Below are 180,445 nucleotides of genomic sequence, written 5' to 3'. Positions count from 1 at the left end.
CAGAACATGGTGTTCGGCCACGAAATCGTCGATACGGAAGTGATCCGTCAGCTGGTCTACGCACTCGCGATGGTGCTGATCATGCTGTACCGCTCTGAAGGCTTGTGGCCGTCGCCCAAGCATGAAGACAAGATCGCGAAACTGTCGAAGCGCAGCGGCAAGAAGCCGGTGCGCGCCTAAGCACCGCCGGAGAAAAAACATGAGCGATAACATTCGACTGTCGGTGAAAGGGGTCAACAAACGCTTCGGCGGTCTGCAGGCGCTGTCCGACGTCGGGCTTGAAATCAAGTCCGGCCAGATTTACGGTCTGATCGGCCCGAACGGCGCCGGCAAGACGACCTTCTTCAACGTGATCACGGGCCTGTACACGCCGGATTCGGGCGAGTTCAAGCTCGACGGCGAGAACTACACGCCGACCGCGGTGTATCAGGTGGCGAAAGCCGGCATCGCGCGCACGTTCCAGAACATCCGTCTGTTCGGCGGCATGACCGCGCTGGAAAACGTGATGGTCGGGCGCCACGTGCGCACCAAGCACGGCCTGCTGGGCGCGGTGTTCCAGACGCCGGCCGAGCGCAAGGAAGAGCGCGAGATCAAGGAACGCGCGATCGAACTGCTGGAATACGTGGGCATTGCGCCGTACGCGGACTACACGTCGCGCAACCTGTCGTACGGCCATCAACGTCGACTGGAAATCGCGCGCGCGCTCGCAACCGATCCTAAGCTGCTCGCGCTCGACGAACCCGCTGCCGGCATGAACGCAACGGAAAAAGTCGAACTCACGCGACTGCTCGACAAGATCCGCGCCGACGGCAAGACGATCCTGCTGATCGAGCACGACGTGAAGCTCGTGATGGGTCTGTGCAACCAGATGACGGTTCTCGACTACGGCAAGGTGATTGCGCAAGGGCTGCCGCAAGACGTGCAGAAGGATCCGAAGGTGATCGAAGCTTATCTGGGTGCAGGAGTCCACTGATGTCCACGACGCAAGCAATGTTGAAAATCAAGGGCCTGCAGGTCAATTACGGCGGCATCCAGGCAGTCAAGGGCATCGACCTCGAAGTCGGGCAGGGCGAGCTGGTCACGCTGATCGGCGCGAACGGCGCGGGCAAGACCACGACGATGAAGGCGATCACGGGGCTCAAGCCGTATGCCGCAGGCGACATCGAGTACATGGGTCAGTCGATCAAGGGCGTGCCTCCGCATGAGCTTCTGAAGCGCGGTCTCGCGATGGTGCCGGAAGGGCGCGGCATCTTCGCGCGCATGTCGATCGTCGAGAACATGCAGATGGGCGCTTATCTGCGTACGGATACGGACGGCATCAAGGCGGACGTGGATCGCATGTTCGGCTTCTTCCCGCGTCTGAAAGAACGTGCGGCGCAGTACGCCGGCACGCTGTCGGGCGGCGAACAGCAAATGCTGGCGATGGCGCGCGCGATCATCTCGCGTCCGAAGCTGTTGCTGCTGGACGAGCCGTCGATGGGTCTGTCGCCGATCATGGTCGAGAAGATTTTCGAAGTGGTGCGGGCGATCTCGGCTGAAGGCATGACCGTGCTGCTGGTCGAACAGAACGCGCGTCTTGCGCTGCAGGCGGCGAACCGCGGCTATGTGATGGACTCGGGTCTGGTCACGATGTCGGGTGACGCGAAGCAGATGCTGGATGATCCGAAGGTGCGGGCGGCTTATCTGGGTGAGTGAGTGGATGGTAAAGCTGGGCTGAGGGCTGTGGATGTAGCGAATCGGCAGGCGGGTTCCCGAATCTTTGCGTTTCGAACATTTTGACTTGTGGCTTATTCGAAGGCGGAGAGTTGACGTGTTGCTGCGGGCGCAAGGAAGCAGTATCCAAATTTCCAAAGTGACCAATCCATTAGGGGTGCAGGTGAAAGCTAACGATGGTAAGCAGGATGGGCTTCCAGGAGGAAGCCAAAGCAGACTTACGAAGGATGTCAAATACCCGAGTCTGGTAGCGAAATGAATGTTCCGGGTTGGTCAAATTCATCTACATCCATCCGGAACTTGGCTTGCGAAGTCCTCAAGAGCTCGAGGATTCCACGATCATCGCAAGTCCAGACGTTTCGTTGGCACTGAGCAAGTGTCAAAAAAAGAATGCGTCGAGAAGTAAAAGACGTAAAACGCCGAAAGGCAATTAAGTGGTACTACTAATAGTCCTGGGGAAGCAATGAAAAAGAGTTCAGCCACAATTCTCACAATAGGCGCCATGATGTCATCAGTGTCGTATGCTCAATCCACGGTTACGTTGTACGGGATTGTCGATACGAGCATCATGTATATCCATAACAGCGGCGGCCACTCGACGCAGATCGGAATGGCAAGCGGCGCTGAGTCGGGATCCCGCTTCGGACTGAAGGGCACGGAGGATCTGGGAGGCGGGCTCAAAGCTGTCTTCCAGCTGGAAAACGGTTTCAATTCCACGAACGGCAACCTCGGGCAAGGTGGCCGCATGTTTGGCCGCCAGGCATACGTCGGGTTGAGCGGAAACGGGTGGGGTACTGTGACGATGGGCCGGCAATATGATCCGCTCGTCGACCTTGTTCAGCCCGTTCAAGGCGACAACTACCTCGGCGGCTTCTTTACCAGTCCTGGCGATATCGATAATGCTGACAACAGCGGCCGAATCAACAATTCAGTTAAATGGGTAAGCCCTACTTGGTCCGGATTGAAGTTCGAGGCGATGTACGCGCTGGGCGGTGTGGCAGGCTCGACGGGATCAGGTCAGACGTACAGCGGTGCAGCGTCCTACAACATTGGTGCACTGTCGCTCGCTGCCGGCTACCTGCATATCGATAACGGTAACGTGACCCTGTCGTCGCGCGGCACGAGCACGTCGGATTCGCTGTTCAACAGTTCGGTCAACAGCGCCTATTCGTCGTCGCGTTCGATCAACATCGCGCGTGCAGGTGGCAACTATGTGCTAGGCAGCGTGACGCTGGGTGGTTACTACAGCTTCTCGCAATACAATTCTGACGGAAGCTCGACCTTCACGAACACCCAGAAGTATCACAACGGCGAAGTTTATGCTGTGTGGCAAGTCAGCCCGACCGTCCTGACCGAAGTCGGCTATGACTACATGAAGTCAAGCGGCGATTCGTCTGCTAAGCAGCATCAGTTTTCGATCGGCGCAGATTACTTTCTGAGCAAGAGAACGGACGTATATGCTGTGGCGGCGTACGCGCATGCCAGCGGCGAGAATGGTGCCGGTTCGGCTCAGGCGGTCATTGGTTCGAACGACGTAGACTCTGGTTCGAACAAGCAGGCGCTGGTAGTTGTCGGCCTGCGGCATAGGTTTTAAATATTGGTCATGAAGCGGGAGGCGCGCCAGCCAGTACCGCTTCGAGCAACAGCAGGCTCGTCCTGATGTCAGATGATAGTTGGGGCGAGCCCATGTTGCTTGGACGGATCGCTGCGTCTCGCGTGGAACCATTCGCGCTTCGGAGGCGGTTTCAAGTAGCAGGCGACGTGTGAGGCAGATGATTAAAGGGCGGCCGGTGTAACCGGTATCCGTGACACGCGCAGCGATCCAGATGCGCGTGCTTGCCGGCAGGGAAATCATGAGCGCAGACGACCCAGCACAATCAGCAACAGGTCGGCATCGACCAGACCGGCCACTTTAACCACCGCATGCCCGATCCGGATCTCGATTGTGCCGGCAGCTTATGCACGCCTTATGTCCTGCGCCTGTGGGCCAACCGAAGATGATGTTCCAACCTCCGCTCGCGTGTCGTCTACAAGTACAACCGGAATGAGCCCGGCAGACTGAGCTTGCTGCTCGGCCAGATAACGCCGCCGCCAGGTCAACAGCATGTTCGCATTGATGCCGTTCTCGCGGGCCAGTTTCGAGACCCAAACGCCGGGCTCGCAAGCCGCAGCCCCCAGCCGATCACGAAGCTCCCGGGCATAGTTCGGATACCGGGCTTCTTCTCTTCAGACTGTGACAAACTGGTGCCCATCAAATCGGAATGATGGACATTACTTTGGTGATCATCTCACCCACTGCGTACAACGGTCGGCGTGAGCCGCTTACTCTAAGAGCACTATCTGTCGGCTTGAGATTCTGAATGCCGGTCGCTCGCACGTCCTTGCTTGCGTTAGCCTCTTTCCCGGGCGATTTCGCTTGTGACTTGCAAAAAACGATCGATGTCGGCAGCTGAGTTGCAATGTAGCGGTGACACGCGAACTGCACCAGTAATTCCGAACGAATCTAACATGCGTTTCGAATACAGGCTGCTCGCTACGCGTTCGTACACGATGACCCCCCTTCGCTCGTATTCCCGGACGGCCTTCGATTCTTCTATATTGTCGAATGACATGGCGACGATCAAATCGCGTGTAGTCAGATCATCGTGATCAAGCAGGACGTTGACGCCTCTGATTGAGCGCAGTCCAGGGATACGGGGGGAACCATTTAACATGCGGTTCAGTAATGCCCGTTCGTGAAGCTCTATGCGACGCATTCCCTGCGCGAATAGCGATCGACGATCCGTCTCAGTGGGCTGTTGTTTTCCAAGCCAGCAGACATAGTCAACTATCTTGGTAATAACAGCGAATTGGGCAGGCGCGGACGTTCCGAGATCCCAAAAATCTGCTTTTTTTCCGGCTAGTTTGTGGTGCGGCAATAGCGAGGCCCGTGGCGAAAGCCAAGATATTCCCGATCCCCTGCAACCAAAAAACTTATAAGGAGCAAAATTTATGCAATCTACCGGTGCCGCCTGGACGTCGATTACGCCATGCGGTGCATGTTGTACCGCGTCAACCACTATATATACGTCTGGCTTTACACGCCGTATCTGCTTGACGAGCTCAGGGAGATCGATCTTAGCGCCTGTGATGTTTGACGCGTACATCACGCTAACCACACATGTATTCGCGTCGACCAATTCGACGATCGCCTCGACGTCGATGGCACCGGTCTTTCTGTTGCTTTTGGCCACTCGCAATTCTTTGCCGAGGCGTTGCGCATAGAGGGTGACAGCATCAAACGACGACGGATGCTCAAGGACCGTAGTCACCATGTTGCTACCGTCGACATTCTCCGCTATCGCGCGGACCATGTCGAACATTGCACCCGAAGCCGAGAGTGATGCGAAAATACTACCATCGCCGGCGTTGAAGATGGCACGTGCATCTTCCGTCCCCCTTCGCTGTACTTCTTGCAGTAGTACTGCTAATTCATGAATGCGCTCCGGGTTGTCAGGAATCGCATCGATCTGAGTGAACGCTTCGATTGCGGCTTTTAGCCGGAATGAACCTCCGGCGTTATCAAAATAGAGGCGAGATTTACCGTGGAGGTCTTCGTCGACATAGAGAAACTTGCTCTTCACCTCGGTCATCAGAGCTTCGTCGAAATGCTGCCCCGTTTCACTTTGCATGCGTAAAATTCCCGATAATCTTAAGCGGTAGAGACGGTGTTACTGCGAAGCCAGCTGGCAGCGCTAACGCCCAACAGTCCATGGATATCAAAAATGCATTGGATCACTACGAATCGAAAGTACTACGTACACGGGTTTTCAAAAAAGCGATTTTTTTCGATACGAAGATATTCATAAATCACATGGATCGAATGTTTTCGACATTGACTCGTATGATGACGAGCGCGATCGACACAGATTCTCAACCGTGACCCCAGCATCAGGATAGACATAATGGTCGCTGCTGATCGAACGCCGCAGGAGCCCGTCTCGAGTATCGTGGGTTGCCGCACCGAAGTGTGCCAATGACTGCTGCCAGAGCCGCATTGAGGGGGGCAGAGCCGCCACTCAACGGTCTGTTTCCGACGCGGAGGCCAGCGTGGAAAACGATAGCACGTTGTACGTGGGACTGGACGTTCACAAGGATTCGATCATGGTTGCCTATGCGATCGGTATGGGTGACGTAGAACTGCTGGGCAAGACTGGCACGACACACATCGAAGTGGATCGGCTATGCAAGCGGCTGCAATCAAAGGCCCGGCACATCGTTGTGGTCTATGAAGCTGGCCCCTGCGGATACGGTCTGTACCGACGGCTGACCGAAAAAGGGTTCGACTGCATGGTGTGCGCACCATCCTTGATTCCACGCAAGCCGGGAGAACGCGTCAAGACGGACCGGCGCGACGCAATCAAGCTAGTGCGTTCGCTGCGGGCCGGTGATCTGTCCGCCGTACATGTGCCGACCGTGGAAGATGAAGCGTTTCGTGATCTGGCCCGGGCATGGTCATCGGCTAGGGAAGACCTCAAGCAGGCACGGTGTCGACTGAAATCGTTTCTGCTCTCACACGGGGTGCGTTACGTCGGCCGCCCCGACTGGGGCCCGACACACCGACGCTGGTTGAGTACGTTCTCGTTCGACAGTGCATGGCAGCAACTGGCATTCAATGAACACCGCCGCACGATCGAGGATCGCCTGGCGCAATGCGAACGTCTTGAGGTGGCACTGCGTGAGGCCGTTCCCAACTGGCGCTTCTATCCCGCCGTACTGGCTCTGCAAGCAATGCGCGGCATCCAGTTCACGTCCGCGGTCGGACTGGCATCCGAACTGGGTGATCTGTCACGATTCGAGCACCCTCGGCAGTTAATGGCGTGGCTCGGTGTCACCCCCTCGGAACACTCATCAGGTGGCAAACGCCGGCAAGGCAGCATCACGAAGACAGGCAACAGTTATGCAAGGAAACTGCTTGTTGAATCAGCCTGGAGCTACCGACATCCGGCACGCGTGAGCATCGATATCCAGCGCCGTCACGAGGGCATACCCAAGCCGATAATCGATCGCGCGTGGGATGCACAGTTACGGCTTTGCCGGCGATACCGCAAGCTTGTGGCCCGAGGTAAGAGCGCGCACGTTGCGATCATCGCCGTCGCACGCGAGCTGACCGGCTTCATATGGGATATCGGACGGCTGGGGATGTCTCTCGCTTCGCCGCTAGGCCCACGCTCAGCGTAGCGTACATAAGGGAAGAGTTTCCTGAAGGCGGCGCAGCCCGGTATTCGAGCAACCCGCGTCCTCGTTTGGCAATGGCATCGTCAGTCGACTTGCGTAGCAAGAAAGCGGCAGGCTCTCGAGACGGACCTCTGTAATGCGGTACCAACCCGCGAATATCAGCGTGATCCACCGTCGAGTTTTACTGCTACGCCGCCCTCAGGAAATTCAGAAGCGAAAGTGAACACAAAGCTCAAAACCGATCCCGATTGACACCGGGAGTCATATCAACGAGGAGATATGTACCTACGTCAGCTACTGGTACATGGTGCTCGGGCCGTCCTTGGTCACACCCTTAGGAAACCGGAGCGGGCCGGGAGTTGGCTGTCCCGGCTAGCGGCTCGACGCAACACAAACATTGCTGCAATTGCCCAAGCCAATAAGATGGCACGAGTGGTTTGGGCGATGTTGACCCGCAAGGAAGGGTTCCGGTCCGATATTGCCACCGTCCTGGCCGGCAATATCGGACCGGCCTGAAAGCTGTTCACCAAGCGGATACGCCAACAGGTTGCGCAAGTAAGAGAACTACGATGGCAAACAGGTAAGACCGGGGTGGCAGAAACCCGACCAAATCAGTGAGCATCAAGCTCGTCGGATAAATGGGGCTGTCACCAGCGAAATCCATAGGGGTCAGAGGCAAGCATTGCGCCCGAAGGCCGGATGTAAGTTCGCAATCTTCTTCCCTGTCGAAATCACGGTTATCTTCCTTGGCAAATGGCGGCGTCCATGTAAGATTTGAGCAAGCCAACCTGTCCTCAAGCACATGGGGTTGCAAATCTGGGGCGGATCATAGACTTACTTCGTTTTCGTTGATGACTTTAACCAGATCCGCGATGGCGCCCACTGTGTCTTCGATCGGAACGTCGGGACCGGAACCGGGCCGGTCGACAAAATGTCGATGTGGTCGACGCCCAGCCTCTGTAAAGAATAGGCGACGAAGTTCCGCACGGCTTATGGGCGAGCGTCATATCCGACACCTTGGCGCAAAATCGCGCGAGTGGCCCTTGAACGCTTCCATTGATTAACTGCCCGGCAGAAAATGGCGCTCACTCGCGCGTCAGCCTCGGATATGCGTCCGCCAACTGTCACAGTCACTCGTCTTCTCACCGCGGAACGACGGGGTGACGGACGAAATCCTGCGGCGGGAAAGCCTAGCTAGCGCGTAATCACTCTGTGACGTCGAAAGGAGTGTGCCAGTCCATCCAGTCGAAGCTAGCATTCTTCCACGCCCACGGCGGGCTCGTACCGCGCCTTCCAGGTTCGTTGCATGTCGTTCGCCAATCACGACGGGAAACACCAAAGGGTTGCGATGTCTTCTCTCCATTCGAGTAATCATCCGTTGTTTTTTCGACTTCGTTCGCAAACGACATGGTTTGATTCCTATCAACGTGAGAGGTTTATCAGGGAAATTCATGTACAACTATACTGAGGCGATGCATCGGCTAGATACATCGAATACTTTTCGCCGATTAGTAGAAACAGGGCTTCGATAGCGCAAATGCAACTGTCCACCGGAGAAAGATAGGGGTACCGAAGTACATCATGCACGGTGCCAGACAGTTGAGCATGTATTAGCTGAGCGATTACATTGACGTCAAGAGCGGTGGATAACTCGCCCCGCTGGACGCCGTGTTGCAACGCCTGTCTTATATTCGAAATCGCAAGTTGGGCGTTGCTTCGTACGCAGTGAATCACTCGGGCGTTCTCGTCGATGAATTCGCTTTTATTCAGCAGAATGTCAGTCACCTGCCGGTTGCGCGAGTCTGATCGCAGCGTTCCAATCGCCGTTACGACTGCTTCGCGTAGCGCACACATCACCGATACGTCCTCATGTTTTGTACAGTTCGACAGCGATTCATGAACGGGCTGCCATGCCCTGTCGAGCATGGCAGCGAACAACTCATTCTTGTTTCGGAAATGGAAGTAGATCGCACCCCGTGTGACATTGGCGTGCTGAGCGATTTTCTCTAACGTGGTCTTCGAGACACCGTTCTTGGAGAAGAGATGTTCGGCGCTGTCTAATACTGCCTCGCGTGTGACGACGCTTTGTTCTTTACGACTAAGTGTCATCGGCATGGCTCTCCTCGCACACGGTGATCACCCTTTGATCCAATGTTCGCTTCCAAATCACGCTCGAATGCGGAAAACCCGAGCTCGTAGTTCTGCCCTGACTGAGTAACTGACCGATCTGCAATCCTCAGGCAGAGGGCGCTCTAATAACTGAGCGTCAAGCATGAGTGTCTCGTGGAATTCTCTCTCCATTTGACGCGGTCCTGTAAAGCCATTGTTGCGAGCGATAGTGTCCATAGAGTCGACAGTGGCGAGAAGAGACAAAAACGCATTCATGCAGCGTTGCTTCCGGATGATTTCGCTAAGAGCAGCTCCTTCGGCGAAAAGGCGTTGGCAAAGTTGCGCAGGTGGGAGTCCAAGTCGACGGGCCATCGAAGGTACATTCCAGCTAGTGCCCGGATTTGTGAAAACTTCTACGGCGCATTTGTTTCTCAGGGAGGCGTATTTACAATCTGCGCTTTCCGGCTCTGAGAGGCGAAAGGTCACGGCTGACGCGCAATCTAGATTTGACTTAAGCAGCAGAATGTCGAACGCCTCCCCGAGCGGGACCCAAAGCCGATCACCGCTTGTCTTCCGCCTCGACCGACTTTGCGAGCGCAAAGCGACCTCTCCATCCTCCACATTGATTCCGACTGCAAAGGGAAACTGCAGTCCCCGGACGAAAAGCCCCGGGGCGGAAGACACCTTGAGCGGAAAGCAACGGAGTTCTGCTCCCAATTCACTCGTGGAAAGGTCGTGTCCCAGCGGTAAGGTTGCGTCGGGCTTCATCGTTGTTTGCGCTGATCGGCAGTTCGCCTTGAGGAGTCGGGCGCTCAAACGTCGAGCGTTGCCGTCAGTTCCGGGACGATGGAAAATAGGTCACCGACAAGTCCATAGTCCGCCACGCTGAAAATCGGCGCTTCCTCATCCTTGTTGATGGCTACGATGGTTTTAGAGTCCTTCATCCCGGCAAGATGTTGGATCGCGCCTGAGATGCCCACCGCGATGTAAAGATCAGGCGCGACGACCTTGCCGGTTTGACCGACCTGGTAGTGGTTGGGCGCGAATCCCGAGTCGACGGCTGCGCGAGAGGCGCCGAGCCCGGCATTCAACTTCTCGGCGAGGGGTTCAAGTACGGCTCGATAGTTCTCGGCGCTATTCAACCCACGTCCGCCTGATACAACGATGGCCGCTGAGGTTAGCTCGGGCCGGGTGAACTCGGCCACGTCTCGACTCACGAAGCGTACTTTGGGGCACGCGGGCCCCGGCTCGATCTTTTCAATCGAGGCATTTCCGCCTTCATGCGGTACCGCATCGAAAGCGGTTGTTCGGATCGTCAAGACCTTGACTCCGTCTAAGGACCGGACCGTCGAAATAGCGTTGCCAGCGTAGATAGGACGCTCGTAGGTATTCTTATCCAATACAGCAGTGACGTCGCTTATCTGGACAACGTCGAGGCGCGCCGCGATCCGTGGCAGTAGATTTTTGCCTTGGGTGGTGGCCGCTGCGAGGATGTGCGAATACCGAGTGGCCACGATCAAGACCATGGTCTCGAGGTTCTCCGCAAGGCCGTCGGCGAGATGCGGCGCGTCGGCCGTTAAAACTTTGTCTACACCTGCGATTCGGCTGATCCTCTGCACTGCATCGTTGATCTCATGGCCCGCGACCAGGACATGAATCTCGCCACCGATCTTTTGGGCCGCATTGATGGCGTGCAGCGTTGCGTTCTTGACCGCGTGGCCATCGTGTTCTGCGATTACGAGCGTTGTCATGTGACGTTCCTCTAGAGCACCTTTGCTTCGGTCTTCAGTTTCTCGATGAGCGTCTTCGCGTCGGGAACTTTGATCCCTGCGCTACGCACGGGCGGTTCAGCTACTTTTAGCGTTTGGAGGCGTGGCTTGACGTCAACGCCCAAATCCGCCGGAGTAACCGTTTCCAGTGGCTTCTTCTTTGCCTTCATGATGTTCGGCAGCGTGACATAACGGGGTTCGTTCAATCGCAAATCCGTTGTCACCACGGCCGGAAGCTTGACCGCGATAGTCTCGGAGCCGCCGTCGACTTCCCGCGAGACGATGGCTTCGTCGGGTCCGAATTCGATCTTTGAAGCAAATGTGGCTTGCGGCAGGTCGGCCAGCGCGGCGAGCATCTGTCCTGTCTGATTCGAATCGTCGTCGATGGCCTGCTTACCGCAGATGACCAGTCCGGGCAGTTCCCGGTCGAAGATGACCTTAAGCAGCTTCGCTATAGCGAGGGGCTGCAACTCGTCGTCTGACTGTACAAGGATCGCACGGTCGGCTCCTAGAGCAAGAGCAGTCCGCAAAGTCTCTTGCGCTTGCGCAGGACCGCAAGAAACCGCAATCACCTCTCTCGCGGCGCCAGCCTCTCTGGCTCTCACAGCTGCTTCGACGGCAATTTCATCGAACGGATTTACCGCCATCTTTACGTTGGCAAGGTCCACGCCGGTGCCGTCTGGCTTAACGCGAGCTTTCACGTTGGGGTCAATCACCCGCTTGACGGGCACTAAGATTTTCATCCCGCTGCTCCTGAATCAAATGAACGGGCGAGTCTTGCCCGATGAGGCAACTGTACGAGGTCCGCTGCGGTGCGACATCGTCCTACTGGACTAAAAAAGCATCGCTGGTCCGCCGGCGCCCGGCGCGCCGGCTAACTAGTCCCAACGGACGATGACGTGAAAGGCGGGGAATTCCAATATTGATCCGAAATCCGCAATTTCCGACTCTGGACGCAAAGGACAATCATGAGGGAAGCTGTAGTCGTTTCCACAGCGAGAACCGCCATAGGCAAAGCCTTTCGAGGCGCATTTAACGATACGGAGGCACCTTGGCTGGGCGCGCAGGTAGCTCGCACGGTCGTCGAACGCGCTGGGGTTACCCCACCAGAAATTGACGACGTCGTGCTCGGTGTTGCGGCGCAGCAAGGCACCCAAGGCTACAATCTCGGCCGTCTCGTGGCTCGGGCGTCTGGCTTGCCAGAGTCAGTTCCTGGCGCGGCGGTCGATCGTATGTGTTCCTCTGGCTTGATGGCGATCTCAATGGTCGCGAAGAGCATCATGTGCGGCGAACTCGACATCGCTATCGCAGGCGGTGTCGAGTCGATTTCGCTGACCCAGAACAAGTACAAGAACAGCCATCGGGCTCGCTCATCAGCGGTGCTCGAGGCTGACCCGGCTGCTTATATTGCGATGATTGAGACTGCGGAAATCGTCTCTCGCCGGTATGACATTTCCCGGCAGGCGCAGGACGAGTACGCACTGCTCAGCCAGCACCGGGTTGCTGCTGCCCAGCGAGATGGCCTGTTCGACGACGAAATCATTCCGACGACAGTCCAAAAGGTTCAGTTCGACCGAGAAGGCAATCCGTCTGGCAAAGCCGAAGTCACGCTCGCTCGTGACGAAGGCAACCGACCCGAGACGTCGGCAGATTCACTAGCGCAGTTGAAGCCGGTATGGAAAGACGGCGAGTGGATCAAGGCAGGTGAATTCATCACCGCAGGAAATTCCAGTCAGCTCTCAGATGGTGCGTCGGCCTGCCTCTTGATGAGCCGGGAAGAGGCGAATCGCCGGGGGCTTCGGCCTCTCGGTGTGTATCGCGGATTCGCGGTCGCGGGTTGCCGGTCCGATGAGATGGGAATTGGGCCAGTATTTGCGATCCCCAAGTTACTGAAGCGCCACGGGCTCACTGTCAACGACATCGGTCTTTGGGAGCTCAATGAGGCTTTCGCGTGTCAGGTAATCTACTGCCGTGAACACCTCGGGATCCCGCTCGATAAGCTGAATGTCAACGGCGGCGCGATTGCGGTTGGTCATCCTTTCGGGATGACCGGAAGCCGGTTGACCGGACACGCGCTCCTCGAAGGTCGGCGCCGCGGCGCTCGATACGTCGTTGTCTCGATGTGCATCGGCGGCGGAATGGGGGCAGCCGCCCTTTTTGAGATCGATTGAGGCCTCCCCATGAACGACGCTGAAACCTGCGAGGCGAGGGTGCGCGAGCGAATGGCGAGGGAGTTCGGCCCAATCATCGCGTGGGATGTCATCAATGAGCCGATGATCCGGCAGTTTCTCGAAGCATTTGGTTATGGGGAGCGACCGGGACCCGAGGGGCTCATAACCGGACCGCGCGTTCCTGCAGCCATGCTCCAGGTGTGGACCATGGCGGGATATACCGGCCGGCACGCTCCAGGATCAGCCGACCGCGATGCGTGGGACGTGCTCGAGCTTCTTGGTGAGTACGGATTCACTAAGGCGATTGGCGTCAGTTCCTCCCAGCAATATGATCGTCAGCCTCTTGTCGGCGACCGGCTCATGTACACGTCACATTTGCATGCGATGAGCGGACTGAAGCGAACGGCAGTCGGTGACGGCTACTTCGTGACAGTACGGTGCAAATTTGCCAACCAGTTGGGACTGTCAATCGGCTCCATAGAATTCACAATGCTGGTGGTACGTCCGGCTGTACAGGATGTTACGAGCCCGTTGAAACAGCAGAGCGAAAACGGGGGCGTCGGGCTAACTAGGGAGATCAATGGTCAGCCGTTTCCCGAACTCCGCGTGCCGGTATCGGTTACCAGCATCATCGCGACAGCGATTGCGACGCGTGATTTTCATCCGGTGCACCACAGCCAGGATTTCGCACGGGCGTCTGGTTCTCCGGACATTTTTATGAACATCCTCTCGATTAACGGCTACGTTGAACGGTTCGTATGGGAGTCGTTCGGCCGCTCTGTCCACTCCATTGCCGTGAAGCTGGCGCTACCGATCTATCCTGGAGACGAACTCTCTTTCTCTGGAAAGCCTCGTCCGTCTGACGAGGCACGCGACGGCCCGTTCGACATTAATGTAGTAGCAGACAGCCGGCGGGGCAGGCACGTCGAGGCAACTTTACGGGTATGCGGCCAATGAGCCAGACACATAAAGCCGTCTCGCCCGACCTTGATGAAGCCAGTGTCATCTACGAACAAGCAGATGGCGTAGTCACACTCACTTTAAATCGACCCCGGCAGCTGAACGCGCTCAACAGTTCTCTCGCGAGGCAACTGGTCGAGTGCGTTCAACGCGCGGAAACCAAAGCCGAGACCAGGGTAATCGTCATTAAGGGCGCTGGCTTGCACTTTATGGCAGGCGGAGACTTGCACGAGTTCCGTCTCGCCTCTGCGCTTCCTTCGGCATTACGGGATGCCGCTTTTGAAGCGCTTATTGACGACGCGCATGCTGCGATTCGCGCGTTGCATGCTTGTGCGCCTTGTGTAGTTGGGTCCGTTCGCGGCGCGGTAGCAGGCTTCGGCATCGGTTTGCTTTCTGCTTGCGACCTCGCGCTTTGCGCAGACGACGCGTTCTTCAAGCTCGCTTACAGCCAGATCGGGGCGAGTCCTGACGGTGCAGCAACGTACGCACTGCCTCGATGGCTCGGTCACAAGCAGGCGATGGAGCTCACGCTACTTTCTGAACGCCTCGACGCATCCGCAGCGGAGCGTCTTGGACTGGTGAACAAGGTCGTTCCTGCTGGCGTGCTCGATGAAGAGCTCGGGAGACTCGTCAAACACCTCACGGGGCTTCCCGCTCTTGCTGTCGCCAAAAGTAAATTGCTGATTCGTCAAGGCGTTGTCGCCAGCCTCGACGAGCAGCTCGACGCCGAGCGAAACGCGTTCATACAGTGCGCTGGTACACCGGATTTCGCTGAAGGCGTCTCCGCGTTTCTCGAACGCCGCCCTGCACAGTTTGGCGGGTCTACCCTGCAGTGAGCCAAAGCTTGCGCACTTAGTCTCAACGGACGATGCTGCGCCCATCAAACGAGCCAAGAATCACATTGGGCTCATCGTTTCGACCATACCGACTCGAGCAATTCGGGGCTGACAATCGGATCGGGTCTGAACAAAGGAATCAGCGCACCGCATGTGCGCCTTGAGACACATTGGACGCCGATCAAAAAAGACCGGTGCAAAGGAGGTGCTGTGTACAAGCTTGCCGGTATTGCGATGTCAGCGATCGTCGCAATCTCATCAGTGTTTGCATTCTCCGCTCGACCGGAACCTATATTACCTCCGACGCAGATAAAGCCCAATAGGCTGCTAATTAACGGTGCAGCCGTTCAGGGGACGGAACTGACGGCCGTTGGCGGCCTTGGAGTGATTCTTCGCAGCGGCGACTCCGGACAGACGTGGCAGCATGCGTCCGTTAGTCCGCCAAATGACTCTACACTCACACGTCTACATTTCGCAGGCCGCTCGACCGGATACGCAGTCGGTCACGACGGCGTCATCCTGAAAACGACCAACGGTGGACAGAACTGGTCCCGCGTGCATAACAACGACCAACGCTCTGAACCGCTCTTCGATCTCTTAGCTGTAAGCGACCGAAAACTGTTTGCCGTTGGGAGCTTCGGATCCTTTCTGGAGTCCGACGATGCTGGAGCGACTTGGCGCGCCCGAGACATCGGTGTTCAGGACGCGCATCTCTACGCGATTGCTGGAGATGGACAGAACCTGCTGATCGCGGGCGAGCAGGGTTTAGTCGTCCGCTCCTCAGATGGCGGCGAAACCTGGGAGAAAATTACCAAGTTCTACAACGGGACGTTCTTTGGTGCGATGGCGCTCTCGGGCGGCCGTTGGCTGGTCTACGGAATGAGGGGGCACGTGTACCTCAACGGCGGAAGCTCCGCCGAATGGCGCGAGATTCCCACTAACATCAGCGCAGCACTGTTTGACGGGACCGTGCTACGCGATGGACGCGTCGTCTTGGTAGGTCAGGGCGGCGCCGTGACCGTATCGGACTTGAACCTTAAAAATTTCACGACGATCCACGGCGGTGGTCGTGAGAGCTATGCACAAGTTCGTGAGTTGACCAACGGCGACCTGCTACTTGCTGGCGAAGGCGGCCTTAGTATTGATAAGTCACTTCATGATGTGGCAAAGCCCTGAGAGATGAACCATGAAATCAATATCCCAGTCGTTTGTTGGTCGATGTGCAGACTCCCTCATCGCTCATCGCAGGTTGCTTCTGTCAGTCTTCGTGCTCATTACGCTGATGCTCGGCGCCAGCGCATCGCGCCTGAATTTGGATCCGGGTTTCTACAAGATGATTCCGCTGGACCATCCGTACATGAAGACTTTCATCAAGTATGCAAACGTCTTTCCGGGCGGGAATCGTATTCTTGTCAATCTCAGATGGAAGGGAAAAGGCGACATTTACAATCCCGAGTTCCTAACCGCTCTTCGGCATGCAACCGATGAAGTATTCTTTATTCCCGGAGTTGACCGAACGCGCGTCGCATCTCTTTTCACCCCGAATGTCCGCTTCGTCGAGGTGACCGAGCAAGGTTTTTACGGCGATGTGGTGGTTCCGTCAAAGTTCAGCGGACAGCCGGACGAGCTTGCAACCGTTCGGCGCAATGTCGCCAAGTCTGGGGAGATTGGCAGGCTTGTTCAAAGCGACCTGAGAGGCGCCATGATTAGATCCGATCTCCAGGAGAGCGATCCGCAAACAGGAAAGAAAGTCGACTACGTCGATGTGGCGCGTCGGTTGGAGAAAATCCGGGCTCAATTCAGTACGTCGAACGTCGACGTCGAAATCATCGGCTTTCCAACGCTAATCGGCGACATCGTCAACGGCCTCACCAGCGTAATTGTCTTCTTTGCGGCCGCTTTTGTCGTCACTGGCATCCTGTTGTTCATCTATTGTCGCTCGATAAAGATGACATTGCTTGCGCTTACTGTCGCGTTGCTTCCGGTTGTCTGGTTACTTGGCACTTTGCCTCTCATTGGCTACGGCATCGACCCTCTGTCGATCCTTGTTCCTTTCTTGATTTTTTCCATTGGTGTCTCCCACGCAGTTCAGATGACGAACGCATGGAAACAGGAGGTTCTTCACGGCCACAACTCGATTGATGCCGCGCATTCAGCATTCTCCAAACTGTTCGTTCCGGGAAGCGTCGCGCTTCTGACCAACGCGCTCGGTTTCCTTGTGATCATGCGGATCGGTATTCCTAGCGTTCGTGAACTTGGCGTCACTGCATGCCTCGGCGTGTTGCTGATGATTATCACAAACAAGATGATGCTTCCGATCCTTCTCTCGCACATGAGGCTCGAAGCATCTGCGAAGAGCCTCCATGCCTTCGACGAAGATGGGAAACATCCGCTGTGGTGGGCCATGTCGAACTCGGCTCGGCGACCGATCGCGCTTCTGATCTTCCTTGTCAGTCTGCTTCTGCTAGGGGGCGGAGTCTACGAGTCGCGGCATCTGACCGTGGGGGATGTGGGAAGCGGTGCGCCGGAGCTGCGGGACCAGTCGCGGTACAACCAGGACAACGCTGCGATTATCAAAAGTTATTACACGGGTATTGACGTCCTCAGTGTAATCGTCGAGACCAAGGGCATCCAGGATGACGCATGTTTGCACTATCCGGTCATGCACGCAGTCGACAGATTCGAAATGCAGATGCGCGGTGTGTACGGCGTACGCTCAGTTGTCAGTGTGCCGGATCTCGCCAAGGTCGCGATTGCAGCAAATAACGAGGGAAACCCGCGCTGGGAAGCGTTGCCTCGTTCGAGCCGCGGGCTGAGTCAAGGTGCAGATGGATGGAACCCAGACGGCGGCATGAACACTGATGGCTGTAAGGCAATTCAGGTCCTCGTCTACACGCAGGATCACCAAGGCGCGACGCTCAAACACATTGTGTCGGAGATCAAGCGCGTCGCTGCTGACACCTCGACTCCGCAAGTGTCCTTCAACCTTGCGGCCGGCAACGTTGGGGTGATTGCCGCTACGAATGAGGCGGTGACAGCGGCGGAGGTCACAATGCTGCTCTCAATTTTCGGCGCAATCAGCTTGCTGTGTTTTATTACATTCCGTTCGTGGAAAGCAGTCCTCTGCATCATCGTGCCGCTCGCCATCGTCTCAATCCTGTGTAATGCGCTCATGTCGATGTTAGGAATTGGTTTGAAAGTCGCCACCTTGCCGGTAATCGCACTTGGCGTTGGCGTGGGCGTGGACTACGGCATCTACCTGTACGAACGTGTTCAGCATGAGATGGCTCACTCAGCCAGCGATTTTCAGCACGCCTTCTACGAGGCGATGCGACAGCGAGGAACTGCTGCTGTATTCACCGCCATCACGATGGCATGCGGCGTGGGGACATGGGCATTCTCACCGCTCAAGTTTCAGGCTGACATGGGCGTGTTGCTTGCATTTATGTTCATTGTGAATCTGCTGGGCGCCGTCTTTCTGTTGCCAGCGCTGGGTGCCTGCTTCAACGGCCGTTCTCGGAAGAAGGTGTTGGGATCGCAGCCGGGATATGCGCCTAGGATTTAAGTGAGTTCCCAGAGGATTTGCCGCGACGAAAGACGTCGTCCAGAAGATCAGCGATCAAAAATCTTTGAGACGGGTTTGTTCTTAGTCAAATTGGACGATGTAGGAACGGGATACGCGGAGCAAAGTAATGGATAAGAGGGGTGGATTTACGGCCCCTCGGGATCGCAAAGCGCTAGAGACAATAGAAGAATTCGACGGAGGAGATGATGATCGGAAGATGCAGTACGCTGTTTGCCAGCAGTAGAAGAGTGTCACCGATCGCCTTTGCTGCAGTCCTGTGTATGAGCAGCGCGGCAGAGGCGGGGCAGTATTACTTCAACGACGATACATCTATCGATTACCATGCCACTGTCACGTACGGCGCAGGTATGCGTGTTACGGGACCTGCGAATGCATTGATTAACGGTCCTACCGTAAACGGGCTGCCGGCTCAAATCAATGCAGATGATGGAGACCGGAACTTCAGGAAGTGGGGGCTAGTAAACAATCGTCTGTCAGCGCTCTTCGAATCAACGCTCAAGCATAAAGACTTTGGTTTTGTATTCAGCGCAAATGCGTTTTATGACCAAGTCTATCGTACTCACAACGACAATGATTCACCTGCAACCGTTAACAAGACGGGGCAGTTCAATCAATTTACTGATGCGGCAAGTTATTTTGAGGGTCGTCGGGTAAGGCTTCTGAATGCTTACGCGTACGGGGGGTGGAGCCTCGGCGATAGTCGCCGACTGGACGTACGTCTCGGCAATCAGGTAGTTGCTTGGGGGGAGAGCCTGTTCTTCTCAGGTGTGGCGAGCGCGCAGGGGCCGGCCGATGCGACGATGGCCGTGGTTCCGGGAGCAGAAGTTAAGGATATTCTGCTGCCTGTACCGCAGATCTCTCTGCAGTTGCAACTTACGCAGCAACTGAGCCTGCAGGGATATTACCAATTGAAGTACAAGGAGAATGAACTGTTTCCGGTGGGCAGCTACTTCTCAACGTCCGATATCGTCGGTCCCGGCACGCAGTTTCTGTATGCAGCACCGGGGTTCAAAATCCCCTACGGCGGCGAGATCCGTCCTTCCTCTGGCGGACAGGGCGGTGTTGGCATGCATTATCTGGTTACGCCTAAGGTCGACCTCGGTCTCTACTATTTGAACTATCACGACAAGAATCCTAGCGTTGTGATTCAATCCGCACCGACCCCAACTTACAAGATTAAATATTTCGACAATATCAAGCTGGCAGGAGCGAGTATTTCGACCCGACTGGGAGATGCGCAGGTATCAGGAGAGTTGACCTATCGCCACGGCGTTCCCATCTTGGTCAATACGAGCGCTGGACCGACGGCAACTCGGGGCGACGCAACCCAGATGCTTGCTTCGGTCGTGCGGACGTTCGGTCATAGCTGGCTTGCCGACGAGGTCGATCTTGCCGCGGAAGTCGGATATCTGCACGTCAACAGCGTAGATGCTGTTCAACTGGGCGGTGCAAGCTTCTCGGACTTGTACAACAGTCGTAACTCCGCCGCATATGAGTTCCTTGTAAACCTCCACTATCCGAATGTGTTCAACCAGTGGGATCTCACTGTACCCATCTCGTGGGCACACGCGATTGCCGGGAACGCGTCTGTCGGTGGTGCATTTGGCAGTCTTTACGGCGTTGGTGACAAGGTCCTTAGCCTCGGGGCTAACTTCACGCGCCTGAACAATCTGGAGATTGGGATGGCCGTCAATCTTTACCTTTCATCGGCGAATGCTCATACGCATCCGTTGGCCGACCGCAGCTACGTCACGTTGCACGCAAAGTATACGTTTTAGGTGGACGCCAGTCGTCCGATCAGGAGGAGCGAATGAAAGTTGCTAGCTTTAAACCAGCCCTATTGGGCAGCGTGCTGGCGTTGTCGTATGCCTTGTATGCCCAACCGGCATCCGCGAAAGTTTCCGATGAAGAGGCAGCTAAGCTCGGCACGACGTTGACATGCCTTGGTGCCGAAAAGGCCGGTAGCAAGGATGGTCAGATTCCGCCTTTTGGTGGCCAGTGGAAGGGCGTGCCACCGGGTGTGGACTACAAGGGCCCGGGGTCACCGTTCCCGAATCCGTATGCGGACGAGAAGCCCACTATCGTAGTCACGGCCCAAAACATGGACCAGTATGCGGAACATCTTTCGGAAGGCCTGAAGGCCCTCTTGAAGAAGTATCCCGATTCGATGAAGGTACCGGTTTACAAGTCTCATCGGGATTTCGGTTATCCGGACTGGTTCTGCGAGAACGCGAAACAGAATGCATTGAATTCGGAACTCGCGAACAACGGTGAAGGGATCAATGCCACTACGGGTACGGTTCCGTTCCCTATTCCGAAGTCAGGACTAGAGCTTTATTGGAACATGAACAATCCATGGGGACCCTGGACGATGAATAAGACGGTGGACCAAGCCGTCGTTTATTCGAACGGTAACGTTGTGTGGGGCCGCAGCCAGATGTCGTGCCTGTCTCCGCGGACGGATCCGAAGAAGCGCGTCAGCACCGTTGGGGGTATCAACTCTCTATGCTACGTTGAGACTCAGTTGCCTGAGCGCGATCGCGGCACCGCGATCATTGCGACTGACTACTTCAACTACGAGACGCAACCGCGTGATGCATACCAGTACAGTCCAGGGACGCGTCGTGTTCGCCAGCTCCCTTCGTTCGGATTCGACATGCCGCAAGGCCCCGGCGGCTTCCGCACCGTGGACGACGATCAGCTTTTCAACGGATCGCCTGAACGCTATGACTGGAAGATCGTCGGGAAGCGCGAACTGTATGTCCCGTATAACAACTACATCATCAATGCGCCGACGTCGAAATACGATGATCTCCTGAAGACGAAGGGCGTGCCGAACCCAGATTACATGCGCTATGAGCTTCACCGCGTGTGGGTTCTCGAAGCGAAACTTAAGCAGGGCTATCGTCATCAGTATGCAAAGCGGATCATCTACATTGACGAAGATACGTGGGCTCCGTTGATGGCTGACGAGTACGACAATCACCAGCAGCTTTGGCGCGTCGCGATGGTCGATTGGATCAATACGTTCCACGACGGAAAGATCATGCCTGCTGCGCAGCTCTATCATGACCTCCAGTCGGGCGCGTACCTTGTCGACGCGGTGTTTGGACAGCAGCGCAAGGCGCCTGTTGTCGACCAAGGCGACATGACGGCGGCCGACTTTACACCTGACGCACTGCGACGCAAAGGACAGTAACCTTTCTCAACCGGCACCTGTTCACCCCCTTCGAGAGAAGGGGGTCTTTTTTTGTGTGTGCTCACCATGCGGGCGATCCTGTCTGCGCAAGCGCTTCCATCAGCTCGCTCCCTTGAAAAGCCAAAGCGGCGAGGAAGCGGCGCTCGTCAGCACCAAGCGGATCGCATCGCAGCTACTTCGTAAAGCGCCGCACGAAGCGCTCGGCGATGGCTGGTGGCTGCGACACGGAGTCGGGCGAAAGCGTTGTTCGATGAAGTAAACAAGGAACTGGAGCGACGCTGTCACTGCTTCTTGCGTCGGCGACGACGCGAACGCGTATGTGCGTTTCGGCTGGGCAGTTGGACGAGTGATTCCGACATTGCGGCGGTTGTACCGCCGGGCGCAACCGAAGGACTATTCGCAAAGGAGAAGACAGATGATCACCGATCTCGAAAAGAGGGTCGTTGCGTTGGAAGAGCGTGTTCAGATCCTAGACATTTTGCACCTCGAAGGTGAATACAGTCGTTCTTGGGATTTTGGTTCTGGCGAGGAGTGGGCTAGCTTGTTCACCGAGGATGGCGTCTTCGAAATGCGGTCGACGGTCAGTGTCGCCCCATTGCCTGCAGGGCAAGGTGCGAAGATCGAGGGGCGTAAGGCACTGGCGGAATTTCGCGCGGCCTTTGATTTGGGCTGGTTCTTCCTACATCAGATGCACTTGCCGTCTTGCCGTATCAATGGTGAAACGGCTGAGGCGGTAATGTTCTTCGAATGCCCGATTAAGGCCTCTGACACTGAAGGACGTGCCGCTATTTCGCGCGAGGTTGGCGTCTACAAGGTGCAATATCGCCGCACTGCGGAAGGCTGGAAGATCGCTCGCCGGGTCGAAGAGGCGGTACTTAGGGATTCAATGTTCTACTTCGGTCGACCTGAATCAAAGCTGAGCTTAGCCTGAAGAAGTCGTGTGGAGCGGTGTCGCCACTGCATTCTTCTATTGACTTCGTGCAGGCTGCAATGCCGTCACGGCCCTCCTGAACAGAGACTATGCCGCCGTATGCCGGGGTTGTCGCCAGTGGATGCCGTCCAGCGGCCGCGAGGCGGCAAACGCCGCGCGAAAGCCACTCGTCGATAACAGACGTCGTGCCGCGACGCCGACGCAAATTTTGCAGTACTCCACCGACCTGTCATAGACACGGAATGGATGCCTATTCAAAGGTCGCCGCCTCCACGGAAGGTGCGGTGGTGGCGATGCCGCAGCGTAGTCTGTCTGGACGATGAATCCAACCTTCGGGGTGAGTAAATTTTGACGTAGCGATTTGTATCTTCCGGCAGCAGCTCGCGGCGCCAAATTTTGCGCCTACATGAATCGACACGGAAATCAATAGGAGGTGAATGTGATCATCGGAGTGCCGAAAGAGACCGGCGCGCTCGAGTCGCGAGTGGCCGCGACACCGGAGACAGTAAAGAAGCTCGTGGCCAAAGGACACAGGGTCGTCGTAGGGGAGGGGGCAGGTACAGACGCCTTTTTTACAGACGATGCTTACGTCATTGCTGGTGCGGAAATAGTGGATGCGAAGAAAGCGCTGATTGCGGACGTCGTTTTGAAAGTTGGCTCGCCGACCGAAGCCGAGCTGCACAGTATGCGCCGCGGTACCGTTTTGGTCGGAATGCTGAATCCGTTCGACGAAAAAAACACCGCGAGACTCGCGGGTGCAGGTCTCACGGCCTTCGCCCTGGAATCGGCTCCCCGGACGACCCGTGCGCAGAGTCTTGATGTATTGAGTTCTCAGGCCAACGTGGCGGGATACAAAGCGGTGCTGGTCGCTTCGACTTTATACCAGCAGTTCATGCCAATGCTGATGACCGCGGCTGGAACGGTTAAGGCGGCGCGGGTGCTCATACTCGGTGCCGGTGTGGCAGGACTGCAAGCGATCGCTACCGCTAAGCGGTTGGGTGCCGTTGTTGAGGCGTCGGACGTGCGACCCGCTGTGAAGGAGCAGGTGGAGTCGCTCGGCGCAAAGTTTCTGGACGTTCCTTACGAAACATCGGAGGAACAGGAAGCGGCGCATGGGGTTGGAGGCTATGCCCGACCCATGCCGCAAACGTGGTTGGACCGTCAAGGTGCACTCGTCCATGAACGGGCAAAAGCGGCCGACATTGTCATCTCGACTGCCCTTATCCCTGGTAGACCTGCGCCGACGCTCATACCGGAGGTCACGCTTCAGGCTATGCGGCCTGGCTCTGTCATCGTTGATATGGCCGCGGGCCGCGGTGCGGTCACCAACAGCACTACCGGTCAACGCGGCGGGAATTGTCCCCTGACTCAGGCCGATAAGGTCGTAACTCGACACGGCGTGCAACTCGTCGGTTATACAAACCTTCCATCGATGGTTAGTCACGACTCTTCTGCGTTGTACGCGCGGAACATTCTGGATTTTCTAAAGTTGATTATCGACGAGGAGGGGAGGTTGGTCGTGGATACGGAAGATGAGATCGTCGCTGCGACTCTTTTGTGTTTGGAAGGGGCGTTAGCCCGGGCAGCGTGAAGACATAGGAGCGTACGCGATGGAGGTGCTTAACCATACGGTGATCGACGTGATCATCTTCGTATTGGCGATTTACGTTGGGTATCACGTTGTCTGGAATGTTACTCCAGCACTTCATACTCCGTTGATGGCGGTGACGAATGCAATCTCCGCAATCGTCATTGTTGGTGCGATGCTGGCGGCGGGTCTGACCGTGGGGACGTCAGGAAAAGTATTCGGCTCCGTGGCCGTCTTGTTGGCGGCCGTGAACGTGTTCGGAGGCTTTTTGGTAACGCGGCGGATGCTGGAGATGTTCAAGAAGAAGCAGCCGAGTAAACCGAGCCACAAGGAAGCAACTTAAATGGACCTGAGCACTGTCACTCTTCTCTACCTGGCGGCGTCTGTCTGCTTTATTCAGGCGCTCAAAGGCCTATCTAATCCGAAGACGGCGCGCATCGGTAATGCTTTTGGCATGACTGGGATGGCCGTCGCTATTGTCACGACGCTCGCGTTGATCGTAAGGCAGTCCAACGGCGTCGGCGTGGACATTCGAGCGGGCCTTGCTTTACTGTTCGCTGCTCTGATAACCGGGGGGGCTGTCGGCGCCTACGTTGCGGCGAAGGTCGAGATGACCAAGATGCCGGAACTGGTAGCGGCAATGCATTCGCTCATTGGGCTTGCTGCGGTTTGTATTGCCTATGGCGTTGTCTCCGAACCGTCGGCGTTTGGACTAGCCGCCGCGGGTCAGCCGATCCCGTATGGGAACCGCATTGAGCTCTTTGTCGGCACTTTGGTGGGCGCCATCACATTTTCCGGTTCCGTTATCGCGTTCGGGAAGCTGTCCGGAAAATACCGATTCCGGCTTTTTCAGGGAGCACCTGTTGTCTATGCCGGACAGCACCTGATCAATCTGGTTCTTGCGGCTGCGATGCTCGCCCTCGGTGTAATGTTCTTTCTGACGCAAGCCTGGCTACCGTTCGTGTTGATGACGGTCATTGCCTTCGTGCTCGGGGTTTTGATCATCATTCCCATCGGCGGTGCAGATATGCCGGTGGTCGTATCGATGCTGAACTCATACTCAGGTTGGGCTGCGGCGGGCATTGGCTTCTCGCTGAATAACCCGATGCTGATTATTGCGGGTTCGCTTGTTGGCTCCTCCGGCGCGATCCTGTCCTACATCATGTGTCGGGCGATGAATCGTTCTTTCTTTAACGTGATCTTGGGCGGCTTTGGCAATGAAGGGGGAGCGGCAGCAACCGGCGGCACCCAGGAGCAGAGGCCGGTCAGGTCAGGATCGGCAGACGACGCGGCCTTCGTGCTCGGAAATGCTGAAAGCGTGGTTATCGTGCCTGGCTACGGTCTAGCGGTCGCACGCGCACAACACGCCCTGAAAGAGCTTACCGACAAGCTGGTGGAGAGAGGCGTCGAAGTTAAGTACGCAATTCACCCCGTCGCTGGCCGGATGCCGGGACACATGAACGTGCTCCTCGCAGAGGCGGAGGTGCCGTACGAACTGGTCCGGGAAATGGAGGACATTAATGGGGAGTTTGGCCAGACTGACGTGGTGTTGGTATTGGGCGCGAACGATGTGGTCAATCCTGCGGCAAAGAATGATCCAAAGTCACCAATCGCGGGCATGCCGATTCTTGAGGCGTACAAGGCGCGTACGGTCATTGTGAACAAGCGGTCCATGGCGGCTGGCTATGCCGGGCTCGACAACGAGTTGTTCTACATGGACAAAACGATGATGGTGTTCGGTGACGCGAAAAAAGTTGTCGAGGATATGTTGAAGGCAGCATAGGCTTTTCACGAGATCTAGTCAGCAAGACTTTCCAGGATAGGTGACATGGTGCAGTCAAAGGAAAACAGCAAGCCAGTTGTTCTCGTGACGGGTGGCGGGAAGGGGGTAGGTCGGGGAATTACAGAGCAGTTCCTGGCCTCAGGAGCGAACGTAGTGATCTGCGGACGCTCGGCCCCTGAATCTATAACGGCAGGCCCGCACGGACCGGCGACTTTCGTTGCCGCCGATCTCCGCGATTCTGAGGCGCTGGAGAGGCTCTTTCAAGAAGTAATGGAGCGATTTGGCCGCCTGGACGTTCTGGTGAACAATGCAGGCGGGACGCCATTCGCGTTGGCGGCAGACGGGTCACCGCGTTTCCACGACGCGATCCTTCAACTGAATTTGCATGCTCCATTACAGGCGGCGTTGAAGGCCAACAAGATTATGCAGAAGCAGCAGGACGGCGGCGTAATCATCTTTATCGGCAGCGTTGGGGCTACGACGGCGAGGCCGGGGAGCGCAACGTATGCAGCGGCCAAGGCGGCCATCCTGAGTCTCACACGGTCCTTGGCTGTGGAGTGGGCGCCGAAGGTTCGCGTAGTCAGCGTCAGCCCCGGTCTCGTGCACACGGAGCAATCGCATCTGCACTATGGGGACGCTAACGGGATTGCGGCCGTCGCGGAGACGGTACCACTGAAGCGTATGGCACAACCTGAGGATATCGGGGATGCATGCGTTTTCATGGCGTCCAACGGCGCAGCATATATCAGTGGGGTCGATCTCCCTGTCCATGGAGGCGGCGAACGTCCAGCATTTCTCTCGGCGGCCAGCGTGAATCAATCGTAATCACGACAGTCGCCTCAAATTTTACTGACGAGCTTCCAGGTCAGGTAAGGGGAAGTCATGACTTCGGTAAATGCCAACACGCTGGGAAAGTCGATTGTCGTCGTCTCGGGGCCGTCTTTGGTCGCGCTGATTCCGATGGCTGTCGCACCGGCAATGCCGGCCATCGCATCTGCTTTTCCTGAATCAGGAGACGGGGCGTTTTTTGCGCAGATGGTGATGGCCGCGCCTGCCATCATGGTGATGCTAGGTGCCCCAATTGGGGGATGGGTTTCAGACCGGGTAGGTCGGCGTATCGTCCTTTTAACGGCGCTGGCGTTGTTCGTCGCAGCTGGCATCTTTCCGGTACTGGCACCGAGTGCCATCTCCCTGATTGTCTCGCGGCTCGTCTTGGGTGGGGCGGGAGGTGCGATTCTGACCTCTACTTTCGCGTTGGCAGGAGACTATGTTGGCCACGCTCGTGAGCGGATTCTCGGGTTTGCCGGCGCAGGCGCTGCTTCTTGTGCAATTATCGCGATGACCTTTGGAGGAAGACTGGTCGATGCATTTGGCTGGCGGGGACCGTTTATTCTTTACCTCATGGCAGTGCCAGTATTGCTTCTCAGCTTTTTTGTGGTTAGCGGCGGCCCGTCAGTTCGCGAAGCCAAGGTAGCAGGCAAGCATTCGGTACGAGGCTATATCCCGATCTATGCGCTAACCTGTGTGTTGTCCATAGGCCTGTTCATGCCAGGGATACAGGGCCCGTTTCTGTTGAATGCGAACGGGATCAATAGCGCAGCGACCATCGGCATGATCTTATCGTCCTACTCGCTTACTGCCGCGTTCGCTGCCGCATGCTACGGCCCGCTCAGACGTGTGTTGACAGCCAACAGCGTACTTGCGCTCGCCGCCTTCAGCCTAGGCGCCGGATCGCTCGCCCTGGCAGCTTCAGGCAGCGTTGCACAACTACTTGCGGGCTGTATCGTGACAGGCGTTGGGGCGGGGCTCGTTGAACCGGTGACGGTGTCGCTAATTCTGGGACGTGCGCACCCCGATATTCGTCAACGGGCTGTTGGTTTTTTGTTGAGCTCGGTTTTTCTTGGGCAATTCTTGAATCCCGTTGTGCTGAGCCCTTTGCGAGCGGCCTTTGATGTGCACGGCGCCTTCGTGGCAGTCGGGTTCGTCTTCGTCGTTTTTAGCGTCCTGATTCTCTCGATGGGAATAGGAAAATCGTCAGAAGCGGCTGGTGCTGCCGCGTCGGCGCAGAACTGATCGCGCAAAGAAGAGGTTCCATCAGGGATTCAACGCCCACAAAGTTTTCCTTGAACCGACTAAGCGCAAAGATGTGTTAAGACGTCTTAGGCGAAAAGAATGACTGACGGAGACACAGTATGAGCAACCACTTAAAGCCGGCAATGTTTCCCATTACCGAAGATGACGCTTTTATCGAAAGCATGCTTGACGACGCGAGCATCCCCACGTTGATGATGTCGTTGGTTCACATCACGGGAGACGTCAGCCTGCTGCGCGGAGCCATCCGTCTGCGCACGCCGCACATGGGTGAAACGCAAGGCGGGTTGTCCGAAGAAGAGAAGGACTCGGTGCGTAAGATGGCGCTGAGGGTGCTAGCAGACTTCAGGGACAAAGGATGTCGATTGCCGCCGCCTCCGGACGAGGAAACGGTGCGCGAAATGATGAATTTCCTTGTTGGAACGCAAGTTCCGGCCGACTACACACCATTTGTTCTCGAGGAGCTAGCGCTTGACGGGGAGGATGCGCGGATTCCTGCCTGGACTAAGGAAGTGCCCGAATCAGTCAAGCGCAAATTTCATGTGGTAGTGATTGGCGGCGGGATGTCTGGCCTGCTGTCGGCCATGCGGTTGAAGGAGGCTGGCATCCCCTTCACTGCCTTTGAAAAGAACGACAGTGTCGGCGGGACGTGGTACGAAAACCGTTACCCCGGTTGCCGCGTTGATATTCCGAACCACTTCTACTCCTATTCCTTCTATCCCAACCACGACTGGGAAGAATACTTCTCGCGCCAACCGGATCTGGCTGCATATTTTCGGCGTTTTGCGGACGAACACGGCCTCGGGGAGTACATCCGCTACAAAACGGAAGTCGTGTCAGCCCGCTTCGAGGAAAGCTCGGGCGCGTGGACTGTATCGGTCAAAGATGAGACGGGCAAGGAATATGATGTCTCGGCGAATGCCGTAATCAGTGCAGTCGGACAGCTGAATCGTCCGATGACGCCGAGCATCCCCGGCCAAGACCGATTTCAAGGTCCGCAGATTCATACGGGGGCTTGGCAATCGCAACACGACTTGCACGGTAAGCGGATCGCCGTAGTCGGCACGGGTGCGAGTGCATTTCAGGTGGTGCCGGAACTAGCAAAAATCGCCGGTGAACTTTTCGTCTTCCAACGCTCACCTGTGTGGATGTTCCCCAACCCTGACTATCATGCAACTGTCAGCGACAGCAAGAAGTGGATGCTGAAGCATGTGCCGTACTATGCTCGCTGGTACAGGTTCCTCATGTTCTGGCCTGGCAGCGGCGTGGCACTGAACAACTGGCGGTTTGATCCAACATGGCCTCATCCGGAGCGAGCGGTCTCGGCGGCGAATGACGACGAGCGAATCAAGCTGACCGAATGGATCAAAAATCAGATCGGTGATGACGAGGCGCTGCTGAAAAAAGTGATCCCGACGTATCCTGTGGGCGGTAAGCGGATGCTGCAGGACAACGGCAGTTGGTTGCGCGCTCTGAAACAGTCAAACGTTGAGCTGGTGACGGACTCTCCTCGCGAATTCGATGAAACGGGCATCTTCGGCCACAACGGGCATCATTATCCGGTAGACGCGATTGTCTACGCCACGGGATTTCATGCAAACAAATTCTTGTGGCCAATGGAGATCACTGGACGCGAAGGAGTCAAGCTGAGTGATTTCTGGGGGGATGAGCCCCGGGCCTACCTCGGTATTACAGTCCCCGGCTTTCCAAATCTGTTTTGTCTTTACGGCCCGGGTACAAATCTCGCACACGCGGGAAGCATCATCTTCCATTCTGAATGTCAGGTGCGTTACGCGCTCGCTGGCATCAAGGCAATGATCGAGAACGGTCATCGAGAGATGGACGTGAAGCCAGCGGTGTTCCAGGAATTCAATCAACGCCTGATTGCCGAACTCGATCAACTTGTCTGGTCCCATCCGTCCGTCAACAACTGGTACAAAAACAGTAAAGGCAGGGTCGTGAATACGTCGCCTTGGTCGCTGGCGGATTACTGGAAATGGACCCGCAAGCCCGATCCGGAAGACTACGAGTGGCGATGACGTAAAGGGAGCGTCCGCCGCGACCTCGGAATGCGACTAAGAGGTCTAGCGGCGTGAATCCCCGGCGCTTTCGGTCGCCTCATGCCTCTCCGCTGAAGGATAACTAACTTTGAATCGCCAAGCGAGCTATTCAACACCATCGACCGGCGTTGTCGTAACCAGCGGCGCGTCAGGGATCGGGTTGGCGACAGCTGAGGCACTTGCGGCCGTTGGCCGGCCGGTTGCGCTTTGGGATATCAATCGCGATGCGGTTGAGGACAACGTTAAGCGCTTGAAAGGGGATTTCGGAGCTGCCGCCGCAGGGATTGGGATCGACTTGCGGGACCCATCCATGATCGACGGGGCTCTTGCCATGACCCGTGATGCCATCGGAACTATCGGCGGACTCGTGCACGCGGCCGGAAGCGTGCAGGCTACCGGACTGCAGGGAGTAACGTCGCAGTCATGGGACGACGGGTTGAACGTGCATCTCCGGCCGCTCATTCTCATCGTCTAGGCGATGCTCCCCGATCTGCGCAAACACGCGGGTTCATCGGTGTTGCAATTGCGTCGATGAACGCGTCCCTTGGTAACGGGATGATTCCGATCTATACGGCCGCAAAGGGCGGAATCATCTCGCTTGTGCGTTCCATGGCCGACGCCCTTGCGGTGGACGGTATTCGCATGAATACCGTTTCGCCGGGCATGATCGATACTCCCATGCTTGCGGGTGGGGACGAACGCGGCGTCGATGAGGCGCTGGTCGCGAGGTGGAAACAGAGAATCCTGCTAGGTCGCATCGGACGTCCGGAGGAGGTCGCGCGAGTCGTCCGTTTCCTGTTGTCTGACGAAGCCAGCTACGTGACGGCGGCGGAAATGATCGTCGATGGTGGCAACGTGTCGTCGCAGCGATTTTGACGAGTTTGAGTCTCCGCTTCTGGCGGATGCGTCCGATGCATGTATGTAGTTCGATGACGTCGCCTGCGTCCGATTCTTGGCGATGCCTTTTTGACTTCGTCAAGGCGGCGACGGCCGCGTCGTCGATCATCGCAGTGTTCGAAGTCGTTCTTGAGCGCTTCTAGCGCCGCCGGCTCGCCCAACCTTTTCGCCCTTTTAAAGACGAACCCTGGTTTCAATCTTTGACCAAAGAACGCGGGTTGTCGTATCCGCTCTGACCGTCGATATTCGACGAGGGCAGTATGACCCCGGATGGCGAAACAAGCGCGCAAAATTCCTCCGGCGAAGCATGAATCGCCGGAGGCCTATGTAGCTTGTTCCTTACGGAGGAGTGGCTTGTTCTAGATCCCGAACTGTCGTCCGGCGACCCCGCCGCCGTCCACGACGGCCACGCGGCAATATGGCCGACTCGACGTCATGTTCAATAATGCGCCTCAACTAGCCGCATCACTTGCTGCCGGGTCGCCTACATCGGTTTGGACAAACAGCCCATTCACCTCTTCCGCGATCTCTGTGCCGTCGCTCGTATCGACGCCTCCGATTACCACGTGTGCGCCTTCTTGGGCAAATCGAACCGCTGAGGCTCTGCCAAGGCCTGAAGACCCTCCGGTGACGATCACTACCTTCTCAGAAAATCTCTGCATGGCTACTCCGCTCGTGATTGACAGGTGCTGTGTCCGGTTACCGGCGGGAGTCCCGTTCGGTGCGCAGGTATTTCTGCATGTCCACACTTCCGTCGTTCCAGTTCCGATTACCCCACCAATGATTTCGTCCAAGCAGGTCAGCCATAGCGGGACCGTAACGGGCAACCAGGTCATCGCTAAAGGGGCCATAATCCTCGAGTGGACGATATGCGAGCCGACAATACGTTGCATGGAGCATCACACGCTCGCCTTCACGAGTACGCGGGAAGTTCGCGTGCCAAAGTCTTCCGTCCCACATCCCGACCGATCCGCGGGGGCTTGCAAGGGGAACAGCGCCGACTGCAGCCTCGACTTCTTCCGGGGTAGGGTGACGACCCTTTCGGTGCGACCCAGGAATCACTTTCGTTGCGCCGGATGCTTCGTCGAGGGTGTCATCGCAATACCAGCATGCCGTCATGAGCGCGTTATGCTCTGGGAACGGAGCGGGGATCCAAGACTGGTCGCAATGCAATGTCATCGCATTAGCTCCCTGGAACCGTACGCTTCCGCTGATCTGACTGATTTGGGCACCGCGTCCACACATAAATTCGATCATTGTGAGGATCTTCGGATTCAGCGTAGCCTCTGCGATGGATGGATCCCTAGTCAACAAAAAGTCGCTCGATACGCCTTTTTTGGTAATACCGAAGTACTGACCCCTGTCTTCGTTGCAACATCGCATGATCGCGCTACGCAGACTCGCGAAGAACTCGTTTGAGGCGACGTCTTTGACAACCGTGTACCCGAGCGTCTCCATGTCCTCGACGTTTTGTTCAAGCCGATGTTTTCTGATTCGCTCGGTGAGATCAGGCGATACGGCGAACATTGGGAGGGACTCGTGATCTTGAAGATCAAGTATTTGCATTGCATTGTCTCCGGTCCAGTGTATCCACGAGGTGGCGCGACGGTAGAATCGTCGCGCCGCATAGGTTCGCGGTAGGCTAAACTTATCGTGAGTTCGTACCGGGCATCGTTACTCAAACGATCAAAGATGGATGCCTGTTCGATCAAACTGGAGACGACTCGATGGAAGCTTTGGATTCCACCCCTTTTGCTGAGCTTTTTCTCCAACTAGAGGCGCGCCTAGTCCACGAGCTTCGCCGAAGTGGGGCGTCGATAAGTGACACTCCGATTGTCCCGATGCACGCGCATTCAAGCCGATCGTCGGGCGCGGGCCTCGCCAACCTTTATCGCTTCGCCGCAGACGTCTTGAACGAAAAGGTCGCGCGCGAGAATGGGCATCCGCCGATGACTAAACATGAGGTAGATCTCATGTGCCGGTGCATGGCAACAAGGAAGACCCTCGGGGAGGCAATCACGATTGCGCGCGAGTTTTGTGCGATGTTGCACCCCCGCGCTGCTACCCTTGAGCTACGTCTGGAAAGCGGCGCCGCCACGTTCCTGATGCACCCCGTCCGGCGCAAGACATCCTCTGCCGCCTGCCTGCTGGATGTGACGGGCTTACTGTGCTTCATTCATTTCTTTGGTTGGCTGCTCGGACGCCCGGTGAGTCCAGTGGTCGTCTATCTTGCCCATCCGGAAAGAGAGGACGTCGCGGCTTTCTTGGGTGTATTGGGTGCACCTGTTGTCGTGGGTGCCGATTCCTCAGGTTTCAAATTCGATGCTGCGCTGTTGAAGAGCAAGATAATTCGCCAGCCTGTCGAACTTGACGACTGCCTGGAACGCTTACCCTTCGATTTCGTCGCTAGCCCGGCTTCAACCGTGTCCGCGGCGCAGCGCGTGCGCTCGCTTCTAGACGCGGCCATGGCGGTTGACCGTCCGCTTCTGCGTGTTGCCGAAATCGCTAATGCGCTGAACCTGACAAGCATTACGCTGCGCCGCCGGCTTGCGAGCGACGGAACGAGCTACAACGAGCTGCGAGAGCAATCTTTGAAGAACGCTGCCCAGCACTATCTTGCCAACACTACTTGGTCGATCGATAAAATAGCGTCGCGACTTGGATTCAGTAGTGCAGCGGCGTTTCGTAGAGCTTTCGTCAACTGGTGCGGACTGTCCCCGAGCCGATATAGGAGGGCGATGTGGCCGAATGTGCGTCCGGACGAGTCATAGGTCAGGTGCTTGGCGTCGCCAATCGAACTCCCGTCTTTATGCTGCCGCGCGGGGAATCATGAGTGACCTCCTATCCCGGAGCGCTTACATTGCTCTCCGCGGCGCGACAGCGTGACACGCAGGATCGTCAGGAGCGGATGTCAGCCGGCTCGAAGCTGCTATGCAACGACCCCGCAGCCCACGACAGAGCCTCGTCGGCTGCGTCCAGAACCCCTAGCATGCTGGCGAATCCGTGAATCTGCCCTGGCCATCGGCGCATATGGACTGGAACTCCCGCCTTCATCAACGTGAGGCCGTATGCTTCTCCTTCGTCACGGAGGGGATCGAACTCCGCAGTCAAGATAGTCGCGGGAGCGACACGCTCCAGCGCTTTCTGCTTATAGGGCGATGCCAACGGATGCTGTCTAGCGTTATTGTCTGGCAGATATTGATTCCAGAACCATTCCATCATTTCTCGCGTGAGGTAATAGTCGTTCCCCATTTCGGTGTAGGACGGGGTACCTAGGCTGCAGTCTGTGACAGGGTAGAGCAGGACTTGGTGCTTGAGCTCAACGCCGTGATCGCGAGCCTTTTGTGCGATGGCCGCTGCAATGTTGCCTCCCGCGCTATCGCCGGCGACCGCAACCCGGTTAGGGTCTCCGCGCAGACCAGTTCCATTACCACGCAGCCAGTTAAGTGTGGCCCACCCATCCTCGATAGGGGCAGGGAACTTGAATTCGGGCGCGAGCCGATAGTCAACGGATACGACTAAAGAAGTGGCTCGTTTTGCGAGGCAGCGGCAAACATTGTCATGCAATGCAGGGGAACCAAAGACGAAGCCTCCGCCGTGAAAATAGAGCGTCAGCGGTAATGAAGCGGCGTTGGGCAGCGGATAGTAAAGCCGCAACTTCAATGGGCCGCCAGGCCCTTCGATGGTTCGATCCTCAATAGCCGCAACCTGATCGCCCTCCGCGAATGGCGATGGGGCAGGCGGAAGCTCCGCCAGGACAGATCGGGCGCAGGTGCCGTCAGACGAGTAGTCAATGGGGGGCATCATTGCGAGAATCCGGAGTGCCCTTGCGGCTTGCGGATCGAGTGGCATGGTGCTCCTTTATCAGATACCGGATGCGATGGATGAGCGAAGTATTTGCTCTGCTCGGTGTTCCACTGCGGCGAGGACCTCTGCATGCGGGACGATCCAGAACTTCCCGGCGTCCACCTCGGACAGCAGATGTTTGGCAAGTGCTTCCGGTGCCATCCCCTCTCGAATCACATGCTGAAGGGTCGCCTTTATGGCAGCGTGGGTCGAACCGACGCTCTCACCTTGCTGCAAAGAGGAGGCGATTCCGGTTCGAACCGCGCGAGGGCACACGACGGAAACTTTGATGGGCGCTTTACGTAGCGCCAATTCAGCGGCGAGACACTCGCTGTGTGCGACGACACCATACTTTGACACAGTATAGGCAGCTACATCACATCCCGGTGTCAGGCCCGCCATCGATGCGATGTTGACGATGTGCCCACCACTGTCGAGCATGCGAAGTACGAAGCTTCGGGTCGCGTGGATGACGCTCCACAAGTTGATGTCGATCGTTCGCTTCCAACCTGGGAGGGAGGTCTGCCAGCAGTTTCCCGACAGCAACACGCCCGCGTTATTGACGAGCTGATGCACCCGTTCTGCAACATCGAAGGCGAGACTCGCAAGCCGTTCTATGTCGTCTTCTTTGGAGACGTCGGTCGTGACGGGGACCACAGTTGAACCGAGCACCCGCGCATATCCGACGGTTTCATGTAGCCCCCGTGCATCGATATCTGATGCTATGACCGCGTCGCCACGGCGAGCCAACGCGAGGACGAGGGCGCGTCCGATGCCAGATGCAGCGCCCGTTACCACGGCCACTTGGGGTATTTTCCGATCTCCCACTTGGTTTTCCTGTCCCGATTTAATACACCGTCCATGCTCTGGGGGCAGTATCCGCCTCCGCAACTGAATGGCATCGTCCGTGCGGACTACGAGCGATGCCATGAACGCTGCCGAGATTCGGTAGCGACGCGGTCGCCCGCGAATCAGGGGAAAATGTCTCGCAGCACAATGGCTCGCTGCTGCGCTAAGCCAGACATCGTTAGTCTTTTTGGACGATGCTGGGCACGTCGCTCGATGAAAAGATTCCGTAACGCTGCGGTGCCCTCGGCTCCGCAATTACCCTTATGCGATACGGAGACGAGCCATGACGATTCAGCCGGTGCCGAAGGTTACTGTGCCGAGCGAGGCGGAACTGTTGCAGAGTGCCCGCGAGATGGTGCCTCGATTACTGGAGCGGGCGGAGCAGGCTGAACGTGATGCTCGGGTCCCGGACGAGACCGTCCAGGAGATGCAAGACGCGGGCTTCTTCCGCGTCTTGCAACCCCGACACTTTGGCGGCTTCGAGCTTTCCCCACGCGTCTTTTATTCGATCCAGATGATTCTGGCGGAAGGGTGCATGTCGACCGCCTGGATCTATGGCGTTCTGGGTGTGCATCCCTGGCAATTGGCCCTGTTTGATCCGAAGGCGCAGGAGGAAGTCTGGGCGCGAGATCCGTCTACGTTGGTCGCGTCGACCTATATGCCGGTCGGTAAGGTCACGCCGACGGAAGGCGGCTTTCGCCTCTCTGGCCGTTGGAGCTTTTCGAGCGGATGCGAGCACGCGGAGTGGATCTTTCTGGGGGGAATGGTTCCCCCGTCGGAGGACGGCGGCGCGCCAGAGTACAGAACGTTCATGCTTCCAAAGTCTGACTACCAGATCGTGCACAACTGGAACACGTTTGGACTTAAGGGCACGGGCAGTCATGACATCGTCGTAGAGGACGTGTTCGTCTCGGAATACCGCACCCATCGGACGAGGGACGATTCGGCTGCCGCGCGTCCTGGCGCCCAGCTCAACAATGGCGCGCTCTATCGCTTGCCGTTCGCCCAGGTCTTCGTTCGCGCCGTGTCCTCGTCGTGTATCGGCGGTCTGCAAGGCGCACTGAACACTTTTCGACGCACCGCAGCGCAGCAGGTCAGTCGGAACTTTCTTGGTGCAACGGCGAACGACCCGAGTGCCCAGCTTGTGGCATCCGAGGCTGCGTCAGCGGTTGATCAACTGAAAACGACCTTATTCAGAAACTTCGACGCGATGATGGCTTGCGCCGACCGCGGTGAGGCTGCACCGATTGAGGACCGTCTGTTGTACCGTTTTCAATCGTCGCAGGCGCCGGACATCTGCGCTCACCACGTTAGTCGGCTGCTGAAGTCGTGTGGAGGATCGGGCATCTATATGTCGCACCCGATGGTTCGCTTCTTCTTGGACATACATGCCGGGCGGGCGCACGTGGCGAACTATGCGGATCCCGTAGGCCGCAACTTCGGTGGCTTCTTGTGCGGGCTGGAAAACAAAGACAACACTGTCTGAAGTTTGGGAATCGATATGTCAGCCTTCATGAGAACTCGCCTTGTCGACGGCGGGCCAGAACGTCAATCGTCTTCTTCGGTTGCGGATGCCACGGATCCTTCGTATGAGGTGGATGTGGTGATTGTCGGCTCAGGCGCAGGGGCCATGCTCGCAGCCTGTCGGGCTCACGACAATGGCCAGTCTGTTTTGATCGTTGAGAAGACGCATCTTTACGGCGGTACGTCCGCCGTTTCGGGCGGCGGACTTTGGATTCCCAATAACGATCATATTGAAGGCGATGGAGGAAGCGACAGCCCTGAAGACGCGCTTGCTTATCTGTGGGCCGCAACGAAGGGCGAAGTTGGCGAGGAAAAGTTGAAGGCGTTTGTCAGGTTCGGTCCTGAGATGCTTCGGTATGCAGAAGCTAGAACGCATGTTCGCTACCGTGCAAATCCTTACTACGCCGACTATTACCAACATCTTCCCGGGGCCAAGATGGGATACCGGGCCCTAGACGCTCAGCCGTTCGACGGCAAGCGCCTTGGTCGCGACATCCTGAAAATGCGCGAGACCTCACCGACTATGCTGATCTTTGGTCGTGTGACGATGAGCACGAGCGAAGCCGTGACCATGCTCTCTCGCGCACCAGGGTGGCGAAAGTGTGCGTGGCGGGTGATCCGCAATTACGCGCTCGATTTGCCCTGGCGATTCGTCAGTCGTCGGGATCGGCGCCTGAATATGGGGAGCGCGCTCGTTGGTGCGCTCCGGCTGTCCCTGATGGAGCGAAACGTTCCTCTCTGGCTGAATACGCCGATGAAGTCGTTGATTGTCGAAGATGATCAGGTCGTGGGTATCACAGTCGAGATGAAGGGACGCGACCTGCAGGTTCGTGCGAAGCGCGGCGTCATTCTCGCGTCCGGCGGATTCGAAAGCAATCAACAGATGCGCGAGCAGTACCTGCCGCAACCGACGAGTGCTGAATGGACTGGCGCTCCGCGATGCAACACCGGGGACGGCATCAATGCGGGAGTGAATGCAGGTGCGGCGCTCGGCAATATGCAGCATGCATGGTGGACGCCTACTGTGCACGTTCCCGGCGAAGAGAAGCCGCGAGGATTGTTCTCTGAACGCGCTTTGCCGGGTTGCATCGTTGTAAATCGCCTCGGAAAGCGATTCGCAAATGAAGCGCAGGATTACCTCGACTTCGTTCTTGCGATGTACGAGGACCATGCAAATTCCGGCGCGAATCTGCCGGCGTGGATGGTCTTCGACGCACGCTTCAGGAAAAAATACAACGCCGGTCCACTCGTAGCGGGTTCGATCCTGCCGGACAGGTTGCATCCCCGTCACTGGCTAGGAAAGGTCTACTTCCGCGGCGACACCCTCGAGGCACTCGCCTGGCAGATCGGTGTGAACCCCGAAGGCCTAAAGAAAAGCGTCGACCGCCTCAATGAGTTTGCAAGGACAGGTGTCGATCTTGAGTTCAACAAAGGGGGTAACGCATACGATACCTTCTACGGCGACCATTCAGTGAAACCCAATCCGTGTCTTGCGCCACTCGAGGAAGGTCCGTTCTATGCGATCCGTTTGGATGCGGGTGACATCGGAACCAAGGGAGGCTTGGTAACTGACGAGTTTTCCAGGGTGCTTCGCGCCGATGGCAGTCCGATTCCGGGCCTCTATGCAACGGGAAACACGTCCGCTTCGGTGATGGGCGGTTCGTATCCGGGAGCTGGCGCGACGCTTGGCCCCGCGATGACCTTTGGATATATCGCAGCAAACCATATTGCCGGAGTCTACGATGCTCAAAGAGACAGTGTGTGTAGTGACCGGCGCTAGCCGGGGAGTTGGGCGAGGGGTCGCGATCGGGTTAGGTGCGGCGGGAGCGACCGTCTACGTTACCGGTCGGACGGCAAACGCTAGCGGACAGAAGCTTCCCGGTACAGTCTATGAGACCGCTGACGCTGTCACCGCGGCTGGAGGACGGGGAATTCCGGTAATTTGCGACCACGGTTCTGACGCGCAAGTCCGCGAGTTGTTCGAGCGAGTAAATGCCGAAAGCGGTGCACTTGATATTCTGGTTAATTGCGCAATCGCGATTCCGGACGGGCTCACGGATGTAGCGCCGTTCTGGGAGAAACCCTTAGGCATGACCGACCTCTTCGGGGTGGGCATGCGTTCGACCTACGTGGCAAGCTATTACGCGGCACCCCTGCTATTGAAACGTGGCTCCGGGCTGATCGTTAATATCTCATCTGCAGGTGGGCGCTGTTACATGCATGGACCAGCCTATGGGGCAGCGAAGGCTGCTACCGATAAGATGTCGTTCGACATGGCCCATGATTTCGCCCCTTACGGGGTACATGTTGTGACGCTTTGGCCAGGGCTTGTCAAGACCGAGCGCACACTCGCTGTGTGCAACCTGGAGCCGGAAAAGTACGGAGGCTGGCTTGAGCTAGGGGAGTCTCCCGAATTTCAAGGGCGCCTCGTTGCGGCGATTTTCGAAGACCCTGCTCGAGCGTCTCGGTCAGGAAAGGTCTTCTACGGAGCTGAGCTTGCGCTCGAGTACGGCGTGAGAGACATTGACGGGAAGCAGCCGCCCTCCCACAGGCCGATGCTTGGAGATCCACCGGAATTTTCGGCAGCCGTGGTCGAATGAGTTTTGTGCTCCGGCCTAATCGAGGATGAACCGGTTGTCGGTGTGCTTCAAAATTATTAGTGTCCACCAGCCAGTAGAACCTTTTTGGAGGCAGCACGGAAATGGGCCGAGTCCAGGACAAGATTGTGTTGCTCAGTGGTGCTGCAAGCGGAGTCGCGAGGGAGACTGCGACTATGCTCGCGCGTGAGGGAGCTACTGTTGTGCTGGCCGATATTGACGAGCAAGCCGGACGATGCGCAGCACGTGATATTGGCCAGAACGCAAGCTTCGTTCGCCTAGACATAACGAACGAGGCTGATTGGCACGACGCTCTGTTGAATGTTCGTGCCAGATTTGGACGGATTGATGCGCTTGTCAACAGCGCAGCCATATGCCGAGCGGAGTCGATTGAGGACACCTCGCTGGACCTTTTTCGCACGGTTCTGCGCGTCAACGCGGAAGGCACCTTCCTCGGTTGCAAGCATGCCGTTCTTCATATGAAGGAAACGGGTGGTGGGTCCATTGTCAATCTTTCTTCAACTGCCGCGCTCGTCGGACACACGGGGTTGTGCGCCTATACAGCGTCGAAAGGCGCAGTGACCGCACTTACGCGCAATGTCGCCGCGCACTGTCGTCAAAAAAGGTATCGCATCCGGTGTAATTCGATTCACCCAGCCGGAATCCGAACAGCAATGTCTGCGGCCATGCTGGAGGCAATGGACGAAGAGACGATGAGCTTTGAGTCGAATCCTCAGTCGGGAGTGTGTGAGCCCCAGGACGTAGCGCACATGATCCTGTATCTCGTCTCGGACGAATCGCGGTTTATCAATGGAGCAGAGTTTCGCGTTGACAACGCGTATCTGACTTCGATCGGTTAGGGCATCGCAGGTATTAGAAACATGAACGCACCCAAATATCATACGCTGCGAGTTCGAACAGTCATCGACGAGACGGCAGACGCAAGATCGCTCGTTTTCGATGTGCCACCTGCTCTGACGGAAGCTTTCAAATATCGACCCGGTCAGTTCCTAACGCTGAGGCTGCCAATCAATGGGCGACATGTCCCTCGGTGTTATTCCCTGGCTAGCTCGCCTGCTGTTGACGAGCCGCTTCGTGTGACAGTGAAGCGTGTTCTTCAAGGCGTGGCTTCTAACTGGGTATGCGATACGTTGCAGGCTGGCGACGAAGTCGACGTGCTAGAACCGGCGGGCGTTTTTTCGCCGAAGAATCTTGACAGCGATTTCATGCTTTTCGGCGGCGGTAGCGGGATCACCCCAATATTGTCGATACTTCGTTCGGCACTTCTGTCGGGGCGGGGACGAATTTGCCTCATTTACGCCAACCGCGATGAGCAATCGGTCATCTTCAAGGAAGAACTGAAGGCCTTGGCGTCGGCCTATCCGACTCGGCTGCAGGTGACTCATTGGTTGGACTCCGTGCAAGGCATTCCATCTGTCGCGCAACTGGCTGATTTGGCGCGTAGCTGGCGACATGCGGACTGTTTCATTTGTGGGCCCGGCGCTTTTATGGACGCAGCAGTTGCTGCGCTTCACGCACTGGAGATTGATCAGCGAAGGATTCACGTTGAGCGGTTCGTGTCTCTTCCGGACGACACGGGTGAGAACGAGGCGCCGCGTCTGGAAGCGCACACGGACGCCACGGTTGAACTCGAGGTTTTCCTGGATGGGCAGCAACATAAGGTGTCTTGCTCGCCCAACGAGACGCTGCTCGATGCCATGCTACGCGCAGGTATCCAGGCTCCATACTCTTGCCGTGCCGGCGCGTGTGCGACCTGTATGTGCACACTTGAGGCGGGTAAGGTCCGCATGAAAACTAATGATGTGCTCGACAAAAACGACCTCTCGCAAGGATGGACACTTGCCTGCCAAGGTGTCGCGGAGAGTCCGCACGTTGTCGTCCGTTTCCCCGATTGAAATTTGACCCTGCGAACGGGTTTATCCAGAGACACATCATGTTGCCTTCAGTTATTACCATCCCACGCGTGCTTGTACAAACGGTCAAAAGCCACGGTGAAAACGTCGCAATAGAAGTAGATGGTGAACGCTGCACGTACCGCGAACTTTATCAACTGGCTTTGCGAGCGGCCGCGTCTCTGATTGCTAACGGTGTGTCACATGGCGATAAGGTCGCCATCTGGGCACCCAACGGCCCGCGTTGGGTTGTTGCCGCGTTGGGAATACAGTTCGCCGGGGCGTCGCTCATTCCGGTCAATACGCGGATGCGTGGGGTTGAAGCGGCTCAGATTCTTGAAGACGCGGGCGCACGTATTCTCTTTTGCGCTGGCCACTTTCTCGGAAATTATTATCCGGACCTGCTTGGTACACATCGGCCGGCGACGCTGGAGAAACTCGTCGTATTTCACGGTGCGCGTACTGGCGACATTGACTGGTCGATGTTTCTGGACGAAGGTGTGACTGTTTCGGATGCGGCGGCCGAGACCAGAAGCCAGGAAGTGCGACCGGACACGGTCTCGGACATTATGTTCACGTCAGGGACCACCGGGCATCCGAAGGGTGTCATGAGCACGCACGGGCAAAACTTGCGCGCAATTGACGCCTGGGCAAGTGCAATGGAATTGACTGCCTCTGATCGTTATCTGATCGTCAATCCGTTTTTTCATGCCATGGGGTACAAGGCGGGGTGGCTTGCTGCTCTGACGCGAGGAGCGGCGATTCTTCCGCATCCGATGTTTGATACCGAAGCGATCCTGAGTGCGATTGAGCGGGAGCGTATCACCGTGCTGCCAGGACCGCCGACCGTGTTCCACAGCCTGTTAAACGACCCGCGTCTCCCGTCGACAGATCTTTCCAGCTTGCGAGCTACGATCACCGGTTCGACCACGGTGCCGGCTACGCTGATTGCTCGCATGAGGGAGGAACTCGGTTTCAAGGTGGTTCTTACCGGCTACGGTCTCACGGAGTCTTGTGGATTCGCGACTCTGACAGACGCGTCTGACGCGCCAGAAACGGTGGCTACCACCTGCGGACGTGCGATGCCCGGAGTGGAACTGCGAATCGCCGACGAACTGGGCCGCCCGGTTGCCGCCGGTAATCCCGGGGAGGTCTGGATCCGCGGATACAACGTGATGCGAGGCTATCTGAACAATGAAACCGCCACCCGCGAAACGGTTGACGCTGAAGGATGGCTGCACACTGGTGACGTAGGTATGGTCAACGACGACGGCTATCTACGGATCACGGACCGGTTGAAAGATATGTACATCGTCGGTGGCTTCAACTGCTATCCCGCCGAAATCGAGCGGATAGCTGCAGCCCATCCTGCGATCTCGCAGATTGCCGTTGTCGGAGTGCCGGACGCGCGGATGGGCGAGGTTGGGCGCGCGTTTATCGTCTTGCGACCCGGTGCAGCGCTTAGGGCAGACGAGTTCATCGGGTGGTGCCGGGAAAATATGGCGAACTATAAGGTTCCGCGCTTCGTCGACTTCGTCGAAGGGCTGCCCACTAACCCGTCTGGCAAAGTACTGAAACGCGAACTGCGTGAGACACCTCCCATAGCACACGGCGAAAAGGTTGGCTGATGTGTCGGTGGGCCGAATCTGAAGAATGAACCGACACAGTTGACGCGCCGTCAGGATGGAACTCAAAACCCCCACTGCGACGAAGCGATACGCTTCTGCTCGTAAGTGAGGCATGGAGCAAATAATGCAGATTGAGCTTCAGGGTCGCACTGCACTTATAACGGGTTCAACGCGAGGCATTGGGGCTGCCATTGCCAGGCAGCTCGCTGCATGCGGGGCACGGGTCATATTGCATGGTCGCAGCCAGGATTCGGTGGCTCAAGCTGTCGGCCGTTTGCGAACCCAAAATCCTGGCGTCGAAGTGTTGGGCGCCGCCGGCGACCTGGCGTCTGAGGGTGGCTGCTGCGGCATTCTTCGATTGATCGATGACGTTGACGTTCTGGTGCACAACGCCGGCATTTACGAATGGTTGCCTTTTACGGACATCACTGATGATGCCTGGTTGCGGATGTTCAATGTTCACGTGATGGCAGGCGTGCGATTGGCGAGGGCAGCGTTGCCGCGCATGCTAAAGAAGAACTGGGGACGAATCGTATTCATCAGCTCGGATTCAGGCATGTACATCCCGGGAGAGATGATGCACTACGGCGTAACTAAAGCTGCTGAGCTTGCGCTGATGAGGGGACTTTCCGAACTCTCAAAGAGCAGCGCAGTCACGGTTAACGCCGTGCTACCAGGGCCTACTGCCGTGGAGGGCGCCGAAGGTTTCTTCGACGATTACGCCGCTCGGAATGATGTTCCTCGCGAATCGGCGGAACGGCACTTCATCCGGGCGTCACGGCCGACATCGTTGATTGACCGGATGGCCAGCGTTGACGAGGTTGCAAACCTCGTCACTTACGTCTGTTCCCCACTTTCGTCTGCGACGAACGGAGCCGCTCTGCGTGCCGAAGGCGGCATCTTGCGACACTTATAGCGAACCGCGCTGGGCTGGACTGGGTCGACGGTCTCCGCGACCACCCTTAGTCCAAAGTGACGATGTAACGCCCAGGCTCTCAGCCTGAGAATGAGACTTGGGGCGTAGCCTGACTGCTTCCGCCGTCTGGCGGATGGTGCTGCGCGATTCAACTTGACGCCCCTTTAAATTCAATTGGGGAAGTCACGCGGAGAAACGAATGTCATCAGTTCAGCCTATCAGCACAGTTCCAATTCAGAAAATCAAGGCAGGCCCTCTCCCCGATCGTTACGCTCGGGGGTGGCATTGTCTGGGTCTTACCGAAAAATACAAGGATGGAAAGGCGCATTCCATTCAGGCTTTCGGCACCAAACTCGTCGCCTTCAAAGGCGAAGACGGCAACGTGTCGATTCTGGATGGCTATTGCCCCCATATGGGGGCGGATCTGAGTCTTGGCTGCGTGGAGGGTAACACGGTCACATGTGCGTTTCATCACTGGAGGTGGGGAAGCGATGGTGCCTGTAAGGCAATCCCGTACGCTCGACGTATTCCACCAAAAGCTCGGCTGAAGTCCTGGCCCGTTGTCGAGCAGAACAAGCTTCTGTTCGTCTGGAATGATCCGGAAGGTAATGCGCCTGACCCGACCGTGGCGATTCCACGTATTGCGGCGTGTTTTTCGGACAAGTGGACCGATTGGAAGATCGAAGAATGGAAGATCAACACGAACGTACGGGAGCTAGTCGACAACCTTGCCGATATGGCGCACTTCGGTCCCGTGCACGGTCAGAAGATTGACTACTTTGCAAACGTCTTCGACGGGCACGTGGGATACCAGATGGCGCGCGGAGGGCACGAGACGCTTTCCGACGGCGAGCTTGTTGCGGATGACGCCTATTTCGGCCCCGCATACCACATCACTCGGATGTGCGCGAACGTCGGCGGGAACATCCTCAACTCCATTCTTTTGAACTGTCACGTTCCGATCGACCAGGACCACTTCATTCTTCGGTTCGGCGTAATTGTCGAAAAGAATCCAGCTTTGTCAGATGCTGAAAACGAGGCGGTTGCAGATAACTACATCACCCTGACCCAGAATGCGTTCCATCAGGACGTTGAAATCTGGGATTCCAAAACGCGCGTGGACAACCCCGTTCTTTGCGACGGCGACGGGCCGGTCTATCAACTGCGGGAATGGTATTCCCAGTTCTATACGGATGCCGCAGAAGTCAAGAAAAGTCCGCGGAATGTGTTCGAATGGCGTCGTGAAGTTGGCACCTGGAGCCAACGAGAAGACATTCCGCCGGAAGCTGTCAGTGACCTCGACAAGATCTGACGTTGTTTCTCGCTGATTGTATCGTTGACGCAAGCCGGTAGTCAGGAATTCACGCCGGCTTGCACGAGGCAGCGCAGCGAACGCGAAGAGTTCCCTTCTGCGCCCCTTTCCTCAAATTCCGTCTTTAGGTGCCTGACCGAAGGTCACCGCAATCTATCCCGCTTTTTCTCTCGCGGTCGCAATTGTCTGCGGAAATCGCTGACGGACTTCTCTATATCTCCCACGTTCGCCGCCGCCAGTTCCGGCCGTGGAAATGACCAAAGGATTGGTCACGTCGTCAGTGGCCAGGGCGAGATTGGATATGTACCCAGTCCCGTAGCAGCCGTCCCCAGTTGGATTGTGAACCGTAGTCTCATTGGACGATGCCTTGAATAGGTCGCACGCCGAAAATCAACCTCAACAGTTGAACTTATCGGGAGCATCGATGATTGATATCCGCGCATTGGCCTATGTCGTCGTCCAGGCCACTGACGTCGACCGGTGGAAACGCTATGGCGAAAAGGTCGTGGGAGCCATGGCGGCAGATGCGCCCGACGGTGGCGCTTACGTGAAGTTCGATGAGCGCCCATACCGCTATTTAATCGTGCGGGGTGAGGCGGATCGCTACCTGGCATCCGGCTGGGAAGTTCAAGACCATGAAGCATTCGAAGCGGCACGCGGGCTCTTGCAAGCGACCGGGGTTGAAGTCACCACCGCAACAGACGCAGAGCTTGATGCCCGGCAATTTCGGAACATGCTGTGGTTTCTCGATCCATCAGGCAACCGTCATGAGATCGTCTGGGGACTTAAATCGGCGTTCGTTCCCTTCGACTCGCCTGTCAACGTCCCTTCATTTGTGACAGGCGCTCTCGGCATGGGCCACACAGTGCTCGCGGCACCCCGCTTCGATGAGACCTGGGCGTTCTTCCGAGACATCATGGGCTTTCGCATCTCGGACATCTATAGCCATCAGACAGGGCCGGACGCGCCCGTTCAGCGGCTCTACTTTACCCACTGCAACAACGGTAGACAGCACAGCCTCGCACTTTTTGACTCGCCGCAACCGCCAGGCGGATGCGTGCACATCATGGCAGAGGTGGCTTCGATGACTGAAGTCGGTCGAGCGATGGACCGTTGCAAGGCCGAGGGTGCCAAGGTAATGGCGAGCCTCGGTCAGCACGTCAATGACGAAATGATCTCTTTCTACATGGCGACTCCGGGCGGCTTCGCCCTCGAATATGGGTATGGCGGACTAGTTGTTGATTGGTCCAGGCACACGGTGTACGAGGCAACGGCCATCAGTTACTGGGGACACGATTGGAGCCTTGGTCTTGCAACCGGCGATACAAAGTAACGGGACGAGTATGCAGAAGCAAGTTACAGCAGCTGAAGTAGTTTCGCGCCTACGCAGCGGAATGACTATCGGTATTGGCGGATGGGGACCCAGGCGCAAGCCGATGTCGCTCGTCCGTGAGATTTTGCGTTCGGATCTTAAGGACCTCACGCTGGTGACTTATGGTGGTCCGGAAGTCGGAATGCTTTGTGCGGCTGGCAAAGTCCGTAAGCTGGTCTATGGCTTTGTAACCATGGACGCGATTCCACTCGAGCCATATTTCCGCAAGGCGCGGGAATCTGGCGCGCTGGAGGTAACCGAGTTCGACGAGGGAATGTTCGAATGGGGACTTCGTGCGGCAGGTATGCGAATGTCCTTTCTTCCGACCCGCTGTGGTCTCGCAACGGATGTGTTGGCTCGTAACCCCGAACTTAGGACCATTGCGTCGCCCTATGGTGATGGGGAGGTCTACGTTGCAATGCCCGCTCTCCAATTGGATGTGGCACTTGTGCATGTGAACGAAGCCGACCAGCTTGGTAACACGCTCATTACGAGTGCGGACCCGCTGTTCGATCACCTCTTCGCAAGAGCTGCGAACCAATGTTTTGTCAGTACTGAGCGACTTCACGAACGTTTTGCGCTGGATGAGAGCACCGCGCGATTCAACTACTTCGAGCGTTATCTGGTCTCCGGTGTTGTGCATGCGCCGTTCGGAGCTCATCCCACCTACAGCAATCCAGACTACGGCTGGGATATGCAGCATCTCAAGCAATACAACGCGTCCGCTGGGGAAGAGGGTGGCTGGCAAGCCTATGCGAGCGAATTCGTCATGTGCGGTGAGGAAGAGTATGTGCGCAAAGTGGGTGGCTCCGAGCGCATCAGCAAACTGCCTTTGCCCATCTTCTAAGCGAGCTTACTCATGAACAAAACTGCTGAAGATGTTGTGCTGCAGGAAGGTGGGTTTTCACTAGCAGAGTTGTTGATCGTCGCAGCCTCCGAGGCGTGGCGCGGTAATGGCGAGGTCCTTGCGTCAGGGATCGGTGTCGTGCCTCGTTTGGGCGCGAGTCTCGCGAAGCTAACGCACTCTCCCGAACTGCTGATGACCGACAGCGAGTCTTTTCTTGTTGAAGATCCCATTCCAATCGGCCCGCGAGGAGACTTCAAGCCGCGGTATTCCGGATACATGTCGTTCGACCGGGTGTTCGAGTGCGTCTGGGGTGGTCGCCGGCACGCAATGATTGGACCGACCCAGATCGATCGTTTTGGGCAGACCAATCTGTCCGTGGTCGGCGACTACGCGAAACCGAAGTCGGCAATTTTGGGTGTACGTGGACTTCCCGGCAACAGTATCAACCACGCGAACTCGTTTTTTGTCCCGAACCACAGTAAGCGCGTGTTCGTTTCAGGCGAGGTCGATATGGTCTCGGGCGTTGGCTATAACCCGGGGCGTTGGCCAGAGGGTTCGAAATCGGATTACGTTGACCTTCGGCTCGTGATCACGGACCTATGTGTAATGGATTTTGGCGGGGAAAACCATGCATGTCGCGTGCGTGCTCTCCACCCCGGTGTGACCTTCGAGCAAGTGCAGGAAGCGACGGGGTTCGAACTCGTGATGGCCAATAGCTGCGCGGAGACTGCAGCACCCACCTCTGGGCAACTCGAGATCATCCGCAAGCTTGATCCGTATAACTTGCGCTCGACAGTGATCAAGAACAATCCTCCAGGCATTCGAACCGCGTAAGCGCTCTCGTGCCGAATCTTAATGCAGAGAAATGTTATGGGCGAGCAACAGACCGAAGCTGTGGTTTTGTATGAGGCGGTTGATGGCGTGGCGACGGTAACGATGAGTAGGCCGGAGTATCACAACGCCCAGAATTCTCAGATGACGTACGCATTGGACGCCGCTTTAAAGCGTGCGTCCGACGACGACGAGGTCAAGGTGATTGTGCTGCGCGGAGCTGGAAAGCACTTCTCTGCAGGCCACGATATTGGTACCCCTGGCCGGGACATTAACAAAACTTTCGATCGAGCGTCGCTGTGGTACGACCACGTCGGCAAGCCGGGTGGAGAGTTCCTGTATGTGCGGGAACAGGAAGTCTATCTCGGAATGTGCCGGCGCTGGCGCGACCTGCCGAAACCGACCATTGCGATGGTTCACGGTGCGTGCGTCGCCGGCGGACTGATGCTCGCATGGGTCTGCGATCTGATTATAGCCTCGGACGACGCGTTCTTTTCTGATCCAGTCGTCCGCATGGGAATTCCCGGCGTCGAGTATTTCGCGCACCCCTATGAATTGAACCCGAGAATTGCGAAAGAGTTTCTCTTCCTGGGCGAACGGATGTCTGCGGAACGGGCGTATCAGATGGGCATGGTGAACCGCGTTGTTCCACGAGAGGAACTCGAGAAGGAAACCTATGGGATCGCATCTCGAATTGGAAAAATGCCTCGCATGGGTCTTGCACTCACCAAGCAGGCGGTCAATCACTCTGAAGAGCTGATGGGAAAGCGAAGTGCCATGGATGCAGCCTTTGGTTGGCATCACTTTGCGCATGTGCACAACGAGCTCATCTCCGGAGACAAGCTCGGTGGATTCGATGCGAAGGCGATGGCTCAGTCTCAGCGCTCCAAGGAGGACGAGGCGAAATGACCCCGTTGTTGCGCACGCCCGTATGTGACCTGCTGGGTTGCCGCTATCCAATTATCCAGACGGCGATGGGATGGGTTGCGGACGCCCGATTGGTTGCGGCTACTTCGAATGCTGGCGGGTTCGGATTTCTGGCATGTGCAACGATCGCTGCGGACCAACTGGAAAGTCAGATTCGTGAAGTTATGCGTCTTACGGATCGGCCGTTTGGGCTTAATTTCCATATGTTTCAGCCAAACGCATCACAAGTTGTGGAGCTCGCAATCCGCTATCGCGTGCGCGCGGCTAGCTACGGGAGGGGGCCTGATAAGAGTGTCATTGGTCGACTTCGAGATGGCGGCGTTTTATGCATGCCAACTGTGGGACTCGCAAAACACGCAGTCAAGGCTGTGGAATACGGCGCGGATCTCGTGACGGTTCAGGGAGGGGAAGGCGGTGGTCATACGGGCAGCACGCCCATCAGCATCCTTCTGCCGCAGGTCCTTGACGCGGTGAAGGTGCCGATCGTAGCTGCGGGGGGCTATTCATGTGGGCGCGGCCTGGCGTCCGCGCTCGCTGCCGGAGCGGCCGGTATCGCAATGGGAACTCGATTCTTGATGACGCGCGACTCGTCCGTCCCGCCTCGAACCTTGTCGCGATATCTCGCGGTTTCGGATCCGGCTCAGATTCGCGTGTCCCGTGCGATAGATGGCCTGCCTCAACGGTTGATCGAGAACAACGTGCTCCTGCGTATCGAACGTTCAAGTGCTTTGCAACGAATCATGTTCACGTTGCAGAGCGCGGCGCGATGGAAGAAGTCGTCAGGATCGACGGTCAGTGACTCATTGTCCGCTCTGGTTCGTTCGCTGAAGAGCGGACGGGCGAGCGGAGAACCGTTGATTCAATCCCTCATGATGGCGAATGCTCCGATGTTGATCCAGTCATCCATGGTTGCCGGTGAGCCTGAGCACGGGGTGCTACCGGCTGGGCAGGTCGCCGCTGCCATTGATGAACTGAAGAGCTGCTCCGAAGTGATTGAAGAGATTGTGGAAGAGGCTACCGAGTGCCTCTCGCGATTGTTCCAAAACCTACAAAGCGACGTCCTCCGAGGTGCAGCATGAATGAGCATGCAAAGACTCCTTTTTCAACGAAGGTCGAGAACGGTATTGCGGAGCTCGTGATTGAGCATCCGCCGGTGAATGCGCTTAATTGCGCCGGGTGGCATGCGTTGGCGTCTGCTATCGACACATTGAGCGCCAAACCTGATGTACGAGTTATTGTCGTTAGGGCTGAGGGCAAGGGCTTTTGTGCTGGCGTGGACATAAAGGAACTCGCTGCCCACCCAGCGCTTATCGCGTCAGTGAATGCCGGGAACTACGCGACCTTTCGCGCGGTACACCGTAGCGCGGTGCCTGTCATTGCAGCTGTTCACGGGTTCGTGCTTGGCGGTGGCATCGGCATCGCTGGCGCCGCGGACATCGTACTCGCGTCTGAGTGTGCGACCTTTGGCGTACCTGAAGTTGACCGAGGAGCGATGGGAGGAGGGGCCCACCTTCAGCGCTTGTTCCCGGTACAGAAGGTCCGTCACATGTACTTTACGGGCGAACCCGTTGATGCACGAGAGGCGTGGCGTCTCGGTGCTGTAGAGCAGGTCGTTCCACGTGACCAGTTACGGGAATCCGCGCTGGTGATAGCTCGAAAGATCGCTGCGAAAAGTCCAGTGATGATCCGACTTGCCAAGGAAGCGCTGAATGGGGTCGAAGACGGCGACCTGGAGAGCAAGTATCGCTGGGAGCAAGGATTCACGCTGGAGGCTTACCTCGCTGCCGATTCGGGCGAAACCCGTTCCGCGTTTGTCGAGAAACGCAAAGTGCAATTTTAGTTCGGTGAGCGTTGGTAAGAGAGCAATTGAGAGGATGTGATGGAACTTGAATATACCGAAGAGCAAAACGCGTTTCGCCGGGAAATTCGCGAGTGGCTCGCTGGGCATGTGCCTAAGACCCCGCTCGCCAGCTTTGATACGGCCGAGGGCTTCGAGCAGCATCGCCAATGGGAGAGGACGCTGAACTCCGGGCGCTGGAGCATGGTCACGTGGCCGAAAGCGCTCGGTGGACGTGGATGCGACCTGATCGAATGGCTGATCTTCGAGGAAGAATATTGGCGTGCGGGTGCTCCCATGCGCGTCAATCAGAACGGGATTTTTCTCCTGGGCCCGACGCTTATGGATTACGGAACTGAAGCGCAGAAGAAGCGGTTTCTTCCAGGGATGGCGTCAGGCGACGAGATTTGGGCGCAGGGATGGTCGGAGCCGGGTGCCGGATCCGACATGGCCGCGATTCGCACGAAGGCGATACGCGACGGAGACCACTATGTCATCAATGGACAGAAGACTTGGTCGACCCGCGCGGTGTATGCAGACTGGCTGTTTGGGTTGTTCCGGAGCGACCCGGATTCGCAGCGTCATTACGGCCTCACGTTCCTGCTGGTCCCGCTCAATAACCCCGGTATTACTGTTCGCCCGATTCGTCAATTGAATGGTCTCCCGGGGTTCGCGGAGATTTTCTTCGACGACGTTCGGGTGCCAGTTGAAAACAGGCTGAGCGAAGAGGGCGCAGGCTGGCAGGTGGCTATGTCCACCGCGGGCTTCGAGCGGGGGCTGATGCTGCGCTCACCCGGTCGTTTCCAGGCAACGGCGAAAGCTTTGGTGTCGCTGTACCTCAGGCACAAGGAGTCCGCGGATTTGGATCCGTCGATTTGCGATGCCGTGTTGCGCGCCTGGATGGATGCCGAGGCTTATACGCTCGCGACCTACCGGACGGCCAGTAGCCTTCTGAAAGGCGGCTACATCGGAGCGGAATCGAGCACCAACAAGATCTTCTGGTCCGAGCTCGATCTGCGCATGCACGAAACTGCGCTGCAGATTCTCGGTCCCCGTGCGGAACTCTTGCCCAGGTCACCTGATGCTGGCGATGTCGGCAATTGGCTTGATGGGTATCTATTTGCCCAGGCTGGGCCAATCTACGCGGGAACAAACGAGATTCAGCGAAACATCATCGCCGAGCGCCTGCTCGGCATGCCGCGGTCGTGAGGACGTAATTATGGATTTCACCTTTACGCAGGACCAGACGCTGTTCCGCGACGCGACGCGCAGCTTTCTGATGGTGGAGGCTTCGCCCGAAGTTTTGCGCGAGTTGTGGGAAACCGACGCGGGACGTTCCAAAGAGCTTCGACACAAGTTCGCTGAGCAGGGCATTACCGGCTTGTCTGTCGACCCGGGTCACGGTGGACTCGGCCTCGGGGATGTGGACTGGGTGCTCCTTCTGCATGAACTTGGCTATTTCGCCATTCCTGATTCGCTCACAGATACGGCCTATCTTGCCGCAGGCCTTCTGAATGGTCTACCGGAAGGCAGCGAGCCTCGGAAACAGTGGCTTCCCAAGATCGTGGACGGCAGCGCAAGGATTTCATTGGGTCACCCTGTTAATCCGCTCGTAGCCGATGCGCACCTGGCTGACGTGCTGCTCATGTACCACGATGGCGAGGTGCATGCAGTGTCTCGGGCCGATGTCGACCTCGTTGCGAATTCAAGCGTCGATCTTTCGAGGCGCCTGTTCAACGTGAAGTGGTCGCCAAAGGCGTCCACTCGAATTGCCGGCGAGCAGACGGGACGTAGGCTCTGGCAAGACGTGGTGAATAGGGGGGCGCTATCGACGGCAGGCCAATTGGTGGGCCTTGCAAGCCGAATGCTCGACTTGTCAATTGACTATAGCGCCGAGCGAAAGCAGTTTGGCAAACCGATCGGATCTTTTCAGGCGGTCAAGCATCACCTTGCCGACGTCGCGGTGAAGATTGAGTTCGCGAAGCCGGCGGTCTTTCGCGCTGCGTATGCACTTATGCAAGGCCATCCACAACGGGACGTCTATATCTCGGCGGCAAAACTCGCTGCCGCCGAGGCAGCAGCGCTGGCAGCCAGGCACGGTATCCAGGTGCACGGAGCGATGGGATACACGTGGGAACTGGACCTGCAGATATTCGTTAAACGCGCACTCGCGCTGACGTCGTCGTGGGGCGACCGTATTTTGCATAAGAGGCGGGTGGCGAACTTTGTGTTCAATCCGGACGCGCAACTTGGACCCGCAAACACCTTTACTTTCACAGACTGAGGAAAAACATGGCAGAAGCCTATATCGTGGACGCGTTGCGCACGCCGACGGGTAAGCGTCGCGGGTCGTTGGCCTCCATTCACCCTGCCGACCTCGGCTCTCACGTGCTCAAGTCGCTGGTCGAGCGCAACGATGTTCCGCCGGAAGATTATGAAGATGTCATCTTTGGATGCGTAGACGCGGTCGGACCGAACGCCGGCGTCATCAGCCGGACATCGTGGTTAGCGGCCGGCTTGCCAGCGCACGTCCCAGGCACGGTGATTGACCGCGCATGCGGGTCATCTCAACAGGCACTTCATTTCGCCGCCCAGGCTGTGATGAGCGGTACTCAGGACGTAGTCGCCGTGGGTGGCGTGCAGAATATGAGCCAGGTGCCGATTGCATATGCGATGACCGCAGCCGAGCCGCTCGGGTTTACCGATCCGTTTTCGGGTAGCAAAGGCTGGAAGGCTAGGTTCGGCGATCAGCCTGTCAACCAGTTCTATGCGGCTCAGATTATTGCTGACAAGTGGAAGATCTCCCGTGAAGACATGGAGGCCTTTGCACTAGAAAGTCACGCGCGGGCATTGAGGGCGATTTCTGAAGGCCGATTCGACCGCGAAATCGTTCCTTTGGGTGATCTGAAGGACGATGAGACGCCGCGTCAGACGACGCTCGAGAAAATGGCGTCGCTTGAACCCGTCGGCGTTGACTATCCGAAGATCACAGCCGCAGTGTCCAGCCAGACCTGTGACGCGGCTGCAGCAATGCTGGTGGTGTCAGAGCGGGCGCTTAAACGCTACAACCTCAGGCCACGCGCTCGCGTGCAGCACATTAGCGTCCTGGCCGACGACCCAATCTGGCATCTGACCGCCCCGATTCCAGCTACGGCGGCAGCACTGAAGAAAGCCGGGCTTCGGCTTGAGGACATCGATCTCGTCGAGATTAACGAAGCCTTTGCCTCCGTCGTGCAGGCGTGGCTGATTGAGACGGGCTATCCACATGCGAAGACCAATGTGAACGGCGGTGCGATCGCACTTGGCCACCCGCTTGGAGCAACGGGGGCCAAGTTGATGACGACTCTCCTCCACGAACTCGAGCGTACGGGCGGCCGACTTGGTATGCAAACGATGTGCGAGGGCGGCGGGCAAGCCAACGTGACGATTATTGAGCGACTCGACTAAGGGAGACCCCGAATGGGAATGTGCGATCAGAGAACCGTGGTCATCACGGGTGCCGGAGGCGGACTTGGACGTGCGTACGCGCTCGCGCTTGCAGCAGAGGGTGCGAATGTTGTGGTCAACGACATCCGCGAGCCGGCAGCGAAGGCAGTAGTCGATGAAATCTTTTCTAGCGGAGGGTCAGCACTGGCGAATGCTGACGACATCACGACCATCGATGGCGCGCAACGCATCGTTGCGCAGGCTGTCGATCGGTTTGGCGAAGTACACGTGCTTGTAAACAACGCTGGCAATTTGCGAGACAGGATGTTCGTCAACCTGTCTGAAGAAGACTGGGATGAAGTGATGCGCGTCCACCTGAAGGGGCATTTCTGCCTTGCCAACACGCTTGCCAAGCGTTGGCGCGATAAGGCGAAGGGGGGGGGAACCGTCGATGCGCGGTTGATTAACACCAGTTCCGGTGCCGGTCTTCAGGGGTCTATCGCCCAGTCGAATTATGCAACGGCTAAGGCAGGTATCTGCGCGCTGACGCTTGTTCAAGCGGCAGAGCTTGCAAGATACGGCATTACGTCGAACGCAATCGCACCAGCTGCACGTACTGCGATGACCGAAGGTGCCATGCCCGAAGTCGTGAAGAAACCCGAGGACGGTAGTTTCGACTCGTGGGATCCAGCGAACGTCGCGCCCTTGGTCGTCTGGCTTGCAAGTACGGAATCTCGGCACGTGTCGGGCCGAATTTTCGAGGCGTCCGGCGGGAAGATCTCCATCGCCGATGGCTGGCGGACTGGCCCGGTTGAGGAAAAGGGGGCGCGTTGGAATCCTAACGAGCTTGGTCCAGTGATTGAAGCGCTCATCGAACGCAGCGTCCAGCCGCAGAAGGTGTATGGAACATGAGTCTGACGCACGATTTCTCGTTGACGCAGGATCAGGAGATGATCCGGGAATCCGCCGAGCAGTTTCTTGCTGAGCGTAGTACGTCGGAAGCCGTGCGCAAGATCATGGAAACGGCGGAAGGCTTCGACGCCTCACTTTGGGCCTGTCTCGGCTCGGAACTTGGTTGGTCAGCGACGCACATACCCGAGGTATACGGTGGCCTTGGTCTTTCGTTTATCGAACTCACGCTGGTCCTTGAGCAAATGGGTAGGCGCCTGTTGTGCTCGCCGTTTTTCGCAACGGTGGTGCTGGGTGCGACCACTCTGATGGAGGCAGGCGACGAGGAAGCACGGCAGCGCTATCTACCCGATATTGCTGCTGGAACCCTAACGACGACAGTCGGATTCGGCGCTCGGGGTGTTGACTGGGATGTCGATGCTGTCACCGCGGTGGTCGAGCGACACTCGGACGGCTACGTACTCTCGGGAACATTCGGATACGTTCCGGACGGTGCGACAGCCAACCTCTTGCTTCTGGTCGCAAAGCTGGAGGGAGCATGCACACTCTTTGCCGTGCCCCCAACTGCTGAAGGCGTGACGATTCGCGAACATGCGTCTCTCGATCGGACTCGGCGAGTGGCACACGTCCAGCTTGAAAACGTCCGACTCGACCGCGCGTCTTTACTGTCGCAGGGTAGAGACGTCGCGGATGGAATGGCGCGTGTCAGGGCACTGGCCGGTATTGCGTTGGCAGCGGAGCAAGTCGGCGGCGCGCAGCAATGTCTGGACTTAACTTTGGCGTATGCAGCCGAGCGGGTGCAGTTCGGACGGACGATCAATAGCTTTCAGGCGATCAAGCATCGTTGTGCGGAAATGATGGTGAAAATCGAAGCTACGCGCTCGGCCGTCTTCGGAGCGGCGCGTGTAGCGGTCACGCATCCTTCGACATCGGAGTTACTACTCGAAGCCGCGTGCGCAAAAACGTTCGCCTCGGATACGTTCTTCTTCTGTTCGCAGGAAGCTATCCAACTGCACGGCGGCGTCGGATTCACTTGGGAATATGATCCGCATCTTTACTTCAAGCGTGCACAGGCTTCGTCTCACTGGCTGGGTAGTCCAGAGGCACTGCGCGAGGAAATCGCCGCGTCGCTTCTTGACGCACCCTGCGCAGCGACCCTCTAACGGAAAACAGGAGACCAGGAAGATGAAACTCTCCGAGCAGGACGAAACGTTTCGCAGTGAGGTTGCGCAATGGATGCGCGAACATCTGTGCGGAAAATTTGAGTGTCTTCGGCATCGGGGCGGCGCTGGTGACGAAGATGCCTTCCCGGCCTTGCGCAAGGAGTGGGAGCAGGAACTGGCGGCGGGCGGATGGACATGCGTTGGTTGGCCGCAAGAGTACGGTGGGCGGGGACTATCCGTGGCACAGCAGATCATCTTCCATGAGGAATACGCCCGTGCGGGAGGCCCCGGGAACATCGGACACCTCGGAGAGACCCTGCTTGGGCCGACGTTGATTGCTTACGGAACGGAAGACCAGAAACGACGATTTCTCCCCGGCATTGTGGCGGGCACAGAGTACTGGTGTCAGGGGTATTCGGAGCCCGGAGCCGGTTCAGACTTGGCCAATGTGAAGACTCGGGCGCGCCTTGACGAGCAATCGGGGGAATGGGTCATCGATGGTCAGAAAGTATGGACATCGCTGGCGCACGAATCACAGTGGATTTTCGTTGTTGCTCGATGTGAGCCGGGATCACAGGGGCACAAGGGACTTATCTTTCTCCTCGTCCCCCTTGACCAGCTTGGGGTTGAGGTACGACCGATCCGCCAGATAACGGGGACCTGCGAATTCAATGAGGTCTTTTTCGATGGTGCCCGTACCTCTGTTGATAACGTGGTTGGCAAGCCAGGTGAAGGTTGGAAGATCGCGATGGCGCTTCTAGGCTTCGAACGAGGACTCTCGTGGATCGGCATGCAGATGCACTTCGAGCACCAGCTGAAACTTGTGTGCAAGGCCGCCCGTGAGATGGGAACCGATCGGATCCCGTTGATTCGCGCGCGCATTGCCGATGCGTGGATGGGCCTTAAGGTGATGCACTACAACACACTTCGGACATTATCGGGTGGCGCCGACGGCAGCCTGACCCGCGAAGGCTACATCATCAAATATTACTGGTCGAACTGGCACCGGGATCTTGGAAAGTTGGCGATGGATGCGTTGGGGCCTGAAGGCGAAATCATGATCGACGATTTTTCGCGCACACGGCTGCAGCAGGTATTTCTGTTCAGCCGCTCCGACACAATCGTTGCCGGAACCAACGAAGTCCAGTTGAACATTATCGCCGAGCGAGCTCTGGGCATGCCCAAGGAAGCTCGTCCTTCGCGCCAGACGACGGAGAACTCTGCATGAACGCTATCCTCACACCGACGTACGTATCCGGCCACGGACTCCTGTCCGGGAAATCTGCTCTGGTAACAGCAGCTGCTGGTGGAGGCATTGGATATGCGACCGCGCAACGATTCGCCGAAGAAGGCGCGCGTTCTCTATTTATATCTGACGTCCATGAGCGACGGTTAAGCGAAGCAGTCGCCCGCTTGCGGGATGAAACCGGGCTGCAAGAGATATACAGCCTCGTGTGCGACGTCACACAGGAAGAACAAGTTCAGGCCCTCGTGGCCGCTGCCGAAGAGCAACTCGGAGGCACGGACATTCTGTTCAACAATGCGGGGCTTGGGGGACAGAAGCGCGTGACTGAAATGACGGATGCTGAGTGGCTGAAAGTCATCGACGTCTCCTTGAACGGAACGTTCCGAATGACTCGAGCCATGTTGACAAAAATGCAGGAACGTCGGCAGGGCGCGATTATCAATAACGCGTCCGTTCTAGGTTGGAGAGCACAAAAAGAGCAGGCGCATTACGCCGCTGCGAAGGCAGGGGTCATGGCGCTGACGCGTTGTAGCGCGCTTGAGGCCGCCGAGTACGGCGTCAGAATCAATGCCATCTCTCCGAGCATTGCGATGCACGCATTCTTGAAGAAGACGGCCGACGAAAATCTGCTTTCCGCGCTCGCAGCGAACGAGGCATTCGGCAGGCCAGCAGAGGTTTGGGAGATGGCCAACGTCGCGGTGTTCCTCGCGAGCGACTACGCGTCCTACCTGGTAGGCGAAGTCATCTCGGCAAGCAGCCAAAGGGCGTGAGAGTAAATCAATGACAACCCGATTTGAAACAACGCAAGAACTTGCGGCTGCGAAAGGTCAGTCGTTAGGCGCGACCGAATGGCTCACCATGGATCAGCTGCGGGTGAACCTCTTCGCCGAAGCGACGGGCGACCACCAATGGATCCACGTTGATGAGGAGCGGGCCAAGTCTGGGCTTTTTGGTTCGTGTATCGCTCACGGTTATCTCACCCTGGCGCTCGCAGGCAGTTTCTTTCTGTCTCAACTGATCGACGTGAAGATGCGGATGGGCGTCAACTATGGCTGTGACAAAGTTCGCTTTCCTGCACCGGTGCCGGTGGGCAAGAAGATTCGCGGACGGGGGGAGATCGTAAGTACTGAGCCAGTAGCTGGGGGCGGAATTCACGCAATTATTCGCATCACGGTAGAAATCGAGGGAGGCGACCGGCCCGCATGCGTTGCTGATACGGTCACCCGATACTATTTTGAATGACGCGATACTGGCTTGCCGCACGCGACGTTTAGATAAAGCGCAACGTGCGGACGTGCCAAAGCAATCCGGCGCAGTAAGTGCAAGGAATTCAATTCCGAGGACTAGTGCATGTCGAATCTAGGCTGGAGCGACGCATCGTTCAATTATCAAGGCTGTCACGTGCTCGTGACGGGGGGCACAGGCGGAATCGGAGCGGCCGTCGCGCGAGCGTACCGTCGTAGTGGCGCCTCCGTAACAGTTACGGGTACTCGCATGGACGCGACGAGCAACCCGTTATTCGCGGCGAGCTTTGCCGCGAATAGAAGGGAGGGGGATACAAAAGAGGTTCAGTTCCGATACCTGCAACTCGACGTTCGTGATCCGCAGCAGGTGCAGCAAGTCGCTACGGCCTGCCCGGAGCTTGACATTGTTGTGAACTGCGCAGGGGTTGCGCTTTCCGGCGACGGAAGCAACGAATACGGCCTCGAAGCGTTCGAGCGCGCGCTTGACATCAATCTGAGCGGTGCCTTCCGGCTCGCAGCGGCAAGTCGCGCGGCGCTGTCGAGAAGTGAATGGCCTGGGGGAGCAAGCATGATCAATATCGCTTCAATGACCTCATTTTTTGGTAATGAGATCGTCCCAGGATACGGTGCCGCCAAAGCTGGTCTCGTTCAGCTCGTCAAGACTCTGGCCATAGCCTGGGCAGGTGAAGGTGTTCGCGTGAACGCGATTGCAGCGGGGTTGACAGAAACAGCGATGACGGCGGCGCACGTTGGGAATCCGAAAGCGCTCGCGCCGGTGTTGTATAGAACCCCAATGCGTCGCGTCGGCCGGCCCGACGACATGGCTGGGCCGATTCTGTTTCTGACAAGTTCCCTTGCGGGATTTGTCACCGGACAAACATTGGTAATCGACGGTGGTTACTCGATTGTCGGCTGATCTCTTTCTGGATGCGAGACCGATGACTGCGAAGGATGTTGAGGCTTCGAGAGTTGTTCCGGAGCATATTCGATCGGTATTCGTACGCTATGCGGCAACGCTGCAAGCAGGTGATGCCGAGGGAATCGCTGCCTTGTTTGCGCCCGGTGCCGTGCTCCAAGATCCGATCGGCACACCACCGTACGTCGGACGGGAGGCGATTCGCAGCTTCTTCCAGGCCGGTTTCAACGACACCGGTGGAGGAATCAGATTCGAGCCTGAAGGTGAGGTCAGGATTTCCGGGGAACACGCTGCCTGCGCTTTCGTGGCGATTTGCGAGGAAGCGACGGAACCGTTTGAAGTATCGACCATCGACTTTGCCCGCTTTGACGCCGAGGGCCTGATAGGCTCCTGGACCGCCATTTGGGGTCCGGAAAACTTCCGGAGGCTTAAACGATGAGCGCCACTCTCCTGACGAGGGAAGGGAAAAGCCGAGGTCGCCTCTTGATCGTGGTGATGCTTTCGAGCTCACCGCTGATGGCCTTGATATTCACTAGCGTGAGTCCTGCACTACCGGCAATGGCCAGCTATCTTGGCGGCTCAAGGCCTGCGTTGCTCGCGCAATTGATCATGATGATCTCAAGCATCGGAATCATGACAGGTGGACCGGCGATGGGTTTCCTCGTTGACCGGTTCGGTCCTCGTCAACTCTTGCTCATCACATTGCTGCTGTATGGCGCAGCAGGGTCGGCTGGTCTTTATCTTTCGAACGGGACTGCCATCCTTGTCTCGCGATTCATTCTTGGGGTAGCCGCGTCCGGCGTTGCGGCATCGGCACTTACCTTAGTAGGGCGCCACTTCGATGCGGCTGGACGTGCCCGCATCGTCGGATATCAATCGGCCTGTGGGGCCACCATAGGTCTACTTTCCACCCTGCTCTCCGGATATGCCGTTCAGGAAAATGGCTGGCGGTTGCCATTTTCCTTTTATCTCATCTCATTGGTCGTATTTATTCTGGCCGTTATTGTAGTGCCGGGTTCGGTCGATGAGGATGCCCTTTCGTTGTCTCAAGGTGGTAATGAAATGGGTGGCAGCACTTCCTCAGCTGGAAGGCGCGGTTCGCTCAAGACGTTGCTGCCGCTACTGCTCGGAATAGTCCCGTTGTATGCGGCCGTCTTTACCACGAGCACGCAGGTCGGATTTTTGTTGCGGGACGACGGTATTCTTTCATCGTCTATGCAGGCTTTGGTCATCGCTACCGCGCCCCTTTCCAATGCGGTAGGTGCGAGTATTTATGGTGCGATGAGCCGGCATATCAGGATCCGCTTCCAAATGGTGATCAGTGTCGGCTTAATGGCGATGGGTCATGTACTGCTTGGTGGGCTGCACGGCCTTGGCCTCGCCACCGTGGGATGCGTCCTCGCAGGTTTCGGCAGCGGGTTGCTAACGCCTCATTTGATCGGGCGGGTCTTGTCGCAGGCTCCCGAGAACGCTCGGGGACGCGCCACTGGTGCGATGTATGCGGCTATGTTTTTGGGAAGCTTTATGAATCCGCTTGTGATAGCACCGGTTACAGAGTGGCTCGGCGTGCATGCAGCAGTCGGCATCGTCGGATGCGCACTTAGCCTGTTCGCATTGATCGCGTTGTTCGAGGCCTGCGTACAACGTTCGCCGCAGACTCGAGCGAGTACAGACGGTTAAGCTTTTTCGTAACGGACGGCAAATCGATCGTAGTAGAACCGGAAACGCTCGTGGATTGCTTCTGCCCTCAAACTTGGAACCATGTCCAGGTTGTATGCGACGGAACCTTTCCGATCTTCTTCGTTTCGCAGGAAGGTTCGGAAGCCTGTTTCTACATCGACCGTCCAGGGTAACTCGGCGAGGTCATAGACGTGCCTCGCTGCATTCAACTCGTCTTGTACGTACTCTTGAAACAGAATATCAATGCTCGCTGCAACGGGGAGGGCATCGCGCTCTGCGACACAGGCACGCAACATTCGCTCTATGCGCTCAGTCCAATAGCTCGCGGTTTCGTCGAGATCAATACTATTCCGTCGGACGCGATCACCGTACGCGATGGCTGTTACCGCTGAGCGCAGCACAGCAGCTGGGTCACGGTGCGTGATGGCGATAGTGAGATCGGGAAAGACGGTGGCGAGTGCTGACAGGTTTTCGATATGCTGCGGGCATTTTAGAATCCACCGATTGGGGCCTCGCTGCCACTGCAGCGCTTTTAGGACTCGCTTCAGATACTGATAGTGCGGAAGTCGGTCGTGCGAAAGATAGTATTCGCGCCAACGCGGCACGCGTGCAGTCCACTCGATGTTATACGTAGTGAAGTCGATCGCCTGCAGCTCGAGGTCTTCGTGGATGTGCTGCGGAGACATCTCATGCATTACGCGCAGATGCGGCAGCAACGAGTCGAGTTGCTGCCATTCCTGGCTACACTTTTCCATTCGCAGGTCGACGGCAGTTTCGATCCCGGCTCGTTGGCCATCTGGCACTGGTTGAACAGCTTCCCAATGTGGAAGCGATCTGAGGCGCTGATCGGAGGCAAGTAGGTTCACCAGCGAAGTCGTTCCCGAGCGCGGTAACCCTGCGATGAAAATAGGGCGAGTGATCTGCACTTCTTCGATTTCTGGATGCCTCTTATAGAGGTCCTCGATCCGCAGACGGTTCGACGCGTACCGGACACAGTACGAATGCAGGACCTGTCGGCCAAAGGCATTCAAGCCGCGATCCTCAAGGCCACTTTGCAGCCATATGCCCAATCGCTCCAGAAAGTCCGGTGATCCAAAGTCCTGAAGCCCGGTCGCGTTTCTGGCTGCCTCCAGGATCGATTCTTCCGTGAGCTGTACGGGGGCCGCCTCGGCTTTCTCGATCGCGGCTAGTTGGACGTCTGTCAAGCATGGTCGTGCAAGGTCGGGGATAATAAGCTTAGGCACAGTCGAAACCCTTGTTGTCAAGTTTCTCCTGCATAGCATTGATCTCACCCTCAAGCCAGTATCGTTGCCAGCGATTTCGTTGATGACTTTGAGCTAGCAGAAGCTGATGTGCCTCAAGGTACACGCGGAGGGCCGGCCGATGCAATGGCTCCGCTGACGTTGCGATTTCAGCTAGGTGAATTGCGTGCAACGGACGATTGAGGTCAAGCATCGTTTTCGCGTGGGATGCAAGTTCGTCAGGACCAGCCATTCTCGCGAGCTGTGCGTAGACGTCGCGAACAGGGGATTCGTAAAGCTCGGTGGTGGAGTGGAAGTAGAACCACCCGCCATAACCATGCCAGATGGCTCGCACCGCCCATGGGACGGTTCCGTAGTCTTCGCCGACCTGAAGGTGGTCCGGAAGGCGGATCTCCTTCATGAGCTGGTAAGGATCCTTACCAGCGTTCATGCCACGCACGGTTTCGTCGTGCACGTAGGCAACCGCATCACGCAGACGTCGCAGTTCTTCCATGATCAAATCGCGCCCGACGATAGGGTCGAAGTGACCCGTCAACAGCGTTTCCGGTTCGAGAGAAAGGATGATGTCGCACGCCTGCAGGTAGGGCAACGCGAGCCGTAGACGATCGCCGCGGATGGTATGGAAGTTCGGCATGTGCGGGAATAGCGGACCCAACGCGTTCCCCGAAAACAACACCTTCTGGTCCGGCAGCCAGACAAGGATCGAATCGATGGTCTCCCCACCCGGTACCCAAATTAACTCAAAGCGGACCCCACCCAGAGAGAACTCGTAGCGGTCGTCGAACGTCACATCAGGGCGCGCACGAGCCTGGAAGGTTTTGTGACCTTGCAGTCGAGCTCTTTCTTCCGCCTTCAGCATAGGCTCGACCATGTCCGGGAAGAAGCGCTGGTTGCGTCGGTTACGAAAAGCTTTCAGCCTTTCGTCGTCATCCTGGCACGCTGCGATATTCCGATGCGCAATAACCTCCGCATCGTCACTTTTGAAAAGTTCAACGCCGCCGACCAGATCGTAGTGGCCTTGCGTGAGGATGATTTTCCGCAGCGGCGCGTCACTGACTTTCGCATAGGCAGCCTGATGAACCGGCGCCTCGATCCCAAGACCTGTATTGATCAGAACATCACCGCCGTCAGTGGTGACGAGATAGGTGTTTGTCGACCCTTCGGACATCCAGATAAAGTCCCCAACTCGAACTGGATCCGTCGAGTCGGCGAGCTTGAGTTCAGTCGATCCTGGTCGCGTGTTAGCTAGTGGACGCTTCATATAGGTGAGGTGAGGTTTATTGGAGCGACGCTCGCAGAACACCGAGGGTGCACGGTCAGCCTAGTCCGAAGAAGGTGGCGCTGGCATGGTCCAAGCGGACTAGAGGGTCTCCCGAAGGAATCTGGGACCGTTAGCGCGCGACTCATGCATACCAGCGCGGCCAATAGTCCGGTCGGACGATGAAGATTGCGCCGCCGTCTCTTACCTTAGCTACACGCGGTCGAAGAATAGCTCTTCGCGACGGTCGCGGCGGTAGCGATTCCTGGCATTGGCACGGATATGACCTGCATCCCCGTCGCCACCGACGCCGCATCGCATGTACATCACGCACTTAAGCACAGAGGCTCAGTCAATGCTTATCGAGAGTCAAACCTTAGTCGAGGAACGGCAACCAGAGCCGCAATACAGAGACCATGCTGCCACTCTGACTCATTTGCAGCGGCTTGAGGCAGAAAGTATCGACATCATGCGCGAGGCGGTGTCCGAAGCTGAGAATCCGGTCATGCTCTATTCGATCGGCAAGGATAGTTCCGTTCTTCTGCATCTTGCGATGAAGGCGTTTTACCCTTCGAAACCCCCTTTCCGCCTGCTGCACGTAGACACTACGTGGAAATTTCGGGACATGTACAAATTTCGCGATGAGATGGTCGCGAATCTTGGGCTGGAGTTGTTGACGTACCGAAATCCTGAGGCAATCGAGCGGAATATCAATCCGTTTGAGCACGGCTCCGCAGTACACACAGACATCTGGAAGACTCAAGGGCTGAAGCAAGCACTGGACAAGTACGGGTTCGATGCTGCATTCGGCGGAGCGCGCCGCGATGAAGAAAAATCTCGTGCGAAAGAACGGATCTTCTCGTTCCGGTCGGCTCAGCATCGCTGGGATCCAAAGATGCAACGTCCCGAGCTCTGGCGTCTGTACAACGCGCGTAAGAACAAAGGCGAAAGCATGCGCGTGTTTCCGATTTCTAACTGGACAGAGCTGGACATCTGGCAGTACATCTATCTGGAGAAGATCCCGCTGGTGCCTCTCTATTTCGCCGCGCCGCGGCCGGTAGTGGAGCGCGACGGCATGCTGATCATGGTGGACGACGATAGACTGCCGCTGCGCCCGGGTGAAGAGCCGATGATCAAGAACGTCCGTTTTCGAACGTTGGGTTGCTACCCGCTAACGGGGGCCGTCGAAAGCGACGCAACCTCGCTTACGCAGATCATCCAGGAAATGTTGCTCACAAAGACGTCGGAGCGACAGGGACGTCTGATTGACCACGATTCAAGCGGTTCGATGGAAAAGAAGAAGCAGGAGGGTTATTTCTGATGGCACACGTATCTGATCTCATCGCTGAAGACATTGAAAAGTATCTAGAGGCGCATCAGCATAAAAGCCTTTTGCGCTTTATCACCTGCGGAAGCGTCGATGACGGCAAGAGCACGCTGATTGGTCGGCTGCTGTATGAATCGAAGATGCTTTTCGAAGACCAGCTAGCTGCCCTCGAGAGTGATTCGAAGAAGGTGGGTACGCAAGGCGGCGATCTCGACTTCGCTCTGTTGGTGGACGGTCTTGCGGCTGAGCGCGAGCAGGGCATCACGATCGATGTGGCCTACCGGTTCTTCTCAACGGACCGTCGAAAGTTCATTGTTGCTGATACCCCGGGTCACGAGCAGTATACGCGCAACATGGTTACGGGTGCGTCGACCGCTGACGTCGCCATCATGATGATCGACGCCCGCAAAGGCGTGCTGACTCAGACCCGCCGCCACAGCTATCTGATTTCGCTCATTGGTATTCGGCACGTCGTCCTTGCGATCAACAAACTCGATATGGTCAACTACTCGAAAGAGGTGTTCGACAAGATTGTCGACGACTATCGGGCATTCGCACAACAGATCGGTATCGAGACTTTCCTTCCGATTCCGATGTCTGCGCTGAAAGGAGACAACATCACTGCTCGCAGTGAGCGCACTCCCTGGTATGACGGGCCGACCCTTATGGAGTACCTCGAGTCCGTAGAGGTCGACAACGACTTGGCTCAGCGTGGCGCCTTCCGTATGCCGGTACAGTGGGTCAACCGGCCGAACCTTGACTTTCGTGGGTTCTCTGGCCGTGTCGTAGGCGGCTCAGTCCGGCCGGGTACCCGTGTCCGCGTGCTGCCCTCCGGGCGGGAAAGTACGGTCGACCTCATCGTTACTCGAGATGGGAATCTCGAAGAGGCCGTCGCAGGGCAGTCCGTCACAATCACGCTGAAGGACGAAATCGACATCAGTCGCGGAGACGTGCTTACGCCGAGCGAAGCTCCTGCTTCAGTGGCTGACCAGTTTGAGGCCAATGTGGTGTGGATGAGCGACGAGCACATGTTGCCCGGACGTCCGTACCTCATGAAAATCGGTGCAAAAACGGTCGGTCTTTCGATCGCTGCGCCCAAGTACAAGGTGAACGTCAACACGCTCGAGCATCTAGCTGCAAAGACGCTCGAGTTGAACGAAATCGGCGTTTGCAATCTGCATCTCGACCAGGCGATTGCGTTCGACCCGTACCGTGATAACCGCGACATGGGCGGGTTCATCATCATCGACCGCCTTTCGAACGCAACCGTTGGTGCTGGCATGTTGCACTTCGCATTGCGACGCTCCCAAAACATTCACTGGCAAGCAATCGAAGTCAATAAGGATGCACACGCGCGGTTGAAGGGGCAAAGTCCAGCTGTCGTCTGGTTTACCGGGTTGTCCGGCGCTGGCAAGTCCACAATTGCTAACCTTGTCGAGAAGAAGCTGCATGCGCTGGGCAAGCATACTTACCTTCTCGATGGCGACAACGTAAGACATGGCCTCAACAAGGATCTCGGGTTCACAGAAGCCGATCGCGTGGAGAACATTCGTCGCGTCGGTGAGGTGTCTCGTCTCATGGTCGACGCTGGTATCTTGACGCTCGTCTCCTTCATCTCGCCGTTCCGGGCTGAGCGTGAAATGGCGCGAAGCTTGGTCAGTCCCGGTGAGTTTGTCGAGGTATTTATCGATACGCCGCTGGCCGTAGCAGAGCAGCGCGATCCAAAAGGCCTCTACAAGAAGGCGCGCCGGGGTGATCTGAAGAACTTCACGGGCATTGACTCGCCTTACGAGGCGCCCGAGAGCCCCGAACTTCGTGTAGACACCACGACCATGTCCCCGGAAGATGCAGCTGAACGGATTGTTGAGTTCCTGCAAGATCGCGGACTCCTGGAGCGCAAATTGTCTGCGTAATTCTCTCTATGGTTTGGCCCCGTTGCGTCGAGGTACGCTAGTGGAACCTAGAACGCGGCGGCGGACCGCCGCAACGGGACTGTCGCGTGAGGGATAGAAGGGAAATGCGAAGCGAAATTACTTTTGATTTTCGCCAGGTACGGGCGATCGTGACCGGTGGGACGTCCGGCATCGGTTTAGCGACCGCCCGGTTGTTCAGGCTGGCCGGCGCGTCCGTACTAGTGACGGGGCAGGCGGCTTCAGCGGAGGAATTTGGCGATGACATCGCTGGCTTCGAGTACCGCTGCCTTGAGCTTAGAAGCAAAGATTCAATTCGCGAGTTTGTCGACAGCATCGACGGTGTCGATATTCTGGTGAACAACGCTGGCCACATCATGCCTGACGCCTCGTTCGCCCAGGCGGTGCAGGTCAACCTGAATGCGGTGTATGAGGTGAGCTCTGGATTGCAACCATTGCTCGCGCGCAGCTCATTGCCCAGTGGCGCTGCGATAGTCAACATCGCGTCGATGATGTCGTATTTTGGCAGCCCTCATTTGCCTGGATATGGTGCTGCCAAAGCCGGCATTGTGCAGCTCACCAAGACATTAGCGGCCGGTTGGGCGAAAGACCGGATTAGAGTCAACGCTGTCGCGGCGGGGAGCGTTCGCACCTCAATGACCGCTGCCTACGCATCGGACCCGCACTGGCAAAAAGTGGTTTCCGAGAAAACACCTTTGGGTCGATGGGCTAGTCCGGAGGAAATTGCTATACCCATCCTATACCTTTGCTCTTCTGGTAGCGCCTTTGTTACCGGCCACACCCTCGTTGTGGACGGCGGGTATTCAATCATTGATTAATAGAAGAGGTGGAGACGTGCTGCGATTTAGGGACAAAGTCGTTCTGGTAACGGGGGCGGCGGCGGGAATCGGCTACGCGACGGCGAAACGGATCGCTGAAGAGGGTGGGCGACTTCTGCTGGCGGACATCAACGGCGACGCCGTAAAGCGTGCAGGCGAAACGCTCCGAGCGGCACATGATACGGAATACGCAACCTTCGTTTTTGACGCTTCAAACATGTCGGGGACTCGTGCTATGGTGAAGCAGGCCGCCGCGCACTTTGGCCGCCTCGACGTCCTGTGCAACATTGCAGGTATCGCTGGCGGTTGGCATACCCATGAAATGCCTGAGGACGCATACAAGCGCATGATGGCGATCAACGTTGACGGCGTGTTCGCGAGCTGTCAAGAGGCGATTCCGTACCTCATCGAGTCCAAGGGCAACATCGTCAACATGGCTTCGGCTTCGTCGAAGCAAGGGCAGGCATACACCGCCGCATATTGTGCGTCGAAGGCTGCAGTTGTGGCCATCACCCGTTGTCTCGCCGTAGAGTATGCGGAGAATGGGATTCGGGCGAATGCCATCTGCCCTGGTGGCGTAAACACGAATATCCATCACACGATCGAGTTTCCGAAGGACGTCAACCCGAAGCTGATGGACAAGCTTTATCCGCTCTTTCCCATTGCGGAGCCGAACGAAATCGCCGCCGCTGTTGCCTACTTGGCGTCTGACGAGGCGCGCTACGTGACAGGCGTAGATTTCTCGATCGACGGTGGCCAGACCGTCTCATGAGCACAGCGACGAACTCTAACGCACCAGGGACGCAGGGTATGAGCACGTCGTTTGCAAATCTGCTGGCCCCCGGACGCATCGGATCGATGCAACTCCGCAATCGCATCTTCATGTCGCCAATGGGGTCGAATCTGGCGGAGCCTGATGGGTTCTGTGGCGAACGGCTGGCCCAGTACTATGCGGCCCGCGCAAAAGGCGGGGCCGCGATGGTTATCATGGGGTCCGTCGGGGTCGCTTATCCGCGCGGATCGGGCAACCAGATGCAGGTGGCAATCTCGGACGACAAGTTTATTCCGGGACTTGCACGCGTTGCGGAAGCTGTGCACGAACATGGCTGCAAGATCGCTGTCCAGTTGCAGCATGCGGGCGCAATCGCAGTGAACGAACCGCTGCGTGGCCTGCCTTTGCTCGTGCCGTCGATCCCCACACCAAAGGATTTCGACTGGGCGGCCGACCTTACCCCGCAGGAAAACAAGGACATGTTCGAAGTGTTCTTCCAGCCGGGCGTGAAGATCGAATATCAAGCAGCGAGCGAGGAAGACATTGAATGGGTGATTGACTGTTTCGCTCGGGCAGCGGTGCGTGCGAAGCAAGCGGGCATTGATGGCGTCGAGATTCACGCAGGCCATGGCTATCTTCTTTCATCCTTTCTCTCGCCATCGAGCAACAAGCGGACCGACAGATGGGGAGGGACGTTAGAGAACCGCGCCCGCTTGCTGGTTGAAACGGTGAAGCGTATCAGGGCAGCCGTAGGTCTTGACTACCCGGTATGGTTCCGCATCGATGGCATTGAACATCTCAAGAACGATGGCATTACGCTAGAAGATGCAATCGAGGCAACAAAGCTTGGCGTCGCAGCGGGTGCGGATGCTGTCCACGTCACGATGTATGCAGACGCAAGCAAAGGAATCAGCTTTACTGAAGCACACACCGTGCAGCAACCGTGCAAGTACGTCCCGTATGCGTCGGCGATTAAGGCCAACGTTGACGTTCCTGTCATCACGGTGGGACGCGTCGAGCCGGAACAGGCAGACGCCTTTATTGCGCAAGGCAAGTTCGATTTCCTCGCCATGGCCAGAAAGCTTCTGGCCGATGATGAGTTGCCGAACAAACTCAAGGCAGGTCGACCGGATCTGATTCGACCGTGCATCTATTGCTACACCTGCATCAGCCAGATTTTCCTTGGAACGCACACCCGATGTGCCGTCAACGCGAAGACCGGATTTGAGATTACGACGGCGATAGAGGCCTCTCCAGTCAGCAAGAAGGTTCTGGTAATTGGGGGCGGTCCGGCAGGGATGGAAGTCGCGCGCGTCGCAGCTTTGCGCGGGCACAAGGTCCACCTATACGAATCGTCGGACCGGCTTGGCGGAACGGCATTCTTTTCGTCGATCGTTTATCCAGAGAACGGAAAGCTGATCGACTACCTGAAGGCGCAACTGCACGAGCTCAAGATTGACTACAGCCTGCGCACAAAAGTTACGCCCAAGATAGCTGCGAAGCTAAAGCCGGATACCATTGTCGTCGCGACCGGTGCGCGACGAGCAGCTGTAAAGGTCCCAGGATATGAGCTGCCTCATGTTCTGAGCGGTGATGAGCTCCGAGAGATGGTGACGGGCCGCATGGGCACGTCACTGAAAAAGAAGCTGAATTTGCGTTGGCGCCTGATGATCAGGACCGGCAAGAGCATGGGCCTGCTCAACAACAACCGGGTAATCAATCGGCTTAGTGAGCGATTTCTTCCGCTGGGCGAACATGTCTTGGTCTATGGTGGCGGACTGGTCGGCGTGGAGGTCGCCGAGTTTCTAGCAGAGCGACATCGAAAGGTGACACTGATCGAGCCAGGTCCCTCGTTCGGGAAGGAACTCATGATGGTGCGGCGCTGGCGCATCATGGACTCCCTGCGCAAGCTAGGCGTGAGAATGTTGAAGGAAAGTGAGCTGACACTCATCAAACCCGGGAAGGCGACTTACCGCACGTCCAACGGACAGCTTCAGACGATTCGTGCCGATACGGTAATCATGGCGCTAGGCGCCGAGCCGAGCGGGGCGGAGATCACCGAGAAGCTCAAGGAGATATGCGGGGAGGTCCATTGCGTCGGTGACGCGAATGAACTGGGCTATATCGAAGGCGCAATGCGTAACGGAAACCGCGTTGCGCGTGAAATCTAGGAGTTTGAGTCGATGACGAATGAGTCGCAGGAAGCTGATCAGCTGCGGGAGGCCAATAAGGCTGCATTTACTGCCATGCTTGGACATCTCGGGAGGAAGGAGTTCGACGAGTTTCAGGGCTATCTCTCTGAGACCATCTTCCAGGACTGGCCTTATCTTCCGATACCCAACATGCCACAAAGCATCGTCGGAAGCCGGCAACTGCGGGAATTCATCGAGGCGGGCACGCAGGCCTTCGACCCGTATGCGTACGAGATCAGCAAGTTCTACGACATGGCTGATCCATCGATGCTGATCGTTGAATACAGCTCACACACGCGCTATCACCCGACGGACCGCCCATATAGCAATTCGTATCTGGGAATTCTGCGCTTTGCCGAAGGCAAGGTGACCTATTGGCGCGAGTACCTGAATCCGCTCATCATCAAGGAGAGCCTGCTCGGTGACTTTGAAAAGCCGGTGGAGGCGTCCTGATGGAGAATCCGAACGATTCGAGTGAGCTCTCGCCCGTCGAGCGTCTGTTGGCGATAGAAGAAGTTCGATTGCTCAAGGCACGGTATTTTAGGTTCCTCGACACCAAGGACGAGAATAGTCTCGCATCGGTTTTCGCAAGTGATGCGACGCTCGACATGAGCGAAGGCTCTGGGGGTGCGGCCGATCCATCCGCGGTCATCCACGGGGCGGAGCAGATCGCGCGATTTATCCTTTCGGCCCTGAAAGGTGCGACGACCGTGCATCAAGGCAGCATGCCTGAGATCGCGGTCCTGACGGGCAACAGGGCGATGGCCGTTTGGGCGATGCACGACCTGTTGCAGTGGAACGAGCAATCCTCCATGCCGTTTCAACGGCTGGTCGGCTACGGCCACTACCAAGACAGCTACCGGTGCATTGGCGGTCGTTGGTTCATCGAAACGTCGAAGCTGACGCGTCTAAAAGTCGAAGTTTCTTAGTCCATTGAGCGCATGGTGTGCAAGGTCTACTCGATTGACGGTGTTACGCCGGTGGTATCGCCCGGTGCCTACGTCCACCCCTCCGCCGTGCTCATAGGCGACGTCATAATTTGTTCAGCGTGTTACATCGGCCCGACGGCTTGCCTGAGGGGTGATTTCGGGCGCATTGTGGTTGAAGAAGGGGCCAACGTTCAGGACGGTTGCGTCATGCACGGCTATCCCGACATTGATACGGTTGTCGAGCGCGATGGGCACATTGGTCATGGTGCCGTCTTGCACGGCTGCCGGGTGGGCCGAAACGCATTGATCGGTATGAGATCGGTGGTCATGGACGGCGCTATGATCGGCGAGTCTAGCATCGTTGCGGCGATGAGCTTGGTCAAAGAGGGGGTTCATGTGCCAGCGCGCTCGCTGGCCGCTGGGATACCGGCCCGTGTGCTTCGTAGCCTTTCAGATGACGAGGTGGCGTGGAAGAGTCACGGGTCGTCGCTATATCGAGATCTGGCGTCCCTTTGTATCCGAACGATGAAAGAAGTGGATGCGCTTGAGTCCATCGAGGCCAATCGCCCGAGAGTGAACGTGGGCACAGCGATTCCCTTGCATATGATTAAGGCGATGCGCGCAAAGGGTGGTTCCTGATGAAGACGATTGTCATCATCGGTGCGGGATTTAGCGGCACCGTTTTGGCTGCGCACTTGCTCACCCTACCGCGGGTAGAGCCGCTGCAAGTGCTCCTGCTGAATCGATCAGGTGCTCAAGGACGCGGCGTCGCATACGGTACGCGCAGCGCGAAACACATTTTGAATGTCCCGGCCGGAAACATGAGTGCGATAAGCACTAACCCGGGGCATTTCCTCGACTATTGCAGGCAGGTAGACGCTCTTGTTCGGCCCGAGTCGTTCGTCTCCCGCCGCATGTATGGTGAATACTTGGAGTGGTTGCTGGCCGGCGCGGCAAGCAGAAGCGAATCGACAGCGAGCCTCGCGAGGCTCGAGGCGGAAGTGATTTGTATCCAGCAAACCCACGCCAGCGGACCAGACCGCCGTCTGAGCATCAAGCTGTCCAACGGTGAAACGATCCTCGCGGACGAGACCGTTCTCGCAGTGGGAAATTTTCCGCCGTGTAATCCACCTGTGGCAGACGCATCCTTCTACAGCAGTTCCCGATATGTGGGTGACCCTTGGGCGCCGGGTACGCTGGACGTGATTCCGCCGCAAGCGGACGTACTATTATTGGGCACTGGTCTCACGGCTGTCGACGTCGCTGCACAACTGGCGCAAGCTGGTCCGAGAAGGCAGTGCTACGCGGTTTCAAGGCGCGGGCTGCTGCCTCATCCGCACCGCACTGCGCGTGGACCGACTAATGCCGGTGATCCGCGTGATTTGGTGGACAGCATGGGCTCCGATGTGCGCAGCTACGTTCGGGTTCTACGAGAGCATATCAGGGTATGTACAGAAGATGGGCTGAACTGGAGAGACGTGCTCGCTTCTCTTCGTCAGGACACGCCGGAACTCTGGCGGCGTCTCAATCGTCAGGAGCAACGGCGTTTCCTTCGACACATTCAATCCTACTGGGACGTGCATCGGCACCGGCTGGCGCCAGAGGCCGACCTTTACTTGCACGGATTGCTCACCTCGGGATTGCTTCAACTGATTCGCGGTCGCGTAACCAGTTATCAGGAGAGCCTCAACCACGTCGACATCTGCATTCAGTTGCGAGGTGGGACACATGTAAGGAATGTACGGGTAGGGTACGTCATTAACTGCACAGGCCCAGCTACTGATCTGCGTCGTATTGACGACCGCCTGATCTCGCAACTACTTAAGGACGGGTTAATCAGCCCAGATATGCTGGGGCTTGGCCTGCGTACCTCGGATGCCTACGAGTGCCTCGACGCGAAAGGAGAGAGCTTCACCGGCCTTCGATACATTGGTCCACTTTTAAAGGCTCGATACTGGGAAGCGACCGCCGTCCCGGAACTAAGGGTGCACGCGGAGGCGTTGGCTCGCCTCCTATTGAAGGACCGCCTCGTCTAATTATTCCAGATGCATCGTTTCAAGCTTTTGGTTTGCCATCGGCTGAGAAACTTGTGTCCGCAGGTAAGTTTGGAAGAAGACTGGCCGGCATTAACCTGGACCTTCATGGTCGCGCTTCTTGGGATGGTTAGCGCTACCGGGGCGGACGACGCCGACCTACGCAAGAGAACATCGGTGCTTTCTCGATCTGCGGTGGCCGAAGGATCGCAGCAGGAACAACGGCAGTGGCATCCTTAATGCCTACCCGGCCATGCGCGCGTCAGTCATCCCAAGGATGTGCCAAACCCGGATCGGTTTCCGAGATAAGTTGCTTAAGGAGGTTCTTCAACGAGACGGCCTCCCAATAGCCTAGCTTGTCGATGATCCCGACCTCGATCGCTTTCGCGGCTGCGATGATGTGTAAGGTAGTATTTCGTCCATCATCTGTCAGGTCGCACCGGGCTGAATTCCCCTCACCCGTTACACGCAGAAGCCCGCGGTCAGCAAGGCTCCTCGCGGTCTGAGACGTCACGTGGTGACCGGTATAGGAGAAGAGGCGGTTCATATCGTCAATGCTTCTGCCGCCCTTGATGCTCAGAATGGTCAAAATGAAATACTCGGTGTCGTTGAGGCCGGTTTTGTCAAGGTGCTCACGAACCTGCGCGTAGAACTGGAAGTGCGATCGTGCAAGGAGATAGCCGAGAAAATCTTCCCCAAACGCCGAATTTCCACGGCTTGCTGGATTGTCGGATAAAGAAAGCGGTTGAGACTTGTGCGTCGCGAGCGCGTACCGGCCGGCGTGAAAAACGAGTGGCGGTGCATCGGAGTGGTCGAACCCGATGACCTCGCCAACGAAGATGATATGGTCGCCGCCGTCGTATCGAACGGCCGTCTTGCATTGCAAACGGGCGCAACAGTTATCAAGAAGCGGTATATCCCCCACCCCATTCGCAACCGGCAGATTGGCGAACTTGTCCTCGCCGCTCTTTGCGAAACGGTTGGACAGTGCCTCCTGCTCGCCGGAGAGAATGTGGACGGCCCAGAATTCGTTGGCTTCAAATGCCGGGAGACTGCGCGATGTCCTTGCGATGCTCCACAGGACCATTGGAGGATTCAGGGAAACCGAATTGAAGCTGTTAGCTGTGATGCCAACCGGGGTGCCGTCAGATGAACGTGTCGTGATAATCGTCACCCCGGTGGTGAAATTCCCCAGCGCCCGACGGAATGCTTTCTGATCAATCGTTGTCTGTTCGCTCACGGTTCGTTCCTTTTGTTTCGGAACTTCGCGGAACCTGCCTCAGAGACAATCGGTTCGCGAAGTGTACGGGGAGTCTAGGTTCCGCGATACCCCGCATCATCGTCCGATAGGACTATCGGAAGCGGGAGTTTTGGATTAGTCCGGTCAGACGAGGTGCATTACTCACCTCGGGCCTATGCTTCGTTCAACGCTGGTGTTTAAGTTTCCGGCGAGCTGCACGAACTACGCAATGAGGCACGAGATGGCTACGAACGATGCAACCCTTCGCAAACTGGTCGATCATTGGCTGCAACCGGGCGAATCGACACATCTGCGTATCCGGCAATTTGGTCGCACCCCAACCGAGCGCGCCCGGTTTGTATTTGTGGAAATGCTGCGGCCAACAGGCGCCGTGGGTCTTTTTTTCTTCCGACACCCCGACAGAACGTGGGGCATCTGTCCGCCCGCCAGACAGCGGCCTGCAATGCGAGCGTGGGCGACCAGCTAGACAGACGAATCTCCTCAGGCGCCAGCGCCCTGAGATCCGTCGGGGTGGACTAGTCCGAGCGGACGATGCTGAACAACGACGTGAATCCGATCATGGATTCGTAATCGAGGGGTTCAAAACCCCTACGCGCAACGCCACGCAGCATAGCGAGTCTTCCAAATGGTGCAATCAACCCCAATCCCGGAAGGCAAGTACGTTCGGACATCGACCGGACTTGACCTTCACTACTATGACCTCGGGCATGGCGCTCCGGTAATTTTCGTCCACGGTAGTGGACCTGGCGCCAGCGGTCACAGCAATTTCAAGGGGAATTATCGCGTCTTCGCCGAACGTGGTTACCGGGTCATCATTTTCGACCTTCCCGGGTATGGGCTCTCTTCGAAACCGGAAGATCAAGAGTATGAACTGGACTTCTTCGTCGAATCTCTGAAGGAACTGGTCGACCGACTTGAGATCGGACCATGTGTCCTCGTAGGTAACTCCCTTGGCGGCGCGATTGCGATCAAGTATGCGCTGGACAGACCGGAAGGTGTGACGCGTTTGGTGTTGATGGGGCCTGGTGGACTTGAAGAGCGCGAACGTTACTTCCAGATGGAAGGCATTCAACGAATGATGAAAGACTTTGCGATGGATGCCCTCGATCGCGAGGGCATGCGCCGGCTCTTGTCCATATTGGTTTTCGATTCATCGCACGTCACGGACGAGCTGCTCTCGGAACGTGTTCCTGTTTGTGCGACGCAGCCCAAGACCGTTCTCTCGACGATGCGAGTTCCGAATCTGTCAGATCGACTCCGTGAGATTAAGTGCCCAGTCTTAGGCTTCTGGGGGAGTGACGACAAGTTTTGTCCGGTAGAAGGGGCACTGAAGGTGCTTCGAGACTGTGATGATGCGCGCTTCCTGCTTGTGAACCAGTGCGGTCACTGGGTGATGGTCGAGCACAGGGAGCTTTTCAATAGGACATGCCTGGAATTTCTTGACAATGGATGACGCTCAATTGAATGCGGACCAAATCCGTGAGCTTGGCGATGAACTGTATGCAGCGTTGAGAAGCGGGTCGACTCTTTCGCCTCTTAGTGAAAGGTTTGATTCGATCTCGGTAGATGACGCATATCATATCTCGCTTCGCTTTCTGCAACGGCGTGAGGCGGACGGTGAGCGGGTGATTGGCAAGAAGATCGGTGTTACAAGCAAGGCTGTGCAAGAGATGCTTGATGTGCATCAGCCTGATTTTGGATTTCTCACCGATGCGATGCGGTTTACTGATGGAGCGACCATCAGTATCTCAAAGGCCGGGCTGATCCAGCCGCGGGCAGAGGGCGAGATCGCGTTCTTCCTAAAAAAAGATCTGGTCGGGCCTGGGCTTTCGCGCGAAGACGTCATCGACGCGACCGAAGCTGTCGCTGCGTGCTTCGAAATCGTCGACTCGCGCATTCACGACTGGAAAATCAGAATTCAGGATACGGTTGCAGACAACGCGTCGTGCGGGGTCTTTACTGTAGGCACCAGCCGGGTCCCCCCTGGCGATTTGGACCTCGCTGCAGCGCAGATGCGTTTCAGGCGTAACGGTGAACTGATCGCTTCCGGCCTTGGATCAGCAGTTCAAGGGCATCCAGCGGAAGCAGTGGCTTGGCTCGCCAATACCCTCGGACGTTTCGGTATTCCGTTCCGTGCCGGCGAAGTCATTCTCTCCGGATCACTTGTCCCGCTCGTGCGTGTGACAGCCGGGGATCGCTTCGAGTTGACCGTTGAAGGCATCGGCAGTGCGTCCGTTGCATTCGTCGAATAACGGTTTCCAAAAACTATCCACCACCGACGGTGGATCTTCCATGATTGAGCCATGCGAAAAATCCGATGTGCATTAATTGGCCCCGGCAATATCGGCACCGATCTTCTTTATAAGCTTCGCCGCAGCGAACTACTTGAGCCAGTATGGATGGTAGGAATTGACGCGGCTTCGGAAGGGCTCGCGCGGGCTCGTGAACTCGGTCTCAAAACGACTGCAGAAGGAGTAGATGGCCTTCTGCCACACGTGGCCGAAGATGGTATCCAGATCGCATTCGACGCAACGTCGGCGTACGTCCACCGCGAGAATTCTCGCAAGCTGAATGCGATTGGCGTCATGATGATTGACCTGACGCCTGCCGCTATCGGCCCATATTGCGTTCCGCCAGTAAATCTGAAAGAACACGTGGGCACCCGAGAAATGAACGTCAATATGGTCACCTGTGGAGGTCAGGCGACCATCCCAATGGTGGCCGCGGTTTCGCGGGTACAACCGGTATCGTATGCCGAAATTGTCGCGACTGTATCGTCTCGCTCGGTGGGACCTGGTACGAGAAAGAATATTGATGAGTTCACGCGTACGACAGCCGGCGCGGTTTCGAAGGTGGGCGGTGCGAAGCAGGGCAAGGCAATCATCGTTATCAATCCCGCCGAGCCGCCGCTGATCATGCGCGACACGATTCACTGTTTGACCGAAACAGCACCGAAACAGGACGAAATTGTTGTCTCAGTTCACGAGATGGTCAAAGAGGTTCAGAAGTACGTGCCGGGATACAGGTTGAAGAACGGGCCCGTGTTCGATGGAAATCGGGTGTCCGTGTTCATGGAAGTCGAAGGACTGGGCGACTACTTGCCGAAATACGCTGGCAATCTCGACATCATGACTGCTGCTGCTGCGCGCACCGCGGAGATGTTCGCTGCGGAGATCCTGAATGGCGCACTTACGCTCGAAGCGGTGACCCAGTAACGACTTTCCCGGAGAAACACATGAATATCAATGGAAAGAAAATCACGCTGCATGACAATACATTGCGCGATGGCATGCATCCCAAGCGTCACCAGATCAGCATTGAGCAGATGGTCGGAGTCGCGCGAGGGCTCGACGAGGCAGGCATGCCTCTTCTCGAGGTGACGCACGGAGACGGTTTGGGCGGTTCGTCGGTAAACTATGGCTTTCCGTTGCATACAGACGAGGAATACTTGCGCGCAGTTATCCCCGTTCTGAAGAATACGAAGGCGTCGGCTCTCCTGCTGCCTGGGATCGGGACGGTTGAGCACTTGCACATGGCCAAAGATCTTGGCGTGCATACGATCCGAATTGCGACGCACTGTACCGAAGCCGATGTCGCGGAGCAGCACATCAATGCGGCGCGAAAGCTTGAGATGGATACCGTCGGGTTCCTGATGATGGCGCATATGTCACCACCGGAGAAACTGGTGGAACAGGCGCTGCTGATGGAGTCATATGGCGCGAACTGTGTGTATGTGACTGATTCGGCAGGCTACATGTTGCCCGACGACGTCTCGGCGCGGATCGCCGCGCTGCGGACGGCACTCAAACCTGACACCGAAATCGGCTTTCATGGCCACCACAATCTGGCGATGGGCATCGCGAATTCGCTCGCCGCTATTGAGGCCGGTGCAATCCGAATTGACGGGTCGACGAACGGGCTGGGCGCTGGCGCAGGTAACACGCCCCTCGAGGTCTTTGTCGCTGTCTGCAACCGGATGGGTGTAGAAACAGGTGTCGACTTGTACAAGATCATGGACGTGGCCGAAGACATCGTGCTGCCCATGATGGACCATATCGTGCGTATTGACCGCGATTCGCTGACGCTCGGATATGCGGGAGTCTACTCTTCGTTCCTCCTGTTTGCGAAGCGAGCAGAGGCGAAATACAAGGTGCCAGCTCGCGACATCCTCATGGAACTCGGCCGTCGGGGCATGGTTGGCGGGCAGGAAGACATGATTGAAGACGCGGCCCTCGATATGGCTCGAGCCAAGAGCGCGTCGTCGCAATCCAGTGCGGCCGCGTCGTCTGCTGCGGCTACAACGTAATTTTCCGCGCAACAGAAGGCGACCCTACCGATAGTCAATGTCCGATAGTGTTCGATACTACTGGGAGGACTTTCCGGTAGGGCGCACTTTTGAATTTCAAGGCTTTGCGCCATGCGAGGCAGAGATGGTCGAATTCTCGCAAAAGTTCGACCCACAGCCGGCGCACATCGATTCGGCTTGGGCTGCCAAATCGCCACCAGGTCATATCGTGGCTAATGGTTGGCATATCTGTGCGAAGGTCATGCGCATGATGTGCGACTTCTATCTTTCTGAGACGGCAAATCTTGGTTCACCTAGTATTGAACGCCTACGGTGGCTGCGCCCAGTGGGGCCCGGTGAACCACTACGGTGCGCACGGTTGTACGGGCCACGAGAAGATCCAATTCCAAACCCGACAGAGGACTCGTCAAGACCCGTTGGGTTGTGAGTAACGAAGGAGGCGTGATCATGGTCATGGAAGGGTGGACCTTAATACTCCTCCGCGACTCTAGCCCATGATCATCGTCTCGGCTTGATTCCAAAGGTCACAACGGTCGGCTAGTTTAATGAGAGACAGATCGATCTCCGATAGTCCGAAAGGACGATGATTGCAGGGCGCGGACCACTTAACCTGTGACCGTTCAAAGTAGCGTCATCAGGAGGTGGTCATGTCAAAGCCGCACGCGGATAACGCGGAACACGAGGTCGTGTGGGACCGATTTTGCGACATGCTTAAGCATGCCGGGAAGCAGATCTTGCGGCCAGAAGCGCCAAACGACCCGTTCAACCGCGCGGAAGGATACAGGTATCTGAGCCGCCTGACGCGAATTGCGCTCGAAATGCAGGTGGAGAGCGGATCTGCGGAATTCCCCATATTTATGGCGCCTTCGCACGAGACTGCGAAGATTGGCGCGGACAACCCAGACAACTATTACCAGGTCGCACTGATTAACGGGAAATACAGTTATCGGATTCGGGGGATTCGCGGTGCGGTTGAAAATATCAATTTCAGCACCAAGCGCGGCGGCTACGACACGAGCGGAAAGCTCATTCTGAGCGATCTCCTCGAGGCGAAGAACATGCACTTCGAAGCAGACGGGAGCTTCGAATTGACGCTTTCTCAGGAGAGAAGCTCCGAAAACTGGTTGAAGGTAACCCCCGATACGACGCAAGTTTTAGTTCGGCAGTACCTTCCGCGACGCAGGGAGCAGAAGCCGGCGCAGATTACCATCGAACGCCTCCATTCGACCGGCGAGGTTCCGGCGCCACTAGACCCTCTTCTGTTTGAGAAAAAACTGCTGGGCGCGGCGCAATTTGTCGAGAACACGGCGCGAATGTTTTGCGACTGGACCAAGAGCTATCAGCCCAATGTGAACAGGCTCCCTCCGGCAGATCAGGCGCTGTGCCAATCAGTTGGTGGTGATCCTAACATCTTCTACTACCACGGCTACTGGCGCCTTGATGACGGGGAGGCACTCGTTGTACGCATACCGGAGCTGCCCTCCTGTGACTACTGGAACTTGGTCGTACAGAACTATTGGATGGAATCGCTCGACTTCCGTTACTTCGACGTCTGCGTCAATAAGGAAACTGCCAAATTAGACGCTGACGGTGGTGTCACGGTGGTCATTGCCCATCGTGATCCCGGAGTGCCAAACTGGTTGTCGACCGCGGGGCACTCGAGCGGAACGATGTGCTTCCGTTGGGTCGGGGCGAGCGATCCAGTTCACCCTGTGACCGAGGTCGTTACGCTCGACGCTCTCATTTGAAGGCTCATAAATGGCAAACATTCCGGAGACGCAAGCTTTGTTGGCTGCTGCGATGCACCGCAGTGGGGGACTCAGAGACTTCGGCGACGCTAGCTTCAGGCCCGCCTTGGACATGCTCGTCAAGTCGATCAACGAGGAGGGAAGGCTTTCAGAAAAGGGTGCGGAGATCTTCGCGGACCGGCTGGTCGAGAGCCTTAGTTCACGATTGGCGCTCGAGTACAACCTGAAGCGTTATCCGGCAATTCTCGCAGAGGAGTTGAAGGACCCGATTTTCATCATTGGGTTGCCGCGAACAGGAACGACGATGTTGCACCGGGTGCTCGCGCGGGACTCACGCTTCTATACCCCGATGTGGTGGGAGGTGCGGTTCCCGGTGCCGATAGGCCCTACCGCGCCGGATGGTGAAGACCCTCGAATCAAGCTCGCAAAGTCCGAAGTCAAGATGATGCTTGATGCGATGCCGGAACTGCTGACAATGCATCCGCTCGATGCCGAGCTCCCGGACGAAGAGGTGGTGCTGATGGAGCACTCGTTCTTGAGCGCAATGTATGCGTACGCCAATGTGCCCACCTATACGGAATGGCTTGGCAGGCAGGATCAGACACCAGCATATGAGTATTTGAAGCGGCAACTGCAGTTCCTGCAATGGCAAAAACGCCAACGTGGAGAAGTCGCGCAGCGATGGATTCTGAAAGCGCCGCATCATACGCATGCAATGGACGTGCTATTCAAAGTGTTTCGGGATGCGAAGATCATTCAAACTCACCGTGATCCACTTGAAACTATCCCCTCGATGAGTAGCTTCGCCTACACGATTTGGCGCGTGTACAGTGACGTTGCTGATCCTCGCGACGCCGCGATGTTGTGGTCGACCAAGTTCGCGAAGGGACTTCGGGACGCGATCGCCGTGCGTGATCGCATGCCGGCTGACCGGTTCCTCGACGTGTGGTATCTGGATGCGGTCGCAAAGCCACTAGAAGTCGCCAAGGCCATATATCCGTTCATTGGAATGTCGCTTACGGACGAGGCTGAACGAGAGATGCGTAGCTGGGTTGAACACAGTAGCCGGGACAAGCGCGCGCCTCACGCATATTCCCTTGAGAAGATGGGACTCACCGAAGCTCAGTTGAAAAAGGACTTCGCGGAATATCGCGAACGCTACATTCTCCCCCGACACGGGTGAAGAGGGCTACAAAGCGTCGATCAATTTGGCAGGGGGAAAGCATATGTTGTTGCGAGACAAGATTGTAATCATTTCGGGCATTGGGCCTGGACTTGGAATCAAGCTGGCACTCGAAGCGGCACGCGAAGGCGCGAAAGGTGTGGTGCTCGCGGCCCGCAGCGCAGACAAGCTCGATGCGGCTGAAAGCAGAATTAGGGAAGAGTTTAGCGAAGCTGCGATATTGAAAGTCCCGACTGACATTACCCAAAGAGACCAGTGCCGTAGCTTGATCGCCGCTACGATTGAGCGCTTTGGTCGCGTGGACAGCCTCGTGAATAGCGCCTACAACCCAGGAAACGTGATGGGTTCGTTGGAGACGACGGGCACCGATGGCTGGCAACCTATTTTTGAGACAAATGTATTCGGCACCATGAACCTTGCCCTGGAAGCGGCAGTGCCAATGCAGGCTCAAAAATCTGGAGCGATGGTGATGGTCAATTCGCTGGTGACTCGTAAGCCGTTGGTAGGGCAGGCAGGCTACGCAGCGTCCAAGGGTGCGCTCGGGGTCGCGGTTAAGTATCTGGCCACGGAGCTCGGTCCGCATGGAATTCGAGTGAACACAGTGTCAATGGGCTGGATGTGGGGGGCGCCCGTGGAGTCATATATGCGGGCCGTGGAAGCGGAACGGAACATTGCACTCGAAGACCAGGTTGCTCAGGTGACGGCGAATATCCCATTGGGAAAAATTCCCACCGACGACGATTGCGCTAAAGCGGCACTCTTCCTCGTTTCCGATTATGCGAATGCTGTTACCGGCGCGTGGCTGGATGCAAACGGTGGCGAATTTATGGCGGCATAACCAACAAGGAGACTTTCTATGAGCGAAGACAGAAACAAGGTAAGTTCCGTTCGCGTGGAGATTAACGCGCCCGCATCTTTCGTTTGGGAGGTGCTGGTGGATTTGCCGCGCTACTCGGAATGGAATCCGTTTACTGTTAGGGTGGAATCAACGCTAAAGGTTGGCGAGCCCGTCCATCTCTACATCGCTGATCCGGCCAATCCAGGCGCAGAGATTCACGTTATCGAGCACTTGGTCGCATACGAGCCTTCCCGACTGCTTGCTTGGGAACAGCGGCCAACTGAGGATTGTGCCGACGCTGCACGTCGTGACCAAGTTATACAAGAGATCGACGAAAAGCGATGCGCGTACTACACGACGGATCAATTTCTCGGTGAGAACGCTGACAAGATCACGGCAACATTCGGAGAATGGGTCAAAGCGGGATTCGACGGTATCGCAGGAGCGTTGAAAAAGCAGGCGGAGGCGCTCTATGCAACGGCGGCGCAGCGATAGTCCCAATCGGTAGGGTGCATCCCGAATGTCTTTTTAAATTGCTTTTGATTGATCGTCGAGAAGACAGTTTTCTGGACTCGTAGCATCGGCGAAGCGCGAAATAGCGCCTGGCCGATGCTTTTTGTTTTGAAACGTCTTACAACAAGGGCACCGCGCCGTCGAGCTGGCCACGGCGCTCAGTTCGACTTTCGTGCCTATCGCAGCACAAGCGCCCCCGTAGTGCCTCAATCTAATGGTGTCACGCTACCGAGCAGCAGACGCACGAGGGACGTCTGGCGGGTAACGCCCGTCTTCGCAAAGATTGAACGAAGATGCGCGCGAGCCGTGTTCTTGCGGATGTCCAGTTGGTCCGCCGCTTCATCAAGCGTCATACCGTCGGCCAAGAGAAGGGCAAGCGATGCTTCAGCCGGCGTGAGTTCGAATAGCTGCTGAATCACATCTCGGGATGCAACGGATTTTTGCTCGGGGTCGCGAATAAACACCGTGACGGCCGGGCGGTGACGACCCTCTGACCATTCGCTTATCGGGATCGAACGAACGGCAATTCCCAGCTTCGCACGCGCGGAGGGGCGCGTGACCGACATGACCTGGCCGATACCTGGCGCCGAGCTCCGATTGTCGGCGAGCGCTCTGCGAATCAGCGTCTGAAGGTGCCGGTTCTCCTGGGGGTAGTTGGCTTGAAGCAAGCCGCCCGAAATACTCAAGCCGTCATTCTCTTTGAGAATCTCCTCGGCGGCATGGTTTATTCGCAATATCGCGCCGGTCTCGTCAAAGACAACGGTCCCGAGAAGCATTCGGTCCACGGTCGTCGCATACAGCGTACGTTCGGACTCGATGCGATCAAGTCGAGAGTGGAGTTCAATTGCGCGCTTGAAATGTGGCAACAATTGTTGGCAGATAGCTTTATCCGACTCTGAAAAATGACCTGCTGACTGGGGCCGGCAAATGCGTAATCGGCACTCGGACCCGTCGGCGGTAAAGAGGTCGGCACCGATCATATAGCGGATGTCGTAGGGTTCGACAAACTGCTTGTAGAACTCGCTGTTCTGCCATTCGGTTGGACCGACCACTTCGTCCACGGTGGCTATGCGATCGGGCGGCAAGCCGCTGAACGGGTCTAACATGAACGCGGTGTGCGTCACAAACTTGCCCTTTTCCGTAAAGGCGCCTTCGGGCCCCGAATTGACGATAAGAGCGTTGCATGCATCCGAGGCTGGTCTGAGAATCAACGTGACCCAGTTAGCGCCCAGTGCACTGCGGAGATCAGTCAGCGCAGTCGACCACGGTAGAACCTCCAGGCATCCTTGGTAGATCGCGCCGAGCAGTTTGTCTAACTGCGACAATGTTAAGTGAAGGTTCGAATAGGAGTCCGACCCAGAGTGCGGCGTGGACCGAGGAGAGGGATTCGTCGCTCTGCCGCCGGACTTCGCGGCCCGAAGCAGACTGGCGTCAGGTACTGCGCCCGTACGGGTCAATTCCGTGTGTGCACCCATTTGAAACGTCTCCGTGAGCAGCGTGCTCGCGGCTGGCACGCTTTTTTCAATATCGTTAGATACTACACGGATTTTGGGGGCATTCAACCGGTGCCAGTACCTGGGCCCCAAGCGGCGTGCCAATCTTCTATAAATGCGTACAGAGCAGGTTGCAACCACGCTGTTTTCACCGAGGCATCGGCGTCGCGTCGTCTGTAGCTGTGAAACTTGAGTGAGGAAACAGGGTTAATTTAGGGGAGTCCGCAGTTGCGTGCGATGCGCCGGCCAGACAGGCGAAGATGAGCTAGACGCCCGGGTCAGGGGCGTCGCAGGTCACGACGAAGCTACGGCTGTTGAACGAGACTGCCGTACTGCGCCTCGAACCGTTCAGCGAATGAGTCGATGTCGCGCGAAGGAAGACGGTTTATGCCACCGGCCAAGCGTCGACCGCCGCCGGTATCAAACATGCGACAGAAATCACCGGCTCCCGTCTGCGTTGTTGCCGGGACTCGAAGGCTGACGGTGTAATCGCCGCCGGCGTTTGGCGAGAGAAGCGCGAAGGCGTTGCTTGGCGACTTCAGCATGAGTTCATTAGCGAGCACACCGATCGCTCGACGGGCCCAAGCTTCGGCCGGTAGTAACAAGATGGAAGCGCCGTGGCAGGACCGGAACGGTGTCAGGCTTCGCGCCTGCGCCATATCTTCCTGATATCCCGCGAACAGTCGCGCACAAGCCAGCGACCGCCCCGTGAACTCCCGCGGATCCTCGAAAGGCAACATTTCCGCTGCGAGATGAGCGGGGTCGAAGTGGAGGTCGTCGATCGTCTCTCCGTATGCGTTGTAGTTCAGACAGACGCCTAGGCGCTCCAACGTTTCAGTGTCGCTGGCGGACAACCCCTCGGCGGTCGCCAACGAGCGGGCGACTTCGGGCAAATTGTCGCCGAACGCCGCCGTAATCGCCCACAATCGGTGGCGTCCCTGCAAATGGCGATCGACGAGCAGGCTTGTGCAAACATCCGCCGCGAGATCGATCTGCGAGATGAGGGAGGGGTGGGCCGGAATGTCACCTGCGTTGTGATGGTCGAAATAGTGTACCTTCGCGCCGGCGTCGAGCAGTCGCACGAGGCTGTCACGATTGATGTCCAGCGAAACGTCCAAGGCATACACGACATCGCCGTCGACCGCTGGGACGCGCTCGAGCAACTTGATGTCGCGCTTGACGCCCGTGATCAGCGTGGATTCGCCCGGGTTGACCAACCGGAGTTGCTGCAAGGCGCAGAGCCCGTCAGCGTCACCATTGAAAGCGTAGTAGCAAGCCATTTTTATCCTTGAACTTGAGGATGGGTGCATACCCTCAGTTCCCGGACGTCCAAAAAGGCGGCCTCTAGGGACTAGCCATCACCATGTGACCGACACGACACGACAGCGATGAATCGGTGTGCGGCCAAGGCTGCGGGCCGGCTGAGGGATAGCGCATCCTCACCGATGCGTTGCTCCGCGGCATCGTCTAATCAGACTATCGAAAGAACTGGCGGTAACTCCGCGTTACCCCAAACGGACGATGCTGGTAGCCTCGTGCGCGTCCTTAATGCTGAAAGCTGATCGCAGCCTGTACCTAAGCGCGCCCCGTGTCTCTCGCGGTAGCTCGGCGTTAGGTGTGGGACGTTAATCTTGTTCTTCGATTGTCAATCGGGAGAAATCTGGTGCAAGCAGCAACGCTAGAAGTGAATGCGGCTGAGAACAACGTGCTAAAGAGCACCGTATTGGTTGCGGGTCCTACCATGGTGACTTTGATTCCAATGGCCGCAGCCCCGGCGATGCCTGCAATGGCGGCACATTTTCCCGGGGCAGGCAGTGGATCGTTATTTGCTCAATTGGTGATGACCATTCCCGCAATAATCCTGATACTCGTCGCGCCACTCGCAGGGATCGTCGCGGAAATCATCGGAAGGCGCACGGTGATGCTTCTGGGACTCGCCTTTTTCGTCCTCTCGGGCGGCGCCGCGCTCTTCGTGGACTCCGAATGGGGCCTGATTGCTTCGCGGCTACTGCTGGGAGCAGCGGGTGGCGCGATTCAGACAAGCAGTCTCGCGCTGGTTAGCGATTATCCGTCGGGCGGTCCGAGGGAGCGTCTGCTTGGCTTTATGGTTGCGGGCTCATCGACGATGGCCGTCGTGGCCCTGATAGCAGGCGGGCGTATGGTCGACCTTTGGGGCTGGCGCGCACCCTTCACCTTGTATCTGGCAGGGATCCCCGTCCTCCTTCTCGCGGTTTTTAGCATCAAATCTCATTCGCACGTGGGCGGCCGCGAGCACAATCTGTTCGCTCCTGTGCGCCTTCTCTGGCCTGTTTATGCGATTGCTGTCCTATTGACCATCGGGATGTTCATGCCAAGCATCCAAGGGCCGTTCTTATTGGCGCAGCGTGGAGTGACAAGCGCCGAGGTCCAAGGGTCCGTTGCAGCGGCCTGTGCACTCGTCGCCGCTGTCTCGGCCGCGAGCTACGGTTACATTGTGCGTTACGTGAGTCCCCGAAACCTGCTGATGGCGACGGCCTTTCTTTTCGGAGTCGGAGCCATCGGAATTGCGCGGCTCAATGGAATTGTTTCCATTGGTAGTGCGAGCGCACTGATGGGTATTGGGGCGGGTCTAGTCGAGGCGAGTTGCGCCACGCTCATCATGGCGCGCTCTCCCTTGGAAATGCGATCGCGGGCTTTGGGCCTTCTACTCAGCGCGGTCTTCTTCGGTCAATTCCTCAACCCATGGGTCGTAGCCCCGCTTCGTAACTGGTTCGGTGTGGAAGGCGCATTTATGGCGGTGGGATTTTTGTTTCTCGTTCTTGCGCTCGCAATCGGATGCGGCGTCGGGTTCAGAGAGTCTCGCACGCCCCCGGACGCCTGCGCAGGTTCCAGGCAAAGGCATTGACGTCGATGTCTCCGCCCTGAAGGGACTTATAGGACTGCGTTTCACCCTGCGCTTTCGCGTGAAGCGCCACAACACGGCGCTTTTTTCCGGACGTGCTGCGCCCCGCCTGGATGCCGGGGCCTTCCTGCCGGCCCCTAAAATCCTCCACAGTTGGCGTCCGATCTCAAGCTGCTACTTTCGGCAGGGTATACACCGATCCCTCACTTAGTCCATTTGGAGGATGGGCCATGCCGCCAGAGGGATTTTAATGTGCCTAGCCGAATCACCCATTCTTCCGATGTCAGCAATTATCTGAAGGCTACCTGGGGAGAAGCCCGGCACACATATTCCCGAAAGTCAAGGAGGCACAAATGGAACGGCTGGATGAAAAGTGCGAGTTGTATGGGTGGTTATCGTTCACCGGGATGTGCGGCCTGGCCATGCTGGTCGGCGTGTATTCGTTCGACGTAGAGCCGATAGCCCGGGTAGCGCTGTTGATGCTTTGCGGGGTGCTTTTCACCTTGGGACTCGTTGGGATCTGCGGGTGGAGCGCGTATGCCATCGGCCGCCGTGTGCGATTCGTCGGCGAGGATGCCTGTGCCTTCGCCGGTGGCATCGCAGGTAGCGCGTTGTTGTTCACTGTTGGTCACTTCATCTGAACGCGCGTCTGTGAGTTGATGTCCCATCCAAAGCACAACGCGCACGGAGCCGGATTTGAATCGACAATCTGAGTTTGCTGAAAAGATCGCACTTGTGACCGGTGCGGCGAGCGGAATCGGAAAAGCGAGTGTGTCTTCCTTCGCTCGCCAGGGAGCAACCGTGATTCTCGCTGACATTAACGCTGAAGACGGCGAGCGAGTCGCTTCGGATCTCAGGGCTGAAGGCAATGATGCGGTGTTCGTGCGCACTGACGTTTCGGAGCCGGATCAATGCTCAGCGCTTGTCGACTTCATAAAGACGAAATATGGTCGCCTTGACATCGCGTGCAACAACGCGGGTATCGCGGACGGTATTGCCCCGCCAGCGACCCACGAGTTGCCTCTGGATGTCTGGCGTCGGATGATTGATGTTGACCTGAGCGGCGTATTTTATTGCTTGCAAGCAGAGCTCCCGCTTCTCTTGGCGACAGGCGGCGGCGCCATCGTCAACACGGCGTCCCTGCAGAGCTTTATCACTTTCCCTCGGACGACTGCTTATACGGCTGCGAAACATGGAGTCCTCGGACTTACGAAAGCCATTGCAAAAGAGTATGGCCCGCAAGGTATTCGATGCAATGCCGTCGCTCCTGGGGTCGTCAACACGGGATTAACCCGCGAAATTCTTTCCAACGATACGTGGCGCGCCGCACTCGAAGAGAAAATCCCGCTCGGGAGGACAGCAGCGCCGGAGGATGTCGCGCGTGTAATGACATGGCTTTGCAGTGAAGGCGCGCAATACGTCAACGGTGCCTGCGTACCTGTCGACGGCGGCTTCTTGACCTGAAAACGCATTTGGTCGGTGTGACGCTATGTGCAAAAGTCTGGACCGGTTTAATGTGCGGGCTTCCGTCGCTGCATGAACCCGCGCAGACCGGTCTTGGATGTTCCCGGAACAAGTCGCCGCTTTTCTTTCCTCGTCGTTGACCTTTGCCTGTCTTTCAAGGCTTGATGCAACGCTTTCTGGATGCTAACCGAAGGGAGGCCGGCGGCCTGTTTGCTCGGTGGCAGTCGTCCCGTCCTGACGAAATGTGGACGACTGTCGCATCGTGTCGCGCGTTCACGTGACCGCAAGCGAGGCAGGTTTCTCTAACCCGAACATGGAGTTCGCGGATGCAACGTGAAGTCGTTATTGTCGGCGGTGTCCGCACCGCCATTGGCAAATTTGGCGGGAGCCTTAAAGACATACCGCCGACCGAGCTGGCGGCGACTGTGGTGCGTGAACTGTTGAGTCGCACTGGCGTGTCCGGCGAGCAGATTGGGCAGGTCTTCTTCGGGAATGTTCTCTCCACGGAGCCAAAGGACATGTATCTCGCGCGGGTGGCGGCGCTGGATGGCGGGGTAACAGAGAACGCACCGGCGCTCACAGTTAACCGTCTCTGTGGTTCCGGTTTGCAGGCGATTGTGTCTGCAGCGCGGAGTATCCTCCTCGGAGACGCCGAAATTGCGATCGGAGGAGGGGCCGAAAGCATGAGTCGAGCGCCGTATGTTTCGACCGATGCGCGCTTCGGCGCGCGCATGGGGGACACGCGCTTGATCGACATGATGGTGGGAGTTCTCAACGATCCCTTCCACAAAGTCCATATGGGTGCAACGGCAGAAAATGTCGCTCGCAAATACGATATTACGCGAGAGGACCAGGATGCCCTTGCACTGGAGTCGCATCGCAGGGCGGCGCGCGCCGTTGCCGAGGGACGCTTCAAAGAGCAGATCGTAGCGGTGGCGCGAAAGGTCAAGGGCAGGGACGTCGTGTTTGATAGCGACGAACACGTGCGGAGCGATCTGGACCTGCAGGAGCTAAGCGGGCTTCGTCCTGTGTTTCAAAAGGATGGTGGCACTGTGACCGCCGGTAACGCGTCGGGCATCAACGACGCAGCGGCCGCGACGTTATTGATGGAACGTAGCGTGGCTGAACAAAGAGGTCTTGCTCCTCTCGTGCGTCTTGTTGCCTATGGGCACGCTGGCGTCGACCCGCTTTACATGGGAATCGGCCCCGTACCGGCCACGCAAATTGCTTTGCGACGCGCTGGCTTGCGGATCACTGACCTGGATGTAATCGAATCGAATGAAGCTTTCGCTGCTCAAGCCTGTGCAGTTACGAAGTCTCTGAAGCTTGATCCAGCAAAGGTCAATCCGAACGGCTCTGGTATCTCTTTAGGACATCCGATAGGCGCTACCGGGACGATTATCGCGGTGAAGGCGATGTATGAGTTGCTGCGAACTAAGGGGCGCTATGCGCTGGCCACAATGTGCATCGGCGGAAGACAAGGAATTGCCGTTATTTTTGAAAACATGAGCCGGTAACTGCCAACTGGATTGCCGACACTTCCGCAAGCTTCTCGTTGGGAGAGTCTGCTCTTTTCCGATACCTGCGCTCACTGCACAGGTATCCGAGGATGCTGTCATTGGGTGGTGATTTTCCGTACAGCAACGGTATGAAAAGGCGCCGTTCAACCGGCGTCGGGGCCAGCCCGGCCGTACCGCGAGTGCTATTACGTCCAGCTTTGTGGCAGCCGATCGTTTGGAGCTTCAATGGATACGATAAGGTGCTGAGAAAGATCTCCAAACAGTTCATTGCCAATCCGCCGCTCGGAGAACCGCCAGACATCGTCGACCTTTATAAATCGGTCAAGATAGTCACCAGCGATAATTGGTTGAAGGGGGAGTGTGTCGCTCTGTTGTACCACTAGCACGTAGCTGTGCGACCTCGCTTGATTCTCGCCGTCCGGTTCGATAGTAACGTTGGACATGATGTGGTGGGTGCGCGGCGTCCCATTCGGATAAAGTAGGACGTAACGTTTCCACATCTCGGTGAGTTTTGCTCCGTTATGACTGGACGCAAGTTTACCGGCAATGTACACATCGGCGTGCGAGAAAAGTTCGCCAAGGTCGTTCCATCTACCAGTGTCAAGTAAATGAGCGTATTTGAAGATCAGGTTCTGAAGCTGAGCGTAATCATCGGCGGTCACAATGTGATTCTCCTGTTATTGAAGGTACAGATGGTCGAACGAGGCAAGCTCGTTGGCATCGTCCGTTCGGACGAGAGTGCTCGAGCGGGGACTCCTTGAATTCGGATGACTGACTAAGGACTGGCCTCAGCGGACGGAGCTGACTACAAAACGCCCCGGACACGGGGATTGACTCGGTGGCCAAGCAGCAGGATGGGCAGGGGGGTTGTGCGATCCAATGCAACTTCTACGAAACGCCTATCCAGATGAGCGACCTGGCTAACTTCTTCACGCTCTCCGGCAAGGGTAGCTTCACGCAGCGCATGATTATCGCCACGACGTCGCTGAGCAAGCACGCGGCGGCGACCCCGGGCGACCAGCCGATCCCAGCCGAGCTGTTGACGCTGGAGACCGCGATGAGGCTCCGATCGACTGGTTACAGTTTTCCCTCGACAAGCCCGAAGAGCTTGGGAAGCGCCAGAAGAGACGCCTCTCCTGCACCAGCAGGAAGCTTTGGCTGACGTTGTCAAAGGCTTCGCGTCCTATGATGGGGCAAGGTCATCATCGCGTGCGGGACCAGTAAGACCTACGTCCCCGGTGATCACCGAAAAGCTTGTCAAGCCGCGTGAAATCGTCCTGTTCCTAGTGCCCTCGATCGCTTCGCTGTCGCAGACGCTGCGCGTCTGGAGGGTCGGCTGGAGCGTTCCGCTGCGTTACCTCGTCCGGCCTGAATGATTCGCTTTGCGCGGCGCTAGCCCTAATGCCCTCACAACGACAGTGATCGAGCGGTTGAGCAAGGCAAACAGAACAAGCGTGCAAAAAAGCCGCAGCTTTCTGTGAATGAGATCGCCAAGGCCGTCGGTGATGCGCAGCAAGCTTTTATTAATTGCTGCACCAAATCAGAAGTAGCGAGCACGACTATTAGCCCATTCACCCCCGACAGTGCGCCTTAGAGTGGTTATGAACGCTCCGGGTATTCCGGCAACGTCTGAACGGATCCGAGCTACCGCCCGGTTTTTCAAGATGCTGGGCGGCCACCTGGAGTCATTGTGTTTGTCATTGAAGCCACGACGAAACTTCTGGCCGAAAGCAATTAAAGGTCGAGGCGGTACGCCAGCACCATCTCCACAATGAACTGCAAAGTTGCAAATCGGATCGCAATTTGGATCTGATCGCGACGCGATCCATGAAGACGAAGGCAAGAGGCCGCAGCGGGACTGGAACAACTATCGAGCGCCTTGATGGAAAACACCACGCAGAGACGCGCAGATTCAAGCGATCGAGCAAATACTCGGCGCACGCATGGGGCCCGGACTCTATAGGGCCTTGGCTTCTAGCGCCCAATTCGCCGGGAAGGATGCTGCACGGAGTGCGGGCTCGAAAGCATGGATGTCATATTCCACAACTCGATGCACATGGAACGAATCCTGGGCGAGGACGGCGTCCAGTTCCGCGCGGTCCTCAGATTGGGCGAGCAACAGACCGCCATCGCGGGATGGCATTGGGCCGGCAACGACAATGCATCCGGCTTTCATATGCGTGACGAGCCAGTCCCGATGACTGTCGAGGTGGAGTTGGACTTCTTCCATAGGGCGAATATAGCGGAGCACAACGACGTAGAGCATATGAATTATCCTGATATTGAAGGGTGCGTTCTGTACACGGTTCGTGTTCCTATTGAAGCAAGTGCCGCGCGCCTTATAAGCGCAGTGCCAGTCACTCGGCGCGATGCACCATTTCCACGATTTATCCGGTGATCGTGGACGCCTTTGCCGCGGATCGTGCGGCAGCACGCGCGGCGTCGAGCGATTCCTTGCGCGCGTCGGCGCCCTTCGTCATACGTTCCGCGCGGACGAATCGCACATCGTTGATGCCTAGAAAACCGAACACGGCCCTGAGGTAAGCCTCTTGGAAATCCGTTTCCGCCGCCGGACCGGACGAATACATGCCACCGCGTGTAGAGGCGACAATCACCCGCTTGCCGATTGTGAGACCGACCGGTCCGTTCTCGGTATAACGAAAGGTGCGGCCCGGTTGGGCGATGCGATCGATCCATGCCTTAAGCTGGCTCGGGACAGAAAAGTTATACATCGGCGCACCGATGACGATCACGTCGCTGGCGAGCAGTTCGTCCACGAGGTTTGCCGAGCGGGCATGTTCGGCAAGCGTAAGCACGTCGAAGCCGGCCGAACCGGTACCGCGAAACCCTGCCGCAATAGGGCCGTCCAGATGAGGAATTGCATCGACCGCCAGGTCGCGATAAACGACGACGGCATCTGGTTCGTCAAAAAGCAGTGCATCGACAATCGTCGCGCTTAAACCTCGCGACGCAGATGTGTCGCCGAGAATGCTGGAATCGAGGTGAAGGATTTGCATGATGTGTTCTTAAGAAAGTGGTGTGAAGCAAGGATAGTGGGTACCTCTCGAGCGGGCCACCATGGCACGCTGGGTCGGAAAATGCGAAGAACTCTGCCGGTTGCTGACCGAAGCGCTGCGTCACTACACGATGTCGGCTGCGAAGCTCCACGCGCACGACACGCCGATCCCGGTGCTCGCGCCCGGCAACAAGAAAACAAAAACCGGTCGGTTGTGGGTCTACGTGCACGATGATCGACGCTCTGGCTCGAGCGTACCCGCTGCGGTCTGGTTCGCGTACTCGCCGGACCGCAAAGGCGTCCACCCCCAGACCCATCTTGCCGGATTCGAAGGCGTCCTTCAGGCGGACGGCTATGCCGGCTTCAAGGAGCCGATCGAAAGCGGCAAGGTTCGCCTGGCATGCTGCTGGGATCACGCGCGCCGATACGTCTTCAACGTCCATGAGACCGCACCGTCGGAAACCACGAAGCAATGGCTCGACATGATCGGCGATCCCTACGAAATCGAGGCTGCTATCCGCGGCAAACCACCCGATGAACGGCGACGCGTCAGGCAAGAAAGGAGCAACCCGCTGCTCGGGGTCCTCGATATGTCGACGAAGGAGAAACTCGCGAGGCTTTGGCCGAAGGCACCGGTGGTCGAAGCGATTAACTACTCTCTGAACCGCTGGGATGGACTCACGCTGTTCTGTGACGACGGCCGCGTCGAGATCAGCAACGTACTCGCCGAAAATGCCTTGCGCTGTGTGGCCCTTGGTCGGCGCAATTTTATGTTCGCGGGATCCGACAGCGGTGGTGTCCCGGCGCGCCGTCTGTTCCGACAACGTCCATGGCCGGGCATGCAGCAACACGCCGCTGGGCCTCGCGCATGGTCGACGGGATCGAGCGAGTGGAACTGCTCGTGCAGCGCCTGTTTGGTCGCCTCAGGGACAGACCGTGAACGCAGTACGCGCTCAAGCGGCGTTAGCGGTGTCTCATAACGCTTCGTTGCGGCGCCTGAAGCCAACGAGCCGTGAATGCCTTCAACAAGTTTGGGGAGAACTCGCAGAATGGTTGTTAACCCGTAGGGCTTGCGTCGACCTCTCATCGCACAGCAACGTGAATCACAGTGCATGATTTCGCGTGGGGTATGCGCGGCGTTTTTTTCGATTGTGCCGGGAAAAATGGCTGCCTACCTTTCCGTCATCGATCCGATATGTGAAATTTCTCCCGCTGTTACCGCTGCCCGCGCCCGGCGGTGGCTTGCCGTCGCGTAAATGCGAGCGCGATGTGTCCAGCCATGTAGGCCGCGCAATGGCGGCCGACATCTGGTGCATTCGAACAATCGGTCGGGCCCGTCATCGATTCCGATGATCGAGGAGAGCAAGTGCCATGGATTGGAGATCCGGATGAAAAAAAATGTTGCCTGTTTTGCCGTTTCATCCTTGCTATCCATCAGTGCGCTGGCGCAGTCCAGCGTGACGCTGTACGGTGCACTGGATGAAGCTGTCGTCTACGCGAATAACGCGAGAGGTGCTCACACAATGCAGATGCTTGACAGCTATCACTGGAATACGGCATTCGGTGTAAATGGAACTGAAGATCTTGGCGGTGGATTGAAGGCAATCTTTGATCTTGCTAGCTATTTCAACTTGTCAAACGGCAAGATGTTCCGTTCCGACACGTTTTTTAGCCGCAGTGCGTGGGTAGGGTTGTCAAAAGATGAGTACGGTAAAGTAACGTTTGGACATCACAACGACTACTCCATATTGCTGCTCGCCAACTCACCCGGGTTCAACTCGACGTTCTCTCAGACTCCGGCTAATGCCGACCATATCGGGGGCGGCTACCTAAACAATGCAATTACCTATCGCTCGCCGACGATGTCTGGCTTTACTTTTTCGGCGTTGTACGCACTGCCCGGCGGCACATCTGATACATACAACCGTGGGCGTGCGTTCAGCTTCGCGTTGATCTATGAAGGGAAGAGGCTGCGGGCGGCGACTGTTGCCACCAAGATCAAAGGCGTCAACTTCACACCAACGTTGGCGGGCATGAAGACGTTTCTTGAGCAGACGGTGACTCCATATCGATCGTACGCAGTTGACTCACAGAACATCTATGGTGCGAGCGCGTCGTACACGATTGCCGACAAGTGGACCGCAGGGCTGAGCTATACGGATGTTGCGTTCGCAGGCTTCGGAAAATACGAATCTTTGCGCAGCGCAACGGCAGATGTGATCTACGAGTTTCAGCCGGATCTCAAATCTACGCTCGGCTACGCGCGTGACGCGTTGGGCTCGGGTCGCCTGTCTAACTACAGTCTCTTCATTGACAAGTTTCTGTCCAAGCGGACTGATATCTATCTGGGGGTTAGCCTGGCCGTTGCGTCTGGTGCCACTCAGTCTGCAGTACTGTTCCCACTGACACCGTCGTCGACAAACAGGCAATTGGCGGTGGCTGCCGGACTGCGCACTTTCTTTTAAGAAACGTGCCGGCAAAACTCGGTGCGGCAGCTCACATCCACATGGCCGGTCATGCCTGAGTTTGGGCCGCAGGACCGTTGACCCACTTCAGTAGTTCAAAGCGCGAACGCGGAGAACGGATTCAGATTCCCCTGAAAAATATATAGGTGTCCATAGTAAATTAACGAGACAGCATCGATCGCACACGGCGTCTGAGCGTCGAGATACCGCAGGAACGGAGGGCCGACGATCTCGTCAAGCGGAGATCCAACTGCTCCCGCGAAAGACGGATACGCATACACAATCTTGGTCTCTTTGGTACGAGTAATCATATAGTCGAGGCTATCGTCCAGGGGCGGCTGCCCACGGCGCGCACTCATGGTCTCTCCCTTTATTTTGATCGATCGCGCCACGCGCGAACGTGCTTAGTCCGAGCCGTGTTTCTATTACAGTGTTGTTCATCTGACGAGCGATACAAAATTCGCCCGAACGGGCTGAAAAATCGTTTGTCGACAGAGCAGAATTTTGCTAGATCAATTTGTTTCGGGTCCCGCGGCATCTCTTTGATCGGCGGTCGATTTGCGCATGCGTCTGGGGAGTGGCAGGCGGTTTACCTCGGGACGCCTGTCCCGCCGTATGCATTACGGTGATTACTGCGGGCACGGCAAATAAAGCGTGCATGGATCGTTGACACACTGCATACAGTGCACAAGACTACCGATTTCTGCTGCAACACGTCGAATGGGTGACGTGCTTGCTGGCTTAGCCTTGGGAGGCCGGATGAATAACGCTGAGTTGGAAGCGCAAATCGCGTCGAGATTGCGTGATGCTTACACGAGTGGCCCGATCGCACCGTTTGCGCCTGATCTAGATGGCGATATCAACGCTGCTTATCGGATCCAGAGCCATAACACCGAACATGCCCAGAAGGTTCAGGGGCGACGCATTGTGGGGCGCAAAATCGGGTTGACCTCAGTCGCTGTCCAGAAGCAGCTTGGGGTGAATCAGCCTGACTATGGCGTGCTGTTTGAGGACATGGCGATCGAAAACGGCGCCAAGACGGACGTGGCAAGTCTGTTGCAACCCAAGATCGAGGCTGAGATCGCGTTCGGATTCGCTGTTGACGTTGACGATTCGACGCTCGAACTGTCGGACCTCGCCGCAAAAATTGAATGGGTGGCGCCAGCGCTTGAGATTGTCGACAGCCGCATTGCTGACTGGCGGATCGGCATCGTCGAAACGATTGCTGATAACGCATCTTCCGGGCGATTCGTCATCGGCCAGAAGACAAACTTTAACTCTGAAATCGACCTGGTGAGCTGCCAGATGAACATGCTGGAAAACGGGCAATCCGTCTCGCGCGGTAGCGGTCTCGCATGCCTGGGTAACCCGCTTCTGGCCACATTCTGGCTGGTGAAGAAGCTGATAGAAGTCGGTCACCCGATCCGCGCTGGAGAACTGATTCTGAGTGGTGCGCTTGGACCGATGGTCAATGTTCGGAACGGCGGAACCTACGGTGCTTCGGTAGACGGTCTCGGAGAGGTTTCCGTGACGTTCGGTAGCTAACAGGATTAGCATGCCATCCTCTTCAGACCCGGCTGACACAAGCTGCGAGAGCCTGTTTCCGACGCTGTGGTGCTGTTTGAGCAAAGCGCGATCTGCAGACGGGAGATAAATATGCCATATCTAGATCATCGCGATACAAGGTTGTACTACGAAGTACATGGCAATGGACCACCAGTCGTTTTGCTACATGGCGTGGGAGGCAACCATGCGAGCTGGTTCTATCAGGTGGCTGCATGGCGAGCGGAGTTCATGGTGGTCCTGATCGATGCCAGAGGATTCGGAAAATCGACGGACGCCGAACTTGCGGGGCGCTCTGAATTTACGAACGACTTGCTTGTTGTTCTGGATGAACTCGGTCTGAAATGTGTATCGATCGTTGCGCAGTCGATGGGCGCTGGTACCGGCATCGATTTTGCATATCGATACCCGGAGCGCGTGAATGCCCTTCTGTTCGCAGATTCATTGGTCGGAATCGCGCTGCCAGGGCCACTCGCGTCGCAGATGGGCGAGGTGCAGGCCACCACGAACAGTTTGTCTCAGCCTCAGCGAGTGCTTGGGGCGACGCATTTGGCTCGTGCTCCGGCTATGACTGAACTGTATCTGAAAATTGCCGGGTTCAATCGCTACACGGTAAGGACGCTTGGCGGTTCTCAGCCTTCGTACACGCCGCAACAGATTGCTGCGACGGGAGTGCGCGTTGGCTTTGTCGTTGGCGAAGAGGATGTGTTGTTTCCCGCAAAGATCGTTTCAGACGTGTGCGAATGCTTCGCCGGCGCGGAGCTAATCATCCTGCAGGGAGCGGGACACTCAGCGTATTTCGAAACACCGGACGCATTTAACTCGCGGGTAGGCGCATGGTTGCGCAAAGGAATGAGAACATGAGCACGTCAGGGAGTTCAAAGGTCAGCGCTGCCATCATTGGATCGGGCAATATCGGCACCGATCTGATGATGAAGATACTACGCCATGGTCGACATATCGAGGTGGGCGCCATGGTCGGAATCGACGCAAACTCCGATGGTCTTGCGCGAGCCGCCCGACTGGGAATTGTAACCACGGCCTCGGGTATCCACGGGCTGCTGACGATGCAAAACTTCCCGGAAATCAGGGTTGCATTTGATGCCACCTCGGCCGGTGCGCATTGCCAGCATAACGAGTTGCTGCAGCAGCATGGTGTGCGCGTGATCGATCTCACGCCAGCGGCCGTTGGACCGTTCGTGGTACCGTCGGTTAATCTCGAGGCACATCTGGCTTCAACCAACATCAACATGGTGACCTGCGGTGGGCAGGCGACCATTCCCATAGTCGCCGCAGTCTCATCAGTTAGCCGTGTGCACTATGCGGAGATTGTCGCATCGATTTCGAGCCGTTCGGCCGGTCCGGGTACTCGGGCGAACATCGACGAGTTTACCGAGACGACGTCGAAAGCATTGGAGGTTGTCGGAGGGGCGGGGCGTGGAAAGGCGATCATCATCTTGAATCCGGCAGAGCCTCCAATGATCATGCGCGACACCGTTTATACGCTGAGCGATCTGGTCGACAAGAAACTGATTGAGGACTCTGTTCACGCGATGGTAGAACGCGTGCAGCGGTATGTACCCGGATTTAGGCTTAAGCAGAATATTCAGTTCGACGAAGTTGTTGCGCCGCTCCATTGCGGCGGAACTGGGCCGGGCCTAAAGACGACCGTTTTTCTGGAGGTTGAAGGGGCCGCACACTACCTGCCGGCCTACGCTGGGAATCTCGACATCATGACATCCGCAGCGCTGGCCTGTGCCGAAAAAATTGCCGAACTGTCCTGGAGCAATTGATATGACGAAGATCTACATTTCGGATGTCACGTTGCGAGACGGTAGTCACGCGGTGCGCCATCAGTATTCTCTGGACCAGGTCAGGGCGATCGCAAGCGCACTGGACAACGCGCGGGTTGATTCGATCGAGGTGGCTCACGGAGACGGACTTGCCGGTTCCAGCTTCAACTACGGGTTCGGTGCTCATCGCGACGTCGCGTGGATCGCCGCGGTTGCGGATTTGGTTAAGCACGCAAAAGTTGCGACACTGCTGTTGCCTGGGATCGGGACCGCTCATGACCTCAGAAATGCGTACGACGCGGGTGCCCGTATCGTACGTGTTGCCACGCACTGTACGGAGGCGGACGTCTCGCGCCAGCACATCGGGATGGCGCGCGATCTCGGGATGGAAGCGGTCGGTTTCCTGATGATGAGCCACATGATCGAGCCGGCTGAACTGGCACGGCAGGCGTGCCTGATGGAGAGCTATGGTGCGACGTGTGTTTACGTGGTTGACTCAGGCGGTGCATTGACGATGGAGGGTGTTCGTGCACGCATGCGTGCGTTCAAGGACGCGCTGTCGCCAGAAACCGAGACTGGCATCCACGCACATCACAATCTCAGCCTTGGCGTCGCGAATTCGGTTGTTGCGGTTGAGGAAGGGTGTGACCGGGTCGATGCAAGTCTTGCCGGGATGGGAGCAGGTGCCGGTAATGCTCCTCTGGAGGCGTTCGTGGCGACCGCGGAGCGAATGGGCTGGATTCACGATTGCGATCTTTTCCGTCTTATGGACGCAGCCGACGATTTGGTCCGTCCTTTGCAAGATCGTCCAGTGCGTGTCGATCGTGAAACGCTCTCGCTCGGCTTCGCTGGCGTCTACTCGAGCTTTTTGCGCCACGCCGAACTGGCGTCCCAGAAATACGGCGTCTCGACTGTGTCAATTCTTGTCGAACTGGGACGTCGAAAGATGGTGGGTGGCCAGGAGGACATGATTGTGGATGTCGCGCTCGACCTGCTTGGCCGACGCGCAAACCCGGCCGCGTAACGATAGTGGCAGGCAAACCTCCGCGAGGTGGTGCGCAACGATTGCGCGACCGGATTTACGATTCAATCAGAGATCTCGTCGAACGCGGCCAGCTCCAACTTGGGCAGCGTTTGACAGAGCCACAACTTGCTGCGAGGTTTGGTGCCTCGCGTACACCAGTGCGCGAGGCACTCTTCCAGTTGGCTAGAGAGGGGTTACTCGAGCCATTGGAGCGGGGCTATGGATTGCAAGAAATGCCCATGTCGTCGGTGCTTGCTCGGCTGGAAATCGGGTCTCCTGAGCATATCCAGCATCTTGTCGCACTGGCCAACGAGGCGAGAAGCATGCTGACTGCGGACCAATCGCCGTTCGCGTTGGCCAGCGCGGTCCACGGGTTCCAGAAATCGCTCGGCGGTATGTGTGTAAACCCGGTCTTAGCGCGATGCTATCTGGTGGCTGAAGACGATTTTCTTGCCGCAAGACCATTGCTGTTTCGTGCATCAAGGAACCGTCTGATCACGTCAGATTATCTCAAGGTGCTTGTTCAGGAAATGGAGGCGGGTAATGCTTCAGCTGCTGAAGTGCTGACGCGATCGTTCATTTCCAAGTTGTCAAATTCATGTCAGGAAGCGGTAAGCTATCTCGAGGATTGTCCACTTAGCGTGGCGCAAGGCGTAGCTTCGGCGAGCCCGGACGGATGATTCCATCCGGGCGCATCCTGTCTGCGGTGATTGGACGCTTCTAGAAGCGCGTGGGCGCAGTTGGGCTTGAGCCCTTCTTTCGTGCTGGCCGTGCTGGACCCTCGGTATGCGTTTCAATCAGCATTTCCACGTACTCCTTGGCCGCTTTTCCAGCGCCTTTGACATCGCGCGCGCGAATCGCGTCTAGCAGCAGGCCATCGCGATGTACGGAGATGGCTCTATTGTCTTCCTCCTTGTAGTGCTCGTTACGGACCAGCAGAAACTGATCTTCGAGGACCGCACATACTCGCGTCAGTGCAGTGTTGTGACTCATTTCTAGCAGCGTTGTACGGAACTGATGTGCGGCGGCGACGAATGCGGTGAATTTCGACGTCTCTGCCGCCTTCTTCATCTTCTCGTAGACCTGTGAAAGCGTGTCGATTTGCTCGTCGGAACCATATTTGGCTGCGTGCTCGGCGAGAGCTGGGTCAAGCAGAAGTCGGACTTCCATGCGTTGCAGGAAATCCTTCGGCGTGTCCTTCATTAGTGAATAGCCACGATCCGTCCGGACGACCAGACCTTCGCGAGCCAACTGGAACAACGCCTCACGCACGGGTGTGCGCGACACGCCATATCGTTCGGCCAGATCCAGCTCAACGAGCCGCGCACCCGCCGGAATGGCGCCTCCATGCAGATCCTCCCTCAACAATTGGTAAATCTGATCGCGCAGCCGATCGCTCTGTACGACTCGACGGGTGGTGCTCATGGTTCTCTGCAGTAGGTTGATCCATCAATGATTCTACGACGAAATTTGCCGTCACAACCGGGGCTGCGGGTTTGTCCCGCGAGTGCCGCCGGATGCATTCGCTAGGCTCATGCATAAGTAATTTTGAAATCGTTTGTTGGCAGCCAGTCATGGCTTTACGATGACAATCACGTCGCGCGGCCGGGTTGAGTTGTCGGTATGCGACGAAAAATTTCTCTCTCATTGCATACTGAATGCAATAGGGTAATCGAGCCTCGTCGGCGGTGTGCTCGTGCAGGGAATCGGATGGGCGGCCCTTTGAGCATGATAGCCGAACAAAACTCATTGCATACAGTACACAGAGGTCATTAACCGGAGCAACCACGATGAGTGAACAGGCACATTTTGTAGATGACACCTTCCTGAACAGGGTGCCGCGCTGGCGCAACTATCTTGCCGCGAAACTTGGTTTCAGGAATCACTGGTACCCGGTGAAGCTCTCCGGCGATGTGCTCGAGGGGAAGGTCTCCCAAGCCACGGTTTGCGGTGAGGAGATTCTCCTTAAGCGGGTGAACGGCCAAGTTAAGGCTATTCGCGACAGGTGCCTGCATCGCGGGGTGAAGCTCTCGGAGAAGGTCGAGTGCTATACGCCCGATACGATTACATGCTGGTATCACGGGTTCACCTACAAGTGGAACGACGGCAAGCTGTGCGACATCTTGGCGTCACCTGACAGCAAGGCGATTGGACGACGCAACGTGAAGAGCTATCCGGTTCAGGAGGCCAAGGGACTCGTCTTCGTCTTCGTGGGCGACGAGGGGTTCGAGGCACCGCCGCTCAGCGAAGACGTACCGCCGACGTTTCTTGACGATGACCTGGAACTGCATTGCGCAATCTACGAGGTCGAGTCGAACTGGCGCGTGGGATGTGAGAACGGATTTGACGGTCTCCATGTGTACATCCACCGTTCGTCGGAGCTGGTTCCTGATACGCAGCGCTCGTTGCCGATTGGCCATTTGGCGAAGTCGGGTGAAGTGGAAGTCCATGAGGAGGAGGGGGCGCCGAAGGGCGTCTACGACGCATTTGCCAACCATACGAGCATCTGGGAAGGAAAAGTGGAGGGCCAGGTAGTCGTCACCGGGACAAAGCGTGTGTCGGAGAAGCCGACCCGTACGACGGCTGCGTCGCTCTGGATGCCGTGTGGGTTGCGCGTCGATGACTTCCCCGACCAGGACATCACGCAGTTCGAGTTCTATGTTCCGGTAACGGAGTCTCGCCATATCTACGTGATGCTTGTGGGCAAGCGTGTGTCGACAGAAGAGGAAAGTGCTCACTTCAATCACGAGTTCTGGAATCGCTGGAAACCAATCGGCTTTGAGAACTTCAATGCGCAGGATATTCAGGCCCGTCTCGCGCTCCAGACGTTTTACAAACGCGATTCCGCGTGGCTGGATGAGATGCTGATCGAAGGGGACTCCCCTCTTATCAAGTGGCGAGAGTTGTGTCACCGCAATGCGCGTGGTGTCCAAAAGCCGGAGCACATGTGAGCGGCCGAAGCCCCGTGGCGAGAGGTGGGCGATGAAGAATGTGCAGAGCAAGGAGCCGATCGTGATTATCGGCGCGGGTATTGCTGCGGTTTATGCCGCCGAAAGCGCGCGAAAGGCCGGCTTCGATGGCCGCATTATTGTGTGTGGGGACGAACGAGAATTTCCCTACGATCGCCCGCCACTGTCAAAGAAGGTGCTCCAGGAGCCAAGGGAGGTTGAGCGAATTTCGTTGCGGGACAACGCGTTCTATGTAGCACACAACATCGAATTGAGACTAGGAAATGCAGCCGATTGCATTGACCGACGTGCTCGTCAGGTGGTCTTCGCGGATGGAACGACGCTGGAGTATGGCTCGCTTCTGTTGGCTACCGGATCTTCGCTGCGGACGTTGCCGCTGCTTTGTCCAGAGATGCCACGTGTCTTCTATCTTCGACGAATCGCGGATGCCGTTGCGCTGCGCGACGCGTTACCGAACGTTCGCAAGCTTGTCGTAGTCGGCGCCGGTGTGATCGGTCTTGAGGTTGCATCCGTTGCAAATGGAATGGGAATCGACGTGACCGTTCTGGAGGCTGGTCCCCGGCCGATGGCGCGGGCGGCGTGTCCTACAGTCTGTGAGTTCGTCGTCGGCCGGCATATGCAGCATGGCGTGAATATCCGGACAGGCGTCACGATTATTGACGTGACGGAAATTTCATCCGGTTACCGCCTCAGGCTTTCGGGAGGGGGCACACTGGACGCGGACGCTGTAGTCGTGGGCATTGGTGTGGCTCCCAATATTTCGCTCGCGCATTCTGCCGGGCTTGAGGTCTGCGCTTCAGGAGTGTGTGTTGACGGACAGGGGCGCACCTCGGACGAGCACATCTACGCGACGGGGGAAGTTGCGTTCCATTACAACGCGAGGATCGGTCACGCCGAGAGGCAGGAGAACTGGCATCACGCAGTGGCTCATGGAGAGCACGTTGGGCGGGCGATGGTATGCAGTGGTCCGGACTACCAAGAAATAAGTGGATACTGGTCGGATCAATACGATTTCAGTGTTCAGTCGTTTGGGATCCCGATCGGGGAGCACGACGTTGTGCGAGGAGACGTCGGAAGCGGTTCGTTTGTGGTTTTCCATCTGCAGGCCGGCGCGGTAAAGGGAGTTAGTTCAGTGAATGCGTCTCGCGACATGCGTACCGGCAAGGCATTTGTACGAACTGCGGCCAAGGTACCGGCTGCCGTGCTCATCGATTCCGAGGCGGATCTGACCAAGTGGCGGGCCGCAGAAGGCGCATGAACGCGGTTCAACGAGCGGAATTGATTGGACATACGCCCATCCCGCAGCTAACGAAAAATCAAACGGAGGAAACAGATGTATTCCGAATTACGACCTTTCCATCTCGCGTTTCCCGTAGACGATCTCGAAAAGGCGCGTGATTTCTACGGTGGTGTAATGGGCTGTCAGGAAGGGCGGAGTTCCGACCACTGGATAGATCTCAATCTGTTTGGGCACCAGATTGTGACCCACCTCACACCGAAGATCGAGGCGGCGGCCTGTAATGACGTGGATGGGATCGCCGTTCCCATTCCTCACTTCGGTGTCGTTCTGTGCATGAGTGACTGGACCGAACTGGCAGAGCGTCTGCACGCAAAGGGCGTGGAGTTCATCGTCGAACCTCAGGTCCGCTTCAAAGGTGAGGTCGGAGAGCAGGCCACGATGTTCTTCCGGGACCCATCTCTCAATGCGCTTGAGTTCAAGGTACTCGCTGACCTGTCCCAACTCTTTGCCAGCTAAAGGACAGAGATGAGAATCCTGTTTTCGATGACTGGCAAAGACCCGGCCCCTTGGATATCCGCTATCCGGCGCGCCCTGCCTGGTGCAGATGTGCGTGAATGGAAAGAGGGTGATGTCGACGCCGCGGACTACGCATTGATCTGGAAGCCGGCGCCTGCAGTGCTGCGCAACCGTGCAGGACTGAAGGCCATCATTAACATGGGGGCGGGTGTTGATTGGATTCTTGAGCTTATGGCAAGCGATCCAGACGTTTCTGGGAGCGATGTACCGATCTACCGAATCGAGGATGCGGGCATGGCGTCGCAGATGGTTGAGTATGCCACTTACGCGACGTTGCGATATTTCCGCCGGTTCGATGAGTACGAGCGACAACAGCGCGAAGGGATCTGGAGGCCGCTCAAGGTATACGCTACCGGCGATTTCACAGTGGGTGTTCTGGGTCTTGGCAGCCTGGGAGCCGCGGTGGCTGGGGAGCTAGCCACGTTCGGCTTCACAGTTCGCGGCTATAGCCGGTCACTAAAGTCGATATCGGGTGTGCGGTGCTTTAGCGGGAGCGATAGTTGGGAGTCGTTTCTGGAAGGTGTGCACGTTCTTATCAATCTTCTTCCGAATACACCGCAGACAAGCGGTGTGTTGAATTCGCGAACGTTTTCGCGGCTCGAGCGGGGGGCGTGCATCGTCAATCTGGCGCGCGGCGGGCACTTGGTGGACGAGGACCTGGTGGCCGCAATCAGGGAGGGGCAAATTGCCGGAGCAACTCTTGACGTTTTCAAAGGCGAACCGCTCGCTGATGATCATCCGTTTTGGAAAGAGTCCAGAATTACTGTGACCCCGCATATTTCTGCGCAAACGCGGATGGAAGAGAGCGTCGACCAGGTGGTGGCAAAAATCGGCGAAATTGAGCTCGGTCGGATTCCCACCGGAAGGGCGGATGTTTCGCGCGGATATTGATCGAAATAGGTAAGTCTCATGGAAAAGAAAATTTTCTTGTGCCGCAAATCGGATGTGCCCAGTGAAAGTGTCATTCAGGTCTGTCCCAAAGAGGTTGCCGATGGACTTGCTGTGTACAACGCCGATGGCAAGTTCTATGTCACAGAGGATCTCTGTACGCATGGGATGGTGGCCTTGTCGGGAGGGGACCTGCAAGGCACCACTATCTACTGTCCGCTTCACGGCGGTGCATTCGACATTTGCTCGGGCGACGCGGTTGAAAAGCCATGCACCGTTCCGCTCAAGACATACCGTGTCGTTGAGGAAGGTGACGAGATCTTTGGTCTGATTGACTGATCTGCGACCGAATGGTCGTGTCAGGCAGAAGGCATCGGTTCAATTTGCGAGGTGATAGGCATGTTCAGTAAGGAAGACAATGAGAGGCTATGTCGAGTCGGCCTCGACACCCCGATGGGCAACGCGTTCAGAAGCATGTGGATGCCGTTCCTTCTGCCGGAGGAGTTGCCCGCACCGGACTGTCCGCCGATCCGGGTCCGCCTGCTCGGCGAGGATCTGGTGGCGTTTCGTGACACAAATGGCAGGATCGGTCTGCTTGACCGCTATTGTCCACATCGACGCGTTGACCTTTTCTTCGGGCGCAATGAGGAGTGCGGGTTACGCTGTGTCTACCATGGATGGAAGTTCGATGTGTCAGGCACCGTCGTTGACATGCCGGCGGAACCGGACAACACGCGAATGAAAAGCGGTACTCGGATAAAAAGCTATCCGGTGGTCGAATGGGGAGGCATGATCTGGGCATACATGGGGGACCGGGATCGAATGCCTCCCTGTCCTCCTGAACTTGAGTGGGGACTGGTGCCTCCTGAATTCCGCTTCATCACGAAGCGGCTGCAACGCACGAACTACGCGCAGGGCGTAGAAGGCGGAATCGATTCAAGCCATGTGGGGATTTTGCACAGTCATCTGGATGCTAAGCATCCAGAATTGCCGTTTCGCCAGCGGCAGGTCTCGCCGAACTTGGCAATTCCCTATCTGGCGTCGGATACGGCGCCGAAGTTTTTCGTCCGTCCGACCGATTACGGTATGGCAATCGGTGCACGTCGCAATGCTACTGAGTCGTCGTACTACTGGCGTGTGACGCAGTTTCTGACGCCTTTCTACACGATGATCGCACCCATTCGCGAGGGCCGGGCATACATGGGGCACGCATGGACACCGATCGACGATCACAACTGCTGGGTCTTTACCATGACGTGGAACAGTGACCGCCCTCTGAGCCAAGAGGAGCTTGATCACGGTGCCGTGCACTCAGAGGTGATGGACGATGGCTCATACCGTCCTTTGATATCCGCGGACACGGACTATGGAATCGATCGACTGCGTCAGCGGTTGCATAGTTCAACGGGTATCGAAGGCATCGGTATGCAGGACACAGCGGTGCAGGAGAGCATGGGCACGATCGTTGACCGCTCGCTCGAGAATCTGGGGTCGGGCGATGCGGCCATCGTGAGTTTCCGAAAATCGCTACTGAAGCTCGCGAGCCAGTTTGAGAGTGCTGGGGAACTTGACGTCGCGAAGCATCCTGAGTGGTATCGTGTCCGATCGACCGCAGCCATTCTCGATCACGGTGTTGATTTTCATGCCGGTACGTCAGCTTTTACCAACGTAGTCTGACTCTCAATGGTGGGCAGGCGACTGGCTTCGCGAATAAGCCAGTCGCACAGCAGACGAATCGCTTTGTCCTCTTGCGCACTCTCGCGCATCAACAAATAGTACGCCCCTGCGCTTGGCATATCCGCCGGCAATGGCATAACCAGCTCATCACGTCCCTCGTAGTTAGCAAGGAGTACCTGCGGAACGATAGCAATGCCTTTGGCGTCTCTTGCTGCCTGCAAGGTCATGAAGAAGTGCCCGAAATCGAGTGGGTTCGAGTCGACTGGAACTCGCAAGCCATAGATAGCTAACCAATCGGACCATGCGTGCCGGCGACTCGCTGTATTGATCAGGCGGTACTGCAGAAGGTCCTCAGGCGAGTTGATCGGACCGATTGACTCGACGAGCTGCGGCGAAACGACGGGGACAAGAACGTCCTGAAAAAGTTGTTCCACATAGACACCCTTCCAGTGTTCCGTCATATCAAGATCAATTCGCGGTGCTTTTCGGTCGTGGCGCTGTCCCGGAATCTTTCCCACTCGAATCGCGACATCTGCCTCCTCGCTATGAAGGTTGACCGGATCGATAGACGAGATCAACCGCACCTCGATATCTCGATGTGCTTCCGTGAATTGTGCAAGCCGTGGCATCAGCCACCATGTTGCCAGAGTCGGCAAAACATCAAGCGTGATGACGCGGTGTGTGTCCCGTACGGCGCGCCGAGTGGCAACGGAAATGATGTCTAGCGCTTCCTGCACCGAGCGACAATACTCCAACCCGGCCGGGGTTAGCTCAATCTTGCGCGTGAGCCTGACGAAGAGTTTCTGTCCGAGAAAGCTCTCGAGTAGCCGGATTTGTCTTGAAATTGCCCCTTGCGTCAGATGCAACTCCTCCCCAGCTTTGGTGAAAGAAAGGTGCCGCGTCGATGCTTCGAAGGCGCGGAGGGAAAGTAGGGGCGGGAGGCGATAGTTCATATGGGGTACCAGGTTCGTGGTGTGCGAAGAGGTGTGTGCCACAGGGAAGCATCACTTCGCATAATGCATTACTTAATGCACATTCCCGACGCAGAAAAAATCGTTTGTTGAGGGCAATCTGTGCTTCTACCATCGAGACTCGTATCCGACAGATCAGCGTGTTCGGCATGCCAAGAACGGGCACAGAGACGGTGTCGGGACTCGATACGTCGGTCGCTGACGATGTTGATTGTATACAGTACTCAATGGTTTCGTTACTAGAGAAAACTCTATGGCAAAAATTGTGATGGGCATCGGTTCCTCGCACAGTCCGACCCTTTTAATGAAGCCTTCGGCGTGGCTTGCACGTGCGGCAAGCGACGATCAAAACTTTTTTGTGCTGCACGATCGGGCGGGCGCCCGCGTGACGTACAGCGAACTGCTTGAAAAGGCTGATCCCGCGATCCTGGATGAAATTACGCCGGCCAAGCTGGAGCAGCGACATCAGCAGAATCAGGCAGCTGTCGGACGTCTTGCCAAGATTCTCAAGGAGGTAAGCCCGGACATCGTTGTGATCATCGGCGACGATCACAAGGAGGTATTCCACGACGACAACATGCCGTCACTTTCTGTGTATTGGGGCGAGACGATTCCGTATCGTCCAACTGGAATCATGAAGTGGAAATACGATCCCAATCTCGATCAGGACCTGTGGTATCCGCAAGAGTCCAAGGACTACCCCGTGGCTTCGGGGTACGCAGAGCGGTTGATCCGCGGAATGATGGACGATGGCTTCGATGTCGCTCAGTCCAAGTATTTCAAGGACGGTCAGGCGATGAGCCATTCGTTCGGGTACGTCTACTACAAGTTGATGACCGAAAGAGTCTTTCCGGCGATCCCGGTCAGCATCAACACCTATTACCCGCCAAACAATGTGTCGCCGCTGCGCGCTTATCGCATTGGGGAGTCGATTCGACGTCAGATCGAATCATGGGGCGAGGACCTTCGCGTTGTGGTGATGTCGACAGGAGGGCTTAGCCACTTCGTAGTCGACGAAGAGTTTGACAGAAATTTTCTCGAACGACTTGCGGCAGGTGGTCCGCGACCTCATGTGGATCTGCCCTTGGAAAAGTTGCAATCCGGAAATTCTGAGTTTCGCTGCTGGTCCGCGTTGGCTGGCGCTGTTGACGGAATGAAGATGGACTTGATCGACTACATTCCGTGCTACCGAAGCCCCGCTGGCACAGGATGCGCAATGGCCTTTGCGACTTGGTCGTAGGGTGCGGTAGTGACGGAGCGGTGTGGAGCACTGCTCGCTGTGAATTCATGGATAAATAGATTCGGAAAATTGACTATGCAAACGAGAACAGGCTGTCAAACAAAGCGGGTGGGAGTGGCTGTTCTGGGTACGGTCGGTAAGTCGTTAGTCAAGGCGCTGGACGACGGTATCCCTGGTATCAAGCTGGTCGCAGTGGCGGCGCGAGACGTGCAGGCTGCGAAACAGTGGACAGCCCCGCTACGGAGTCAGCCTGCGGTCGCGAGCTTTGAGGAAATGGCCGAGCTGTGCGACATCGTGATCGAGTGTGCGCCAGCACATCTTTTGTCGGAAATCGCGTCACCCGTTCTCAAGGTGGGCAAGCAAATCGTGGTGCTCAGTTGTGGGGCGCTTCTCGACAACGACGGGCTCATCGACATCGCGCGTGATCACGGTGGGCAGATTGTTATTCCGAGTGGTGCATTGCTAGGCCTTGACGCAGTGACGGCCGCGGCAGAGGGGCGGATCACGTCCGTGAACATGGTAACCCGTAAGCCGGTCAAAGGACTGCTGGGTGCTCCCTATCTCACGGAGCAGGGCATCGTGATCGACGGGATTGTCGAGAGGACCAAGATCTTCTCCGGCACGGCGCGGGAAGCGGCAAAAGGCTTCCCGGCCAATTTGAACGTTGTAGTCGCACTTTCGCTTGCCGGCATCGGGCCTGACAAAACGAAGCTGGAAATCTGGGCCGATCCGGATATCTCTCGGAACATGCACACCATTACCGTCGAGTCCGACGCGGCGTTGTTGTCGATGTCGATCGAGAACATTCCGACCGAGAACCCGAGGACAGGTCGTATCACAGCCCAAAGCGTGCTCGCACTGCTGCGCAAGATGACAGCACCGATGCGCGTCGGGACGTGAGGCAGGTCCAATGAACGCACCGCGACGCCCCCCCGTGGAATTGCATCGGCTAATCAGCGAGCTCGTACGCCGTCCGGAGCTTGTAATTCGATTGCGAGAGGAACCTGATCAGGTGCACGAGGAGTTCGGGGTTTCGGCGGACCAGCGTGCACAACTGTTGGCCGATCCCCGAAAGGCACTCCGTGATATCGAGGTTCATCCGAATCTGCAGTTTAAGTATCTTGGCGCGCGCAATTTGCTGAAGCTCGCTCCGGCATCGATTTACCCGTATCTTGAGAAGCGAGGCCTTGGCGATGGGACAGATTGTTAGTGCGGCGGCGACCTCTCACACGTTTGGCGTGCCAGAGGGTGTTGAAGTGCAGGCACAACGCATATTTGACGGAATCGACCGGATCGGCGAAGCGATCCGCGCATCGAATCCTGATGTGATGCTGATCGCTACCAGTGATCATCTGGTCAACTTTTCGCTCGACGTCCAGATTCCCCTGGCAGTTGGCATCTCGGACGAGTGGATTCCGTATGGTGACTTGGGCGTCCCGCGCAAAGCGTTCCCCGGCAATCGTGCGTTCGCCGCCGAACTCGTCGCCTTTGCCGCGCAAAGGGACTTCGATCTGGCATCGGTCGAGAATGTTAAACCAGATCATGGGCTTTCGATGCCGAACGCGATCATCAACCGCGGGCTAAACATCCCAGTCGTACCGATTTACATCAACACGGTGATGACCCCAGCCCCAACCTGTGCGCGAAGTTATGCGCTTGGTAAGGTCGTGCGCGAGTTCGTCGAATTCATGCGACCCACGCATGAACGGGTCGCGATTGTCGCGACTGGGGGGCTGTCACACTGGATCTGCCTGCCTGATTCTGGACGTGTCAACGCCGCGTGGGACTTGCAACTGATCGAGAAAATCGTCTCAGGCGACGGAGTTGGGCTTGCAGAGTTGTCTTTTGACTCGATCATGCGAGATGGTGGTAATGGTGGCCTCGAGATCGCGGCCTGGGCATTCATGGCCGGGGCGACAGGCGGGTGTACCGGTGAACTGGTCTATTACGAAGAAATGACTGCATGGTGGACGGGAATGGGAGGAATTCTGATGACTATGTGTAGTTAATAAGTTTCAAAAATTGTCCCAAGCTGTATCTCTCTGAATTCTTGAAATAAGGCCCGTCAATGAGCTATCCTGCCCTGCCTGCAGATATCCAGGCTGTCAGTCACTTTGTCGATGTGAATGGAATCAAGACTCACTATCTTGATATGGGAATCGGTGATCCACTTGTCCTCATACATGGGGGAGGTGCCGGAGCCGACAGCTGGGGTAATTGGCGCAGCTGTTTTGAAGAGTATGCTCGTCACTTTCGAGTGTTGGCAATCGACATGCCCGGATTTGGTCGAACGACAAAACCCTCACCCGATGAGTATCAGTACACTCAAGAGAATCGGAATCTGCATCTGCTCGGATTCATCAAGGCGCTCGGTCTTGACGATGTCAGGGTCATCGGCAATTCGATGGGCGGGGCAACTGCACTGGGCCTGGCGATCTCTCATCCGGAACTGGTCAAGAAGATGGTGCTGATGGGTAGTGCCGGACTGAACATTGCCAACCCGGATCCCTCATACATGAAGAACCTTCAAGGCTATGACTATACCCTTGAGGGGATGCAGCGAATCATGGACGCGATGGTCGGTTCGCGCCACGTAGTGGATCCCGATCTCGTTCAGTATCGCCACGAGATAATGCAGAATGAAGATGCACAGCGAGCGATTCAATACATCATCCGGTCCAAATTGACGTACGAACATGATCAGATCGCTTCGGTGAAGACCCCAACGCTGGTGGTTGGAGGCAAGGAAGACAAGGTTGCCGTGCTTGCAAGAACATACGGTTACTTGGAGTTGCTGGAGAATTCGTGGGGATTTGTGTTGCCACACGTCGGTCATTGGGTGATGATCGAAGCTCCTCAGCAATTCATAGCCGGTACGCTTAACTTCTTGCTCGATGACGCGTTCGATTCAAACAAAGAGTACTGCTAGCGAATTGATGGTCTAACGATTGTTTCTATTTTCGCTGAAATATCGTTCGGTGAAACCCGCTGACCCGCACTTTGGACTGATCTGTACTCCGCAGGAATATGCGAGAAGTGGAGTAGGCTATTGAGCCTGAAACTTGAAGCAGTATGCGAATGCTGGCCACCTGGTCAGCATAAATGGTAAGCGGGAATGAAACCGACACCGGCAGTACATGAGTCAACGAAGTTCCGCACAGTTCGTTCGAACACCGTGTCGCGCTAGATCGTTCGAACAAGAGAGCTCGTGTTGAAGAAGGGACATTTCAACAGCCTGCTAGATAAGGTGGCCCATAGAAACGCGGCGTTGGTTGAGCAACAGTCCGCTGTCGCCGATGTTCTTAAGGGGCACGCGATTATGTTGTCGAAAGCGGTAGGAGTGTTTCGCTTACCCAAAACAGATGCGTCAGAGTGATTGACTTCCCAGCATGACTCAGGTGGGACAAACGCTGTTGCCGAGACTCGGCGTCGCGGCCGAGCAGCGGACGTATTGAGTATGACCTGCTGTGAGGTGTTTCAGCGAATGATTGCGCTCGACGCAGTTCTCGGCACTCCGCTGATTGTGCGTGACGGAATTACGCCGACGCAGGCTGGTTGCACTTTGCTTCAGTATATCCAACCTCTACATGCGCGGTACCTGTCAGCATGTCAGGGGCGGCGAATGTGCGATATTTTTTCAGGAAGCCTTCATCACGGGGAGGGCATCAAGGATTTTATCGGGGAGGACGCAGGCGGATCACGCTTACCGCAGACCTCGCTGCTATTTGATGTTGCTTCTCCCCGTTGGTCGGGTCTGCTGATCGATTTTGAAGAACGAACGTCAAACGGTTGAGCCCTATGAATCTCGACAGGCAGCAGCTCGAGACATTTTCCATAGTCGTTGATATGCGACATTTCGGGCGAGCCGCTCGGGCCTTGAACATAAGTCGGGGTGCTGTATCCCAGAGAATCATCGCCTTGGAGGGCGCTCTGGGAACGCCGCTGATTGTGCGCGATGGGGTTGTCCCGACGCCGGCCGGCGAGGTTCTCTTAAATCATATTCAGGCACTGAAGGTTCTTGAGGCTGACACTCTGCGGCGGATCAAGCCTGAAAGTCAGGGATGGACAAGAATCACCATCGCGGTGAACGCAGATTCCTTAGCGACCTGGTTCGAGCCGGTGGCGTGCGCTATTGCAAGGCAAAACTTTGCGCTGGAACTCAAGGTGGATGACCAAGACTACACTCTGTCTGTATTAACGCGGGGGCAGGCTATGGGATGCATTTCTACATCCAGCACTCCACCAACGGGGTTTGTCGCGGAACATCTCGGAGCGATGGAATATGAATGCGTGGCTGCTCGGGCGTTTTCGGCGACATACTTCTCTGGCGGACATAGCTTGCATCAGTTTCTTGCTGCTCCCGCCGTTCTTTTCAACGAGAAAGACGGTTTGCATGGCGCCTTCCTGAAACGTGCCTTTGGCTTTCGGGTCGATGGCTACCCTCGGCACTATTTTCCGTCACCGGTTGCGCTGCTTGCGGCGGTCAGATCCGGTGCCGGCTACGGCCTTGTGCCGTCGATGCAAGCGCAGCCCTTAATCGAATCCGGTGAACTGATTGTCCTGAAACCGGGCGGGAAATTTTCTGTCAATCTGTATTGGCACCATTGGGAAGTCTCGCCGCCGACTGCTGCCTCAATCAGCGAGGAGGTTATACGCCAGGCTCGTCAGGTATTGCGTCAGGTTCCCGCTGATTTTCCGGGAGACGGATGCGCATGAGGCTGACAGTTTGAGCCCGTCGTGAAGGTGCGAAGTATCGGGGGTGAGAAGACGTACTCGTGCACGAAACCTACAGAACCGTTGCTTTAAGTCATCTCGCAGAGGTTGTGCATCAAGAGGACGATTGGAGTTGCGCATGTTAGATGTTTGGCGCGCGGTTGAACGCCGGTGTTCAGCGCCAAGGGGAAACCGATGGAACTGAGGATCTGGATGATGTTGAGCTCGATGGAGGTGGCGCGTGCGTATACGCCCGCCGAGCTGGCAGAGCAATTTGGAACTTCGGCGGCGGAGATCTGTGAGATGCTGTGTCAATTGGTCGAAGTTGGGAAGGTGCGGATGAGCAGTGATGCATCGCGCACAATATGGTTCGAGAGGCTTTTTCCCGGTTAGAATTGACTTCCGCGGTGAGCATGGACATCCTCGCGGCGGAGTTTGCCTCGTAAAAATCGGCGTGAGCCGGTTGTGTGTCCAATGCAGACAGGGTGCTCTCGAATGCAACAAAGCACAGAAGCAATGATATATGGCCGCTCCACAGTTCGTTTGGCCGTAGACTACAACTTGTCGTTGCTGCCATGCGAGAAGCGATGGGGTCATCGGCAAACAGCACATTCATTGGTTCGTAATGCGCGACGCCGACACGCGGTGTTGGGGAGGAGCACGCCGCCTATGCGATCGGCGAACCTTTGCTACCTGTCCGTCAGGGCTTGATGGTTTATTCGTTTTCCTGACACGCAGCCGAGCGGGAATGCAACAGCAACGCAAGCAGGAGCACGGGAAGAATGGAAATGGCAAAGACGCTGAGTTGGGAGATTGCCTTCAGTCCAGTCCATGTCGCGAGATAGACCGCGATTGCCACGCCGGCCCCGATTACCAACGTCGCGTTAGCGCACCTGTCGGAAATCCGACGATTCAGCAGCGTGAGCCCTAACAAAGGGCCAACGGCGGTAAGGTAGACCACGTTCAGATCGATCATCATGTCGACCAGGCTCTGTCCGTGCCTCGCCACAATCGTAGCAAACGTGATCAGCAGGATGCGTGACCAGATCGGGCGGGCGGTAGAGTTCGGGCCGAGAGAGGCCGTAGCGTCAGCCATCGCTCTCAGAATCGAGCAGCCGGCACCGAGCGCGGTTGTGAGCAAAACAGCGATGACCAGCGTTCTTGCGGTGTTGGCCGAGTCTCCGGCGAGGGTGTGAATCAGCACAACGGGTATCGCTTGAATCGGGTCGACAAGGCGTTGCAGATGCCATACGGGGGAAGCTGCAATGACCGCGGACGCCGGCAGGAAGCCGATCAGGAACACGAACCCTGCTGCGAGGAGACAACCGTTTCGCGCCATCGCTGGCGTGCGCGCCACGAGCACGAACTGCTGATAGTCTGCGCCACAGATGACCATGAGCACGACGGACGCGACCGTGAACCCTGTATGGTCCAGCGTCGCGCCCTGAAGTCCATCCAGAAACTGGACGGGGGCATGCAGCCACACGTCGAGTCCACCGGTCAGGAATAGCGCGCGCACGAGCACGACATTGCATGCGAGCATGCAGATCGCGAACGCTGCGGCAAGCCACGACAGTCGCAATGTCGAAAGATAGATCAATAAGACATTGACGAGCAGGAGCGCGGAAGTCGGACCGATGCCGGCCAGTGTGAGTATCGCTGTTCCCCCCCGGATCTGTGCAGCGAGTACGCCGGTCATCCATACAAGGGAGAGCAGGGCCACTGCGCGGCCAACTGAAGTGCCGTAGATCTGGTCGAGCCTCGTCCAGATAGATTGTCTCGTTATCGAGAGGCCACGTGCGCATGCGGCGAGCGCGACTAGGCCCAGAGCGCTGGCGATCGCATAGAAACAGCCGACCATTCCTTCTCGGAGCGCGAGTTCGCCGGTGCCAAGGAGAAAGCCCGTACCGCAGCTTGTGGAAACGAGCAGGCTAGCAACCTGAACCGATTTCAAGGTGCGGTCAGACATGGGCCGCCCCCCACTTCGTTACGCTGGCACGACCCCCTTTGATGTAGGAATCGCAGATGATCGCGCGTCGATTGAACGCGGGAATCTGTTTCAGATGGGCGTGAAATTCGGGCAGGTCAAGGTAGGGGATGTGCGGAAACAGGTGGTGTGTCAGGTGATAACCGTTGTGATGCGGATGCATGACGACTGAACTGAGTCCGTGATCCGGAATGTCTCGCGTATACGAAAAAACTCCACCCGGTTCGAGCCCGTAGTGATCGGTCATTTCGCGAAACGTTGTGATGGCGTGGAACACCGTCGCGCGCGCGGCGATCCATAGCGCAAAAAACAGCAGCGCGAAATGCGCCCCGACGGTGACGTCAAGCAGTGCTTCGAAAGCGGCCCACCACAGCACGATGGCGAGCTTCTGACGCAGCGCGAGGCGCCTGTTGATGAAATGCCCGAAGACCGAGCTAACCCAGATGGATGGGGTGGTCAGCACGCGCAGATAGACGCTGAACCAATGATCACCGGCGTGCGTGACGCTGGAGAGATAGTCCGGATCCTGAGCCGGGTCGCCGAGCGAACCGTGATGCCAGGCATGCTGGAGGCGGTAAAGCGTCAGCTCGTTGAAGAGCGGTGGTGCAAGCAGGACGCCGGCGATGCGGTCGTTCACGTCGCGGCTGTTGCTCAGGTTCTGGTGTCCGCCCTCGTGCAGGAGGTTACCCAGCGCCCGCTGGCGGTTGCCGATCACGAAGATCGCAGCGATACTTGCCCAGACCCCAATCCGATAGGCAATCCAGACGGTAAGGCATATGATTGCCCAGTCCGTGACGATGTCCGAGAGCGATCGCCACGTTCTGGCGCGCGAGGTTTTCCAGTCCATGCCTGCTAGATCCAGGGCGGCGTGCATGGCCGCCTGATCGGCAATGACGGATGATGATGCGGGTGATCTCATCGCAGGCTCCTTGTGATTATGTGAACCCCGGCGGGTCCCCGATCCTTGAATGCGTATCTGTTCAGTAGAAGCTTTGATCTGATCTTAGTCGGTCGATCCTGTCCGGGCGGCGGCAGTTAAAAATGCTGCCCGGTGTGTAGCATTTTTAAACTCATGACCCGTGTGCCACGCAAGGCATGGCATAACGTCACCATCAGCGGAGGGTGGAAAGTTGAGTGAAAAGGACCTTGCAAAGCTGTGTGCGACGCTCAGTCCTGTCATGGCGGAGGCGACCTATGTCTATTGTTCGTTTCCAGAGTTCACTGTGCCTACCGGGTTACTGGCCTTCTGCATCATTCGCGAGCGCGAAGGCCTGACAGCGATCATCGAGCGTGATGAAGCGCTGCGGCGCGGACTCGCCTATACCTACGACGCCCGTCTCATCACCCTGTCAGTCCACTCCAGTCTGGAGGCGGTGGGATTTATCGCGGTGATCAGCCGCAAGCTCGCCGGGGCGGGCATCTCATGTAATGTGATTGCGGGCTACTACCATGATCACATCCTCGTGCCCGTCGAGAAAGCCGAAGAAGCGATGACGCTCCTGCTCGAAATCGCCGCTTCGTCTCGTTGACGCGCACCTGGCCGGATGTAAAGGCTTTGAAATCCGGCTCGTTATTTTTTCTATACGCCGGGCAATTTTCGTTTCCCGGGCAGGCTCTGGCTTGCTGCGCGGCTACGCAATCAATAGATTAATGGGAGATCAGGGGAAGGGTGCGGCCCCTGCAACGGGGGATGTGAGTCCTGATCAAGCCGTGATTGGGGCATCGATGTGGATATCGAACGTTCCCGTGCCGCACTGGAGAGGAGGGAGGATGTTCGAATCGGATAATGACCATGTGGCGCAAGGACCAAAGGATCAGAGCTCGACACTTGAGCTTGAATACTGGCAGCAGCGTAGTGAAGAAGCACAGGCGCTAATTGCGCGCCTGACAGCGCGTCTGAGGGGGCGCGAGCGCCGTATTGCCCGTCTGGAGCTTGCGATCTCCCGGACCGTGGTGATGCATCACGTCTGGGCGTCACATCTTGAACGCAGACTCGAGCGCCTGCCTTTCGCGCTTACCACTGTCGGGGACGACACACCGTCCGTGAAAGCCGCGCAAGAGCGCGGCGTGACAGTACACCTTCCTCATCTGACGCGAACGCTCGAGGCGCTCTTTGAGGTCATGCGGGAGTACTGGTCGGAGTGGGAGCCGGATCGCCCGCCGAAATCCTCAACCGTTGCGCGCGCGATCGATGAGCGACTCGGGCTCAAAGGGCAGGCCAACGGCGAGGCGTCGCGTAGTGCGCAAACCTTCGCCGCCGCACTGAGACCGGACTCGGTCAACGAATCAGATGGACGTCATCGCTGAATTGGCCTTCCGACGGGGAGGTCCGCCGATATGACGGAATTGCCCGTCAGGCTCCTCGACTGCTTGAATGAGACCCATGCAGCAACTCTTTCGAACAGGACAGCGGAGGTTGGCTATGTCGGTCCAGTTAAGGGGAACAGGCGCAATACTACGACGCGGGCAGGTCGAGCGGGAAGTTGGCCTGAAGCGTTCGACAATCTATCAGCGGATGCAGGAAGGGACATTCCCGCGCCCGGTCCGTCTCGGCGAGCGCGCGGTTGGCTGGCGCGCATCGGACATAGAGCGATTCCTTGAGGACCCGGCGGGGTATCGCGTCTCGTCGCCTGCCGATGAGAGCCGCGATGCCTGAAAACGACAAGCAGCGCTCTATCGATGCGCGCCTGGATAACTGGGCGAGCGCCAGTCGCGGCTCTTACGATCCGCTCGATGCCCAGTGCGTCGAGCATGCATGGCAGCGTCTGGCTACACGTCAACGTGAACTGCTGCGCATGGCGTATCTGTGGCGTGCCGGTCGCGAGGTGATATGTCGACGGTTAGAAATTCCGCGACATCCCTGGCACGGGTACGAGCTTGAGCTGTCGTCCGCAAAGCGGGCACTGGCGAGCCTGCTTGCAGAGAAGTCGTGACCTGAAGTGTCGGGCTCCATGTTGAAAAAAGTGCGGTTGATCGTTGCGGAACGAGTTCGCGCTTCGCCAGTAATGCTCTGGAAGTAATTCGACAACCTGTTCCGGCCTATGTGTGACATACGCGGCCGAGTACGCATTAGCGGCCCCGATGTATCGACGGATGCGTGTGAGCATGGTGGTCGTTTTCCGATCCGGGATCAGCGTTCGCAGGTCCTTCTGTTACTTGCCCGATCGTAACGACTGATCCCCCTTGAGCCCGCGGTTTGCCTCCCCGGCGCCGCGGGTTCCTTTTTTCCCCATCCGGTTTGACACGTCGGCGTCGCATCGATGGGAAGGAAGCGGATCATGAATATGCCTCGGTTGAAAACTGATGGATGGCGGCTGAACGGGATTCGCCGCATCGTGCATCGGTGCACGCTTGCCCTGACAGTGTTCGCCGGCACGTCCGTTCTCGCGCCGGGCGTGGCGCACGCGGATGACTGGGGCTGTCTGGTGCTGCTTTGCCTGTCCAACCCGGGCGGCCCGGAGCAGTACGGTGCATGCGTGCCACCGATCGAGCGACTATGGAGTGCGCTGCGGCATGGCGATGCGTTCCCGACCTGTGACTTGGGAGCGGGTGGGCCGCAGAGAACGTTCGCTACGAATACGTTCGCGAGCGGGGGCTATTGCCGGGAAGACCTCCTCTACTGGGGCGGCCCGGAACAGAGCGAACTGATGTGCCGTGCCGCGGGCGCGATCAATGTCGAGATCGACAACCAGCTCTATACCCGCGTCTGGTGGGATGTCGCGGATGCGGGATCGACCGTCACCGAGTACTACGGCACCGGCAGTACGCAGGTGCCGTCTCAGGTGCCCGCCGAGATGCCATACGACCCATCGCAGTCTGCTGCGCTCTTCCTGCGGCAGAGCGAACAGCAGAACAGCGCCGGCGGCAGGGGGCACTGATGCTGCCGCTCGATTTTGCCACGCTCGTGCAGCAGTGCGCCCCCCAGGTCTCGCCGGTCTCGATGGCCGCGATCGTGCGGACGGAGTCCGGATTCAATCCGTATGCGATCGGTGTCGTGCACGGTCGACTGGTGCGTCAGCCGGCGAACCAGACTGAAGCCGAGGCCACCGCCCGCGCGCTTGCAGCTGGCGGTTGGAACTTCAGCGTCGGTCTCGCGCAGGTCAATCGCGCGAACTGGGCGGCGTATGGCCTGAACGAGCAGCGCGCCTTCGATCCGTGCCGCAACCTGGCCGCGGGAGCAGCGATCCTCGAGAGCTGTTTTACCGCAGCGCGGGCTGCGCGGACCGATGGTCGGCGCGATCCACAGGCCGCGCTGCGCGCGGGCCTGTCGTGTTACGCGAGCGGCAATTTCTCGGCGGGGTATCGCACCGGGTATGTGCAGCGCGTGGTCAATAACGCCCGCCTGCTCGCGTCGATTCCCTCACATACCGTCGTACCGGCGATTGAAGCCATTCCGGTTGTTCCGACTGGACCGGCTGGTCCTGATGAGAGGGCCATGCCCGATGCCCGGACTTCCCCACAATCAGCGAGGCACCGGCTGCCGGGTCCGCGAGATACCGCATCCGGCACGAATGCCGATGATCCGCGCGGTAGTGCGGTGGTGTTCTAGCCCAGTCTCTCTTCGATAGCAAATTCAGTTCACGTAGAAAGGAGTTCATCATGAAGTTAGGAATCCATATCAGAACGACGAAAACGGGACGCGTGCCAATCACGCTTTCTGACCGTCGGATGGCGCAGTGGGTTGCTGTCATCACGACTGCGCTGCTCGTGGCGTCGCCCGCGTGGGCGCAACTGTCGCAGGTCAATACGCTGCTGGGCACGATCCAGACGACCCTGCTGGGTGTCGGCGGTGTGATCTGCTCGATTTCGATCATCTGGGCGGGCTTCCGGATGATGTTCCAGCATGCGCGATTCGGCGATATCGCCAACGTGTTTATCGGCGGTCTTTTCGTCGGCTGCGCGACGGTGATCGCCGGCATGCTGATTCCGACGAGCTGATCCAGCGCGAGCAACCATGAACCCGATCACGAATTCGTCAATTAATCGGCTCAGGGACCCCGTTTTCAAGGGATGCACGCGGCCCGCGATGCTCTGGGGTGTACCGCTTGTGCCATTCCTTATGATCGGTGGCGGCATGCTGATCCCCGCCATATGGGCGTTGCCTGCCAGCCCACTGCTCGGTGTCGGGCTTCTCTTCCTGATGATCCCCGTGTTCGTCGCCATGCGCGTGGTCACACGTCGCGATGACCAGCGTCTCGCGCAGTACGCGCTGCGCCTGCGCATGGTCCTGCGGCAGGGTAATCGGCGCTTCTGGAGCGCGCGCGCCTACACGCCGGTTCGCCTGAAGAGGAGGGGCCGACATGCTGGCTGATCCTACACACGGTCCGAACCACGGCGCCGTTGCCAGTCGCGAAGTGGCGCTTGCCGACTACATCCCCTACTCGGCGCATGTTACCGATCAGGTGATCAGGACGAGCGAGGGCGATTTCCTGCGAATCTGGAAGGTTGCTGGTATCGGATTCGAGGCTGCCGATCCGGTGGACGTCCTCGTTCGTCACGATGGGTTCAACCAGCTCGTGCGTGCGCTGCCCGGTGGGCACACTGCACTCTGGTCACACCGTCTGCGCCGGCGTGTGTCAGACCACTTTGACTCGTCTTATGGCAACCGCTTCTGCCAGGAACTGGCCACGCGTTACTACGCGAGTTTCGCGGGCTACCGGATGATGGCGAACGAACTGTATCTGACACTCGTCTATCGTCCCAACCGCACGAAGCTCGGGCGTGCCTTTAGCCGCGCGGCGCGCCGCACGCGTGAGGACATCCGGCACGACGAACAGGAAGCGCTGAAAGTGATGGACGAACTCGGCGCCCAGGTCGAGTCGGGGCTGAAGCCCTATGACCCGGTGGCGCTTGGCGTCTATCTCAGGACGAGTCCGTTCACGAAGCGGCCGCGCCGGTATTCGTCTGCGCTGGAACTGCTCGGCTATCTCGTCAACGCCGTCTGGGAGCCTGAGCCGGTGCCTTCTGGCGTGATTCGGGAGGCATTGCCGACTTCCCGTCTGTTCGTGGGTGTAGAGAAGGTCGAGATGCGCATGCCAGCCATGACGCGCTACGCCGCGCTGCTGGACCTGAAGGACTATCCCGAAGAGACCGAGCCGGGGACGCTCAATGGCCTGCTGTATGGCGATTTCGAGTACATCGAGACACAGAGCTTCACGATCCTCGACAAACCCGGTGCGAAGGAAACACTTGAGCGCCAGCGTAACCAGCTGATCGCCGGCGAGGACGTGGCCGTCTCCCAGGTCGAGGCGATGGATCGTGCGCTCAACGATCTGATCAACGGCGATTTCGTACTGGGCGAATATCACTATTCGCTCGCGGTGCTGGCCGATACCCCCGCGGCCGTCTCGAAGCACGTTGCGAGGGCCCGCACGCAGCTTGCCGATGCCGGTTTCCAGACCGCACTGATCGACCTCGTGGCGGACGCCGCGTGGTTCGCGCAGTTGCCGGCCAACTGGCGTTACCGGCCACGCGAAGCGAAGCTGACGTCCCGTAATTTCTGTGGTCTCGCGAGTCTGCACAACTTCGCAACCGGCAAACGCGACGGCAATCCTTGGGGCGAGGCGATCACGATTGTCAAGACGCCGAGCGGCCAGCCGCTATACCTGAATTTCCACGCGACGCCCGAGAAGCAGGATTCGGCCGACGAGAAGGCGCTTGCCAATACACAGATCATCGGTCAGGCCGGTGCGGGCAAGACGGTCCTCGAACTGTTCCTGCTCGCGATGGCGACGAAGTTCGGGCTGACTGCGGTGCTGTATGACAAGGACCGCGGCACCGAGATCGCGATCCGTGCGATGGGCGGCATCTATACCGTGTTCCGGCGCGGCGAAGCGACGGGGCTCAATCCGTTCCAGATGACACCGGACGAGTCCGTGCTCGACTTCTGGGAGCGGCTGGTGCGCAAGCTCGTCGATACGGGTTTGCCATTGTCCGCCAAAGAGGAATTCGACATCTCGCGCGCGGTGCGTGAAGTTGCCCGCATGGAAAAGCCACTGCGGCGGCTGTCGATGGTTCGGCAACTGCTGCCGAATGTGGGCGAGAACAGCCTGCACGCACGTCTCGCGAAATGGTGTGCGGGCGGGCGTCTGGGCTGGGTACTCGACAACCCGGCGGACACCGTGGATCTCGCACGCGCGAACCTCTTCGGGTTCGACGATACCGAACTGCTCGATGACGCGGAAGTTTCGACGCCCGTCACGATGTACCTGCTGCACCTGACGGAAAGCCTGATCGATGGCCGGCGCTTCATCTATGTGATGACCGAATTCTGGAAGCGGCTGGGGGACCCCGTCTTCACGGACTTTGCGAAGAACAAGCAGAAGACGATCCGCAAGCAGAACGGGCTAGGCATTTTCGATACCCAGTCGCCGGCGGACGTGCTGCGCAGCGATATCGCACGTGCGTTGATCGAGCAGAGCGCAACCTTCTTCTTCCTGCCGAATCCTCGGGCCGACTACGACGACTACGTGCATGGTTTCAAGCTGACCGAAGCCGAATTCAACATCGTACGCAACCTCGGCGAGAACAGCCGCATGTTTCTGGTCAAGCAGGGGCATCGGTCGGCGATCGGGAAACTCGATCTCGCCGGGCTCGGCGATGTGCTCGATGTCCTCTCGGGTACGACCGACAACATCCAACTCCTCGACACGATCCGTGCTCAGGTGGGGGACGACCCCGAGGTATGGCTGCCGATATTTCACGCGCAACTGGCGAAGCGTCGGACAACCCTGGCAACCCGGGAAACCCAGGCACTCCGTGCAGGAGGTGCGCAATGAGCGGCCTCTTTACCGCGATCGGCGGCACGCTCGAGAACGGAATGTCGACATATGTCACAAACGTTTCATCGGCGCTATCGGGCGCGCTTGTTCCAGTCGTAACGACGGCTGTGACGATCTGGGTCATCGCCTATGGCCTTGCGATCGTCCGAGGCGAGGCGCATGAAGCCGTGCCCGCATTCGCGTGGCGAGGATTGAAAGTGGCGGCCATCCTCGCGTTCGCGCTCGGCAGCGGGATCTACCAGCAGCAGGTCGTGATGGCCGTCAGCGGTGCGACGTCGGGTCTGGCCCAGACGATCCAGAACGCCGCCAATACCACGGGCGGTGGCAACCCCGGTTGCGGATCGGTGAGCGGCAGCAGCGTGACATCGACGAGCGCAACCAGTATCTACCAGACGCTCGACTGCTATGACCAGCAGATCGATCTGGTTCTCGATGCCTATTCCGAGAAGGCAACCCATGAAGGACTCAGTCCAAGCGGCCTCGCTGCCGCCATCGGCGACATCGTGTGCGGATTCATCGCGGCAGTCGGCGGCTCGATCTTCCTTATCGTGCTCGCGTTCGAGGTGGTGATGGGTCGCATGCTGCTCGACCTGGTGCTCGGGATCGGTCCGATTTTCATTGCGTGTGCCGCGTTTGCGCCGACGGCACGCTTCTTCGAAGCGTGGACCGCGAAGGTCGCGAACTATGCGCTGCTGCAGGTGCTGGTGGCGGCTTTCCTCGGGATGGCGCTGACGGCGTTCTCCACCGAGCTCGCGCCGTTCCAGGTGACGACGTCCGCACCCGGTACCAACTCGGCAGCGCTGGTGGCGGCCAGTCAGGCGGCGCTCGAAGCTGCGTCGGCGTGGGGTGCGGCGCTAGGCATGTTTGCGACGGCGATTTTCCTCGCGATGGTCGGCTGGCAGTTGCCGTCGGTGGCCTCCGGCCTGTCCGGTGGCGCGACCGTGTCCGGCTTCGGTGCGTTTGTGGCGGGTGCGGCGTCGCGGCGTCTCGCGACCGTGATCGGTCAGGTGCTTACGCGCGGCGGGAACGGTCCGCGTCCTGGCGGCACGATCCGTGACCGGACAGGCTCCGGCGACGGACCGGGAATTTCTTCAGGTGGCGTGGCGCCGGCTTACCAGCGCGCCGCGCACGCCAATCTCGGACAGCAGGGTAGTTGAGAGAGGTAATCAAGATGAAGACACGATTCAAGGTAGCCGCTGCTGCGCTCTTCTGGGTGGCAGTTTCTCCGGCGAGCTATGCCCAAGGCATTCCGGTGTTTGACGCGCAGAACGTGGCCCAGGCCATTGCGACGGTCGCGCAGCTTGAGCAGGAGGTACAGCAAGAAATCCAGATCTACCAGTCGACGATTGGCACGCGGGGCTTCGGTGCGTTGCTGGACAATCCGGTGGTGGGAAATTCGCTGCCGTCGAACTGGCAGGGCGTCTATACGGCGGTCCAGAACGGCGGCTACGCGGGTCTGACTGGCAGCGCTCAGGCGCTGCGTTCGGCCAGCGAGATCTATAACTGTGAAGACCAGGCCGGCATCGACCAGCAGGTGTGCCAGCGCGCGCTCAACAAGCCATTCCAGGACAAGGCGTTTGGCCAGCAGGCCTACCAGACAGAACTGCAGGAACTGAACCAGATCCAGAGCCTGATGCAGCAGATCGATGTCACGCAGGATCCGAAGGGTATTGCGGAATTGCAGGCGCGCATCCAGACCGAGACCACGGCGGTCGCTGACGAGATGACCAAGCTGCAGCTCTTCCGGATGCTGGCCGATACGGAAGACCGGCTCGTCGCAGAGCAGCAGAGCGAACTGGTGTTGCGCCGTGCGGGCAATACCGTCCGGCTGCAGGACCAGATGGTGCCGGCGTTGTTCGGTAACTGAGGGGGCGATCATGAAGAGTTTTCTGGTTGCATCGCTTCTTATGAATTTCGTCATCCTTATCAGTGGATGCTCTTCGAGTCCTCCAAAACCGGTCTTGCCGGATGGTTTGCATCGCGTGCCGGTCAACCGCGAACTTCCCGTTCCGCCGGTGCCGTCCGCCGCGTCGGCAGTGGGAGCCGGATCATGAGCGCGGACGACGACTATGGACGCGTGCTCGACATTGAGGCATCACTGACACACCTGCAGGAGCAATCCGAGCGACGCGCGTGGCACGTGGCGTACGGGGCGGTTGGTGTGGCCGTGCTGAGTGTGATGGCGCTCGCCGTCATGGTGCCGTTCTACCGGGTAGTGCCGTTGCCGATCGAGGTCGATCGCCTGACGGGTGAATCGCAGGTGATCGATGTGCTCGATGCGCGTCACGTGCATACGAGGGAAATCCAGGACAAGCACTGGGTTGAGGCGTACGTGCGCGAACGTGAACGCTATGACTGGGGGCTTCTGCAGATGGACTACGACAGCGTGCTCGCCATGAGCGATGACGTGGTCGCGCGCGACTACCGGGGCATTTACAGCGGCCCCGATGCGCTGGACCGGCAGCTTGGCCCGAACACCGAGCGGCGCGTGCGGATTCTCTCGACGACGCTGCCTCCCGATGAACCCGGGCACGCGGTTGTGCATATCGAGCGCACGACATTCAAAAACGGTCAGGCGAACGCCGAGCCGACGCAGCGGTTTGTCGTCACGCTGACTTACGCCTATCGACCGCCGGTTTTCACGCGCGAAAGCGTGGCCGTTGCGAATCCGTTCGGCTTCAAGGTGACGGCTTACAGCCGCGATCCTGAATATACGCCGCCGGCATCGTCGTCGAGCGCGGGAGGTGCGCCATGAAAGCGCTTCGTGTTTCGGTGCTCTGCCTTGTGGGGCTGCTGCTTCTGAGTCCGGTCGCACGAGCCTGGACCGTGCCGGGCTGGTCGGCTGACTCACGGGTGCGGCAGATCGCATATGCGCCTGACGCTGTCGTGCGCATCGATGCACAGAGAGGGTTCGCCACCCATATCGCCCTGGACCCGCACGAGCAGATCCAAGTAGTCGCACCCGGCGATCGCGATGGCTGGCAGGTGGTGGCGAACAGGGGTGACCACGACGTTTACCTGAAACCGCAGCTCGCCGCGCACAACTCGAATCTCGAGATCCGTACGGATAAACGCAGCTACAGCTTCGACCTGGTGGTACTGCCCCTGAAGGCGAAATTCGGCAACGGCGACGAGATATATCGGGTGACGTTCGTCTATCCGGACGAGCTCAAGGCTCAGACCCATGCTGAAGCAGATGCGGCGCTGATGGCGCAGCTTCTTGCCCAGCCGTCCGTGGTGCGCAACACCCGGTACTCGATGCAGGTGATGCCGCATTCGGACGATATCGCGCCGGTCGCGGCGTGGGACGACGGGCGGTTCACCTGCATCCGCATTTCGGCCAACCGGCGTATCCCGGCGATTTTCCGGGTGGCGGATGACGGCACCGAAAGCGTGGTCGACAAGCACATGGAGGACGACACGATCGTCGTACATGAAGTGGCGAAGCGCTTCGTATTGCGGCTCGGCGATGAAGTTGTCGGCATCTGGAATGACGCGTACGACATGGACGGTGTGCCGCCCAGTGACGGCACGACAGTGAACGGCGTGAAGCGCGTCCTGCGGAGTCCGGATCATGAGTGACGATATCCGCAATACGATCGAACCGGATGATCCGTCCGGCCGTCGTCCGGATGGCTCTAGCCCGAATGGCATGAACGGGTCCGCGGAGCTGCTTGATCGCGGCATGCCTGCACTCGGGCAGTACCGGGGCACACGCCCGCGCGCCTGGTGGTTGACGCCACTTGTCGTCGTTCTTGTAGCGGGCGCTGGTGCGGTCTGGACGGTTCACACCTTCCTTGCGCGCCACGATGCGGAGGCGAAAGCGCACCGCGATGCGGTGCAGGATACCGCGACGCAGGGGCGCGTTTTCAGGGACGCGCCGGTGGTCACGAGCGCGGCGTCCGCACCAGTCGCGGCAAATGCGCCTGCCGCGGCCTCGGGCCCGGTTGTCGCCCGTCCGCCTGTCGCAGTTCAGCATCCGGCGTTGGCCCGGAGTTACTACGATGCGCCGTTACTTGCGGTCGGTAGTACGCCTGGCGCCAGTGGCCAGAGAGAAGGCCTGGCGGGCGGGCTTGCTGAGGGGGGCGTTCCAGGCAACGTCGTGGACGCAGCTTCTTCGGTAGGGGCATCGGTATCCGGCCGGCCGTCGACGACACCGGGCCAGGGCGGGACAGGAGCACTTGCCCAGGCGTTGACCCCGACCGCCACGCTGCGGGTGCATGCCGGCACGCTCGGTGACCGCAGCCTGGTTCTCGCGCAGGGTGCCAAGATCGATTGCGCAGGCGACACGGCGTTCGATTCGACGGAAGCGGGGCTATCCACCTGCACGGTGACAAAGAACGTCTATTCTGACGATGGGCGCGTTGTGCTGATCGAGCGCGGTTCAAAGATCAACAGCCAGTATCGTTCGAATCTGTCGCCCGGACAGAAGCGGACGTTCATCCTCGCGGCCCGTATCGAGACGCCTCACGGCGTGACCGTCCAGATCGATTCGCCGGCAGCGGACGCGCTCGGCCGGATGGGGATTGACGGCTATGTCGACAACCACTGGCGGCAGCGAATTGGCGCCGCAATGCTGCTCGGCATCACCCAGGACGCGATCGGGTATCTGGCTACGCGAGGCGGTAACAGCAACGGGTCCGTCGTCTACGAGAACACGCAGCAGCAGGGTAACGACATGGCGACGCGGGTGCTCGACAGCACGATCAATATTCCGCCGACGCTGACCCAGAACCAGGGTGCCGAATTCACGATCGTCATCGCGCGCGACCTGGATTTCGGAACGGTCTATGCACTGCAGCCGGAGGGCGCGCCATGATTCTCCGCCCCGACATGCAGGATCGATCTGTCGACACCGTGCTTGCGCGGCTTCCCGACGATGCGTCGGTTCGCGAGCTGATGCGGCCGTTCGCGCCGCTGCTTAATGATGCCGATGTGACTGAAGTCGTCATCAACCGGCCGCAGCGCGTGCTGACCGAGACGCACCTCGGCTGGCAAGGCCACAACTGCGCTGATCTGGACTATGAGCGCCTGATGTCCTTCGCGGTGGCAGTTGCGACGCTGACGAACCAGGATGTGTCAGCGCAGCATCCAGTGCTCTCCGCGTTGCTGCCCGGAGACGGGCGCATCCAGATCGTGGTGCCGCCCGTCGTGCCGCCGCGTACGGTTTCCGTGACGATCCGCCGGCCTTCCGCACGCGAAAAGACGCTCGACGCGTACCGCGACGAAGGGCTGTTCGACGACACCGTGTGGCACCGCCCGGATGGACTCGACGCCGCATTGCCGGCGCTGCGCCCGACACATCGGAGGCTCGTGCGGTGCCTCGAAGAGCGGGACTGGTGCGCCTTCTTCGAGCGGGCTGTGACCGGCCGCCTGAACATCGTGATCGTCGGCAATACGGGGTCGGGCAAGACCAGTTTCATGAAGACGCTTTGCCGGTCGATTCCGTCGACCGAGCGGATTGTGACGATCGAGGATGTCCGCGAACTCTTCATCCGGCATATCGAAAACTGTGTGCACCTGCTGTACAGCAAGGGCGGTCACGGACAGGCGCGTGTGACGCCGGCCGATCTGATCGCGAGCACGATGCGCATGCGGCCCGACCGGGTACTGCTCGCCGAACTGCGTGGGGCCGAAGCCTATGACTTCCTGAAACTGCTGACGACCGGCCACGCCGGCTCGATCACGAGCTATCACGCATCAAGCGCGACCGTTGCAATCGAGCGCTTTGCGCTGATGGCGAAAGAGCATCCCGAAGCTGCCGCCTACGACGATGCCGCACTGAAACGCCTGCTCGCCCTGACGATCGATGTGGTCGCCCACATGGAGGTCTATCCGCTTTACGACGACGCGGGCAAACAGATCGGCAAGCGCTGGGGCATGACGGAAGTCTGGTTCGATCCGGTGTGCAAAGCGCGCAAGACGTTTTCGTGAGGCCTGCATGGACACCAACCGTCGATCCTCAATTCCTTCCTACACCGCTAATCCGATAGCCCATCATGTGCGTGTCGCCCTGGTCACGGTCGCGGTTCTGGCGACAATCACGGGGGCTCTGCTGGCCTCGCTGTGGGTTGCATCGTTTTTCCTGTACGCGAGCCTGCGGCTGAACCCGTTCCATGCAGGACTAATGGGTTGGCCACAAGCACTGCTGGCTTGGCATGACGGCCTGATACCGAACGGAGGCCGGCACCTCGCTGGCGCGGCGCTGCTGGGTGTTCTCGTCGCGGTAGGTTGCCCTGCGATGGGACTGTATTCGCTGTGGGATCGATCCGGGCGGCGGCGTCTCTATGGCAGTGCCCGGTTCGCGAGCGAAGCGGAAATCCGCGCGGCGGGGTTGCTATGAATGCGCGGACACTGATTGATGCGCCGCCCATCATCGTCGGGATATGGCGGGGGCGCTATCTGCGCTTTACCGGGCAGCAGTTCGTACTGCTCGCCGCGCCCGCGCGCTCGGGCAAGGGGGTCAGCATCGTGATTCCGAACCTGTTGAGTTACCCGGATTCGGTCGTGGTCCTCGACATCAAGCGCGAGAACTACGCGATCACGGCGGGCTTCCGCCGGGCACACGGGCAGGAGGTCTATCTCTTCGACCCGTTTGCGGAAGATGGCCGCACGCACCGGTTCAATCCGCTGTCGGCGATTTCCGATGGCCCGTTCCGCGTCGGCGACATTCTGGCGATCGGCTACGCCCTCTATCCGCCAGGTGGCCACGATGACTTCTGGAAGGACCAGGCACGTAACCTGTTTCTCGGCATCGTCCTGCTGCTCAGTGAGTGGCGTGACGCGCGGCGCACGGGCAGGGGCGAATCCATCCCTGACTACCCCGTCACGATGGGCGAGGTGTTGCGGCAGTCGTCGGGCCACGGCATGCCGGTCAAGGCGTATCTGCAGCGCGCGCTCGTCCAGCATCGCGCGCTGCTGAGCGGCGCATGCGTCGATGCGCTGAACCGTTTCCTGTCCAACGACGACAAGGTGCTGGCGAGCATTCTTGCGACATTCCACGCACCGCTTACGATCTGGGCAAACCCCATCGTCGATGCGGCAACGAGCGCCAATGATTTTGATCTGCGCGACGTGCGTCGGCGTCGCATGTCGGTCTATATCGGAATCACGCCCGATCACCTGTCCGAAGCGGCACTGCTGGTGAACCTCATCTTCTCGCAGCTCGTCAACCTGAACACGAAACAGTTGCCAGAGGCGGATCCAACGCTGCGGTTCCAGTGCCTGCTGCTGCTCGACGAAATGACGGCAATCGGCAAGATCCATATCATCGCGCGCGCCGTGGCCTACATGGCGGGCTACAACCTGCGTCTGCTTTCCGTGGTGCAGTCGATTGCGCAGCTCGAGTCGGTCTACGGCCGCGCCGACGCGCGCACCTTCCTCACGAACCACGCGATGCAGATCCTCTATGCACCGCGTGAGCAGAAGGATGCGAACGACTATTCCGAGATGCTTGGCACCTTCACCGACCAGTCGCGCAGCGTCAGTCGCCCGAACACGATGTTCGGCGGCCGGGGCGGATCGAGCGAGAGCATGTCCGAGCAACGTCGCCCGCTGCTGTTGCCGCAGGAACTCAAGGAACTGGGGCGCGACAAGGAAATCATCGTGCTGGAGAACACGAAGCCGATTCTCGCCGACCGGATCTGCTACTGGCGCGATCCGGTGTTCGCTTCACGGGTCTCGATTGCACCATCGGTGCCGGCCATGGACCTGGCACGCTTCACGGCACAGATCGAACGGCGCGTACGCGCGGTCGAGTCCGACGAGATCGATCCGGAGGGCGCGGGTCTCCTTCATCTGCCGACCGAGTACCTGGAGGTGCTGCAGGCCTGGGACCCGCGCGATCTTCCACCGCGCCTTGCCGACCTCGGTGAGGACGAGGTCACGGCCTACGTTGAACGGCACTTCATGCTGCTGGGCGTTCCGGCCAGACATATCGGACAGGCGACACGCCGGCTGTCGGTCGCAGACCTCGACATCGCGGAGCTGGTGCCGCCAAAGTCGGCACGTGAGAGGCGCGGTCCGGTGACACGTGCCGGAGCGAACACGGCAGCCATTGAGGGAGCAAGGCGATGAGTATGCCGCAGACGGACGAAACCGCCCGTGTACGGGCCGCCCTTGCTGTAATTCCGGCGGAGGACTACGGCACGTGGGTCGACATGGCGTTTGCGCTGAAGCACGGTCTGGGTGACGCGGGCTTCGAGATCTGGGACGAATGGAGTCGCACAGCCGGCAACTATGACGAGAGGGCGGCCCGCACGACCTGGCGCTCGGTGAAGGAGTCGGGTGGCAAGACACTCGCCTCGCTCTTCTGGCTCGCGCGACAGAATGGCTTTGACCTGAGACGTGGTCACTACCCGGACCGGTTGGCAACCGGGTTCGTGCCGGCTCCCGACGTGCTCGAACGTCGCGCGCAGGAAGCGGCGCGCCAGCAGGCGCGACATGCCGCTGCGGCCCGCGAGGCGCAGGAAATCTGGCAATGGGCGCGACCTATTGGGCCTGAACATCCTTATCTCGTGCGCAAGCGTCTCGAGCCCGTGCCGGCGCTGCGCGAACTTGAAGCGCCCGAGCTGCGTGCGTTGCTGGGCTATGCCCCGGCGAGCGAGGAGCGACCGCTTTCTGGGCGCGTGCTGGTCGTGCCGGTCTGGATCGATTGTGCCATCTCCACGCTCGAGCTGATTGACGAAGCGGGCAACAAGTCGTCGCTGGCCGGGGGCGTCAAGAAAGGCGGGTACTGGATGGCTGGACGTGCGCCCGTCGCCGGCGGCCAGACGACGCCGATCCTGATCGGCGAGGGCATGGCCACGATGCTCTCGGCGCATCGCGCAACGGGATGGGTAGCGCTGGCGGCGCTGTCGAGTGGCAATCTGCCGCCCGTCGCGGAATCCGTGCGCGAGCAATTCCCGGACGCGGACATCGTCGTGCTGGGCGAGCTGGGGCCAGGTGAGGCCAAGGCCAGACAGGCTGCGGACGCATCCCGTGCGCGCGTGGTGTTGCCCGTATTCGCCGTCGACGCGCAAATTGACGACAAGGCGCCAACCGATTTCAACGACATGGCGGTGCTGTCCGGGTCTGCCCATGTGGGCAAGCACCTGTGCGAAATCGTTGGCCGCGATTTCATGCCGGTCGTTGAGCGTGCCAGATTGCCAGCGGGCATGGCAAATGGCAGGTCAAACGGCAGAGAGTCGGACGAACCGATGGAGGACATGATGGGCAACGTGAAGGAAAAACTCGTCAATGCCGGGGACGACACACCGCGTCGTCACACGTCGAAGCGCAGCGCACCAAAGCCGACTATTCCGTCGGAAACACCTGAGCCGGTGACGGCATCGGCGGAGGCACAACCGGCGGGTGACCGGTCTACGGCTGTTCCTGCGGGGGACACGCCGGCTGCTGAGCCAAGGCGCTTCGCGCCGACTCGTCCGCCGGTTGGCGAACCGTTGTTCGCCGTAGGGGATGTGCCTGATGAAGTCAGGGCGCTGGCCGAACATCGGTTCGGTTCGCCACTGCGCATGGGGACACCGCGCGAGAACGGCGGACCCTACCGCGGCGAAGTGTTCAATACGGAGCGCTACCTGATTCAGGAGGTGGCGACACGCAGCGTCGTTTTCCATCCGAAGACGCAGATGGAATTCGTCTCGGAGCGGCTGCGATGGATGGATGAGAACGCACGGCTGAACGGATCGGAACTGCAGGTCGGCTACGAAGGCGATCGGCCCAGGGTCTATCCGTGGGATCGCGCGCGTGACCTGCTCGACCGCACGGTCGGCTCGCTTAAGAAGTCTGCCCGTGAACTGAATTTCAGTCCGAACCTTGAGGGCATGCTCGACCAGTTGCAGGCACGGTCATGGGTCCGGATACGCGAGGCGCGGACAGCGGCGCTCGAGCAGTCGAAGGACCGGTCGGCATCGCATGATCCGCCTCGGCCGGATCGCTAGACCAAACGATGTGTTGCCTGAAAGCATGACCGATCAGAAAGGAGCCCACCATGTCTGAAACCTTGCCGCCTGCCGAGCCGATCATTAATGTGATCGAGCCGGATGTTCCCGGACGTTCGCCATCCGTTGAACACACCAAAGGTGATGGCGATATCAGTTATCTGGACGCGGCGGCCATGGATGCTGTATCTGCCCGGCGCCAGCGTGAGTTTGACGCGGCACGGGCGCGTCTGCGTGATCAGGCCATCCGGGACGATGCTGGTCCAGCACCTCAGTCTGCTCCCCGCCCAACCGACGACGCGCCAACCGGACAGGAAGAACACGCTGCTGTTCGCGCGCCACTTGACCAGCCGCCGGAGCGCGTACGCAAACGCTATCTGCGGGCCGGTAACCAGTATTTCCTGAAGGACGCGCCGTATCAGCTCGCGTTCGAGGATATCGGACCGTACCTTGTCACCGAACACAACCGGCCGGACGTGGTGGAATCGATGGTCGACATGGTGGCGGCCAAATCGTGGCGTCGTATTCGCGTGTCGGGCCACGACGCGTTCCGCGGCGAAGTGTGGCTGCAGGGATCGTTGCTGGGCATCGAGGTCAGCGGGTATGAGCCAAAAGCCGCCGATCTGGCGCGCCTGGCCGATGCGCGGCAGGCGCGTCTGAACAACCGCATCGAAGCGGATGCGTCGTTGCGTTCAGCCGGTTCGACGATAGACGTAGCAGAGCCCAGTCGTGCAACGTCTACCCCCGCCCCAGCCGCCGGGCCGCAGGATGTGGCGGATGGCGCCGCATCTGCGGCCCTTCGACGTCACGTTCAGCGGGGTGAGCCGCTTGACGCGAAGCGACCGCCGGCAGCAGGCGACGAAGCCGACACCCCGAGGCGATATACGGGCGAACTGCGCGAGCACGGTGGTGCGCCGTACCAGAATAATCCTGCGCGCAGCGAGTCGTACTACGTCGTGTTCCGCGATGCGACAGGCGCGGATCACGTCGTCTGGGGCGTAGATCTCGAACGCGCGGTGAGAGAGTCCGGCGCGCAGCCCGGGCAGCAGGTCGCACTTGAAAACCTGGGGCGACGGCTCGTCACGGTCAAGGTACCGATCCTGGACGAGCACGGTGTAGTGATCGGTGAAGACGAGCGTGATGTGCACCGGAATACCTGGCAGATAGATGTGATGGGACGGGAGCGTACGGCGGCGCAATCTGTGTCAGAACCCGAACGCGTAGCGGGAGCAGACGCGACACCCGCGGGCACGAATGAGCGCGAAAGCGGCCAGGAGTCGCGACGCTCGAGTGTCTCCGATGAAGATAAGGTGCTGCATCTGGCCGTGCTCGTCGGCGCGATGCGGGAGCAGGGTTTCAGCGCGCGCTCGATCGAACGCGTGCAACGGCGTGCGGAAGCGCTGCTCGATGCATTTGGTCGCGAGGGCATTCCCGTGCCGCGGCCGAAGGTCTTTGATCCGAAAGCGCCGTCGGAACGGGATCGTCGGACACGCGCTGCGGTCGGACGTGTGCCTGCGCGGGATATCGAGCCCGAGCTGGCGCACACGCCCGTTGAACCTTCGCGCTAGGAGCTGTCATGCGTGTGCGTGATCGCTTATGTGTCGAGCTTGGTGGCATGAGACGCGATTGGGATCATTGGTGCGAGCGCCGGGGCCTGACCGTTGGTGAGGGCACGCGGCAACTGGTGGCCGCCGCATTGCGTGCAGAGGCTGGCAATGATGATCCGGCGATCGACGCGAATGTCCGTTGGAGTGCTGCCGGCGATCCTCATATCCGGATCGAACTCAGGCTGACGGTTGCTGAACTCGAGGCGGTTGAGTTACGCGCGGAGGCGTTGGGCCTGACCGCTAACCGCTGGATCGTTGCGCTGATCCGTGCGCGGTTGACGCACGACCCCCAGTTTGGCGCGCGCGAGATGCGGCTGCTGGCGGATTCGAATCTGCAGCTTGCTTCGATTGGGAGATGGCTTGCACAACTTGCCCGCGGCGGCCACATACGACATGGCGGACAGGAGGGGAACGGCGACATCGAGGCTATTCGTGGGGCGATCGATGCGCACCTGCGCGTCGTGGCAGATGTGATGCGGGCGAACCTGGATCGATGGAGCCGGTGAGATGCCTTACCCGAAGATTTACATCGACGCGATGCTTCTGAACTGGGGTGACCGGCTGTTTCAGGAGCCGTTCAGGCACGCGAGGGCACAGCGCCTCTCGCAGGCGAGCCTGCGAGATGAGGCCGCGAGAATGCGCGAGCAGATCGCGCGCACGCTCAGGCGCACGCCGGAGGTGATGATCAAGATCACGAACAAGGCATCGGGCGCGCAGGGCATCGGCGCTTTGCGCCGGCACCTTCGATATATCTCCCGGAACGGTCAGGTGGAGCTGGAAGACCAGAATGGCGACCGCATCGCCGGACCGGAGGCGGTACGAGACCTCGTGCAGACCTGGCAATTCGGCGGATGGGGGATACCGGAAACGAGCGCCCGTCGCGAGGTATTCAACGTCCTGCTGTCGATGCCGCCGGGAACGAACCGTCAGGCCGTGAGGGACGCTGCCCGGGATTTTGCGGCCGTTGAATTTGGGGATGGGCGCGCCTATGTGTTTGCCGCACACGAGGATGAGGCGCATCCGCACGTTCACCTGAGCGTGCAGGTGCGTGGACCGGATGGCCGGCGGCTGAATCCGCGAAAGCAGGATCTGCGTCGCTGGCGCGAGCGGTTCGCCGAGCAGCTCCGCGCGAACGGTGTGGATGCCAACGCGACGCCCCGACGGGTGCGTGGCGAGACCCGACGTTATCCGGCACAGTGCGTCAGGCATATGGTGGAGCGTGGCGAGATACCGAAATACTGGCGCGCCGTGGCGAGCGAAAAGCAACGCCAGGCGGGGTGGCAGGCTCACGACAAGGCATTTGCAGTGTGGCGGGAGGTGGCGCGGACAATGGCCGCGTCCCCAGCCGGTGCGGACCGCGCGATCGCCGTCGGCATTGTGCAGTTCGTGCGCGCGATGCCGGTCCAGCGGGACGCCGTTGTCCCTGACATGAGGCGGGATCCTGCGCCAATGCGCGAGGATCGGACGGCACCGGAGCGCGATGGTCGGCCTGACGTTCCCGATCCGAACATCGAGCTCTAGCGCGGCCGAGAGGGTGCTACCGTTCCGATCGGCGAAGTGAGCGACGCGCGGCCCGGTGTCCTCATCCGCTCACCACGTCGGGCGCTGTCGGCAGGTCTTGAGGGCCGCGTCTCGCGTGGCCGCGCACCCGCCATCGTGCGCTTGCGAAGACAACGTCGAAGTTGCGGGCGATGTGAACGGTGTGCTGGCGTAAGACGGAGCGCGACCACACGAAGCATGCAGGCACGATTGTTATCGACGGCAGGCGGTTCACAGATCGATAAGCCACACGGGCGCGCCCTTGTACGTCGCGAAGAGCAGGAAAATCAGGGCGATCGCGAGGAGCGGCAGGCCGTAGAGTGCCAGCGGAAAAAACAGCACGAGCTGGAGAAACGAGCCGACGACGCCATAGAGAGCGTTCGTCGCGTGGATGTTTTCGTAGATCAGCCAGGCCGCTGCAGCGATACCCAGAGCCATCAGGGCAAGCCCTCCTGACGGCGTTGCGTGATGGAGTGCGGCCGTGGCCCATGCATAGTATCCCCACCACAGGAAATTGATCGCAATGGCGGCGAGCCAGAATTCTCGCGCAGTAGAAAAGCTGTGGCCGAAACGAACCCGGCAGTGGCGACCACATAGCCGGATTGCCTTGGCAGTACCAAAAAGAATGCCAACTACGACGGCAAGTTTCAGCAGAGTCATATGAGGTCCTCCCGCGAAACGTGGCTGCTCAGGTTTCGAGAAAAACACACAGCCTCAATATCCCATTCACGCAATATAGATGCCGCTCTAGCGAATGCCATGAGTGGTTAGAAAAGCTGACTGATGGTTAGTGTGCCGCTCGTCTACCACGAGCGCAGTTGTTGTTGTATGAGTGCGATGTCGATACATAGCGTGCCGATGCTCAGCACTTTCGCTGTGTCCTTCTGCAGCGCGCATTCGTATAGCTCCAGGAACAATGGGCACCAGTTTTCGCGGTGATCCCGAAACGGCCATGGCGGTCGCGCTTTGTTGCGACGAACATTATCCTCACGAGGCGTTGCAGGCAGGATCGGAATATCGAGTCGCGCCACTAGGTCGTGGCGCCCGAGGTCGAAATCGGGATGATCCTTCGAAAGCAGGAAGAGGACCGTAGCGATCAGTTCTACGTCTTCGTCCAGCTGGTCAGTGTGACGACTTTGCGCGGTAGCCAGGCCGTACGCCGCGACCATTTCGCTGCTGCGGCGGGTGATCCACTCTTCTACCTGCACCAGCTCGTCGTTGAGCTGGCGCAGGCGTCTGCAATCCTGTTCGTTGAGGTCAATGCCGAAGCCGGTCGGCGGTCGCTTGTCCTGCATTTTTCACTTCCTGCTTTTCCGGGCGTTGTGTGCCGGGCCGTGGTCACGCAGCAATCGTCCTGAAGCGACACCTATCCGCAGATCGTCACGGTGGGGTGCTTCAAAAGCCTTCCGGGGGAGGCGTTTAGATACTACGATAATCGTAGTATCTAAGTAGACGCTTTGCAACGATATTCGTAGCTTCGTATGTAACGAGCTACCAGTGAATGTCTGCGGCGTCATCTTCGATTTTTGGAACGCGACTGAAGGAGGCTCGCCTGGAGGCCGGGCTATCGCAGAAGCGACTCGGAATCGAGGCTGGGCTGGATCCATTCGTCGCGAGCACCCGAATTAACCGGTATGAACTGGGTGTCCATAAAGTTGACTACACATTTGCAATTCGTCTCGCTGCCGTGCTCAAGGTGCCGGTGGCCTTTCTGTATGCAGAAGACTCTGAACTCGCTCAACTGATCCTGGTTTTTGGTCGATTGTCGAAACGAAAGCGAGCTGAGCTTTTGTTTCATGCGCGGACCTTGATGACTGGGCCGTAACGGCTGATCGCGCCTTGCGCGCGAGGCCGTATGGGTTATCAAGCAGCTGTTCAGCAAGCTTTGGCATTTGTTGCATCGGAGCGGCCCATACCTCGTCTCGCACCGGACGCCCGACTGAGGAAACCTTGGATCAGTCACGGGGCGAGGAATGTCCCAAACTGGCCATTTCGAGCGGCGCAGTCTTCGCCTTATGCTCAATGCGTGGTCGTTCGGACGAAGCACTGTGCAACTTTCGCGAATGGCTGATACGGGAGACGCTCACGGGTGTTAAGCGATAGCGAGGCACGGCCAGAATTGGGCGTCCGCTTCTGGGAAAAGCGAGTGGCTGAAGTGGGTTGGTTTGACGCGTTCGGCGTGAGCCCGGATTCCGCCATGATCGGTCATACGACTGATCGAACTCACGGTCATCAGGATGGCTTCTTTGTCCGCGATAACGGCCACTCGTCCTTCTGATTTTCTGGATTTTTGGTTCAGCCGTGAATTCGCAATCCCCCACGGTTTCGTCCGCCGGGGATGACGCTCAGACGATGAATGCAGATAAATAAGGGTTTCCCCTGAAAGTCGGTCAACGTAGTTGACGGCGAAATATGGAGGCCTTACATTCGCGGCATTGGTTGTCGACGTGAAGTCGGCGACCTCGCGGCAACGATGCCGCGCTACACATGGAAGGCTACGTAGCCCCCGAACTTGCGTGAAAACGCTGGTTCGGGGGCTTTTTGCGTTTGGAGACTCAATTTGGAAGCCAGGCAACTCCGCCCTGCCGAACAGGGCATCGATCATCCCATCGTCGCATGCGTGCAGATGGAACCGCACGTCGGCGAGAAATCCAGGAACGTCCAGACGTCGATCCGACATATCGAGGAAGCCGCGAGGAATGGTGCCACGCTTGTCGTGTTGCCGGAGTTGGCCAATAGCGGTTACGTATTCGCAGATCGCGATGAGGCATTTTCGCTGGCGGAAGCGTTGTCGGGCGGCAAGACGGTGGAGACATGGACGGACGCGGCTCGCCGGCTCGACGTGCATATCGTCGCAGGCATCGCTGAGCGAGATGGCCAACGCCTGTACAACTCGGCCGTGCTCATTGGACCGTCGGGTCTCGTCGGCACCTATCGCAAGCTGCACCTCTGGAATCAAGAACACGTCGTCTTCGAACCCGGTGATCGCGGTGTTCCCGTCTTCGACCTTCCGCTGGGGAGAGTCGCGATTGCCATCTGCTACGACGGCTGGTTTCCCGAGGTGTATCGACGGGCATCGGCGCAAGGCGCGGACATCGTCTGCGTGCCCACGAACTGGGTCCCCATGCCGGCTCAGCCGTCCGATCGTCCCGCGATGGCAACGACGCTCACGATGGCGGCTGCGCACAGCAACGGCTTGATGGTCGCCTGTGCAAACCGGATCGGCACCGAGCGAGGCCAGCCGTTCATTGGACAAAGCCTGATCGTCGGCGGCGACGGATGGCCGCTTGCCGGTCCAGCGCCACAGGACCGCGAGGTCATTCTCTACGCGCCGATCGACGTACAGCGCATTCGTTCCGGTCGTGCGCTCAACGCATTCAACCACGTCGTGCGTGACCGGCGTCCCGACGCATACGACTCGACTACCGGCAACGGCGGCACGCAACCCCGGTTGTGAGCAATACATCCACGCTGCCCCGAACCCCACATTTCTCGCACCCATAGCAATCAACCGCCAAGGAGATTTTCACCATGCAGTCGATAAAACAGTGTTTGCTTGCCGGCGTCCTCGCGGCGACCGCCATTATTTCCGTCAGCGCACATGCCGCTGATCCGATCAGGATCGGCGTTGCAGTCGGTCTGTCCGGCGCCAACAGCGTGGTCGCGCCCGCTGTCGTGCAGTCGTCCCAGCTCGCGGTCGACGAGATCAACGCTGCTGGCGGCATTCTTGGGCGCAAGATCGAACTGGAAATTGCCGACGACGCGTCGGGCGCAGTCGGTGCACAGAAGGCCTACGACTCGCTCGTGTTCCAGAAAAACGTCGATGCAATTATCTCGATGGAAACCAGCGCGGCACGAAATGCCGCGCTACCCGCCATTACGCGTGGCCGCAAGCCGCTTGTCTACACGTCGTTTTATGAGGGCCGGTCGTGTAATCCCTGGATGTACGTCAACGGCTGGGTGCCCGAACAACAGGTCGCTCCGGTGGTCGACTACTTCGAAAAGAGCAAGGGTGCGAAGACCTTCTATCTGGTCGGGAACGACTACGTTTTTGGCCGGGGCATGCTCGATTTCACGAAGAAATACATCGAGCAGCATGGCGGCAAGGTCGTTGGCGAGGAGTACCTGCCAATCGACGGTACGGACTGGACGCCTATTCTGTCGAAGATTCGCTCCGTTCACCCCGATGCACTGATCAGTGCTACTGCCGGCGGTGCGCCTAACGTCGCGCTTGCGAAACAGCTGAAGGGATCGGGCATGACGCTGCCCTACGGCAATCTCGCTATCGACGAAGCGACGGCAAAGAGCATGAGCGACGTCGCAACGGGCATCTATATGTCCGGCTCGTACTTTACGAGTATCGACACGCCCGAAAACCGCAAGTTTCTCGCGGCCATGCGAAAGCGCTTCGGCAATGATCTGAAGACGCCGAACGAGCTGTCCGAGCCGCAGTACGAAGCGTTCTATCTGTACAAAGCCGCTGTCGAAAAAGCGGGCTCAGTCGAACCGGCGAAGGTGATCAAGGCGCTTGGCGAAGTGTCGTACGACGGGCCGCGCGGACCGGTCAGCATGGACAGGAGCCGGCATACGCCGCTGTCCATGAGGCTCGGCCAGGTTCAGGCAGATGGTTCGGTGAAGATTCTCCAGACCTTCCCGGGCGTGGACCCCGGCGCGCAGTGTCCAAATATCAAGTGAACGTTTGATTCAATGTATCCGCGTGTGCCAGGCAGGCGGGTGCGACTGGAGAGGACCATGGTTCTGACATTGGATGTACTGACGAGCGCAGCGCTGCTGTTCATCGTCACGGCGGGACTGATGATGATTTTCGGCGTGATGAAGATCGTCAATTTTGCACATGGCGCGCTGCTGACGATGGGCGCTTATGCCAGCTTCGTCATCACGCAGCTGAAGTTGAGTCCGTGGCTCGGTGTGCCGCTGTCGCTCGTGGTCGGTGTTGTCGTGGGGATGCTGGTCGAGCAACTGATCGTGCGTCCGCTATACAAGCGTCCGCTCGATGCCATTCTCGCGACGTGGGGGCTCGGCATCGTGATTGGCCAGATCATCGTGATGATGTTCGGGCGCGAAGTGCAGTTCGTGGAAACGCCGCTAAAAGGCGCGCTGTCTGTTGCGGGCACCGACTATTCCGCTTACCGGTTGTTGCTGGTTCCGATCGCCGTCGGGTTGTGCATGCTGCTGACGGCATTGCTGTCCGGCACGCGCTTCGGCGTGAAAACCCGAGCGGTCATCATGAATGAGGATCTTGCGCGTGGTCTCGGCATTCACTCTGGACGCATCCGTTTTATTACGTTCAGCCTGGGCGCCTCGCTTGGCTCACTCGCCGGCATGCTAATCACGCCGCTGTCGAGCGTCGATCCGAACATGGGGCTGCCGTACCTCGTCAACGCATTCATGCTCGTCATGGTATCGGGCTATTCGATGATCGGCCTCCTGCTCACGTGCCTTGTCTTTGGCGCCTGCCAGGTGCTCGTCAGTACGTTTGTCAGTCCGGTGCTGGGCGGGTTGACCATTGCGGTACTCGCCGCGCTGATGTTGCGCGTATTTCCGAAGGGGTTCTCTCATGGCTAACGTGAAGTCTTCGCCCGATGTCGCAGAGATTCACCGCGAGCCGCCATTCGGGCACAACGCCGCAAGGGTGCGCGGACCGCTCGTCGTCGCTGGGCTGACGGTGCTGCTGCTGGCTGGCGGACCGCTGGTGTTCAGCACATATCTCCTGAATGTACTGATTCAGGCGTTCTTCTTCGCGATCGTCGCGGTGACGGTGGATATCCTCTGGGGCTACACGGGCTATCTGACATTCGGGCAGTCCGCCTTCTTTGGGATCGGCGCTTACGCTGCTGCGCTCGTGTTTACGCATGGCGGATTCTCACCAGGCTATGCGCTGCTCGCAATCGGCCTCGCGATTGTCAGCTCGGCTGCCGTCGCCGCGTTGTTCGGCTGGCTGTCGTTCTATCGCGGCGCATCGCCGTTCTTCGCGACCGTCATGTCGCTCGTGTTGCCAATCGTGCTGAGCCAGTTGTTGCTGTCGGGCGGCGAGTGGACGGGATCGAGTTCAGGCCTGACCGGCTATTCGACGTTCGATTTGCCGCTTGATGCATGGTACTGGATCGCAGGGGCCGGGCTGGCTCTCGTCGCGGCGTTGGCCTGGTACTTCGTGCGCAGCGACGGCGGACGCGTACTCGTCGCGATTCGTGACAATGAATCGCGTTGTGCATACCTGGGCATCAACACGTCGATCGTGAAAATCGCGTTGCTGGTCTCGGCTGCGATCGTCGCCGGTCTCGCGGGCTTCGGCTACGGCGCATTCAGCGGCGTAGTCGCGCCAGAACTGACGGGCTTCGTGCTGGGCACGCAACTGATCATCTGGGTGGCACTCGGCGGTCGAGGCACACTGTGGGGGGCGGTCGCCGGTGCCGTGCTGATCAACGTTGCGACCTCGTATCTGAGCGGCAGCATGCCGTTCGCGTGGCAACTGATTCTCGGCGCGGCTTTCGTCCTCGTGATCGTGCTGTTGCCGCAGGGGCTCGTGCCGCTGCTCATCAAGCCGTTCAGCCGCGCGACCCGCGGCGGTGCACAGCCGATCCTGGTGGAGCGGGAGATCGACGCGCAACGGCATCCGGCGGGTACGGAGGCTGCATTGCAGATGCAGGGCGTCGCGAAGCATTTCGGCAGTCTCAAGGTGTTGCAGGGGATTGATCTCGAAGCGAACGCGGGCGAGCTCGTCGGCCTGATCGGTCCGAACGGCGCCGGCAAGACCACGCTGATGCGCTGCATGAGCGATGGCGCGGCGCGCTCCGCCGGCACGGTGATGCTGTGCGGGCACGATATACGTCAGTTACCGCCCGAGCGGTGCGTGCAGTTCGGGCTGGGCCGCAAATTCCAGAACGCGAATATCTTCGACACGTTGACGGTGGCGCAATGTCTGCGCATCGCCAGCACCATCGTCGACAGGCCATCCATGTTCCGACGCTCTCACTCGCTAGCGTTACCGGCCTACGCGCTCGAAGTGATGCGCGCCACGCGCCTTAACGAAAAGCTGGGCGAGGCTGCGAAAAATCTCTCGCATGGCGAACAGCAGGCGCTCGAACTCGCCATGGTGCTGGCACTGGAACCGCGCATCGTGCTCCTCGACGAGCCCACGGCCGGCCTGACGAAAACCGAACGAACGCAGATCGGCGACATACTCGCCTCGCTTGCGCATCGCTACGGGCTGTGCTGCCTGCTCGTCGAACACGATCTCGACTTTGTGGAAGAGATCGCGACACGCATCGTCGTGCTGCATCAAGGCCGCATCCTGATGCAGGGCAGCTTCAGCGAGGTCGTCAGTTCGGAACTGGTCAGGACGATTTACGCAGGAACGGCGCAGCCGAATGGAAACGATGACGCAATCGTACAAGGAAACGCACGATGAGCCAGGTTGCTTTAAATATCGAGCGCGTGACGAGCGGATACAAGGCCTCGGTCGTGCTTCGCAACCTGTCGCTTTCGATCGGGAGCGGCGAGGCTGTGGCGTTGCTCGGCAAGAACGGCATGGGAAAAACGACCTTACTCAAAACGATCATGGGGTATCTGCCGGCGAAGAGTGGTGCGATTCATGTCGACGGGCTCGACATCACCCGGCTGCCGCCGCACCGGATTGCTCGCAGCGGCATCGCCTATGCGCCGCAGGAGCATGCGCTGTTTCAGGATCTGTCGATTCGCGACAATCTGCGCCTGGGTCTCCCCAGAGTATCCGTGTTCAATGAGCGATTCGCTGAAATCGAACCGATCTTTCCTGTATTCAAGACTCGCCTGAAGCAGGATGCAGGCACGCTGTCCGGCGGCGAGCAGAAAATGCTGCTCGTCGCGCGTGCACTGATGATGAGGCCTTCGATCATCCTGCTCGACGAGATCACCGAGGGCCTTCAGCCTTCCGTGATCGACCGCCTGGCCGATGCGCTGCTCTGGGAACGAGGCCGCCACGGTACGACCATCCTCCTGATCGAACAGAACGTGCCGTTCGCGCTGAAGGTAGCCGATCGTTATGCGGTGCTGAAGCAAGGGGAAGTGATCGAGCAAGGCGATGCGAAGCATCTCGGCGCTGCGGCCTCGATCTTCGACCATCTGCGCGTTTGATCTCGTCGACAGGAAAGCTCTTTAACCATGACGCGGCATAACCTATGACAACCGATACGCTTCCCCGACTTCCTCGTTGCGCGTACTTCGCGACGGGAGGAACGATAGCGATGAAGGCCGACCCGGATACGGGCGCCGCTGTTCCTGCGCTGTCCGGCGAAGATCTGCTTGGGACGGTGCCGGAGATGGCGAGCATCGCCAGACTCGACGTGCGCAATCCGTTCAACCTGCCGTCGCCCTACATGGGACCGTCGCGCTGGGTGATGCTACGCGAGTCGGTCGCGGCCGCTCTCGCACATGATGATGTCGCGGGTGTGATCGTCTCGCATGGCACGGATACGCTCGAAGAGACTGCATGGTTCCTCGACCTGACTATCGATTCATCGAAACCCGTCGTGATGATCGGCGCGCAGCGTAACGGGTCATGGCGGGACTTCGACGGACCCCGCAACCTGCTCAATGCAGCGCGCGTGTGCGTATCGCCTGACGCACGAGACAAGGGCGTGCTGGTCGTCCTGAACAATCAGATCAACGCCGCGCGGGAGGTGACCAAGACGCATACGTTTGACGTTGAGTCGTTCAAGTCCGGCGATTTCGGCTTCCTTGGCACCGTCGATGACGACCGCGTCACGTTTGCCAGGGCCGCGTTGCGGCGTCAGTTCATCGCGTTGTCCACGCACGACCTGTCGTATGTGGAGATCGTGCCGATGTACGGCGGCGCCGATGGCGGCCTCGTGCGTGCCGCCGTTGCGCTCGGGGCAAAGGGGATCGTCATTCAGGCGCTCGGTTCAGGTAACGTGAATGCAGGGATGTTCGATGCGATCCGGGACGCGATGGCTGCGGGCGTGGTGATCGTCATTTCGACGCGCGTGCCGAACGGCCGCGTGCGGCCGACCTACGGCTTTGCCGGCGGAGGAAGTACGCTAAAGGCCGCCGGCGCGGTTTTCGCGGACAATCTGAGTCCGCAGAAGGCGAGGATTCTGCTGATGCTGGTCATGCAGACGACGACGAATCCCGGCCAGATTCAATCTCTCTTTGATCGATAGGGAACGCTCATGAACACAAGCCCCGTCCTGAGCAACGAGCCCGGCTGGCGCATCGGCGTGCTGTTTTCGCGCGCGGGTGCAACGGCCGCGACCGAAACCGAGCACTTTTACGGAACGGTACTAGCAATCGAGGAGATCAATGCGGCAGGCGGCGTCGCGGGCGGCTTGCTCGATCCCGTTGTCTACGATCCAAAGTGCGACGTGGACGAATTCCGGCGTCTCGCGACACGCATGCTGCAGGAAGACGATGTCACCGTGATCTTCGGATGCTCGACGTCTTCGAGCCGGAAGGCCGTGCTGCCGGTGATCGAGCGCAACAACGCGTTGCTGTGGTACTGCTCGATCTACGAAGGGTTCGAATATTCGCCGAACATCATTTATACGGGAGCCGTGCCGAACCAGAACAGTATGCAGCTCGCGGCGTGGCTGCTTCGTCACTGTGGTCGACGATTATTTCTCGTCGGTGCCGACTACATCTATCCGCGCGAATCGAATCGGATCATGCGCGACATGGTCGAACACAATGGCGGGGAAATCGTCGAGGAACTCTATCTGCCAATCGACGCCGATCCTTCTGCACTGGCGGCGGTTGTCGATGAAATCAAGGCGGTCGAGCCGGATGTCGTGTTCTCGACGCTGGTCGGGCGCAGCGCACGCGCGTTTTACCAGTTGTACCGCGAACGGGGCATCGATCCAGCTCATATCCCGATTGCCAGCCTGACGATGACCGAGGGCGAGACGCGAATGATCGGCTCCGAACTTTGCAGCGGGCATATCCTTTCTTCCAGCTACGTCAACACCGTGGATTACGATGGCAACCGGCGCTTCCTTGAAGCGTGGCGCGCGCGTTTCGGCGACCAGCCTGCCAGCATGTGGTCCGAAATGGCTTACAACCAGGTCCATCTGTTTGCACGGGCGCTCGCGCGCACGCGCAGCCTCAACACGGCGAAACTCGTCGAAGCCGTGCACGAAGTCGACTTCGACTCACCGGAAGGGGTGCTCAGGATTGATCGTGAAAACAATCATGCGATCCTCACGCCTCGCATTGCCGTCTGTCAGCCAGACGGTTCGTTCAAGGTGGTTTGGGAAAGCCGTCAGCCGGTGCGGCCGGATCCGTATCTCACTGCGTACGGCTTTGCAGAGTTCTGGCTGGATGGAGAAACAGCATGAACTCGGGCGCGCGACGACTCTTCGATGATTTGCGTACGTTGCAGGTGGTTGTGATTCATCCAGCCGGCGAGGACCGTACCGTCCTTGAGGAGCAACTGCGCCGGATTGGTTGTCCCGTCAAGTTGATCTGGCCGTTTCCGGCGCAACTGCCCAAAGATGCGGACGTGATTTTCTTTCTGGTTGGGCCTGAGCTTCGCAGTGCTGGTAACTGGAGCGCAGCCGATACCGATGCAACGCTCGTTGCCTTGTCCGACTACGAAAACCCGACTGCGCTGAAAATGCTCGTCGACACGCAGGCGCATGGCGTAATCACGAAGCCTTACCGCTCTAACGGGATTCTCAGCACACTGGTGCTGGCGCGCGCGTCGTGCGGTTATCAGCAGCGTCTGCAAGGAAAGATCGGCAAGCTTGAGGAGGCAATCAAGTCACGGCGCCACGTCGAGAAGGCGATCCGCATTCTGATGGATGCGCATCGACTGGCTGAAAACGATGCATATGAGCACATGCGCTCACGGGCAACAAGTTTGCGTGTAACGGTCGGTGAGATTGCAAGCATGGTGATCGACGCTCACGAGGCAATGGAAAAATTGGGTTTTGGAAAGGCGTCTAAATCCTGATCTCGGGAGCATTCATGCAAGGATCCGGGGTGCGGACAGATCCTTCATTTGCCTCGATTGTGTGAGAGGGCGTCTGCGATGAATGGCAAGACCTCCGTAAGACGCAGGAGTTTCGCATGGCTCCCTCGTCGACTCAGGCCTTCGGGTCGGTTTTAGCCGCTCGCCGCATCTTATGAGCGGTTAGCCAATCGCAGGATCGCGGCAATGCCTTCCTGCATCCGAACTGCGGCCGCCGGATTGGCCGAGTGGACACGCAGATTGGGCGGCTTGAATCCGCGCAGCGCGACGGCTTCTTCGATCCATACCAGCACGTCATAGCCGGTGCCGCGCACATCGTTGCCGAGGTCGTGGTCGAGGCTCAGCTCTTCGACATCGCCTGTCTCAAGAAGCGCGATTGCTTCGTCGGGCCAGTAGACGCGTTTCCAGCCTTCTGGCGCCGGGCGGAGATCGTCAAGATATACTTTCATGTCGCCACCGCAGTGCTCGAGGTCGTTTTTGGGCCTTTGCAGCGCCGACTCTTCGCAGAAGCAGGAGCGCGGGCGCTGCGGCACCGGGCGTCAAGATATGCGGCGTATGCGGTCAGGTCGCGATGCTGATCGTCTTCCTTGCGTCCTCTGACCACTGCCGAGAATTCTTCATTCGTCGTGAGCGCGTTACGGGTGATGTTTGCCGAGCCAGTGATCGCCGTGAAATTTTCGCCGGACTCGAAAAGATACAGCTTCGTGTGCAGGAAGAAATCCTTAACGAGGATGTGTTCAACTCCGAGCTTTTTCAGCGCGGAGATCGCACGCGGTTGAGTGTCACCGTCCCCCACGTTTGAATACATGATGATCCGCGCGCCACGCGCGACGGCCTGCTTAAGCGCGTCAGAGAGGATCTCGACCCCGCCAGCCTTCAGATGGCCGGAGCAGATGAACACGTTCTCAGCGTCGGCCAGGAAGCCGGAGATGGCGGTCAGATGGTTGTCAGTGTCGCTTTTGTTGTAAAGGAACGTCAGCATGGGGCGTCTACGGTTCTTCGAGTGCTAGGCGTTACGAGGACGACATCACCTAGGCTTGGCTTTACCAAAACTTGGCGAGTCGTGTTCTCGCCGGGAATTTAGATTGTAGTTTAGTACGCGATTTGAACGCCGGCATCTCGCGGAGTCGTTAGGCGGAGTTGTTTTGACGTGTGTGGTCGATGAAATACATTGCTCCATTTCCAACCTATAGTCCGCAGTCGATAAGTTTAAGGGCACTGTGCGCTACCTCGGTATTGAAGTCGACGATGCAGTCGAGATGGTTGAGCAAACCGGAATCTGAACCAGGTCGGTCGGCGAGCGGGCGCTTGCCGGCCAAATGCAGCCGCTCAAGATTCGTGCGCGAATGACCGCTTCGTCGCATCGATCAGACCTTGACGCGACGCCGTAGCGGCGGAGGAGTAGTCGGATGCGACCGTCGGGCCGGACCTCGGGTGCAAGCTCCCCTCGACATCTGTCTCAACCCTTAAGCATTCGCTCCACCGTCGACGGTAAGCGTGGTGCCCGTGACATAGCCGGCATTGGCGCTCGCGAGAAACACGACTGCTTGCGCAATGTCCTCGCCCGTGCCGTAATCGCCCGTCGCGGTCAGCGATTTCATCGTCGGCGCGAACGGACCGTCGACCGGATTCATATCTGTGTTGATTGAGCCAGGCTGCACGACGTTTGCGGTAATGCCTCGCGGGCCGAGTTCTCTCGCGAGACCTTGCGTGAATGCAACGAGCGCTGATTTTGAGCCGGCGTAGACACCAAGCAGCGAGGCCGGGACGCGGTCGGCGAAGTAACTGCCGATCGAAATGATCCGTCCTCCCGCACCGAGGTGCGGGATGGCGGCTTGGGCGGCCACGATCGGTGCACGCACATTGACGTTGAGCGTCGCGTCGATGTCTTCGATGGACATATCCTTGACGTCGCCCATGCGCAGAATGCCGGCGTTGTTCACGAGGATATCGAGCCCGCCCAACGCTTCGACCGTCTTCTGTACGGATGCCTGCACGGCCGATGCGTTTGCGCTATCTGCCTGGATTGCGACGCCGCGTCGGCCTACCGCTTCGATCGCCTTGACGACGCGCGCGGCCTGTTCCGCCGATTTTTCATAGGTGATTGCCACATCCGCGCCGGCGGCCGCCAGTGCATTTGCGATTGCAGCGCCGATGCCCCGACTTGCCCCGGTGACGAGCGCGCGTTTGCCTTTGAGGTTCATGAAACTCTCCTTGAGTGTTCAGTGGTGAAAGAAGTTTGAGCGGATGTCGACGATCGAGCCTTCGCGATACGTGTTTTGCTCATCGCTGGATTGGTCCGGCGAAAAGGTTCTGGATTTCGGTGTACGGCAAGGGATTGCTAGCGAGCGTTTCGGAACGGCCGTCGTTCAGAAAGTCCTGCGCGAGGGCCCTCGCCTTGCCGAGCACGACCTGCGAGACGCCGCTGCCCGCGCTCAACCGGCGCACGCCGAGCTTGCCGAGCGCCGCTGCATCGGCGAGTCCTGGCACGGCCATGACGTTAAGAGGCAAAGGCGTCGCGCCCGCAATCATTTCGATATCGGATGACTGCACGAGGGCCGGCAGGAAAAGTCCATCCGCGCCGGCCAATGCATACAGCTTGCCGCGAGCAATCGCCTCTTCTGGCTGCTTCGACTTTTCAGCGAGGCCTGCAAGAAAGACGTCGGAGCGTGCGTTGACGAAGAGATCGGAACCCGACTTCATCAGCGCATTTTTGATCGCCTCGATCTTCAAGGCGAGAAGCGATGCCGGGTCTGAGCCGTCTTCGATATTGATGCCGGCGATGCCGAGATCCACCAGTTGCATGACGTGGTCCGCAACGGTCTTTGGGTCGTCGGAATAGCCATTCTCGATATCGACCGACAAAGGCACATTCAGCACGCGGACGATACGCCGAACAGAAGCGACGACCTCATCGAAAGGCAGTACGCGGCCGTCCGGATAGCCCAATGCCCAGGCAAAACCTGCGCTTGTCGTGGCGATGGCGGGTGCACCCAGCGATTCAATGAGACGTGCACTTCCGGCATCCCACGCGTTCGGCAAGCGGAGCGGGACCGAATTATCGTGCAACTGACGGAATGTATTTACGTTAGACATTGCTTTTTCCTTGAACGGAAATGGAAACTCAAGCCGCTACAGCGTCTTTTGCTGTTTTTGCAAACGATGCGATGCGGCGCGTCGCGAGCCCGGAGACAAGGATCGCGATGACCACGGGAATGCTGGAGAGGTAGCCGAGGTTATGGCTGCCGATGACCGGGATCACAGCAGCACCGAGCGCCCCAGCGATTGACACACCTACATAGGTCGCAGAAGTGTTGAGACCGACGAGCACAGCCGTCATCGGCGGATTCAGGCTTGCGAGACGGAACTGTTGCGGTACCAGCACACCCCATGCACAAGCGCCCCATATCGTCACCGCAATCGCTGCACTCCAAAGATGTGCGCCGGTGATCGGCATGGTGAGGATGACGATTGCGACGATGGAGAGCTTGATCAGCACGACTTTGTGCGAACCGATCTTGTCTAGTATCCGTCCTGTCAGCAGATTCGAGAAGGTTCCTGCCAGTCCCCAGAGGACAAGCAATCCACCCAGCACCAGGGCGCTGTGGCCGACCGCACGATCGAACACAACGGAGAAGTAGCTAAAGATGATGAAGGTGCCGATCTGTGCAAGCACAGTCGTCGTGAGCGTGAGTCCGACGCGCGAGTCCGTCAGGGGAGACAGGCGCTCACGCAGCGAGATGGCCGGCGGCAACGGCACGTCAGGCAGGAATGCCACGATACCGGCGAACGCGGCTGCACCGAGCGCGGCAACGAGCACCAGCGTCCAGTGCCAGCTCGCGAGCCCGCCGATCACGGCACCTATGGGCGAACCCAGCGCGGTAGCGGTCGTCAGTCCCGCCACGATGATGGACAACGCGTACCCGCGACGCTCCGGCGGCACCAGTGACGCGCCCGTTCCGCTGGCAGTCGGCGAGAACATCGCTGCACCAAGGCCTGCGAAAGCGCGCGTGGCCAATGCGATGCCGAGATTCGGCGCCACGATAGTGCCGAGATTGGCGATGACGAACAATCCGATGCCGCTGAGCAGCAGACGCTTGCGTGGAACGTTCGCAGCAAGCGCTGCGATGGTCGGACCGAGCAGGGCATAGCTCAGCGCGTAGACGCTGATCAGTTGGCCAGCAGCGCCGATGCTGACGCCAAACGAGTGCGCGATTTCAGGTAGGATGCCAGCGAAAACAAAGCTGTCGGTGCCCAGCGCAAACATACCGAGTGAGAGTGTTAGAAGGCGGCGATCCATGTCGGCTTCTCCAGAAAGATTACGAATTAAGTCTCGTGATGAAACTATAGGGAAACCGACTGCATCGCACTACGAGCCGAAAGCAGGAAGCTGTTCCCCATAAACCGGTTAAGTCGTGCGCCGGGTCACTTCGTCTGCGCGAGGTGCTGATGCGAGGCGTCCCATCCGCCACCGAGCGAGCGGAACGTTCTCACCGCGGCGCGGGCAGCGTCTGCCTTCGTCGCATCGAGATCGTCGCGCGCATCGAGCAGTTGCCGGTCGGCGTCGAGCACATCGGTGAGCGTGATCGAACCCGCGCGATACGCTTTCTCCGACAGATCGCGCGCCTTCGTCAACGCGGCGACTTCCTGTTCAATTTCCTGCGCGCGAATCTCTGTTTGCGAAAGCGTCATCAACGCGTCTTCGACGTCTTCGGTTGCCTTGAGGGCGGCCTCCCGATACTCCGCCAACGCTTCCGCATAAGCGCCGCGCGCATTCTTGACCTCGGCGTCCACCTTGCCGAAATCGAACAGACGCCACTGCAGCGCACCCGTGCCGATTGGCTGGAACGACTTCGCGCTAAGAAAGTGACTGGCTGAAATGCTGTCGAATCCCAGGGCGCCCGAGAGCGAAATCTTCGGGTAGTAATCGGCAATTGCTGCGCCGATCGCTTCGTTGGAAGCCGCCAGGTGGCGTTCGGCAGCGATGATGTCCGGGCGCCGCCGCAGCACGTCGACGGGTTGATCCGCGCTGCCGATGGCGGGCACGTCCGGAATCACACCCGCGTTCGTGCCGAGTTCTGCCGCAAAGGTCCCCGGCTGGGCGCCCATCAGCACGTCGAGCCGGTTCAATTGCGCTTCGAGCGACACGCGCAAGCTCGGAACGGTGGCACGTGCCTGAAGCAACAGGGCTTCAGCCTGCGCCACCTCGCGTTCATCCGATGCGCCCGCCTGTTTACGCGCTTTCACGAGTTCCAGCAGACGCGCATCGGTATCGACCTGGTCCTGGGTGACGGCCAGTTGCGCCTGCAGCGCTCTGATTTGCAGGTAAGCGTCGGCTGCGTCGGCGGCAACCGTCACGCGCGTGCCGAGTTGAGAGGCCTCGGCGGCCTGCTCTTCGTCGGTGGCCGCCGCATGCGCGCGCCGCAGGCCGCCCGCCAGATCGATTTCCCAGCTTGCCGTTGCACCGGCGACATACTCCTTCTGGTCGCGGCTGTAGTTGGGAAACGCGCTCGCAATCGTGCCAAGCGGACTTTGTGTGCTCTGGTGTAATGCCGTGTACGACCCATTGGCATCGACTGTCGGAAGCAGGCGGGCGCCGGTCGCCTGAGCCGCGGCGCGTGATTGCGCGACGCGTGCGATCGCAGCCTGGAGGCTCAGGTTTTGATCCAGCGCCCGTTGCACCACCTTGACCAGTTCGGGATCATTGAAGCCCTTCCACCAGCTATCGAGGTTCGGGGCGGGCAACGTCGTTTGCCGGTCGGCGACGACCTTCGCGTTGTGAAACGGCGCCATCTCGGTGTGAGGCGCAACGTAGTCGGGCCCGACCGCACAGCCCGCAAGCATTGCGCTGACAATCAGACTGCCGGTGATCGCTTTCGAAGTTCTGGATACGAAGCCGTTCATTCCACTTCTCCACTACCGAGTTTCCGCAAAACAGGCGCGCTCCTGATGCCGAGTTTGCGAACGAAGGCGTAAAACGCAGGGGTGAATGCGAGCCCGAAGAGCGTCACGCCGAGCATGCCGAAGAACACCGTTGTGCCGAGCGATTGCCGCATTTCCGAGCCGGCGCCGCTGGCAATGGCGAGCGGTGCCACGCCCGCGATAAACGCAAACGACGTCATCAGGATAGGACGCAACCGCACATGTGCCGCATGGGTGGCGGCGTCCTCCGCATCGACACCGTCTTCCTCCTGGCGCTGTCTGGCGAACTCGACGATGAGAATGGCGTTCTTCGCGGCCAGTCCGACGAGCACCACGAAGCCGATCTGCGCAAGAATGTCGATCGGCATGCCGCGCACGTTCAGACCGATCGCTGCGGCGAGCAGACACATCGGCACGATCAGCACGATCGCGAGAGGCGTCTTCCAGCTTTCATACTGCGCAGCAAGCACGAGGAACACGAACAGTGCCGAGGCAGCAAAGATCACGAGCGGCGACATGGTCTGCTCTTTCTGCTGGTGAGCGAGATCGGTCCATTCGTATGTGATGCCGTTCGGAAGCACCTGCGCTGCGAGCTGTTCCATGTGCTGGATGGCGTCGCCCGACGAATATCCGGGACCGGCTGCACCCATGATTTCCGCTGCGGGATACATGTTGTAGCGCGGCACGCGATACGGCTGGGTCGTGTTTTTGAACGTCGCTACGCTGCTGATCGGCACCATATCGCCAGTCGAGTTGCGCACCTTGAGCCGTCCGATGTCTTCGGGTGTCCGGCGGAATGCTTCATCGCCCTGAACGCGTACCTGGTACGTGCGGCCCATGAAGTTGAAGTCGTTCACGTACTGCGAGCCAAGGTATAGATCCATCGTGGAGAACACATCGGTGGGCGTGAGCCCGATCTTTTCCGCCTTCAGGCGGTCAATGTCCGCATAGACTGATGGCGCGCCCGCGTTGTAAAGCGTGAAGACACCACCGAATACCTTGTCCTTGTTGGCTGCAGCCACGAGCGCACGTGACGCGTCGGCGAGCGCTTGCGGGCCGAGTCCGCCACGGTCTTCCAGCATCAGCTTGAAGCCGCCTGCCGCGCCCAGCCCTTGCACGGGCGGCGGATTGATCACGATGACCACCGCATCCTTGACACCCGCGACACGCTTGCGGAGTTCGACCAGCATCGACGCCGCATTGACGCCGGGGACATGCTTGCCATACAGCGAAGGCAGCCCGTAGAAAAGCGTGCCGACGTTGGGCGCAATCGTGCCCGTCGTGACGTCGAGGCCCGACACAGGCGACGTGTGTGTTACGCCCTTGAGTCCGGGCGTATCGAGCACGATGTCGTTGATTTCGCGAATCACCTTGTCGGTGCGTTCGAGACTGGCGCCCGGAGGAAGGAACGCAATTACCGCCTGATAGCCGATGTCCTGTTCCGGAATGAAGCCGGTCGGCATTCTCGACATCTGCAACGCAGTTGCCCCAATCAGGCCCACGTAGACGATCAGCATCACGGTGGTCGCACGCACGGCGCGCCCCGTCATCCTTCCGTAGCGCGACGACAGCCATTCGAACGACGCATTGAACCGGCCGAAAATCGCGTGATGGAGGCGCCCCATCGCGGTCGATCCGCCGCGGGACTTTTCCATCTCGTGCGGCTTGAGAAGCACCGCACACAGAGCCGGGCTCAGCGTAAGCGAGACGAAGCACGAGATGACGGTGGACGCGGCGATCGTAATCGCGAACTGCTTGAAGAACAGCCCCGAGATGCCGGACATCAGCGCAGTGGGGCCGAACACCGCACACAATGTGAGGGCGATGGCGATAATGGCCGTCGAAACCTCGTTCATCGTTCGATGAGCGGCTTCTTTCGGCGACATGCCGAGCGCCATATTCCGTTCGACGTTCTCGACCACGACGATCGCATCGTCCACGACAATCCCGACGGCCAGAACGAGTCCGAACAACGAAAGGTTATTGATGGACGCGCCGAACAGCGAAAGGATCGCGAACGTACCGACCAGAGACACCGGAATCGCGACAACCGGGATGATCGTGGCGCGCCAGTTCTGCAGGAACAGATACACCACACCAACCACCAGCAGAATCGCAATGCCGATGGTTTTCGCGACCTCTTCGATCGATTGGGATACGAAGGTAGTCGGGTCGTAGATCTTGATGTAGTCGACGCCGGGCGGGAAGCTCTTCTTCAGCCCGGCCATTTTGGCCCACACGTCGTGCTCGACCTGCACCACGTTTGCATCGGGCGTGGCAATGACGAACCACGGCGTGGCGGCATACCTGTCAGCGTAAGCCTTGGAGCCGTAGTCCACCGAGCCGAGCTCCACACGGCCGATATCGCGAATGCGCGTCAGACGTCCCTGCGTATCGGACTTGACGACGACGTCGCCAAACTGTTCGGGTGTCGTCAGACGGCCAAGCGCGTCGATATTGATCTGATAGGCACCTGTGCCATTGTTCGATACAGGCGGCTGGTTGAGCACACCTGCCGAGACGGCGGCGTTCTGCGCGCGAAGCGCTGCCAGTATTTCATTCGCGCTGATGTTGTACGAGGCTGCCTTGTCCGGATCGATCCAGATGCGCATCGCGTACTGCCGTTCGCCGAACAACTGAAAGTCCGACACGCCCGGCAGACGCGCGATCTGATCGCGGACCTTGAGCATGTAATTCGACAAGTATTCAGGGCTGCGCGAGCCGTCGGGTGAATACACGTGAACGCCGAGCAGCAGCGCCTGGATAGTCTTTTTCACCTGGACGCCCTGCAACTGCACTTCGGCAGGCAGGCGCGACAGCGTGTCTTCGACGCGGCTACGTGTCAGCAAAAGCGCGGTATTCGGATCGGTTCCGACCTTGAAGATCACCGTGATCGTCAACTGACCGTTGCTGGTCGACTGGCTCGAAATGTAATCCATGTTCTCGACGCCATTGACGGACTGCTCGAGCGGCGTGGCGACCGTGCGTGCAATCGTGTCGGCCGATGCACCGGGGTACGAAGTCGTGATCTGAATGGTCGTGGGAACGATGTTCGGATATTGAGCGACGGGCAGCTTCACCATGGTTGCCAGACCGATCAACACCGCGAATATGTTGAGCACCGCCGCAAAGCGCGGGTGCTCGATAAAGAAGTGAGTCAGTTTCATGATTCGGCTCCTTGGCCACCGTGCTCCGCCGAGAACTGAATCGCTCCCGCGCGGGGAGAAATCTTCGCGCCGGGACGAACAGAAGGAATGCCGTCGATTACGACCCGGTCGGTTGCGGCAAGTCCGGATCGGATGACGCGCAGGCCACCTCGAAGGTCGCCGATCTCGACTTTTCGGGGCGAGGCCACGTTATCGTCTCCGACGACGTACACCATGTGGTCCGTTTGATCCTGGAGTACGGCGGCATCGGGGACGAGCAATGCCGGTTGCGGTGCAGTCGTTGCCAGCCGCAGGCGTGCGAAGCCACCGGGTGTCAGCGACAGGTCGCTATTGGGAATCGTCGCGCGGGCATGAATCGTTCCGCTCGAACGATCGAGCGTGTTGTCGATAAAGTTGAGGGTGCCGGTGCGCGCATAGTCGCTGTCGCCTGTCGGCGAAATCTTCACTGCGTCTGCGAGTGGTCCTTTCTGGTTTCCACGAGAACGCTGGAAGGCGGCGTAGTCGTTTTCGCTAATGTCGAAATCCAGGTAGATCGGGTCCAGCGAAACGATGGTCGCGAGCAGCGTCGTGGGGCCGCTGCCGGCGCGGCTGCCGGATACCAGATTGCCCGTCGAGACGAGGTGTGTGCCGATGCGCCCGGTAAACGGTGCCGTGATCTTGCAGCGATCCAGGTCGAACCGGGCGTCGCGAACGAGTGCATTGGCGTTGTCGACAGCCGCTTGAGCGGCACGTTGTTCAGCGACTTTCTGATCGACGTTCTCGACCGTGCCCGCCTCAGAACGCTGCAGTTCCTGCGCCCGGGCAAGCTCGCGCGTGGCGAGCGCCAGCCGCGCATTCGCGGATTCGAGTCCGGCCGTCGCCTGGCTCAGCTTGATCTGATACGGCTCAGGATCGATCTCGAACAGGACGTCGCCCTTATGCACGATGTCGCCGTCCTTGAAATTGATCTTCACGAGCGTGCCGCCGACCTGCGCGCGCAACTCGACGCGATTCACGGCCGAGAACTGCCCAAGAAACCCGAGCCGGCCTTCGATGTCACGCTGCAACGGTGCGCTGATGGCAACCGACGGAGGCGGCGGTACGACGACGGGCGCTGCACTCGACCAGTGCATGTGAGCAGCCGTGGCCGCGATCGCCACGATCACAGTCGCTGCGACACCTTTGACGACCCATCGAAGGGAGCCGGACGACGTCGGGTTGGCGGGCGTCGCCACTCTCGTCTCGGTCTGATCAATTTCAGTATTCATGGCATTCCTAATTATAAAAACAGGCTATACAACAGAGGGTTGTGGCCCGCCTCGCCCGTCAGATCCATCAATCTTTGCTTTCTCATATAAAGAAAGCCGCGTAGTCCAGAATCTGGCCGCGTTCCCGGGAGACTTCCCCGTGAACGACTGCCGGATAAGTTTCGTGACGCAACTATAGACAACACCGTTGCGTCACACTACTGGCTGAAACCGGGAAGCTGTTCCCCACAATCCGGTTAAGTTGCGTGACGCAACTTGCGCTAGGATATGTCCCATCATGTATAGAAAACGCTTCGATGGAATGGACTGTTCGATCGCTCGCGCCCTCGACGAGGTAGGCGAGTGGTGGACGCTACTGATCGTTCGCGAGTGCACGCAAGGCAGCACGCGCTTCGACGAATTTCAGAGCGGGCTCGGTATCGCCCGCAATGTCCTCACGGCCCGGCTCGAACGTTTGATCGAACTGGATATCCTTGAACGCTTCCCGGTCGCGGAACGCGCGAACACGTTTGGTTACCGCCTCACCTCGAAAGGGGCGGATTTATATCCGGTGCTGGTCGCGCTCATGCAATGGGGCGACAAGTGGCTAAGGCCAAATGGAAAGCCGCCGATCACCCTGGTCGAGCATGCGAGTGGGAGTGCCGTGGAGACCGTGGAAGTTCGGGCGACGGGCGGGCAAGCGCTGACGTACCGGGACGTGCGGTTCGCTGTCGGTCCGGGTGCAACGAAGGCGACGCGGGGCGTTATCGAGAACCGGAATGATCGGGTGCTCGGTGACGAGATTGACGAGTCGTGAATCTGAAGGGAACCGGAGGCGCTAGTGTCGCTTCTGCTTTCCGAATCGCGAAAGCGATTGCCTGAGTTTGGGTGCCGCGAAGTCGATGAAATGCCGCAGTTTGATGGCCATCAGATTTCTGGACACATGAACCAGATGGACCGGCACGGGCTCGATCTCGAACTGTGGCAGGAGTATCTCGAGCTGCCCGTTACGGAGCGCTTCATCGGCATCGTGCTCGAATACGTAGGTGATGCCTGCGTTGTCCACGGCAGCGCTGACGGCAGCGTCGGGCGTGGTGACCTCGAGGCGCGGCTTTACGCCGAGCACATAGGTCTTGCTCGTTGCGGGAAGGCGGAAGCGCCACGGCGACAGATAGGGGCTATTGAAGACGACGCATGAATATTTCACGAGATCGTCGGGTTCGCGCGGCGGCGGATGGTTGGCAAGAAAGGCCGGACTTGCGCAGACGATCGGGCGCAACGAACCGATGCGCGTGGCGATCATGCTGCTATCCGCGAGTTCTCCGATCCGCAACGCGAGATCGGCGTGCGAATCGATGAGGTCGATGTTTCGATCGGAGAGAAGGAGCCGAACGGTGATGTCCGGATACTGCGACAGGAACTGATTGATGACGGGCAAAACATGCAGACGGCCCAGCTGCACGGGTGCAGTCACGACCAGCTCACCTTTCGCGGTCGCGAACTCGCCGGTGGCCTCGCGCTCCTGTTCTCGCACGAGGTCGAGAATGCGTCGGGCCGCCGCGACGTATGACATGCCCGCGTCGGTCAGTGTCAGCTTTCGCGTGGTTCGTATCAGCAATCGGGTCCCGAGCAGTTCCTCGAGATCAGCAACCTTGCGGGTGAGGGTGCTCACCGGGATCTTCAGTTCGCGTGCTGCCGCCGACAGGCTTCCCCTGTCCACGGCGGTCAGCAGCATTTCCATGGCTTCCAGTCGGTCCAACGCGTTCGCTCACATGGGTTAGGTCGCGGTATTGTATGGGAAGTCCTGCGCTCTTGTATCAACGCATGACTTGACGAACACACATATTGCTGGAGGTCCCGATGTATGCACAGGCTATCGCCCAATGCGTGCAAGCAGTAAAAACCATGGAAACTTTTCTCGACAAGGCGGAGCGCTTCGCGGAGGCGAAGAAATTTGATGTCGCCGTTCTATTGTCGACGCGTCTCGCTCCCGACATGGGCGGGTTGCTCTATCAGATACAAAGCGCTTGCGACTATCTGAAGGGCGGCGCCGCCTGGCTTTCAGGGCAGCAACCCCCGCGGCACGAAGACAATGAGCGGACCCTTGATGAAGCGCGTGCACGCATCCGCAAGACGATCGACTTTGCTCAAAGCGTGGCGGTAGACCGGTACGCTGACGCTGCCAGTCAGATCGTAAAAGTATCCTGGGTGCCAGGTAAGCTAACTGGCGAAAACTATCTGCTGCAGATCGTGATCCAAAATATCTACTTCCATGTATCCATGGCTTATGCGATTTTGCGCACGAATGGCGTGGACCTCAAGAAGCTGGATTTCATTGGCCCCGTCAATGCCTTTGATGCCTGATTCGTGGGTGCCCGGAATTGTTGATGAACGGCGAAAGGAGAAAGCTGACGGTTTCGTCGCACACGATCTGTTGACGATGCACCAAGATGAGCGACCGCCTCGCAAACGAAAGCGGACATTGGATTGCAGAAGACGACCGACAGCAATGGGTCGCTATGCAAAGCTTTACATAGCGACCACTATGCATAGATCACAACTAGGCATAGATATTCGCGCCGCAGTCGCTGAACGCCGAGCGGGCTTACCAGACGACAGCCCACCTTTTACTATGCTTGACATAGTTTTCGGCGGTCACGCGGAACGACACTCCTGGCCCAACGCAACGAAGTCCGTCAGTACCATCCCCGGCGCCGTCACGCGAATCGTGCCGGTGCGTGCAACGCACCGGCTCGCTTGCCCGGTAAGCGAACGTGTTGTGAAATTCCCAATGTACGAGCCATTGCCACTATCGCTTCTGTGCGCGTGAGTCCGCTACGAACGCGCCGCGATTAGGTCAATACTATGCAGAGCGATGTTCACCCACGTGCTTTAAATAGATAGGGTTTCGTGCCGGTTTTATGACGATCTACGCATAGTTGCGATCTACGCATAGTTGCGATCTACGCATAGGGGTCGCTTTGGTGCGTTCGCCATTGCCCGTGCTCGGCCACCATCAGCCGCTCGCTATGGGTTCACCGATTCATTTGAACGACTGCTCCGCAGTCCTTTGACCCATTCAAAAGGGGCGCTTCGATATTTTGTCGCGCCCTCAATTTTGTGCGATATAAATTATCGTCCTGCACGTCGCCCAAAACCGGCGTAAGCCAATCCTGCCATCCCTTGTTTTCTGTGCATTTTTTGTGGTCCAGAGTAAACCCCGTGCGCAGAAGTTTCTGCCTTCGAGTAAACGGCCGATGGTGCCGTGGAGAACGGCGTGCGTTGTCCTTGCGATGACGATGCGACGTGGGGTTGTGCCTGAGTCAACGCATTGCGTAAAACGATGTGTTAAGGACGCGCAACCAGTGCGTCATGAACTGTGAACCAGTGGCGAACCCAATGTGTGAAGTGTGCGCGCTGCCGTGCGTTGGGTGCTCACAAAAATTCGAATGGTTTGCTGGGTATATGTGCTGATCGATGTGCTTCGCGCGGCGCACGAAAATACAAAACGAGAGAGTGTGCTGGGAGCCTATGCAACGCTCGTAACGAGTGAAAGGATGTGGACGGTGCGATTCAAGCGGTGCGCTATGGGGCAAGCATCGAACGCGCAGACGATAGCGAAACACCATGAGCAGCTCCCGGCTAGGCGTGTACAGTCGGCGTGCCTACATGTGATACAGCCGAAACCACAATCCGGCGTCAAGGTGACGGTCTCCGGAGTGAACGGCAAGCGCTACCCCGGCGCTCCTAAATGCGTTGGTGAAGCGTGTCGCGCGCGCACCACATTCGCAAAAAAAGTGCGTTGTTCTCCTACATTCCCTTCGCTGCTGGTGTGTTCCTGCGCGGGCAAGTCGTGCGCAAAAACCGTGTTGACGCGTGCTCAGGACGTGCGCACGATGGTGTCACAGCGAAGCGTAGCCGATGTTCAGGAGGGTAACGATGCCTGTTGCGAAGGTCTATACGAAGTCGCAATGGGAGGCGTTTGGTCGCGCACTCGACGAGCTGCCGGAGAAGCCGGATACCGAACGTGGCGTGACGGTGCGCGATGCGATGAAGGACATGCGTGTGCGCGTGAGGACTGCGCAGGCGAAGGGCTATACGCTGGAGCAGATCGCGGAGCAGGCGCAGCAGCAAGGGCTCGACATCACGGCTGGGACGATTCGCTATGCACTGCGCTCGACCGGGAAAGGCGGTAGCGCAGGTGGTGTTGCGCGGCCAGCATCAGGTGCACGCGCGCCCGGTGCTGAGAAGGTGTTTACGGCGCAATCGCGGGCGCGGGATGCGACGTCTCAGACAAAGCATGTTCGCAAGGATGGGGGAAAGACGGAAGCCAGACCGCAATCCGGGCCAGTGCAGGGTGCACTCGGATTTGCGATCCGGCCCGACACCGACGATCTGTAGAGGAGTCGAGATGGATACGGCAGTCAATCCCATTTATCTAGTGGGTGGTGGCAAGGGCGGCGTTGGCAAGAGCCTCGTCGCGCTCGCGCTGGTCGATCATCTGCAGCGGCGCGGCGTGAAGCCCGTGCTGGTTGAGAACGACACGTCAAACCCCGACGTGATGAAGGCCGTGCAAGGCGAGATTGATTGCGCCGCGTTCGATCTGGACGAGGCTGAAGGATGGATCAATTTCGTGAACTATTGCGACGAGCATCGCGACGCAGTAGTGGTGGTCAGCACAGCAGCGCGTAACCAGGATGGCGTTGCGCGCTACGGCGCGACGCTGTCCAGTACGCTGGGCGAGCTTGGCAGGCGACTTGTCGTGTTCTGGGTGATCAACCGGCAGCGCGACAGTCTGGAACTGCTGCGACAGTTCGGTGAAACCTTCCCTGACGCAATGACGCACGTCGTGCGCAATGGCCATTACGGCACACCGGACAGGTTCGTGCTGTATCAGGACTCGAAAATCCGCAAGAGTGTCGAGGCAAAGGGGAGGTCGCTCGACTTTCCCGAACTCGCGGATCGCGTGGCGGACGATCTGCGCAGTCAGCGCCTGTCAATTCGCAAGGCGGCGGAGTCGCTGCCCATCGGGCAGCGCGCGGAACTGCTGCGCTGGCGGGCGCTCTATGACGCGATGTTCGCCGGGGTGACGGGCAATGCCTGAGCGGCGGGCGCGGCGCGGACGTCCTGTCGATCCGCTCGCCCGGCTCTTTTACGACGTGACCGGGGAGAAGCCGGACGACGCGAGCCTGCTACGCATGCGTCGGGTCTCTACGGCCCTGAACCTGCGCGACAATGATGCGCTCTGGTCGGTGCTGGCTGTGCTCGAATACTATGCTCGGCTTTACGAGGCGATGCCGGAGCGCATCCAGCAGGCAGGCAAGGGCAATCTGGACGCAGTGCGGGATGAGGCACGTGAGGCAACGGACGCTTTGATGGCGCAGCACCGCGACGCGCTCGCGCGCTGCAAGGCGACCATCGAACTCGCGGAACGCATGGCCGTTGAACACGAGGCGAGGTATCGCACGACCCTCGCGGCACTGAATGAACAGGCGTTGGTTGCGCAGGCGGGGCGCGCGGCTGACCGGATTGCCCGCATCGCGGGAAACCGCGTGGTGGGCGCGGTAGCCGTCGCGGCTCGCGAACACCGGCAGCAACTTGACGAAGCGGTAGCTCTGTTTGAACAGGAGATGAGCGCAGCGGCGGCGCGTGCCGCGAAGGTCGACCAGATTGCCGCGCGACGTATGAGGAAGGCGTTCCGCGCACTGGTGGTCTGGGCGCTGATCGTTATTCTGCTCGCGGCGACAGCGGGTGGGCTGGCTGGTAGCTACTCCGGTCGTCATATGATGCGGGCAGACGGCTTACCGTCTGCCCGCACGGGTCATGCGTCGTTGGTGTCACCTTTCATGAGCGCGAGGGCGTCATGAAGCGTGTGCGAGGCCAGCAGCGGTCGGGAAGGGCCACGGCGGCTGCGCGCCGGCCGCGGCGGGAGCCACGGCCCCATCGCAAGCCGTGTTGTTGATGCCACTGTGATTGCTCCCGGGCTCGGCGGCGCCGTCGTCGTCCTGCACGTCGTCGGACCCGTCGCCGGTGTCCGGGCCGTGTTCGTCCGCCCCGGTGTTCCCATCCTCGTCGTCGTCGTGCTCCCATGACGGCGTGACCGGGATTTCTGTATCGGTGAGGATTTCCGGGAGCCACGCGACCTTCGCCAGACGCAGTTCGGCTGCGGCAGCAGCGTCGGCCTTATTCATCTTCCCGAGGTCGGCCGCAACCCTGGGCGACACGGCTGCGGACACGACTTCCCCGATGCGCGCCTTACTGACATGATCGAAGTACGCGGTACGGGTCGGCGTCCAGTACCGGGTCATGTCCAAATTCAGCGCGCCCGCGAGCGCGCTGATCGCCTGCGGCTTTTCCTCGCCCACGATGCCGTCGAGCAGGGTGCCGGTGCAGAAGGCAAGCAGGTCAAGCAGCGTCGTGCCGGGATCCTGCTTCGCGAGCCACGGCAACAGGTCGGTGCGTTTCGCGGGCAACTCGGCGGCCCACCGGGCGCGTTGTACCTCAATCGCGCTCCATGCGGCGCTGGTGGGCAGGTCGTCCGCCGCTCGCAGCAGGCTGTCGCGATTGTTGTCGCCCGATAACGCCAGATAGTCAGGCGCGGACGTGTAACCGTAGTGCTCAGGTAGCGCCTGCGGAACGAGATGCCGCAACAGGGCGGCGAGCGCGACGGCGGGCTGCGTGACCATTTCGGCGTGGATGGCGACGGTGCGGTGCGCGGTGAGTCGCTGGCAGAGTTTCGCGCTGTGGACCGGCTTGAGCTTCGGAACAGGACCGTCTGCCGGGTCCGCAGCTTCCGCCTGCGGCGTGCCGGTGACCGTTGCACCGGCCGCGTCAAGTGCCGCACTGTTCTCGCGCCGCACGAGACCGCGCTCGACGAGCAGTTTTCCCTGCGGATCGATGATCACGAACGCGCCCGCCTCCGCCATCTGCTGTGTATCCCACACGAGAGCGCGGCTCTCGAGTGCGACGATCGCGGCGTTGACCCGTTCGATTTCAGCATCGAGGCGGTTGGCTTCCTCATAGGCATTTTCGTCGTCCTCGGACAGTGCCTCCAGCTTCCCGGCCAGTTCATCCTGCTCTGCGGTAAGCGCATCCATTTCACGCTGCTCGTCGTCCGTCAAGGGGCGCTGGAGGGGGCGCAGCTTGCCGTAGCGGTTAAGCTCCAGCATGTCACGCTCGACTCGGGTTTCTGTCCAGCCCCAACCCTCGGCGCGTACTTCTTCTGCCGCCGCGTCGAGCTTCTGCGCGACGAGCCGCTGCAGCAGTTCGGCATCGGCAACGTAGCCCGCATTCCCGTCGTCGCTGAAGAGGTCACGGCGTACATAGCCACCCGCTGCTTCGTAGGTGTCGAGGCCAATGAAGCGCACAAGACGGCTGCGGCTCGCGTCGATTTCGGCACGCGTGATGGCCTGCCGCAGATAGTTGGGCTGGCGCTGCCACTCGTTCGCATCGAACCAGATGTTTTCCTGCGTTTCATGGTTGTCCGCGAGGGCGAGTGCGGCAAGCTGGTCGAGCGTGATCGCGTCCTTCCGCAACAGGGTCAACAGTTTTGGGGATACATTAGCGAGCTTCATGCGCCGTTTGACCGTGAGCCGCGAGGCGGAAAAGAGTGCGGCGATGTAATCGACGCTTCTCCCTTCCTCGGCTAGCATCCGGTATGCGCGCAGCACGTCGAAAGGATCGAGTCCTTCGCGCTCGGTGTTCTCGATCAGGGAGATGGCGAGGGCTTCGCCTTCGCTGACAATCCGTACGGGGACCGGGTAGTCGGCTGCGATGTCTTTCTGTTCGAACAGAAGGTCGAGGGCAGCCTCGCGGCGCTGACCGGCGCACACGCCGTATTTGCGCTGTCTGCCGCGCGATGCCTTTATCTCGTGGACGACAAGGTTTTGCAACAGACCCTTCGCCCGGATATTGGCGGCGAGACCGGGAATGCCCGACAGGGGTTTCGTGCGCGCATTGAGTGGCGACGGTCGCAGGCTGGAATACGGCACGGTCACGATGGGCTGCTCGTTACCGAAGTGGGATTCGAGCACAGCCACGGATTCGGCGGTATCTACCGTCAAGGTTTCGGATTGGGCTTGCATGATTGACTCCAGAATGTAGAAAAGAAAGTTCCGGGCCGGGCACTATCGGATTTCATCAGGACTCGACCCGGAGAGGAATCCTGACGGATGATGAATGGAAGCGGATTTCTCGCCCCTGTCGTTGCTATGCCTTCATCTGGCGCATTGCATCCGCGAGCATCCAGAGGGCGCGGTTGAGCTTCACGTTCTGGTCGATGCCGGTGATGGGACGGGTGGACATCGAGCGCCCCGTGCGCGAACGTCCATGCAGGCCGCCCTTGGTGAGGTTCTCCTGGACGCGGTTGAAGACGGTCCAGAGGTCGTCGCGCCGATCCTCGAAGCGGCGCGGAGCGAGCAACTGGCTGTCGGTGACCGGGGTCGGGGCCTCCGCGTCGGTCGGGTCGTAGCGCAGCGCCAGTGCGGAACGGGCGAACGCTTGCTGTTCGTCGCGGTTGAGCGTGACAGCGCGCATGCCTTCCTTCTGCTCGCGGATCAGGTCGAAACCGTCGAGCACGTCGAATGCGCCGTTGATCACGTTCTGGACGATGTTGCCCTTGTGCGGGACGCGGATATCGGCGACGTTGTCGCCTGCCACCATGCCGTTCTGGCACACGAAGCGCAGCATGCCCGCGAGCATCTGGTAACTGCTGGTGCCATCGTGCGAGTTCAGCAGCACGATTTCGTTGGCCTCCTCGCCACTAATCTGGTCGGCGTGACGAAGCCGAAGCATGTGTTTCGTGTACTCGCGACGGTCGTCGTGCCTCACGCGGGTCTGACAGACCATGAAGGGTTCGAAACCCTCATTGCGCAGGCCGCGCAGCACGTCGATGGTCGGAATGTAGGTGTAGCGTTCGGAGCGGCTTTCGTGTTTGCCGTCCGCGAAGATGGAGGGGGCAATGCGGCGAATCTGGTCGTCCGACAGGGGGGAGTCGGCGCGAAGCATCGGGGAGCCGTAACGGAAAGAAGAAGCGAGTTGCATGGCAATCTCCAAAGTCAAGGTTGAGGACCTGAACCGGGCGACGGGATGTGACTTGCCGTTGTGGCTGGACATCTCTCGGTGGAACTCGGGGTTGGCTTTGCTGCCGCCAGGTTCCCGGGTTCCCGCCCGTGCGACTTGAGGAGCCGATAGCGGACTGGCGTCAAGGAAAGAGGCGAGGGAGGGGTGCGGGCAACACGGTCCCTCGCCCCTTGACGCCAGTCCGCTATTGGCTACGGTCGCGGGTCAAGGGCGGGAACTTGGGAGCCGGATGCATGCCGGGCCTCGGGTTGACCGGGCAGGGGTATAACTGGAAGACTGGAAGATGACCGGGGTTGACTGCTGCGCCAGGGATTGATGCCCGACAGGGGCGAGACGCGGGGACGCGGTTCGACGCGCAGCGCGAAAGCCCGGTCCCGATGCGTGAGCGTCGGGAGGCGTCCGATCGCGGTCGGCGGCGCCCTCGCTCTGATCATGAGCGGATGCGCATAAGGCAACCCGCGAGTGAGACTTCCGAAGGAACGAGGGGGCGAGATGTCACGTACCGGAGTAATTTGACGTCGTTGCGTCGATGGCGTGTTGGCGACGGTTACGTGTCAGTGCTGTGGCCGTGGTGGAGGCCGTTGTGCGCGGTATCACAGTTCGGATTGAAACGGGCCGCGTCGGGTGCCAATCGGGTGCCGAGCCTCACGGCCTGTCTGACAATGTGCGACATGGGTTGACGTCCGTCGAGGCGAGGCGCACTAAGCGGCAAGATGCCGCGGATGGACTTCCCGTTCCGCATTCAAGCTGGGGCGAGGTAGACATGGGTTCGTCCGCCCCGGCAGCCGCAATGCGAAAGGCGGCCGATTCGGCATTGCCGCCATCCGGGTGGTGGCGCAGCGCCAATTGTCGCCCGGGACAGACTTCCGGCGGATCTGCCACGGCGGGATTGTGATCGTCAGTCGCCGGCATTGTAAGATGCTCAACTGACCGGATATTTTGACCGGGTGCACCCGCTATGCGGGCAGATCTCAGAATCCTGGAGCCGTATCATGCAGAAGACTTTCGCGCAACGAATAGCCCTGATGAACGCCATGTATCGACTGCCGGCACATGACGCTGCCGTCGTTCCCGAGGACGTATCCGATCGCCTGAAGAAATTCAAGGCGACATTGCTCGACGAGGTGCATGAGATCGATGACATCGTCAACGCAGCAGACAGCGGCGGGGACAAACTCGATATCGCTGTCGCCATTGCCGATCTGTTGGGCGACGTGATCGTTTACTGTCGGTCCGAAGCGCTCAAGTACGGTATCCCGTTGGAGCAGGTGCTGGATATCATTATGGACAGTAACGAGAGCAAGCTCGGCGCGGATGGTAATCCCATATACGATGCCAATGGGAAATTTCTCAAGGGCCCTAACTACTGGAAGCCAGAGCCGAAAATCAGGGAACTGCTTGCCGCTAGTGAAGCTCGCTCCGGTAGTGACTGATGGTCGCTGTGCGTAGGCTGACATTTATTCGGATGGTGCACATTAGATGAATCCATTGGTCATTTCGGAGCTGGACACGCTTGGCGATACGGAGGCGGCCCTGCGCGCTGTGAGCGACGCTGCCGGCGCTCCGCTTCAATTGAACAAGGATAGTGTCGGAAAGCGGAAGGGCGCATTGCATGATGCTGCACGTCTTCAACTACTGCTAACCTGGGCGCGCTCTTCCCTGGAACCCTATCTTCATTTTCATTCTGCGAACAGCGTCGAGACAGTGTTGTCGGAGTTGTGTGACTACGCACCCGGGATTGCAGCACTCAGACTTGCTGACGGAGTCAAGGTCGGAGAAACCGTTGTGCCCCGACGGATCGCGCTGGCGCGCGCTGCGGAGAAGATGCAAAGCTCGGATGCCCAGGAATTGTCTCGAATCATCAAAGGGAGATGTATCGATCTGACCTGCGTGAGTGGGTCACGGGTCCAGTACCTGCGTCCGCTCTTTACGGCACGAAGATCGGATGCCGTGAAGAAGAGCGAGGGGATGCACCAGCTGCTTCGTGCGCTTAGTGAGCAGATCAGCAAGGATGACGCGAGCCTCGTGCCAGACAGTTTTCTGAAGGCCTGCAGCATTTTTGCAAGTGAGTTGTTTGGAAACACGCAGGAGCACGCAATCCGGGATCACCGGGGTGCTTTCTACCCTGCACACGTGGAAGGGTTGATCGTCAGTTGGACGCAGATGGATGAAGCGATGTTTGGCCGTGACTTTCAGGGAAATCCGAGGCTGACGCGGTTCTGGGATGAGGAGCTGTCTCCGGCACGTGGCGGCGCGACCCGCGCGTTGCGTTGTCTGCAGCTGAGTTTCTTCGATTCAGGTCCCGGTTTTGCAAGCCGGGCAACGGGGCGCGCGACCGAGGAACTCAGCCGTGCCGATGAGCGGACGGCCCTGGTGAGCTGTTTGCGAAAGAATGTAACCTCGAAAAAACGCGAAGCAGGCGCAGGCGGCGGTTTGCCGGCGGTGCTGTCCGAGCTGAAACAGATCGGCGGACTGCTCAGAATCCGGTCTGGGCGGCATGCAGTGTTTAACGTCTTCGATCGGGTCGAAGACCGCGACCTTTTCGACTTTTCTGACTGGGCGCCCGGTGAGCTCGCGCCGGTAGCCGGCGCCGTCATTACGCTGCTTGTTCCGTTGCGCAAGACACCATGAAAAAATCATATTCCTTTGTGGCCTCGGGGACGTGTCGAAGCTCCGGGACGGGCGTTGATGCGCGATGCATTTTTTTTGATGACCGGTCATCAATCACTGACCTGGAATTCTTCGATGAACTTCAGACGGCATTGAAGCTGTCCGAGACGCTGCCGGATTGCGTGGTCGTCCTGTCCAGCCCGGACTTGTGCCGGCGTCTGTGCGAATACTGGTCGACCTCGACTGACCAGCGCGATAACTTCATGGCGCGTGGCGCGCGGGAGGGTGTTCATTACGTCAAGAGCTATTACTTCTTCGCGTGGGACGCGCACGGGCTGAGGCTCGAACCGTCCGGACATTCGCAGCCGTCTTCGTCTTCGTTCGACCTGCCTGTCGACGATTTTTGCGAGCAGGGGCTACGGCAGCTGGTTAGGGACAATCCGGTGGTCCAGGTGGCGCCTGCGGGCCATGTGTTCAAGCATCCTTCCGGCACGATCAACAAGGTGTTCATCCAGGCACGCGAGTTGCCGGTCAGTGAACCCGAACTGTGCTTTGTTGGACGCTCCCTGTGCCGTGCGTTTGCGCCCGGTTTGCTGCGCGACGTGCAGACCGTTTTCGTGGACACGATGAGCATCTATCCCTTCGTGCGTGAGGCACTGGATATCGCTGGAGCAACTGCACGTATTCGCAGTTTCCACTCCTACGGCGCCTTGAGTGAACTTTCCCCTCCCGCGGAACCGTATGTTGTCGTCGTCTCGGCGTCGACCACTGGGGGGATGGCGCGGAAACTGTGCGGGAATCAGGGGTTCGATGACAAAAGAGTGTTGACGCTCATCGATACCAGCGCTGTGGACCGAAAGGGGATGGTGCTGATACCGCTTGATCAGGTCGATGAGATCTACGCGGCGCATCTCTCCGATGGCACCGAAACCGAAATCGAGCTTGTTGGCGAGCACTTTTCTTCCAAGGCGAAGCCGCCCCGTTCGGTCACTCTGGGGCAACCACATACGCCGAAGGATCTGATCCGGATTCTGCAGGAATTCGGTATCGACGGGACACGAGCCATCAATTGCGTTCCTCCGGGGCAAAACGCCTCGAAGCTGGTATGTATCGATGCTGGCCGGGTCGCCTCGAGCGAAAAATTTCATGGCTGGCTCATGGCCGAGATTCCGTGGAGTGTTTCGATCGCGATCGATCACATCGTCTTCACCAATGACGTCGGATCGGAGGCGATCGCAGCGCTTGCGGCCGATATCATCGAGCAGGCCAAAGGAGCACGCCCCACGATCATTGGATACAACGAGCTCGATGGCGCTTCGCTGTCGGCCGCACAAGGGGTGCTCGTGGTGACTGCGGTCGCTGGCGACGGTGGGCTTCTGCGCGAAATCAGCAGGGATCTGCGAGAGTTCGTATCGCCAGCACTTCCTCGTCATTTTCTCGCCGGTGTCGGGCTGCCGCAGACCGGGGAGGCCTGGGAGCGGTTGCGTCAGTTCCTCGAGCGCAACACGACGCATCGTCGGTACGGGTTCTCATCGTGGCTTGTATTGCCGGTCGGTCCGGATGGCAGCGACAGCGCATGGCGCGATCTTGTCGAACTAGCGGCGCGTGCTGACATTGCTGTTCCGGCCGCCGACGTCGTCGACAGTGTGATCGCGGACCAGTCCCTGACAGCGTTATCCACAGGCGTCGGCGTCGCCTATGATGGTTTCTTGCCGAAAAGCGATGGAACGCCGCTTGGACTCTCCGATGGTTTTCTGTTCTTTGGTGATGCGTTCAAGGACCGGCTTGCCGAGGTAACCCCGGCGGCGACCTACCTCGCCGTGTCGTCCGTGCTTCAGGCTGCACGGGACCTGAAGATCGCATCAAACCAGCTTCGGCCAACGGGATACGAGTCCGTCGTGCTCGCCCCCGAAAACTTCCTGAGGTTCAACGACAACCTGTTGCAGGCCTGCATGCTCAGGGCGGCACATCCGTCGGAACTGGATTATTCGGCCAGCCCGCACCTGAGTACCTTGATGAAAGAGTTTCTCGTCAAGATTTTTGCGCGTCATGCTCACCCTTATGGCGCGGCCTCGCTGGAGTTTGCTGCCGCGCTCGCGACCGGACGGCTGAAGCTGAAGAAAGCAGACGCCCAGGAGGTGGTTGCCGGCGCGATCCGGAACCTGCAGTCGCAGCCGTCCGCACTGTTAGGTTTGCTCCTCATGGTGACGGTCTAGAGCAACTGGCAGGCGGCGACGGTTGGGCATCACGCGAGCCGCGATCGCGGGAATCCCTGAGAATGACGACTCGGGAGGATAGCGGCAGGGACGGGTCCCAACCGTCGGCGCCGGCCATCGTGGTGTGGCCAGTAGCGGTCGCTGCGCCTGGCCGTTGCGGCGTGAATTGTTCGCCGGTGCGGTTATTTGCCACTGTAGTACGGAATGAGCGGCGGGAACGCGCGATCGGCCGGACGCATGTGGCGTTCGATGAGAGTGAACTCGTGGGCGGGCGCGGGGGGCGAAAATTCCTTGTCGATCAGAACGAGCTGGATGCCACGAAACTCGGACTGCTCAAGTTCATAGAGCATGCGGTAGAACCCCTCGAACTGCGTGCGATTTTCACGCTCGCTGATGTTTTTCATCGGTGAGTCGATTATCAGCAGCTCAGGTAACGGCGCACCGAGTTCGGCCGTCAGTCTATGTACGGCGACGGCGAAGCAGCATTTGAACAGCGTCTTTTTGCCACCGCTGCTCAGTGTTGCGAAGCTGGTAACTGCATGATCCCCCGGTTCCGATCCGTACACTTCTGGGAAGAATGAGGGCAAAGGTATTTCGACACGATCGTCCCGAGTGATTCCTGGCACGCCAGCACGAACCAGGCAGTCGAGGAAGAGCACCTTCAGCCGGTCGAGATTGGTCGTATCGCTTTGTGACGCAGCGCGCGCAGCCTTGAGCTGCTCCCGGACAGTCTGTTCGCGCGTAACGATTTCCGCCAGGTGAGCGCGTTGCTGTTCGAGCATCCTGGGCAGTCGTGCCAAGCCGGCGAGATTGTCTGCTTCCTGCAGAAGGGCGGACCGTTCGCGCTCGTAGGTGATCACGGTGGAAAGATACGCTGTGTCATAACGGGCCAGCGCTTCATTGCGTTCACGCTCGATGTGGTCCTTGCGCTTCAGGATCATGTCTCGCCTCGTGCGCAGCGTCGACAGTTCGTTGTCGGTGTGCGCCAGCACAGCCGTCAGATCTGTGATCCGCGCCCTGACATCGCGCTCGACGAGTGCCATCTCGGTCGGGTCGATGGCGCCGACATCGTCCACCTGTCCACAGACGCTACAACATCCAGCCGGACGCTCAGGCAGCGTTTGTGTGCAGCGCGGACAGGAATGGAACGCGACACCAGTGAGGATGGCTTTTGCCGAGGCCGAGCGTCGAAACTTCAGCGTCAGGGTTTCAATTTCGTGAAGATGTCGCTGGTCGCGTTCCCGTGTTTCAGAAAGGCTTGTGCACTGGTCGTCGATGTGCGCGAGTTCCTCGCCCAGCGAGCGCGCCTGCTCACGCAGACTGTCTGCAGCGTGTGCTGTCTGCCGTTCGCTGTCGACCGACGCACGGGCACTGTCGATCCTGTCGCCAAGCCCTGCGGCGCGGGAGCGAAGATGGGTGATGCGGGTCTGAATCTGGTGCTCCGACTCGACCCCCGTGTCCGTCAGTACGCGGGCGAGCCCCCCAATTGTGGCATTCAGTGCCTGTCGCTCGCCGCGCAGCTGATCGAGTTGCGCCTCGAGTTCGGCCACATGCTCGTCATGGAACCCGACCACATATCGCAATACATCACGACTCTTGTTACGCATGTAGAACGGCGCATCTTCGTCGAGATAAAAGAACGAGCTGTCGATTTCATCCTGATCCAGGTAGCAGTACCACATCAGGTCGCGTATCGAGAGGCGGGCACTGTCGCTGTCGTCCTTGAGCTTGCTTTTGCGGACTTTGGGCGCCTTGATGCCGGAGAGCCTGAACAGGAGGTCGGAGAGATTCTCGACGTCGGTGCCAGGCAATACTTCACCCTCTGCCTTGCGCGCCGGGAGGGTCAACTGGTAGTCGCTGCCGTCTTCGCTCCATGTTGCGATAACACGGTCAGCGTCGCGAGGACGCTCGATGAGAAGCGTGCCGCCTGCCAGTGTCAACTCAAGCGTCGCGCCCTCGAATTCGTTCTGCATAGCGGGGGTCAACTGAATGTTACCGCCGAGGCAGTAGTCAACCAGTCGGACAATACTGGTCTTGCCCGCGCCCATTTGCCCCCAGAAGTAGCTGACGTCGGCAAATTCAATTTTGACGGTGTCTCGCCGCAATGCGAGGATGAGAGATTGCAAGCGGAATTTCATGCGTGTACACGTCCTGGATCAAACGCAAACATTTGTGAGAAGTTGATCAATAGGGCTGGATTTCTTCGCCCCATTTCATGTCCACAATTTCGGGAATCGCCTCGTAGACGAAATCCTTGAGTCGTGTTGCTGACATCGCGCCCACTGACTTGAGAACAACGTCGGCACGTCGAGAGAGGTCCGAGTACATGGGATCGGCGCGAAATCCTTCGGCAAGTTCGCGGCCAGCGGGGGTGAGTCCGATTTGCACGGTGTTGCCCTGCAGGCCAAGCGTAATGAGGCCGCGAGCGGCCAGCAGGCCGAGCCAGCGCCGATAGCGTCCATCCTAGGGGCCGTAGCGGAACCGGACCATCTTTGTCTCGATAGAGGTGCGCTCGCGCGGGTGGACAGCTGCAAGGCTGGCATCGAGTCCGAGCTTGGACAGCGCGCGTTCCAGGCAGGTGGGATAGCGCAGCAGGAAGTCGAGCTTTGCGAGCTTGGTGATACCTTCCACAGCCTTGGCTTTGGTGAGTGCCGTTGATTTTCTGGCATCGGCGCTCCACAGTAAGACCAGTAGGCGCGCGAGATGAAAATCATCCATATTTTCAGTTTCGGCAACCGCTTTGATCAGGCGCAGACTCATCGGGATCGCTCGGCATGAGACACAGCATCACAGCTGCTGCGTGTCGGATTGACTTGCTTCATGGTGCGTCCGAACTGACCGGAAACCGTGGGCCCCACCATGTCCGGCATTCCCCGGTCAGCAGGCCTGCGACGCCGACAAGACACTCATAGCTCTGGTTGCAGACTTCTCCCGCGTGCTGCGAGGCAAGGTCTCGAAGACGATCCTGGACGTCAATCAGCATGGAGGGACCGTAGGGTATCCCGCGCTGGCGCGCGCGAAGATTGGCTTCAGACAGTTCGCCGTGCACGCGCTGCTCAATCTGCTGGAGTCGCTCGGGGAACCTTTCAGGATATCGGGTTGCTTCTTCGAGCAGGTTATATTCGGCCGCACGTGCTCGCGCAAGCATGTAGTCAACATCCTCTGACAATCCAGCGGCAACGAGCTTCTGTTCAAGCACGCTGGTCTTCAGGCCGGCATTGAGATCGATCGTCGGTTTGCCCGGAAACCGGAAGGAGGGCTTCCCGGCTGACGAAGGTATAGCCAGCAGCGACTGTGCGATGTCGATACGCTTGGCCAGCAGGACTGGATCGGGATCCACAGGATCGATGAGTGCACGCAAATGCCTGATGGGGTCGCTCACCTGAAGGGACGCGGCCCGATGGACGAGTGCAACTAGGCTGTCCCTGAATGTATCGAGCTGTTCAGCGATGAGCTCGCGGCAGATCGGCAGCCGGGCAATGTGTTCGTGTGACAACGCGGCATCGAACTCGCCACGCGACGGACCGAGAATCAGATCCATGCGGTGCAGGGTGAGAAGCAATTCGTCGACCTCACAGCCACAGGTGGCCAGTAGTTCGTCGAAAGCGTCGTCAAAGGGCGATGATATTTCGGCCCTGCTGGGGCACTGGTGGATATGCTCGAGGAATAGACGTGGACTGCGCCCGCGTCGTTTCTGGTCCGTACTCGCTGGCGTTGGTTCGTCGAACTCTGTATTGGAGACGAAGTAGACGTGACCAATCCGGTCGCCGAATTCCGCTATGAGATCAACGAAACGCCCGATCGACCTTGTCAGTTCGCTATCGGCCAGGTTCCAGGCGCCGCGTTCGGGGCGTGATGTCTTGATCTGGTATGCATCGAAGACGCCCTGGTTGTCCTCGGCGAGAAAGTCCTCATGATGTTCGCACCACAGCGCGGTGTACGGTCGCGTCCCGAGCCGGGCCGCAACCATAAGCATGACCCCGTACGCATGCTGATACCGGAAATTGCGCTCCGTGGCGTCGCCGGGGTCGCTGGTGTTGCGTTTCGTTGCCGGGTTGGGCGCGCTCGGTGCACGCACTGTGGATTTGGCCTCGCCGCTCGGTCCCATGGGAATTCTATATTTGGATTGGGGTAAACCTCGTCGCTCTCGCGCAGAACAGTATCAGGAAACAAGCGAATGCGGCAACGGTTCCAGGGGGAGCTAGCAAGCAATCCGGTGCAGCATTCCAAAGTTATGCGAATGCACTGCCTGGCAGAGCCCGTTGTGCCGGCGACGACGTTGTCGTATCCGTTTCGCGCACGATCCCGGTATTTTCGTTTTTTTTCGTTTCCGAAAGAACTGCGGACCCGGGACGCGACGCGGGTTTGCGGGCGCGACGACTGGGCCCCTTGACGTGACGGGAGCAGCCAATGCTCCACGCCGTCAAAGGCCGAAAAAGAGAGTTGCGGTGCTATTCTCCAGTCAGCGGATTTCTTCCAATCAAGCACTTCAACTGGAAACAATATGAGTGAACTGACGGTTGGCGATCTGAAACGCCAGTTAGAGGGGTTGGGCGACGATGTGAAAATCTCGTTTGCTGGCGGGTTGACGTTTTATCGCCTGAAACGGTGGGGAGACGAGGAGTTCATTGTCGAGTTCAACGAAGCTGAGGGGTATCTGACCGAAGACTTCAAGAAGCGCAACCCGTCCGTACAGGTTGTGTTTATCGGCACCGGCGCGGTCGATTGGGACGCCGATGGCCGCGTGGGCCAAGTCGACGTCTCGGTCATGTAAGACGGGCCGATGCCGCTGAGTGTCTGCTGACGTTTCCTATGAACGAGAATTCAACGAACACCGAGATCTACGTTGGGGGGAAGATCGAGCATGCCTCAGAGCGCAAGTTCATTGCGTCCGCCCTGTCATGGTTGTGTGATCAGGGACTCCATGCGGTTGTTCTTGCCAATATCGAGATCGATGGTCGGCAAATAGATTGCATAGTCGCGACGAACAATTTTGTGTCCGTCGTGGAAATCAAGGCCAGTCAACTTCCCCTTCGCGGTGATCTGAATGGGGCTTGGGCGCGGTTGTCAGCTTCCGGCGAATGGACCGACTACACCAACGCTTATCAGCAGGCGGTCGGGGCAAAAAACCGCGTTCGCGACGCAATGCAGGCAATCAAGCCCGTGGGGAGTTTTCACCCCGATGGACTCGTGGTGTTCACGAGTCCTCTCCCGGAGGGATCCGAGGTCACGCCTGGCAACTTCAAGGCTCGTGTGACGACAATCGACGTGTTTCCTAAGCAACTCAGACTGACGGGAACATCACCTTGGACGGTAGCTGATTGGCGGGCGTTTGCGCGAAAGTTTGAGCTGACCGCGGTGACCCTGGTGGAGGTCACAGGCAGTGCAGAGATGCAGGAGACGTCCGAACTCTTGCGGCGCTATCGAGACGCGATGGTGTCGGAGTATGGACCTGCCGGCAGGCAATGGTTGCCAGAGACGGAAAGCCAGCGCGACGGGCTATTGGAAGCCGTTGTCGCCAACGCAGGCTGCTACATCCATGGCCCATCAGGTTGTGGGAAGTCGCTGATGGCGAAGTGGCTGGTTAGCAAACTGGCGGGGCAGGGGCATCCGGTGTTCTTCCTTGCGGCAAAGAACTTTGTCGGATCGTGGGCTGATAGTCTGCGTCGGGAGGTTGGCCTGCTCGTCGATGACTTGCCCGGCAACCTTTATCTCGCTGTAGCCCGCTCCGACCATCCGGTCTTTCTAGTGATCGATGGTATCAATGAATTTGGTACCTTGATGACGGAGGCCATTCGTGGCGTTCGGGCGCTGGCGAGACGCATGGGAGCGCTGCTCATCGTCACCGGGCAGGATACCCGACCTGTGGAGTTGAATGGCTTGAGAAGCATCGAGGTCGCGCGCCCGACGCTCGATCTCAAGCAACGGATAGCAATGTCGTCAGGTGGACGCTTGAGCCCGGTCGCGCTGGACGTACTTCGGGGGTTAGGGTCAGGGATCGAGGCCCGCCTCGTGGGACAGATCGGTACCGACCTGACAGCTGACGCTACGCGCCTGCTACTGATAGACCAGTTCATCCGCAAGCGCCTGGGACAGGATGCGCGTGCGGGACTGTTTGGTCTGAGAAGACTGGCTGGCATGCTCCACGAGCGGGTCGCATTCTCGGTGGCCGAGGCTAGCTTCGATGAGTTGATGCATGCTGAAGGCCTCAGCTTTGCGCAGTGCGATGCGCTGTTCACGGCAGGCATACTGATACGCCGGGCGGGGCGGGTATCGTTTTCGCATGAGATGCTGCTCAATGCGTGCGTGGCGTGGAGCGTGGCGCGTACGGCGGGGGAAGACGCGACGGGACTGGGGGAGCGACTATCGCTTCCTCTCCTGGATCCCCTTGCCGGTGACATTGTTGCTGCGATCGACGATTCGGCCGTTTGCCATGCCGTACTCTCTGCGGCAACGAGTTCCCCACTGCTGGTCGATGCCGCGAAAGGGTATTTTGGTCCGATTGCGGCATCGGCGGCCATGGCCCTTCTGAATGGTAAGCGGTGAAATAAGCGCACATGGTTTCCTGAGTCTTGATCGCGCAGCATATGTCCACTCATTGACAGGTGGACATATGACGCAGAATCCCTC

General features: G+C 58.4%; 166 protein-coding genes and 3 pseudogenes. 130 read left to right on the top strand and 39 right to left on the bottom strand.

Annotated elements, in window-relative coordinates; all coding sequences use genetic code 11:
• The 4 genes and pseudogenes from B0G75_RS29865 to B0G75_RS29850 form a co-directional block, all read left to right on the top strand.
• Positions 1-180, top strand: a pseudogene (locus tag B0G75_RS29865) (ABC transporter ATP-binding protein); the annotation flags it as partial.
• Between the two features lie 19 nt (positions 181-199).
• The gene (locus B0G75_RS29860) at positions 200-973 is read left to right on the top strand and encodes an ABC transporter ATP-binding protein (protein WP_106313630.1); all 774 of its coding nucleotides are present in this window, start codon (positions 200-202) and stop codon (positions 971-973) included.
• Between the two features lie 17 nt (positions 974-990).
• Positions 991-1,695: an ABC transporter ATP-binding protein gene (locus B0G75_RS29855; RefSeq protein WP_106313643.1), complete on the top strand. Its 705-nt coding sequence runs from the start codon at positions 991-993 to the stop codon at positions 1,693-1,695.
• 481 nt (positions 1,696-2,176) lie between these two features.
• Positions 2,177-3,307 carry a porin gene (locus B0G75_RS29850; protein WP_106313629.1) on the top strand — a complete coding sequence of 377 codons (1,131 nt, stop codon included), beginning with the start codon at positions 2,177-2,179 and terminating at the stop codon, positions 3,305-3,307.
• A gap of 362 nt (positions 3,308-3,669) precedes the next feature.
• On the opposite strand, the gene B0G75_RS41545 is transcribed toward B0G75_RS29850, so the two are convergent.
• Positions 3,670-3,891 (bottom strand): transposase, encoded by a 222-nt coding sequence (locus B0G75_RS41545; RefSeq protein WP_258194770.1) that lies wholly within the window; start codon positions 3,889-3,891, stop codon positions 3,670-3,672.
• Positions 3,892-4,103: 212 nt separating this feature from the next.
• Positions 4,104-5,384, bottom strand: a complete 1,281-nt coding sequence (locus B0G75_RS29840) for an aminotransferase class V-fold PLP-dependent enzyme (RefSeq protein ID WP_106313628.1) — start codon at positions 5,382-5,384, stop codon at positions 4,104-4,106.
• Between the two features lie 418 nt (positions 5,385-5,802).
• Between B0G75_RS29840 and B0G75_RS29835 the strand changes: the two genes are divergently transcribed.
• Entirely contained in the window at positions 5,803-6,933 is a 1,131-nt protein-coding gene (locus B0G75_RS29835) for an IS110 family transposase (RefSeq protein WP_106313627.1), read from the top strand.
• Between the two features lie 853 nt (positions 6,934-7,786).
• Here the strand turns inward: B0G75_RS29835 and B0G75_RS41875 are convergent.
• The 4 genes and pseudogenes from B0G75_RS41875 to B0G75_RS29810 form a co-directional block, all read right to left on the bottom strand.
• Positions 7,787-7,941 (bottom strand): annotated as a pseudogene (locus tag B0G75_RS41875) (aldo/keto reductase); the annotation flags it as partial.
• 438 nt (positions 7,942-8,379) lie between these two features.
• Complete coding sequence (locus B0G75_RS29820; RefSeq protein WP_106313625.1) at positions 8,380-9,045, bottom strand: TetR family transcriptional regulator; 666 nt, start codon at positions 9,043-9,045, stop codon at positions 8,380-8,382.
• A gap of 806 nt (positions 9,046-9,851) precedes the next feature.
• On the bottom strand, positions 9,852-10,790 hold the full coding sequence (locus B0G75_RS29815; RefSeq protein ID WP_106313624.1) for an electron transfer flavoprotein subunit alpha/FixB family protein: 939 nt from the start codon (positions 10,788-10,790) through the stop codon (positions 9,852-9,854).
• Between the two features lie 11 nt (positions 10,791-10,801).
• Positions 10,802-11,551, bottom strand: a complete 750-nt coding sequence (locus B0G75_RS29810) for an electron transfer flavoprotein subunit beta/FixA family protein (RefSeq protein WP_106313623.1) — start codon at positions 11,549-11,551, stop codon at positions 10,802-10,804.
• Between the two features lie 225 nt (positions 11,552-11,776).
• Between B0G75_RS29810 and B0G75_RS29805 the strand changes: the two genes are divergently transcribed.
• The 16 genes from B0G75_RS29805 to B0G75_RS41530 all read left to right on the top strand — a co-directional run bounded on the left by B0G75_RS29805 (position 11,777) and on the right by B0G75_RS41530 (position 30,889).
• Positions 11,777-12,979, top strand: a complete 1,203-nt coding sequence (locus B0G75_RS29805) for an acetyl-CoA C-acyltransferase (RefSeq protein WP_106313622.1) — start codon at positions 11,777-11,779, stop codon at positions 12,977-12,979.
• 9 nt (positions 12,980-12,988) lie between these two features.
• Complete coding sequence (locus B0G75_RS29800) at positions 12,989-13,936, top strand: MaoC/PaaZ C-terminal domain-containing protein (RefSeq protein WP_106313621.1); 948 nt, start codon at positions 12,989-12,991, stop codon at positions 13,934-13,936.
• Positions 13,933-14,775, top strand: coding sequence for an enoyl-CoA hydratase/isomerase family protein (locus tag B0G75_RS29795; protein WP_181309379.1), 843 nt, complete (start codon positions 13,933-13,935; stop codon positions 14,773-14,775). Before B0G75_RS29800 ends, B0G75_RS29795 begins: the two co-directional genes overlap by 4 nt.
• Positions 14,776-14,985: 210 nt before the next feature.
• A complete protein-coding gene (locus tag B0G75_RS29790; protein ID WP_106313619.1) occupies positions 14,986-15,951 on the top strand; it encodes a YCF48-related protein in 966 nt (321 codons plus the stop codon).
• A 10-nt stretch (positions 15,952-15,961) separates the two neighbouring features.
• Entirely contained in the window at positions 15,962-18,340 is a 2,379-nt protein-coding gene (locus B0G75_RS29785) for an RND family transporter (RefSeq protein WP_106313618.1), read from the top strand.
• Between the two features lie 248 nt (positions 18,341-18,588).
• Positions 18,589-20,139: a DUF1302 domain-containing protein gene (locus B0G75_RS29780; protein ID WP_258194767.1), complete on the top strand. Its 1,551-nt coding sequence runs from the start codon at positions 18,589-18,591 to the stop codon at positions 20,137-20,139.
• Between the two features lie 32 nt (positions 20,140-20,171).
• A complete protein-coding gene (locus B0G75_RS29775) occupies positions 20,172-21,560 on the top strand; it encodes a DUF1329 domain-containing protein (RefSeq protein WP_106313616.1) in 1,389 nt (462 codons plus the stop codon).
• Between the two features lie 415 nt (positions 21,561-21,975).
• Positions 21,976-22,491, top strand: a complete 516-nt coding sequence (locus tag B0G75_RS29770; protein ID WP_106313615.1) for a nuclear transport factor 2 family protein — start codon at positions 21,976-21,978, stop codon at positions 22,489-22,491.
• A gap of 439 nt (positions 22,492-22,930) precedes the next feature.
• Complete coding sequence (locus tag B0G75_RS29765; RefSeq protein ID WP_106313614.1) at positions 22,931-24,082, top strand: Re/Si-specific NAD(P)(+) transhydrogenase subunit alpha; 1,152 nt, start codon at positions 22,931-22,933, stop codon at positions 24,080-24,082.
• Between the two features lie 19 nt (positions 24,083-24,101).
• Complete coding sequence (locus B0G75_RS29760; protein ID WP_106313613.1) at positions 24,102-24,422, top strand: NAD(P) transhydrogenase subunit alpha; 321 nt, start codon at positions 24,102-24,104, stop codon at positions 24,420-24,422.
• Positions 24,423-25,862, top strand: a complete 1,440-nt coding sequence (locus tag B0G75_RS29755; protein WP_106313612.1) for an NAD(P)(+) transhydrogenase (Re/Si-specific) subunit beta — start codon at positions 24,423-24,425, stop codon at positions 25,860-25,862.
• Positions 25,863-25,907: 45 nt separating this feature from the next.
• Positions 25,908-26,687 carry an SDR family oxidoreductase gene (locus tag B0G75_RS29750; protein WP_106313611.1) on the top strand — a complete coding sequence of 260 codons (780 nt, stop codon included), beginning with the start codon at positions 25,908-25,910 and terminating at the stop codon, positions 26,685-26,687.
• Between the two features lie 57 nt (positions 26,688-26,744).
• Positions 26,745-27,935 carry an MFS transporter gene (locus B0G75_RS29745; RefSeq protein WP_106313610.1) on the top strand — a complete coding sequence of 397 codons (1,191 nt, stop codon included), beginning with the start codon at positions 26,745-26,747 and terminating at the stop codon, positions 27,933-27,935.
• A gap of 119 nt (positions 27,936-28,054) precedes the next feature.
• Positions 28,055-29,992: an NAD(P)/FAD-dependent oxidoreductase gene (locus B0G75_RS29740; protein ID WP_219908306.1), complete on the top strand. Its 1,938-nt coding sequence runs from the start codon at positions 28,055-28,057 to the stop codon at positions 29,990-29,992.
• Between the two features lie 109 nt (positions 29,993-30,101).
• Positions 30,102-30,488, top strand: coding sequence for an SDR family NAD(P)-dependent oxidoreductase (locus tag B0G75_RS41535; protein WP_258194766.1), 387 nt, complete (start codon positions 30,102-30,104; stop codon positions 30,486-30,488).
• Between the two features lie 56 nt (positions 30,489-30,544).
• Entirely contained in the window at positions 30,545-30,889 is a 345-nt protein-coding gene (locus B0G75_RS41530; RefSeq protein ID WP_258194765.1) for an SDR family NAD(P)-dependent oxidoreductase, read from the top strand.
• Between the two features lie 473 nt (positions 30,890-31,362).
• Here B0G75_RS41530 and B0G75_RS42070 read toward each other — a convergent pair whose 3' ends face one another.
• Entirely contained in the window at positions 31,363-31,572 is a 210-nt protein-coding gene (locus tag B0G75_RS42070; RefSeq protein WP_106313609.1) for an SDR family NAD(P)-dependent oxidoreductase, read from the bottom strand.
• Positions 31,573-31,609: 37 nt separating this feature from the next.
• Complete coding sequence (locus B0G75_RS29725; protein ID WP_106313608.1) at positions 31,610-32,476, bottom strand: phytanoyl-CoA dioxygenase family protein; 867 nt, start codon at positions 32,474-32,476, stop codon at positions 31,610-31,612.
• 161 nt (positions 32,477-32,637) lie between these two features.
• On the opposite strand from B0G75_RS29725, the gene B0G75_RS29720 reads away from it, so the two are divergent.
• On the top strand, positions 32,638-33,681 hold the full coding sequence (locus tag B0G75_RS29720; protein WP_106313607.1) for an AraC family transcriptional regulator: 1,044 nt from the start codon (positions 32,638-32,640) through the stop codon (positions 33,679-33,681).
• Between the two features lie 127 nt (positions 33,682-33,808).
• Here the strand turns inward: B0G75_RS29720 and B0G75_RS29715 are convergent, their stop codons facing one another.
• The gene (locus tag B0G75_RS29715; protein ID WP_106313606.1) at positions 33,809-34,762 is read right to left on the bottom strand and encodes an alpha/beta hydrolase; all 954 of its coding nucleotides are present in this window, start codon (positions 34,760-34,762) and stop codon (positions 33,809-33,811) included.
• Positions 34,763-34,774: 12 nt separating this feature from the next.
• Entirely contained in the window at positions 34,775-35,584 is an 810-nt protein-coding gene (locus B0G75_RS29710) for an SDR family NAD(P)-dependent oxidoreductase (protein ID WP_181309378.1), read from the bottom strand.
• A 304-nt stretch (positions 35,585-35,888) separates the two neighbouring features.
• On the opposite strand from B0G75_RS29710, the gene B0G75_RS29705 reads away from it, so the two are divergent.
• The 25 genes from B0G75_RS29705 to B0G75_RS29585 all read left to right on the top strand — a co-directional run bounded on the left by B0G75_RS29705 (position 35,889) and on the right by B0G75_RS29585 (position 61,893).
• Positions 35,889-37,091, top strand: a complete 1,203-nt coding sequence (locus B0G75_RS29705; RefSeq protein ID WP_106313604.1) for an acyl-CoA dehydrogenase family protein — start codon at positions 35,889-35,891, stop codon at positions 37,089-37,091.
• Positions 37,092-37,106: 15 nt separating this feature from the next.
• A complete protein-coding gene (locus B0G75_RS29700) occupies positions 37,107-38,909 on the top strand; it encodes an FAD-binding protein (RefSeq protein ID WP_219908305.1) in 1,803 nt (600 codons plus the stop codon).
• Positions 38,872-39,729 (top strand): SDR family NAD(P)-dependent oxidoreductase, encoded by an 858-nt coding sequence (locus tag B0G75_RS29695; RefSeq protein WP_106313603.1) that lies wholly within the window; start codon positions 38,872-38,874, stop codon positions 39,727-39,729. Before B0G75_RS29700 ends, B0G75_RS29695 begins: the two co-directional genes overlap by 38 nt.
• A 101-nt stretch (positions 39,730-39,830) precedes the next feature.
• Complete coding sequence (locus B0G75_RS29690) at positions 39,831-40,586, top strand: SDR family oxidoreductase (protein WP_106313602.1); 756 nt, start codon at positions 39,831-39,833, stop codon at positions 40,584-40,586.
• Positions 40,587-40,607: 21 nt separating this feature from the next.
• On the top strand, positions 40,608-41,642 hold the full coding sequence (locus tag B0G75_RS29685; RefSeq protein ID WP_106313601.1) for a ferredoxin--NADP reductase: 1,035 nt from the start codon (positions 40,608-40,610) through the stop codon (positions 41,640-41,642).
• 38 nt (positions 41,643-41,680) lie between these two features.
• Positions 41,681-43,267, top strand: coding sequence for a FadD3 family acyl-CoA ligase (locus B0G75_RS29680; RefSeq protein WP_106313640.1), 1,587 nt, complete (start codon positions 41,681-41,683; stop codon positions 43,265-43,267).
• A 124-nt stretch (positions 43,268-43,391) separates the two neighbouring features.
• Positions 43,392-44,183: an SDR family NAD(P)-dependent oxidoreductase gene (locus B0G75_RS29675; RefSeq protein ID WP_106313600.1), complete on the top strand. Its 792-nt coding sequence runs from the start codon at positions 43,392-43,394 to the stop codon at positions 44,181-44,183.
• Between the two features lie 199 nt (positions 44,184-44,382).
• Positions 44,383-45,495 (top strand): Rieske 2Fe-2S domain-containing protein, encoded by a 1,113-nt coding sequence (locus B0G75_RS29670; protein WP_219908304.1) that lies wholly within the window; start codon positions 44,383-44,385, stop codon positions 45,493-45,495.
• A gap of 424 nt (positions 45,496-45,919) precedes the next feature.
• Positions 45,920-46,828 (top strand): VOC family protein, encoded by a 909-nt coding sequence (locus B0G75_RS29665; protein WP_106313599.1) that lies wholly within the window; start codon positions 45,920-45,922, stop codon positions 46,826-46,828.
• 10 nt (positions 46,829-46,838) lie between these two features.
• Positions 46,839-47,714 (top strand): CoA transferase subunit A, encoded by an 876-nt coding sequence (locus B0G75_RS29660; RefSeq protein WP_106313598.1) that lies wholly within the window; start codon positions 46,839-46,841, stop codon positions 47,712-47,714.
• A gap of 12 nt (positions 47,715-47,726) precedes the next feature.
• Positions 47,727-48,548 carry a CoA-transferase subunit beta gene (locus tag B0G75_RS29655; RefSeq protein ID WP_106313597.1) on the top strand — a complete coding sequence of 274 codons (822 nt, stop codon included), beginning with the start codon at positions 47,727-47,729 and terminating at the stop codon, positions 48,546-48,548.
• 36 nt (positions 48,549-48,584) lie between these two features.
• Positions 48,585-49,454, top strand: coding sequence for an enoyl-CoA hydratase (locus tag B0G75_RS29650; protein ID WP_219908303.1), 870 nt, complete (start codon positions 48,585-48,587; stop codon positions 49,452-49,454).
• Complete coding sequence (locus B0G75_RS29645) at positions 49,451-50,551, top strand: nitronate monooxygenase family protein (RefSeq protein WP_106313595.1); 1,101 nt, start codon at positions 49,451-49,453, stop codon at positions 50,549-50,551. The genes B0G75_RS29650 and B0G75_RS29645 overlap by 4 nt, the downstream gene beginning before the upstream one ends.
• Positions 50,548-51,312 carry an enoyl-CoA hydratase family protein gene (locus B0G75_RS29640; protein WP_106313594.1) on the top strand — a complete coding sequence of 255 codons (765 nt, stop codon included), beginning with the start codon at positions 50,548-50,550 and terminating at the stop codon, positions 51,310-51,312. Before B0G75_RS29645 ends, B0G75_RS29640 begins: the two co-directional genes overlap by 4 nt.
• Positions 51,313-51,351: 39 nt before the next feature.
• Positions 51,352-52,518, top strand: coding sequence for an acyl-CoA dehydrogenase (locus B0G75_RS29635; protein WP_106313593.1), 1,167 nt, complete (start codon positions 51,352-51,354; stop codon positions 52,516-52,518).
• Positions 52,519-52,528: 10 nt separating this feature from the next.
• Entirely contained in the window at positions 52,529-53,593 is a 1,065-nt protein-coding gene (locus B0G75_RS29630; RefSeq protein WP_106313592.1) for an acyl-CoA dehydrogenase family protein, read from the top strand.
• Between the two features lie 8 nt (positions 53,594-53,601).
• Positions 53,602-54,756, top strand: a complete 1,155-nt coding sequence (locus B0G75_RS29625) for an acetyl-CoA C-acetyltransferase (RefSeq protein ID WP_106313591.1) — start codon at positions 53,602-53,604, stop codon at positions 54,754-54,756.
• Between the two features lie 12 nt (positions 54,757-54,768).
• Complete coding sequence (locus B0G75_RS29620; protein WP_106313590.1) at positions 54,769-55,647, top strand: SDR family oxidoreductase; 879 nt, start codon at positions 54,769-54,771, stop codon at positions 55,645-55,647.
• Complete coding sequence (locus B0G75_RS29615; RefSeq protein ID WP_106313589.1) at positions 55,644-56,807, top strand: acyl-CoA dehydrogenase family protein; 1,164 nt, start codon at positions 55,644-55,646, stop codon at positions 56,805-56,807. Before B0G75_RS29620 ends, B0G75_RS29615 begins: the two co-directional genes overlap by 4 nt.
• 22 nt (positions 56,808-56,829) lie before the next feature.
• The gene (locus B0G75_RS29610) at positions 56,830-58,035 is read left to right on the top strand and encodes an acyl-CoA dehydrogenase family protein (protein ID WP_106313588.1); all 1,206 of its coding nucleotides are present in this window, start codon (positions 56,830-56,832) and stop codon (positions 58,033-58,035) included.
• Positions 58,032-58,823: an SDR family oxidoreductase gene (locus B0G75_RS29605; RefSeq protein ID WP_106313587.1), complete on the top strand. Its 792-nt coding sequence runs from the start codon at positions 58,032-58,034 to the stop codon at positions 58,821-58,823. The genes B0G75_RS29610 and B0G75_RS29605 overlap by 4 nt, the downstream gene beginning before the upstream one ends.
• A 10-nt stretch (positions 58,824-58,833) precedes the next feature.
• Complete coding sequence (locus tag B0G75_RS29600; protein ID WP_106313586.1) at positions 58,834-59,295, top strand: MaoC family dehydratase; 462 nt, start codon at positions 58,834-58,836, stop codon at positions 59,293-59,295.
• A gap of 108 nt (positions 59,296-59,403) precedes the next feature.
• A complete protein-coding gene (locus tag B0G75_RS29595; RefSeq protein ID WP_106313585.1) occupies positions 59,404-60,213 on the top strand; it encodes an SDR family NAD(P)-dependent oxidoreductase in 810 nt (269 codons plus the stop codon).
• A gap of 22 nt (positions 60,214-60,235) precedes the next feature.
• Positions 60,236-60,652 carry a nuclear transport factor 2 family protein gene (locus tag B0G75_RS29590; RefSeq protein ID WP_106313584.1) on the top strand — a complete coding sequence of 139 codons (417 nt, stop codon included), beginning with the start codon at positions 60,236-60,238 and terminating at the stop codon, positions 60,650-60,652.
• On the top strand, positions 60,649-61,893 hold the full coding sequence (locus B0G75_RS29585; RefSeq protein WP_106313583.1) for an MFS transporter: 1,245 nt from the start codon (positions 60,649-60,651) through the stop codon (positions 61,891-61,893). The genes B0G75_RS29590 and B0G75_RS29585 overlap by 4 nt, the downstream gene beginning before the upstream one ends.
• Here B0G75_RS29585 and B0G75_RS29580 read toward each other — a convergent pair.
• Entirely contained in the window at positions 61,890-63,098 is a 1,209-nt protein-coding gene (locus B0G75_RS29580) for a sulfotransferase (protein ID WP_219908302.1), read from the bottom strand. The genes B0G75_RS29585 and B0G75_RS29580 overlap by 4 nt on opposite strands.
• Before the next feature lie 31 nt (positions 63,099-63,129).
• On the bottom strand, positions 63,130-64,323 hold the full coding sequence (locus B0G75_RS29575; protein ID WP_181309377.1) for an MBL fold metallo-hydrolase: 1,194 nt from the start codon (positions 64,321-64,323) through the stop codon (positions 63,130-63,132).
• A 445-nt stretch (positions 64,324-64,768) separates the two neighbouring features.
• Between B0G75_RS29575 and cysD the strand changes: the two genes are divergently transcribed.
• The 9 genes from cysD to B0G75_RS29530 all read left to right on the top strand — a co-directional run bounded on the left by cysD (position 64,769) and on the right by B0G75_RS29530 (position 74,418).
• Positions 64,769-65,734 carry a sulfate adenylyltransferase subunit CysD gene (gene cysD, locus B0G75_RS29570; protein WP_106313638.1) on the top strand — a complete coding sequence of 322 codons (966 nt, stop codon included), beginning with the start codon at positions 64,769-64,771 and terminating at the stop codon, positions 65,732-65,734.
• A complete protein-coding gene (gene cysN / locus B0G75_RS29565; protein WP_106313580.1) occupies positions 65,734-67,653 on the top strand; it encodes a sulfate adenylyltransferase subunit CysN in 1,920 nt (639 codons plus the stop codon). The genes cysD and cysN overlap by 1 nt, the downstream gene beginning before the upstream one ends.
• A gap of 104 nt (positions 67,654-67,757) precedes the next feature.
• Positions 67,758-68,489 (top strand): SDR family NAD(P)-dependent oxidoreductase, encoded by a 732-nt coding sequence (locus B0G75_RS29560; RefSeq protein ID WP_106313579.1) that lies wholly within the window; start codon positions 67,758-67,760, stop codon positions 68,487-68,489.
• Between the two features lie 16 nt (positions 68,490-68,505).
• Positions 68,506-69,261, top strand: coding sequence for an SDR family NAD(P)-dependent oxidoreductase (locus tag B0G75_RS29555; RefSeq protein ID WP_106313578.1), 756 nt, complete (start codon positions 68,506-68,508; stop codon positions 69,259-69,261).
• A gap of 38 nt (positions 69,262-69,299) precedes the next feature.
• Entirely contained in the window at positions 69,300-71,432 is a 2,133-nt protein-coding gene (locus B0G75_RS29550; RefSeq protein ID WP_106313637.1) for an FAD-dependent oxidoreductase, read from the top strand.
• A 12-nt stretch (positions 71,433-71,444) separates the two neighbouring features.
• Positions 71,445-71,906: a nuclear transport factor 2 family protein gene (locus B0G75_RS29545; RefSeq protein WP_106313577.1), complete on the top strand. Its 462-nt coding sequence runs from the start codon at positions 71,445-71,447 to the stop codon at positions 71,904-71,906.
• Positions 71,906-72,382, top strand: coding sequence for a nuclear transport factor 2 family protein (locus B0G75_RS29540; protein WP_106313576.1), 477 nt, complete (start codon positions 71,906-71,908; stop codon positions 72,380-72,382). Before B0G75_RS29545 ends, B0G75_RS29540 begins: the two co-directional genes overlap by 1 nt.
• 15 nt (positions 72,383-72,397) lie before the next feature.
• The gene (locus tag B0G75_RS29535; protein WP_106313636.1) at positions 72,398-73,021 is read left to right on the top strand and encodes a phenylacetic acid degradation protein PaaY; all 624 of its coding nucleotides are present in this window, start codon (positions 72,398-72,400) and stop codon (positions 73,019-73,021) included.
• Positions 73,021-74,418 carry an FAD/NAD(P)-binding protein gene (locus B0G75_RS29530; protein ID WP_106313575.1) on the top strand — a complete coding sequence of 466 codons (1,398 nt, stop codon included), beginning with the start codon at positions 73,021-73,023 and terminating at the stop codon, positions 74,416-74,418. The genes B0G75_RS29535 and B0G75_RS29530 overlap by 1 nt, the downstream gene beginning before the upstream one ends.
• Before the next feature lie 259 nt (positions 74,419-74,677).
• Here the strand turns inward: B0G75_RS29530 and B0G75_RS29525 are convergent, their stop codons facing one another.
• Positions 74,678-75,655 (bottom strand): flavin reductase, encoded by a 978-nt coding sequence (locus B0G75_RS29525; RefSeq protein WP_106313574.1) that lies wholly within the window; start codon positions 75,653-75,655, stop codon positions 74,678-74,680.
• A 646-nt stretch (positions 75,656-76,301) separates the two neighbouring features.
• Here B0G75_RS29525 and B0G75_RS29520 point away from each other — a divergent pair.
• From B0G75_RS29520 to B0G75_RS29480, 9 genes are all read left to right on the top strand, one after another.
• A complete protein-coding gene (locus tag B0G75_RS29520) occupies positions 76,302-77,129 on the top strand; it encodes an alpha/beta fold hydrolase (RefSeq protein WP_106313573.1) in 828 nt (275 codons plus the stop codon).
• The gene (locus B0G75_RS29515; RefSeq protein WP_308705937.1) at positions 77,122-77,928 is read left to right on the top strand and encodes a fumarylacetoacetate hydrolase family protein; all 807 of its coding nucleotides are present in this window, start codon (positions 77,122-77,124) and stop codon (positions 77,926-77,928) included. The genes B0G75_RS29520 and B0G75_RS29515 overlap by 8 nt, the downstream gene beginning before the upstream one ends.
• A 51-nt stretch (positions 77,929-77,979) precedes the next feature.
• A complete protein-coding gene (locus B0G75_RS29510) occupies positions 77,980-78,891 on the top strand; it encodes an acetaldehyde dehydrogenase (acetylating) (RefSeq protein ID WP_106313572.1) in 912 nt (303 codons plus the stop codon).
• Positions 78,892-78,911: 20 nt separating this feature from the next.
• Positions 78,912-79,982: a 4-hydroxy-2-oxovalerate aldolase gene (dmpG, locus tag B0G75_RS29505; protein ID WP_106313571.1), complete on the top strand. Its 1,071-nt coding sequence runs from the start codon at positions 78,912-78,914 to the stop codon at positions 79,980-79,982.
• 37 nt (positions 79,983-80,019) lie between these two features.
• The gene (locus B0G75_RS42065; protein WP_106313570.1) at positions 80,020-80,409 is read left to right on the top strand and encodes a MaoC/PaaZ C-terminal domain-containing protein; all 390 of its coding nucleotides are present in this window, start codon (positions 80,020-80,022) and stop codon (positions 80,407-80,409) included.
• A 220-nt stretch (positions 80,410-80,629) separates the two neighbouring features.
• On the top strand, positions 80,630-81,730 hold the full coding sequence (locus B0G75_RS29495; protein WP_106313569.1) for a DUF1214 domain-containing protein: 1,101 nt from the start codon (positions 80,630-80,632) through the stop codon (positions 81,728-81,730).
• A 10-nt stretch (positions 81,731-81,740) separates the two neighbouring features.
• The gene (locus B0G75_RS29490; RefSeq protein ID WP_106313568.1) at positions 81,741-82,913 is read left to right on the top strand and encodes a sulfotransferase; all 1,173 of its coding nucleotides are present in this window, start codon (positions 81,741-81,743) and stop codon (positions 82,911-82,913) included.
• A gap of 43 nt (positions 82,914-82,956) precedes the next feature.
• Positions 82,957-83,751 carry an SDR family oxidoreductase gene (locus tag B0G75_RS29485; RefSeq protein WP_106313567.1) on the top strand — a complete coding sequence of 265 codons (795 nt, stop codon included), beginning with the start codon at positions 82,957-82,959 and terminating at the stop codon, positions 83,749-83,751.
• Between the two features lie 18 nt (positions 83,752-83,769).
• On the top strand, positions 83,770-84,246 hold the full coding sequence (locus B0G75_RS29480) for an SRPBCC domain-containing protein (RefSeq protein WP_106313566.1): 477 nt from the start codon (positions 83,770-83,772) through the stop codon (positions 84,244-84,246).
• Between the two features lie 224 nt (positions 84,247-84,470).
• Here the strand turns inward: B0G75_RS29480 and B0G75_RS29475 are convergent, their stop codons facing one another.
• Complete coding sequence (locus B0G75_RS29475; RefSeq protein ID WP_106313634.1) at positions 84,471-85,739, bottom strand: helix-turn-helix transcriptional regulator; 1,269 nt, start codon at positions 85,737-85,739, stop codon at positions 84,471-84,473.
• 323 nt (positions 85,740-86,062) lie between these two features.
• Complete coding sequence (locus B0G75_RS29470; protein WP_106313565.1) at positions 86,063-87,037, bottom strand: DHH family phosphoesterase; 975 nt, start codon at positions 87,035-87,037, stop codon at positions 86,063-86,065.
• Positions 87,038-87,420: 383 nt separating this feature from the next.
• On the opposite strand from B0G75_RS29470, the gene B0G75_RS29465 reads away from it, so the two are divergent.
• The 4 genes from B0G75_RS29465 to B0G75_RS29450 all read left to right on the top strand — a co-directional run bounded on the left by B0G75_RS29465 (position 87,421) and on the right by B0G75_RS29450 (position 91,619).
• A complete protein-coding gene (locus B0G75_RS29465) occupies positions 87,421-88,641 on the top strand; it encodes an MFS transporter (RefSeq protein ID WP_106313564.1) in 1,221 nt (406 codons plus the stop codon).
• A 350-nt stretch (positions 88,642-88,991) separates the two neighbouring features.
• Positions 88,992-89,279 carry a hypothetical protein gene (locus B0G75_RS29460; RefSeq protein WP_106313563.1) on the top strand — a complete coding sequence of 96 codons (288 nt, stop codon included), beginning with the start codon at positions 88,992-88,994 and terminating at the stop codon, positions 89,277-89,279.
• 55 nt (positions 89,280-89,334) lie between these two features.
• Entirely contained in the window at positions 89,335-90,102 is a 768-nt protein-coding gene (locus tag B0G75_RS29455; protein ID WP_106313562.1) for an SDR family NAD(P)-dependent oxidoreductase, read from the top strand.
• A gap of 326 nt (positions 90,103-90,428) precedes the next feature.
• The gene (locus tag B0G75_RS29450) at positions 90,429-91,619 is read left to right on the top strand and encodes an acetyl-CoA C-acyltransferase family protein (protein WP_106313561.1); all 1,191 of its coding nucleotides are present in this window, start codon (positions 90,429-90,431) and stop codon (positions 91,617-91,619) included.
• A gap of 188 nt (positions 91,620-91,807) precedes the next feature.
• On the opposite strand, the gene B0G75_RS29445 is transcribed toward B0G75_RS29450, so the two are convergent.
• Positions 91,808-92,284 carry a nuclear transport factor 2 family protein gene (locus B0G75_RS29445; protein WP_181309375.1) on the bottom strand — a complete coding sequence of 159 codons (477 nt, stop codon included), beginning with the start codon at positions 92,282-92,284 and terminating at the stop codon, positions 91,808-91,810.
• A gap of 176 nt (positions 92,285-92,460) precedes the next feature.
• Between B0G75_RS29445 and B0G75_RS41525 the strand changes: the two genes are divergently transcribed.
• Positions 92,461-92,784: a hypothetical protein gene (locus tag B0G75_RS41525; protein ID WP_258194760.1), complete on the top strand. Its 324-nt coding sequence runs from the start codon at positions 92,461-92,463 to the stop codon at positions 92,782-92,784.
• A gap of 795 nt (positions 92,785-93,579) precedes the next feature.
• On the opposite strand, the gene B0G75_RS29435 is transcribed toward B0G75_RS41525, so the two are convergent.
• Both B0G75_RS29435 and B0G75_RS29430 read right to left on the bottom strand, forming a co-directional pair.
• On the bottom strand, positions 93,580-93,888 hold the full coding sequence (locus B0G75_RS29435; protein ID WP_106313559.1) for a YciI family protein: 309 nt from the start codon (positions 93,886-93,888) through the stop codon (positions 93,580-93,582).
• A gap of 121 nt (positions 93,889-94,009) precedes the next feature.
• Entirely contained in the window at positions 94,010-94,639 is a 630-nt protein-coding gene (locus B0G75_RS29430) for an FMN-dependent NADH-azoreductase (RefSeq protein ID WP_106313558.1), read from the bottom strand.
• A gap of 40 nt (positions 94,640-94,679) precedes the next feature.
• Between B0G75_RS29430 and B0G75_RS29425 the strand changes: the two are divergent.
• The 7 genes and pseudogenes from B0G75_RS29425 to B0G75_RS29390 all read left to right on the top strand — a co-directional run.
• Positions 94,680-95,456 (top strand): annotated as a pseudogene (locus B0G75_RS29425) (IS66 family transposase); the annotation flags it as partial.
• A gap of 570 nt (positions 95,457-96,026) precedes the next feature.
• Positions 96,027-97,103 carry a porin gene (locus tag B0G75_RS29420; protein ID WP_181309374.1) on the top strand — a complete coding sequence of 359 codons (1,077 nt, stop codon included), beginning with the start codon at positions 96,027-96,029 and terminating at the stop codon, positions 97,101-97,103.
• A 759-nt stretch (positions 97,104-97,862) separates the two neighbouring features.
• Positions 97,863-98,648, top strand: coding sequence for a 2-keto-4-pentenoate hydratase (locus tag B0G75_RS29410; protein WP_106313555.1), 786 nt, complete (start codon positions 97,863-97,865; stop codon positions 98,646-98,648).
• 111 nt (positions 98,649-98,759) lie between these two features.
• Positions 98,760-99,530: an alpha/beta fold hydrolase gene (locus B0G75_RS29405; RefSeq protein ID WP_106313554.1), complete on the top strand. Its 771-nt coding sequence runs from the start codon at positions 98,760-98,762 to the stop codon at positions 99,528-99,530.
• Positions 99,527-100,459 carry an acetaldehyde dehydrogenase (acetylating) gene (locus tag B0G75_RS29400; RefSeq protein ID WP_106313553.1) on the top strand — a complete coding sequence of 311 codons (933 nt, stop codon included), beginning with the start codon at positions 99,527-99,529 and terminating at the stop codon, positions 100,457-100,459. Before B0G75_RS29405 ends, B0G75_RS29400 begins: the two co-directional genes overlap by 4 nt.
• Before the next feature lies 1 nt (position 100,460).
• The gene (dmpG, locus tag B0G75_RS29395; protein ID WP_106313552.1) at positions 100,461-101,483 is read left to right on the top strand and encodes a 4-hydroxy-2-oxovalerate aldolase; all 1,023 of its coding nucleotides are present in this window, start codon (positions 100,461-100,463) and stop codon (positions 101,481-101,483) included.
• Between the two features lie 41 nt (positions 101,484-101,524).
• A complete protein-coding gene (locus B0G75_RS29390; protein WP_219908301.1) occupies positions 101,525-102,163 on the top strand; it encodes a GntR family transcriptional regulator in 639 nt (212 codons plus the stop codon).
• Positions 102,164-102,203: 40 nt separating this feature from the next.
• Here B0G75_RS29390 and B0G75_RS29385 read toward each other — a convergent pair whose 3' ends face one another.
• Entirely contained in the window at positions 102,204-102,908 is a 705-nt protein-coding gene (locus tag B0G75_RS29385) for a GntR family transcriptional regulator (RefSeq protein WP_106313550.1), read from the bottom strand.
• 365 nt (positions 102,909-103,273) lie between these two features.
• Between B0G75_RS29385 and B0G75_RS29380 the strand changes: the two genes are divergently transcribed.
• The 6 genes from B0G75_RS29380 to B0G75_RS29355 all read left to right on the top strand — a co-directional run bounded on the left by B0G75_RS29380 (position 103,274) and on the right by B0G75_RS29355 (position 108,833).
• Entirely contained in the window at positions 103,274-104,434 is a 1,161-nt protein-coding gene (locus B0G75_RS29380; protein ID WP_106313549.1) for a Rieske 2Fe-2S domain-containing protein, read from the top strand.
• Between the two features lie 31 nt (positions 104,435-104,465).
• Entirely contained in the window at positions 104,466-105,710 is a 1,245-nt protein-coding gene (locus tag B0G75_RS29375; RefSeq protein ID WP_181309373.1) for an NAD(P)/FAD-dependent oxidoreductase, read from the top strand.
• A 75-nt stretch (positions 105,711-105,785) separates the two neighbouring features.
• Entirely contained in the window at positions 105,786-106,208 is a 423-nt protein-coding gene (locus B0G75_RS29370; RefSeq protein ID WP_106313547.1) for a VOC family protein, read from the top strand.
• A gap of 9 nt (positions 106,209-106,217) precedes the next feature.
• On the top strand, positions 106,218-107,159 hold the full coding sequence (locus tag B0G75_RS29365; protein ID WP_106313546.1) for a glyoxylate/hydroxypyruvate reductase A: 942 nt from the start codon (positions 106,218-106,220) through the stop codon (positions 107,157-107,159).
• Positions 107,160-107,177: 18 nt separating this feature from the next.
• Positions 107,178-107,495, top strand: a complete 318-nt coding sequence (locus tag B0G75_RS29360; RefSeq protein ID WP_106313545.1) for a non-heme iron oxygenase ferredoxin subunit — start codon at positions 107,178-107,180, stop codon at positions 107,493-107,495.
• A 60-nt stretch (positions 107,496-107,555) separates the two neighbouring features.
• Positions 107,556-108,833 (top strand): Rieske 2Fe-2S domain-containing protein, encoded by a 1,278-nt coding sequence (locus tag B0G75_RS29355; protein WP_258194758.1) that lies wholly within the window; start codon positions 107,556-107,558, stop codon positions 108,831-108,833.
• On the opposite strand, the gene B0G75_RS29350 is transcribed toward B0G75_RS29355, so the two are convergent.
• Positions 108,797-109,786, bottom strand: a complete 990-nt coding sequence (locus B0G75_RS29350; protein ID WP_106313544.1) for a LysR substrate-binding domain-containing protein — start codon at positions 109,784-109,786, stop codon at positions 108,797-108,799. The two genes, B0G75_RS29355 and B0G75_RS29350, sit on opposite strands and share 37 nt — an antisense overlap.
• 271 nt (positions 109,787-110,057) lie before the next feature.
• Between B0G75_RS29350 and B0G75_RS29345 the strand changes: the two genes are divergently transcribed.
• The 7 genes from B0G75_RS29345 to B0G75_RS29320 all read left to right on the top strand — a co-directional run bounded on the left by B0G75_RS29345 (position 110,058) and on the right by B0G75_RS29320 (position 116,150).
• Positions 110,058-111,044 carry an extradiol ring-cleavage dioxygenase gene (locus tag B0G75_RS29345; RefSeq protein WP_106313543.1) on the top strand — a complete coding sequence of 329 codons (987 nt, stop codon included), beginning with the start codon at positions 110,058-110,060 and terminating at the stop codon, positions 111,042-111,044.
• A gap of 75 nt (positions 111,045-111,119) precedes the next feature.
• The gene (locus tag B0G75_RS29340; RefSeq protein ID WP_106313542.1) at positions 111,120-111,944 is read left to right on the top strand and encodes an aspartate dehydrogenase; all 825 of its coding nucleotides are present in this window, start codon (positions 111,120-111,122) and stop codon (positions 111,942-111,944) included.
• Between the two features lie 293 nt (positions 111,945-112,237).
• Entirely contained in the window at positions 112,238-113,053 is an 816-nt protein-coding gene (locus tag B0G75_RS29335) for a protocatechuate 3,4-dioxygenase (RefSeq protein WP_106313541.1), read from the top strand.
• A gap of 59 nt (positions 113,054-113,112) precedes the next feature.
• Entirely contained in the window at positions 113,113-113,973 is an 861-nt protein-coding gene (locus B0G75_RS29330) for an alpha/beta fold hydrolase (protein ID WP_106313540.1), read from the top strand.
• Positions 113,974-114,420: 447 nt separating this feature from the next.
• Positions 114,421-114,837: a LysR family transcriptional regulator gene (locus tag B0G75_RS40305; RefSeq protein WP_374956929.1), complete on the top strand. Its 417-nt coding sequence runs from the start codon at positions 114,421-114,423 to the stop codon at positions 114,835-114,837.
• Positions 114,838-114,842: 5 nt separating this feature from the next.
• Positions 114,843-115,760, top strand: a complete 918-nt coding sequence (locus B0G75_RS29325; protein WP_106313539.1) for an HTH-type transcriptional regulator ArgP — start codon at positions 114,843-114,845, stop codon at positions 115,758-115,760.
• A gap of 192 nt (positions 115,761-115,952) precedes the next feature.
• On the top strand, positions 115,953-116,150 hold the full coding sequence (locus tag B0G75_RS29320) for a hypothetical protein (RefSeq protein WP_146142549.1): 198 nt from the start codon (positions 115,953-115,955) through the stop codon (positions 116,148-116,150).
• A 322-nt stretch (positions 116,151-116,472) separates the two neighbouring features.
• Here the strand turns inward: B0G75_RS29320 and B0G75_RS29315 are convergent, their stop codons facing one another.
• Together B0G75_RS29315 and B0G75_RS29310 are read right to left on the bottom strand one after the other, a co-directional pair.
• Positions 116,473-117,726: a hypothetical protein gene (locus B0G75_RS29315; RefSeq protein ID WP_106313537.1), complete on the bottom strand. Its 1,254-nt coding sequence runs from the start codon at positions 117,724-117,726 to the stop codon at positions 116,473-116,475.
• Positions 117,719-118,591, bottom strand: a complete 873-nt coding sequence (locus tag B0G75_RS29310) for a fatty acid desaturase (RefSeq protein WP_258194756.1) — start codon at positions 118,589-118,591, stop codon at positions 117,719-117,721. Before B0G75_RS29310 ends, B0G75_RS29315 begins: the two co-directional genes overlap by 8 nt.
• A gap of 283 nt (positions 118,592-118,874) precedes the next feature.
• Between B0G75_RS29310 and B0G75_RS29305 the strand changes: the two genes are divergently transcribed.
• The 21 genes from B0G75_RS29305 to B0G75_RS29205 all read left to right on the top strand — a co-directional run bounded on the left by B0G75_RS29305 (position 118,875) and on the right by B0G75_RS29205 (position 138,591).
• On the top strand, positions 118,875-119,273 hold the full coding sequence (locus B0G75_RS29305; RefSeq protein WP_106313535.1) for an ACT domain-containing protein: 399 nt from the start codon (positions 118,875-118,877) through the stop codon (positions 119,271-119,273).
• Positions 119,274-119,514: 241 nt separating this feature from the next.
• The gene (locus tag B0G75_RS29300; protein ID WP_106313534.1) at positions 119,515-120,051 is read left to right on the top strand and encodes a hypothetical protein; all 537 of its coding nucleotides are present in this window, start codon (positions 119,515-119,517) and stop codon (positions 120,049-120,051) included.
• A 67-nt stretch (positions 120,052-120,118) separates the two neighbouring features.
• Positions 120,119-120,400, top strand: coding sequence for a helix-turn-helix transcriptional regulator (locus B0G75_RS29295; RefSeq protein ID WP_374956928.1), 282 nt, complete (start codon positions 120,119-120,121; stop codon positions 120,398-120,400).
• A complete protein-coding gene (locus B0G75_RS29290; protein WP_106313533.1) occupies positions 120,393-120,677 on the top strand; it encodes a hypothetical protein in 285 nt (94 codons plus the stop codon). The genes B0G75_RS29295 and B0G75_RS29290 overlap by 8 nt, the downstream gene beginning before the upstream one ends.
• A gap of 345 nt (positions 120,678-121,022) precedes the next feature.
• Positions 121,023-121,622 carry a hypothetical protein gene (locus B0G75_RS29285; RefSeq protein WP_106313532.1) on the top strand — a complete coding sequence of 200 codons (600 nt, stop codon included), beginning with the start codon at positions 121,023-121,025 and terminating at the stop codon, positions 121,620-121,622.
• Positions 121,622-122,293, top strand: a complete 672-nt coding sequence (locus B0G75_RS29280) for a lytic transglycosylase domain-containing protein (protein WP_106313531.1) — start codon at positions 121,622-121,624, stop codon at positions 122,291-122,293. The genes B0G75_RS29285 and B0G75_RS29280 overlap by 1 nt, the downstream gene beginning before the upstream one ends.
• Positions 122,294-122,412: 119 nt before the next feature.
• Positions 122,413-122,682, top strand: coding sequence for a TrbC/VirB2 family protein (locus B0G75_RS29275; RefSeq protein ID WP_374956930.1), 270 nt, complete (start codon positions 122,413-122,415; stop codon positions 122,680-122,682).
• A 16-nt stretch (positions 122,683-122,698) separates the two neighbouring features.
• Entirely contained in the window at positions 122,699-123,055 is a 357-nt protein-coding gene (locus tag B0G75_RS29270) for a type IV secretion system protein VirB3 (RefSeq protein WP_106313529.1), read from the top strand.
• Positions 123,045-125,522 carry a VirB4 family type IV secretion/conjugal transfer ATPase gene (locus B0G75_RS29265; RefSeq protein ID WP_106313528.1) on the top strand — a complete coding sequence of 826 codons (2,478 nt, stop codon included), beginning with the start codon at positions 123,045-123,047 and terminating at the stop codon, positions 125,520-125,522. Before B0G75_RS29270 ends, B0G75_RS29265 begins: the two co-directional genes overlap by 11 nt.
• Positions 125,519-126,682, top strand: coding sequence for a type IV secretion system protein (locus B0G75_RS29260; protein ID WP_106313527.1), 1,164 nt, complete (start codon positions 125,519-125,521; stop codon positions 126,680-126,682). The genes B0G75_RS29265 and B0G75_RS29260 overlap by 4 nt, the downstream gene beginning before the upstream one ends.
• 14 nt (positions 126,683-126,696) lie before the next feature.
• Positions 126,697-127,392 carry a P-type DNA transfer protein VirB5 gene (gene virB5, locus B0G75_RS29255; RefSeq protein ID WP_106313526.1) on the top strand — a complete coding sequence of 232 codons (696 nt, stop codon included), beginning with the start codon at positions 126,697-126,699 and terminating at the stop codon, positions 127,390-127,392.
• Positions 127,393-127,575: 183 nt separating this feature from the next.
• On the top strand, positions 127,576-128,280 hold the full coding sequence (locus tag B0G75_RS29250) for a virB8 family protein (protein WP_106313525.1): 705 nt from the start codon (positions 127,576-127,578) through the stop codon (positions 128,278-128,280).
• A complete protein-coding gene (locus B0G75_RS29245) occupies positions 128,277-129,107 on the top strand; it encodes a TrbG/VirB9 family P-type conjugative transfer protein (RefSeq protein WP_106313524.1) in 831 nt (276 codons plus the stop codon). Before B0G75_RS29250 ends, B0G75_RS29245 begins: the two co-directional genes overlap by 4 nt.
• Complete coding sequence (virB10, locus tag B0G75_RS29240; protein WP_106313523.1) at positions 129,100-130,344, top strand: type IV secretion system protein VirB10; 1,245 nt, start codon at positions 129,100-129,102, stop codon at positions 130,342-130,344. The genes B0G75_RS29245 and virB10 overlap by 8 nt, the downstream gene beginning before the upstream one ends.
• Positions 130,341-131,459, top strand: coding sequence for a P-type DNA transfer ATPase VirB11 (gene virB11 / locus B0G75_RS29235; protein WP_106313522.1), 1,119 nt, complete (start codon positions 130,341-130,343; stop codon positions 131,457-131,459). Before virB10 ends, virB11 begins: the two co-directional genes overlap by 4 nt.
• Before the next feature lie 7 nt (positions 131,460-131,466).
• Entirely contained in the window at positions 131,467-131,868 is a 402-nt protein-coding gene (locus tag B0G75_RS29230; RefSeq protein WP_106313521.1) for a hypothetical protein, read from the top strand.
• On the top strand, positions 131,865-133,601 hold the full coding sequence (locus B0G75_RS29225) for a type IV secretory system conjugative DNA transfer family protein (RefSeq protein ID WP_106313520.1): 1,737 nt from the start codon (positions 131,865-131,867) through the stop codon (positions 133,599-133,601). Before B0G75_RS29230 ends, B0G75_RS29225 begins: the two co-directional genes overlap by 4 nt.
• Positions 133,598-135,463 carry a PriCT-2 domain-containing protein gene (locus tag B0G75_RS29220; RefSeq protein ID WP_106313519.1) on the top strand — a complete coding sequence of 622 codons (1,866 nt, stop codon included), beginning with the start codon at positions 133,598-133,600 and terminating at the stop codon, positions 135,461-135,463. The genes B0G75_RS29225 and B0G75_RS29220 overlap by 4 nt, the downstream gene beginning before the upstream one ends.
• Before the next feature lie 50 nt (positions 135,464-135,513).
• Positions 135,514-137,031 carry an LPD7 domain-containing protein gene (locus B0G75_RS29215; RefSeq protein ID WP_106313518.1) on the top strand — a complete coding sequence of 506 codons (1,518 nt, stop codon included), beginning with the start codon at positions 135,514-135,516 and terminating at the stop codon, positions 137,029-137,031.
• A gap of 8 nt (positions 137,032-137,039) precedes the next feature.
• Positions 137,040-137,576: a plasmid stabilization protein gene (locus B0G75_RS29210; RefSeq protein ID WP_106313517.1), complete on the top strand. Its 537-nt coding sequence runs from the start codon at positions 137,040-137,042 to the stop codon at positions 137,574-137,576.
• A 1-nt stretch (position 137,577) separates the two neighbouring features.
• The gene (locus B0G75_RS29205; RefSeq protein WP_106313516.1) at positions 137,578-138,591 is read left to right on the top strand and encodes a relaxase/mobilization nuclease domain-containing protein; all 1,014 of its coding nucleotides are present in this window, start codon (positions 137,578-137,580) and stop codon (positions 138,589-138,591) included.
• A gap of 249 nt (positions 138,592-138,840) precedes the next feature.
• Here B0G75_RS29205 and B0G75_RS29200 read toward each other — a convergent pair whose 3' ends face one another.
• Both B0G75_RS29200 and B0G75_RS29195 read right to left on the bottom strand, forming a co-directional pair.
• On the bottom strand, positions 138,841-139,269 hold the full coding sequence (locus B0G75_RS29200) for a hypothetical protein (protein ID WP_106313515.1): 429 nt from the start codon (positions 139,267-139,269) through the stop codon (positions 138,841-138,843).
• 143 nt (positions 139,270-139,412) lie between these two features.
• The gene (locus B0G75_RS29195; RefSeq protein ID WP_106313514.1) at positions 139,413-139,904 is read right to left on the bottom strand and encodes a hypothetical protein; all 492 of its coding nucleotides are present in this window, start codon (positions 139,902-139,904) and stop codon (positions 139,413-139,415) included.
• Positions 139,905-140,110: 206 nt separating this feature from the next.
• On the opposite strand from B0G75_RS29195, the gene B0G75_RS29190 reads away from it, so the two are divergent.
• The 9 genes from B0G75_RS29190 (at position 140,111) to B0G75_RS29150 (ending at position 149,575) form a co-directional block, all read left to right on the top strand.
• Complete coding sequence (locus B0G75_RS29190; RefSeq protein ID WP_106313513.1) at positions 140,111-140,434, top strand: helix-turn-helix domain-containing protein; 324 nt, start codon at positions 140,111-140,113, stop codon at positions 140,432-140,434.
• A 735-nt stretch (positions 140,435-141,169) separates the two neighbouring features.
• Positions 141,170-142,066 carry a nitrilase family protein gene (locus tag B0G75_RS29185; RefSeq protein ID WP_258194755.1) on the top strand — a complete coding sequence of 299 codons (897 nt, stop codon included), beginning with the start codon at positions 141,170-141,172 and terminating at the stop codon, positions 142,064-142,066.
• Between the two features lie 74 nt (positions 142,067-142,140).
• Positions 142,141-143,304, top strand: coding sequence for a substrate-binding protein (locus B0G75_RS29180; RefSeq protein ID WP_106313512.1), 1,164 nt, complete (start codon positions 142,141-142,143; stop codon positions 143,302-143,304).
• 57 nt (positions 143,305-143,361) lie between these two features.
• On the top strand, positions 143,362-144,195 hold the full coding sequence (locus tag B0G75_RS29175) for a branched-chain amino acid ABC transporter permease (RefSeq protein WP_106313511.1): 834 nt from the start codon (positions 143,362-143,364) through the stop codon (positions 144,193-144,195).
• Positions 144,188-146,038 (top strand): ATP-binding cassette domain-containing protein, encoded by a 1,851-nt coding sequence (locus B0G75_RS29170; RefSeq protein WP_106313510.1) that lies wholly within the window; start codon positions 144,188-144,190, stop codon positions 146,036-146,038. The genes B0G75_RS29175 and B0G75_RS29170 overlap by 8 nt, the downstream gene beginning before the upstream one ends.
• On the top strand, positions 146,035-146,742 hold the full coding sequence (locus B0G75_RS29165) for an ABC transporter ATP-binding protein (protein WP_106313509.1): 708 nt from the start codon (positions 146,035-146,037) through the stop codon (positions 146,740-146,742). Before B0G75_RS29170 ends, B0G75_RS29165 begins: the two co-directional genes overlap by 4 nt.
• Positions 146,743-146,786: 44 nt before the next feature.
• On the top strand, positions 146,787-147,788 hold the full coding sequence (locus B0G75_RS29160; protein ID WP_106313508.1) for an asparaginase: 1,002 nt from the start codon (positions 146,787-146,789) through the stop codon (positions 147,786-147,788).
• 9 nt (positions 147,789-147,797) lie between these two features.
• A complete protein-coding gene (locus tag B0G75_RS29155) occupies positions 147,798-148,958 on the top strand; it encodes a transporter substrate-binding domain-containing protein (protein WP_106313507.1) in 1,161 nt (386 codons plus the stop codon).
• Positions 148,955-149,575 (top strand): ANTAR domain-containing response regulator, encoded by a 621-nt coding sequence (locus tag B0G75_RS29150; protein ID WP_106313506.1) that lies wholly within the window; start codon positions 148,955-148,957, stop codon positions 149,573-149,575. Before B0G75_RS29155 ends, B0G75_RS29150 begins: the two co-directional genes overlap by 4 nt.
• Before the next feature lie 170 nt (positions 149,576-149,745).
• Here B0G75_RS29150 and B0G75_RS29145 read toward each other — a convergent pair whose 3' ends face one another.
• The 8 genes from B0G75_RS29145 to B0G75_RS29110 all read right to left on the bottom strand — a co-directional run bounded on the left by B0G75_RS29145 (position 149,746) and on the right by B0G75_RS29110 (position 159,794).
• Positions 149,746-150,042, bottom strand: coding sequence for a cyclic-phosphate processing receiver domain-containing protein (locus tag B0G75_RS29145; RefSeq protein ID WP_106313505.1), 297 nt, complete (start codon positions 150,040-150,042; stop codon positions 149,746-149,748).
• Positions 150,039-150,575: a phospholipase D-like domain-containing protein gene (locus B0G75_RS29140; RefSeq protein ID WP_106313504.1), complete on the bottom strand. Its 537-nt coding sequence runs from the start codon at positions 150,573-150,575 to the stop codon at positions 150,039-150,041. The genes B0G75_RS29145 and B0G75_RS29140 overlap by 4 nt, the downstream gene beginning before the upstream one ends.
• A 484-nt stretch (positions 150,576-151,059) precedes the next feature.
• Positions 151,060-151,797, bottom strand: a complete 738-nt coding sequence (locus tag B0G75_RS29135) for an SDR family oxidoreductase (RefSeq protein ID WP_106313503.1) — start codon at positions 151,795-151,797, stop codon at positions 151,060-151,062.
• A gap of 79 nt (positions 151,798-151,876) precedes the next feature.
• On the bottom strand, positions 151,877-152,689 hold the full coding sequence (locus B0G75_RS29130; RefSeq protein ID WP_106313502.1) for an isocitrate lyase/phosphoenolpyruvate mutase family protein: 813 nt from the start codon (positions 152,687-152,689) through the stop codon (positions 151,877-151,879).
• A gap of 28 nt (positions 152,690-152,717) precedes the next feature.
• Positions 152,718-153,893 (bottom strand): MFS transporter, encoded by a 1,176-nt coding sequence (locus tag B0G75_RS29125; protein ID WP_106313501.1) that lies wholly within the window; start codon positions 153,891-153,893, stop codon positions 152,718-152,720.
• Between the two features lie 125 nt (positions 153,894-154,018).
• Positions 154,019-155,497, bottom strand: a complete 1,479-nt coding sequence (locus tag B0G75_RS29120; protein ID WP_106313500.1) for an efflux transporter outer membrane subunit — start codon at positions 155,495-155,497, stop codon at positions 154,019-154,021.
• Positions 155,494-158,682 carry an efflux RND transporter permease subunit gene (locus tag B0G75_RS29115; RefSeq protein ID WP_106313499.1) on the bottom strand — a complete coding sequence of 1,063 codons (3,189 nt, stop codon included), beginning with the start codon at positions 158,680-158,682 and terminating at the stop codon, positions 155,494-155,496. Before B0G75_RS29115 ends, B0G75_RS29120 begins: the two co-directional genes overlap by 4 nt.
• The gene (locus B0G75_RS29110; protein ID WP_258194769.1) at positions 158,679-159,794 is read right to left on the bottom strand and encodes an efflux RND transporter periplasmic adaptor subunit; all 1,116 of its coding nucleotides are present in this window, start codon (positions 159,792-159,794) and stop codon (positions 158,679-158,681) included. Before B0G75_RS29110 ends, B0G75_RS29115 begins: the two co-directional genes overlap by 4 nt.
• Positions 159,795-160,206: 412 nt before the next feature.
• Here B0G75_RS29110 and B0G75_RS29105 point away from each other — a divergent pair, with 412 nt between their 5' ends.
• Positions 160,207-160,725, top strand: a complete 519-nt coding sequence (locus B0G75_RS29105; protein ID WP_106313497.1) for a helix-turn-helix domain-containing protein — start codon at positions 160,207-160,209, stop codon at positions 160,723-160,725.
• A 21-nt stretch (positions 160,726-160,746) separates the two neighbouring features.
• Here the strand turns inward: B0G75_RS29105 and B0G75_RS29100 are convergent, their stop codons facing one another.
• The gene (locus B0G75_RS29100; RefSeq protein WP_258194753.1) at positions 160,747-161,649 is read right to left on the bottom strand and encodes a LysR family transcriptional regulator; all 903 of its coding nucleotides are present in this window, start codon (positions 161,647-161,649) and stop codon (positions 160,747-160,749) included.
• Positions 161,650-161,768: 119 nt separating this feature from the next.
• On the opposite strand from B0G75_RS29100, the gene B0G75_RS29095 reads away from it, so the two are divergent.
• The 4 genes from B0G75_RS29095 (at position 161,769) to B0G75_RS29080 (ending at position 165,775) form a co-directional block, all read left to right on the top strand.
• Complete coding sequence (locus B0G75_RS29095) at positions 161,769-162,272, top strand: DUF1993 family protein (protein WP_106313495.1); 504 nt, start codon at positions 161,769-161,771, stop codon at positions 162,270-162,272.
• Positions 162,273-163,847: 1,575 nt separating this feature from the next.
• Positions 163,848-164,309 (top strand): hypothetical protein, encoded by a 462-nt coding sequence (locus B0G75_RS29090; protein WP_106313494.1) that lies wholly within the window; start codon positions 163,848-163,850, stop codon positions 164,307-164,309.
• A 10-nt stretch (positions 164,310-164,319) separates the two neighbouring features.
• Positions 164,320-165,012, top strand: coding sequence for a protein mobD (locus B0G75_RS29085; RefSeq protein ID WP_106313493.1), 693 nt, complete (start codon positions 164,320-164,322; stop codon positions 165,010-165,012).
• Complete coding sequence (locus B0G75_RS29080; protein WP_106313492.1) at positions 165,005-165,775, top strand: hypothetical protein; 771 nt, start codon at positions 165,005-165,007, stop codon at positions 165,773-165,775. The genes B0G75_RS29085 and B0G75_RS29080 overlap by 8 nt, the downstream gene beginning before the upstream one ends.
• On the opposite strand, the gene B0G75_RS29075 is transcribed toward B0G75_RS29080, so the two are convergent.
• Both B0G75_RS29075 and B0G75_RS29070 read right to left on the bottom strand, forming a co-directional pair.
• On the bottom strand, positions 165,770-167,992 hold the full coding sequence (locus B0G75_RS29075; RefSeq protein ID WP_106313491.1) for a ParB/Srx family N-terminal domain-containing protein: 2,223 nt from the start codon (positions 167,990-167,992) through the stop codon (positions 165,770-165,772). The genes B0G75_RS29080 and B0G75_RS29075 overlap by 6 nt on opposite strands.
• A 124-nt stretch (positions 167,993-168,116) precedes the next feature.
• Complete coding sequence (locus B0G75_RS29070; RefSeq protein WP_106313490.1) at positions 168,117-168,950, bottom strand: DUF932 domain-containing protein; 834 nt, start codon at positions 168,948-168,950, stop codon at positions 168,117-168,119.
• Between the two features lie 1,031 nt (positions 168,951-169,981).
• Between B0G75_RS29070 and B0G75_RS29065 the strand changes: the two genes are divergently transcribed.
• Genes B0G75_RS29065 through B0G75_RS29055 form a run of 3 tightly spaced genes read left to right on the top strand, consistent with a single transcriptional unit; the run spans position 169,982 to position 173,815 of the window.
• The gene (locus B0G75_RS29065) at positions 169,982-170,422 is read left to right on the top strand and encodes a pyrophosphatase (RefSeq protein ID WP_106313489.1); all 441 of its coding nucleotides are present in this window, start codon (positions 169,982-169,984) and stop codon (positions 170,420-170,422) included.
• A gap of 46 nt (positions 170,423-170,468) precedes the next feature.
• A complete protein-coding gene (locus B0G75_RS29060; RefSeq protein ID WP_106313488.1) occupies positions 170,469-171,620 on the top strand; it encodes a hypothetical protein in 1,152 nt (383 codons plus the stop codon).
• The gene (locus B0G75_RS29055) at positions 171,617-173,815 is read left to right on the top strand and encodes a hypothetical protein (protein WP_146142548.1); all 2,199 of its coding nucleotides are present in this window, start codon (positions 171,617-171,619) and stop codon (positions 173,813-173,815) included. Before B0G75_RS29060 ends, B0G75_RS29055 begins: the two co-directional genes overlap by 4 nt.
• A gap of 182 nt (positions 173,816-173,997) precedes the next feature.
• Here the strand turns inward: B0G75_RS29055 and B0G75_RS29050 are convergent, their stop codons facing one another.
• From B0G75_RS29050 to B0G75_RS29040, 4 genes are all read right to left on the bottom strand, one after another.
• The gene (locus B0G75_RS29050) at positions 173,998-175,953 is read right to left on the bottom strand and encodes a hypothetical protein (protein WP_106313486.1); all 1,956 of its coding nucleotides are present in this window, start codon (positions 175,951-175,953) and stop codon (positions 173,998-174,000) included.
• Between the two features lie 46 nt (positions 175,954-175,999).
• On the bottom strand, positions 176,000-176,203 hold the full coding sequence (locus B0G75_RS41520) for a hypothetical protein (RefSeq protein WP_258194752.1): 204 nt from the start codon (positions 176,201-176,203) through the stop codon (positions 176,000-176,002).
• 75 nt (positions 176,204-176,278) lie between these two features.
• Positions 176,279-176,575: a hypothetical protein gene (locus B0G75_RS41515; protein WP_258194751.1), complete on the bottom strand. Its 297-nt coding sequence runs from the start codon at positions 176,573-176,575 to the stop codon at positions 176,279-176,281.
• Between the two features lie 58 nt (positions 176,576-176,633).
• Positions 176,634-177,923 (bottom strand): dsDNA nuclease domain-containing protein, encoded by a 1,290-nt coding sequence (locus B0G75_RS29040; RefSeq protein ID WP_106313485.1) that lies wholly within the window; start codon positions 177,921-177,923, stop codon positions 176,634-176,636.
• Between the two features lie 396 nt (positions 177,924-178,319).
• Between B0G75_RS29040 and B0G75_RS29035 the strand changes: the two genes are divergently transcribed.
• Together B0G75_RS29035 and B0G75_RS29030 are read left to right on the top strand one after the other, a co-directional pair.
• Positions 178,320-178,589, top strand: a complete 270-nt coding sequence (locus B0G75_RS29035; protein ID WP_106313484.1) for a hypothetical protein — start codon at positions 178,320-178,322, stop codon at positions 178,587-178,589.
• Positions 178,590-178,627: 38 nt separating this feature from the next.
• On the top strand, positions 178,628-180,361 hold the full coding sequence (locus tag B0G75_RS29030; protein ID WP_106313483.1) for an NERD domain-containing protein: 1,734 nt from the start codon (positions 178,628-178,630) through the stop codon (positions 180,359-180,361).
• Positions 180,362-180,445: the final 84 nt, after the last annotated feature.

The organism is Paraburkholderia sp. BL18I3N2 (genome assembly GCF_003001875.1).
Classification (GTDB): Bacteria; Pseudomonadota; Gammaproteobacteria; order Burkholderiales; family Burkholderiaceae; genus Paraburkholderia; species Paraburkholderia phytofirmans.
Note: the sequence above shows the minus strand (reverse complement) of the source record. Positions and strands in the feature narration are given on the sequence as shown.

Bases quoted from the DNA above. Each gene is read 5' to 3' on its own strand.
- B0G75_RS29860 (WP_106313630.1), top strand. From the start codon at position 200: ATGAGCGATAACATTCGACTGTCGGTGAAAGGGGTCAACAAACGCTTC.
- B0G75_RS29855 (WP_106313643.1), top strand. From the start codon at position 991: ATGTTGAAAATCAAGGGCCTGCAGGTCAATTACGGCGGCATCCAGGCA.
- B0G75_RS29850 (WP_106313629.1), top strand. From the start codon at position 2,177: ATGAAAAAGAGTTCAGCCACAATTCTCACAATAGGCGCCATGATGTCA.
- B0G75_RS29840 (WP_106313628.1), bottom strand. From the start codon at position 5,384: ATGCAAAGTGAAACGGGGCAGCATTTCGACGAAGCTCTGATGACCGAG.
- B0G75_RS29820 (WP_106313625.1), bottom strand. From the start codon at position 9,045: ATGCCGATGACACTTAGTCGTAAAGAACAAAGCGTCGTCACACGCGAG.
- B0G75_RS29815 (WP_106313624.1), bottom strand. From the start codon at position 10,790: ATGACAACGCTCGTAATCGCAGAACACGATGGCCACGCGGTCAAGAAC.
- B0G75_RS29810 (WP_106313623.1), bottom strand. From the start codon at position 11,551: ATGAAAATCTTAGTGCCCGTCAAGCGGGTGATTGACCCCAACGTGAAA.
- B0G75_RS29805 (WP_106313622.1), top strand. From the start codon at position 11,777: ATGAGGGAAGCTGTAGTCGTTTCCACAGCGAGAACCGCCATAGGCAAA.
- B0G75_RS29800 (WP_106313621.1), top strand. From the start codon at position 12,989: ATGAACGACGCTGAAACCTGCGAGGCGAGGGTGCGCGAGCGAATGGCG.
- B0G75_RS29795 (WP_181309379.1), top strand. From the start codon at position 13,933: ATGAGCCAGACACATAAAGCCGTCTCGCCCGACCTTGATGAAGCCAGT.
- B0G75_RS29785 (WP_106313618.1), top strand. From the start codon at position 15,962: ATGAAATCAATATCCCAGTCGTTTGTTGGTCGATGTGCAGACTCCCTC.
- B0G75_RS29775 (WP_106313616.1), top strand. From the start codon at position 20,172: ATGAAAGTTGCTAGCTTTAAACCAGCCCTATTGGGCAGCGTGCTGGCG.
- B0G75_RS29770 (WP_106313615.1), top strand. From the start codon at position 21,976: ATGATCACCGATCTCGAAAAGAGGGTCGTTGCGTTGGAAGAGCGTGTT.
- B0G75_RS29760 (WP_106313613.1), top strand. From the start codon at position 24,102: ATGGAGGTGCTTAACCATACGGTGATCGACGTGATCATCTTCGTATTG.
- B0G75_RS29755 (WP_106313612.1), top strand. From the start codon at position 24,423: ATGGACCTGAGCACTGTCACTCTTCTCTACCTGGCGGCGTCTGTCTGC.
- B0G75_RS29750 (WP_106313611.1), top strand. From the start codon at position 25,908: ATGGTGCAGTCAAAGGAAAACAGCAAGCCAGTTGTTCTCGTGACGGGT.
- B0G75_RS29745 (WP_106313610.1), top strand. From the start codon at position 26,745: ATGACTTCGGTAAATGCCAACACGCTGGGAAAGTCGATTGTCGTCGTC.
- B0G75_RS29740 (WP_219908306.1), top strand. From the start codon at position 28,055: ATGAGCAACCACTTAAAGCCGGCAATGTTTCCCATTACCGAAGATGAC.
- B0G75_RS41530 (WP_258194765.1), top strand. From the start codon at position 30,545: ATGAACGCGTCCCTTGGTAACGGGATGATTCCGATCTATACGGCCGCA.
- B0G75_RS42070 (WP_106313609.1), bottom strand. From the start codon at position 31,572: ATGCAGAGATTTTCTGAGAAGGTAGTGATCGTCACCGGAGGGTCTTCA.
- B0G75_RS29725 (WP_106313608.1), bottom strand. From the start codon at position 32,476: ATGCAAATACTTGATCTTCAAGATCACGAGTCCCTCCCAATGTTCGCC.
- B0G75_RS29720 (WP_106313607.1), top strand. From the start codon at position 32,638: ATGGAAGCTTTGGATTCCACCCCTTTTGCTGAGCTTTTTCTCCAACTA.
- B0G75_RS29715 (WP_106313606.1), bottom strand. From the start codon at position 34,762: ATGCCACTCGATCCGCAAGCCGCAAGGGCACTCCGGATTCTCGCAATG.
- B0G75_RS29705 (WP_106313604.1), top strand. From the start codon at position 35,889: ATGACGATTCAGCCGGTGCCGAAGGTTACTGTGCCGAGCGAGGCGGAA.
- B0G75_RS29700 (WP_219908305.1), top strand. From the start codon at position 37,107: ATGTCAGCCTTCATGAGAACTCGCCTTGTCGACGGCGGGCCAGAACGT.
- B0G75_RS29695 (WP_106313603.1), top strand. From the start codon at position 38,872: ATGCTCAAAGAGACAGTGTGTGTAGTGACCGGCGCTAGCCGGGGAGTT.
- B0G75_RS29690 (WP_106313602.1), top strand. From the start codon at position 39,831: ATGGGCCGAGTCCAGGACAAGATTGTGTTGCTCAGTGGTGCTGCAAGC.
- B0G75_RS29685 (WP_106313601.1), top strand. From the start codon at position 40,608: ATGAACGCACCCAAATATCATACGCTGCGAGTTCGAACAGTCATCGAC.
- B0G75_RS29680 (WP_106313640.1), top strand. From the start codon at position 41,681: ATGTTGCCTTCAGTTATTACCATCCCACGCGTGCTTGTACAAACGGTC.
- B0G75_RS29675 (WP_106313600.1), top strand. From the start codon at position 43,392: ATGCAGATTGAGCTTCAGGGTCGCACTGCACTTATAACGGGTTCAACG.
- B0G75_RS29670 (WP_219908304.1), top strand. From the start codon at position 44,383: ATGTCATCAGTTCAGCCTATCAGCACAGTTCCAATTCAGAAAATCAAG.
- B0G75_RS29665 (WP_106313599.1), top strand. From the start codon at position 45,920: ATGATTGATATCCGCGCATTGGCCTATGTCGTCGTCCAGGCCACTGAC.
- B0G75_RS29660 (WP_106313598.1), top strand. From the start codon at position 46,839: ATGCAGAAGCAAGTTACAGCAGCTGAAGTAGTTTCGCGCCTACGCAGC.
- B0G75_RS29655 (WP_106313597.1), top strand. From the start codon at position 47,727: ATGAACAAAACTGCTGAAGATGTTGTGCTGCAGGAAGGTGGGTTTTCA.
- B0G75_RS29650 (WP_219908303.1), top strand. From the start codon at position 48,585: ATGGGCGAGCAACAGACCGAAGCTGTGGTTTTGTATGAGGCGGTTGAT.
- B0G75_RS29645 (WP_106313595.1), top strand. From the start codon at position 49,451: ATGACCCCGTTGTTGCGCACGCCCGTATGTGACCTGCTGGGTTGCCGC.
- B0G75_RS29640 (WP_106313594.1), top strand. From the start codon at position 50,548: ATGAATGAGCATGCAAAGACTCCTTTTTCAACGAAGGTCGAGAACGGT.
- B0G75_RS29635 (WP_106313593.1), top strand. From the start codon at position 51,352: ATGGAACTTGAATATACCGAAGAGCAAAACGCGTTTCGCCGGGAAATT.
- B0G75_RS29630 (WP_106313592.1), top strand. From the start codon at position 52,529: ATGGATTTCACCTTTACGCAGGACCAGACGCTGTTCCGCGACGCGACG.
- B0G75_RS29625 (WP_106313591.1), top strand. From the start codon at position 53,602: ATGGCAGAAGCCTATATCGTGGACGCGTTGCGCACGCCGACGGGTAAG.
- B0G75_RS29620 (WP_106313590.1), top strand. From the start codon at position 54,769: ATGGGAATGTGCGATCAGAGAACCGTGGTCATCACGGGTGCCGGAGGC.
- B0G75_RS29615 (WP_106313589.1), top strand. From the start codon at position 55,644: ATGAGTCTGACGCACGATTTCTCGTTGACGCAGGATCAGGAGATGATC.
- B0G75_RS29610 (WP_106313588.1), top strand. From the start codon at position 56,830: ATGAAACTCTCCGAGCAGGACGAAACGTTTCGCAGTGAGGTTGCGCAA.
- B0G75_RS29605 (WP_106313587.1), top strand. From the start codon at position 58,032: ATGAACGCTATCCTCACACCGACGTACGTATCCGGCCACGGACTCCTG.
- B0G75_RS29600 (WP_106313586.1), top strand. From the start codon at position 58,834: ATGACAACCCGATTTGAAACAACGCAAGAACTTGCGGCTGCGAAAGGT.
- B0G75_RS29595 (WP_106313585.1), top strand. From the start codon at position 59,404: ATGTCGAATCTAGGCTGGAGCGACGCATCGTTCAATTATCAAGGCTGT.
- B0G75_RS29590 (WP_106313584.1), top strand. From the start codon at position 60,236: ATGACTGCGAAGGATGTTGAGGCTTCGAGAGTTGTTCCGGAGCATATT.
- B0G75_RS29585 (WP_106313583.1), top strand. From the start codon at position 60,649: ATGAGCGCCACTCTCCTGACGAGGGAAGGGAAAAGCCGAGGTCGCCTC.
- B0G75_RS29575 (WP_181309377.1), bottom strand. From the start codon at position 64,323: ATGTCCGAAGGGTCGACAAACACCTATCTCGTCACCACTGACGGCGGT.
- cysD (WP_106313638.1), top strand. From the start codon at position 64,769: ATGCTTATCGAGAGTCAAACCTTAGTCGAGGAACGGCAACCAGAGCCG.
- cysN (WP_106313580.1), top strand. From the start codon at position 65,734: ATGGCACACGTATCTGATCTCATCGCTGAAGACATTGAAAAGTATCTA.
- B0G75_RS29560 (WP_106313579.1), top strand. From the start codon at position 67,758: ATGCGAAGCGAAATTACTTTTGATTTTCGCCAGGTACGGGCGATCGTG.
- B0G75_RS29550 (WP_106313637.1), top strand. From the start codon at position 69,300: ATGAGCACGTCGTTTGCAAATCTGCTGGCCCCCGGACGCATCGGATCG.
- B0G75_RS29545 (WP_106313577.1), top strand. From the start codon at position 71,445: ATGACGAATGAGTCGCAGGAAGCTGATCAGCTGCGGGAGGCCAATAAG.
- B0G75_RS29540 (WP_106313576.1), top strand. From the start codon at position 71,906: ATGGAGAATCCGAACGATTCGAGTGAGCTCTCGCCCGTCGAGCGTCTG.
- B0G75_RS29530 (WP_106313575.1), top strand. From the start codon at position 73,021: ATGAAGACGATTGTCATCATCGGTGCGGGATTTAGCGGCACCGTTTTG.
- B0G75_RS29520 (WP_106313573.1), top strand. From the start codon at position 76,302: ATGGTGCAATCAACCCCAATCCCGGAAGGCAAGTACGTTCGGACATCG.
- B0G75_RS29515 (WP_308705937.1), top strand. From the start codon at position 77,122: ATGGATGACGCTCAATTGAATGCGGACCAAATCCGTGAGCTTGGCGAT.
- B0G75_RS29510 (WP_106313572.1), top strand. From the start codon at position 77,980: ATGCGAAAAATCCGATGTGCATTAATTGGCCCCGGCAATATCGGCACC.
- dmpG (WP_106313571.1), top strand. From the start codon at position 78,912: ATGAATATCAATGGAAAGAAAATCACGCTGCATGACAATACATTGCGC.
- B0G75_RS42065 (WP_106313570.1), top strand. From the start codon at position 80,020: ATGTCCGATAGTGTTCGATACTACTGGGAGGACTTTCCGGTAGGGCGC.
- B0G75_RS29495 (WP_106313569.1), top strand. From the start codon at position 80,630: ATGTCAAAGCCGCACGCGGATAACGCGGAACACGAGGTCGTGTGGGAC.
- B0G75_RS29490 (WP_106313568.1), top strand. From the start codon at position 81,741: ATGGCAAACATTCCGGAGACGCAAGCTTTGTTGGCTGCTGCGATGCAC.
- B0G75_RS29485 (WP_106313567.1), top strand. From the start codon at position 82,957: ATGTTGTTGCGAGACAAGATTGTAATCATTTCGGGCATTGGGCCTGGA.
- B0G75_RS29480 (WP_106313566.1), top strand. From the start codon at position 83,770: ATGAGCGAAGACAGAAACAAGGTAAGTTCCGTTCGCGTGGAGATTAAC.
- B0G75_RS29475 (WP_106313634.1), bottom strand. From the start codon at position 85,739: ATGGGTGCACACACGGAATTGACCCGTACGGGCGCAGTACCTGACGCC.
- B0G75_RS29470 (WP_106313565.1), bottom strand. From the start codon at position 87,037: ATGGCTTGCTACTACGCTTTCAATGGTGACGCTGACGGGCTCTGCGCC.
- B0G75_RS29460 (WP_106313563.1), top strand. From the start codon at position 88,992: ATGGAACGGCTGGATGAAAAGTGCGAGTTGTATGGGTGGTTATCGTTC.
- B0G75_RS29450 (WP_106313561.1), top strand. From the start codon at position 90,429: ATGCAACGTGAAGTCGTTATTGTCGGCGGTGTCCGCACCGCCATTGGC.
- B0G75_RS29435 (WP_106313559.1), bottom strand. From the start codon at position 93,888: ATGCTCTACGTCGTTGTGCTCCGCTATATTCGCCCTATGGAAGAAGTC.
- B0G75_RS29430 (WP_106313558.1), bottom strand. From the start codon at position 94,639: ATGCAAATCCTTCACCTCGATTCCAGCATTCTCGGCGACACATCTGCG.
- B0G75_RS29420 (WP_181309374.1), top strand. From the start codon at position 96,027: ATGAAAAAAAATGTTGCCTGTTTTGCCGTTTCATCCTTGCTATCCATC.
- B0G75_RS29410 (WP_106313555.1), top strand. From the start codon at position 97,863: ATGAATAACGCTGAGTTGGAAGCGCAAATCGCGTCGAGATTGCGTGAT.
- B0G75_RS29405 (WP_106313554.1), top strand. From the start codon at position 98,760: ATGCCATATCTAGATCATCGCGATACAAGGTTGTACTACGAAGTACAT.
- B0G75_RS29400 (WP_106313553.1), top strand. From the start codon at position 99,527: ATGAGCACGTCAGGGAGTTCAAAGGTCAGCGCTGCCATCATTGGATCG.
- dmpG (WP_106313552.1), top strand. From the start codon at position 100,461: ATGACGAAGATCTACATTTCGGATGTCACGTTGCGAGACGGTAGTCAC.
- B0G75_RS29385 (WP_106313550.1), bottom strand. From the start codon at position 102,908: ATGAGCACCACCCGTCGAGTCGTACAGAGCGATCGGCTGCGCGATCAG.
- B0G75_RS29380 (WP_106313549.1), top strand. From the start codon at position 103,274: ATGAGTGAACAGGCACATTTTGTAGATGACACCTTCCTGAACAGGGTG.
- B0G75_RS29375 (WP_181309373.1), top strand. From the start codon at position 104,466: ATGAAGAATGTGCAGAGCAAGGAGCCGATCGTGATTATCGGCGCGGGT.
- B0G75_RS29370 (WP_106313547.1), top strand. From the start codon at position 105,786: ATGTATTCCGAATTACGACCTTTCCATCTCGCGTTTCCCGTAGACGAT.
- B0G75_RS29365 (WP_106313546.1), top strand. From the start codon at position 106,218: ATGAGAATCCTGTTTTCGATGACTGGCAAAGACCCGGCCCCTTGGATA.
- B0G75_RS29360 (WP_106313545.1), top strand. From the start codon at position 107,178: ATGGAAAAGAAAATTTTCTTGTGCCGCAAATCGGATGTGCCCAGTGAA.
- B0G75_RS29355 (WP_258194758.1), top strand. From the start codon at position 107,556: ATGTTCAGTAAGGAAGACAATGAGAGGCTATGTCGAGTCGGCCTCGAC.
- B0G75_RS29350 (WP_106313544.1), bottom strand. From the start codon at position 109,786: ATGAACTATCGCCTCCCGCCCCTACTTTCCCTCCGCGCCTTCGAAGCA.
- B0G75_RS29345 (WP_106313543.1), top strand. From the start codon at position 110,058: ATGGCAAAAATTGTGATGGGCATCGGTTCCTCGCACAGTCCGACCCTT.
- B0G75_RS29340 (WP_106313542.1), top strand. From the start codon at position 111,120: ATGCAAACGAGAACAGGCTGTCAAACAAAGCGGGTGGGAGTGGCTGTT.
- B0G75_RS29335 (WP_106313541.1), top strand. From the start codon at position 112,238: ATGGGACAGATTGTTAGTGCGGCGGCGACCTCTCACACGTTTGGCGTG.
- B0G75_RS29330 (WP_106313540.1), top strand. From the start codon at position 113,113: ATGAGCTATCCTGCCCTGCCTGCAGATATCCAGGCTGTCAGTCACTTT.
- B0G75_RS29325 (WP_106313539.1), top strand. From the start codon at position 114,843: ATGAATCTCGACAGGCAGCAGCTCGAGACATTTTCCATAGTCGTTGAT.
- B0G75_RS29320 (WP_146142549.1), top strand. From the start codon at position 115,953: ATGGAACTGAGGATCTGGATGATGTTGAGCTCGATGGAGGTGGCGCGT.
- B0G75_RS29315 (WP_106313537.1), bottom strand. From the start codon at position 117,726: ATGTCTGACCGCACCTTGAAATCGGTTCAGGTTGCTAGCCTGCTCGTT.
- B0G75_RS29310 (WP_258194756.1), bottom strand. From the start codon at position 118,591: ATGGACTGGAAAACCTCGCGCGCCAGAACGTGGCGATCGCTCTCGGAC.
- B0G75_RS29300 (WP_106313534.1), top strand. From the start codon at position 119,515: ATGTTCGAATCGGATAATGACCATGTGGCGCAAGGACCAAAGGATCAG.
- B0G75_RS29295 (WP_374956928.1), top strand. From the start codon at position 120,119: ATGAGACCCATGCAGCAACTCTTTCGAACAGGACAGCGGAGGTTGGCT.
- B0G75_RS29290 (WP_106313533.1), top strand. From the start codon at position 120,393: ATGCCTGAAAACGACAAGCAGCGCTCTATCGATGCGCGCCTGGATAAC.
- B0G75_RS29285 (WP_106313532.1), top strand. From the start codon at position 121,023: ATGAATATGCCTCGGTTGAAAACTGATGGATGGCGGCTGAACGGGATT.
- B0G75_RS29280 (WP_106313531.1), top strand. From the start codon at position 121,622: ATGCTGCCGCTCGATTTTGCCACGCTCGTGCAGCAGTGCGCCCCCCAG.
- B0G75_RS29275 (WP_374956930.1), top strand. From the start codon at position 122,413: ATGGCGCAGTGGGTTGCTGTCATCACGACTGCGCTGCTCGTGGCGTCG.
- B0G75_RS29270 (WP_106313529.1), top strand. From the start codon at position 122,699: ATGAACCCGATCACGAATTCGTCAATTAATCGGCTCAGGGACCCCGTT.
- B0G75_RS29265 (WP_106313528.1), top strand. From the start codon at position 123,045: ATGCTGGCTGATCCTACACACGGTCCGAACCACGGCGCCGTTGCCAGT.
- B0G75_RS29260 (WP_106313527.1), top strand. From the start codon at position 125,519: ATGAGCGGCCTCTTTACCGCGATCGGCGGCACGCTCGAGAACGGAATG.
- virB5 (WP_106313526.1), top strand. From the start codon at position 126,697: ATGAAGACACGATTCAAGGTAGCCGCTGCTGCGCTCTTCTGGGTGGCA.
- B0G75_RS29250 (WP_106313525.1), top strand. From the start codon at position 127,576: ATGAGCGCGGACGACGACTATGGACGCGTGCTCGACATTGAGGCATCA.
- B0G75_RS29245 (WP_106313524.1), top strand. From the start codon at position 128,277: ATGAAAGCGCTTCGTGTTTCGGTGCTCTGCCTTGTGGGGCTGCTGCTT.
- virB10 (WP_106313523.1), top strand. From the start codon at position 129,100: ATGAGTGACGATATCCGCAATACGATCGAACCGGATGATCCGTCCGGC.
- virB11 (WP_106313522.1), top strand. From the start codon at position 130,341: ATGATTCTCCGCCCCGACATGCAGGATCGATCTGTCGACACCGTGCTT.
- B0G75_RS29230 (WP_106313521.1), top strand. From the start codon at position 131,467: ATGGACACCAACCGTCGATCCTCAATTCCTTCCTACACCGCTAATCCG.
- B0G75_RS29225 (WP_106313520.1), top strand. From the start codon at position 131,865: ATGAATGCGCGGACACTGATTGATGCGCCGCCCATCATCGTCGGGATA.
- B0G75_RS29220 (WP_106313519.1), top strand. From the start codon at position 133,598: ATGAGTATGCCGCAGACGGACGAAACCGCCCGTGTACGGGCCGCCCTT.
- B0G75_RS29215 (WP_106313518.1), top strand. From the start codon at position 135,514: ATGTCTGAAACCTTGCCGCCTGCCGAGCCGATCATTAATGTGATCGAG.
- B0G75_RS29210 (WP_106313517.1), top strand. From the start codon at position 137,040: ATGCGTGTGCGTGATCGCTTATGTGTCGAGCTTGGTGGCATGAGACGC.
- B0G75_RS29205 (WP_106313516.1), top strand. From the start codon at position 137,578: ATGCCTTACCCGAAGATTTACATCGACGCGATGCTTCTGAACTGGGGT.
- B0G75_RS29200 (WP_106313515.1), bottom strand. From the start codon at position 139,269: ATGACTCTGCTGAAACTTGCCGTCGTAGTTGGCATTCTTTTTGGTACT.
- B0G75_RS29195 (WP_106313514.1), bottom strand. From the start codon at position 139,904: ATGCAGGACAAGCGACCGCCGACCGGCTTCGGCATTGACCTCAACGAA.
- B0G75_RS29190 (WP_106313513.1), top strand. From the start codon at position 140,111: ATGTCTGCGGCGTCATCTTCGATTTTTGGAACGCGACTGAAGGAGGCT.
- B0G75_RS29180 (WP_106313512.1), top strand. From the start codon at position 142,141: ATGCAGTCGATAAAACAGTGTTTGCTTGCCGGCGTCCTCGCGGCGACC.
- B0G75_RS29175 (WP_106313511.1), top strand. From the start codon at position 143,362: ATGGTTCTGACATTGGATGTACTGACGAGCGCAGCGCTGCTGTTCATC.
- B0G75_RS29170 (WP_106313510.1), top strand. From the start codon at position 144,188: ATGGCTAACGTGAAGTCTTCGCCCGATGTCGCAGAGATTCACCGCGAG.
- B0G75_RS29165 (WP_106313509.1), top strand. From the start codon at position 146,035: ATGAGCCAGGTTGCTTTAAATATCGAGCGCGTGACGAGCGGATACAAG.
- B0G75_RS29160 (WP_106313508.1), top strand. From the start codon at position 146,787: ATGACAACCGATACGCTTCCCCGACTTCCTCGTTGCGCGTACTTCGCG.
- B0G75_RS29155 (WP_106313507.1), top strand. From the start codon at position 147,798: ATGAACACAAGCCCCGTCCTGAGCAACGAGCCCGGCTGGCGCATCGGC.
- B0G75_RS29150 (WP_106313506.1), top strand. From the start codon at position 148,955: ATGAACTCGGGCGCGCGACGACTCTTCGATGATTTGCGTACGTTGCAG.
- B0G75_RS29145 (WP_106313505.1), bottom strand. From the start codon at position 150,042: ATGAAAGTATATCTTGACGATCTCCGCCCGGCGCCAGAAGGCTGGAAA.
- B0G75_RS29140 (WP_106313504.1), bottom strand. From the start codon at position 150,575: ATGCTGACGTTCCTTTACAACAAAAGCGACACTGACAACCATCTGACC.
- B0G75_RS29135 (WP_106313503.1), bottom strand. From the start codon at position 151,797: ATGAACCTCAAAGGCAAACGCGCGCTCGTCACCGGGGCAAGTCGGGGC.
- B0G75_RS29130 (WP_106313502.1), bottom strand. From the start codon at position 152,689: ATGTCTAACGTAAATACATTCCGTCAGTTGCACGATAATTCGGTCCCG.
- B0G75_RS29125 (WP_106313501.1), bottom strand. From the start codon at position 153,893: ATGGATCGCCGCCTTCTAACACTCTCACTCGGTATGTTTGCGCTGGGC.
- B0G75_RS29120 (WP_106313500.1), bottom strand. From the start codon at position 155,497: ATGAACGGCTTCGTATCCAGAACTTCGAAAGCGATCACCGGCAGTCTG.
- B0G75_RS29115 (WP_106313499.1), bottom strand. From the start codon at position 158,682: ATGAAACTGACTCACTTCTTTATCGAGCACCCGCGCTTTGCGGCGGTG.
- B0G75_RS29110 (WP_258194769.1), bottom strand. From the start codon at position 159,794: ATGCACTGGTCGAGTGCAGCGCCCGTCGTCGTACCGCCGCCTCCGTCG.
- B0G75_RS29105 (WP_106313497.1), top strand. From the start codon at position 160,207: ATGTATAGAAAACGCTTCGATGGAATGGACTGTTCGATCGCTCGCGCC.
- B0G75_RS29100 (WP_258194753.1), bottom strand. From the start codon at position 161,649: ATGGAAATGCTGCTGACCGCCGTGGACAGGGGAAGCCTGTCGGCGGCA.
- B0G75_RS29095 (WP_106313495.1), top strand. From the start codon at position 161,769: ATGTATGCACAGGCTATCGCCCAATGCGTGCAAGCAGTAAAAACCATG.
- B0G75_RS29090 (WP_106313494.1), top strand. From the start codon at position 163,848: ATGCCTGTTGCGAAGGTCTATACGAAGTCGCAATGGGAGGCGTTTGGT.
- B0G75_RS29085 (WP_106313493.1), top strand. From the start codon at position 164,320: ATGGATACGGCAGTCAATCCCATTTATCTAGTGGGTGGTGGCAAGGGC.
- B0G75_RS29080 (WP_106313492.1), top strand. From the start codon at position 165,005: ATGCCTGAGCGGCGGGCGCGGCGCGGACGTCCTGTCGATCCGCTCGCC.
- B0G75_RS29075 (WP_106313491.1), bottom strand. From the start codon at position 167,992: ATGCAAGCCCAATCCGAAACCTTGACGGTAGATACCGCCGAATCCGTG.
- B0G75_RS29070 (WP_106313490.1), bottom strand. From the start codon at position 168,950: ATGCAACTCGCTTCTTCTTTCCGTTACGGCTCCCCGATGCTTCGCGCC.
- B0G75_RS29065 (WP_106313489.1), top strand. From the start codon at position 169,982: ATGCAGAAGACTTTCGCGCAACGAATAGCCCTGATGAACGCCATGTAT.
- B0G75_RS29060 (WP_106313488.1), top strand. From the start codon at position 170,469: ATGAATCCATTGGTCATTTCGGAGCTGGACACGCTTGGCGATACGGAG.
- B0G75_RS29055 (WP_146142548.1), top strand. From the start codon at position 171,617: ATGAAAAAATCATATTCCTTTGTGGCCTCGGGGACGTGTCGAAGCTCC.
- B0G75_RS29050 (WP_106313486.1), bottom strand. From the start codon at position 175,953: ATGAAATTCCGCTTGCAATCTCTCATCCTCGCATTGCGGCGAGACACC.
- B0G75_RS41515 (WP_258194751.1), bottom strand. From the start codon at position 176,575: ATGAGTCTGCGCCTGATCAAAGCGGTTGCCGAAACTGAAAATATGGAT.
- B0G75_RS29040 (WP_106313485.1), bottom strand. From the start codon at position 177,923: ATGGGACCGAGCGGCGAGGCCAAATCCACAGTGCGTGCACCGAGCGCG.
- B0G75_RS29035 (WP_106313484.1), top strand. From the start codon at position 178,320: ATGAGTGAACTGACGGTTGGCGATCTGAAACGCCAGTTAGAGGGGTTG.
- B0G75_RS29030 (WP_106313483.1), top strand. From the start codon at position 178,628: ATGAACGAGAATTCAACGAACACCGAGATCTACGTTGGGGGGAAGATC.